Origin of the sequence: Streptomyces sp. V3I7, from assembly GCF_030817495.1 — a bacterium.
In the GTDB taxonomy this organism is placed as follows: Bacteria; Actinomycetota; Actinomycetes; order Streptomycetales; family Streptomycetaceae; genus Streptomyces.
The window spans coordinates 898,539-1,129,224 of sequence record NZ_JAUSZK010000001.1; the positions used below are offsets into that span (position 1 = coordinate 898,539).

Annotated in this window: 197 protein-coding genes, 2 tRNA genes, 3 rRNA genes, 9 pseudogenes and 2 riboswitches (2 of these 213 only partly in view); of the genes and pseudogenes, 67 read left to right on the plus strand and 144 right to left on the minus strand. The window is 71.1% G+C overall.

What is annotated here, in order from left to right; genetic code table 11:
* A protein-coding gene (locus QFZ74_RS04310; protein WP_307619444.1) for a hypothetical protein crosses the window boundary here: on the plus strand, positions 1-288 show its 3' portion. Its footprint begins 204 nt before the window's first position; the window shows 288 of its 492 coding nt (coding positions 205-492); its start codon lies off the left edge, out of view; the stop codon is at positions 286-288.
* Positions 289-309: 21 nt separating this feature from the next.
* Here QFZ74_RS04310 and QFZ74_RS04315 read toward each other — a convergent pair whose 3' ends face one another.
* The 8 genes and pseudogenes from QFZ74_RS04315 to QFZ74_RS04350 all read right to left on the minus strand — a co-directional run bounded on the left by QFZ74_RS04315 (position 310) and on the right by QFZ74_RS04350 (position 6,931).
* Positions 310-870 carry a hypothetical protein gene (locus tag QFZ74_RS04315; protein ID WP_307619445.1) on the minus strand — a complete coding sequence of 187 codons (561 nt, stop codon included), beginning with the start codon at positions 868-870 and terminating at the stop codon, positions 310-312.
* Between the two features lie 115 nt (positions 871-985).
* A pseudogene (ung, locus tag QFZ74_RS04320) lies at positions 986-1,670 on the minus strand (uracil-DNA glycosylase).
* 105 nt (positions 1,671-1,775) lie between these two features.
* Positions 1,776-3,353: an ABC transporter substrate-binding protein gene (locus tag QFZ74_RS04325; protein ID WP_307619446.1), complete on the minus strand. Its 1,578-nt coding sequence runs from the start codon at positions 3,351-3,353 to the stop codon at positions 1,776-1,778.
* A gap of 276 nt (positions 3,354-3,629) precedes the next feature.
* Entirely contained in the window at positions 3,630-4,391 is a 762-nt protein-coding gene (locus QFZ74_RS04330) for an SDR family oxidoreductase (RefSeq protein ID WP_307619447.1), read from the minus strand.
* Positions 4,392-4,411: 20 nt separating this feature from the next.
* Positions 4,412-5,173 carry a 3-oxoacyl-ACP reductase FabG gene (gene fabG / locus QFZ74_RS04335; protein WP_307619448.1) on the minus strand — a complete coding sequence of 254 codons (762 nt, stop codon included), beginning with the start codon at positions 5,171-5,173 and terminating at the stop codon, positions 4,412-4,414.
* 125 nt (positions 5,174-5,298) lie between these two features.
* The gene (locus tag QFZ74_RS04340) at positions 5,299-5,748 is read right to left on the minus strand and encodes a DUF3037 domain-containing protein (RefSeq protein WP_307619449.1); all 450 of its coding nucleotides are present in this window, start codon (positions 5,746-5,748) and stop codon (positions 5,299-5,301) included.
* Entirely contained in the window at positions 5,745-6,509 is a 765-nt protein-coding gene (locus QFZ74_RS04345) for a HipA family kinase (RefSeq protein ID WP_307619450.1), read from the minus strand. The genes QFZ74_RS04340 and QFZ74_RS04345 overlap by 4 nt, the downstream gene beginning before the upstream one ends.
* A gap of 77 nt (positions 6,510-6,586) precedes the next feature.
* The gene (locus QFZ74_RS04350) at positions 6,587-6,931 is read right to left on the minus strand and encodes a tyrosine-type recombinase/integrase (RefSeq protein WP_307619451.1); all 345 of its coding nucleotides are present in this window, start codon (positions 6,929-6,931) and stop codon (positions 6,587-6,589) included.
* Positions 6,932-7,154: 223 nt separating this feature from the next.
* Between QFZ74_RS04350 and QFZ74_RS04355 the strand changes: the two genes are divergently transcribed.
* The 4 genes from QFZ74_RS04355 (at position 7,155) to QFZ74_RS04370 (ending at position 11,572) form a co-directional block, all read left to right on the plus strand.
* Complete coding sequence (locus QFZ74_RS04355; RefSeq protein ID WP_307619452.1) at positions 7,155-7,904, plus strand: hypothetical protein; 750 nt, start codon at positions 7,155-7,157, stop codon at positions 7,902-7,904.
* A gap of 43 nt (positions 7,905-7,947) precedes the next feature.
* Complete coding sequence (locus QFZ74_RS04360) at positions 7,948-8,898, plus strand: NUDIX domain-containing protein (protein WP_307619453.1); 951 nt, start codon at positions 7,948-7,950, stop codon at positions 8,896-8,898.
* Positions 8,898-9,683, plus strand: coding sequence for an NUDIX hydrolase (locus tag QFZ74_RS04365; protein ID WP_307619454.1), 786 nt, complete (start codon positions 8,898-8,900; stop codon positions 9,681-9,683). The genes QFZ74_RS04360 and QFZ74_RS04365 overlap by 1 nt, the downstream gene beginning before the upstream one ends.
* Positions 9,684-10,162: 479 nt before the next feature.
* Entirely contained in the window at positions 10,163-11,572 is a 1,410-nt protein-coding gene (locus tag QFZ74_RS04370; protein WP_307619455.1) for a cytochrome P450, read from the plus strand.
* A 743-nt stretch (positions 11,573-12,315) separates the two neighbouring features.
* Here the strand turns inward: QFZ74_RS04370 and QFZ74_RS04375 are convergent.
* A complete protein-coding gene (locus QFZ74_RS04375) occupies positions 12,316-12,924 on the minus strand; it encodes a hypothetical protein (RefSeq protein ID WP_307619456.1) in 609 nt (202 codons plus the stop codon).
* Between the two features lie 610 nt (positions 12,925-13,534).
* Here QFZ74_RS04375 and QFZ74_RS04380 point away from each other — a divergent pair.
* On the plus strand, positions 13,535-14,737 hold the full coding sequence (locus QFZ74_RS04380; RefSeq protein ID WP_373462344.1) for an IS110 family transposase: 1,203 nt from the start codon (positions 13,535-13,537) through the stop codon (positions 14,735-14,737).
* Here QFZ74_RS04380 and QFZ74_RS04385 read toward each other — a convergent pair.
* Positions 14,729-15,052: a hypothetical protein gene (locus QFZ74_RS04385; protein WP_307619457.1), complete on the minus strand. Its 324-nt coding sequence runs from the start codon at positions 15,050-15,052 to the stop codon at positions 14,729-14,731. The two genes, QFZ74_RS04380 and QFZ74_RS04385, sit on opposite strands and share 9 nt — an antisense overlap.
* A gap of 235 nt (positions 15,053-15,287) precedes the next feature.
* Positions 15,288-15,977 (minus strand): annotated as a pseudogene (locus tag QFZ74_RS04390) (LAETG motif-containing sortase-dependent surface protein); the annotation flags it as partial.
* Between the two features lie 166 nt (positions 15,978-16,143).
* On the opposite strand from QFZ74_RS04390, the pseudogene QFZ74_RS04395 reads away from it, so the two are divergent.
* From QFZ74_RS04395 to QFZ74_RS04405, 3 genes and pseudogenes are all read left to right on the plus strand, one after another.
* Positions 16,144-16,578 (plus strand): annotated as a pseudogene (locus QFZ74_RS04395) (SLC13 family permease); the annotation flags it as partial.
* A 348-nt stretch (positions 16,579-16,926) separates the two neighbouring features.
* Positions 16,927-17,286: a hypothetical protein gene (locus QFZ74_RS04400; RefSeq protein ID WP_307619458.1), complete on the plus strand. Its 360-nt coding sequence runs from the start codon at positions 16,927-16,929 to the stop codon at positions 17,284-17,286.
* Positions 17,287-17,398: 112 nt separating this feature from the next.
* A complete protein-coding gene (locus QFZ74_RS04405; protein WP_307619459.1) occupies positions 17,399-17,848 on the plus strand; it encodes a Rieske (2Fe-2S) protein in 450 nt (149 codons plus the stop codon).
* Between the two features lie 47 nt (positions 17,849-17,895).
* On the opposite strand, the gene QFZ74_RS04410 is transcribed toward QFZ74_RS04405, so the two are convergent.
* On the minus strand, positions 17,896-18,672 hold the full coding sequence (locus QFZ74_RS04410) for a LysR substrate-binding domain-containing protein (RefSeq protein WP_307619460.1): 777 nt from the start codon (positions 18,670-18,672) through the stop codon (positions 17,896-17,898).
* Positions 18,673-18,883: 211 nt separating this feature from the next.
* Complete coding sequence (locus QFZ74_RS04420; protein ID WP_307619461.1) at positions 18,884-20,215, minus strand: aminotransferase class I/II-fold pyridoxal phosphate-dependent enzyme; 1,332 nt, start codon at positions 20,213-20,215, stop codon at positions 18,884-18,886.
* 35 nt (positions 20,216-20,250) lie between these two features.
* On the opposite strand from QFZ74_RS04420, the gene QFZ74_RS04425 reads away from it, so the two are divergent.
* Both QFZ74_RS04425 and QFZ74_RS04430 read left to right on the plus strand, forming a co-directional pair.
* Complete coding sequence (locus QFZ74_RS04425; RefSeq protein ID WP_307619462.1) at positions 20,251-20,952, plus strand: pyridoxamine 5'-phosphate oxidase family protein; 702 nt, start codon at positions 20,251-20,253, stop codon at positions 20,950-20,952.
* The gene (locus QFZ74_RS04430) at positions 20,952-21,584 is read left to right on the plus strand and encodes an FMN-binding negative transcriptional regulator (RefSeq protein ID WP_307619463.1); all 633 of its coding nucleotides are present in this window, start codon (positions 20,952-20,954) and stop codon (positions 21,582-21,584) included. The genes QFZ74_RS04425 and QFZ74_RS04430 overlap by 1 nt, the downstream gene beginning before the upstream one ends.
* Positions 21,585-21,622: 38 nt before the next feature.
* On the opposite strand, the gene QFZ74_RS04435 is transcribed toward QFZ74_RS04430, so the two are convergent.
* The 3 genes from QFZ74_RS04435 to QFZ74_RS04445 form a co-directional block, all read right to left on the minus strand.
* Positions 21,623-22,621: a DMT family transporter gene (locus QFZ74_RS04435; protein WP_307619464.1), complete on the minus strand. Its 999-nt coding sequence runs from the start codon at positions 22,619-22,621 to the stop codon at positions 21,623-21,625.
* Between the two features lie 178 nt (positions 22,622-22,799).
* A complete protein-coding gene (locus QFZ74_RS04440; protein ID WP_373462345.1) occupies positions 22,800-23,792 on the minus strand; it encodes a DMT family transporter in 993 nt (330 codons plus the stop codon).
* A 114-nt stretch (positions 23,793-23,906) separates the two neighbouring features.
* Complete coding sequence (locus QFZ74_RS04445) at positions 23,907-24,452, minus strand: Clp protease N-terminal domain-containing protein (protein WP_307619466.1); 546 nt, start codon at positions 24,450-24,452, stop codon at positions 23,907-23,909.
* A gap of 217 nt (positions 24,453-24,669) precedes the next feature.
* On the opposite strand from QFZ74_RS04445, the gene QFZ74_RS04450 reads away from it, so the two are divergent.
* Positions 24,670-24,837 carry a hypothetical protein gene (locus QFZ74_RS04450; protein WP_307619467.1) on the plus strand — a complete coding sequence of 56 codons (168 nt, stop codon included), beginning with the start codon at positions 24,670-24,672 and terminating at the stop codon, positions 24,835-24,837.
* Between the two features lie 79 nt (positions 24,838-24,916).
* Here QFZ74_RS04450 and QFZ74_RS04455 read toward each other — a convergent pair whose 3' ends face one another.
* Positions 24,917-25,561 (minus strand): PadR family transcriptional regulator, encoded by a 645-nt coding sequence (locus QFZ74_RS04455; protein ID WP_373462468.1) that lies wholly within the window; start codon positions 25,559-25,561, stop codon positions 24,917-24,919.
* Between the two features lie 459 nt (positions 25,562-26,020).
* Here QFZ74_RS04455 and QFZ74_RS04460 point away from each other — a divergent pair, with 459 nt between their 5' ends.
* The gene (locus tag QFZ74_RS04460) at positions 26,021-26,404 is read left to right on the plus strand and encodes a TnsA-like heteromeric transposase endonuclease subunit (RefSeq protein WP_307619468.1); all 384 of its coding nucleotides are present in this window, start codon (positions 26,021-26,023) and stop codon (positions 26,402-26,404) included.
* Between the two features lie 77 nt (positions 26,405-26,481).
* Here the strand turns inward: QFZ74_RS04460 and QFZ74_RS04465 are convergent, their stop codons facing one another.
* Positions 26,482-26,823: a hypothetical protein gene (locus QFZ74_RS04465; RefSeq protein ID WP_307619469.1), complete on the minus strand. Its 342-nt coding sequence runs from the start codon at positions 26,821-26,823 to the stop codon at positions 26,482-26,484.
* On the opposite strand from QFZ74_RS04465, the gene QFZ74_RS04470 reads away from it, so the two are divergent.
* The 5 genes from QFZ74_RS04470 (at position 26,816) to QFZ74_RS04490 (ending at position 33,695) form a co-directional block, all read left to right on the plus strand.
* A complete protein-coding gene (locus QFZ74_RS04470; protein WP_307619470.1) occupies positions 26,816-27,475 on the plus strand; it encodes a rhomboid family intramembrane serine protease in 660 nt (219 codons plus the stop codon). The genes QFZ74_RS04465 and QFZ74_RS04470 overlap by 8 nt on opposite strands.
* 817 nt (positions 27,476-28,292) lie before the next feature.
* Positions 28,293-28,844: a YciI family protein gene (locus tag QFZ74_RS04475; protein ID WP_307619471.1), complete on the plus strand. Its 552-nt coding sequence runs from the start codon at positions 28,293-28,295 to the stop codon at positions 28,842-28,844.
* Between the two features lie 74 nt (positions 28,845-28,918).
* Positions 28,919-30,262 (plus strand): MFS transporter, encoded by a 1,344-nt coding sequence (locus tag QFZ74_RS04480; RefSeq protein WP_307619472.1) that lies wholly within the window; start codon positions 28,919-28,921, stop codon positions 30,260-30,262.
* A 120-nt stretch (positions 30,263-30,382) separates the two neighbouring features.
* Entirely contained in the window at positions 30,383-32,767 is a 2,385-nt protein-coding gene (locus tag QFZ74_RS04485; protein WP_307619473.1) for an excinuclease ABC subunit UvrA, read from the plus strand.
* A 118-nt stretch (positions 32,768-32,885) separates the two neighbouring features.
* On the plus strand, positions 32,886-33,695 hold the full coding sequence (locus tag QFZ74_RS04490) for a PhzF family phenazine biosynthesis protein (protein ID WP_307624042.1): 810 nt from the start codon (positions 32,886-32,888) through the stop codon (positions 33,693-33,695).
* A 22-nt stretch (positions 33,696-33,717) separates the two neighbouring features.
* Here QFZ74_RS04490 and QFZ74_RS04495 read toward each other — a convergent pair whose 3' ends face one another.
* Positions 33,718-34,518, minus strand: a complete 801-nt coding sequence (locus QFZ74_RS04495) for a CPBP family intramembrane glutamic endopeptidase (protein ID WP_307619474.1) — start codon at positions 34,516-34,518, stop codon at positions 33,718-33,720.
* 170 nt (positions 34,519-34,688) lie between these two features.
* Entirely contained in the window at positions 34,689-36,206 is a 1,518-nt protein-coding gene (locus QFZ74_RS04500; protein WP_307619475.1) for a glutamate--cysteine ligase, read from the minus strand.
* 577 nt (positions 36,207-36,783) lie between these two features.
* Between QFZ74_RS04500 and QFZ74_RS04505 the strand changes: the two genes are divergently transcribed.
* The 5 genes from QFZ74_RS04505 (at position 36,784) to QFZ74_RS04525 (ending at position 41,382) form a co-directional block, all read left to right on the plus strand.
* Entirely contained in the window at positions 36,784-37,386 is a 603-nt protein-coding gene (locus QFZ74_RS04505; RefSeq protein ID WP_307619476.1) for a hypothetical protein, read from the plus strand.
* A 296-nt stretch (positions 37,387-37,682) separates the two neighbouring features.
* Positions 37,683-37,889 (plus strand): DUF5999 family protein, encoded by a 207-nt coding sequence (locus QFZ74_RS04510; RefSeq protein ID WP_307619477.1) that lies wholly within the window; start codon positions 37,683-37,685, stop codon positions 37,887-37,889.
* Between the two features lie 259 nt (positions 37,890-38,148).
* Positions 38,149-38,718 carry a universal stress protein gene (locus QFZ74_RS04515; RefSeq protein WP_307619478.1) on the plus strand — a complete coding sequence of 190 codons (570 nt, stop codon included), beginning with the start codon at positions 38,149-38,151 and terminating at the stop codon, positions 38,716-38,718.
* A gap of 186 nt (positions 38,719-38,904) precedes the next feature.
* On the plus strand, positions 38,905-40,860 hold the full coding sequence (locus tag QFZ74_RS04520) for an amino acid transporter (RefSeq protein WP_307619479.1): 1,956 nt from the start codon (positions 38,905-38,907) through the stop codon (positions 40,858-40,860).
* A 126-nt stretch (positions 40,861-40,986) separates the two neighbouring features.
* Positions 40,987-41,382: a molybdopterin-binding protein gene (locus QFZ74_RS04525; RefSeq protein WP_307619480.1), complete on the plus strand. Its 396-nt coding sequence runs from the start codon at positions 40,987-40,989 to the stop codon at positions 41,380-41,382.
* Between the two features lie 70 nt (positions 41,383-41,452).
* On the opposite strand, the gene QFZ74_RS04530 is transcribed toward QFZ74_RS04525, so the two are convergent.
* Positions 41,453-41,944: a hypothetical protein gene (locus tag QFZ74_RS04530; protein WP_307619481.1), complete on the minus strand. Its 492-nt coding sequence runs from the start codon at positions 41,942-41,944 to the stop codon at positions 41,453-41,455.
* 231 nt (positions 41,945-42,175) lie between these two features.
* Here QFZ74_RS04530 and modA point away from each other — a divergent pair, with 231 nt between their 5' ends.
* The 5 genes from modA (at position 42,176) to QFZ74_RS04555 (ending at position 45,635) form a co-directional block, all read left to right on the plus strand.
* On the plus strand, positions 42,176-43,003 hold the full coding sequence (modA, locus tag QFZ74_RS04535; protein WP_307619482.1) for a molybdate ABC transporter substrate-binding protein: 828 nt from the start codon (positions 42,176-42,178) through the stop codon (positions 43,001-43,003).
* Complete coding sequence (gene modB / locus QFZ74_RS04540; protein ID WP_307619483.1) at positions 43,000-43,881, plus strand: molybdate ABC transporter permease subunit; 882 nt, start codon at positions 43,000-43,002, stop codon at positions 43,879-43,881. Before modA ends, modB begins: the two co-directional genes overlap by 4 nt.
* On the plus strand, positions 43,878-44,048 hold the full coding sequence (locus QFZ74_RS04545) for a hypothetical protein (RefSeq protein ID WP_307619484.1): 171 nt from the start codon (positions 43,878-43,880) through the stop codon (positions 44,046-44,048). Before modB ends, QFZ74_RS04545 begins: the two co-directional genes overlap by 4 nt.
* The gene (locus QFZ74_RS04550; RefSeq protein ID WP_307619485.1) at positions 44,045-45,136 is read left to right on the plus strand and encodes an ABC transporter ATP-binding protein; all 1,092 of its coding nucleotides are present in this window, start codon (positions 44,045-44,047) and stop codon (positions 45,134-45,136) included. The genes QFZ74_RS04545 and QFZ74_RS04550 overlap by 4 nt, the downstream gene beginning before the upstream one ends.
* A gap of 76 nt (positions 45,137-45,212) precedes the next feature.
* Positions 45,213-45,635, plus strand: a complete 423-nt coding sequence (locus QFZ74_RS04555; protein WP_307619486.1) for a molybdopterin-binding protein — start codon at positions 45,213-45,215, stop codon at positions 45,633-45,635.
* A gap of 62 nt (positions 45,636-45,697) precedes the next feature.
* Here QFZ74_RS04555 and gcvP read toward each other — a convergent pair whose 3' ends face one another.
* Complete coding sequence (gene gcvP, locus QFZ74_RS04560) at positions 45,698-48,583, minus strand: aminomethyl-transferring glycine dehydrogenase (protein WP_307619487.1); 2,886 nt, start codon at positions 48,581-48,583, stop codon at positions 45,698-45,700.
* Positions 48,584-48,757: 174 nt separating this feature from the next.
* Positions 48,758-48,853: riboswitch (glycine riboswitch) on the minus strand.
* A 117-nt stretch (positions 48,854-48,970) separates the two neighbouring features.
* Here gcvP and QFZ74_RS04565 point away from each other — a divergent pair.
* Entirely contained in the window at positions 48,971-49,342 is a 372-nt protein-coding gene (locus QFZ74_RS04565; RefSeq protein ID WP_307619488.1) for a PRC-barrel domain-containing protein, read from the plus strand.
* Here QFZ74_RS04565 and QFZ74_RS04570 read toward each other — a convergent pair.
* From QFZ74_RS04570 to QFZ74_RS04630, 13 genes and pseudogenes are all read right to left on the minus strand, one after another.
* A pseudogene (locus QFZ74_RS04570) lies at positions 49,264-50,762 on the minus strand (DNA polymerase IV). The gene QFZ74_RS04565 and the pseudogene QFZ74_RS04570 overlap by 79 nt on opposite strands.
* Positions 50,763-50,926: 164 nt before the next feature.
* Positions 50,927-51,610 (minus strand): MerR family transcriptional regulator, encoded by a 684-nt coding sequence (locus QFZ74_RS04575; RefSeq protein WP_307619490.1) that lies wholly within the window; start codon positions 51,608-51,610, stop codon positions 50,927-50,929.
* A gap of 282 nt (positions 51,611-51,892) precedes the next feature.
* Positions 51,893-52,366 (minus strand): bifunctional nuclease family protein, encoded by a 474-nt coding sequence (locus tag QFZ74_RS04580; RefSeq protein ID WP_003988851.1) that lies wholly within the window; start codon positions 52,364-52,366, stop codon positions 51,893-51,895.
* A gap of 86 nt (positions 52,367-52,452) precedes the next feature.
* The gene (locus QFZ74_RS04585) at positions 52,453-53,190 is read right to left on the minus strand and encodes a MerR family transcriptional regulator (RefSeq protein WP_307619491.1); all 738 of its coding nucleotides are present in this window, start codon (positions 53,188-53,190) and stop codon (positions 52,453-52,455) included.
* A gap of 42 nt (positions 53,191-53,232) precedes the next feature.
* On the minus strand, positions 53,233-54,123 hold the full coding sequence (locus QFZ74_RS04590) for an FHA domain-containing protein (protein WP_307619492.1): 891 nt from the start codon (positions 54,121-54,123) through the stop codon (positions 53,233-53,235).
* Positions 54,124-54,252: 129 nt separating this feature from the next.
* The gene (locus QFZ74_RS04595; protein ID WP_373462346.1) at positions 54,253-55,308 is read right to left on the minus strand and encodes a DUF881 domain-containing protein; all 1,056 of its coding nucleotides are present in this window, start codon (positions 55,306-55,308) and stop codon (positions 54,253-54,255) included.
* Positions 55,309-55,313: 5 nt separating this feature from the next.
* The gene (locus tag QFZ74_RS04600) at positions 55,314-55,646 is read right to left on the minus strand and encodes a small basic family protein (RefSeq protein ID WP_003988855.1); all 333 of its coding nucleotides are present in this window, start codon (positions 55,644-55,646) and stop codon (positions 55,314-55,316) included.
* Positions 55,643-56,479: a DUF881 domain-containing protein gene (locus QFZ74_RS04605; protein ID WP_307619493.1), complete on the minus strand. Its 837-nt coding sequence runs from the start codon at positions 56,477-56,479 to the stop codon at positions 55,643-55,645. Before QFZ74_RS04605 ends, QFZ74_RS04600 begins: the two co-directional genes overlap by 4 nt.
* 167 nt (positions 56,480-56,646) lie before the next feature.
* Positions 56,647-59,142 carry a mannose-1-phosphate guanyltransferase gene (locus tag QFZ74_RS04610; protein ID WP_307619494.1) on the minus strand — a complete coding sequence of 832 codons (2,496 nt, stop codon included), beginning with the start codon at positions 59,140-59,142 and terminating at the stop codon, positions 56,647-56,649.
* Between the two features lie 114 nt (positions 59,143-59,256).
* Positions 59,257-59,868: a CDP-alcohol phosphatidyltransferase family protein gene (locus tag QFZ74_RS04615; protein WP_307619495.1), complete on the minus strand. Its 612-nt coding sequence runs from the start codon at positions 59,866-59,868 to the stop codon at positions 59,257-59,259.
* A gap of 110 nt (positions 59,869-59,978) precedes the next feature.
* A 5S ribosomal RNA gene (gene rrf / locus QFZ74_RS04620) occupies positions 59,979-60,095 on the minus strand.
* A gap of 87 nt (positions 60,096-60,182) precedes the next feature.
* Positions 60,183-63,301, minus strand: a 23S ribosomal RNA gene (locus QFZ74_RS04625).
* A gap of 308 nt (positions 63,302-63,609) precedes the next feature.
* Positions 63,610-65,134, minus strand: a 16S ribosomal RNA gene (locus QFZ74_RS04630).
* Together the 16S, 23S and 5S rRNA genes form the textbook arrangement of a ribosomal RNA operon.
* Positions 65,135-65,846: 712 nt before the next feature.
* On the opposite strand from QFZ74_RS04630, the gene QFZ74_RS04635 reads away from it, so the two are divergent.
* Both QFZ74_RS04635 and ptsP read left to right on the plus strand, forming a co-directional pair.
* Positions 65,847-66,296 (plus strand): PTS glucose transporter subunit IIA, encoded by a 450-nt coding sequence (locus QFZ74_RS04635; protein WP_307619496.1) that lies wholly within the window; start codon positions 65,847-65,849, stop codon positions 66,294-66,296.
* Positions 66,297-66,334: 38 nt separating this feature from the next.
* Positions 66,335-68,005, plus strand: a complete 1,671-nt coding sequence (gene ptsP, locus QFZ74_RS04640) for a phosphoenolpyruvate--protein phosphotransferase (protein WP_307619497.1) — start codon at positions 66,335-66,337, stop codon at positions 68,003-68,005.
* Positions 68,006-68,017: 12 nt separating this feature from the next.
* Here the strand turns inward: ptsP and QFZ74_RS04645 are convergent, their stop codons facing one another.
* Entirely contained in the window at positions 68,018-68,911 is an 894-nt protein-coding gene (locus QFZ74_RS04645; RefSeq protein WP_307619498.1) for a hypothetical protein, read from the minus strand.
* A 120-nt stretch (positions 68,912-69,031) separates the two neighbouring features.
* Positions 69,032-70,999: an acetoacetate--CoA ligase gene (locus tag QFZ74_RS04650; RefSeq protein ID WP_307619499.1), complete on the minus strand. Its 1,968-nt coding sequence runs from the start codon at positions 70,997-70,999 to the stop codon at positions 69,032-69,034.
* A 214-nt stretch (positions 71,000-71,213) separates the two neighbouring features.
* On the opposite strand from QFZ74_RS04650, the gene QFZ74_RS04655 reads away from it, so the two are divergent.
* Positions 71,214-73,574 (plus strand): TIM-barrel domain-containing protein, encoded by a 2,361-nt coding sequence (locus QFZ74_RS04655; protein ID WP_307619500.1) that lies wholly within the window; start codon positions 71,214-71,216, stop codon positions 73,572-73,574.
* 9 nt (positions 73,575-73,583) lie between these two features.
* On the opposite strand, the gene QFZ74_RS04660 is transcribed toward QFZ74_RS04655, so the two are convergent.
* Entirely contained in the window at positions 73,584-74,120 is a 537-nt protein-coding gene (locus QFZ74_RS04660) for an NUDIX domain-containing protein (RefSeq protein WP_307619501.1), read from the minus strand.
* A gap of 61 nt (positions 74,121-74,181) precedes the next feature.
* On the minus strand, positions 74,182-74,991 hold the full coding sequence (locus QFZ74_RS04665; RefSeq protein WP_307619502.1) for a M15 family metallopeptidase: 810 nt from the start codon (positions 74,989-74,991) through the stop codon (positions 74,182-74,184).
* A gap of 134 nt (positions 74,992-75,125) precedes the next feature.
* Between QFZ74_RS04665 and QFZ74_RS04670 the strand changes: the two are divergent.
* The 3 genes and pseudogenes from QFZ74_RS04670 to glpK form a co-directional block, all read left to right on the plus strand.
* Positions 75,126-75,452: pseudogene (locus QFZ74_RS04670) on the plus strand (diguanylate cyclase); the annotation flags it as partial.
* A 467-nt stretch (positions 75,453-75,919) separates the two neighbouring features.
* The gene (locus QFZ74_RS04675) at positions 75,920-76,657 is read left to right on the plus strand and encodes an MIP/aquaporin family protein (protein ID WP_307619503.1); all 738 of its coding nucleotides are present in this window, start codon (positions 75,920-75,922) and stop codon (positions 76,655-76,657) included.
* A 21-nt stretch (positions 76,658-76,678) separates the two neighbouring features.
* Complete coding sequence (gene glpK / locus QFZ74_RS04680; protein ID WP_307619504.1) at positions 76,679-78,199, plus strand: glycerol kinase GlpK; 1,521 nt, start codon at positions 76,679-76,681, stop codon at positions 78,197-78,199.
* Between the two features lie 157 nt (positions 78,200-78,356).
* Here glpK and QFZ74_RS04685 read toward each other — a convergent pair whose 3' ends face one another.
* From QFZ74_RS04685 to QFZ74_RS04705, 5 genes are read right to left on the minus strand one after another with little or no spacing between them, the layout of a single operon-like run.
* Positions 78,357-78,962 carry an ATP/GTP-binding protein gene (locus tag QFZ74_RS04685; protein WP_307619505.1) on the minus strand — a complete coding sequence of 202 codons (606 nt, stop codon included), beginning with the start codon at positions 78,960-78,962 and terminating at the stop codon, positions 78,357-78,359.
* Positions 78,943-82,557: a hydantoinase B/oxoprolinase family protein gene (locus QFZ74_RS04690; protein ID WP_307619506.1), complete on the minus strand. Its 3,615-nt coding sequence runs from the start codon at positions 82,555-82,557 to the stop codon at positions 78,943-78,945. Before QFZ74_RS04690 ends, QFZ74_RS04685 begins: the two co-directional genes overlap by 20 nt.
* 24 nt (positions 82,558-82,581) lie before the next feature.
* Entirely contained in the window at positions 82,582-82,971 is a 390-nt protein-coding gene (locus QFZ74_RS04695) for a DUF742 domain-containing protein (protein ID WP_307619507.1), read from the minus strand.
* A gap of 9 nt (positions 82,972-82,980) precedes the next feature.
* Entirely contained in the window at positions 82,981-83,415 is a 435-nt protein-coding gene (locus tag QFZ74_RS04700; RefSeq protein ID WP_307619508.1) for a roadblock/LC7 domain-containing protein, read from the minus strand.
* Positions 83,412-86,285: a nitrate- and nitrite sensing domain-containing protein gene (locus tag QFZ74_RS04705; protein WP_307619509.1), complete on the minus strand. Its 2,874-nt coding sequence runs from the start codon at positions 86,283-86,285 to the stop codon at positions 83,412-83,414. The genes QFZ74_RS04700 and QFZ74_RS04705 overlap by 4 nt, the downstream gene beginning before the upstream one ends.
* 445 nt (positions 86,286-86,730) lie before the next feature.
* Between QFZ74_RS04705 and QFZ74_RS04710 the strand changes: the two genes are divergently transcribed.
* Positions 86,731-87,270 (plus strand): hypothetical protein, encoded by a 540-nt coding sequence (locus QFZ74_RS04710; RefSeq protein WP_307619510.1) that lies wholly within the window; start codon positions 86,731-86,733, stop codon positions 87,268-87,270.
* Between the two features lie 73 nt (positions 87,271-87,343).
* Here QFZ74_RS04710 and QFZ74_RS04715 read toward each other — a convergent pair whose 3' ends face one another.
* The 4 genes from QFZ74_RS04715 to QFZ74_RS04730 form a co-directional block, all read right to left on the minus strand.
* Positions 87,344-91,969, minus strand: a complete 4,626-nt coding sequence (locus QFZ74_RS04715; RefSeq protein ID WP_307619511.1) for a hypothetical protein — start codon at positions 91,967-91,969, stop codon at positions 87,344-87,346.
* 80 nt (positions 91,970-92,049) lie between these two features.
* The gene (locus QFZ74_RS04720; protein WP_307619512.1) at positions 92,050-92,928 is read right to left on the minus strand and encodes a hypothetical protein; all 879 of its coding nucleotides are present in this window, start codon (positions 92,926-92,928) and stop codon (positions 92,050-92,052) included.
* Positions 92,929-92,980: 52 nt separating this feature from the next.
* Positions 92,981-94,507 (minus strand): hypothetical protein, encoded by a 1,527-nt coding sequence (locus QFZ74_RS04725; RefSeq protein ID WP_307619513.1) that lies wholly within the window; start codon positions 94,505-94,507, stop codon positions 92,981-92,983.
* 336 nt (positions 94,508-94,843) lie between these two features.
* Complete coding sequence (locus QFZ74_RS04730) at positions 94,844-95,554, minus strand: GntR family transcriptional regulator (RefSeq protein ID WP_307619514.1); 711 nt, start codon at positions 95,552-95,554, stop codon at positions 94,844-94,846.
* Positions 95,555-95,719: 165 nt separating this feature from the next.
* Between QFZ74_RS04730 and QFZ74_RS04735 the strand changes: the two genes are divergently transcribed.
* From QFZ74_RS04735 to QFZ74_RS04755, 5 genes are read left to right on the plus strand one after another with little or no spacing between them, the layout of a single operon-like run.
* Positions 95,720-97,039: an MFS transporter gene (locus QFZ74_RS04735; RefSeq protein WP_307619515.1), complete on the plus strand. Its 1,320-nt coding sequence runs from the start codon at positions 95,720-95,722 to the stop codon at positions 97,037-97,039.
* 5 nt (positions 97,040-97,044) lie between these two features.
* Positions 97,045-97,893 carry a putative hydro-lyase gene (locus QFZ74_RS04740; RefSeq protein WP_307624044.1) on the plus strand — a complete coding sequence of 283 codons (849 nt, stop codon included), beginning with the start codon at positions 97,045-97,047 and terminating at the stop codon, positions 97,891-97,893.
* 43 nt (positions 97,894-97,936) lie between these two features.
* Positions 97,937-98,695 (plus strand): LamB/YcsF family protein, encoded by a 759-nt coding sequence (locus tag QFZ74_RS04745; protein ID WP_307619516.1) that lies wholly within the window; start codon positions 97,937-97,939, stop codon positions 98,693-98,695.
* The gene (locus tag QFZ74_RS04750; protein ID WP_307619517.1) at positions 98,692-99,309 is read left to right on the plus strand and encodes an allophanate hydrolase subunit 1; all 618 of its coding nucleotides are present in this window, start codon (positions 98,692-98,694) and stop codon (positions 99,307-99,309) included. Before QFZ74_RS04745 ends, QFZ74_RS04750 begins: the two co-directional genes overlap by 4 nt.
* The gene (locus QFZ74_RS04755; RefSeq protein WP_307619518.1) at positions 99,306-100,175 is read left to right on the plus strand and encodes a biotin-dependent carboxyltransferase family protein; all 870 of its coding nucleotides are present in this window, start codon (positions 99,306-99,308) and stop codon (positions 100,173-100,175) included. The genes QFZ74_RS04750 and QFZ74_RS04755 overlap by 4 nt, the downstream gene beginning before the upstream one ends.
* Positions 100,176-100,278: 103 nt before the next feature.
* Here the strand turns inward: QFZ74_RS04755 and QFZ74_RS04760 are convergent, their stop codons facing one another.
* The 3 genes from QFZ74_RS04760 to QFZ74_RS04770 all read right to left on the minus strand — a co-directional run bounded on the left by QFZ74_RS04760 (position 100,279) and on the right by QFZ74_RS04770 (position 103,794).
* Positions 100,279-101,436: a glycosyltransferase family 1 protein gene (locus QFZ74_RS04760; RefSeq protein WP_307619519.1), complete on the minus strand. Its 1,158-nt coding sequence runs from the start codon at positions 101,434-101,436 to the stop codon at positions 100,279-100,281.
* A gap of 210 nt (positions 101,437-101,646) precedes the next feature.
* On the minus strand, positions 101,647-103,065 hold the full coding sequence (locus QFZ74_RS04765; protein ID WP_307619520.1) for a HEAT repeat domain-containing protein: 1,419 nt from the start codon (positions 103,063-103,065) through the stop codon (positions 101,647-101,649).
* Positions 103,066-103,401: 336 nt separating this feature from the next.
* On the minus strand, positions 103,402-103,794 hold the full coding sequence (locus QFZ74_RS04770; RefSeq protein ID WP_307619521.1) for an ankyrin repeat domain-containing protein: 393 nt from the start codon (positions 103,792-103,794) through the stop codon (positions 103,402-103,404).
* A gap of 238 nt (positions 103,795-104,032) precedes the next feature.
* Between QFZ74_RS04770 and QFZ74_RS04775 the strand changes: the two genes are divergently transcribed.
* Both QFZ74_RS04775 and QFZ74_RS04780 read left to right on the plus strand, forming a co-directional pair.
* Entirely contained in the window at positions 104,033-104,227 is a 195-nt protein-coding gene (locus QFZ74_RS04775) for a hypothetical protein (RefSeq protein ID WP_307619522.1), read from the plus strand.
* A 39-nt stretch (positions 104,228-104,266) separates the two neighbouring features.
* Positions 104,267-105,925 (plus strand): hypothetical protein, encoded by a 1,659-nt coding sequence (locus tag QFZ74_RS04780; RefSeq protein WP_307619523.1) that lies wholly within the window; start codon positions 104,267-104,269, stop codon positions 105,923-105,925.
* Positions 105,926-106,057: 132 nt separating this feature from the next.
* Here QFZ74_RS04780 and QFZ74_RS04785 read toward each other — a convergent pair whose 3' ends face one another.
* Positions 106,058-107,566 (minus strand): PLP-dependent aminotransferase family protein, encoded by a 1,509-nt coding sequence (locus QFZ74_RS04785; protein ID WP_307619524.1) that lies wholly within the window; start codon positions 107,564-107,566, stop codon positions 106,058-106,060.
* A gap of 101 nt (positions 107,567-107,667) precedes the next feature.
* Here QFZ74_RS04785 and QFZ74_RS04790 point away from each other — a divergent pair, with 101 nt between their 5' ends.
* From QFZ74_RS04790 to QFZ74_RS04805, 4 genes are all read left to right on the plus strand, one after another.
* Complete coding sequence (locus QFZ74_RS04790; protein ID WP_307619525.1) at positions 107,668-108,345, plus strand: YitT family protein; 678 nt, start codon at positions 107,668-107,670, stop codon at positions 108,343-108,345.
* Complete coding sequence (locus QFZ74_RS04795; protein WP_307619526.1) at positions 108,342-109,112, plus strand: glycerophosphodiester phosphodiesterase; 771 nt, start codon at positions 108,342-108,344, stop codon at positions 109,110-109,112. Before QFZ74_RS04790 ends, QFZ74_RS04795 begins: the two co-directional genes overlap by 4 nt.
* A gap of 83 nt (positions 109,113-109,195) precedes the next feature.
* Complete coding sequence (locus QFZ74_RS04800) at positions 109,196-110,557, plus strand: MFS transporter (protein WP_307624045.1); 1,362 nt, start codon at positions 109,196-109,198, stop codon at positions 110,555-110,557.
* A 266-nt stretch (positions 110,558-110,823) separates the two neighbouring features.
* Positions 110,824-111,198: an RNA polymerase-binding protein RbpA gene (locus QFZ74_RS04805; protein WP_003977404.1), complete on the plus strand. Its 375-nt coding sequence runs from the start codon at positions 110,824-110,826 to the stop codon at positions 111,196-111,198.
* Positions 111,199-111,319: 121 nt separating this feature from the next.
* Here the strand turns inward: QFZ74_RS04805 and fxsA are convergent, their stop codons facing one another.
* From fxsA to QFZ74_RS04825, 4 genes are all read right to left on the minus strand, one after another.
* Positions 111,320-111,868, minus strand: coding sequence for an FxsA family membrane protein (fxsA, locus tag QFZ74_RS04810; protein ID WP_307619527.1), 549 nt, complete (start codon positions 111,866-111,868; stop codon positions 111,320-111,322).
* 61 nt (positions 111,869-111,929) lie between these two features.
* A complete protein-coding gene (locus QFZ74_RS04815) occupies positions 111,930-112,751 on the minus strand; it encodes a polyprenol monophosphomannose synthase (RefSeq protein WP_307619528.1) in 822 nt (273 codons plus the stop codon).
* 524 nt (positions 112,752-113,275) lie between these two features.
* A complete protein-coding gene (locus QFZ74_RS04820; RefSeq protein WP_307619529.1) occupies positions 113,276-114,889 on the minus strand; it encodes an amidohydrolase in 1,614 nt (537 codons plus the stop codon).
* 60 nt (positions 114,890-114,949) lie between these two features.
* Positions 114,950-115,390: an Lrp/AsnC family transcriptional regulator gene (locus QFZ74_RS04825; protein WP_307619530.1), complete on the minus strand. Its 441-nt coding sequence runs from the start codon at positions 115,388-115,390 to the stop codon at positions 114,950-114,952.
* A gap of 277 nt (positions 115,391-115,667) precedes the next feature.
* Here QFZ74_RS04825 and QFZ74_RS04830 point away from each other — a divergent pair, with 277 nt between their 5' ends.
* Both QFZ74_RS04830 and QFZ74_RS04835 read left to right on the plus strand, forming a co-directional pair.
* Entirely contained in the window at positions 115,668-116,105 is a 438-nt protein-coding gene (locus QFZ74_RS04830) for a hypothetical protein (RefSeq protein ID WP_307619531.1), read from the plus strand.
* 114 nt (positions 116,106-116,219) lie between these two features.
* The gene (locus tag QFZ74_RS04835; RefSeq protein WP_307619532.1) at positions 116,220-116,474 is read left to right on the plus strand and encodes a hypothetical protein; all 255 of its coding nucleotides are present in this window, start codon (positions 116,220-116,222) and stop codon (positions 116,472-116,474) included.
* Here the strand turns inward: QFZ74_RS04835 and QFZ74_RS04840 are convergent.
* The 5 genes and pseudogenes from QFZ74_RS04840 to QFZ74_RS04860 form a co-directional block, all read right to left on the minus strand.
* The gene (locus QFZ74_RS04840) at positions 116,437-117,609 is read right to left on the minus strand and encodes an acyl-CoA dehydrogenase family protein (RefSeq protein ID WP_307619533.1); all 1,173 of its coding nucleotides are present in this window, start codon (positions 117,607-117,609) and stop codon (positions 116,437-116,439) included. The two genes, QFZ74_RS04835 and QFZ74_RS04840, sit on opposite strands and share 38 nt — an antisense overlap.
* A gap of 311 nt (positions 117,610-117,920) precedes the next feature.
* Positions 117,921-118,579, minus strand: a pseudogene (locus QFZ74_RS04845) (TetR/AcrR family transcriptional regulator).
* A gap of 106 nt (positions 118,580-118,685) precedes the next feature.
* A complete protein-coding gene (locus QFZ74_RS04850; protein ID WP_307619534.1) occupies positions 118,686-120,047 on the minus strand; it encodes a peptidase C39 family protein in 1,362 nt (453 codons plus the stop codon).
* Positions 120,048-120,980: 933 nt separating this feature from the next.
* Positions 120,981-122,465, minus strand: coding sequence for an amino acid permease (locus tag QFZ74_RS04855; protein WP_307619535.1), 1,485 nt, complete (start codon positions 122,463-122,465; stop codon positions 120,981-120,983).
* Positions 122,466-122,559: 94 nt separating this feature from the next.
* Positions 122,560-123,517, minus strand: a pseudogene (locus QFZ74_RS04860) (hypothetical protein).
* Positions 123,518-123,786: 269 nt separating this feature from the next.
* Between QFZ74_RS04860 and QFZ74_RS04865 the strand changes: the two are divergent.
* Positions 123,787-124,407 (plus strand): uridine kinase, encoded by a 621-nt coding sequence (locus tag QFZ74_RS04865; RefSeq protein ID WP_307624046.1) that lies wholly within the window; start codon positions 123,787-123,789, stop codon positions 124,405-124,407.
* Between the two features lie 431 nt (positions 124,408-124,838).
* A complete protein-coding gene (locus tag QFZ74_RS04870) occupies positions 124,839-126,704 on the plus strand; it encodes an AAA family ATPase (protein ID WP_307619536.1) in 1,866 nt (621 codons plus the stop codon).
* Between the two features lie 24 nt (positions 126,705-126,728).
* Here the strand turns inward: QFZ74_RS04870 and QFZ74_RS04875 are convergent, their stop codons facing one another.
* The 9 genes from QFZ74_RS04875 to QFZ74_RS04915 all read right to left on the minus strand — a co-directional run bounded on the left by QFZ74_RS04875 (position 126,729) and on the right by QFZ74_RS04915 (position 134,195).
* Complete coding sequence (locus tag QFZ74_RS04875) at positions 126,729-127,814, minus strand: hemolysin family protein (protein WP_307619537.1); 1,086 nt, start codon at positions 127,812-127,814, stop codon at positions 126,729-126,731.
* A complete protein-coding gene (locus QFZ74_RS04880) occupies positions 127,811-129,145 on the minus strand; it encodes a hemolysin family protein (RefSeq protein ID WP_307619538.1) in 1,335 nt (444 codons plus the stop codon). Before QFZ74_RS04880 ends, QFZ74_RS04875 begins: the two co-directional genes overlap by 4 nt.
* 250 nt (positions 129,146-129,395) lie before the next feature.
* Positions 129,396-129,860: a PH domain-containing protein gene (locus QFZ74_RS04885; protein ID WP_307619539.1), complete on the minus strand. Its 465-nt coding sequence runs from the start codon at positions 129,858-129,860 to the stop codon at positions 129,396-129,398.
* 20 nt (positions 129,861-129,880) lie between these two features.
* Positions 129,881-130,729 (minus strand): ATP phosphoribosyltransferase, encoded by an 849-nt coding sequence (gene hisG / locus QFZ74_RS04890; protein ID WP_307619540.1) that lies wholly within the window; start codon positions 130,727-130,729, stop codon positions 129,881-129,883.
* Positions 130,730-130,783: 54 nt separating this feature from the next.
* Positions 130,784-131,056, minus strand: coding sequence for a phosphoribosyl-ATP diphosphatase (locus tag QFZ74_RS04895; RefSeq protein WP_015661856.1), 273 nt, complete (start codon positions 131,054-131,056; stop codon positions 130,784-130,786).
* A gap of 34 nt (positions 131,057-131,090) precedes the next feature.
* Positions 131,091-131,576 (minus strand): 6,7-dimethyl-8-ribityllumazine synthase, encoded by a 486-nt coding sequence (gene ribH, locus QFZ74_RS04900; RefSeq protein WP_307619541.1) that lies wholly within the window; start codon positions 131,574-131,576, stop codon positions 131,091-131,093.
* A 50-nt stretch (positions 131,577-131,626) separates the two neighbouring features.
* Positions 131,627-132,955, minus strand: a complete 1,329-nt coding sequence (locus tag QFZ74_RS04905; protein ID WP_307619542.1) for a bifunctional 3,4-dihydroxy-2-butanone-4-phosphate synthase/GTP cyclohydrolase II — start codon at positions 132,953-132,955, stop codon at positions 131,627-131,629.
* Complete coding sequence (locus QFZ74_RS04910) at positions 132,952-133,596, minus strand: nicotinamide mononucleotide transporter family protein (RefSeq protein ID WP_307619543.1); 645 nt, start codon at positions 133,594-133,596, stop codon at positions 132,952-132,954. Before QFZ74_RS04910 ends, QFZ74_RS04905 begins: the two co-directional genes overlap by 4 nt.
* Complete coding sequence (locus QFZ74_RS04915; protein ID WP_307619544.1) at positions 133,593-134,195, minus strand: riboflavin synthase; 603 nt, start codon at positions 134,193-134,195, stop codon at positions 133,593-133,595. Before QFZ74_RS04915 ends, QFZ74_RS04910 begins: the two co-directional genes overlap by 4 nt.
* 154 nt (positions 134,196-134,349) lie before the next feature.
* Positions 134,350-134,480, minus strand: a riboswitch (FMN riboswitch).
* A 314-nt stretch (positions 134,481-134,794) separates the two neighbouring features.
* Between QFZ74_RS04915 and QFZ74_RS04920 the strand changes: the two genes are divergently transcribed.
* The 4 genes from QFZ74_RS04920 (at position 134,795) to QFZ74_RS04935 (ending at position 139,637) form a co-directional block, all read left to right on the plus strand.
* Positions 134,795-136,024 carry an MFS transporter gene (locus QFZ74_RS04920; RefSeq protein ID WP_307619545.1) on the plus strand — a complete coding sequence of 410 codons (1,230 nt, stop codon included), beginning with the start codon at positions 134,795-134,797 and terminating at the stop codon, positions 136,022-136,024.
* Between the two features lie 391 nt (positions 136,025-136,415).
* Positions 136,416-137,828, plus strand: coding sequence for a uracil-xanthine permease family protein (locus tag QFZ74_RS04925; protein WP_307619546.1), 1,413 nt, complete (start codon positions 136,416-136,418; stop codon positions 137,826-137,828).
* A gap of 104 nt (positions 137,829-137,932) precedes the next feature.
* On the plus strand, positions 137,933-138,628 hold the full coding sequence (locus QFZ74_RS04930) for a DUF5995 family protein (RefSeq protein ID WP_307619547.1): 696 nt from the start codon (positions 137,933-137,935) through the stop codon (positions 138,626-138,628).
* 79 nt (positions 138,629-138,707) lie between these two features.
* On the plus strand, positions 138,708-139,637 hold the full coding sequence (locus QFZ74_RS04935; RefSeq protein ID WP_307619548.1) for an LLM class F420-dependent oxidoreductase: 930 nt from the start codon (positions 138,708-138,710) through the stop codon (positions 139,635-139,637).
* A gap of 15 nt (positions 139,638-139,652) precedes the next feature.
* Here the strand turns inward: QFZ74_RS04935 and QFZ74_RS04940 are convergent, their stop codons facing one another.
* From QFZ74_RS04940 to QFZ74_RS04985, 10 genes are all read right to left on the minus strand, one after another.
* The gene (locus QFZ74_RS04940; protein ID WP_307619549.1) at positions 139,653-141,350 is read right to left on the minus strand and encodes an NAD(P)/FAD-dependent oxidoreductase; all 1,698 of its coding nucleotides are present in this window, start codon (positions 141,348-141,350) and stop codon (positions 139,653-139,655) included.
* Positions 141,351-141,401: 51 nt separating this feature from the next.
* The gene (locus QFZ74_RS04945) at positions 141,402-142,190 is read right to left on the minus strand and encodes a carbon-nitrogen hydrolase family protein (protein WP_307619550.1); all 789 of its coding nucleotides are present in this window, start codon (positions 142,188-142,190) and stop codon (positions 141,402-141,404) included.
* 172 nt (positions 142,191-142,362) lie between these two features.
* Positions 142,363-142,743 (minus strand): DUF742 domain-containing protein, encoded by a 381-nt coding sequence (locus QFZ74_RS04950; RefSeq protein WP_307619551.1) that lies wholly within the window; start codon positions 142,741-142,743, stop codon positions 142,363-142,365.
* A 14-nt stretch (positions 142,744-142,757) separates the two neighbouring features.
* The gene (locus QFZ74_RS04955; protein WP_307619552.1) at positions 142,758-143,195 is read right to left on the minus strand and encodes a roadblock/LC7 domain-containing protein; all 438 of its coding nucleotides are present in this window, start codon (positions 143,193-143,195) and stop codon (positions 142,758-142,760) included.
* Entirely contained in the window at positions 143,185-146,184 is a 3,000-nt protein-coding gene (locus QFZ74_RS04960) for a sensor histidine kinase (RefSeq protein ID WP_307619553.1), read from the minus strand. The genes QFZ74_RS04955 and QFZ74_RS04960 overlap by 11 nt, the downstream gene beginning before the upstream one ends.
* A 123-nt stretch (positions 146,185-146,307) precedes the next feature.
* Positions 146,308-147,795, minus strand: coding sequence for an HAD-IA family hydrolase (locus QFZ74_RS04965; protein ID WP_307619554.1), 1,488 nt, complete (start codon positions 147,793-147,795; stop codon positions 146,308-146,310).
* A gap of 7 nt (positions 147,796-147,802) precedes the next feature.
* Positions 147,803-148,894, minus strand: coding sequence for an ABC transporter ATP-binding protein (locus QFZ74_RS04970; protein ID WP_307619555.1), 1,092 nt, complete (start codon positions 148,892-148,894; stop codon positions 147,803-147,805).
* Between the two features lie 6 nt (positions 148,895-148,900).
* Positions 148,901-149,719, minus strand: coding sequence for an ABC transporter permease (locus tag QFZ74_RS04975; RefSeq protein ID WP_307619556.1), 819 nt, complete (start codon positions 149,717-149,719; stop codon positions 148,901-148,903).
* Positions 149,704-150,603, minus strand: a complete 900-nt coding sequence (locus tag QFZ74_RS04980) for an ABC transporter permease subunit (RefSeq protein WP_307619557.1) — start codon at positions 150,601-150,603, stop codon at positions 149,704-149,706. The genes QFZ74_RS04975 and QFZ74_RS04980 overlap by 16 nt, the downstream gene beginning before the upstream one ends.
* A complete protein-coding gene (locus QFZ74_RS04985) occupies positions 150,600-151,757 on the minus strand; it encodes an ABC transporter substrate-binding protein (RefSeq protein ID WP_307619558.1) in 1,158 nt (385 codons plus the stop codon). The genes QFZ74_RS04980 and QFZ74_RS04985 overlap by 4 nt, the downstream gene beginning before the upstream one ends.
* 231 nt (positions 151,758-151,988) lie before the next feature.
* Between QFZ74_RS04985 and QFZ74_RS04990 the strand changes: the two genes are divergently transcribed.
* On the plus strand, positions 151,989-152,729 hold the full coding sequence (locus QFZ74_RS04990) for a GntR family transcriptional regulator (protein ID WP_307619559.1): 741 nt from the start codon (positions 151,989-151,991) through the stop codon (positions 152,727-152,729).
* A gap of 355 nt (positions 152,730-153,084) precedes the next feature.
* On the opposite strand, the gene QFZ74_RS04995 is transcribed toward QFZ74_RS04990, so the two are convergent.
* The 5 genes from QFZ74_RS04995 to QFZ74_RS05015 form a co-directional block, all read right to left on the minus strand.
* Complete coding sequence (locus tag QFZ74_RS04995) at positions 153,085-154,314, minus strand: IS701 family transposase (protein WP_307619560.1); 1,230 nt, start codon at positions 154,312-154,314, stop codon at positions 153,085-153,087.
* Positions 154,315-154,382: 68 nt separating this feature from the next.
* Positions 154,383-154,835, minus strand: coding sequence for an Lrp/AsnC family transcriptional regulator (locus tag QFZ74_RS05000; protein WP_307619561.1), 453 nt, complete (start codon positions 154,833-154,835; stop codon positions 154,383-154,385).
* 117 nt (positions 154,836-154,952) lie between these two features.
* Entirely contained in the window at positions 154,953-156,395 is a 1,443-nt protein-coding gene (locus QFZ74_RS05005) for a GuaB1 family IMP dehydrogenase-related protein (protein WP_307619562.1), read from the minus strand.
* 229 nt (positions 156,396-156,624) lie between these two features.
* Complete coding sequence (locus QFZ74_RS05010) at positions 156,625-156,969, minus strand: barstar family protein (protein WP_307619563.1); 345 nt, start codon at positions 156,967-156,969, stop codon at positions 156,625-156,627.
* A complete protein-coding gene (locus QFZ74_RS05015; protein WP_307619564.1) occupies positions 156,966-157,391 on the minus strand; it encodes a ribonuclease domain-containing protein in 426 nt (141 codons plus the stop codon). The genes QFZ74_RS05010 and QFZ74_RS05015 overlap by 4 nt, the downstream gene beginning before the upstream one ends.
* A gap of 93 nt (positions 157,392-157,484) precedes the next feature.
* On the opposite strand from QFZ74_RS05015, the pseudogene QFZ74_RS05020 reads away from it, so the two are divergent.
* Positions 157,485-157,610, plus strand: a pseudogene (locus QFZ74_RS05020) (alpha/beta hydrolase); the annotation flags it as partial.
* Between the two features lie 422 nt (positions 157,611-158,032).
* On the opposite strand, the gene QFZ74_RS05025 reads toward QFZ74_RS05020, so the two are convergent.
* The 4 genes from QFZ74_RS05025 to fmt all read right to left on the minus strand — a co-directional run bounded on the left by QFZ74_RS05025 (position 158,033) and on the right by fmt (position 162,492).
* Entirely contained in the window at positions 158,033-159,073 is a 1,041-nt protein-coding gene (locus tag QFZ74_RS05025; RefSeq protein WP_307619565.1) for a sugar-binding transcriptional regulator, read from the minus strand.
* Between the two features lie 78 nt (positions 159,074-159,151).
* Positions 159,152-159,838 (minus strand): ribulose-phosphate 3-epimerase, encoded by a 687-nt coding sequence (gene rpe / locus QFZ74_RS05030; RefSeq protein ID WP_307619566.1) that lies wholly within the window; start codon positions 159,836-159,838, stop codon positions 159,152-159,154.
* A gap of 139 nt (positions 159,839-159,977) precedes the next feature.
* A complete protein-coding gene (locus QFZ74_RS05035; protein WP_307619567.1) occupies positions 159,978-161,405 on the minus strand; it encodes an RsmB/NOP family class I SAM-dependent RNA methyltransferase in 1,428 nt (475 codons plus the stop codon).
* Positions 161,406-161,559: 154 nt separating this feature from the next.
* The gene (gene fmt / locus QFZ74_RS05040) at positions 161,560-162,492 is read right to left on the minus strand and encodes a methionyl-tRNA formyltransferase (RefSeq protein WP_307619568.1); all 933 of its coding nucleotides are present in this window, start codon (positions 162,490-162,492) and stop codon (positions 161,560-161,562) included.
* 240 nt (positions 162,493-162,732) lie between these two features.
* On the opposite strand from fmt, the gene QFZ74_RS05045 reads away from it, so the two are divergent.
* The gene (locus QFZ74_RS05045; RefSeq protein ID WP_307619569.1) at positions 162,733-163,281 is read left to right on the plus strand and encodes a hypothetical protein; all 549 of its coding nucleotides are present in this window, start codon (positions 162,733-162,735) and stop codon (positions 163,279-163,281) included.
* 320 nt (positions 163,282-163,601) lie between these two features.
* Here QFZ74_RS05045 and QFZ74_RS05050 read toward each other — a convergent pair whose 3' ends face one another.
* The 14 genes and pseudogenes from QFZ74_RS05050 to pyrR form a co-directional block, all read right to left on the minus strand.
* The gene (locus QFZ74_RS05050) at positions 163,602-165,749 is read right to left on the minus strand and encodes a primosomal protein N' (RefSeq protein WP_307619570.1); all 2,148 of its coding nucleotides are present in this window, start codon (positions 165,747-165,749) and stop codon (positions 163,602-163,604) included.
* 121 nt (positions 165,750-165,870) lie between these two features.
* A pseudogene (gene metK, locus QFZ74_RS05055) lies at positions 165,871-167,081 on the minus strand (methionine adenosyltransferase).
* 241 nt (positions 167,082-167,322) lie between these two features.
* Positions 167,323-168,525 carry a bifunctional phosphopantothenoylcysteine decarboxylase/phosphopantothenate--cysteine ligase CoaBC gene (gene coaBC, locus QFZ74_RS05060; RefSeq protein ID WP_307619571.1) on the minus strand — a complete coding sequence of 401 codons (1,203 nt, stop codon included), beginning with the start codon at positions 168,523-168,525 and terminating at the stop codon, positions 167,323-167,325.
* A 108-nt stretch (positions 168,526-168,633) separates the two neighbouring features.
* Positions 168,634-168,906: a DNA-directed RNA polymerase subunit omega gene (rpoZ, locus tag QFZ74_RS05065; protein ID WP_039649019.1), complete on the minus strand. Its 273-nt coding sequence runs from the start codon at positions 168,904-168,906 to the stop codon at positions 168,634-168,636.
* A 38-nt stretch (positions 168,907-168,944) separates the two neighbouring features.
* Positions 168,945-169,517 carry a guanylate kinase gene (gmk, locus tag QFZ74_RS05070; RefSeq protein ID WP_307619572.1) on the minus strand — a complete coding sequence of 191 codons (573 nt, stop codon included), beginning with the start codon at positions 169,515-169,517 and terminating at the stop codon, positions 168,945-168,947.
* Between the two features lie 36 nt (positions 169,518-169,553).
* A complete protein-coding gene (locus QFZ74_RS05075; protein WP_003977346.1) occupies positions 169,554-169,877 on the minus strand; it encodes an integration host factor in 324 nt (107 codons plus the stop codon).
* 265 nt (positions 169,878-170,142) lie between these two features.
* A complete protein-coding gene (gene pyrF / locus QFZ74_RS05080; protein WP_307619573.1) occupies positions 170,143-170,988 on the minus strand; it encodes an orotidine-5'-phosphate decarboxylase in 846 nt (281 codons plus the stop codon).
* The gene (locus tag QFZ74_RS05085; RefSeq protein ID WP_307619574.1) at positions 170,985-172,091 is read right to left on the minus strand and encodes a quinone-dependent dihydroorotate dehydrogenase; all 1,107 of its coding nucleotides are present in this window, start codon (positions 172,089-172,091) and stop codon (positions 170,985-170,987) included. The genes pyrF and QFZ74_RS05085 overlap by 4 nt, the downstream gene beginning before the upstream one ends.
* Before the next feature lie 66 nt (positions 172,092-172,157).
* Positions 172,158-175,466: a carbamoyl-phosphate synthase large subunit gene (carB, locus tag QFZ74_RS05090; protein WP_307619575.1), complete on the minus strand. Its 3,309-nt coding sequence runs from the start codon at positions 175,464-175,466 to the stop codon at positions 172,158-172,160.
* On the minus strand, positions 175,459-176,616 hold the full coding sequence (gene carA / locus QFZ74_RS05095) for a glutamine-hydrolyzing carbamoyl-phosphate synthase small subunit (protein WP_307619576.1): 1,158 nt from the start codon (positions 176,614-176,616) through the stop codon (positions 175,459-175,461). Before carA ends, carB begins: the two co-directional genes overlap by 8 nt.
* On the minus strand, positions 176,613-177,182 hold the full coding sequence (locus tag QFZ74_RS05100; RefSeq protein WP_307619577.1) for a hypothetical protein: 570 nt from the start codon (positions 177,180-177,182) through the stop codon (positions 176,613-176,615). The genes carA and QFZ74_RS05100 overlap by 4 nt, the downstream gene beginning before the upstream one ends.
* Complete coding sequence (locus QFZ74_RS05105) at positions 177,179-178,465, minus strand: dihydroorotase (protein ID WP_307619578.1); 1,287 nt, start codon at positions 178,463-178,465, stop codon at positions 177,179-177,181. Before QFZ74_RS05105 ends, QFZ74_RS05100 begins: the two co-directional genes overlap by 4 nt.
* 5 nt (positions 178,466-178,470) lie before the next feature.
* Positions 178,471-179,448 carry an aspartate carbamoyltransferase catalytic subunit gene (locus QFZ74_RS05110; RefSeq protein ID WP_307619579.1) on the minus strand — a complete coding sequence of 326 codons (978 nt, stop codon included), beginning with the start codon at positions 179,446-179,448 and terminating at the stop codon, positions 178,471-178,473.
* Between the two features lie 123 nt (positions 179,449-179,571).
* Complete coding sequence (gene pyrR / locus QFZ74_RS05115; RefSeq protein ID WP_307619580.1) at positions 179,572-180,132, minus strand: bifunctional pyr operon transcriptional regulator/uracil phosphoribosyltransferase PyrR; 561 nt, start codon at positions 180,130-180,132, stop codon at positions 179,572-179,574.
* 252 nt (positions 180,133-180,384) lie between these two features.
* Here pyrR and bldD point away from each other — a divergent pair, with 252 nt between their 5' ends.
* Positions 180,385-180,888, plus strand: a complete 504-nt coding sequence (bldD, locus tag QFZ74_RS05120; protein ID WP_129310290.1) for a transcriptional regulator BldD — start codon at positions 180,385-180,387, stop codon at positions 180,886-180,888.
* A 163-nt stretch (positions 180,889-181,051) separates the two neighbouring features.
* Here the strand turns inward: bldD and nusB are convergent, their stop codons facing one another.
* The 18 genes from nusB to QFZ74_RS05210 all read right to left on the minus strand — a co-directional run bounded on the left by nusB (position 181,052) and on the right by QFZ74_RS05210 (position 199,439).
* Positions 181,052-181,486 carry a transcription antitermination factor NusB gene (gene nusB / locus QFZ74_RS05125; RefSeq protein ID WP_307619581.1) on the minus strand — a complete coding sequence of 145 codons (435 nt, stop codon included), beginning with the start codon at positions 181,484-181,486 and terminating at the stop codon, positions 181,052-181,054.
* A 2-nt stretch (positions 181,487-181,488) separates the two neighbouring features.
* Positions 181,489-182,055, minus strand: coding sequence for an elongation factor P (gene efp / locus QFZ74_RS05130; RefSeq protein WP_307619582.1), 567 nt, complete (start codon positions 182,053-182,055; stop codon positions 181,489-181,491).
* A 48-nt stretch (positions 182,056-182,103) separates the two neighbouring features.
* Complete coding sequence (locus QFZ74_RS05135) at positions 182,104-183,210, minus strand: aminopeptidase P family protein (RefSeq protein ID WP_307619583.1); 1,107 nt, start codon at positions 183,208-183,210, stop codon at positions 182,104-182,106.
* Positions 183,211-183,346: 136 nt separating this feature from the next.
* Positions 183,347-184,231, minus strand: coding sequence for a Pro-rich N-terminal domain-containing protein (locus tag QFZ74_RS05140; RefSeq protein WP_307619584.1), 885 nt, complete (start codon positions 184,229-184,231; stop codon positions 183,347-183,349).
* A gap of 194 nt (positions 184,232-184,425) precedes the next feature.
* A complete protein-coding gene (gene aroB, locus QFZ74_RS05145; RefSeq protein WP_307619585.1) occupies positions 184,426-185,517 on the minus strand; it encodes a 3-dehydroquinate synthase in 1,092 nt (363 codons plus the stop codon).
* Positions 185,514-186,032 (minus strand): shikimate kinase, encoded by a 519-nt coding sequence (locus QFZ74_RS05150; protein WP_307619586.1) that lies wholly within the window; start codon positions 186,030-186,032, stop codon positions 185,514-185,516. The genes aroB and QFZ74_RS05150 overlap by 4 nt, the downstream gene beginning before the upstream one ends.
* A complete protein-coding gene (gene aroC, locus QFZ74_RS05155) occupies positions 186,029-187,213 on the minus strand; it encodes a chorismate synthase (RefSeq protein WP_307619587.1) in 1,185 nt (394 codons plus the stop codon). The genes QFZ74_RS05150 and aroC overlap by 4 nt, the downstream gene beginning before the upstream one ends.
* A gap of 164 nt (positions 187,214-187,377) precedes the next feature.
* The gene (locus QFZ74_RS05160; protein ID WP_307619588.1) at positions 187,378-188,217 is read right to left on the minus strand and encodes a shikimate dehydrogenase; all 840 of its coding nucleotides are present in this window, start codon (positions 188,215-188,217) and stop codon (positions 187,378-187,380) included.
* Positions 188,198-189,880: an endolytic transglycosylase MltG gene (gene mltG / locus QFZ74_RS05165; protein WP_307619589.1), complete on the minus strand. Its 1,683-nt coding sequence runs from the start codon at positions 189,878-189,880 to the stop codon at positions 188,198-188,200. The genes QFZ74_RS05160 and mltG overlap by 20 nt, the downstream gene beginning before the upstream one ends.
* Before the next feature lie 121 nt (positions 189,881-190,001).
* On the minus strand, positions 190,002-190,466 hold the full coding sequence (gene ruvX, locus QFZ74_RS05170) for a Holliday junction resolvase RuvX (RefSeq protein ID WP_307619590.1): 465 nt from the start codon (positions 190,464-190,466) through the stop codon (positions 190,002-190,004).
* 15 nt (positions 190,467-190,481) lie between these two features.
* Complete coding sequence (gene alaS / locus QFZ74_RS05175) at positions 190,482-193,154, minus strand: alanine--tRNA ligase (protein WP_307619591.1); 2,673 nt, start codon at positions 193,152-193,154, stop codon at positions 190,482-190,484.
* Positions 193,154-193,498, minus strand: coding sequence for a hypothetical protein (locus QFZ74_RS05180; RefSeq protein ID WP_307619592.1), 345 nt, complete (start codon positions 193,496-193,498; stop codon positions 193,154-193,156). The genes alaS and QFZ74_RS05180 overlap by 1 nt, the downstream gene beginning before the upstream one ends.
* A gap of 9 nt (positions 193,499-193,507) precedes the next feature.
* The gene (locus QFZ74_RS05185; protein ID WP_373462347.1) at positions 193,508-194,002 is read right to left on the minus strand and encodes a DUF948 domain-containing protein; all 495 of its coding nucleotides are present in this window, start codon (positions 194,000-194,002) and stop codon (positions 193,508-193,510) included.
* Between the two features lie 167 nt (positions 194,003-194,169).
* Complete coding sequence (gene rpsD, locus QFZ74_RS05190; RefSeq protein ID WP_307619593.1) at positions 194,170-194,784, minus strand: 30S ribosomal protein S4; 615 nt, start codon at positions 194,782-194,784, stop codon at positions 194,170-194,172.
* Positions 194,785-195,127: 343 nt separating this feature from the next.
* The gene (locus QFZ74_RS05195) at positions 195,128-196,483 is read right to left on the minus strand and encodes a replication-associated recombination protein A (protein WP_307619594.1); all 1,356 of its coding nucleotides are present in this window, start codon (positions 196,481-196,483) and stop codon (positions 195,128-195,130) included.
* Between the two features lie 71 nt (positions 196,484-196,554).
* The gene (locus QFZ74_RS05200) at positions 196,555-197,211 is read right to left on the minus strand and encodes a vitamin K epoxide reductase family protein (RefSeq protein WP_307619595.1); all 657 of its coding nucleotides are present in this window, start codon (positions 197,209-197,211) and stop codon (positions 196,555-196,557) included.
* A 237-nt stretch (positions 197,212-197,448) separates the two neighbouring features.
* Positions 197,449-198,711, minus strand: a complete 1,263-nt coding sequence (gene hisS, locus QFZ74_RS05205) for a histidine--tRNA ligase (protein WP_307619596.1) — start codon at positions 198,709-198,711, stop codon at positions 197,449-197,451.
* A gap of 14 nt (positions 198,712-198,725) precedes the next feature.
* Complete coding sequence (locus QFZ74_RS05210) at positions 198,726-199,439, minus strand: MBL fold metallo-hydrolase (RefSeq protein ID WP_307619597.1); 714 nt, start codon at positions 199,437-199,439, stop codon at positions 198,726-198,728.
* Between the two features lie 188 nt (positions 199,440-199,627).
* Here QFZ74_RS05210 and QFZ74_RS05215 point away from each other — a divergent pair, with 188 nt between their 5' ends.
* Together QFZ74_RS05215 and QFZ74_RS05220 are read left to right on the plus strand one after the other, a co-directional pair.
* The gene (locus tag QFZ74_RS05215; RefSeq protein WP_307619598.1) at positions 199,628-200,449 is read left to right on the plus strand and encodes a peptidylprolyl isomerase; all 822 of its coding nucleotides are present in this window, start codon (positions 199,628-199,630) and stop codon (positions 200,447-200,449) included.
* A 164-nt stretch (positions 200,450-200,613) separates the two neighbouring features.
* Positions 200,614-201,843 carry a DUF349 domain-containing protein gene (locus QFZ74_RS05220; RefSeq protein ID WP_307619599.1) on the plus strand — a complete coding sequence of 410 codons (1,230 nt, stop codon included), beginning with the start codon at positions 200,614-200,616 and terminating at the stop codon, positions 201,841-201,843.
* Positions 201,844-201,998: 155 nt separating this feature from the next.
* Here the strand turns inward: QFZ74_RS05220 and QFZ74_RS05225 are convergent, their stop codons facing one another.
* From QFZ74_RS05225 to pgsA, 15 genes are all read right to left on the minus strand, one after another.
* Complete coding sequence (locus tag QFZ74_RS05225) at positions 201,999-204,506, minus strand: bifunctional (p)ppGpp synthetase/guanosine-3',5'-bis(diphosphate) 3'-pyrophosphohydrolase (RefSeq protein WP_307619600.1); 2,508 nt, start codon at positions 204,504-204,506, stop codon at positions 201,999-202,001.
* A 242-nt stretch (positions 204,507-204,748) separates the two neighbouring features.
* Positions 204,749-205,288: an adenine phosphoribosyltransferase gene (locus QFZ74_RS05230; protein ID WP_307619601.1), complete on the minus strand. Its 540-nt coding sequence runs from the start codon at positions 205,286-205,288 to the stop codon at positions 204,749-204,751.
* Positions 205,285-206,394: a protein translocase subunit SecF gene (gene secF, locus QFZ74_RS05235; protein WP_307619602.1), complete on the minus strand. Its 1,110-nt coding sequence runs from the start codon at positions 206,392-206,394 to the stop codon at positions 205,285-205,287. The genes QFZ74_RS05230 and secF overlap by 4 nt, the downstream gene beginning before the upstream one ends.
* A 3-nt stretch (positions 206,395-206,397) precedes the next feature.
* Entirely contained in the window at positions 206,398-208,176 is a 1,779-nt protein-coding gene (gene secD, locus QFZ74_RS05240; protein WP_307619603.1) for a protein translocase subunit SecD, read from the minus strand.
* A 141-nt stretch (positions 208,177-208,317) separates the two neighbouring features.
* Entirely contained in the window at positions 208,318-208,860 is a 543-nt protein-coding gene (yajC, locus tag QFZ74_RS05245; protein ID WP_307619604.1) for a preprotein translocase subunit YajC, read from the minus strand.
* A 181-nt stretch (positions 208,861-209,041) separates the two neighbouring features.
* The gene (gene ruvB, locus QFZ74_RS05250; protein ID WP_307619605.1) at positions 209,042-210,112 is read right to left on the minus strand and encodes a Holliday junction branch migration DNA helicase RuvB; all 1,071 of its coding nucleotides are present in this window, start codon (positions 210,110-210,112) and stop codon (positions 209,042-209,044) included.
* A 28-nt stretch (positions 210,113-210,140) separates the two neighbouring features.
* On the minus strand, positions 210,141-210,746 hold the full coding sequence (gene ruvA, locus QFZ74_RS05255; protein WP_307619606.1) for a Holliday junction branch migration protein RuvA: 606 nt from the start codon (positions 210,744-210,746) through the stop codon (positions 210,141-210,143).
* Positions 210,743-211,285 carry a crossover junction endodeoxyribonuclease RuvC gene (gene ruvC, locus QFZ74_RS05260; protein ID WP_307624048.1) on the minus strand — a complete coding sequence of 181 codons (543 nt, stop codon included), beginning with the start codon at positions 211,283-211,285 and terminating at the stop codon, positions 210,743-210,745. Before ruvC ends, ruvA begins: the two co-directional genes overlap by 4 nt.
* 206 nt (positions 211,286-211,491) lie before the next feature.
* Positions 211,492-212,244: a YebC/PmpR family DNA-binding transcriptional regulator gene (locus QFZ74_RS05265; RefSeq protein WP_307619607.1), complete on the minus strand. Its 753-nt coding sequence runs from the start codon at positions 212,242-212,244 to the stop codon at positions 211,492-211,494.
* 48 nt (positions 212,245-212,292) lie between these two features.
* On the minus strand, positions 212,293-212,898 hold the full coding sequence (gene pdxT / locus QFZ74_RS05270; protein WP_307619608.1) for a pyridoxal 5'-phosphate synthase glutaminase subunit PdxT: 606 nt from the start codon (positions 212,896-212,898) through the stop codon (positions 212,293-212,295).
* 12 nt (positions 212,899-212,910) lie between these two features.
* Positions 212,911-213,828 carry a pyridoxal 5'-phosphate synthase lyase subunit PdxS gene (gene pdxS / locus QFZ74_RS05275; protein ID WP_307619609.1) on the minus strand — a complete coding sequence of 306 codons (918 nt, stop codon included), beginning with the start codon at positions 213,826-213,828 and terminating at the stop codon, positions 212,911-212,913.
* Positions 213,829-213,974: 146 nt separating this feature from the next.
* Complete coding sequence (locus QFZ74_RS05280; RefSeq protein WP_307619610.1) at positions 213,975-214,526, minus strand: hypothetical protein; 552 nt, start codon at positions 214,524-214,526, stop codon at positions 213,975-213,977.
* 254 nt (positions 214,527-214,780) lie between these two features.
* Positions 214,781-215,944: a glycosyltransferase family 4 protein gene (locus QFZ74_RS05285; RefSeq protein WP_307619611.1), complete on the minus strand. Its 1,164-nt coding sequence runs from the start codon at positions 215,942-215,944 to the stop codon at positions 214,781-214,783.
* A complete protein-coding gene (locus tag QFZ74_RS05290; protein ID WP_307619612.1) occupies positions 215,941-216,873 on the minus strand; it encodes a phosphatidylinositol mannoside acyltransferase in 933 nt (310 codons plus the stop codon). The genes QFZ74_RS05285 and QFZ74_RS05290 overlap by 4 nt, the downstream gene beginning before the upstream one ends.
* Positions 216,870-217,547 (minus strand): phosphatidylinositol phosphate synthase, encoded by a 678-nt coding sequence (pgsA, locus tag QFZ74_RS05295; protein ID WP_373462348.1) that lies wholly within the window; start codon positions 217,545-217,547, stop codon positions 216,870-216,872. Before pgsA ends, QFZ74_RS05290 begins: the two co-directional genes overlap by 4 nt.
* Before the next feature lie 305 nt (positions 217,548-217,852).
* On the opposite strand from pgsA, the gene QFZ74_RS05300 reads away from it, so the two are divergent.
* Both QFZ74_RS05300 and QFZ74_RS05305 read left to right on the plus strand, forming a co-directional pair.
* A complete protein-coding gene (locus QFZ74_RS05300; protein WP_307619613.1) occupies positions 217,853-220,048 on the plus strand; it encodes an elongation factor G-like protein EF-G2 in 2,196 nt (731 codons plus the stop codon).
* Between the two features lie 239 nt (positions 220,049-220,287).
* Positions 220,288-221,943: a hypothetical protein gene (locus QFZ74_RS05305; protein WP_307619614.1), complete on the plus strand. Its 1,656-nt coding sequence runs from the start codon at positions 220,288-220,290 to the stop codon at positions 221,941-221,943.
* A gap of 33 nt (positions 221,944-221,976) precedes the next feature.
* Here the strand turns inward: QFZ74_RS05305 and QFZ74_RS05310 are convergent, their stop codons facing one another.
* Positions 221,977-222,534 carry an HIT domain-containing protein gene (locus QFZ74_RS05310; RefSeq protein ID WP_307619615.1) on the minus strand — a complete coding sequence of 186 codons (558 nt, stop codon included), beginning with the start codon at positions 222,532-222,534 and terminating at the stop codon, positions 221,977-221,979.
* A 67-nt stretch (positions 222,535-222,601) separates the two neighbouring features.
* On the opposite strand from QFZ74_RS05310, the gene QFZ74_RS05315 reads away from it, so the two are divergent.
* Positions 222,602-223,273: a potassium channel family protein gene (locus QFZ74_RS05315; protein ID WP_307619616.1), complete on the plus strand. Its 672-nt coding sequence runs from the start codon at positions 222,602-222,604 to the stop codon at positions 223,271-223,273.
* A gap of 30 nt (positions 223,274-223,303) precedes the next feature.
* Here the strand turns inward: QFZ74_RS05315 and thrS are convergent, their stop codons facing one another.
* From thrS to QFZ74_RS05330, 3 genes are all read right to left on the minus strand, one after another.
* Positions 223,304-225,280 carry a threonine--tRNA ligase gene (thrS, locus tag QFZ74_RS05320; protein WP_307619617.1) on the minus strand — a complete coding sequence of 659 codons (1,977 nt, stop codon included), beginning with the start codon at positions 225,278-225,280 and terminating at the stop codon, positions 223,304-223,306.
* A gap of 112 nt (positions 225,281-225,392) precedes the next feature.
* Positions 225,393-226,586, minus strand: coding sequence for a hypothetical protein (locus QFZ74_RS05325; RefSeq protein WP_307619618.1), 1,194 nt, complete (start codon positions 226,584-226,586; stop codon positions 225,393-225,395).
* Complete coding sequence (locus QFZ74_RS05330; protein WP_307619619.1) at positions 226,583-227,149, minus strand: DUF4365 domain-containing protein; 567 nt, start codon at positions 227,147-227,149, stop codon at positions 226,583-226,585. The genes QFZ74_RS05325 and QFZ74_RS05330 overlap by 4 nt, the downstream gene beginning before the upstream one ends.
* 169 nt (positions 227,150-227,318) lie before the next feature.
* Here QFZ74_RS05330 and QFZ74_RS05335 point away from each other — a divergent pair, with 169 nt between their 5' ends.
* Positions 227,319-228,044: a 3'-5' exonuclease gene (locus tag QFZ74_RS05335; protein WP_307619620.1), complete on the plus strand. Its 726-nt coding sequence runs from the start codon at positions 227,319-227,321 to the stop codon at positions 228,042-228,044.
* Between the two features lie 39 nt (positions 228,045-228,083).
* Here QFZ74_RS05335 and QFZ74_RS05340 read toward each other — a convergent pair.
* From QFZ74_RS05340 to QFZ74_RS05350, 3 genes are all read right to left on the minus strand, one after another.
* Positions 228,084-228,155, minus strand: a tRNA-Val gene (locus QFZ74_RS05340).
* Between the two features lie 451 nt (positions 228,156-228,606).
* Positions 228,607-228,678: transfer RNA gene (locus QFZ74_RS05345), tRNA-Val, on the minus strand.
* A gap of 45 nt (positions 228,679-228,723) precedes the next feature.
* Positions 228,724-229,176, minus strand: coding sequence for a TIGR02611 family protein (locus tag QFZ74_RS05350; RefSeq protein WP_307619621.1), 453 nt, complete (start codon positions 229,174-229,176; stop codon positions 228,724-228,726).
* Between the two features lie 191 nt (positions 229,177-229,367).
* On the opposite strand from QFZ74_RS05350, the gene QFZ74_RS05355 reads away from it, so the two are divergent.
* Both QFZ74_RS05355 and QFZ74_RS05360 read left to right on the plus strand, forming a co-directional pair.
* Positions 229,368-229,781 (plus strand): SsgA family sporulation/cell division regulator, encoded by a 414-nt coding sequence (locus QFZ74_RS05355; protein WP_004002642.1) that lies wholly within the window; start codon positions 229,368-229,370, stop codon positions 229,779-229,781.
* A gap of 238 nt (positions 229,782-230,019) precedes the next feature.
* Positions 230,020-230,583 (plus strand): CGNR zinc finger domain-containing protein, encoded by a 564-nt coding sequence (locus QFZ74_RS05360; RefSeq protein ID WP_307619622.1) that lies wholly within the window; start codon positions 230,020-230,022, stop codon positions 230,581-230,583.
* 66 nt (positions 230,584-230,649) lie between these two features.
* Here QFZ74_RS05360 and QFZ74_RS05365 read toward each other — a convergent pair whose 3' ends face one another.
* Positions 230,650-230,686 carry the end of a hypothetical protein gene (locus QFZ74_RS05365; protein ID WP_307624325.1) on the minus strand. Its footprint extends 167 nt past the window's final position, so the window shows 37 of its 204 coding nt (coding positions 168-204); its start codon lies beyond the right edge, outside the window; it ends in the stop codon at positions 230,650-230,652.

Below are 230,686 nucleotides of genomic sequence, written 5' to 3' on the forward strand. Positions count from 1 at the left end.
CCGTCCGGGCGGCCGGGCCGTGCGAAGCGGTCCGAGCACGCCGCCGGGTCGGCCGCGCCGAGCCGTCCGGCGGCGCCGGTGCAGCATCACGCGCCGTCGGCCCGTACGCCGCACCCCGCGCCGCAGCCGCATCACAAGGCCCTGCGGAACGCGCACGTCGACGTCCCCGAGGCCGCCCGGCGCGTCGCGTCCGGCAACCCGGACGTGTGCGCGCTGGGCCGGAAGTACGGCGGCTGGCGGCAGGGCAGCCAGGAGGCGACGATCTGCCAGAAGGTGTACGGACATTGAGCCGGCCGCCGGAGCGGATGGCTACGTAGGCCGCTGGCGCGGCGGGCCCCAGGGCTCCCCGCCGGACGGCCCCTCCCCCAGCCGCAGCTCCAGGCGACTGATCGCGGCCCGGACTCCGTCGCCGTAGCTGTCGTCGGCCAGTGCGATGGCGGCCCCGCGGGCCCGGCGCAGATGGGAACGGGCCGCCTCCCGGCGGCCCAGCTTGGCGTAGTCGGCGGCGAGGTTGAGATGCAAGGAGGGGTAGAAGCCGCGTACGGCCGCAGGCTCGCCCGCGCTCCCGCCCTCGGGCCGCCCCTCTCTCCCGCCCTCCCCCTCGTCCGCCGATTCCTCCGCCGATTCCTCCGCCGCGGACAACGCCCGTAGGTCCCAGGCCAGTTCGTCGGCCGGGTCGTCCTGGGTGTCGGCGAGGTAGTGCGCCAGGGTGCAGCGGTGCAGCGGGTCACCGTTCTCGCCGAGCTCGGCCCAGAGCGCGAGCAGTCGGCTGCGGGCCTCCTCGCGGTCCCCGCCGTGGTGCAGCATGACGACCTGGCCGATCCGGGTCAGCACGGCGTCCGCCGCTGCCTGCTCCTGTCGCTCCGCCACCGCGTCCTCCGTGCCCTGGGCCTGTCCGGCGTGTCCGTTCCGACGCTAACCGGCGGCCGGGGCGATCCCGGTCAGGCGGCCCCGTACGACACGGGGCCGGCCTGCGGAGCTTTGGTCAGCCCAGGTCCGGGATGGTCCAGTCGATCGGCTCGTGGCCCTGGGCGGCGACGGCCTCGTTGATCTGCGAGAAGGGACGGGAGCCGAAGAACCTCTTGGCGGACAGCGGCGAGGGGTGCGCGCCCTTGACCACCACGTGCCGGGTCTCGTCGATCAGCGGGAGCTTCTTCTGCGCGTAGTTGCCCCACAGGACGAACACCGCGGGGTCGGGCCGCTCGGCCACGGCGCGGATCACCGCGTCGGTGAACTTCTCCCAGCCCTTGCCCTTGTGCGAGTTCGCCTCGCCTGCGCGGACCGTGAGCACCGCGTTCAGCAGCAGGACGCCCTGCTCGGCCCACGGCATCAGATAACCGTTGTCCGGGATCGGCGTGCCCAGCTCGGCCTGCATCTCCTTGTAGATGTTCCGCAGGGAGGGCGGGGTCCGCACCCCGGGGCGGACCGAGAAGCACAGGCCGTGCCCCTGGCCCTCGCCGTGGTACGGGTCCCTGGCCGAGGATGAGGACCTTGACCTTGTCGAACGGCGTCGCGTCCAGCGCCGCGAAGACCTCCTCGCGGGGCGGGTAGACGGGGCCGCCGGCACGCTCCCCCTCGACGAACTCGACCAGCTCCTTGAAGTACGGCTGCTCCAGCTCGTCGCCCAGAACCCCGCGCCAGGACTCGGGCAGCATGGCGATGTCGGTCACGTCAACGTCCTCACGGTGTGCGGTCACTTGCAGGTCTCCGAACCTACAGGCGACCACTGACAACCGGTTCCGCGGGCCGGAGCGGGCCCGGCTCGCGACCCGGTCTCACCAGCTGGTCTTCCGCTTCAGCTCCCACATCATCATGATCGTCGACGGGTCGAGGGCCCGTTCGCCGCCGGAGACGTCCTCGCTGGCCGCGACGTACTGACGCCCCTGCCACAGCGGCAGCAGCCGCGCGTCCTTCGCCAGGATGTCCTGGGCCTGCTTGAACTGCTTCACCACGTCCGCGCGGTCGTTCTGCTGCCGCGACTCGGGCAGCAGCTTGCCGGTGATCTCGGGCACCGGGTACGGCGTGCCGAGCGCGTTCTGGTCGCCCACGAACGGGGCGATGAAGTTGTCGGCGTCGGGGAAGTCGGGGGACCAGCCGCGGCCGAACACCGGGTACTCGCCCTTCTGGTAGCCGACCACGTAGGTCTTCCAGGGACGGCTCTTGAGGGTGACGTCGAAGAGCCCGGAGCTGTCGAGCTGGCGCTTGAGCTCCTGGAACTCCATGCCGGTCTCGGAGCCGTAGCGGTCGGTGGTGTACCAGAGCGTCAGCGGGACCCGCTCCTTGATGCCCGCGCTCTGAAGGATCTTGCGGGCCTTGGGGACGCTGGGGTCGCCGTAGTCGTCGAAGAAGCCGGTGGTGTGGCCGGTCAGGCCCTTCGGGACCATCGAGTACAGGGGGTCGACGGTGTCCTTGTAGACCTTGTGCGCGATCGCGGCACGGTCGACGACCTGCGCGACCGCCCTGCGCACGGCGGGCTTCTCGATCCAGGGGTCCTTGGGGTTGAACACCAGGTAGCTGATGTCCGTGCCGACGCCGTCCACCAGCTGGAGGTAGGTCGAGGCGCTCTTCTGGAGCGAGATGATGTCGTCGGCGGCGAGACCGCGGTAGGTGACGTCGATCTTCCGGTCGCGCAGCGCCTTGACCATGGAGGACGAGTCCTGGAAGTAGCGGATCGTCACCGCGTCGTTCTGGCGGTCGGCGAAGCCGTGGTAGTGGCCGTTGCGCTCCAGGACGGCCGTGCTGCCGTCCTGGTACGACTGGAGGGTGTAGGGGCCGGAGCCGGAGATGTTGTCGCCCTTGTGCAGCGTCTTGGCGGGGTATTCGCCGGGATCGACGACCGACATGGCCGGGGTGGCGAGCACGAACGGGAAGGTCGTGTCGGGCCGGTTGAGGCGGAAGAGCACCTCGCGCTCGCCACGGGTCTCCACGTGGTCGAGGCTGCCGAGCAGTCCCGCCGGGCCGCCGGGGGCGTTGATGGCCCGGATGCGGTCGATGGAGTACTTGACGGCGTGCGCGTCCAGCGTGTGCCCGTCGGCGAACTTCATGTCCGGGCGGAGTTCGCAGCGGTAGGTGCGGTTCGCGTCGTCGACGAAGCCGCACCTCTCGGCGGCGTCGGGCTGCGGAGTGGTCGCGCCGTTGGGGTAGGCGAGGAGCGTCTGGTAGACGTTCCGGAACAGCTCCCACGACCCGTCCCAGGACGCGGCCGGATCCAGTGTGCTGGGGGAACTGGTGGTCCCGACCACGATCGGCGACTCGCTCTCCTCGTCGCCGTCGGTGAAGACACCGCATCCGGCCAGCAGGGATATGGAGGCGACCGCCGCCACCTGCCGAAGGCATCGGTTCCGCTTGAACACGCGCACGCTCCTCGATCTGCCATACCAAGGGTTGGCAGACCATACCGCAGCCGTGCGGAGGCTGAACCTCCCCCCGTGGCAAGCCGATTGAACGCTGTACGAGGGAGACGGCGCAGGCCGGGCGGACGAATCTCGCCTTGCCGCGACCGGTCCCGTTTTATCCGTACGAGGCACGGGACCGTGGGATACGACGGCTCGGGCGCCGCTCCCCCGTGAGGGAACGGCGCCCGAGTCGGCGGTGCGGGAGGCCGCGCGGGCCTTGCCGGAGGATTCCGGTCAGCCCACGCCGGCGTTCAGGAAGATGCCGCCGTCGACGACGAGCGTCTGGCCGGTGATCCAGTCGGACTGCTCCGAGGTGAGGAACGCGGCGGCGCCACCGATGTCGGAGGGCACGCCGAGCCGGGCGAGCGGGTAGGCCGCGGCGGCCTCCGCCTCCCGGCCCTCGTACAGGGCCTCGGCGAACTTGGTCTTGACCACGGCGGGGGCGATCGCGTTGACCCGTACCTTGGGCGCGTACTCGTGCGCCAGCTGCTGGGTCAGGTTGATCATCGCGGCCTTGCTGACGCCGTACGCGCCGATGAACGGCGAGGGCGCGAGGCCGGCGACCGAGGCGATGTTGACGATCGCGCCGCCGTTGTCCTTCTGCCAGGCGTGCCAGGTCTTCTGGGCGAAGCCGAGCGCCGAGATCACGTTGGTCTCGAACACCTTGCGCGCGACGTTCAGGTCGAGGTCGGCGAGCGGGCCGAACACCGGGTTCGTACCGGCGTTGTTGACCAGGAAGTCGACGCGGCCGAAGGCCTCCATCGTGCGCTCGACGGCCTCGGCCTGGTGGTCCAGGTCGTGGGCCTTGCCGGCGACGGCGATGACCCGGTCCGAGCCGAGCTTCTCGACGGCCTCCTTGAGCGCCTCCTCGCCTCGGCCGGTGATGCAGACGCGGTCGCCCCGTGCCACGAGGGCTTCGGCGATGCCGTAGCCGATGCCGCGGCTGCCGCCGGTGACGAGGGCGGTCTTGCCGGAGAGTGCGGGCAGTTCAGTCATGTCCGTGATTCCCGTGTTCCCTAGTCGAGCGGTCCGCCGGCGACGTACAGCACCTGGCCGGAGACGAAGCCGGCGTCCTCACCGGTGAAGAAGGCGATGGCGTTCGCGATGTCCTCGGGCTCGCCGACGCGCTGCACGGGGATGGCCGTGGCGGCGGCGGCCTTGAATTCCTCGAAGCCCATCTTGACGCGCTCGGCGGTGGCCTTGGTCATCTCGGTGGCGATGAAGCCGGGGGCGACGGCGTTGGCCGTGATGCCGAACTTGCCGAGCTCGATGGCGAGGGTCTTGGTGAAGCCCTGCAGACCGGCCTTGGCGGCCGAGTAGTTGGCCTGGCCGCGGTTGCCGAGCGCGGAGGACGAGGAGAGGTTGACGATCCGGCCGAAGCCGGCCTCCACCATGTGCTTCTGGACGGCCTTGGCCATCAGGAACGAGCCGCGCAGGTGCACGTTCATGACGGTGTCCCAGTCGGACGAGGTCATCTTGAACAGCAGGTTGTCGCGCAGCACACCCGCGTTGTTGACCAGGATCACCGGCGCGCCCAGCTCCTCCGCGACCCGCGCGACGGCCGCCTCGACCTGCGCCTCGTCGGAGACGTCGGCGCCGACCGCGATGGCCTTGCCGCCGGCCGCGGTGATCTTCTCCACGGTGTCCTTGCAGGCGGCCTCGTCGAGGTCGACGACCGCGACCGCACGACCCTCGGCCGCCAGTCGTACGGCGGTGGCGGCGCCGATGCCGCGCGCCGCGCCGGTGACGATCGCGACCCGCTGTTCAGTGGTGGACATTGCTGCTTCTCCTCGCCCTTGAGAGAACCCGCGGCGCGGTGAGCGACCGCTTAGTACCTTCAGCACCCGTGACGCTAGAAGCCCTGGCACCCGGTGTCAACGGCACACCGGGTGCGTGTGATCCATTACCTCACCAGCAGGTCCAGCAACCGCTCCGTCTCGGCCGCCGGATCGGCGGTCAGGCCGGTGTGCACGGGTCCTGGCTGGACGATGGTGGAGCGGGGCGCGATCAGCCAGCGGTACCGGCGTCCGGCGTCGTCGCCGGCGGCCTGCCCGGCCTCGTCGCCGCCCGCGCAGTGCCGCTCGATCGCGTCGAGCGCGGCCCGCACTCCGGCCACGTCGGCCTCGGGGTCGAGGGCGAGCAGGCGCGCCTCGTCGAGGTGGGTGCGCGCGCCGACGTAGGCCTGGGCGCGGCAGTAGACGACGACGCCCGCGTTGATGCACTCGCCGCGCTCGACGCGGGGGACGACGCGCAGCAGGGCGTACTCGAAGACGTCCCGGCCGCCGCCCTGGCCCGCCCGGATGATGTGGCGCTCGACCACATGACCGGCCATGTGGATGTGGGTCTCGCTCACTTGCCCTCCTCGATGCCGGTGATCCGCTCGTGGACGACGGCGGCGCGCGCGAGCAGCGGCCGCGCATACGCCCGGCGCAGGTCGTCCGGGGTGTCGAAGCCGGGCTCGTCGGCGAGCCAGGCGTCGGGGATCTCGGCGGTGACCTCGGCGAGGATGTCCTCGGTGACCAGGGGCGCCAACTCGGCGGCGGCCGCGGCGACATCGGGCGCGAAGCGGCTCAGGGCGTGGTCGGAGACGTCGTAGGGGCGGGCCGCGGAGGCCTCGGCGGCGGGCCAGTTGTGGTGCCAGATCATGGTCGCACCGTGGTCGATGAGCCACAGCTCGCCCCGGTGCATCAGCAGGTTGGGGTTGCGCCAGGAGCGGTCGACGTTGTTCACCAGCGCGTCGAACCAGACGATCCGCCCGGCCTCCTCACGGTCCACCGGGAACGCGAGCGGGTCGAAGCCGAGGGCGCCGGAGAGGAAGTCCATGCCGAGGTTGGTGCCGCCGCTGGACCGCAGCAGGTCCTGCACCTGCTGCTCGGGTTCGCCGAGCCCCAGCACGGGGTCCAACTGGACGGTCACCAGGCGGGGCATCCGGAAGCCGAGCCGCCGGGCCAGTTCGCCGCACACGACCTCGGCCACCAGCGTCTTACGGCCCTGTCCGGCGCCGGCGAACTTCATGACGTACGTCCCGAAGTCGTCCCCCTCGACGAGCCCCGGCAGCGAGCCGCCCTCACGCAAGGGAGTGACATAGCGGGTCACGGTGACCTCTTTTAGCATTTTCCCAGGCCACCCATCTCTTCAACCTTGCAATCCATGGCCGCCTTCAGGGGCGGTGGAGCAGTGGGAATCACCCGTCAACGAGCCTGGGGAGAATCTGGGGAGTTTCGGCTGGCATGCCGATCTCCCCGCTCCCCAAGCAATCCATCGATGGCGGTGCGCCCTTTACTTCCCGCCTCCGGCATGAAGTGAGCATAGTAACCGAGGGTGATCGCGGGCGAGGAGTGCCCGAGCCAACGCGCCAGGGTCACAACGGACTCTCCGGCCTCCAGAATGAGCGAGGCGTAGGTGTGCCGCAGCACGTGGAAGCCATCCTTCGGAGCCGCCGCCCACTGCCAGGGTTTCGCTCCCTCAGCGCGCGGCGGGATGATGCCGGCTTCAGCCAAGGCGGGCTTCCAGGTGTAGGTGTTCCATATGTTCACCGCGACGGCGTTGCCGAGTCGTGTGGTGAGGTGCAGGGAGAACTTCTTTCACTGCCCCTCCGGCTTCCCCCCACGGAAGCTCCACCTCCACCGGTGGGAACGCTTCGACGTGGCTCTTCAACTCCTTGGCCACCGAGGAGGGCAAGTCGACGGTACGGGTCTTCTTCCCCTTCGGCAGGGCGAATTACAACCCCCCACGGATCGCCTGGATTTGGCGGCGGACATGCAGCACGCCTCGCGTGTAGTCGATGTCCTCCGGGCTCAGCCCGAACATTTCGCCCTGACGGAGCCCACATCCCAGACCGACCACGACGGCAATCCGGTTTCGTGGGCTGATAACGTCGCGGACTCGCAGCGCCGTCTGCAACGGCCACGCGTCACGTCGCTCACCGCGGTCGGCGGCGGCGCCACCCCGGCCGGCCTGGTCGCCTCGCAGCGCACGCCTGACGGCGCACTCACCTCGTACCGCTATTACGCGAACGGCGACACCGCGCAGGTGACGTCCCCCGCCGGGCTGATCACCAGCTACACATACGACGGTCTTGGCCGAAAGACCTCCGAGACACAGGTGTCAAGCACATTCCCGAACGGCGTGACAACCACCTACAGCTATGACACAGCCTCGCACGTCGTCACCGAGACCGGTGCAGGCGTGAAGGACGAGATCACCAACACGTCCCACACCGCCGAGATCACGCGCTCCTACGACGAGGACGGCAACCAACTGTCCGAGACCACCAAGGACACCACCGGCGGTGACACCGAACGCACCATCACCTACCACTACGACACGCACGGGCTGAACGACAGCGTCACCGACGCTGAGCAGAACACAACCACGTACGACCACGACGCGTTCGGCCGAGTCAATGGCATGACCGACGCAACGAGGAACGCGATCCTCGCGCACGAGCACTTCACACGCCTGTCCGCCGGGCCTGCTCCGGGTCCAGCGCACCAGCTGGTCCGGTGAGCCGAGCCACCTGATCTGCTGGCCGGCTGCCCGGCCACCTGAAATGACCAAGCAACCGCACGACTTGTTCCCCCCAGGAGGTGGAATGCCCCATCCCGACTCAGAGCTCACGGCACAGACGGCGCAAGGTGAAGAGGAAGTACCGACGCCAGACGGTGCTTTCTGGAACACCATCGAGCTTCTCGCCTCCCGCTTCAGTGCGCATGACACCGAGCTCGGCCTGTGTCAGGCAGAGCAGTGGACCCTCCAGGTCCTGAAGATCTCCGAGGAGACGGGCGAGGCGGCCCAGGCCGTCGTCGGCGTACGCGGAACCAACCCGCGCAAGGAAAGAACCGAGTGGGAGCAGGTACACGCTGAAGTCGCCGACGTGACCATCACCAGCATGGTCGCGCTCGCGCGGATGCGCTCTGATGCCGGAAGCTACCTACGGCGGCAACTCGCCTTGAAGGCCGCGAAATTCCTGAACCTTCCCGCATCCGCACATGCCGCCGCCCCGGCGCAGCGCACGCGACATCCTCAGGAACCAGGCGAGCCGAGCGGCGTCGCGGTGATGCTCCTCAACGACGCCGGCGAGTACCTGCTGCACCTGCGTGACACCACTCCCGGCATCGACGATCCGGGCCTGTTCAGCTTCATCCGCGGCGGCCGCCGTGACCAGGAGTCACCCGCCGAAGCCATGGCGCGCGAGCTCGACGAAGAGGTCGACCTGGCCGTCCCCGACCTCCGGCCGTACCGCATCATCCCCAGCCCTGGCCCAGGTGGCACCGTGCGCGGCTGGATCCAGGTCTTCGTCGGCACCTGGAACGGGGACGCCCACACCCTCCCCATCCACGAAGGCATCCTGTGCCGCTGGTTCGCAGGAAGCGACGTCGGCCGACTCCCGATCTGCTCCTGGACGGCCGATGTCATCGCCTCCCACTACGCGCACGCCACCGCCACCGCGGCCAGCGGTGTCAGCCGTCCTCCTTCCACATCCCCTGAGGTGCGCCACTGATGACCTGTGACCAGGGGCGGACCCCGCCCCTTCCTCCCCACGAGTACATCCTCACCCTGCCGCATCTCACGGCGTACGCGTGCTTGTACGTCCGGGACAAGCACAACCATCCCGTGCAGCTGCGGTCCGTCTTCGGTGCCAGGCCCTGGCAGTTGACTGGAGGAACGGTCGAGGCCACAGACGCCTCGCCCGAGGAGACGCTGCGGCGCGAGGCGATCGAAGAGGCTCAGGTGCCGATCGGCGACGACATCGTCCGACTCGGCTGGGTCCATGACGCGACGGGGGAGGTCTACGGCGGCATCGGGCCGTGCGCACGCCTCCGCCTGACGGCCCCCGTCACACAGATCGGGCCGACCGGGGTGGATCCGGCCACCGGCCGCGTCTTCGCCCGGCTGCTCGCCACCCCCGACCAGGCGGCCGCGCTCCTGGGCTGGGCGAGAGCGGCTACCAGCAGGCCCGCCTCGCCGCCCGCTGGGCGCACGAACGATGAGGCCTGCCCTACGCGGCGGAAGTCCCGATCAGCGAACTTCCCGCGGCGGGATCGTAAGTGCCTTGATCGCCTCGTGCCAGGGACCGCCTCGCCCCGTCACAGCGATCGAGCATCGCGCGCGGGCGCAGTCGTGCCCGCGCCCGCCAGAAGCAGACTGCCATCAACCAGGAGAGGACCTGTGAAATCCACCCACGTCACCGCTCATTCCATAGCCGTCCGCCATCTGAGCGGAATCCGCTCGCGCCGCGTACCGACCCTGTCCGGTCACCGCGCCGGGAACGGGAGGACGGCGTGACCTTGTTGCGGATCGTCTCCTACAACACGCTCTTCGGCGGAAGGGAGAACGACGGCCCCGGCACCTGACCCACCCGATCGTGGTCACGGCCGTAGAGGAGCTCCAGCAATCCCGGACGTCGTTGACACCGATCACACTCCGCGTGACTGCCTTGCGAAGGGGGTAGTTCTCCTGCCGGCCATCGACCGGCGAGAGAAACGGACACCATGCTTCCCTACCCCACCGACGCGCAGCCATGATCTACGAAGCCCTCGGCAGGGCCTGGCGGTCCCTGTTCCGCCGCGGCGACGGCATACGGCCGACCGGGCAGCCGCGAGAGACGCGCTGACCTCGCAGGGCCGCTGCCTCAGCCGGTACACCGCAGCGCAGCGGCCCTGCGAGCAGGCGGTCACGATGTGATCATTTTCCGGTCGCATCCTCCTAATCGGTCTTGGGCATGCATCAGGCGATTCACCGGATCGACCAGGAGTGCACCCCACGTGAACACCCCCACGCAGGCCCCCGCCCCCACGCGCACCGCGCCCGGCGCCTTCCCGCTCATTGGCCATGGCCACCTCCTCGCCCGCAAGCCGCTGCCGTTCATCAACTCCCTGCGCGAGCACGGCCGTGTGGTCCGCATACGGATCGGCACCACCCCGGCCTACGTCGTCACCGACCCCGCCCTGACCCGCCGCGTCCTGGTGACCGACGCTGCGCACTACACCAAGGGCGGGAAGATCATCGACGCGCTGCGCGTCTTCTTCGGCGACGGCCTGGCCACCGTCGCCGACGGCGACACCCACCTGCGCAACCGGCGTCTGATGCAGCCGATGTTCAACAAGGCGCACATCGCCCGCCGGGGCGACGCCATGATCGAGCAGGTGCGGTCGACGGTCGCCTCCTGGAAGGCGAACCGTGAGCGCGACGTGTTCGCGGATATGAACGAACTCACCCTCTCCGCCTTCCTCGTGGCCCTGTTCGGTGCGGACCTCCCCGAGCATCTGGAGGGCGAGTTCACCGCTCTCCTGCCCGAGATCATGAAGGGGACGATCCGGCAGACGATCCTCCCGCCCTGGATCACCCGCCTCCCTTTGCCCGCCAACCGCGCCCACGCCGCCCGCGTGGCCCGCCTGCGTGCCCTCATCGACCAGGCCATCGATCACCGCGCCACCCGAACCACGGCCCCCGCTGCGGCCCACGCGGCGAGCGCGTCAGCGGGCGAACCAGCCGGATGCCCGCACGCGACCGCCGCGCGCGAGGAGGAGGGCCTGTTCTCCACCTTGCTGAACGCCAAGGACCCGCTCACCCGCCAGCAGCTTCAGGACGAGGCGATCACCCTGCTCACCGGGGCGATCGAGACCACCGGCACCACGCTGGCCTGGACGCTGTACGAGATCTACCGCAACCCCGAGATCGGACGGCGGCTGCGCAAGGAGCTCGCCGCCGTGTGCGGCGACCGGCCGCTGCGGTACGAGGACCTGGACCAACTTCCGTACGCACGCCGGGTTCTGCAGGAAGCCATCCGCAAGTACGGCCCCGCCTGGATGGTCACCCGCACCGCCGCCCGCGACATGAACCTCGGCGGCCACACCATCCCGAAGGGCGCCGACGTCGTCTGGAGCCCCTACCTGCACCAGCACGACCCCCACTACTTCCCGGCCCCGGAGACCTTCGACCCCGACCGGTGGGAGACGGACCGCACGGCAACCACCCGGGAAGCGTTCTTCGCCTTCGGCGACGGCCGCCGCAAGTGCATCGGCGAGAACTTCGCCTGGTCCGAGCTGCAGATCATCCTGGCCACTATCGTCGAGAACTGGCCGAGAACCCAGCTGACTTCACCGCTCCCCAGCCCCCAGGCTGTCGTCACCGTCAAGCCCGACACCCTCACGATGACCTTCCACCGCTTCTGACGACGCGGCCCTGAAGCAGGGTCCCGGCCCGGTGGGGTGATCCCGCCGGGCCATTGGGGAGTTGGGCGATACGGACCGACTCAGGGGCCGGGGGCGTGGCTGCTCGTCGTGCTCGCGCAGCATCCACACGACGGCTCGGCACGGCGGCGGACCAGCAATCGCCCAGACGGGCACTCTCCAATTGCCGTGCGTTCCGAGGGAGGCCGCACCGGCGAAGGGCTGGGCCGCAGCCCGACGAGGACGACCCGGCCTGGTTCACCTCGGTCGCGGTCCTGGACGAAGGCGGCTACGAGGTTGTCCGCCGCGACACCACTGCGAAGCCCTCGGCCACGAACTGCTGCCGAAGAACGTCGAAGGCACCCGCGCCAAGCTGAAACGCCTCGTCAAACTCGGCATCCTCACCGAGGCCGACACTGGCAACTTCGCCAGGAAGCAATAGCCGAGAACCTCCTCCAGCGGCCGCACTCCCACCTCAGCCGGAAACGAACATCACCTTACAAACCGCCCTCTGAGCATGAAGTGGACGTCACTGGACTACGCCGTAGCCCTGAGGGCTGTCGCTGAATAACCTCAGGGCTTTGGTCTTGGTCAGGCGGGCTGTCTCGCGAGGTCGTCGAGGGGAGCGGCGCTGCGGCGTTCGTGAGTTGTTTTCCGACGGTTACCTGGGCCGTTCAGGGGTCGGCCGGGTGCGGCGCATGCGCTCTCGGCATTCTCTCAGGCCGAGAGCGATGGGTGACGCCGTCTCAGATGGTGGGGGTGTCGTCGACAACCGGCTTGTGAATCTCGACGACCGGCTTCCATCCCTCGGTGAACTCGATGAAATCCGCACGGGTGGGGTAGGTGTCGATCGCGCGACGGTCACGCTTGGGGCTGTCGCTGCCCTTGCGTCCCCGGGGGATCTGCTCCTCGAAGATGTCGACCTTCACGTCGGGGACCTCCTTGAGGCCCTGGCGCCAGATCTGCACGGTGTCGGCGCCGAACGCCTGCCGGGCCGCAGCGTAGAGGGCCGAGAGGGCGCCCTTGTCCCCGCTGGGGACGAAGAGTGCCAGGTCCAGCACGACGCCGGCGGACTGGAGGACCTCGATGGTCACCGAGCCGTTTTCGTCGGCCACGTAGATTCCTGCTTCATTCTCGTCGTCGGGAAGGCAGGAGACCTCTTCCTGGAATATGGTCCTCGCCGTGATCGAGCCGCCCTCGAAATCCTTACCGGACTTGGTCAGAAAAGCAGGAACATAGCAGCCGGGAAGCTTGAGTTCTGCCGTGTCGGCGGAAACGAAGAGCCTGTCCTTCACGTCGAGCTTCGCCACCTCTTCCAGAGAGAGGCGGCGAGCGGCGATCTTCTCCGTGTTCACGATTTCCCTTTCAGGTTGCACTGTCCCTCAGAACCAGGACGCTACCACGAAACCCTTAGGCCAACTGCCCACCAATCGTTGGGTAAATGACCAGCGGTGACCTGCACGGGAGGATGCCGAAGCGAGTCCCACGCGGCCGGGAACACGTATCCGCCGGGTAGTGTCCCTCGTCATGGTGTGGGGGATCAAACGGCGGTTGCCATTTCGGTGCGTTGGGTAGCGCAAAGGAACTAAATAAAGTTTACGGCAGATATCACCCATAGCGCCTTCGGGGAGGCGGCGGCGAGGTTGGGCGTTTCAATCGTTGTGCATCTAGAAGAGTGCAGCGGAAACAGACCGGATGGCCCGACAACGCAACAACGAAGCCCCCCCCCCGTTACCTTTTTGGTGGCTCCGCTATGGGGCCTCCGGCCTTCGGGTCCGGCATGACTTCCCCCTCCTGTTGTTGATGATCCGGGGGGTGGTGTCACCGGGTCCGGAGGCATCGACGGACCGCTGATGAGGGGCTTGAGCACCGGCTTCACCCGAGCCGGAAGAGCTCTCCGTAACGTGGATGTGGCAGCTCGGTGCCGAGGCAGGCCGGACGAAAGCGTGATGGAGGGGCCTGCACGTGATCGACACCGGCGACATCGACGTCTTCCTCGGCCTGGACGTCGGCAAGGGCGAACACCACGCCACCGCCGTCACACCAGCCGGGAAGAAGGCGTTCGACAAGCGACTGCCCAACACCGAACCCAAGCTCCGCGAACTGTTCGCCAAGTTGAAGGCCAAGCACGGAACGGTGCTGGTCGTCGTCGACCAGCCGGCCTCGATCGGCGCCCTGCCGCTGGCAGTCGCACGAGACTTGGGCTGTCTGGTCGCCTATCTGCCCGGGTTGACGATGCGGCGGATCGCCGACCTCTACCCGGGTGAGGCGAAGACGGACGCGAAGGACGCGTTCATCATCGCGGACGCGGCCCGCGCGATGCCTCACACGCTGCGAGCCATCGACGGCGAGGACGAGACGATCGCCGAGCTGGAGATGATCGTGGGCTTCGACGACGATCTGGCCGGAGAGGCCACCAGGGTCGCGAACCGGTTGCACGGCCTGCTGACGCAGATCCATCCGTCACTGGAACGGGTGCTGGGGCCGCGGTTGCAGCACCCTGCGGTGCTGGCCTTGCTGGAGCGGTTCGGTTCACCGGCCCAGATCCGCAAGGCCGGACGGCGGCGGCTGGTCACGCTGTTACGGCCGAAGGCCCCGCGGATGGCCGAGCGACTGGTCGAGGACATCTTCACCGCGTTGGACGAGCAGACCGTCACCGTTCCGGGCACCGAGGCAGCCGCGCTGATCGTCCCGAGCCTGGCCGGATCCCTGACCGCAGTCCTTGACCAGCGCAAACTCCTGGCCGGGCGGATCGAGGAACTCCTGGAGGCCCACCCTCTTTCGAAGGTCCTGACGTCCATGCCGGGAATCGGCGTCAGGACCGGAGCCAGGATCCTGATCGAGGTCGGTGACGGCAGCACCTTCCCGACCGCCGGCCACCTCGCCGCCTACGCAGGTCTCGCCCCGGCAACCCGCAGTTCCGGGTCCTCGATCCGCGGCGAACAGCCCTCCAGGAGAGGAAACAAGCAGCTCAAGAGGGCCTTCTTCCTCTCCGCGTTCGCAGCCCTGGGCGACCCGGCATCACGGGCCTACTACGACAAGAAGATCGCCCAGGGCAAGCACCACACCCAGGCCCTGCTCTGCCTCGCCAGACGACGGGCAGACGTCCTCTTCGCGATGCTCCGCGACGGAACTTTCTACGAACCCCAACCCGCCAGGTCAGGCTGAATCGCCGAGAGCCCGCCGTGCTTCAGTCCACAACCGCTCGAACTCCTCCACGGTGATCTCGGCCGCCTGCGGCTGGTCCTGCCAGCCGTCCATGGGACCTTCGGCGAGAACGCCGTACTGCCGTTCATAGCGGAACATCGCCGCGAGATCGGCATGATCACGCAAGTGCAGCACCTCTTCCAACGAGGCCGCCGTCACCGGACGCGAGTCCTGCCCCCGGACCTCAACCTGCCGCGCGGCCCAGCCCTCGTCATCGGCCTCGAAATACAGCCACAGATCTTCGTCCTCGTAGTAGGTGCGGAACCAGGTCGCCATGCCGCAATCCTGACCCACGACCTTGACCAAAGAGATAGGGGCACCCCCCCCGCCGACATCCGGATGAAGCGCGAACCGGAAGACGCCCATTACCCCACCCTCTTGGTCGGGACTTCGGCGTAGTCGGCTGACGTCTCGTCATGTTGGGCGGCGTTCGGTACACAGTAGGCACGGACGCCGCGGTGCTTCCCGCGCGTGCGGGGATTCCAGGGGCCGGTTCAGCGGGCGGGTGGGTTCAGCTGTCGCGAGAGGCGCTCTCGTGGACATCGTGTGTGCGGCGTCGGGCTGTTGCCAGGGCGCCGCCTCCAGCGGCGATGAGCAGTCCGGCACCGCCGAGGAGCCACGGGGTGGCGTCGGTACCGGTGTGCGCGAGGGAGCCCGTCGGTGCCTTCGGCGTCGTGTCGCTGACCTCAGCCGCCGCTGTGGTGGGCGAGGAGTCGGCATCCGGTGCGCTGGTGGTCCCGCCGGTGCCGCTGCTCGGCTTGTCCGCGAGGGTGGACGGGGTGCCGGTGGGCTTCTGCGTCGGCTTGTCCGAGGGGTCGGGCTTCGGGCTGGCTGCAGTCTTGGCGTTGGTGACGGTCACGGTCACCGGGGTGCCGGGGCCCGCGGTGAACGCCATGGACGGCTTGTAGAGGTCGTAGCCGGCTGGGGCCTTGATCTGCTTGACCCAGAACTCCGTCTTCCGGCTCGACACCGGCAGCTCCCCGGAGGCCGTGCCCTTGGCACCGGTGGTGAGGGTGTGCAGCGTCGTGTCGCCGGTGCCGACGTTCACGGTCGCGCCAGGCAAGAGCTTGCCGGTCTTGTCATCCTTAACCTGCAGGAGGACCTTGGCGGCCTTGAACGGGTCGGTGATCGTCAGCCGCGTGGTCGCACCCGGGGTGACGATGACGTCCTGATCGGCGGCGACTTCGTGGAGCGGGCTGCCTTCCTGGCAAGTCGTTGTGTTCGATCACTTGAAGCTCCTTACTCCTTCGTGCGTCGTTGTTCGCTGAGGTTGCTGTGTCGGGCGCAGGCGAGGCCGAGCAGCCGACGTGAATCCCGGCAGGCGGACGTGCCACCCACTACGTCGCGCTCCGGGAGAAGATCTGGAAGTGAAATTCGTCTCCGGCGAAGGTCCTCTCCGTCGCTTACTCCTGGCGGTGTTGGCGTGCGCCGTCATTCACCCGTTCGGGTGGCCGGAGGCGGTTGTCGCCGTCCCCGCTGCAGGGGTGGTGATCGCCACCGGAGCGATCTCGCTGGGGCACGCCCGCGAGGAGGCGGAGCGGCTCGGACCGGTGATCGGGTTCCTCGCGGCTGTCCTGGTCCTTGCCCAGCTGTACGACGACGAGGGTCTGTTCCACGCGTGCGGGGCGTGGATGGCCCTGAGCGCGGCGGGGCGCCCGCGCCGCCTGCTGGTGCAGGTGTTCGCTCCCGCGTCGGTGATCACGGCGGTGCTCAGTCTGGATGCCACCATCGTGCTGCTCACGCCGGTGGTGTTCGCCACCGCCGCCCGGCTCCGCGCCCGGGCCCGCTCCCGCTGCTGTCACTACACACGACGCGGTCATCCGTTCGCGGGACAGGGAGAGCGAATTCGCCCCGCGCCCAGCCCCCTCCCGCTACAATCCCCATCCTCGAGCCGTTGACCAGGACAAACACCAAAGCCCGGCTGGAGTACTGGCCCCATGAGCTTCGAACGGATTCGGTTCCGCAAGCGTGCGGGCCGCCATGGCGGTGTTAGGAGGCCCCAGGCCCTGGCGGGCGAGCTTCGGTGCGTCTGGCCCGGCCAACCGCGAGGGCGGCCGGGCCATCTATCGGTTGGGGTCGCTCTCGGCGGAGGCGTTGCTGAGCAGGCCGACGGCGCTGTACCAGAGGGGGCCGGGGTTGAGCCGGTCGCCGTGGAGCTTGATCATCTCGTCGAAGAACTCCTGGGGGGGCGGCTTGCCGGCCAGGAGGCGGATGGCGTCGCGCAGGTACTGGCGGGTCTCTTCGAGGATCTTCGGGTCGTCGGGCAGGGCCTTGTTCTTGTGGCCGGCGACGACGTGGCGGGGGTTGAGTGCGGCGATGTGGTCGATGTTGTCGAGCCATGCCTGACAGTCGGCGGCGAACTCGAAGGTCCGGGTGGCGTATTCGTGGTTGTGGGCGTCGAAGGACGGTCCTGGCGCAATGGGACCGTCGCCTCCGCCGCTCTCCGGGTCCGGGTATCGGCAGCGGGGCGACCGTCATCGTTGCCGCCGGGTGAGTTCACGAACGGGTGACGATCCCGGCGCGAGGTGAACGAGCGGGAGGCGCGGGCCGTACCCCTGGGCGGATCAGCTTGACGGATCAACCATCAGTGGCGCACGTACAGTCCGGGGAAGGGAACCTCTCATGACCAGCGCATCGCCCACGCCCGCAGCGGGACCGGCCCGCCGTACCGTCGTGGCGGCGGCCGGCGCGGCGGGGCTCGCCGCCGCGCTGACCGCCTGCGGCTCCGAGGACAAGTCGGCGGAGTCCTCCGGCGCTTCCGGTGGCGGCGGGGCCGCGGCCGGCGGCTCCGCGCTCGCGAAGACCTCCGAGATCCCGGAGGGCGGCGGGAAAATCTTCAAGGACCAGGGTGTGGTGGTCACCCAGCCCACGGCGGGCACGTTCAAGGCGTTCTCGTCGAAGTGCACGCACCAGGGGTGTGCGGTGAGCGCCGTGGCCGACGGCGTCATCAGCTGCCCGTGTCACCACAGCGAGTTCTCGGCGGCGGACGGCAGCGTGAAGAAGGGACCCGCGACCAAGCCGCTGCCGGCGGCGGGCATCAAGGTGTCCGGGGACTCGATCGAACTCGCATGACCGCTCGCTGAGTTCGCGCGCGGGCGGCCGGTGCGGCCGGTCAGGGGTCAGTCCAGGGTCCCGGCCGCCGCCCGCAGCGCCCGCACCGCCGCGCGGATCGACGGGCGGCGGTCGGCGTCGGCCCGCCAGACGACGTACACATGGCGGCGCACCCGCTGCCGCAGCGGGACCGTGACAACGCCCTCCGGCACCGGGTGGCGGCCCAGCACGGGTGCGATGCACACGCCCAAACCGGCGGCGACCAGGGACAGTTGGGTGTGCGTCGTGGCCGCGCGGTGGCCGATGGCCGGCTCGATGCCCCGGGCGCGCAGCGTGTACATCAGCCACTCGTGGCAGAACTCGCCCTCGCCCCAGGTGATCCACTCGTCCTCGCCGAACTCCCCGAGGTCCGCCTCGTCCCGGCCCGCGAGCCGGTGCCCGACGGGTACGGCGATCTCGGCGGGGTCGTCCAGCAGGGGCGCCTTCACCAGCCCCTCCGGGACGGGCATCGGCTTGTTGTACCAGTCGAGGACGACGGCCAGATCGAGATCGCCGCGTACGACACCGGCGATGCCGTCCTCCGGCTCCAGTTCGCTGGAGTGCACGCGCAGGGCCGGGTGTTCGGCGCGCAGGGCCGCGAGCGCGGTGGGGAACAGCCCGCGCGCGGCCGTGGGGAACGCGGAGAGCCGCAATTCCCCGACCACCTGCCCCCGGTGCGCCTCCAGGTCGGACTGGGCGACCTGGACCTGAGAGAGGATCCGCGCCGCGTGCTCCGACAGCAGCCGCCCTGCGTCCGTGAGGCGCACGCCGCGCCCCTGCTTGGCGAGGAGCCGCTGCCCGACCACCTGCCCCCGGTGCGCCTCCAGGTCGGTGTCGCGATCCTGAACGAGTCACTGACCTGGACCACACCGCTGGGCGCCGTGATCGTCCTGGCGGGCGCGGCACTGACACAGGCACGCCCGAAGGCACGTATGCACCGGCCCTGCAACCGAGTTCGGCACCGGATGCGACCCGGAGCCCCCAACTGCCGCTAGAAGCTGACCCAGACGAGAAGCCCTAGACGTAACCCCGTTGCACCCCCGGCAGCAGCGCCGCCGCCACCGCGTCCGCCAGCGGTCCCGTCTCCTGCGGGGTCAGTGTCGAGACGGTGATGCGGATGCCGGGTGGGGCGGTGAGGCGGAAGCGGGCGCCGGGGGCGACGGCCCAGCCCGCGTGCAGCAGGCGGGCGACGGCGCTGGTCTCGTCCGGGACGGGGATCCAGAGGTTCATGCCGCTGCGGCCGTGGGAGGGGATGCCGCGCTCGGCGAGGGCCGTGGCGAGCTGCTCACGGCGGTCGCGGTACGCCCCCGCCACCGAGGGGCCGTCCAGCGCGCCGTCGGCCCACAGCCGGACCACGGCGCGCTGGAGGAGCAGGCTCACCCAGCCCGGCCCCAACTGCTGCCGCCCGCGCACCCGGTCGACGGTGACGGCGTCGCCGGTGAGGACGGCGAGCCGCAGGTCGGGGCCGTAGGCCTTGGCGGCGGAGCGGACGAACGCCCAGTGCCGCGTGACGCCGGCCAGCGGGTGCAGCGGGAGGTCGACGATGCCGTGGCCGTGGTCGTCCTCGATCAGCAGGGTCCCCGGATGCTCGCGCAGGACGTCGCGCAGGGCACGCGCGCGCGGGGCGCTCACCGCGGCTCCGGTGGGGTTCTGCGCGCGGCTGGTGATGATGAAGGCGCGCGCGCCCGACTCCAGGGCGCGGCGCAGGTCCTCGGCGCGCGGCCCCTCGTCGTCGACGCCCACCGGAACCGTGCGCAGGCCCAGCGCCGGGACGAGATCGAAGACCCGCCCCCAGCCAGGGTCTTCGACGGCCACCACGTCGCCCTGCCGCAGGTGTGCCGCGAGCACCCGCTCGACGCCGTCCAGGGCGCCGGACACCACGGCGAGCGGCCCGTCGGGCACTCCGTCGGCGTCGAACGCGGCCCGTGCCATCCGGGCGAGGTCCGGATCGACGGGGTCGTCGCCGTACAGGACCGGCCGCCGGTCGCCCTCCGCCGCCACCGCCGCGAGGACGGGCGCGAGGAGCGGGAGCAGGGCGGCGTCGGGGTTGCCGTTGGACAGGTCCCGCACACCCTCGGGGACGTCGACGGTCGGCTGTTCCCGGGTCGTCGTCGCCGGCTTGGGCCGGACCCGGCTGCCGCGCCGGCCCGCGGTCTCGATCACCCCGCGCTCGCGCAGGGTGCGGTACGCGGCCGCGACCGTGTTGGGGTTCACTCCGAGCCGAGTCGCCAACTCCCGCATGGGCGGCAACAGTTGCCCCGGCTCCAGCTGCCCGGCGCCCACCGCGCGCTCGACGCTCTCCGCGATCTCTGCTGCGCCACGACCTTCGATCCGATACTCTCCTAGCACAAAACATATTATGCACTAGTGCAATGGAGAGCGCCATGCAGGGGCCCCCACCGTCACCGTCGCCGCAGTCACCGTCGCCGCAGCCCGCGTCGTACACACCGACCGGCCGCACCGTCCCCACGCGCTCGGCGGACCGGGCGTCGTACGACAAGGACCTGGTGCACGCGATACTCGACGAGGGCTACGTCTGCCATCTCGGCTTCGTCCGCGACGGCGCCCCGGTGGTGCTGCCGACGCTGTACGGCCGGGTCGGCGACCGGCTCTACGTCCACGGCTCCACCGGCTCGCGCCCGCTGCGGATGACGGGTGAGGCCGATCCGGGCCTGCCGGTGTGCCTCACGGTCACGCATGTCGACGGCCTGGTGCTGGCCCGCTCCGCCTTCCACCACTCGATCAACTACCGCTCCGTGGTGGTGCACGGCACCGCCCACGAGGTCACCGACGCCGAGGAGCGCCGGGTGGCCCTGGACGCGCTGGTCGACCACGTCGTGCCCGGCCGCTCCGCCGACTCCCGCCCCGCCAACAAGAAGGAGCTGGCCGCCACCGCGGTGATCCGCCTCGACCTGGACGAGGTATCCGCCAAGGTGCGCACGGGCGGCGCGAACGACGAACCCGAGGACCTCGGCCTGCCCCACTGGGCGGGCGTCGTCCCGCTGCGCAAGGGGTACGACAGCCCGGTCCCCAACGCCGACCTCGCCCCCGACATCGGACTCCCGGGCTACCTGGAGGCGCGCTGATGCTGATCCACCCCTGGGACGCGCCCGGCGACGACGCCGAGTGGCAGACCTGGCTCTCCACCCACGACTTCGGCCAGCTCGCGGTCAACGGCCTGCCCGGCGAACCGCCCTTCGTGCAGCCCCTGCACTTCGCCTACGACGCGGCCCGCGGCGAGGCCGTCACCCACCTCGCCCGCCCCAACCCGCTGTGGCCGGCCCTGGAGACGAACCCGCAGGTTCTGCTCAGCGTGGTCGACGACTACGTGTACGTGCCCGGCCCCTGGCAGGCCGCACCGGCCTGCCCGCCCGAGAACGGCGTCCCCACCAGCTTCTACGCGGCCGTCCAACTCCGCTGCACGGCCCATGTCGTGGACGACCCGGCCGAGAAGGCCGACCTCCTCAACCGCCAACTGGGCCATTTCCAGCCGGAGGGCGGCTCGTCCACGGCGGCGCCGGGCGAGGCGCCGTACGGCCGGCTGCTGTCCGGCATCCGCGGGCTGCGCCTCGAAGTGACCGACGTTCGGGCGAAGTTCAAGTACGGGGGCAAGAGGCCGACGGAGATCCGGGAGCGGATCGCCGATCGGCTGACGGAGCGCGACGGCCCGCGTGACGGGGCCGCGCGGGACCATCTGGTGCGGCGGCTGGACGTGTGAACGGCTGAGGGGGCGCCGGAGCGCCCCCTCAGGGCGGCTCACGCGACGGCCGGTTCCTCCTCCGGTGACCGCGGGGCGCGCGGCGCGCGGGCCCCGCGTGCCTCCGCCACCGCGAGCCCGCCGACCGAACCGAGCATCAGCAGGGTGCCGGCCACCGTGGACGCGGTCAGGTGCTCACCGAGCAGCGCGACGGCGAGCACGGCCGCGCTCACCGGCTCCAGCAGCATGATCACGGACACGGTGGCGGACCGTACGACGGCGGCACCCGCGAAGTACAGGGCGTACGCGAGGGCCGTCGGCACGGCCGCGATGTAGATCAACAGCCAGAGCACATGGACCGGTTCGGCCGTGTGCGGCACCAGCCCGTCGGCGAGGGCGAACGGCAGCAGGCTCAGGCTGGTGACCGCGAACGCCGACACGGTCGTACCGGAGCTGTCGGCACCGCCGTCCCGTCCCCACCAGCGGGTGAGCAGCGTCATGACGGAGTAGCCGGCCGCCGAGACGAGCGCGAGCAGCACGCCCCAGGGACGTACGGTCGCGCCCGTGCCGCCGAGCGTCAGCACGGCGAGCCCGGCGAGTGCGCCGACGACGGCCGCCGCCCCGCCGCGTCCGAGCCGCTCCCCCAGCGCGAGGCGGGCGCCGAGGGCGATGAGGACGGGGCCCGCGCCGAGGGTGACCACGGTCGCGACGGCGAGCCCGGTGGCCGAGACGGCCGCGAAGTAGGCGGTCTGGAAGACGGCCAGTCCGAGACCGGTGGCGACGGCCTTCAGTGCCTTGCGGGCGAGCGGTTCGGGAACGGCCGGGCGGGATGCGCGAGCGGCGCCCGGACGCAGCAGCCGGCCGATCAGCAGCAGGACGAGACCGGCCGCGCAGCGCCAGAAGGACAGGGTGACCGCGCCCATGTCACTGACCCGGTAGACCAGTGAGGCGGCGGCGCCCGCGGTGCCCCAGGCGGCGCCGGCGACGATCAGATAGAGCAGGCCACGCCCGACGGGCAGGCCGTAAGCGGCATTGGCTGCTTTCGCAGCATTCGACACGAGTTGTCTCCGCAGATGTGCAGAAGTTCGGGAGGCGACCCCGATGCGCGGGGCGCGCGGACTTCATCTGCGGGCAGCACCGTCCAGCCTGGCGTCAGCTATGCCAGGCGTGTGTTCCGGAGGCCCGCCTCAGGCGGCCGGAGGGGGAAGGACGAGTGCGTTCGGCATGATCACCAGTCTAAGCCGCGGTCTCCGGCACGGACAACTCCCGTTGGGGGCCGCCGCGCGCCACCGGTTCCGCGGAGCTCTTGGCGGGCGCTGAGGACTGGGCGATGAACGCGCCCACCAGGACGAGCAGACCGCCGGCGACCTGCGGCATCGACAGGTGCTCGCCGAGCAGCACCCAGGCGAGCACGGTCGCGACGACCGCCTCCAGGCAGGCCACGACGCCCGCGACCTGCGGCGAGAGCCGCCGTACGGACAGCACGCCGGTGACGTACGCGACGACCGTGGCGACGAGGACGGTCCAGGCCAGCAGCGCGGCGGCCGGGACCGGGGTGCCGTTCATGTGCGCGGTGCCGGCGAGCACCGACCAGTCCATGGTCCAGGGGCGGGCGATGACCGTCAGCACGGCGGCGCCGACGAGCAGGCCGTACGCGATGACGCCGAGCGGGTCCGGCACCTCGCCGTCCGACTCGCTGCCCTGGTCGGCCAGGACGAAGTAGCCGACCTGGCAGCAGGCCGCGCCGAAGCCCAGCAGCAGTCCGAGGGCGTCGAAGCGCAGTCCCGACCACACCTCGACCACGCAGGCGAGGCCGCCGGCCGCGAGGACCACGCCGAGGGCGGCCGCACGGCTCACCGGCCGCCGCTGCACGAACCGCACCCAGCCGAGCAGCAGGGCGGGCCCGAGATACTCGATGAGCAGCGCGACGCCGACCGGGATCCGCGAGATCGCCGCGAAGTAGCAGGCCTGGACGCCGGCCACGGCGAGCAGTCCGAACCCGGCGAGCAGCGCGGGCCGCGTGCGCACGAGCGCGCGGTGCCGCACGGCGAGCGGCAGCATCACCAGTGCGGCACCGGCGGCCCGCAGCCACACGACGTGCAGCGGATCGAGTCCCGCCTCGATCAGCGGCTTGGCGGCGACACCTGACCCGCCGAAGGCGAGCGCCGACGCGAGCGCCAGGCCGAGCCCGACGCCCCTTCCGCGGCCGCCATGACTGCTCTCAGACATATGCACGAGCACATGATGACAGGCGATGACATGAGCGTCACCCTCGTTGACACCTGTCTCATCGAGCGGACGGGAACGGTCTTTGGCGGAGGGGTGAGTTGGGGTGCGGGGACGTCAGCAGGGCGCCCGGCCGTCGGCCGCGTACTCCCCCGCACGGTTCTCGATCCGGGCGAGGAGGTCGGCCGCCTCGATCCCGGCGCGCCGCAGCACCTCGACGGCGCGGGAGTCGGGTTCGCCGACGATCGCGGCCAGCAGGTCGGTGCACCCGGCAGGGCCGTCGGCGCACCGAAGGGCGTGGTCCATGGCGGCCGCGGCGAGCGGCGACCAGCTGTCGGCACCGTCCGTGCCGGACCCGCGTCCGGCCGCCGACTCCTCCCCCACGGCCTGCCATCGCAGCCCGTAGCCGATGCTGCGCTGCACGAGATAGCCGAGCAGCCGGGCGACTTGAGGGGTGGGCCCCATGACGGCGCGCACCTCGGAGCCGGACTCCAGGAGCGAGTGCAGCAGGTGGGCGGTGTCGATCTGACGATCCCCGTCCCGGACGGCCCGGCGGCGGGCACCGGCGACCACGGCCGCGAGCTCGGCACCGAGCCCGACCTCTTGATCCGCGCGGCGCACGCCCTGGTCAGAGGCGAACTGGCGGGGAATACGGGGTTGCACCCATTCACCCCATCAGCCGCCGGGGCAGGAGTCATCCCCGAAGGGAAGCATCTTCGCGTCCCACAGAGAGTGGACATGGGTCACCGAAGCCTCCTCCTCAGGGAGGAGGTCAAGCCAGTTTCCCCGCAAGGGCGCGCGCCGCCTTGCAATGCGCCCCTGACGCAACCACCGCACACCCCCGCACGTCTCCACAAACGTGGAGAGCGGGTGCTGGCTGGTGGCCCTGCCGGCGGTCGACGGCAGGCAGTACGTCTACCGGGTGTACGCCCCGGAGGACGCCCTGCTCGCCGACCTGTTCTGGGACGCGTGGCACTGCCACGACGAGAGCACCTTCCCGCGCGCGTGGGACCTGTTCGACGCGGCCCTGATACGCCGAGTGAGCTGACCCCGTGACAGGAGGTCAGCCCACTCCCGACGTCAACTGCAGCCGGTTCAGCCCTCGTTCGACTCGGCCCTCGTTCGACTCAGCCCTCGTCGGCGAGGATCAGGTACAGCTTCTTGCGGGCGTCGTTGATGACGGCCATCGCCTTCTCGCGCTGCTCCTTGGTGCCGGTCTTCCAGACCTGGCCGAAGGCCTCCATCAGCCCGAAGCCCGCCTGGCGGATCTCGCCGAGCACTTCCCAGTCGACCCCGCGGGAGGCCTCCTCCCAGGGAGCGTCGGGCCCCTCGTCGGCGGCCGTGCGGCCGCTCTCGGTGAGCGAGTACAGCTTCTTGCCGCCGTCGCTCTCGCTGACGATCAGCCCCTCGTCCTCCAGGAGTTGGAGGGTCGGGTAGACCGATCCCGGGCTGGGCTTCCACGCCCCGCCGCTGCGCTCGGCGATCTCCTGGATCATCTCGTACCCGTGCATGGGCCGATCCACCAGCAGCGCCAGAATCGAGGCCCGCACGTCACCCCGACGAGCCCTCCCTCGCGGACCGCCACGCCCTCGCGGCCCCCAGGGCCCCGGCCCGAAGCCGAACCCCCCGGGCCCGAACCCGGGGCCCCCAGGCCCCCCAGGCCCCCCGGGCCCGAACGGCCCGAAGGCGGCCCGCCGTCCGTCGAACCCACCCCGGCCATGCCGATGGGGGCCCTCCTCTCGATGTCCACGCTCGAATCCGTGCATGCGCACCGCCATCACTCCAGTCACAGTCATCGTCGATCCGTCGCGATAACTCAACGATATATCGGAACCGAGTCGCCGACAATGTTTTTCCACGAGGTTCGTACTGTCCTGTCTCACCTGTCTCAGCGACGATGCACCGGTCTCACTGAAGATTGACGACCGGCCTGTTCGTCTCATCGAAGTTTCACCAGACGGGACCGGCGATGTCCGGTCTCAGCGAAGCGGGGTTTGTCGCACTAATCTGTGTACTGACCGTGTGGTGTGCGGGGCTGGGACAGGTTTGAGTGAGACGGTGTCCCGCTTTGGGGTGGCTCTTGTCTCGGTTCAGGTGGCTTGTCTCAACCCAGTGGACATCGTCCCGGTGTGGACGATCAGGGGGAGCCGCAGAGCGGCAGGGGCAGGGCGGCCGATTTCGAGGTGGCCTGAGTTCAGGGCGGGGTCGAGGTACGCGGTTCGCTGGCGGACGTGACGGAGTTGGCCTTCGAGGAAGCCGATCCGGTACGGGAGTTCCCGTCGTACCGGGGGCAGAGGAACTCTCCGGGCCTGTACTGGGCGGCCACGATGCTGCGGCATGTGGGGTTCGAGTCCTGGCTGGAGCGGGATCACGCGATCTCGATGGACTTCGACCCTCGGGTCACGTGGTTCGCGTCGCAGCCGTTCTGGCTGCACTGGACGTCGCCGGAGGGGGTGCGGCTGTCCCACGCGCCGGACTACTTCGCCCGGCGGGCCGATGGATCGGCCGTGGTGGTGGACTGCCGGCCGGAAGCCCGTCGGAGCAAGCCGCGGGACCTTGAGAAGTCTGCCACCGCCACTGCCGCTGGCTCCTCGGCGATGAGCAACACGATCTGACGCGACTGCCCGAGGTTCTGCGGGCCAACCTCCAACATCACCGGATCGTCCGCCGGGGCACCCATCCCTCCACCGCGCTAGCCTTCATCGACGCCCGCGACCGCCTGACCAGGTGGTTCACCGGTGAGAGAAGCGGAGAGCCCCTTCGGCAGAGGTGGAACCGCCGGCTCGAAGTGCTCGGTGAGGATCCGTTCGGTGATCCCCACCGCCCCTCCGAGTCCCGGATCGAAGTGGCCACCTACCCCGAAGTCATCGTGCTCACCGGCCTGTTTGCCTCCCCGCACTGGCGGGACCATCCCCAACTGCCTGCGGAGGCAGCACGCCGTTTCGGCATTGCTCAGACGCAGCTCGCGTCGGGACTGGTCCGGAAACTGTGACAGCGGCCGGCGCACCATCTGACAGGCTTTGATCATGAACATGCACAGCGTTTTGCTCTATGGGTGCGCGGCCGTCGTCGTCGTGTTGGGACTTCGACTCTTGGTGACGCTCGCCGCGAAGGGCTGCGACGAGACGCCTCCTCCACTGGCCTTGCTGCGGACGTGGCGGCGGCCGACCCCCAGGGCTGCCACGGGGCTGGTGGCCACCATGGCGATGCTCGGTGTGGCCCAAGTGGTTGTCCCCGCCATGATCAATGAGTTGGAGCGACACCCTCATGGTGCATGGTGGCAAGCCGTGACCGCCTTGATGGTGCAGTCGTCAGGATGGCCCCAGCTCCTGTTCAACCTGGCCGCACTCGCGGTTGTCGCTCCGGTCGCCGAGCGACTATTTGGCCCCTGGTGGATGTTGCTGGTCTTTGCGACAAGCGGTGTGACGGCCCAAGCGGTCAGCATGGCCGGCTGGAGCCTCCAAGGAGGCGGCGACTCGGTAGCGATCTGTGGCCTTGTGGGCGCACTCGCTACCTGGTACGCGGTGCGCGGCAGCGTCATCGCCCTGCGGCGAGTGGCTCCCCTCATCCCCGCCGCAGGTCTTGTTCTGTGCCTTCTCACCAACAACCACGGCATGGGCCTCCTTGTCGGCTGCGCGCTGGGGGCCGGACTGGCAATCCCTGCTCGCCCGCCCCTGGCAGCCTGACTCAGCGTGACGGCTGGCGGCCAGATAGCTCCCCAGGAACTGGCCGCCCGTGGGGAATTACAACTGGCCACTGACAAAACTGCCACCTTCACTGCGAATCCTGGAGCAGAGCGTCTCACCATCCTGACAAAGCCCAGTCCGGGAAGTCCCGGCCTCGCCATGATCGATGAGACGCGAACTCGGCGCCGTACTCAGCCCCTCCCGAAGCCCACGGCCTCCGCGCTCTGAGTCGCAAGCCGATCTGTCACCCCACAGGTCAGCGGCCCTGTCTCGTCAAGATCTAATGAGACGGGACAGGCGAGCCGGGCCTGGATGATGGCGGCAGCGTGCCACCAGCGGCTGTTGGACGACCCGGGGAAACCCCTGTGCGGGTGCTCGCTAGGCTCGCGCCAAGTCTAACGATCCCGGTTTCACATGCTCATGTTGCGGCGACCGGTCCCGCTCGAGCCACGACTCGTAGCCCACGTGACCGACCATCGTCACCGCCCAGTGCCAGCCCGCAAAGCTCTCCCCGCCCTTCGTCCAGCGGAACGGACGTACCGGCTCAACCTCCTCGAAGCGCAGGTCCCAGGCCTTACCCAACGGCAACCTATGACGCTCCGCAGAACTCAGAAAGTCCAGCTCAAACGCCGAAAGCGCCTCGTCACCGAATGCTCGTGCAGGTGTGGCCACCGTCGTCCCGCCCCTCGCAAGCCCAACAGCCGCGAACGTAGGGCAGCGACCCGTCAAACTTCAGTGAGAACGGTCAAACTTCACTGAGACGAGTCAGCGGCAAACCAGTTGAGGAGCGGCCCGCGCCGGGACAGGGTCTGCGGTCATGGAGTTCTTCTGCCACCACCGTGACCGGACCGGCTCCCTGCCCCTGCGCGACGAGCGGCTGGAGGCGCACTGGGCCTACATGGACCAGTACGCCGCCGAGATGATCGCCCGCGGCCCGACACTCACGGCCGACCGGGACACCCTCACCGGCAGCGTCCACATCCTCGACCTCCCGGACCCCGCGGCCGCCCGCGCGTTCGCCCTCGACGAGCCCAACTACCAGGCGGGGGTGTACCGGGACGTGCTCCTGTTCCGGTGGCGCAACCTGCTGGGGCGGACGATGTGGGACTTCGCCGGCGGGCGGACAGGGGGCAACCGGTACCTGGTGCTCGGTCTGGGCACCGACGGGGCGGCCGCGGCCGATCTCGTCGTACCGCCCGTGACCGACGAACTCATCGCGTACGGACCGCTGTTGTCCGACGACGGCACCGCATGGCTCGGCGCGGCGGCGCTGGTACGCGCGCCGGACCCGGACGCGGCGCGCGCCGCCCTGTCATCGGCTCCGTACACCCACGTCGAGGTCCACGACTGGCAGTTCGGTGGGCGGTAGTAACCGTCGGCGGGAGGCCGTGGCGCCGTAATTCCCTTGACATCAGGCGCCCTTGTAACGGGACTCTGACCCACGTGGCTTCTCCCCGGGCACCCCGTCTGCTCCCCCGGCTCCGGCTGCCGGTGGCGTATCAAGTGCTGTTCTCCCAGCCCAGGTTCCGGCGGCTGCTGCCGGCCCTGGCCGCGTCGGATCTCGGTGACGGGATGAGTGTCGTCGCCGTGCCGTGGCTGGCCATTCTGGTCGCGCCTCCCGGTCGGTCGGGGCTGTTCGTGGGGGCCGCCGTGGCCGCGTACGCGCTGCCCGGAGCCGCCGGGGCGCTGCTCTTCGGGCGGTGGCTGCGGCGGCGGCCCGCGCGGCGGCTGCTGGCCGTGGACGGCTGGCTCCGCGCGGTGCTGCTCGGATGCGTGCCGCTGGCCTGGGCCACGGGGGCGCTGCACCCGGCCGTGTACGTCGGCCTGCTCGCCGGATCGTCGCTGCTGCACGCCTGGGGCAGTGCGGGGAAGTACGCGCTGCTCGCCCAGATCCTTCCCCCGGAGCAGCGGCTGGCGGCGAACTCGCTGGTGAGCGCGAGCGCGACGGCCGCGGTCATCGTCGGGCCCGCGGTGGCCGGGTTCCTGACGACGGCGGTCAGCCCCGCGTGGATCATCGGGCTCGACGCCGTGACCTTCGCCGTCCTGGCGGTCCAGGTCGGCCGCCTCGGCGACGCGGCCGACGCGACCGGCGCGGCGCAGGCGGACGTTCCCCTCGGGACCGGCCAACAGGCGGCGGGGATGAGGGTGTTGCGGGGGCAGCCCGAACTCCTCGGGATCCTCGTCGTGACGTGGTTCTTCAACTTCCTCTACGGACCCGTGGAAGTAGCCCTCCCCCTGCACGTCACCAAGGATCTGCACGCCGACGCGAGCCTGCTCGGCGTGTACTGGGCGCTCTTCGGCGTGGGCGCGGTGCTGGGCAGCGTCGCCGTGGGCGCCCTGCGCAGACTGCCGCTGTGGCCGGTCATGCTCGGCATCGTCGCCGGGTGGGGTCTGACGCTCGTGCCGTTCGGCCTGGACGCACCCGCGTCCGTCACCGTCGCCTGTTTCGCCCTGGGCGGGGTGATCTACGGGCCGTTCACCGCGATGTCCTTCACCCTCTTCCAGGAGCGGACGCCGCAGGCCCTGCTGACGACGGTCCTGGCCGTCCGGGGCGCGGCGCTGCTCACCGCGTCGCCCGGGGGCACCGCTCTCGGCGGTCCTCTCACCGCCGCGCTGGGACCGCGTTCGGTGCTCGCCGTCTCCGGGGTCACGACGGTCGCCCTGGCCGTCGTCGCCGCGGCGGGCATGGTGATCGGGGAACGGCGGCGTACGCGGTCGCGGCCCGTGCGGGAGGCCAGGCCGGAACGATCAGAATCGGAGAAGCGCCGGACACCCGGCCCCACCTAGCCTGGCCGTCACCCCTATCGCTCGCACTCTTCGATTATCGCTCGCACTCTTCGATCAGAACGACCCCGACGGAGTCCGACCGCGCAGGCGGTCCGCCCGAAAGATGGAGACCCGATAAGCATGGCCACGAGCACGGACCCCCAGACGCCCGCGCCGCACGCCGCCGACAGCCACGACCTGATCCGGGTGCACGGCGCACGCGAGAACAATCTCAAGGACGTGAGCGTCGAGATCCCCAAGCGCCGGCTGACGGTGTTCACCGGGGTCTCCGGCTCGGGCAAGAGCTCGCTGGTCTTCGACACCATCGCCGCGGAGTCGCAGCGGCTGATCAACGAGACGTACAGCGCCTTCGTACAGGGCTTCATGCCGACGCTGGCACGGCCGGAGGTCGACGTGCTCGACGGGCTCACGACCGCGATCATCGTCGACCAGCAGCGGATGGGCGCCGACCCCCGCTCCACGGTCGGCACCGCGACCGACGCCAACGCGATGCTGCGCATCCTCTTCAGCCGGCTCGGGCAGCCGCACATCGGCTCGCCCAAGGCGTACTCATTCAACGTCGCCTCGATCAGCGGGGCGGGCGCGGTCACGGTGGAGCGCGGCGGCCAGACCGTGAAGGAGCGGCGCAGCTTCAGCATCACGGGCGGCATGTGCGCGCGCTGCGAGGGCCGGGGCGCGGTCACCGACCTCGACGTCACACAGCTCTACGACGACGCCAAGTCGCTCGACGAGGGCGCGCTCACCATCCCCGGCTACAAGCCTGGCGGCTGGAACTACCGGCTCTACACCGAGTCGGGCTTGTACGACCCGGCCAAGCCGATCCGCGAGTTCACCAAGAAGGAGCTGTCCGACTTCCTGCACCGCGAGGCGACCAGGATGAAGATCGCGGGCATCAACATGACGTACGAGGGTCTGATCCCGCGGATCCGGAAGTCCATGCTCTCCAAGGACCGTGAGGCGATGCAGCCGCACATCCGGGAGTTCGTGGACCGCGCGGTCACGTTCACCACCTGCCCCGACTGCGACGGCACCCGGCTGGGCGAGGGCGCCCGGTCCTCGAAGATCGACGGCGTCAGCATCGCCGACGCCTGCGCGATGCAGATCAGCGATCTTGCGGCGTGGGTCCGCGGGCTCGACGAGCCCTCGGTGGCGCCGCTGCTCACGGCGCTCCAGCACACCCTCGACTCGTTCGTGGAGATCGGGCTCGGCTATCTCTCCCTCGACCGGCCCGCGGGCACGCTGTCGGGCGGCGAGGCGCAGCGCGTGAAGATGATCCGCCACCTCGGCTCCTCGCTCACCGACGTCACGTACGTCTTCGACGAGCCCACCACGGGCCTGCACCCGCACGACATCCAGCGGATGAACGACCTGCTGCTGCGGCTGCGCGACAAGGGCAACACGGTGCTCGTCGTGGAGCACAAGCCCGAGGTGATCGCGATCGCCGACCATGTCGTCGACCTGGGACCCGGCGCGGGTACGGAGGGCGGGAGCGTCTGCTTCGAGGGCACCGTCGAGGGGCTGCGGGCCGGGGGCACCCTGACCGGGCGCCATCTGGACGACCGGGCCTCGCTCAAGAAGAGCGTGCGCAAGCCCACCGGCACGCTGGAGATCCGCGGCGCGAGCGCGCACAACCTCCGGGACGTGGACGTCGACATCCCGCTCGGCGTGCTCACGGTCGTCACCGGCGTCGCTGGTTCCGGCAAGAGCTCGCTCGTGCACGGGTCGGTCCCGGGCGGCGCGGGCGTGGTGTCGGTGGACCAGGGCGCGATCCGCGGCTCCCGGCGGAGCAACCCGGCGACGTACACCGGGCTGCTCGACCCGATCCGCAAGGCCTTCGCCAAGGCCAACGGCGTGAAGCCGGCGCTGTTCAGCGCCAACTCCGAGGGCGCGTGCGCCACCTGCAACGGCGCGGGCGTCATCTACACGGACCTGGCGATGATGGCCGGCGTCGCCACGACATGCGAGGACTGCGAGGGGCGGCGTTTCGAGGCCTCGGTGCTCGACTACCACCTCGGCGGCCGGGACATCAGCGAGGTGCTGGCGATGCCGGTGACCGAGGCCGAGGAGTTCTTCGGCTCCGGCGAGGCCCGGACGCCCGCGGCCCACCGCATCCTGCGGCGCCTGGCCGACGTCGGCCTCGGCTACCTCACCCTCGGCCAGCCGCTGACCACCCTGTCGGGCGGTGAACGGCAGCGCCTGAAGCTGGCCACGCACATGGGCGACAAGGGCGGGATCTACGTGCTCGACGAGCCGACGGCGGGCCTCCACCTGGCCGACGTGGAGCAGTTGCTGGGCCTGCTGGACCGCCTCGTCGACTCCGGCAAGTCGGTCATCGTGGTCGAGCACCACCAGGCGGTCATGGCCCACGCCGACTGGATCATCGACCTCGGCCCGGGCGCGGGCCACGACGGCGGCCGCGTCGTCTTCGAGGGCACCCCGGCGGAGCTCACGGCGGCCCGGTCGACGCTCACCGGTGAGCACCTCGCGGCCTACGTGGGGGCCTGACTCAGGAGGGGCGGCGGTGGCTTGTGGGCCGAGGCCCCCAACCGGCCCCGACTGAAGCCACTCCTCCCGAATTGGCCTTGGCCGCCCCCGCTCCCCTCCCCCTACCGTCGGCGACATGCTGCGCTTGCGAATCGTCGACGCCTTTGCCGACCGTCCCTTCTCCGGCAACCCGGCCGGGGTCCTGCTCCTCGACTCCTTCCCCGACGACGGGTGGATGCAGAACGTCGCCATGGAGGTCAACCACGCCGAGACGGCGTTCGCGCACCGGTTGCCGGAAGGCGGGGCGGCGGACTGGGCGCTGCGGTGGTTCACGCCCGTCACGGAGGTCGCGATGTGCGGGCACGCCACGCTCGCCACGGCCCACGTGCTGCACGCCACCGGCGCCCACGAGGGGCCGGTGCGGTTCGCCACCCGTAGTGGCGTGCTCGTCGCGACGCCCGGCGCGGACGGGTCGATCACCCTGGACTTCCCGACCGCCCCGCTGACGCGGGTCGACGTACCGGCCGGGGTCGCCGAGGCGCTCGGGGCGGAGCCGGTCGCGGCGTACGACACCGGGCCGAACGTCGGCGACCTGCTGGTGGAGCTCGCCGACGAGCAGACCGTCCTCGGCCTCGCGCCCGATCACAAGGCGCTCGCCGGGCACTCCCGGCGCGGCATCATCGCCACCGCCCGGGCCACGGACCCGGCCGGCGGCCACGACTTCGTCTCCCGCTGCTTCTTCCCGAACGTCGGCATCGACGAGGACGCGGTCACCGGCAGCGCCCACACCGCCCTCGCCCTGTACTGGTCCGAGCGCCTCGGCCGCCCCGACCTCACCGGCCTCCAGGCCTCCCGCCGCTCGGGCCTCGTCCGCACCGGACTGCGCGGCGACCGCACGCTGCTCACCGGCCGCGCGGTCACCTCGATCGAGGGCGACCTGCTCGTCTGACGAAGGGAGCCCCTCCGGGGGCTCACGCCGTCGGCAGCCACCCCACCTTGCCCGCCAGCAGGGCGTACCCGACGAACGCCCCGATGTCGAGCAGGGAGTGGGCGACGACCAGGGGGCCCACCCGGCCCCAGCGCCGGTACAGCCAGACGAACACCACGCCCATGACCATGTTGCCGATGAACCCGCCCACGCCCTGGTAGAGGTGGTACGAGCCGCGGAGCACGGCGCTGGCCACCAGCGCGGTCCCCGGCGTCCAGCCCAACTGGCCCAGCCTGCGCAGCAGATAGCCGACGACGATCACTTCCTCCAGGACGGCGTTCTGCACCGCCGAGAGGATCAGCACGGGGAACTTCCACCACACGTCCGGCAGCGCCTCCGGCACCACCGTGAGGTTGAAGCCGAGGGCGCGCGCGGCCAGGTAGAAGGCGATCCCGGTGCTGCCGATCACGGCCGCGACCCCGGCGCCGCGGGCGAGGTCGGACCAGGGCCGGCTCCGGTCGAAGCCGATGACGCGCAGGCTCTTGCCCTCGCGCAGCAGGAGGTAGGCGACCAGGGCGACGGGCATCAGCGCCGAGGCGATGTCGAAGAGCTGCCAGGCGAGATCGAGCCACGGACGGCCGGGCGCGGCCGAGGAGTTGAGGGTGGCCGCCTGGTCCTTGAGGCCGCCCGGCTTCGTGACCGCTCCGACGAAGCTGATCAGCGCGGACACTCCGCTCGCGCCGAGCGAGAGCCCGAGAACGATCAGCAGTTCGTTCCGCAGTGTCCGCCGCGTGGGCCGCTGCCATGAATAGGCCCCCGCCACCGGGCCCGCCTCCACCTGCACACCTGCCTCCAGTTACGTCATCCCGCTCCGGCGTCGTCCCGATCCGGGGGTGTCCGGATCCCGGGGGTGTCCCGATCCGTGGGTGTCCCGATCCGTGGGTGTCCGGAATACCAGGAGTACCAGGAGTATCAGGCGTACCAGGAGGGAAGCATGGCAGGCGGTCGCGGTCCTCAGCCCATCGGCACCGGCTCCCGCACGCCCACCGGCCAGGTGTGCACCGGGTCACCGGCGTGCATCAGCTCCGTGTAGCGGCGGGTCGTCGCGGCCAGTGCCTCCGGCCGGCTCAGGCCCTCGTCCAGGGCCCGGTGGAAGGTGGCCGCCTGCCAGGACGCGCCGTTCGTGCGGAGCCGGCAGCGTTCCTCGATGATGCCGAGGTACAGGTCGCGGTCGGCGGGTTCGACCCCCCACGCGTCCAGCCCGGCCGCGGCGAGCGGCAGCAGTTCCTCGCGTACGAGGGAGACGGCGTCGACCTCGGCCGTACCTCCGTGCCGTCCGCGCCGCGGCCAGACGAAGCGGGCGTCGATGCCGTGGCGGCAGGCAGCGTCGAAGTTGGCCTCGGCGGTGGCGAAGGGCAGCCGGGTCCACACGGGCCGCGCCTCTTCGGCGAGGGCGCGGACGAGGCCGTAGTAGAAGGCGGCGTTGGCGACGACGTCGGCGACGGTCGGCCCGGCGGGCAGGACCCGGTTCTCCACGCGCAGGTGCGGGACGCCGTCGGCGATGCCGTAGACGGGGCGGTTCCAGCGGTACACCGTGCCGTTGTGCAGGACGAGTTCGGCGAGCCTCGGCACGCCGCCGGCGTCGAGGACGTCCAGCGGGTCCTCGTCGTCGCACAGCGGCAGCAGAGCCGGGAAGTAGCGCAGGTTCTCCTCGAAGAGGTCGTACGCCGAGGAGATCCAGCGCTCGCCGAACCAGGTGCGCGGGCGTACGCCCTGGGCCTGGAGCTCGGGCGGGCGGGTGTCGGTGGACTGGAGGAACAGCGGGGGCCGCGACTCGCGCCACAACTCGTGGCCGAACAGGAAGGGGGAGTTGGCGCCGACGGCGATCTGCGCCGCGCAGGCCACCTGCGCCGCGTTCCACACGTCGGCGAAGCGGTCCGGGGTGACCTGGAGGTGCAGCTGCACGGAGGTGCAGGCGGCTTCGGGGACGATGGATTTCGAGGTGCAGGTGAGGCGTTCCACCCCCTCGATGTCCAGCGCGAATTCCTCGCCGCGGGCGGCCACGATCTGGTCGTTGAGCAGCGCGTAGCGGTCGACCTCGGAGAGGTTGCCGAAGACCAGGTCGTCGCGGTCGAGCGTGGGCAGGATGCCGATCATCACGATTCCGGCGTCCAGTTCGCCGGCCTTCCGGTCGGCATACGCCATCGAGGTGCGGAGTTCCTCGGCGAGCCGGTCGAATATACGTCCGTCCAATCGGTGCGGGGCAATGTTTACTTCGAGATTGAACATCGCGAGCTCGGTCTGGAAATCGCGGCTGGCGATCCGCTCCAGAACTTGTGTATTCAACATGCGCGGTGATCCGTCGGACCCGGCGAGATTCAATTCGATCTCCACACCCATGAGATTCCTGGGGCGGTCGAACCGCTTGGCCACCAGAAGCCTCTCCAGCCCCGTCAGACACCTCCGGAGCTTTTCCCGGTAGCGCCGGCGATCGGACAGGTCGAACGACTCCGCCACGACCTTCTCCCCCATCGGGCGTTCCTCCTCGGTCTCGGACGAGCGAACCGGAGACCCGGCGGCCGCCGCGCTCCTGGATCAGTTCGGGTTGGGATGATGCCCAGCGGAAGCGATCGATAACGTCCCGCGCGAACACGGTGCCCGCTAGGCTGTCGAATGCACCCCCGTCATGTCGGCGGCACATTCACGGGGCATACGGAAGTACGCTCTTCGACTTCCCCGAAGCGCTCGTGAAAAACTCCGACGAGAACCGGCCGACCGCTACGCGTGAGTAGTCCGAGGTCAGCGCGGTACACCGGCCCGGGAAACGGGATGATTCCCGCGAATCAGCGACCGAATGGCGTCTTGTTCCGCGCACGGGAAACGGCTAGCGGAAACAACGCCAGATGACGTGTCGTATAAACTCCGGCTACAAGGAAGTAGGTTGGCGCTCGCGGTCCTGTTTCCTGCCGTCGAGGTGACGTGCGGCAGGCCTCACCCGCACCTCGTTCAGCGACCAGGGCCCCACCTTCCCGACCCCCATGGAGCTGACAGCGCCGTCCGCCCCCCCTCCCTCGCGCCGCCGCGCCTGTCGAATGAGAGGCGACCCACCATGCCGCTGCACGTCCCCCCTGCGCCCGCGCCCGCCCTGCGTTCCGTCCTCACGGCCCTCGGTTCCCCCACCGCGGTCCTCGAGGCCCGTACCCCTTCCCTGCGTACCGCCCCCGGCCCCCTCACCCCCGAACTCCCGCTGCCCGTCCATGTGCTGGACCGGCTCACGCCCGAGGGCGTGACCGCCACCCGGCTGGCCGGGTGGCGTTTCCTGATCCGCTCCGGCGACCGCGCGGTCGCCGCGGCCGAGACCCAGCTGACCCCGGACGGCTGGGCGTTCGCGCACTTCTTCGAGGGGCCGTACATAGCCTCCACGGAGCTGGCGCTCCGCGAGGGCCAGGCCATGCAACAGCCGTACCAGCCACGCCTGCTGTCGGTGCCCGGGCTCTACATGCTCACGCTCTGGCTGCACGGCGACTGCGCGGCGGACGGCGCCGAGGGCCACCCCCTCGCCACCGACCTGCTCGTCCCGCTGGCGCCGGCCCCGCCCGGCATAGCGGCCCACCGCCCGCACCGGGTCGCGGAGTTGCTGCCCGTGCTGAACCTCAGGGCGACGCCCCCGGTCCCGCCCGCGGCCACTCCGCTCCTCGGCTCGCCCGCCTGATCCGGCCGCCGACGTACCCCGTCTCCCCCTCCGGGAGGCGGGGTACGTCCGCCTGACCGGAAGCTTGCCGAACGCGCCGGGTCCGTTCGGACTAGCCCTATCCGGCTACGCCGAACCACCCGAAACGGCCGCCCAGTTGGGCTGAACCATCCACGAGGATGAAGCGTCATCAACCTGTGAAGAAGCGGTGCTGCGAAATGCCTGCGGATTGACTCCCGGAGGGCAACACTGGGTTCCGACCGACGAATCACCACGGGGGGACGGCCATGACCACGACACAGCGAAAGATCCCACCCATGTGCCAGCACCAGCCAGCGTGCCCGCCCGCCGAATCCGCCGACCGGGAGTCCGCCCGACTCGTGGCGCACCACCCGGAGCAGGGGTGGAGCCTGCTGTGCAACGGCGTACTCCTCTTCGAGGACACCGGTGAGCTCCTGCCCGACGGCCAGATCATCGCCCCGCACCGCCCGCCGGGCACCGACCAGGTGATGACCGCCGCCTAGGCACCACCCGGGCGGCACCACAGCGCCGCCCGGCGACTTGAGGGGCCGGCTCGCACACTCAGGGTGCGCACCGGCCCCGACGTATGTCCGGGTATTGTCACTCTTCGTGGTCGGGCGCGGCCGCGCCGTGTCGGGGGCGCGTCGCGCCCGGGGCCGCGGACTGGTCGGAGCGCCGGGACAGGAGTGTGATGGAAGGAGCCCTGCGAGCAGAGCGGCCCGCGGGAGAGGCCCGCGGGCACACCTGACGATCGGTGATGCCATGTCCGGTTACGACGCCTCCCCGACGCCTCGTGTCGTGGTCGGCGTGAGCGGCTCCCTGGGCAGCGTCACCGCGCTGCGCCGGGCGACCGCGGAGGCCCGGCGCCGGGGCGCCGAGCTGTGGCCCGTACTGGCCTGGGAACCGCCCGGAGGAGAACTCGCGACGCAGCGCTCCCCTGCCTGCTCCCTCGTGGCCGAGGAGTGGCAGCGCCTGGCCCGGGCGCGGCTGATCTCCGCCCTCGACGACGTCTTCGGCGAGACCTGCCCCCATCTGCCGCTGTGCGCCCTCGTCGTCCGCGGCACCCCGGGCCGCTCCCTGGTGGCCATCGCCTCCCGCGACGACGACGTCCTCGTCGTGGGCACGGGGCAGCGCGGCTGGCGCCGTGCCTTCTCGGGGCGGGTGGCCCGCTACTGCGTCGCCCACGCCTCCTGCCCCGTCCTCGCGGTGCCGCCGTCCCCGCTCGAGTCGGACCTGACGGCGGTCCACCGGCGCAACGCCTGGCACCGGCGGCTGGACACCCGGGAGTTGCTGGAAGGGGATGCCAGGTGGCGCCGGCTGCATGAGGGGTAGGCGGCAGCCGGACGAAGCGGCGCGCGCGGCACACCGGCCGGAGCCATTCTTGACGCAAGTCTTAACGCAAGCTTGATGCCGCTCACCCCGTGATGCGCAGGCCCAAGCCTCACCATCTGCTTACGCTGGTGCCGCCGTCCGCGCGATGGCCACGAACAGTCTGCACCGCACGTCAGGAGCACCCCGATGGCCACGACGGAACACCCCCCTCCCAGTCGCTTGCGCGCCTGGATGCTGGAGGGCCTGTCCGACATGGGCAAGGGTACGGGCCAGGGAGCGCCACAGGGCGAACCGGAGGCCGCGCACAAGGGCCAGCGGTGGTGGCGGGTCATGTGCCTGACGGGCGTGGACTACTTCTCGACCCTCGGCTACCAGCCGGGCATCGCCGCCCTCGCGGCCGGCCTGCTGTCCCCGATCGCCACCATCGTGCTCGTCATCGTCACGCTGGCCGGCGCGCTGCCGGTGTACCGCCGGGTCGCCGAGGAGAGCCCGCACGGTCAGGGCTCGATCGCGATGCTGGAACGGCTGCTCACGTTCTGGAAGGGGAAGCTGTTCGTCCTCACCCTGCTGGGCTTCGCGGCCACCGACTTCCTGATCACCATCACGCTGTCGGCCGCCGACGCCTCCACCCACCTGGTGGAGAACCCGCATCTGACCAGCGTCCTGCACGACCAGCAGATGGTGATCACCCTGGTCCTCGTGGCGCTGCTCGGCGCGGTCTTCCTCAAGGGCTTCCTGGAGGCGGTCGGCGTCGCGGTCGCGCTGGTCAGCATCTATCTGAGCCTGAACGTCGTCGTCGTGGTCGTCGGCATGTGGCACGTCTTCACCGCCGACCATGTGATCGCCAACTGGGCCGACGCCCTGACCACCCAGCACGGCAACCCTCTCGTCATGGTGGGCCTGGCCCTGCTCGTCTTCCCGAAGCTGGCGCTCGGCCTGTCCGGCTTCGAGACCGGCGTCGCGGTCATGCCGCACGTCGAGGGCGAGGCCGGCGACACGGAGGAGAACCCGCGGGGCCGGATCCGGGACACCAAGAAGCTGCTCACCACCGCCGCGTTGGTCATGAGCGCCTTCCTGATCAGCACCAGCTTCATCACGACGATCCTGATCCCGGCCACCGACTTCAAGCCCGGCGGCCCGGCCAACGGGCGCGCGCTCGCCTACCTCGCGCACGAGTACCTCGGCAACGCCTTCGGCACGGTCTACGACGTATCGACGATCGCGATCCTGTGGTTCGCCGGTGCCTCCGCGATGGCCGGCCTGCTCAATCTGATGCCGCGCTATCTGCCCCGCTACGGCATGGCCCCGCACTGGGCGCGCGCCGTCCGCCCGATGGTCATCGTCTTCATCCTGATCGCCTTCCTCGTCACCTGGCTCTTCGACGCCAACGTCGACGCGCAGGGCGGCGCCTACGCCACCGGCGTGCTGGTCCTGATCAGCTCCGCCGCGATCGCCGTCACCATCGCCGCCCACAAGGCCCACCAGCGGGGCTGGACCGTCGCCTTCGCGATCATCTCGGCGGTGTTCCTGTACACGACGATCGCGAACGTCGTCGAGCGCCCCGACGGTGTGAAGATCGGTGCCTGCTTCATCGTCGGCATCATCCTGGTCTCGCTGCTGTCGCGGCTGGCCCGCGCCTTCGAGCTCCGCGTGACCAGCGTGGCCCTCGACCCCATGGCGGAGCGCTTCATAAGGGACATGGCCAGCCGCAAGATCCGCTTTATCGCCAACCAGCCCGACCAGCGCGACGTGGCGGAGTACCGCGACAAGATCGAGCAGATCCGCACCGACAACGACCTGCCTCCCCAGGAGGACTTCGTCTTCGTCGAGGTGACGGTCCGCGACCCCTCCGAGTTCGAGTCGGGCCTGAACGTGCACGGCGAGGTCCTGCACAACCGCTACCGCGTCCTGACGCTGGAGTCCTCCTCCATCTCCAACGCCCTCGCCGCCTTCCTCCTCCACGTCCGCGACGAAACCGGCCGCACCCCGCACATCTACTTCGAGTGGACCGAGGGCAACCCCCTGGCCAACTTCCTCCGCTTCTTCCTCTTCGGCCAGGGCGAGGTAGCCCCGGTCACCCGCGAAGTCCTGCGCGAGGCCGAACCGCACCGGTCGAAGAGGCCGCGGGTGCATGTGGGCTGAGAGGCGGGGGCCTCGTACCCACCTCGCAGGTGGGGACGGCCCCGGCGGACTGGAGCTGTATCGCGTTATACCCAACGGCCAACCCCACGTGCACCGTTCCGGCCGAAGGGACCTATCGTGACCTGCATGCAGTCCTACACGATCGGCCAGGCGGCACGGCTCCTCGGCGTGAGCCCCGACACCGCGCGGCGCTGGGCCGACGCGGGCCGGGTGGCGACCCACCGCGACGAAGCCGGGCGACGCCTCATCGACGGCAAGGACCTTGCCGCGTTCTCGGTCGAGCTCGCCCAGACCGGCACGGGTGACGAGGAAGGCTCGTACACCTCGGTCCGCAACGCCTTCCCCGGGATCGTCACCGCGATCAAGCTCGGCGACGTCGCCGCACAGGTCGAGATCCAGGCGGGCCCGCACCGGCTCGTCTCCCTCCTTACCAGGGAGGCCGTCGACGAGCTGGGCCTGAAGGTCGGCATGGAGGCCACCGCCCGCGTCAAGTCGACGAACGTCCACATCGACCGCGTCTGAGGCGCGACCGGGAAACGATCAGACAACTCCGAGCGCGGGGCGCAGGCCGAACGGCCCGGCGCCCCGCTTCTCATGTGACCGCCGTCGGCTCCGGACCTGCGGACACCATCGAGGCCACCCCGTCGAACAGGTACGCCCCGTCCACCCGGATCGCCATGATGCCGCTGATGTGCCGGGCCCCGCACCGGTCCTGCGGCAGTACCAGCTGAGGCCCCGCCCCGTCGAGCGGGGTGTCGTCGATGCTGACGGCGAGCAGCACGGGCGCGTGCGCGAAGTCCGGGTCGATCTCCGGCCACGACAGCAGGGCGTGATGGCCGTCCGCTCCGATGACGGCGATGAGAAAGCGCAGCCGGTCCTTGCGCCGGGCCGGATCGAAGCCGGGTCCCGCGTCGGCCAGGACGTCGTACAGCCGTGGTCCGGCGAACCAGTGCTGCTGCGCCCCGCTGGTGGCGCACTCGAAGACCACCCGCACTCTGTGCTGCGGCCAGCCGAAGAGATCCGGCACGGTCAGGCGACTCGGCCGGGCCAGGTCACCGGTCAGGGCGACTTCCGCGAGTGTCACGTGCGACCACCTCCGCGATGGACCGTACCCGGGAGGCAACGCCTTGCAAACGCATATGCCTAACCTATTCCGCCATCGATCCAGCTAATGCAAAGCACCGAGAGGCTTACTCCTTGCAGATGCAGGGGTACTATCTCTTTGCGGCCGCTTCCCGGTCGCGGAAAAGCGCCCGGGCTTTCCCGGATGACCACGCCCGGGCTTTTCCCGGATGACCAGAGGAGTAGATCCGTGATGACCCGTCCTACGCACCGGACCCGCCGAACGCTGCAGGTGGCCGGTGCGGGAGTCGCCGCACTGATAGCGCTCAGCGCCTGCTCCTCCCACAACGACGCGTCGTCGAAGCCGGACTCCTCGGCGTCCGCGTCCGCGAAGTCCCAGAAGCTCTCGGGCACGGTGACCGTCTTCGCCGCCGCCTCTCTCAAGGAGAGCTTCACCAAGCTCGGCGCCGAGTTCGAGAAGCAGCACCCGGGCACCAAGGTCACTTTCAACTTCGCCGGCAGTGACGCACTCGCCGCGAGCATCACGGGCGGCGCTCCCGCGGACGTCTTCGCCGCGGCCAGCCCGAAGACGATGGCCACCGTGACGGACGCCAAGGACGCGACGGGCGCGCCCGCCACCTTCGTCCGCAACCAGCTGGAGATCGCCACCCTGCCGGGCAACCCCGACAAGGTCTCCTCCCTGAAGGACCTCACCAAGTCCGGCCTGAAGGTCGTCCTGTGCGACAAGACGGTCCCGTGCGGTGCCGCCGCGCAGAAGGCCCTGGACGCCAGTGGCCTCGAGCTCACCCCGGCCTCCTACGAGCAGGACGTCAAGAGCGCCCTGACGAAGGTGGAGCTGAAGGAGGCCGACGCCGCGGTCGTCTACAAGACCGACGTGAAGGCCGCGGCCGGCAAGGTGGCGGGCGTGGAGTTCCCCGAATCGGCCAAGGCCATCAACGACTACCCGATCGCCCAGCTCAAGCACGGACCCAACCCGGAGGCCTCCAAGGCGTTCATCGAGCTGGTCCAGTCTCCCGAGGGCCAGAAGGTCCTGAGCGGGGCCGGGTTCCTCAAGCCGTGACCGAGGCCGGCAAGTCCCTCGGCGCCGACGTCTCCGGCGCCGCGGCCGAGACCCTGACGGGCGACCCGCGGCGCCGCCGCGTCGGCGCCGGCAACGGGCTGCGCTGGGTACCCCTGCCGCTCCTGGTCCCCGGCATCGTGGCCCTGGCCTTCCTGCTGCTGCCCCTGCTCGCCCTGCTCGTACGGGCCCCGTGGGGCAGCCTGCCGGAGCAGCTGACCAGCCCCGCGGTGTGGCAGGCGCTCCGGCTGTCCCTGGTGTGCGCGACCGCGGCGACCGCGGTGGCACTGATCCTGGGCGTGCCACTGGCCTGGCTGCTGGCCCGCACCCGGTTCCCCGGCCGCGGCCTGGTCCGGGCTCTGGTGACCCTGCCGCTCGTCCTGCCGCCCGTGGTCGGCGGTGTGGCCCTGCTGCTCGCGCTCGGCCGCAACGGCATCATCGGACAGTGGCTGGACTCCTGGTTCGGGATCACGCTGCCGTTCACCACGGCGGGGGTCGTGGTGGCCGAGGCGTTCGTCGCGATGCCGTTCCTCGTCATCAGCGTCGAGGGCACGCTGCGCGCCGCCGACCCGCGCTTCGAGGAGGCGGCGGCCACCCTGGGCGCCTCGCGCTTCACCGCGTTCCGCCGGGTCACCCTGCCACTGATTGCCCCGGGCATCGCGGCCGGCGCCGTCCTCGCCTGGGCCCGCGCACTGGGCGAGTTCGGCGCGACGATCACCTTCGCGGGCAACTTCCCGGGCCGTACCCAGACCATGCCCCTGGCGGTCTACCTGGCCCTCCAGAACGACCCCGAGGCGGCCATTTCCCTGAGCCTGGTCCTGCTGGCGGTGTCGATCGCGGTACTGGCGGGCCTGCGGGACCGCTGGATGACGCCCTCATGACCACGCGCCGACGCCCTCGGCCGGTTTCAGGGGGCTCCGCCGACGCCCCCGGCACCCGTACGACCGCCCGTACGACCGCCTCCGTGCCCCACCTCCGCTCGATGCCCGCCGCCCCGCGCACCGGGACGGCCGCCCGCCCCCTCGCCCCCTGGATGTACACCCCATGACGGACATCGACGACACCACGGCCGGGCTCACCACCGCCGACGCACGCGACGGCGGCCTCGACGCCCGGCTGGTCGTCGACCGCGGCCCCTTCCGCCTCGACGTGGCCCTGCGCGCCGCGCCGGGTGACGTCGTCGCACTGCTCGGTCCCAACGGCGCGGGGAAGACGACGGCCCTGCGCGCGCTCGCGGGTCTCGTCCCGCTCTCCGGCGGCCATCTGCGGCTGGACGGCGCCTCGCTGGACCGTACGCCGCCCGAGTCCCGCCCGGTCGGCGTCGTCTTCCAGGACTACCTGCTCTTCCCGCACCTGTCCGCGCTGGACAACGTGGCCTTCGGCCCCCGCTGCCACGGCACGTCCAAGGCGGAGGCGCGCGCCGAGGCCGCCGCCTGGCTGGAGCGCATGGGGCTCGCCGACCACCTGGCGGCCAAGCCGCGCCGGCTGTCCGGCGGCCAGGCGCAGCGCGTGGCCGTGGCCCGCGCCCTGGCCACCAACCCCCGGCTGCTGCTCCTCGACGAGCCGCTCGCCGCGCTGGACGCCCGCACCCGCCTGGAGGTACGCGTGCAACTGCGCCGTCATCTGGCCGAGTTCGAGGCGGTGGCCGTCCTGGTGACGCACGATCCCCTGGACGCGATGGTGCTCGCCGACCGACTGGTCGTCGTCGAGCACGGCCGGGTGGTCCAGGAGGGCGCCCCGGCCGACATCGCCCGCCGCCCGCGCACGGACTACATCGCACAGCTGGTCGGCCTGAACCTCTACCGGGGCGAGGCGAAGGGGCACACGGTACGGCTGGACGCGGGGCCCGCGATCACCACGACGGAGGATCTGTCGGGTGAGGTCTTCGTGGCCTTCCCGCCCGGCGCGGTCACCCTCCACCGGGACCGCCCCGAGGGCTCCAGCGCCCGCAATCTGTGGCGGTGCCAGGTCACCGGCCTGGAGACCCACGGCGACCAGATCCGCGCCGACCTGGCGGGCGAGTTGCCCCTCGCCGCCGACCTGACCACGGTCGCGGCCGCCGAGCTCGGCCTGGTCCCGGGTGCGCCGGTCTGGGCGACGGTGAAGGCGACCCAGACGCACGCCTACCCGGCCTGACGCCACGACTGCGGATACGGTGGGGATCACCAAGGGTGCATACCCGACATTCCCCCACATCCTGTGAGGCGTTCCCATGAGCCTGAGCATCCGCAACCAGCTCCCCGGCACCGTCGCGTCCGTCACCGAGGGCGAGGCGATGGCGACGGTCAAGGTCGATCTCTCCGACGGCCAGCACATCACCGCCGCGATCACCCTGGACGCCGTGAAGGACCTGGGCCTGGACACGGGCTCCGCGGTGCGCGCCCTGGTGAAGTCGACCGAGGTCTCCCTCTCCACCGCGCCGGTCCAGCGGATCTCGATCCGCAACCAGATCCCCGGCACGATCTCGGACATCGCCGCCGGCGGCGCCATGGCCACCGTGAAGATCTCGATCGCCGCCGGCGGCGAGCTGACCTCGGCGATCACCAAGGAGTCCGTCACCGACCTCGGCCTGTCGGTCGGCTCCTCCGTCGTCGCCCTGATCAAGTCGACCGAGGTGTCGCTCGAGACGCCGTAAGGCGATCCGACGCGTGAAAGGGCCCCACCCGGCTGCCGGGTGGGGCCCTTTCAGACACTCACTCAGTCCTCGTACGCGTCCAGCGGCGGGCAGGAGCAGACCAGGTTCCGGTCGCCGAAGGCCTGGTCGATACGGCGCACCGGCGGCCAGTACTTGTCGGCGGCCACGACACCGGCCGGGTAGACGGCCTCCTCACGGCTGTAGGCGTGCTCCCACTCCCCGCCGAGCGCGGCCGCGGTGTGCGGGGCGCCCCGCAGCGGGTTGTCCTCAGCGGGCCACTCCCCGGAGCCGACCTTCTCGATCTCCGTGCGGATGGCGATCATCGCGTCGCAGAACCGGTCCAGCTCGGTCAGGTCCTCCGACTCGGTCGGCTCGATCATGAGCGTGCCGGCCACGGGGAAGGACATCGTCGGCGCGTGGAAGCCGTAGTCGATGAGCCGCTTGGCGACGTCGTCGACGCTCACGCCGGTCGCCTTGGTCAGCGGGCGCAGGTCGATGATGCACTCGTGCGCGACCAGACCGCCGGGACCGGTGTAGAGCACCGGGTAGTGCGGCTCCAGGCGCTTGGCGATGTAGTTGGCGGAGAGCACGGCCACCTGCGTGGCCCGCTTCAGCCCCTCGCCGCCCATGAGACGGACGTACGCCCACGAGATCGGCAGGATGCCCGCGCTGCCGAACGGCGCCGCGGAGATCGGGCCCACGCCCGTCTCCGGGCCGGCCGCCGGCTGGAGCGGGTGGTTCGGCAGGTACGGCGCCAGGTGCGACCGTACGGCCACCGGGCCGACGCCGGGACCGCCGCCGCCGTGCGGGATGCAGAACGTCTTGTGCAGGTTCAGGTGGGAGACGTCGCCGCCGAAGTGGCCCGGCTTGGCGAGGCCGACCAGGGCGTTGAGGTTGGCGCCGTCGACGTAGACCTGGCCGCCGGCCTCGTGGACCTGGGCGCAGATGTCGGCGACGTGCTCCTCGAACACACCGTGCGTGGACGGGTAGGTGATCATCAGCACCGCGAGCTCGTCTCGGTACTGCTCGATCTTGGCGCGCAGGTCCTCGACGTCGATCTCGCCGTCCTCGGCGGTCTTCACGACGACGACCTTCATGCCCGCCATGACGGCGCTGGCGGCGTTGGTGCCGTGCGCGGAGGACGGGATCAGGCAGACGGTGCGCTGCTCATCGCCGCCTGCACGGTGGTACGCGCGTACGGCGAGCAGACCCGCGAACTCGCCCTGGGAACCGGCGTTCGGCTGGAGCGAGACCTTGTCGTACCCGGTGACCTCGGCGAGCCGCTCCTCCAGCTCGCGGATGAGCGTCAGGTAGCCCTCGGCCTGCTCGGCGGGCGCGAAGGGGTGCATCTGCCCGAACTCGGACCAGGTGACCGGCTCCATCTCCGTGGTCGCGTTGAGCTTCATGGTGCAGGAGCCCAGCGGGATCATGCCGCGGTCGAGCGCGTAGTCGCGGTTGGCCAGCCGGCGCAGGTAGCGCAGCATCGCGGTCTCGGAGCGGTACTGGTGGAAAACGGGGTGGGCGAGGTAGTCGTCGGTGCGCTGCAGCGCGTCCGGGAGGGTGTCCTCGGTGACGGCGTCCAGCGCCTCGATGTCGCCCTCGACGCCGAACGCGGCCCAGACGGCCTCCAGCGCGGCCCGGTTGGTGGTCTCGTCGCAGGCGACGGACACGTGGTCGGCGTCGACGAGGCGCAGGTTGACCCCGTTGTCCCGCGCGGCGGCGACGATCTCGGCGGCCCGGCCCTCGGCCTTGACGGTCAGGGTGTCGAAGTAGGCGGCGTGGACCAGTTCGACGCCGCCCTTGGCGAGCCCGGCGGCGAGGATCGTGGCGTAGCGGTGGGTGCGCCGGGCGATGGCCCTGAGGCCCTCGGGACCGTGGTAGACCGCGTACATGCCGGCCATGACAGCCAGCAGGACCTGCGCGGTGCAGATGTTGCTGGTGGCCTTCTCGCGGCGGATGTGCTGCTCACGGGTCTGCAGGGCGAGGCGGTAGGCCTTGTTGCCGTCGGCGTCGACCGAGACGCCGACGAGGCGGCCGGGCAGGCTGCGCGCGAACTTCTCGTGCACCGCCATGTAACCGGCGTGCGGTCCGCCGAAGCCCATCGGCACACCGAAGCGCTGCGTCGTACCGACGGCGATGTCCGCGCCCAGCTCACCGGGCGAGGTCAGCAGGGTCAGCGCGAGCAGGTCGCCGGCGACGGTGACGAGGGCGCCGCGCTCGTGCGCCTGGTCGATCAGCGGCTTGATGTCGCGTACGGCACCGGAGGCGCCCGGGTACTGGATCAGCACGCCGTTGATCTCGCGCTCGGCGAGCTCGGCCGGGATGCCGTCGCTCAGGTCAGCGACGACGACCTCGGCGCCGGTCGGCTCGGCGCGGGTCTCGATCACGGCGACGGTCTGCGGCAGCGCGTCCGCGTCGACCAGGAAGAGGCCCTTCTTGTTCTTGCCCATGCGCCGCGACAGCGCCATGGCCTCGGCGGCCGCGGTGCCCTCGTCGAGCAGGGAGGCACCGGAGGTGGGCAGCCCGGTGAGGTCGGCGACCATCGTCTGGAAGTTGAGCAGGGCCTCCAGCCGGCCCTGGGAGATCTCCGGCTGGTACGGCGTGTAGGCCGTGTACCAGGCGGGGTTCTCCATGACGTTGCGCAGGATGACCGGCGGCGTGAAGGTGCCGTAGTACCCGAGCCCGATCATCGAGCCGAGGACCTGGTTGCGGTCGGCGAGGGAGCGCAGTTCGGCGAGCACCTCGGCCTCGGTGCGCGCGCCCGGCAGGTCCAGGGCGTCGGCGTTCTTGATCACATCCGGCACCGCGGCGGCGGTGAGCTCGTCCAGCGAGCCGTATCCGACCTGGGCCAGCATCTTGGCGCGCGACTCCTGGTCGGGGCCGATGTGGCGCTGCTCGAAGGGGATGCCCGCTTCGAGTGCGGAGAGCGGAATGCGAGGGGCGGTCATTGCGGAGGCCTCCTGGTCTGACGCGACCTGCGAGGGGCACCCCGGCGCGGGTACCCCGACGGCCTCCCCCTCTGTCATCTCGACCTGAGAGCTTCACCGGGCGCCCGGAGGCTCCGGCTTTCACCGTCGGTGAGAGCGGAAGCCGTCGACACCCGCTCTGCTTTCCAGAGTGACCTCGTCCATGCGGTACGTGAGCCTGAGAGATTCCGGGGAGGAGTTGCTCCTTCGGCGCCTCCGGTGATGTCCGGAGGACTCTCCCGCACGGGGTCAGCAGCCGCTAGCCAGCCTACCAGCGAGGGAAACGGCAGGCCTTCGAGTGGCCGCCGGTCCCATTGTGCTCTTTCGTAGTGCTTACGGATGATTCGCTTGCGACCAAGAGGAGGGCCCGTGCAGACCGATATCGATCCGCGCAACCTGATCGGCCGCAAGGCGTTCGACCGCAACGGCACCAAGATCGGCACGATCGACGAGGTGTACCTCGACGACGCCACGGGCGTGCCCGAGTGGGCGGCCATACGAACCGGTCTGTTCTCCCGCGATGCCTTCGTCCCCCTCGAACCGAGCGAACTCATCGAGGGCGCCCTGCGCGTCCCCTTCGACCGCGCCCTCATCAAGGACGCGCCCGACTTCGGCGTGGGCCGCCACCTCTCGCCGGAACAGGAGCTTCAGCTCTACCACCACTACGGCCTCGACGTGGGCGCCCCGCCCGCCGTCCCGGACCACGAGTTCGGCAAGCTGGCCGGCACGGACGAGGTCTGACGCGCTAAGCCCCGGCCGGGCTCTCCTCCTGAGGTCTCTCGGATCTCTCCTCAGGTCTCTCGGATCTCTCTTCGGCTCCTGTCACTGGCTGTTGGACCAGCGGCAGGGGATCCGCCGGTTCCAGGTCCGGGTCGTCGGTCCGGAACGTCCGCACCCGGCCGGGCTCGGAGTCCGGTGTCTCGAAGCGGACGGTGACCCTCCCCAGCCCGCTGCCCTGCACCCAGCCGTGCCCGTACACGCCGTGTCGTACGTCGTGCCCGGCCGGCCAGTGCCGTTCGGCGGCCGCCGTCCGCTCCTCGGCAGCGGGCTCGGCCACGGTCTCCTCGTGCGCCATGTCCGAGTGCTCGCCCGCCGCCTGTGCGAACAGGTCCTCCTGCGTGTAGTCGGCGAGCCCCGAGACGCCCACGCCCAGCAGCCGCACGCCGCCGGTCGTGTCCACGACGTCCAGCAACCGCAGCACCGCCTCCCGCACCACCGCCGGGTCGTCCGTGGGACCACGCAGCGTCTCGGACCGGGTCAGCGTCGAGAAGTCGTACCGCCGCACCTTCAGCACGATGGTCCGCCCGGACAGCCCGGCCTCGCGCAGCCTGCGCACGCACCGGTCGGCGAGCCGCTGCACCTCCAGGCCGACCCGCACCCGGTCATGGATGTCCACGTCGTACGTGTCCTCCACGGACACCGACTTGGCCTCCCGCTCGGCCACGACCGGCCGCTCGTCGTGCGCCAGCGCCATGGCGTACAACGCGTGCCCGTGGGCCTTGCCGAGCAGCCGGACGAGTTCGTCCTCGCCCGCCTCGGCGATCTCGGCGACCGTGGTGATGCCGGCCCGCCTCAGATGATCCCCGGTCGCCGGCCCGACCCCCGGCAGTGTCCGGACCGACATCGGGCCGAGCTTGGCGCGCTCGGTGCCCGGCTCGATCACGACCAGCCCGTTCGGCTTGGCCTCCTCCGAGGCGATCTTCGCGAGCATCTTGGACGCGGCGAGTCCCACCGATCCCGCGAGCCCCGTGACGGCCCGTATGTCCGCGCGCAGCCGCTCCCCGGCCAGCCTTGCCGACGCCTCGTCCCAGGCCGCTCCCCCGGCCTCCAGGTCCACGAACGCCTCGTCCAGGCTCAGCGGCTCCACGAGCGGCGAGAGAGCACGCAGCAGCGCCATCACCTGCTCGCTGATGGACCGGTAGATCCCGAAGCGCGGCACGAGATACGCGGCGTTCGGAGCGAGCCGGCGCGCCTGGGCCATGGGCATCGCCGAGTGCACTCCGAAGACCCTCGCCTCGTACGACGCGGTGGCGACCACTCCCCGCGGTCCGAGGCCGCCCACGACGACGGCCTTCCCGCGCAGGCTCGGCTTGGACGCCTGCTCCACCGAGGCGAAGAAGGCATCCATGTCGAGATGCAGGATCGTGGGCGCGTTTCTCACATCTCCGATGCTGCACCACGCCACTGACAATGCGGCGGGCACGGCACACTCCCGGAGCCCTCGCGCCTCGGAAAGGGGCGTGGCCCGGCCGCCATGCCACGAGGGATCTCCAGCTCACGCGGTTGCCTACCGGACGTCAGTCCGTCGGGCAGACAGCGAGGTCGTCAGACGGCTCGGTTGCGCCGCCGCGCCAGCTCGTCGGCGGGGTTGCGCCCGACCAGCGTCTCCCCGGTGTCGACGCGCTCGCCGTGCAGCTGCGACAGCGCGTTCTCCACGTCCCGCCACACGACCCCGACCGCGATCCCGAAGATGCCCTGGCCGCCCTGGAGCAGGGCGTGGACCTCGTCGGGGGACGTGCACTCGTAGACCGTGGCGCCGTCGCTCATCAGCGTCATGCGCTCCAGGTCGCTGAAGCCGCGCTCACGCAGGTGCTGGACGGCGGTGCGGATGTTCTGGAGCGACACGCCCGTGTCCAGGAACCGCTTGACGATCTTCAGTACGACGACGTCCCGGAAGCTGTAGAGCCGCTGTGTGCCCGAACCGTAGGCGGGCCGCACGCTCGGCTCCACGAGCCCCGTACGGGCCCAGTAGTCGAGCTGCCGGTAGGTGATGCCGGCCGCCGCGCAGGCCGTCGGCCCGCGGTAGCCGATCTCCTCGGATGCCATGGACGCGTCCCCTCCGGTGCCCGGCACGACCGTCGGCCGCTGCGGAGCGTGACCGGCCGGGCTGCCGGGCTGGACGTGCCCCCCGCTCGAGCGGGGCCGGGAGCCTGAGAGAGGGTACGGCCCGCTCTCCCCGAACCCGTGTCCGGGGGCACCCCCAGCCGTACCGTCGCCGCTGTTTCTCACGCCGACCTCCGTCACTTGACCTGCCTTCTCGACGGTAGGCAGTCACCAGGGGTGCGTCAACGATCGCCACACTCGGCACGCCGAGTGATAATCACCCTAGGAGTGGTTTTCCGTGCCCCACCGCGGGGAAAGGCTAGCCGAATGCTCTCCCGGAGGGCCGTAGGACGCTCTCAATGGCCGCTGGCAATTGCCGGGCCCCGACCCGTCACGGACCGTACGGAGTCTCGGCACGGAGCCGGTGGGCGGGCTCACCGGCCGTGAGCCGGCTGCCGTCCGCCCGTCTCACTGGCTGCTGCTGCCGAAGTCCTCCGGCGAGATCTGGTCGAGGAACTCGCGGAACTTCTCCACTTCGTCCTCCTGCTCATCCGGAATCGCGATGCCCGCGTCGTCGAGCACCGTGTCACTGCCGTAGATCGGCGTACCGGTGCGCAGCGCCAGCGCTATGGCGTCGGAGGGGCGGGCACTCACCTCGACCCCACTGGCGAACACCAGCTCCGCGTAGAAGACGCCCTCGCGCAGGTCCGTGATGCGCACTTCGGTGAGCTCCTGGCCGACGGCCTCGAGCACGTCCTTGAAGAGGTCATGGGTCAGCGGCCGCGCCGGCGCCATGCCCTGCTGGGCGAAGGCGATCGCCGTCGCCTCCCCCGGCCCGATCCAGATGGGGAGGTACCGGTCGCCTCCCACTTCACGCAGGAGCACGATCGGTTGGTTCGAGGGCATTTCGACCCGGACACCTACGACATCGAGCTCGTTCACACAGCAACCCTAGGCCGTGCCCGGGACCTTTGGGTAGTCGGACAGGGGCCGGACGCCCGATCCGGGCCCCGGCGCACCCCTCCCGATCAGGGCAGTCGCACGCCGAGCGCGCTCTTCACAAGGGCCGCGTGCAACTCGACCGTGAGAGCGGCCAGCTCCTGTGTACGAGCCTCTGCGTGCGCCCTGGTCTGCGGATTTCGGTGGAGCTTCAGCGGGGCCACCACCTGGTCGACGAGCCCGGCCTCGCGGTCCGCGGCCGCCTTCATCACCCGAAGGTGACGCGGCTCGATCCCGAACCGCCCGAGCGCTGCGACCAGCGAGGCCACGGTGACCGTCTCCGCGTCGTACGCCTCGCCCTCGACCGGAGCGATGAGCCCGTACGACTCCCATTCCGCCAGGACGCTCTCGTCGATCTCGGCGGCCGCGAGCAGCTCCGCCCGCCCGATCCTTGTCGTAGACGGCCCGTGCGACGGCTCCTGCGCGGTCGTGCCGTCCCGCTGACGTCCCACGACCGGCAGCTGGACACTCTCACCGCGTTCCAGGGCGTCGAGATGCTCGCGGATCACCTTCAGCGGCAGATAGTGGTCCCGCTGCATCCTCAGGACGTGCCCGAGGCGCTCGACGTCGCCGGCACTGAACTTGCGATAGCCGGAGGGCGTCCGCCGCGGCTCGATCAGGCCCTCGGACTCCAGGAAGCGGATCTTGGAGATCGTGACGTCGGGGAACTCCGGGCGCAGCGCGTTCAGCACCGCGCCGATGCTCATCAGCCCACTGTCCGTGGCGGCGGTGCCGTTCCCGGCACCGCCGCTCGGTGTTTGAAACATGGACCTTCCCTGGGTTTCCCCCGAGCCATGCCCGGGAGAGGGTCAGCTGCCCTGGCGGCTCGCGTAGAAGACCAGTCGGTACTTGCCGATCTGCACCTCGTCACCGTTCGACAGAGGGACCTGGTCGATCCGCTCGCGGTTGACGTACGTGCCGTTGAGGCTGCCCACGTCGGCCACGGTGAACGAGCCGTCCTCGGCGCGCCGGAACTCCACGTGACTGCGGGAGACGGTGACGTCGTCGAGGAAGATGTCACTCTGCGGATGACGCCCGGCCGTGGTCAGGTCGCCGTCCAGCAGGAAGCGGCTTCCGGAGTTCGGGCCGCGGCGCACCACGAGCAGCGCCGAGCCGCTCGGCAGCGCGTCGACGGCCGCCTGCGCCTCGGGCGACAGCATGGGCGCCGGCGTCTGGCCGGTGACCTCGGAGTCGTACGCCTCGATCCCGGAGATGGAGATCGTGGACGTCGTCTCGGACGGACGCTCCGCGCCCGCACCTGCGCGCAGCGGCGCACCGCAGTGGGAACAGAAGCGCGCGTTCTCCGCGTTGCTGTTACCGCACCTCGAACACACCAGGGCCGACATGGACGGATCCTCCTGCCGCGGCTGCCCCGCCGGGGCATTGGACGCGTACGGGTCGGAGCCAAACCCTCCACCCGTACCTGAGGTTGACGGTTGCCCGAAACCTATGCCGCCGGACTGGGCAGGGTCAACAGACGGCGCGCCCTGGCCTCCCGAAATGTCTCCGCCCGGACCAGCGACCTCGTCGCGGAACAGCGGGCGCTGGCCTCCTGCGTCAGGCTGTGCGCCGTGACGGGCGGTCTCGCTGCCGCCTTCCTCACGCGCGCTCTTGCCGAACAACTTCGCAAACAACTTCACGGGCGATTCCCCTTGACCGAAACAGACCCGCCCGTGGGGCAGGACGAACCCTGATTGCATACACCGGCCGACCCGGACACTCTCACAACGTCCGTATCCACCAAACAGTTTCCACCACGCACCACCTCTTCGATGCGCCGACCCCCCGCAACTCTTGCCCCTGCCGGACGTCCCCCATGCACCGTCGATTCACTGCGATGACGACCGAGCGTAGTCAGGCTGCTCCGCCCGCCGCAAGGCATCTACGACGATCTTGGTCGAACGTTCGACAGTCACCGTGGCCTGCTCCTTCTCCAGAGTCTGCACGACACCTCCGGGGATGTTGAGCGCCGGCTCGAGGTCCTGCGGATTGCCGATGACCTTGAAACGATAGGGGGCCTGGATCTTGTTCCCGTCGACGCTCACCTTGCCGCCGGAGTCCTCCAAATAGGTTCCGGCGACGACGCGTACGCCGTTCACCTCGACCGCCTCGGCTCCGGCCGCACGCAGTTCCTGGATCGCGTCGAGCAGCATGTCCGCGCGGACCGTCCCCTTCGTGTCGTCGACCGTCATCGTGATGCCGGGCCCCTGAGCCGCCACGGTGCCCGCCAGAATGCCGAGTTGCTTCGCCTTCTCGGCCGTCTGCTTGCGTGCCTCGGCGGCCTGGTCGGAGCTGCTCTTCAACTCCTGACGCTGCTTCTCGAGTCCCTGCTTCTCGTCCTCAAGACGCTGAGTACGGTCGTCCAGTTCATCGAGGATGCGGACGAGATCCTCCTGACGGGCGCCGCGTAGCGCGCTGCCGCTGTCGCTGTTCGACGCCACCTGCACGGCCAGGCCGAATCCGAGGCCGAACAGCAGCAGGGCGACGATCAGTTGGGCCCGGGTGACGCGCAGCGGCCACAGCCCGTCGACCAGCCGCTGCCGACCGGTCAGCTCGGGCTCGGGCTTCTCGGCCGGCGCCGGCTCGGACCGCTCCTCGCGCAACTGCCCGGGGCTCGCCTGGGACTCCTGCGCGGGCTCCTCCGCGGCTCGGTCCTCCTGCGCCTTCGCGGGCTGCTCCGCGGGCTTCCCGGAGGGCATGCCCGAAGGCCTCTCCGCCGGCTTCTCGGAAGGCGTCGGCTTCTCGGAGGCCTTCTCAGGGGACTCCTCGGAGGGCTTCTCCTCGGGCGTGCGGGCGGGCCGCTGCCCGGGCACCGGCGACGCGGGCACCTCGTCGGGGAGTTCCTTGCGCAGCCTGTTCTCGGGCCGCTCGTCCTGGTTGCTCATGGATGTCACGCCCGGAACACGTGCCGTCGGATCGCCGCGGCATTGGAGAAGATACGGATACCGAGGACCACGACCACGCCCGTGGACAGCTGCGCGCCGACGCCCAACTTGTCGCCCAGGAACACGATCAGGGCGGCCACGACCACGTTGGACAGGAACGACACCACGAAGACCTTGTCGTCGAAGATCCCGTCGAGCATGGCCCGCAGACCACCGAAGACGGCGTCGAGCGCCGCCACGACGGCGATCGGCAGATACGGCTCGACGACCGCCGGAACCTCGGGCCGGACCAACAGTCCGGCCACGACTCCCACGACGAGGCCCAGTACGGCGATCACGATGTGCCCTTCTCAGTGCTCGGCTGTGCAGTACGTACGATCACACTCGGTGCGGCGGGCAGCCGGAGGTCCTTCTCCGTGGAGATACCGGCACGGATGCCGAAGGACTCCTCCAGGGCGTGCAGATACAGCCCGTCGGCGCTGTTCTGGAACCTGGTGCTCAGCCTGTCCCCGTCCCCCACCGCCAGCACCGTGTACGGCGGCACCAGCGGCTTGTTGTCGACCAGTATCGCGTCACCCGCGGCCCTGATCGCCGACAGGGCGGTCAGCCGCTGTCCGTTGACGGAGACGGCCTCCGCGCCCGACGCCCACAGGCCGTTGACGACGCGCTGCATGTCGCGGTCGCGGATCCGCCCGGTGTCGGAGAACCCGGACGTCGTGCGGGGATTGGTGCCCTCGCCGCCCGCCGTCGCCGACTTCGCGTCGTTGACCACGAGCCGGATACCGGGACCGTGCACCGCCGTCGCGCCCGACAGGATGCCCACCAGGTCCGCCTGGCCGCCGCCGCTCTTCTTCAGCGCCGCCCGCTGACGAGCGCTGACGTCGTCGCGCAGCTTGTCCACGCCCGCCTCGAGACGGTCCGCCGCCGCGGTCTCCCGGTCGATGCGGTCCACCAGCTCCTGGCGCTCCTTGGCCACCGCGGGGGCCGCCACGCGCGCCTGCGCCGCCCCGACGGTCACGACCAGCGCCGCGAGCACCAGACCGCCCGCGAGACCGAGCTTCGCCCGCAGGGTCCTCGGCAGGCCGCCCTGGCCCAGGGACTGCTTCCGGGCTGCGGCCTCGGCGTATCCGTCGTCCAGGCTGTGGTCCATGACGTTGGTGATCAACGACATGGAGGCATCCGGACGAGGGGGCCGCGAGGGTGTGCTCCGAACGGGGGAATGCTGCGGCATGCCGCACATCGTCGCACGTCGCGACCACTACCTCCGAACGGCCCCACCCACGTGCCGGACAGGCCCCCTTGGGGGCACTTGTCCGGCACGCGCGCGTGCTGCGGTTTTTACCGTCCGGCGCTGTCCACGACCTCCGACCACTCGTCGAGCAGCGCCTGCGCGGAGGCGTCGTCCGGGCCCTCCGCCCACAGGTGGGTGACCGCCTCCGCCGGGTCGGGCAGCACCATCACCCAGCGGCCGTCCGCCTCGACGACCCGTACGCCGTCCGTCGTGTCGACGGAGCGGTCCCCGGCGGCCTCGACGACCCGCCGCATCACGAGCCCCTTGACCGCCCAGGGCGTCGCGAGGTCCCGCTTGAGGACGTGCGCGCGCGGGATCCGCGCGTCGATCTGGCTCAGGGTGAGCTGCGTACGCGCCACCAGACCGATGAGCCGTACGAAGGCGGCCGTACCGTCGTAGACGCTGCTGAACTCCGGGACGATGAAACCGCCCCTGCCGTCACCGCCGAAGATGGTCCCTTCCTCGCCCCCCACGCGCGTGAGGTCGTCGGGCGAGGTCGTGGTCCACTCGACCTGGGTGCCGTGATACGCGGCGACCTGCTCGGCGATCCTGGTCGTGGTCACCGGAAGCGCCACACGCCCGCTGCGCCGCTCGGCGGCCACCAGGTCCAGCATCACCAGCAGGGCCCGGTCGTCCTCGATGATGCGGCCCTTCTCGTCCACCAGGGACAGCCGCTCGCCGACCGGGTCGAACCGCACGCCGAAGGCGGCACCCGAGGACGCCACTATCTCGCCCAGACGCACCAGGCCGGCCCGCCGCATCTCGTCCGTCTCCGTCGGCCTGGACTCGTCGAGGCCGGGGTTGACGGTCAGCGAGTCCACACCGAGCTTGCCGAGCAGGCTGGGCAGCACGAGCCCCGCACTGCCGTTGGACGCGTCCACGACGACCTTGAGCCCCGACTCGGCGATCCCGGTCGTGTCGACGTTCCGCAGCAGCGATCCGGTGTACGAGTCGAAGACGCTGGACGGGAAGTGCAGGTCTCCGATCTCGCCGGGGAACGCGCGCCGGTACTCCTGCCGCGCGAACACCCGGTCCAGCTTGCGCTGGCTCGCCTGGGAGAGGTCGGCCCCCTGCCCGTCGAAGAACATGATGTCGACCGAGTCCGGCACCCCGGGCGTGGTCCGGATCATGATCCCGCCGGCACTGCCGCGCGCGGTCTGCTGCCGGGCCACGGGCAGCGGTACGTTCTCCAGGTCCCGTACGTCCATGGCGCTGGCCTGCAGCGCGGATATGACCGCCCGCTTCAGCGCACGGGCACCGCGGGAGTGGTCGCGGGCCGTGGTGACGGTCGACCCCTTCTTGAGGGTGCTGGCGTAGGCGCCGGCCAGCCGCACGGCCAGTTCGGGCGTGATCTCCACGTTCAGGATGCCGGACACCCCACGCGCGCCGAAGAGGTGCGCCTGCCCCCTGGACTCCCAGATGACCGAGGTGTTGACGAAGGCACCGGCCTCGATGGTCTTGAACGGGTACACCCGGACGTTGCCCTGGACGATCGATTCCTCGCCGATCAGGCACTCGTCCCCGATGACCGCGCCGTCCTCGATCCGGGCCGCACGCATGATGTCGGTGTTCTTGCCGACCACACAGCCGCGCAGATTGCTGTGCTGTCCGATGTACACGTTGTCGTGCACGACCGCCCGGTCCAGGAACGCACCGCTCTTGACGACCACGTTCGACCCGACCACCGTGTGCTCACGGAGCTCGGCGCCGGCCTCGACCTTGGCGTAGTCACCGATGTAGAGCGGTCCGCGGAGCACGGCATCGGGATGCACCTCGGCACCCTCCGCGACCCACACGCCCGGCGAGATCTCGAATCCGTCGATGTCGACGTCGACCTTGCCCTCCAGGACATCGGCCTGCGCCTTCACATAGGACTCGTGCGTGCCGACGTCCTCCCAGTAGCCCTCGGCGACATAGCCGTAGATCGGCTTGCCTTCCTTCATCAGCTGCGGGAAGACGTCGCCGGACCAGTCGACGGGCACATCGGGATCGACGTAGTCGAAGACTTCGGGCTCCATGACATAGATGCCCGTGTTCACGGTGTCGGAGAAGACCTGGCCCCAGGTCGGTTTCTCGAGGAAACGCTCGACCTTGCCGTCCTCGTCGACGATGGTGATGCCGAACTCCAGCGGATTGGGCACACGCGTCAGACAGACGGTGACCAGCGCGCCCTTCTCCTTGTGGAAATCGATCAGATCGGTGAGGTCGAAGTCGGTCAGGGCGTCGCCGGAAATGACGAGGAACGCATCGTCCTTCAACGCCTCCTCGGCGTTCTTGACGCTTCCGGCGGTACCGAGTGGCTTCTCCTCATTGGCATAAGTGAGCTCCATTCCGAGCTCCTCGCCGTCACCGAAGTAGTTCTTGACGAGCGACGCCAGGAACTGCACGGTCACGACGGTCTCGTTGAGCCCATGCCTTTTGAGCAGTCGCAGCACATGCTCCATGATCGGGCGGTTCACCACGGGCAGGAGCGGCTTGGGCATGCTCGAGGTCATAGGGCGAAGGCGCGTGCCTTCGCCTCCGGCCATCACGACGGCCTTCATGTCGGAAGCGTCCTCCTCCAAGAGACGACGGTCTAGCCGACTTCACCCGTCAAGATTGTCCCGCACTTTTCCGTCGCGGGCCATCGAGCCGCTGCGCACGGACAATCGCCGAGGTCAGTCGGCCATGGCGACGTCCGCACGAACCAAGCGGCGGACCTGCACCACGTAGAGCACTCCTGCCCACCAGTACAGCGTCGTACCCCAACCGGCGAACGCCCAGCCGAAAACCGCGGCCAGTGACGAGATCCATCCGCTTCCGTCGCTGAGGAGGAGCAGGGGGAAGGCATACATGAGATTGAACGTCGCGGCCTTGCCCAGGAAGTTCACCTGCGGCGGCGGATAGCCGTGCCGGCGGAGGATGCCGACCATCACCAGCAGAAGTAGCTCCCGCGCCAGTAGTACGGCCGTCAACCAGACGGGGAGGATCTCACGCCAGGTGAGTCCGACCAGCGTCGAGAGGATGTACAGCCGGTCGGCAGCGGGGTCGAGAAGCCGGCCGAGGCTGCTGATCTGGTTCCAGCGCCGGGCGAGCTTGCCGTCCAGATAGTCGCTGACCCCGCTCAGCGCGAGCACCAGCAGTGCCCAGCCATCGCTCTTGGGGCCGCCGAACTCGGGCCTGAGGATCAACCACAGGAAGACGGGTACGCCGACCAGACGCGCCATGCTGAGGATGTTCGGGAGCGTGAGGACCCGGTCCGTCTGGACACGGGTCTCCTGGACCTCCACCCGGGGGCCTCCTGTGGGGAAACGGGCCAACTATGCTTATCGACCTTACATCAACACAAAAAAGCTCCGGCTCTCGGGCATAGTGCCCAAGAGCCGGAGCTGTAAAAGGAGTTCGGCGGCGTCCTACTCTCCCACAGGGTCCCCCCTGCAGTACCATCGGCGCTGTGAGGCTTAGCTTCCGGGTTCGGAATGTAACCGGGCGTTTCCCTCACGCTATGACCACCGAAACACTATGAAACTGACAACCAGACCACGCTCTGTGAAACGTGGGGCTGTTCGTGGTTTCAGAACCAACACAGTGGACGCGAGCAACTGAGGACAAGCCCTCGGCCTATTAGTACCAGTCAACTCCACCCGTTACCGGGCTTCCATATCTGGCCTATCAACCCAGTCGTCTACTGGGAGCCTTACCCTCTCAAGGAGGTGGGAATACTCATCTCGAAGCAGGCTTCCCGCTTAGATGCTTTCAGCGGTTATCCCTCCCGAACGTAGCCAACCAGCCATGCCCTTGGCAGGACAACTGGCACACCAGAGGTTCGTCCGTCCCGGTCCTCTCGTACTAGGGACAGCCCTTCTCAATATTCCTACGCGCACAGCGGATAGGGACCGAACTGTCTCACGACGTTCTAAACCCAGCTCGCGTACCGCTTTAATGGGCGAACAGCCCAACCCTTGGGACCGACTCCAGCCCCAGGATGCGACGAGCCGACATCGAGGTGCCAAACCATCCCGTCGATATGGACTCTTGGGGAAGATCAGCCTGTTATCCCCGGGGTACCTTTTATCCGTTGAGCGACGGCGCTTCCACAAGCCACCGCCGGATCACTAGTCCCGACTTTCGTCCCTGCTCGACCCGTCGGTCTCACAGTCAAGCTCCCTTGTGCACTTACACTCAACACCTGATTACCAACCAGGCTGAGGGAACCTTTGGGCGCCTCCGTTACTCTTTAGGAGGCAACCGCCCCAGTTAAACTACCCATCAGACACTGTCCCTGATCCGGATCACGGACCCAGGTTAGACATCCAGCACGACCAGACTGGTATTTCAACGACGACTCCCACGACACTGGCGTGCCGTGCTCAAAGTCTCCCAGCTATCCTACACAAGCCGAACCGAACACCAATATCAAACTGTAGTAAAGGTCCCGGGGTCTTTCCGTCCTGCTGCGCGAAACGAGCATCTTTACTCGTAGTGCAATTTCACCGGGCCTATGGTTGAGACAGTCGAGAAGTCGTTACGCCATTCGTGCAGGTCGGAACTTACCCGACAAGGAATTTCGCTACCTTAGGATGGTTATAGTTACCACCGCCGTTTACTGGCGCTTAAGTTCTCAGCTTCGCACGCCCGAAAGCGCACTAACCGGTCCCCTTAACGTTCCAGCACCGGGCAGGCGTCAGTCCGTATACATCGCCTTACGGCTTCGCACGGACCTGTGTTTTTAGTAAACAGTCGCTTCTCGCTGGTCTCTGCGGCCACCCCCAGCTCGAGCAGCAAGTGCTCTCACCAGTGATGGCCCCCCTTCTCCCGAAGTTACGGGGGCATTTTGCCGAGTTCCTTAACCATAGTTCACCCGAACGCCTCGGTATTCTCTACCTGACCACCTGAGTCGGTTTAGGGTACGGGCCGCCATGAAACTCGCTAGAGGCTTTTCTCGACAGCATAGGATCATCCACTTCACCACAATCGGCTCGGCATCAGGTCTCAGACTCATGGTGTGCGGATTTGCCTACACACCGTCCTACACCCTTACCCCGGGACAACCATCGCCCGGGCTGGACTACCTTCCTGCGTCACCCCATCACTCACCTACTAACCGCTTGGGCCGGCGGCTCCACCACTTTCCTTTCCCCGAAGGGTCCGGAACGGCTTCACGGCCTTAGCATCACGATGCTCGATGTTTGACGCTTCACAGCGGGTACCGGAATATCAACCGGTTATCCATCGACTACGCCTGTCGGCCTCGCCTTAGGTCCCGACTTACCCTGGGCAGATCAGCTTGACCCAGGAACCCTTAGTCAATCGGCGCACACGTTTCTCACGTGTGTATCGCTACTCATGCCTGCATTCTCACTCGTGAACCGTCCACAACTCGCTTCCGCGGCTGCTTCACCCGGCACACGACGCTCCCCTACCCATCCATACACCCGTTGGGGCTTATTGTATGAATGACACGACTTCGGCGGTACGCTTGAGCCCCGCTACATTGTCGGCGCGGAATCACTAGACCAGTGAGCTATTACGCACTCTTTCAAGGGTGGCTGCTTCTAAGCCAACCTCCTGGTTGTCTGTGCGACTCCACATCCTTTCCCACTTAGCGTACGCTTAGGGGCCTTAGTCGATGCTCTGGGCTGTTTCCCTCTCGACCATGGAGCTTATCCCCCACAGTCTCACTGCCGTGCTCTCACTTACCGGCATTCGGAGTTTGGCTAAGGTCAGTAACCCGGTAGGGCCCATCGCCTATCCAGTGCTCTACCTCCGGCAAGAAACACACGACGCTGCACCTAAATGCATTTCGGGGAGAACCAGCTATCACGGAGTTTGATTGGCCTTTCACCCCTAACCACAGGTCATCCCCCAGGTTTTCAACCCTGGTGGGTTCGGTCCTCCACGAAGTCTTACCTCCGCTTCAACCTGCCCATGGCTAGATCACTCCGCTTCGGGTCTTGAGCGTGCTACTGAATCGCCCTGTTCGGACTCGCTTTCGCTACGGCTTCCCCACACGGGTTAACCTCGCAACACACCGCAAACTCGCAGGCTCATTCTTCAAAAGGCACGCAGTCACGAGAAGCACCAAAGTGCTTCCGACGCTCCCACGGCTTGTAGGCACACGGTTTCAGGTACTATTTCACTCCGCTCCCGCGGTACTTTTCACCATTCCCTCACGGTACTATCCGCTATCGGTCACCAGGGAATATTTAGGCTTAGCGGGTGGTCCCGCCAGATTCACACGGGATTTCTCGGGCCCCGTGCTACTTGGGTGTCTCTCAAACGAGCCGCTGACGTTTCGACTACGGGGGTCTTACCCTCTACGCCGGACCTTTCGCATGTCCTTCGTCTACATCAACGGTTTCTGACTCGTCCTGTCGCCGGCAGACGACAGAAGAGAGATCCCACAACCCCCACGACGCAACCCCTGCCGGGTCTCACACGTCGTAGGTTTGGCCTCATCCGGTTTCGCTCGCCACTACTCCCGGAATCACGGTTGTTTTCTCTTCCTGCGGGTACTGAGATGTTTCACTTCCCCGCGTTCCCTCCACACTGCCTATGTGTTCAGCAGCGGGTGACAGCCCATGACGACTGCCGGGTTTCCCCATTCGGAAACCCCCGGATCAAAGCCTGGTTGACGGCTCCCCGGGGACTATCGTGGCCTCCCACGTCCTTCATCGGTTCCTGGTACCAAGGCATCCACCGTGCGCCCTTAAAAACTTGGCCACAGATGCTCGCGTCCACTGTGCAGTTCTCAAACAACGACCAGCCACCCATCACCCCACCAGACAAACCGGTGAGTGCACTGGGGCCGGCGACTGAGGAGAAGATCATTCCCTCAGACACCCAACAGCGTGCCCGGCCAAGCCCCCGTCCGAAGATCATGCGTTCCACACTCTTGCGAGCAGTACTGGCAGCCTCCGACCCGAGACCCTGGCCGAATAGTCAACGTTCCACCCATGAGCAACCAGCATCAGACGTTCGCTGATGATCTGGCCTCTGACCGGGCAAGCCCGGTAAGAAGTGCTCCTTAGAAAGGAGGTGATCCAGCCGCACCTTCCGGTACGGCTACCTTGTTACGACTTCGTCCCAATCGCCAGTCCCACCTTCGACAGCTCCCTCCCACAAGGGGTTGGGCCACCGGCTTCGGGTGTTACCGACTTTCGTGACGTGACGGGCGGTGTGTACAAGGCCCGGGAACGTATTCACCGCAGCAATGCTGATCTGCGATTACTAGCGACTCCGACTTCATGGGGTCGAGTTGCAGACCCCAATCCGAACTGAGACCGGCTTTTTGAGATTCGCTCCACCTCACGGTATCGCAGCTCATTGTACCGGCCATTGTAGCACGTGTGCAGCCCAAGACATAAGGGGCATGATGACTTGACGTCGTCCCCACCTTCCTCCGAGTTGACCCCGGCGGTCTCCCGTGAGTCCCCAGCACCACAAGGGCCTGCTGGCAACACGGGACAAGGGTTGCGCTCGTTGCGGGACTTAACCCAACATCTCACGACACGAGCTGACGACAGCCATGCACCACCTGTACACCGACCACAAGGGGGGCACTATCTCTAATGCTTTCCGGTGTATGTCAAGCCTTGGTAAGGTTCTTCGCGTTGCGTCGAATTAAGCCACATGCTCCGCCGCTTGTGCGGGCCCCCGTCAATTCCTTTGAGTTTTAGCCTTGCGGCCGTACTCCCCAGGCGGGGAACTTAATGCGTTAGCTGCGGCACCGACGACGTGGAATGTCGCCAACACCTAGTTCCCACCGTTTACGGCGTGGACTACCAGGGTATCTAATCCTGTTCGCTCCCCACGCTTTCGCTCCTCAGCGTCAGTAATGGCCCAGAGATCCGCCTTCGCCACCGGTGTTCCTCCTGATATCTGCGCATTTCACCGCTACACCAGGAATTCCGATCTCCCCTACCACACTCTAGCTAGCCCGTATCGACTGCAGACTCGGAGTTAAGCCCCGAGCTTTCACAATCGACGTGACAAGCCGCCTACGAGCTCTTTACGCCCAATAATTCCGGACAACGCTTGCGCCCTACGTATTACCGCGGCTGCTGGCACGTAGTTAGCCGGCGCTTCTTCTGCAGGTACCGTCACTTTCGCTTCTTCCCTGCTGAAAGAGGTTTACAACCCGAAGGCCGTCATCCCTCACGCGGCGTCGCTGCATCAGGCTTTCGCCCATTGTGCAATATTCCCCACTGCTGCCTCCCGTAGGAGTCTGGGCCGTGTCTCAGTCCCAGTGTGGCCGGTCGCCCTCTCAGGCCGGCTACCCGTCGTCGCCTTGGTGAGCCATTACCTCACCAACAAGCTGATAGGCCGCGGGCTCATCCTTCACCGCCGGAGCTTTTAACCGCAGATCATGCGATCCGCAGTGTTATCCGGTATTAGACCCCGTTTCCAGGGCTTGTCCCAGAGTGAAGGGCAGATTGCCCACGTGTTACTCACCCGTTCGCCACTAATCCACCCCGAAGGGCTTCATCGTTCGACTTGCATGTGTTAAGCACGCCGCCAGCGTTCGTCCTGAGCCAGGATCAAACTCTCCGTGAATGTTTTCCCGTAATCGGGATGAACACCACGAGAGCGGTGCGAGAGGAGGAATAGTCCCCTCGCACACAGCGTCCTCGCTGTGTTATTTCAAAGGAACCTCGCCCCAGCTACTGCTGGAGACGGGGTATCAACATATCTGGCGTTGACTTTTGGCACGCTGTTGAGTTCTCAAGGAACGGTCGCTTCCTTCGTACTCACCCTCTCGGGCTTTCCTCCAGGCGCTTCCCTTCGGTCTTGCGTTTCCGACTCTATCAGATCCTTTTCGGTGTCTGACCCCCAGTCAGCGGGGTTTGCCTTCCCGGCCCTGCGGCCGTTCCGACGTCCCAAACATTAGCGGATCTTTCCGGCAGCTCCTAATCGGGCCCCCGGCTCCGAATCGAAATGGAATCGGACGCGCCGAAACTCATCCCGTTCGGGAGATCGTGCTGATGGTTTGGGTGCCGCATCCGCGGCGGGTGCCGCCCACAGAACCGTTCCGGCTCCGGGGCAGACGTAGAACACTACGGATCCGCCAGGGGGGCGTCAACCCCCGCTGTCAAGATTTTTTACAGCCGGTCGCCCGGGCGAGGAGCCAGAGGGGCGTCGACCCACCACTGGCCGCCCGTTTTCACGCGGATCCGGCACTTCATGTGGCATACGCTCTGCACAGCGTGCCGTCCAGGACCGGCCTGGGAAGGACGGCCCCATGCGACTCCACCCCGGGAGGCCTGCCATGACCACCGTGACGTCCCCCGTCGCCGGACGCGCCATCGGACTGGCCTCGGTGCCGGACCCGGTCTTCTCCGGTGCCATGGTGGGCCCCGGCACCGCGGTCGACCCCTTGCGTGAGCCCTCGGAGGCGGTCGCCCCTGTGGACGGCGTCATCGTCTCCCTGCACCCGCACGCCTTCGTCGTCGTCGACGAGCTGGGGCGCGGCGTGCTCATCCACCTCGGTATCGACACCGTCCAGCTGAACGGCGAGGGCTTTCAGCTGCTCGTCAACAAGGGCGACACCGTGACGCGCGGCCAGGGCATCGTGCGCTGGGACCCCGCCGCCGTGGAAGAGGCCGGCAAGTCCCCGATCTGTCCGATCGTGGCGCTGGAGGCTACCGCCGACTCCCTCTTCCAACTGCGTGACGACGGGGAAGTGAAGGTCGGCGACACGCTCTTCATCTGGCAGTGAGCGCCGGCGGGACTCGCCGACCAACGGAGACGGGTGAGATGGAGACAACGCTGCGAGGCCTCGGTGTGAGCCAAGGCGTGGCGATCGGCGAGGTCCGGCACATGGGGACGGTGGTGCTGGAGCCGCCCGCCCAGCAGGTCGTGGCGGAGGAGGCGGGGCCGGAACAGGAGCGCGCCCGCCAGGCCGTGGCAGCAGTGGCGGCCGACCTCATGGCACGCGGCGAGCTGGCGGGGAGCGAGGCCAAGGCCGTGCTCGAGGCGCAGGCCATGATGGCCCAGGATCCCGAGCTCATCGCGGACGTGGAGCGCCGGATCGCCGGCGGCAGCTCGGCGGCGCGTGCCGTCTACGACGCGTTCGCCGCGTACCGGGAGCTGCTGGCGGCTGCTGGTGAGTACCTCGCCGGCCGTGTGGCCGACCTCGACGACGTGCGGGATCGCATCGTCGCTCAGCTGCTCGGCGTAGTCATGCCAAGCATCCCGGACAGCGACGAGCCGTATGTCCTCGTCGCCCGTGATCTGGCCCCGGCCGACACGGCGCTGTTGGATCCCTCGCTGGTGCTGGGGTTCGTCACCGAGGAGGGCGGGCCGACCAGTCACACCGCGATCCTGGCGCGCGCGCTCGGTGTTCCGGCCGTCGTGGCGCTGCCGGATGCCGTCGGGCTCGCCGAGGGGACGGTGGTCGCCGTCGACGGTGGCAACGGCGAGATCTTCGTGAACCCGAGTGACGAGACGAGGGCACGGCTGGAGGCCTCGGCCGCCGAGCGCAAGGCCGCGGCCGCTGCCTCGACCGGGCCGGGTGCCACGGCCGACGGCCACCGGATGCCGCTGCTGGCCAATGTGGGCGGGCCCGCCGATGTGGCCGCCGCGCTTGAGGCGGGTGCCGAGGGTGTCGGGCTCTTCCGTACCGAGTTCCTCTTCCTCGACGACAGCAAGAACGCGCCCTCGGAGGAGAAGCAGGCCGAGGCGTACCGGCAGGTTCTCGAGGCCTTCTCCGAGTGCCGGATCGTGGTGCGCGTGCTGGACGCGGGTGCGGACAAGCCGTTGGACTTCCTGACTCCGGCCCACGAGCCGAACCCCGCGCTGGGTGTGCGGGGTCTGCGCTCGCTGCTGGATCACCCCGAGATCCTGCGCACGCAGCTGACGGCGCTGGCGCGGGCCGCCGAGGGGCTCCCGGTCGGGCTCGACGTCATGGCGCCGATGGTGGCCGACCGTGCGGACGCCAAGGCGTTCGCCGATGCCTGCCGTGAGGTGGGGCTGCCGGCGAAGCTCGGCGCGATGGTGGAGATCCCGTCGGCCGCGCTGCGGGCGCGCTCGATCCTTCAGGAGGTCGAGTTCCTGTCGCTGGGGACCAATGACCTCGCGCAGTACACGTTCGCCGCGGACCGTCAGGTGGGTGCGGTGTCCCGGCTTCAGGATCCGTGGCAGCCCGCGCTGCTCGACCTGGTCGCCATGGCGGCGGAGGCGGCGCGGGCCGAGGGCAGGAGCTGTGGTGTGTGCGGCGAGGCGGCGGCCGATCCGCTGCTGGCCTGTGTGCTGACGGGTCTGGGTGTCACCTCCCTCTCCATGGGTGCGGCGTCGATTCCCTATGTCCGGGCGACGCTGGCCAAGTACTCGCTCGCCCAGTGCGAGGAGGCAGCGGCGGCGGCCCGGGCCGCGGACAGCGCCGCGCGGGCCCGGAGTGCGGCCCGGGCGGTGCTGTCCGCCGAGTAGGAGCGGCGTGGCTCAGTGGCGGTGGCCTGGTTTCGTGTCCGGGTCTCCCAGGTCCGGTGGTGTGCTGTAGTCGACTCCTGATTCGGGTGAGATGAGGTCGCCGGATTCGATGTCGGTGCAGTAGGCGTCGAAGACCTCGCCGGCGGTGAGGGGTTCCAGGTGGTCCTTGCGGAGCCGCCAGCCGTAGATGCGGTCCGGGGCGCCGGGGTCGCTGGTGCGCATGACGAGTCCGCCGGGGCCGCCGGTGGCGATACCCATGGCCAGGACGGTCGTGAATTCGAGGATCTCGGTCTCGTCGAGCGGCGTGGTCCCCTCGATCTCCCGGTCGGCGTGGAGGACGGAGACGAGGGCTTCGGGTGTCGCCGAGACGCTGCAGACGAGGTGCCGGTCGCCGGGCGGCGCCGTGTCGAGGATGCGCAGGACGAGGTCGGAGGCACGGTTGATGGCGGCGCGGCCGATGTCCTCGCCGCAGATGGCGCAGGAACCGAGTGCTGCGAGCAGGCTGCCGGCGCAGGCCCAGGTGGCCTGCCGGACGGCCTCGTCAATGAGTGCGGGGACCAGGTCGGCGATGTCCTGGCCGTCGTAGGGGACGGTGGCTCCCATGGCCGCGAGTTCGGCGGTGAAGCGGGTGCGGCTCGTGGGGACGTCGGGGTCGAGGCCGGTTTCCGCGCAGAACTCGGCGTACTCCTCCGGGTCGAACAGGGCCAGTGTGGTGTGGCTGCCCTGTGCGGCGCGGGTCCGTAGGAGCGCCTCCACTTGTTGGAGATAGGTGGTGTGGTCGTCGAAGGCGAAGCTGCGGTAGCGCCGCATGGCCTGGAAGTCCTGCTCGTCGGTCAGCAGGCCGATGGTGCCGACGATTTCGCGGCGCAGGAAGCGTCGCAGCGTCAGGTGGTCGGTGTGCGCCATGTTTCCCCCTGTGCACGGTCGATCAATGCTCACTCACCGTAATCGACGGCACTGACAACGTGACCGTCCGAAGCCCTCGCGCGACGAGCGGCGAGGGCTTCGGGCTGGTTGCTGGCGAGGTCAGGCGCGTTTGCGGGCCAGGTCCTCGTAGAAGTCCAGCAGGTCCAGGTTGTCGATGGAGCCCGGGTTGACGGCCTTCTCGAGCGGCGTGCCCTGGAGGAGGCGCTTGACCGGGACCTCGATGCGCTTGCCGGTGAGGGTGTGGGGGACGCCGGGGACTTCGATGATCTCGTCGGGGACGTGGCGGGGCGAGAGCTGCTCGCGGATGGCCTGCTTGACCCGGGTCAGGAGGGCCTCGTCGAGGACGGCGCCGGGGGTCAGGTGCACGAACAGCGGCATCCAGTAGCCGCCGTCGGCCTGCTCGATGCCGATGACCAGGGATTCCTTGATCTCGGGGAGGCGTTCGACGACCTCGTAGATGTCGGCCGAACCCATGCGGACGCCCTGGCGGTTGAGCGTGGAGTCGGAGCGGCCGTGGATGATCACGGAGCCCCGCGAGGTGACGGTGATCCAGTCGCCGTGGCGCCAGACGCCGGGATAGGTGTCGAAGTAGCTGTCGTGGTAGCGGCCGCCGTCGGGGTCGTTCCAGAAGTAGATCGGCATCGACGGCATGGGGTTGGTGACCACCAGCTCGCCCACCTCGTCGACGAGGGGTCTGCCGCTCAGGTCCCAGGACTGGAGGTCGGTGCCCAGGCTGGGGGCCTGGAGCTCGCCCGTGTACACCGGGAGCGTGGGGACGGCGCCGGCGAAGCAGGAGCAGACGTCCGTGCCGCCGCTGACGGAGGCGATCCACAGGTCGTCGCGGACCTCGTCGTGCAGCCAGCGGAACCCGTCGGGCGGCAGGGGCGAGCCGGTGGTGGCGACGCACTTCACCGAGGACAGGTCGAAGTCGCGTGAGGGGTGCACGCCCGCCTTCCGGCAGGCCATGACGTACGCCGCGGAGGTGCCGTAGAAGGTGGCTCCGGTGCGTTCGGCGACGCGCCACTGGGCTCCGGTGTCCGGATAGCCGGGGCTGCCGTCGTACAGGACGATCGTCGTGCCGGTGAGGAGGCCGGAGACGAGGAAGTTCCACATCATCCAGCCGGTCGAGGTGTACCAGAAGAAGCGGTCCTCGGGGCCCAGGTCGCTGTGCAGGCCGAGCTGCTTGAGGTGCTCGACCAGGATGCCGCCCTGGGACTGGACGATGGCCTTGGGCAGACCGGTCGTGCCGGAGGAGTAGAGCACCCACAGGGGGTGGTCGAACGGGACCTGCTCGAAGACGGGTTCCGTGTCGGCCGACGTCAGGGCCGACCACTCCAGTGCCCCTTCGGGTGCCTCGGTGCCAAGGAGGGGGATGTGGACGACGGCGCGCAGGGTGGGCAGTTCGCGGCGCAGTTCGGCCACGGTGTCGCGCCGGTCGTGCTCCTTGCCGCCGTAGCGGTAGCCGTCGACGGTGAACAGGACGACGGGTTCGACCTGTTGGAAGCGGTCGAGGACGCTGCGGGCGCCGAAGTCGGGGGCGCAGGAGGTCCAGACGGCGCCGACGGCGGCCGTGGCCAGGAGGGCGACGACGGCCTGCGGGATGTTCGGGAGGTAGCCGCTGACGCGGTCGCCGGGGCGGACGCCGAGGGCGCGTAGTTCGGCGGCGAGGGAGCCCACCTGCCGGCGCAGCTCGGCCCAGGTGACCGGGCGCGGCTCGTGGGTCTCGTCGACGTACAGGAGGGCCGGCTCGCCCGCGCGCGTGGACGCGGCGCGCAGGGCGTGCTCGGCATAGTTCAGGGTCGCCCCGGTGAACCACTGGGCGCCGGGCATGGAGCGATCGCCGAGCACGCGCGCGTAGGGCGTCGAGAACTGGACGTCGAACCACTGGGTGATGGCCGTCCAGAAGTCTTCCAGGTGGTCCACGGACCAGCGGTGCAGCGCCGGATAGCCGCCCTCGGCGGGTGCGCCGTGATGCTCGGCGGCCCAGGCCTGGAACTCGGTGATGCGTGCCTGGGCGATCCGTTCCGGATCTGGCTGCCACAGGGGCAGCGGGTTCGCGGTCGACATGCGGCGGCTCCCGGACTGTGCGCGTTGTGTGCGTCGCTCGCGCACGGGCTGGGGGTGTGCGCGTGACGCGGCTGACACGGACGATGCCATGTGATCGACTTCTGCACCAGGGTGCGCCCCACACAGTCCGCGTCGGGAAGATGTGGTCCTGGCATGGGTGAACGGCAGTTGAACGACACGCGCGCGTGGAGTGGTCGGTGGCAGGGTGAGCGGTATGGAGGGTCGTGACCTGGTGCGTTCGGTGAAGGTGGTTGGTTCGGCGCGGGCGGCCCAGGGGTTGCGTACGCTGCGCGCGGCGTGGCGCAGGCGGCGTTCGGACGCGGTCGGGCTGCCTCCGCGCGGGGCCGAACGCGCGCGCGTGCCCGGGTTGGTCCAGGACGCGGAGCCCGGACCCGGGGGCGGTGTGATCCGGTTCGGCCGTTCGGAGCTGCGGATCACCGTGACGGTGACCGGGGCGGTCTTCTGGGGGTGGGACGGGGCTGGTCCCGAGCCGTCGTACGCGCTCGCGGGGCGTTGTCCCGAGCCGGACCCGCGCGTGGTGCTGGAGCCGGACAAGGACGGCGGCTGGCGGGTCGTGGCGGAGCGGGTGACGATCGTGGTCTCCCGGCACGGTGCGGTCGAGGTGTGCACGCCCGGGGGTGTGACGCTGCGCCGGGATCTGCCGCCCCGGTGGTGGGAGCCGGTGGCCGGCGGCACGGCGCGTTGGATGCAGCGGTCGGAGGTGGCCGCCGACGCGCGGTTCTTCGGGCTGGGCGGCCGCGCGTCGGGGCTCCGGCTGCGCGACGGGTCGTACCGGCTGTGGAACACCGACCCGGGGCATGCCTTCGGTCGGGGTGACGATCCGCTGTATCTGACGATGCCGGTCCAGTTCGTGGTGGCCGACGCCGGGGCGCACCTGATGTTCCATGACACTTCGTGGGACGGGACGGTGACGCTCCGGGAGGGCGAGGAGGGTGCCGGGTCCGGTCATGACCGGGCCGGGCGGTGTGAGCTGCGGATGGACGGCGGTCCGCTGCGCTGCTGGGTCGTGGTGGGGACACCCGCGCGCGTGCTGCACGCCTGGGCGTCGCTGACCGGGGCGCCGGCGCTGCCGCCCGCGTGGGCGCTCGGACATCATCACGCCCGCTGGGGGTTCGGCAGCGAGCAGGAGGTGCGGCGGATCGTCGCCGGTTATCAGGAGCGCGGACTGCCTCTGGACGCCGTCCATCTGGACATCGACCACTACGACGCGCACCAGGTGTTCACCGTCGACCAGGAGCGCTTCCCGAAGCTGCCGGTCCTCGCCGAGGAGCTGCGGCGGGACGGGATCCGGCTGGTGTCGATCGTCGATCCGGCCGTGAAGGCCGCACCCGGCAACGCCGTGTACGACAGCGGGTCGGCCGTGGACGCCTTCGTGCGGGACGCCGCCGGGGAGCCGGTGCGGGGTGTGGTGTGGCCCGGGGAGTCGGTCTATCCGGACTTCACGCACCCGCGCGTGCGCGCGTGGTGGGGCGCGCTCTACGAGGAGCGGCTGGAACAGGGCTTCGCGGGTTTCTGGCACGACATGAACGAGCCGACGTCGTTCCACGCCTTCGGTGAGTCGACGTTGCCGCGTTCGGCCCGGCACTCCCTGGAGGGGCGCGGCGGCGATCACAGGGAGGCGCACAACGTGTACGCCCTCTGCATGGCCAGGGCGGGCTACGAGGGGCTGCGCGAACGCGCGCCCCAGGAGCGCCCGTTCCTGTTCTCCCGCTCCGGCTGGGCGGGCATCCAGCGTTACGGCGGCACGTGGTCGGGCGACGTGGCCACGGGCTGGCCGGGGCTGCGGGCGTCCCTGTCCCTGGTACTGGGGCTCGGGCTGTGCGGGGTGCCGTACTCGGGCCCGGACATCGGCGGCTTCGACGGGAGTCCGTCGCCGGAGCTGTTCCTGCGGTGGTTCCAGCTGGGCGCGTACCTGCCGCTGTTCCGGACGCACGCGAGTCTGCGGGCGGGGCGCAGGGAGCCGTGGGAGTTCGGCCCCGACGTGCTGGAGCACGCGCGCGCGGCGCTCGTCGAACGCCGGCGGCTGCTGCCGTACTTCATGACGCTGGCGCATCTGGCCCGGCGTACCGGCGCGCCCTATGTGCGGCCGCTGTGGTGGGGCGCGCCGGAGGACCGGGCGCTGCGTGACTGCGAGGACGCGTTCTTGCTGGGCGACTGCTTCCTGGTGGCACCGGTGCTCGATCCGGGGGCGGACCGGCGTGCGGTGCAGCTGCCCCGCGGGCGCTGGTACGACACGGTCACGGAGCAGGCGTACGAGGGGCCGGGGCAGGTTCTGGTCGACGCCCCGCGGTCGCGGATACCGGTGCTCGCGCGCGCGGGTGCGGTGGTTCCGGTACGCAGCGACGACGGCGGGCTCGAGTTGGAGGTGTGGGCGCCGGCGCGTGGCCGCACCGGGGGCGGGCTCGTCGTGCCGGATGCGGGGGACGGGTGGGGCGAGCCGGAGATCGAGCGGTACGTCGCCCGCTGGGAGGGCCGGCGGGTGGTCGTCGGCCGGGAGAGCGAGGAGGGCGTGAGCGAGCCGCCCTGTCCGGTGCGAGTACGGGGCCTCGGCTGAGCCCTCGCCTCAGACGTAGCGGCCCTCGAACCACGCGCGCGTGGCCAGCGTGTGCAGTGGGAAGGCCAGTTCCTCGGGCCTGCGCAGCAGGTGCCAGCCCTCGGTCTCGTCGGTGGCGGCCGACGGCGGCAGGCTGTCGGCGGGGCGTTCCGGGAGCAGCCCGAAGAGCAGCAGGTGTCCGTCCGGTGAGCTCATCGCGTCGGCGAGCCGGACGTCCCGGGCGGCCACGTCGATGCCCGTCTCCTCCCTGAGCTCGCGGACGACGGCCTGCCGCCAGTCCTCGCGGTCGTCGACGTAGCCGCCGGGGAGGGCCGTTGCCCCGCGCGCGGGCTCGACGGTCCGAGTGATGACGACCAGGGCGGTGCCCTGGGTGTCGTACACGGGCTGGAGGGCGACCGCGACCGGCAGCGGGTTGCGGTAGGCGACGGCCTCGCAGGCCGGGCAGATGCGGGGCCAGCCGGAGATGTCCGCGCCGTAGGGCGATCCACAGCTCGAACAGTGCGAGTTCGGCACGGAGTTGACGACTTGCCGCTTGGTTTCGGACACGCGCGGACTGTATCCGATCAGAGACCGCCTTCTTCCGACCGCCAACCCGCGCGCGGCCGCGTCACCGGGCTGCGGTCAGTGACTTCCGGGAGACGGGGAAGTCGAAGTACGTGTTCGGGTAGGACTCGGGCTTGTAGGTGTAGTGCCACCACTCCTCGGCAAGGTTCACGAAGCCGAGGTTCTCCAGGGTGCTCTTGAGCAGGAGCCGGTTGGCGCGCTGCTCACCCTGGATGCGCGGGTCCAGGGTGTGGGCGAGCGTGTCGAAGCAGTCGAAGCCGGTGCCCATGTCGACGGAGTTGTCCGGGAAACGCTGGTCCTTGGGCGCGTAGCAGGGCACGAGGGTCTGACCGGGGACGTAGGGGTGGGTGGGGCGCGCCGGGAGCTTGGCGATCGTCAGGTCCATGGTGGAGCCGCGGCTGTGTCCTGACTTCTCCGCGATGTAGCCGTCGGCGAAGAGCCGGGTCTTGTCGACGTTCGGGTAGAACTCGCCCTTCATTGCCTGGTCGTTGAGGTCCTCGGCCCAGCGGACGAAGTGGTCGACGGCGCGCTGCGGCCGGTAGCAGTCGTACACCTTGAGGGTGTAGCCCTGGCGCAGCAGGCTCTTCTGGGCCTGTTGGAGCGCCTCGGCGGCGGGGCGGGTGAGGATGCAGATCGGCTGCTCATAGCCGTCGACCCGCTCGCCGACGAAGTTGTGCGGGGTGAAGTAGCGCATCTCCTGGACGATCGTGGGGTCCACGGTGCTCAGGGCCACGAAGTCCTTCGGCGCCTTCGGTTCGGGTGTCGCCCTGGCGGTGGTGGAGGCGGCGGTCACGGTCAGCAGGGCGGCGACGGCGGTGACGAGACCGCGCGCGGCACGGGAGAGTCGTGTCATGTCCCCTGCATCTATCAGGAGGGGAGCGTGCGGGGGAAGCACTTGTGCGCGCCGGCACCGGGGATCCGCGGAATCACGCGTGAACGTGTCATGAACTGGGCCCGGGCGGGCGCGTGCGGCGTCATCATGCTGCCGTGGCTTCTTGGTCGGACAGTCTCCGCTTCGCCTTTCAGCCGGTGGTCAGTCTGGCCACCGGCGCGGTCACGGCGCTGGAGGTCCTGGCCCGCCCGGAGACCGGCGACGTGCTGGCCGAGGCGTGCCGCGATCCCGAAGTCGACAGCCGGGTGGCCGTGTTGGCGTTCGGCTCGGCCGTCCGCAGGGAACGGATGCTGCCGCTGCACGTGAACGTGTTCGCCGGCACGCTCGCCGATCTCGGCGGCCTCGGTCCGCTGCACGACGCGGTCCGCGCGGCGGGCCGGTCGCCGTGCGAGGTGACGCTCGACATCGTCCCGCCGTACAGTCCCTGAGCGGTGCGAGCTGGGTGCTCGGCCGCGCCGGCCTGCCGGGCCACGAGATCCGGCGGGGCGCGGCGTGCACGCCGGCCCGGGCGCCGTACACCAGGACGGAGCCTCGCGGCTGAGGAGCACGGCGACATAACGGAGTTGCGGGTTCCTGGCAGCCACGCCCGAGTCGCTGTGACCGTTGCCGTCCACGACCTTGACGCTCCCAGGGCGCCGGTGAACACTTCCCGGTGTCGGTCGACATCGCCGCACTCTCTCCGCGCGATCCAGGCACTCCAGCACTGAGCCGCGGGCCTCTTCTGCGCCATGGCCCGTTCTCCCACGGGCGATTCGGCTGCGACGGCACGCTCGTGACGGACGCCGATCAGGGCGCTGCACTCTCCCTGCCCTCGGCCGACGTCGCCAAGGAAACCGTTCCTGCACGGACGACCGGGGCCGGCCCCCGGGGCCATCGCATAGGAGCCGCCATGAGCAACGGAGACATATTCGTCGGCGAGATCATCGGCACCGCGATCCTGATCCTCTTCGGTGCCGGTGTCTGCGCCGCGGTCACCCTCAGATACTCAAAGGCCCGGGCCTCGGGCTGGATCGTGATCGCCTTCGGCTGGGGATTCGGCGTGCTGGCGGGGGCGTACACCGCCGCTCCCCTCTCCGGCGCGCACCTCAATCCCGCCGTCACCATCGGCATCGCCGTCGACACGGGCAAGTGGGACAAGGTCTGGGTGTACCTGCTGGGCCAGATGGTCGGCGCGATGCTCGGCGCCGTGCTCGCCTACCTCGTCTATCTCGCCCAGTTCCAGGCGAACGTGCGCGAAGAGGGCTCCACGGAGGAGCCGACGCCCACCCTCGGGATCTTCTCCACCATCCCGGAGATCCGGAACCCGGTCGCCAACCTCATCACGGAGATCATCGCCACGGCCGCGCTCGTACTGCCCCTCCTCGCCTTCGGGCTGACCAAGGGGCTCGGCGAGTCCGGCACCACCGTGCTGGCCGTGTCGTTGCTCGTCGTCGGCATCGGGCTGTCCCTCGGCGGGCCCACGGGCTACGCGATCAACCCGGCGCGCGACCTCGGCCCGCGCATCGTGCACACCTTCCTGCCGATTCCGAACAAGGGCACGTCCGACTGGAGTTACGCCTGGATCCCGGTCGTGGGTCCGCTGGTCGGCGGGGCGCTCGCGGGCCTCGTCTACAACGCAGCCTTCTGATCCAGCCACCAAGGGGTAGCCATGACGGACACCGCCGAGAAGTACGTCGCCGCCATCGACCAGGGCACCACCTCCAGCCGCTGCATCATCTTCGACCACGGTGGCGCGATCGTCGCCGTCGACCAGCGCGAGCACCGCCAGATCTTCCCCAGGCCCGGCTGGGTGGAGCACGACGCCACCGAGATCTGGTCCAAAGTCCAGGCGGTGGTCGCCGGCGCCCTCGCCAAGGCCGGGCTGCGTGCCGACCAGTTGAGCGCGCTGGGCATCACCAACCAGCGCGAGACGACCGTCCTGTGGGACCGCGCGACGGGCAGACCCGTGCACAACGCGATCGTCTGGCAGGACACCCGCACCGCGGCCCTGTGCACCGAACTCGGCGGCAGCGACGGGCAGGACCGCTTCCGCGACCAGACCGGCCTACCGCTGGCCAGCTACTTCTCCGGGCCCAAGGCGGCCTGGCTGCTCGACAACGTGCCGGGGCTCCGGGAGCGCGCCGAGCGGGGTGAGATCGCGTTCGGAACCATCGACTCCTGGCTGATCTGGAACCTCACGGGCGGCACCGAGGGCGGCCGGCACGTCACCGACGTGACGAACGCCGGGCGCACCATGCTGATGAACCTCAGCACCCTCCAGTGGGACGCGTCGATCCTCTCCGCGATGAACATCCCCGAGGCGGTCCTCCCCGAGATCAGATCGTCCGCCGAGGTCTACGGGACGGCCGTCGGCCAACTCGCAGGTATGCCGGTCGCGTCGGCGCTGGGCGACCAGCAGGCGGCGGTGTTCGGGCAGGCCTGCTACGACGTCGGGACGGCCAAGAACACGTACGGCACGGGCAGTTTCCTGCTCCTCAACACCGGCAACCAGCCCGTCCCGTCCAAGAGCGGGCTGCTGACGACGATGGGCTACAAGATCGGCAGTGAGGCGCCGGTCTACTGCCTGGAGGGCTCGATCGCGATCACGGGTGCCCTGGTGCAGTGGTTCCGCGATCAGCTCGGCATCATCCGTGCGGCGGACGAGATCGAGACCCTGGCGGCGAGCGTCGAGGACAACGGCGGCGCCTACATCGTGCCCGCCTTCTCCGGCCTGTTCGCGCCCTACTGGCGCTCGGACGCGCGCGGGGTCGTCACCGGCCTGACCCGGTACGTCACCAAGGCGCACCTCGCGCGCGCGGTGCTGGAGGCGACGAGCTGGCAGACGCGGGAGGTCGTCGACGCCATGTACCAGGACTCCGGGGTACGGATCACCACCCTGAAGGTGGACGGCGGCATGACGAAGAACAACCTGCTCATGCAGCACCAGGCCGATGTGCTCGGGGTGCCGGTGATCCGGCCCAGGGTCTCCGAGACGACCTGTCTGGGCGCCGCGTACGCGGCCGGTCTCGCGACGGGCGTGTGGAACGGCCTCGACGAGCTGAAGTCGCACTGGCAGAAGGACGCGGAGTGGACGCCCGCGATGGAGGCGTCGGTGCGCGACCGGGAGTACCAGAACTGGCGCAAGGCCGTGGAGAAGAGCTTCGGCTGGATGGGAGAGGGCGAGAGCTAGGCACGCGCGCGTGCGGTGACTTCACACGCGTCTGCGCATGAGGGGCCGCACGCGCGCGTGGGCGCGTGGCGCGCGCTGCGGCCCGTACCCCGGTCGGGAAGGGGGACGGGCCGTACGCGGTTGTCAGCCGTACGGGAAGGTCAGCCGTACGCCGGTGTCAGGTGGCCACTGCCGCGCGGCGCCGCGCGGCGGACGTCATCGCGTGCTGGACGACCCCGATGAGCACCTCCTTGACCGACTCGCGGTCCCGGGCGTCGCACAGCACGAGCGGCACGTCCGGGTCGAGGTCGAGGGCCTGGCGGACGGTCTCGGCCGGGTAGCGGTCGGCTCCCTCGAAGCAGTTGACGCCCATGACGAAGGGGATGGAGCGCCGCTCGAAGTAGTCGACGGCGGCGAAACAGTCCTCCAGCCGGCGCGTGTCCGCGAGGACGACGGCGCCGAGCGCACCCTCGGCCAGCTCGTCCCACATGAACCAGAACCGCTCCTGCCCGGGCGTGCCGAAGAGGTAGAGCACCAGGTCCTCGCGCAGGGTGATACGGCCGAAGTCCATGGCCACGGTGGTGGTGTGCTTGCCCTCCACGCCCCGCACGTCGTCCACCGGGCGTCCCGCCTCGGTGAGCATCTCCTCGGTGCGCAGCGGTCTGATCTCACTCACCGCGCCGACGAGGGTGGTCTTGCCCACGCCGAAGCCGCCGGCCACCAGGATCTTGAAGGTGACGGGTTCGACCGGGGGCTTGCCGCGCTCAGAGCGCCCGAAGGTCATCGGTCTCTTCTCCTGCTTGATCGGGGTCGGGTGCCGGCGGGCCGTAGCCGCCGCCACCGGGGGTCTCGATGACGAGTACGTCGCCGGGGCCGACGTCCGCCGAGTCGCTTCCGGCGAGTTCGGTGACGGAGCCGTCGGCCCGCTCGACCCGGTTGGCGCCGAGCGCGCCGGGGGCGCCGCCCGCCATGCCGTAGGGCGGGACCCGGCGGTGCTGGGACAGGGTGGAGACGGTCATGGGCTCCAGGAACCGCAGGCGGCGCACGGCGCCATCGCCGCCCGGCCACCGTCCGGCGCCGCCGCTCCCCCGCCGGACCGCGAACTCGTCGAGCCGCACGGGGAGTCGCCACTCCAGGACTTCGGGGTCGGTGAGCCGGGAGTTGGTCATGTGGGTCTGAACGACGCTCGCACCGGGGAAGCCGTCGCCCGCGCCGGATCCGGAGGCGACGGTCTCGTAGTACTGGTGGCGTTCGTTTCCGAAGGTGACGTTGTTCATCGTCCCGGAGCCCTCGGCCTGGACGCCCAGCGCCGCGTAGAGGGCGCCGGTGATGGCCTGGGAGGTCTCGACGTTGCCCGCGACGACGGCGGCCGGCGGCTCGGGGGCGAGCATGGAGGCGGGCGGCACGATGATGTCCAGGGGGCGCAGACAGCCGTCGTTGAGCGGGATGTCGTCGGCTACCAGGGTGCGGAAGACGTACAGGCAGGCCGCGTTGACGACCGCGAAGGGGGCGTTGAAGTTGGTGGCGAGCTGCGCGGACGTACCGGTGAAGTCGATGGTCGCGCGGCGGTTGTCGCGGTCCACGCGCACGCGCACGCGGATGGTCGCGCCCGCGTCGGTCTCGTAGGCGTACTCGCCGTCGTCGAGGGAGTCGACGACGCGGCGGACGGCTTCCTCGGCGTTGTCCTGGACGTGCCGCATGTAGGCCTGGACGACGTCGAGCCCGAAGTTCTCGATCATCCGGCCGACTTCCTCGACGCCCTTGTGGTTGGCGGCGATCTGGGCGCGCAGGTCGGCGAGGTTGGTCCGCGGGTTGCGCGAGGGGTACGGCGCCTCGGTGAGCAGGCGCAGGGTCTCCTCCTCGCGGAAGCGGCCGTTCTCGGCGAGCAGCCAGTTGTCGAAGAGGACGCCCTCCTCCTCGATGGTGCTGCTGTCGGCCGGCATGGAGCCCGGGGCGATGCCGCCGATCTCGGCGTGGTGGCCCCGGGAGGCGACGTGGAACAGGACGCGGTCACCGTCCGTGCCGAACACGGGGGTGATCACGGTGACGTCGGGCAGGTGGGTACCGCCGTGGTACGGGTCATTGACGGCGTAGGTGTCCCCCGGCCGCATCGCTTCGCCGCGGCGACGGATGACCTCCTTGACGCTGGTGCCCATGGAACCCAGGTGGACGGGGATGTGCGGGGCGTTGGCCACGAGGTTTCCGTCCGGGTCGAACAGGGCGCAGGAGAAGTCCAGGCGCTCCTTGATGTTGACGGACTGGGCGGTGGACTCCAGCCGGGCGCCCATCTGTTCGGCGATGGACATGAAGAGGTTGTTGAAGACCTCCAGCAGAACGGGGTCGACTCTTGTGTCGAGTTCGGAACTCTCCGTAATCGCCGCGCGTTCCATGACCAGATGCCCGTCGTCGGTCGCCGCGGCCCGCCAGCCGTCGTCGACGACGGTCGTGGCACTGGCCTCGGTGATGATCGCAGGGCCGGTGACTCTCTCGCCGGGAGGCAGGTCCTCGCGGCGGTGGAGGGGTACGTCGTGCCAGGCACCGCCGGTGTGCAGCCGGACGGTCTCGGGCGCGGCGGTGCGGCCCTCGTACGGGGCGAGGGCGGAGAGATCGGGGGGTGCGGTGATGCCGGTGGCTTCGACGGAGAGGGCTTCGACGACGATCGGGCGGTCGAGCGTGAAGGAGTACGTGGCGCGATGACGTTCTTCGAAGTCCCGCCGCATGGTTTCGGGTTCGGTCAGGTCGACGGTGAGGGTGGTGTCGGTGCCGTCGTAGCGGAGCTGGGCGCGGCGGGCGACCTCGACGCGGTCCTCCGGCACGTCCTCGGCGAGGAGTTCGGCGCGGGCCGCGCGTTCCAGGTCGTCGGCCGTCTCCCGGACGCCCGGCATGGCGTCGGCCTCCAAGGGGGCCTCGACGGACTGCTCGCGCATGGCGGTGGTGTCGGCGAGCCCGATGCCGAGCGCGGAGAGGACGCCGGCCATGGGCGGTACCAGGACGGTGCGGATGCCGAGCGCGTCGGCGACCCGGCACGCGTGCTGGCCGCCCGCGCCGCCGAAGGTGGTCAGGGCGTAGCGCGTGACGTCGTGGCCCTTCTGGACCGAGATGTGCTTCACCGCGTTGGCGATGTTGGCGACGGCGATCTGGAGGTAGCCCTCGGCGACCTGCTCCGGGGTGCGGTCGTCGCCGGTGCTCTCGCGGATCTCGCGGGCGAGGTCGGTGAAGCGCTCGCGGACGAGCGTGTCGTCCAGGGGCTGGTCGCCGTCGGGGCCGAACACCTGTGGGAAGTGCGTGGGTTGGATGCGGCCGAGCATCACGTTGGCGTCGGTGACGGCGAGCGGGCCGCCCGCGCGGTAGCAGGCGGGGCCCGGGTCCGCGCCCGCCGAGTCAGGTCCGACGCGGTAGCGGGCGCCGTCGAAGTGGAGCACCGAGCCGCCTCCCGCGGCGACGGTGTGGATGTCGAGCATGGGGGCGCGCAGCCGGACGCCGGCGATCTGCGTGGTGAAGACGCGCTCGTAGGCACCGGCGAAGTGCGAGACGTCGGTGGAGGTGCCGCCCATGTCGAAGCCGATGACGCGGTCGAAGCCGGCGAGCTGCGACATCCGGGCCATGCCGACGATGCCGCCCGCCGGTCCGGACAGGATGGCGTCCTTGCCGCGGAACTGGCCGGCCTCGGTGAGTCCGCCGTTGGACTGCATGAACATGAGCCGCACGCCCTGGAATTCGTCGGCGACGTGCTCGACGTAGCGGCGCAGAACGGGCGACAGGTAGGCGTCGACGACCGTGGTGTCCCCGCGCGGGACGAGTTTCATCAGCGGGCTCACCTCGCTGGACAGCGAGATCTGCGGGAAGCCGACGTCCGCGGCCAGCTCGCCGATGGCCTGTTCGTGAGCCGGGTGGAGATGGCTGTGCATGCAGACGACGGCGACGGCGCGGATGCCGTCCTCGTACGCCTCCTGGAGCGGGCCGCGCAGGGCGTCCAGGTCGGGGGTGCGCAGGACGGTGCCGTCGGCCGCGATCCGCTCGTCGGCCTCGACGACCCGCTCGTAGAGCGGCTCGGGCAGGTCGATGCGGCGGGCGAAGATGTGGGGGCGGTTCTGGTAGGCGATGCGCAGGGCGTCGCGGAAGCCCCGGGTGAGGACCAGGAGGGTGCGCTCGCCCGTGCGCTCCAGGAGGGCGTTGGTGGCGACCGTCGTGCCCATGCGGACGGCGTCGACGGGCTCCGTGGAGCCGTCGAGGAGTTCCGTTACGCCGGCGACGGCCGCGTCGGCGTAACGGGGGTTGTCGGACAGCAGTTTGTGCGTGAGCAGACTGCCGTCCGGGCGTCGCGCGACGATGTCGGTGAAGGTGCCGCCTCGGTCGACCCAGAACTGCCAGCCTGTCACGTCAGTACTCCGATTCCGCGCCGGTCACAGCGCCCGGAGGCCGTTGATCACGTCGCGCAGAATACTCTCGTCCGGCAGCTCCGCCGGTGCCACGGGGCGCGTGATGTGAACGAGTTCCTGGTGCACCAGGTCCCCGACGAGGACGCGTACCACGCCGATGGGGAGATCGAGTTCCACGGCGAGTTCGGCGATCGTCTGCGGGGCAGTGCTGCAGAGGTCGACGATGTCCAGATGTTCCGGGGCCAGGGTGTGGTCGGGGTCGTCGGCGTGGGGTTCAGTGACGACTACCGCGATCAGGTCGAGGCGCTGCGGGGCCGCTGTGGTGGTGCGGCCCCGCGTCATGGCGTACGGACGGACGACCGGTCCGGCGTCATCGTCGAACCATTGGCCTGCCTCCCGGTCGGCTCCGTTCATGTCGTCGAACTACCCGCCCGCGGGCAGATCGGCGCGCGGTGCGGACCGCAGATGCGCGCCGACCCGCTTGACGAGGAGCGTCATCTCGTACGCGATCTGGCCGACGTCCGAGTCCGCGTCCGCGAGGACGGCGAGGCAGCTGCCGTCGCCGGCGGCCGTCACGAACAGGAAGGCGTCGTCGAGCTCGACGACCGTCTGGCGGACGCTGCCCGCCTCGAAGTGACGGCCCACGCCCTTGGCCAGGCTGTGGAAGCCGGAGGCGACGGCCGAGAGGTGCTCGCTGTCCTCCCTGGTCAGATCCTTGGACACCCCCATGGACAGGCCGTCGTTGGAGAGCACGACGGCCTTGCGGATGCTGGCGACGCGTTCCACGAGGTCGTCCAGGAGCCAGTTGAGCTCACCCTGGTTCGTCGTGCTGTGGCCGGTCGCCTTCGGTGCGGTCATCGACCGTCCCCCTCGTTCGTTCCTTGTGCTGTGCCGTTCCGGGCTCCGTCGCCCGCGGCGTTCTCTTCACGGCCGCGCTGCCAGCCGCGCTGGAGCGCGGACATGCGGCTGCGGACCTCGTCGGCATCGCGGTCCTCGGGCAGCCCCTCCGGTTCGGGGCGCTGCTCGGGTGCATGCCGCAGCTGGGGGGCCAGGTTGGCCTGGCGTACGCGCCGGGGCAGCGGGGCCGTTCCGGTGTCGCCGGTTTCGGGTGTGTCGCCGCCCGCGCTGCTGCCGTTGGCCGGGGCGCTGTCGGTGTCGGCCGGGTCGTGGCCACCGGGAGCGCTCGCGCTGTCGCGGATACGCCTCGGGAGCGCGGCGGGCTCGGACGGCTCCCCGGGCACCCGCGGATCGCTCGGCTCGCCCGGAACCGGATCGCTCGCCACGGATGCCGTGTGCGCGTCGAGGCGGGAGGCCGGGCGGCTGCCGGGGCCCGTGGTCGTCGCGTTCCGGCGGCGGATGGGCAGCGGCATCAACGTGCCCGGTTCGGGTCGCGAGCCGACCGGGGAGGCCTCGTCGGTCTCGTCGCGGCGGGGGCGGTTCTCGGTGACGGGCCTGCCATGGGAGCTGACCAGCTTGGGCGGCCGGCGACGGGGCAGCGCGGGCGGGCCCGGTCGCTCGTGGCTGTCCGGCCGTCCGGCGGGGCCCGAGGAACCGGGGGGCGGCTGATGCTCGTCCTCCGCGCGGGCGAGGGAGCGCTGGGGGCGGAAGAGGGTGCCGCGTTCGCTGTCCTCGTCGGAGAGCGCGCCCGGGAAGTCGTCGAGCGCGTCCAGGTCGACGGCCGTGTCCAGTTCGACGGGGCCGTCGAGGAGCGAGGCCGGCAGACCGGGTCGGGGGCCGGCGGACTGGGACAGGGAGTCCCTGCGGCGCTCCCCCGGTCCTGCGGTCCTGGCGGGCCGGTCCCGGTCGAGGCGGAAGCCGACGCCGTTGGTGTCGGGGATGTCGTCCGTCAGCAGCGTGTCGGGGATGAAGACGACGGCCGTGGTGCCGCCGTAGGGGGACGGCTGCAACGACACCCGCACGCGCTGGCGCTGGGCGAGGCGGCTGACCACGAACAGGCCGAGCCGGTCGGTGTCGGAGAGTTCGAACTCCGGTGTCTCGGCGAGCCGCAGGTTGGCGTCCAGCAGTGTCTCGGCGGGCATGCCGAGGCCGCGGTCGTGGATCTCCAGCGTGAAGCCGTTGGCGACGCGCTCACCGAGGATCTGGACCGCGGTGTGCGGCGGCGAGAACATGGTGGCGTTCTCCAGCAGTTCGGCCACGAGGTGGGTGAGGTCGGCGACGGCCGGGCCGGTGACGGCGGTGCGGGGCAGTCGGCGGACCTCGATGCGCTCGTAGTCCTCGACCTCGGCGACGGCGGCCCGGACGACGTCCATGAGCTGGACGGGCTTGCGCCACTGCCGCGAGGGGGCGGCACCGGACAGGATGACCAGGCCCTCGGCGTGCCGGCGCATGCGCGTGGTGAGGTGGTCGAGCCGGAACAGGTCGGCGAGTTCGTCGGTGTTCTCGGTCCGGCGCTCCATGGTGTCGAGCAGGGTGAGCTGCTTGTGCAGCAGCACCTGGCTGCGCCGGGCGAGGTTCACGAAGACCTCGGAGACCCCGGCGCGCAGCTCGGCCTGCTTGACGGCGGCCTCGACGGCGGCGCGCTGCAGGGTGTTGAGGGCCTGGCCGACCTCGCCGATCTCGTTCTTGTCGTACTCCAGGCGCGGGGCCTCGGTCTCCACGTCGATCTGCTCGCCCGTGGCCAGCCGCCGCATCACGCCGGGCAGCCGGACACCGGAGGCCTCGTGTGCCTCGCGGCGCAGCTGCCGCAGGTCGCGTACGAGGCGGCGGCCGATGCGTACGGACAGGATGACGGAGAGCAGGAGGGCGACCAGGCCGAGGACGCCGGCGACGGCCGCCTGGACGATGATGCCGAGGGCGAGGGGGTGGACGCGGTCGCGGTAGCGGTCGCCGGCCTGGTCGTCGAGCGCGCTCAGATCGTCGAGGACGTTGGCCGCGGTGGCATCCCAGTTCTCGGCGCCGAGACCGCGCGGTGCGCCGGGTCCGGAGGCCTCGACTGCGTCCTCGGCCGTGCGGAGCGGGGCGGTGGAGGCGTCGTTCCAGAAGCGCTCGTACCGTTCGCGTTCCGGCGCCGGGAGCAGCGGCAGGCTGATGTCGTACAGCAGGGTGCGCTGGGCGACGAGGTCGGAGACCTGGCGGATCTCGTTGCGGGAGAGGGTCCCGACGACGAGGGCGGAGCCGAGCAACGCGTCCTCGCGGGAGAGGAGTTCACGGGCGCGCGCGACGTTGACCAGGGAGCGGGCCTGCTGGTCCACGTCCACGTCGTCGATGCCGTCCCGGCTCGACAGCAGCGCGAAGCAGGGGTCGACGACGTGGTTGTAGAGGTCGAAGGCCTGGACGCGGGTGACCGTGCCCGCCTCGACGCTGCGGCGCAGGGGCCCGATGCCGCCGAAGGCGTCCAGGACCGCGGTGAGGCGTTCGCTGTCCTTGGCGTCCAGCGCGTCGCGGACGCCGGGATCCTTGGCGTTGTGCCGGATCTCGACGAGGGCGTCGTCGGTGGCGGACCTGGTGCGGCTCAGGGCCATGCGGGCGTCGGAGGCGCGCGGGTCGGCGAGATAGACGAGGGTCTGGCGGCGTTCCCGCTGGAGGGCGCGGACGGCGCCCTCGGTGGGCTGGGCGATCTTCTCCGCGATGTGCGAGGCGTGCACGAGCCGCGTCACATGGCGCGCCGTCAGCACCGTCGTGAAGCCCCACAGGGCGGTCAGGGACACCAGCGGCACGAGAAGCAGCGCCACGATCTTCCGGCGGATCGAGGTCCCGCGAAAGCGCATGGCCTCCCCCAGCTCGGTCCCCCCTCCGACCCGGGGGACACATGTGCGTCAACAAACGCACGCGAGCCTACTACCGTCCCACGGCCAACTCGAAGTGCCGTCCGGAGTGCGAACTGCCTTGTCAGGAAGGGGACATGGCGAGTTGTCCGGGCATTGCGGGAGATTGCCACCCCCCATGGCAGGCGATTGCCACCCCGATGCGAACGCAACCGGGGGGCACGTCCGGCGTGTCTGGACAGAAATGGCTGGCGGGATTTTTTCGCCGCCGGGAATCTTCCGGACGCCTCGTTCGTCCTTCTGTACGGGAAATGGGGGCGGATTCGACCTCAGGAGTCGTATCGCGCATCCGGGCGGCGTAAAACAACGCAAGCCGGGCAGCCACAGGGGAGTCGGTGTCTTCGGACACCGAGTGAGCGGTTTGCCGGCGGTGGGGAGTGACACGGTGATGGGCACGGCGGAGCGGCGCGATGCGCCGGAGCACGACGTGGCGGGGAGCCCGGCGGAGCAGCGGTTCCGGGAAGCGCCGGGTGGCGCAATCCCGTCGCAGGGGCGCGAGGCGCGGTCAGCGGCTTCCGGGGCGCAACGACCGGCGCACTATCGGCCGTTGTGGGTCGAGGAACCGGCGCGACGGCGTCGGCTGCCCGATCCGGTGCGCACGGCGGCGGTGCGGGCGGTGCTGTTCATCGCCGTGGCGCTGATACAGGCGATGGTGGCGTTCCTGTGCGCGATGGCCGAATCCTGGCTGGCGTTCCCGATGGTGATGGGCAGTGTCGCCGGCACGGTGGTGGCCACTTGGGGCGCGCTCGACGTCTGGGTGACCCGCCAGGTGTGGAACCAGCGCTACGGCGTGGTGTCGGCACCGAGCAGTACGGCACGGCAGCGGCGCCGTGAGCGGCGCGCGGCCCGGCGACTGGAACGGGCCGCCGGGCGGGAGCGGGAGCGGATACGCCGGCGGGGCGGCGCCGGGCAGTTGTCGCACTCCTGACCCGGGCCCTGCCGAACGCCGCGCTCCGCGAGTTCCGTGAGGGCGCCGCCGGTGACGGCGCCCTCGGCGGGGGTCAGGACGGCCGCTTGAACATCCGGGTCGCCGTGATCTCGCTGTGCGCCGCTTCGCCGGCCGGGATCTGCTGCGGCAGGCCGGGGCGCAGGTGCTCCTCCACGCTGATGTACTTCAGGCCGGCCCGGAGGTCTGCGTCGTTGCGCAGCCGGATCACCAGCGGGAACTCGGCGAGCGCGGTCGTGTCGAACAAGCCCGTGGTGTACAGGAGCTGGACACCCAGCGCGTCGGAGACGGCCCGCTGGAGTTCCAGCAGGTACGTCGCGTTGGCGCGGCCGATGGGGTTGTCCAGGAACAGGGTGCCCGCGTGCCGGTGCTTGTCGCGTCCCCGGTCGTTGCTCCGCAGGGCGGCCATCGTGCAGTACAGGGCGATGGCGGCGGTGAGCAGCTGGCCGCCGGAGAACACGTCGCCCATCTGACCGACGGGGACGCGCTCCGCGCGCAGCACGGCGTCGGGCTTGAGGATCTCGACGGCGACGCCCTTGGGGTGGAGTGCCGCGGCCACACCGCGCAGCAGCAGGGACATGCCGTCGCGCCGCAGATCGGAGTTCTTCTTCACGGCGGCCCGGGTCGCCTCGTCGATGACCTCGCCGAGCCGCTCCGTGAGCGTGGCCTGGTCGGGCTCCTCGAAGCGGATGCGCAGGAACTCCTGCCCGGACCACTCGCCGAGCCCCTCGGGCAGCCGGGAGAGCCGCTGGGCGGAGCGCAGCGTGGCGAGCGCCGACTCGACGAGTCCGCGCAGCCGGTCCACGATCGAGTCCCTGTTGCGCTCCAGCTGCTCCAGTTCGTCAGTGAGGACCCGCAGCCGCGGCGCGAAGGCCTCGGCCCACTTCGCCGCGTGCTCGGGCAGCGCGGCGGCGGGCAGTTCCCGGATCTGCTGGCGGGCGGGGGTGCGGACGTGCTCGTAGCGCGTGGAGTTGGCGTGCCGGACCAGCACGTCACTGGCCTCCCGCACGGAGGACTCGGCGGCGGACAGGTCGGCGGCGCAGCCGCGCAGCGACCGGCGGGCCTCGGCGGCGGACTGCCGGGCCTCCTCCAGGGTGCCCGGGTAGGGCTCGGGCGCCTCCTGCTCCTCCTCCGTGCCCTGTTCGCGCAGCAGGTCGCGGAGCATGGCGGCGATCTCGTCGAAGCCGCCGGCGGCGTCCTCGGCGGCGCGGTGGGCGTCCAGGAACTCGGCGTGCGACGCGCGGGCCTGAGCCAACGCCTCGGTGCGGGAGGCGAGTTCGGTGGTGGCGGTGCGCAGCAGCGTCTGGGCGTGCTCGGCGTCGCGGGGGACGCGGTCCTCGGCGAGCTCGGTGTGGGCGTCACCTTCCTCAGGTGCGTGCCGCTCGGCCTCGCCGCGCAGTCGGCCGAGCTGCTCGCTCGCGGTCGACATGCGGGTCTCCAGGAGGTGCACCAGCTCCTCGGCGCGCGCGGCGGCGGCCTGCCGGGAGGGGCCGTCCGAGCCGTCGGGCGACTGGAGCAGCAGCTCGGCGCGGCTACGGACCTTGTTGCTGAGCCGGTCGAGTTCGGCGCGGGCCGCGCTCTCGTCGCTCTCCGCGCGGGCCTGTTCGGCGCGCAGGTCGGCGCCGACGCCGACCTTCTCGTACAGCTGGGAGGCGGCCCGGTAGGCCTCGCGGAGGGCGGGCAGCGAGGCCTGGGGGGCCTCGTCGGCGCCGGCCTCGGGGACGTCGTCGGGCGCGCCGGCGATCTCGGAGCGCTCGGCGCGCAGCGCGCGGGCCGTGCGACGGGCGTCGTCGGCGGCGCGCTGGGCGGCGCGGCGGTCCTCGTCGGCGGCGCGGGCGCGCTCCAGGCAGAGCTGGGCGCGGGCCTCCGACTCGGTGGCCTCGTCGGCGAGTTCGCGGAGCTTGGCCTGCCAGCCGGAGCGCTCGCGCAGCCGGAAGGCGAGTCCGGCGAGGGCGTCGGCGGCGCGCCGCGCCTTCTGCGCGGCCTCCTGCCGCTCGTCGCGCACCTGCACGGCTTCGGCGGCCGTCTCCTCGGTCTCGGCCCGGGTGGTGCGTGCCTCGGCCAGTTCCGCCTCGGACTCCTCGGCGAACGCGCGCGCGTCGTGGGCGGTCTGGGCCAGTTCGAGCAGGTGGCCCTGCGGGCAGCCGGTGCGCCACGAGGCGAGACGGGCGGCCAGTTCACGGTCCTTGCCGAGCCGTGCGGCGAGTGTGCGGATCTCCTCGTCGCGCACGGCCGCCCGCGTGCGCAGCGCCTGCCGCTCCTCGTCGGCGGCGTGCTCGTCGTGCATGGCCGGGTTCGGCGGTACGAGGAACACGTCGCCGGTGGACGCGTCGGTGGCCGGGGCGGGGGCGAGCAGGGCGGCGGCGGTACCGACGGCCACGGTGGAGCGCGGCAGCAGCGCCGCGTCGTCGAGTGCCTCGCGGGCCCGCTGGTGGGTGTCCGGGTCGGTGATGATCACACCGTCGACCAGTTCCGGGCGGGCGGCGAGCACGCGGGCGTGGTCGGCGGGGTCCACGGCCTGGGCGAGATAGCGCCAGCCGGGCAGTGCCGGGATGCCGTGCTCGCCGAGGAACTCGACGGTGGCCAGCACGTCGTGACTGGGCGGCAGCAGCCCCCCGTCGCCGAGGGCGCCCAGGATGCGGGCGTCGTCGGCGGCGGCCGTGCGCAGGTCGAAGAGCTGCCGTTCGGCGGAGGAGACGGTGCCGTCGAGGAGTTCGCGTAGCTCGTCGGCGAAGCGGTCGAGGTCCTCGGGCGTGAGACGGCCGTCGCCCGACGGGGCCGGAGCGGCGTCCGTCTCGCCGTCCTGCCGGGGCTGCGGGACGAGCGGGCGCGTCGCGCCGTCGAGGCTCAGCAGCTCCGCGAGCCGTTCCTCGGCGGCGAGGGCCTCGGCGGTGCGCCGCTCGGCCTCGTACGCGCGCTGCGCCGCCGTCGCGGCGTCCGCGGCGCGGGCCGCCGTCAGTTCGGCGCGGGACTCGGCGGAGGCTGCCTCGCGGGCCTGCTCGGTGGCGCGGCGGGCGGCCTCGCGGGCCGCGTCCCAGGCGGCGACCGCGGTCTGCTCGGCGTCGCTGGCCGCGAGGGCGGCACGGGCGGGATCGGCGTCGGGCGCGCTGTCGTCGAGCCAGCCCTTGCGTACCGCCTCGGCGGTCTCCTGCTCGACCTCGGTCAGGCGCTGGCGCAGATGGCCGGCCTCGCTGCGGGCGCGCTGCGCCTCGGTGGCGGCGGTGGTCGACTCGCGGTACGCGGATTCGCCGACCTCCTGGAGCGCTGCGGAGCGTTCCTCCCCCTCGTTGGCGACGGCCTCTGCGTTCTCGGCGGCCGACTGGAGGGCGCGTACGAGATCGACGGCGGCCCTGGCCCGGGCGGCCAGGGCGGGGGCGGCGTCCCGTTCGGCCTCCTGGATGGCGGCGGCCACGCGCGCGACGCGGTCGGAGGCGGCGCGGTGGCGCAGCACGGTCTCGGCGGCCTGCCAGGCGGAGTGCAGGGTGCGTGCGTCGGCCAGCTCGCGCTTCTGCGCGGCGGCGGCCTTCTCGCCCGCGGCGAGAGCCAGCGAGGCGTGCCGGTAGGCGAGTTCGGCGGCGATCAGCGAGCTGCGTTCCCGGGCGGCCTCGGAGTGCGTGACGGCGTACGCCGCGGCGGTGACGCGCTGTGCGAGGTCGGCGGCGCGCACCCGCTCGCGTACCCCGCGCGCGGAGAGCCGGCGCGCGAGGGTGCGGGTGCGGCGCTCGGCTCCGGCGTGGATGTCCCGCGCGTGGGAGCGTGTCTCGGTGGCCTCGACGATCCGTCCGAGCAGGTCGACCGACCCGGCCGTGAAGTCCCGTTCGGCCATCAGCTCGGCGCGCCGCCCCAGCTTGTTGCCGAAGCCGCTGACCAGGTCGGCGAGCCCGTCGGTGTCCCGGGTGTCGGTGACCGCGCGCAGCAGCAGGTCGGTGAAGTCGGAGTCCTTCTTGACCGCGAAGAGGCCCGCCGCCTCGCCCTCGTCGGCGTTCATCTCCCGCTGGTAGCGGAAGAGTTCGGGGTCGAGGCCCAGCTCGCCGAGGTGCTCGGTCCAGCGCTCGTGGGTCTCCTCCCAGTGCACCTCCAGGTGCGGGTAGGTGCGCCCCGCCTCGGTGAGGGCGTCCCGGAAGCCCTTCATGGTGCGGCGGCGGCCCTGGGCGCCGGACTGGCCCTCGACTGCCGGGCGTACGGCGGTGGACTCCGCGACGGGGAGGTTGTCGAGGCTGAGTCCGGGGCCGGGCCGGAAGGAGTACCAGGCCTCGGCGAACTTCCGCGGGTCGTTGGAGACCTGGCGTCCGCGCCACTCGCTGGCCTTGCCGACGACGACGCACTCGCCGGTCAGCACGTGCTGCCATTCCAGCGCCACATGGCCGCAGTCGTCGGCGAGCAGGAACTTGCGCAGCACGCCGGAGCTGGCGCCGCCGAGGGTGTTGCGGTGTCCCGGCAGCATCACGGAGAAGATCAGCTTGAGCAGGACGGACTTGCCGCCGCCGTTCTCCAGGAAGAGCACGCCGGCGGGCGCGGGCCGGTGCGGCGGGCCGGCCGGCTCGTCCTCGAAGAACTCCGCCTGCCTGGGGGCGGGATCGGGGACCGGTGCGCCCACGCCCCGCAGGTCAAGCACGGTGTCGGCGTAGCGTGCACCGGCGGGTCCGATGGAGTAGAGGCGGACCCGGGACAGCTCGTACATGGCGGACTCTCGCGTTAAGTCTTCGGAAATGTGCGGTGGTTCAGGGGGGCGGGCGCCCATGAGGGGCGGGGCCCAAGGCCTCAGGAGTGGAACGGCAGCCCGGCGTCGGCGACCAGTTCCAGGTCGTCGGTGTCCTCGGGGGGCAGCAGGCTGGCGCTGCCGTCGGTGACCGGAACGATGCCGAGCTCCAGCAGTTCGGCCATGGCGGCGCTGCTCGCCAGGTCGCGCACCTGGAGCTGGTAGCGGGCGGTGGTGCGGTAGGTGCCGCCGTGGTCGTCGCCGGTGCGCTGGAGGAAGCCGGAGTCGGTGAGGAAGGCGGTCGCCTTGCCGACGATGCCGGTCGTCGAACCGGCAAGCCGGCGCGCGTCCTTGGTGGCGCCGGTCGCGCTGCGCCGGGCCCAGATCCGCCACGCGGCCTCCAGGGCGGGCGTGTCGGTGGCCGGGTCGGTGTTCTCGCCCTGCTGCTCGGCGCGCTGTTCGAGGCGGCGGCAGGCCTGCCGTACGAAGGCGTCGACGCCGTTGACGGTGAGGCGCCCGATGTAGCCGTCGTCGGCCAGGTCCTCGGGGCGCGGGAACGCCAGGGCGGCGATGGCGAGATGGGCGAGCCCGTGCAGGAACCGGTCGCCCGAGTCGGCGGACGTACGGCGCGCGTAGTCGCTCATGCGGACGGCGAACACCGAGTCCTCGGCGGCGGTCACGGCCATGCCCGCGCGCGGGGACACCTCCAGGACGACGAGTCCCAGGCCGGTGGCCACGGCGTCCGCGAGTCGTGCGAACGCCGGGTCCTCGCGGTAGCGGCGCAGCAGGTCGGTGTAGTCCTGGTCGCGGGCGGGCTGGAGCTTGGGCTGGAGTCCGAAGGCGACGAGCCGGGCGGCGTCGGCGGCGTCGGCGGGCGTGACGGCGGAGGCTGCCGGGGCCGCGGCAGGCTCGGGCTCGCTCCAGTCGACGTGCTCGGTCACGGTCGGGGCTCCTTGTCGCGCTCACATTGCTTGGTCCATCGGGCGGCCGCGTTCATGACGCCTCCGTCCGGTCCGCCGCCATCGCGGCCGCGTCCAGCAGGGCCGTGCCGACGATGAGGTCGGCCCCGCCGAACTCCTCGTCGTCCAGCTCCGTGCTGTCGTCGACGGCGAACAGCAGCTTCTCCTCGCCCTGCCGGTAGGCGGTGCCCACCGCCGGGCTGGCCGCGTGGACGGCCAGCAGGGCGACGAGATAGGGCAGCTCGGGGTCCTGCCTGCGGGCGTCGGCGAGCAGTCCGGAGAGCCTGCGCGGCGCGTCGGCCGGCAGGTCCAGCAGCTCCTTGGCGGCGGCCAGTTGCTCCTCGCTGAACCGGCTGTCGTCCGGCGTGGCGATGAGGTCGGGCTCGGGCATCTCGGCGCCGAGATGCTCCCGCTCCATGGGCGGGGTCAGCAGGAGGTCGACGAGGTCACCGACCCGTACCGACGCGGGCGTCCGCAGACCGGTCCCGCGCGCGAAGAAGGCGTCCGTGACCCGGACCGCCTGCTTCAGGGGCAGCGGGAGGGAGGGCGCGAGGAGGTGGCCGTACAGGTCGGTGCCCGAGGCGGTCAGGGGCGTGGCGAAGGCCTGCCGGTCCTGCTCGGCGCGGAAGAGCGGGCCCGCTTCGAGCAGCCGGGACTGCAGCTGGGTGTGCCGGCGGATGCAGTCCTTGACGATGTCGACCAGCTCGGCGGCCCGGCGCTTGTGCCCGGGGTCCTCGCTCTCGTCGCGCGCCTTGCGGATGTTGGTGAGGATCGCGTTCTCGTGGCGGTACCGGTCGGCGACGTGGTCGAGCGCCTCGGCGATCATGTCGGGCACGGAGTTGAGCCAGTCCACGGCGCGCACGTTGCGCCGGGTCGCCTCCAGGGCGCGGCGCAGGGTCTCCGCGTACTGGACCGTGCGGTAGCGGGCCTGCTCGGCGGCGAGCTGGGCGTCGGCGAGCCGGCCGCGGTTGATCAGCACCTCCAGCTTGACCTCGGCGGCGATCTGGGCGCTGGTGACATCGGTGTCCAGGGCGCCGACGAGGACGTTGACGGCCTCGTCGGTGGTGCGCAGGAAGACCGTGCCGCCGGGGCCCGGGACCTCCTCGATCAGCTTGAAGTCGTAGTCGCGGCGGACGTAGGTGCCGTCGGCCGCGAAGGTGCCGTACACGGCGCGGAAGCCGCGGTCGACACTGCCGACGTTGATGAGGTTCTCCAGAACCCAGCGGGCCACGCGCTCGTGCTCGGTGGCGGGGCGCGCGGGGGCCTGGGCGGCGATGCGCGGGAGGAGCCGTGCGACTATCTGGTCGTGGTCGGCGCCGGTGTCGAAGTCCATGTTCAGGGTGACGAGGTCGATGGCTGCGAGGGCCACCTCCGCCATGCCGTACACCGAGTAGGCGCCCGCGAGGTTCGCCTTGCGGGTGTCCAGGTCGTGCAGCGGCGCGGTGCAGGCGAGCGCGCGCAGCCGCCGCGCCAGTCCCTCGTCGGCGGCCGGGCCCACGGCGGGGCGCGGCCCCGCGCTGAGCTGGGGCGGAACGCTGTCCGTCGATGCAGGCGAAGTCACGGTGCACAGACTAGGTCCTCGCCCTGACAACTACCCAAACGGCGCAGAAACGACGGCCGTCACGGCGACGCGAGACACGCTGGCCGCGGTCGCGCCGCCCTCGGTCGACTCCCGGCCCGTACCCAGTCGGCGACTCCAGCCCGCCCTCGGTCGACGGCTCCCGGCCCGTCCTCGACTCCGGCCCGCCCCCAGTCGGCGACTCCAGCCCGCCCTTGGTCGGCCACTACCGGTCCATGCCCAGTCGGCGACTCCGGCCCGCCCTCAGCCGGCCACTCCCGGCTCACTCTCATTCGGCCGCTGTCGGCCCGCCCTCAGTCGGCCGCCGCTGAGCCACTCTCATTCGGCCGCCGCCGGCCCGCCCTCGCCGACGCGGCGCCGGTACACCTCCACCACTCGTTCGAGCGAGTCGGCGAGGTAGGTGTCCAGCAGCCTTTCGGCCTCGCGGCTGTCCCCGGCCTGGAGCGCCTGGAGGATCTGGCGGTTGCGTGCCAGGTACGGCTCGTGCAGCCGGCGCGGGTCGTCGACGACGTGGAAGGCGAGGCGCAGCTCGGCGAAGACGCTGCGCATCAGTTCGTCGGTGCGCTCGCTGCCGGCCAGGGCGACGAGCTCCCGGTGGAAGTGGATGTTGGCCGTACCCAGTGCTTTCCAGTCATTTTCGACGGTCGCCAGCTGCCCCTCCGTGACCGCGGCGGCCAGTCCCCGCACGGCGTACGGCGGTTCGCCGAGCGCGCGGACGACGGCGCATTCGACCAGGGTGCGGGTGCGGTAGATGTCCTCGACGTCCTCCACCGTCAGGACCCGGACGAAGACGCCCCGGTTGAGCTCGTGGACGAGCAGGCGTTCGTGGGTGAGCAGCCGGAACGCCTCGCGCAGTGTGTTGCGCGACACACCGAGCGCCCCGCCGATGCTGTCCTCGGACAGCCGGGTGCCTGGCGGGAAATAACCCTCGGCGATACGGCTTCTGAGGATGTCGGACACCCGCTCCGCGGTGCTGGTGCGCCCGAGGAGCGCGCGGTCGTCGGACAGTTCCGTCAACTGCTCTGCCATGCCCGGAATTCAACCGCAGACATAAGGACGAGACAACGTAGGTATTGAAGGATCGTTGAACGATCCCCTACGGTGCTCCGCACGGCAAGGCTCCCCCACGGCCCCACGACCCACGGCTCAGCCCCGCACGCCCCGCACCCTCCGTCCCTCATCTGCGAGGTGCCCATGAGCACGACCCCTCCACCGCAGGCCCTCCCCTCCGACACGTCGCCGGGCGCGCGTGAACGCGGCTCCGAAGACGGCCCGTTGGGCTGGCTGCACGCCCTCGGTCCGCGCGGCAGGCGCGCGTTCACCGGAGCTTTCGGTGGATATGCCCTGGATTCCTACGACTACTTCACGCTGCCGCTGACGATGGTCGCGCTGGCCGCGTACTTCGGCCTGGACAGCGCCCAGACCGGTCTGATCACCACGGTCACGCTGGTCGTCTCCGCGGTCGGCGGCGCCCTGGCGGGCGTGCTCGCGGACCGGGTCGGCCGGGTCAAGGCGCTGATGATCACGGTGGTCACGTACGCCGTCTTCACCGTGGCCTGCGGCTTCGCGCCCAACTACGAGACGCTGCTGGTCTTCCGCGCCTTCCAGGGGCTCGGCTTCGGCGGCGAGTGGGCGGTCGGCGCGATCCTGGTCGCCGAGTACGCGAGCGCGAAGCACCGCGGCCGTACGCTCGGCGCCGTCCAGAGCTCGTGGGCCGTCGGCTGGGCGCTGGCCGCGGTGGTCTACACGCTGGTCTTCTCGTTCGCCGGCGAGGACCTGGCCTGGCGTGTGATGTTCTGGACCGGTGCGCTGCCCGCCCTCCTCGTGGTGTGGCTGCGGCGCCGGGTGAAAGACGCGCCGCAGGCCGAGGCGGCCCGTGAGGAGAGCGCGGAGCGCGGCTCGTTCGCGGCCATCTTCCGGCCGGGCAGCGCCGAGGCGCCGGGGCTGCTGCGGACGACGGTCTTCGCGGGCCTGCTGTCCACCGGTGTCCAGGGCGGCTACTACACGCTGGCGACCTGGGTCCCGACGTACCTGAAGAGCGAGCGCGGGCTGTCGGTCGTCGGCACCGGCGGCTATCTCACCTTCCTGATATCGGGCGCCTTCATCGGCTATCTGACCGGCGGTTACCTCACCGACCGACTGGGCCGGCGCCGCAACATCTGGCTCTTCGCGCTGCTGTCGGCCCTGTGCATCCTGGTGTACGCCAACATCCCGAGCGGCGCCAACACCCTGCTCCTGGTGCTCGGTTTCCCGCTGGGCTTCTGCATGTCGGCGATCTTCAGCGGGTTCGGCTCCTACCTGAGCGAGCTGTACCCGACGGCGGTGCGCGGCACCGGGCAGGGCTTCACGTACAACACGGGGCGCGCGGTGGGCGCGGTCTTCCCGACCCTGGTGGGCTTCCTCGCCGACAGCTGGGGTGTGGGCGGCGCGCTGGTCTTCGGCGCGATCGGCTACGGCCTCGCGGCACTGGCGCTCCTCGGTCTTCCGGAGACGCGGGGGAAGGAGCTGGCGTGAGCGGGATTCACCGTACGCAGGAGGGTCCGGCCCTCGTCGCACAGGACCGCCCCGTGACGCTCGTCGACGAGCACGCGCGCGCGTGGAGCCCGAAAACCGCCCGCGACCGCTTCCGCAGGGGCCTCGCGGGCCCCACGGCCGGGGTCGCGGCGGGCCACACGCAGGCCAACCTCATCTCGGTGCCCGCCGACTGGGCCTACGACATGCTGCTGTTCTGCCAGCGCAACCCGAAGCCGTGTCCGGTGCTCGACGTCACGGACGCCGGGTCCTGGAGCACCGTCCTCGCGGACGGCGCCGACCTGCGCACCGACCTGCCGCGCTACCGGGTGTGGCGGGACGGCGAGCTGGTGGAAGAGCCGACGGACGTGCGTGCCTACTGGCGCGAGGACCTGGTGTCGTTCCTGATCGGGTGCAGCTTCACGTTCGAGTGGGCGCTGGCGCAGGCGGGTGTCCCGATCCGGCACGTGGAGCAGGGCCGCAACGTGCCGATGTACGTGACGGGCCGGCAGTGCCGTCCGGCGGGGCGGCTGCGCGGTCCGATGGTGGTGTCGATGCGCCCGGTGCCCGCGCGGCACCTGGCGGCCGCGATCGGCGAGAGCAGCCTGCTGCCCGCGGTGCACGGCGCTCCCGTGCACTGCGGCGATCCCTCGGCTCTCGGCATCGACGACCTCGGGCGGCCCGACTTCGGTGAGCCGGTCGAGGCCGGTCCGGACGACATCCCCGTGTTCTGGGCCTGCGGTGTGACCCCTCAGGCCGCGGTGATGGCGTCCCGGCCGCCGTTCGCCCTCACCCACGCGCCGGGCCAGATGTTCGTCACCGACGCCCGCGACGAGCAGTACCGCGTGGCCGCCTGACGGCCGGCGCGGCGCACGCCCACGGAAGGACACCGAAGGACCCATGACCTCGATCGATCTGAACGCCGACCTCGGCGAGGGCTTCGGCCGCTGGCGGCTGACCGACGACGAGCGGCTGCTGTCCGTCGTCACCAGCGCCAACGTGGCCTGCGGCTTCCACGCCGGGGACGCGGCGACCATGCGGCGGGTGTGCGAGCTGGCGGCCGAGCGGGGCGTGACGATCGGCGCCCAGGTTTCCTACCGGGACCTGGCCGGGTTCGGCAGGCGCGCGATGGACGTGCCGGCCGCCGAGCTGGCGGCCGAAGTCGCCTACCAGATCGGGGCCCTGGACGTCTTCGCGCGCGCGGCGGGGTCACGTGTGGCGTACGTGAAGCCGCACGGCGCGCTGTACAACCGGGTCGTGCGCGACGAGGAGCAGGCCACGGCGGTGGTCGACGGCGTGCTCCTCGCGGGCGCCTCCCTGCCGGTGCTGGGTCTGCCGGGCTCGCGTCTGCTGGAGCTGGCGGGCAAGGCCGGACTGCCCGCCGTCACCGAGGCGTTCGCGGACCGCGCCTACACCGAGGAGGGCACGCTCGTGCCGCGCGGGCAGGAAGGCGCGGTGATCAGCGACCCGCTGGACGTCGTGGAGCGCTCCATGGACCTGGCCCGGGACGGCCGGGTCGCCTCGCACTCGGGCGTGGTCATCCCGGTACGCGCGCGTTCCCTGTGCGTGCACGGCGACTCACCCGGCGCGGTGGAGCTGGCCCGCCGGGTGCGCGGTCGGCTGGAGGCGGCGGGCATCCGGGTGGAGGCGTTCGCATGAGGACACGGCGGGTCGGTGACAGCGCCCTGCTCGTCGAGGTCGGATGCGGCGACGAGGCCCAGGCGCTGCACGCGGAGCTGCTGCGCCGCCGCGCGGAGGGCGAGCTCACCGTCCGCGAGATCGTCCCGGCGGCCCGCACGGTGCTGCTCGACGGGCTGGCCGATCCGGTCCGCTGGGAGACCGAACTGAGCGCCGCCGCGGTGCCGCCGGTGCCCTCCCGCGCGCGTGAGGTCGTCGAACTCCCGGTCCGCTACGACGGCCCGGACCTCGCCGAGGTCGCGGCCCACTGGGGCGTACCGGAACCGGAGGTGGCGTCCATCCACGCGGGCGCCGAATTCACCGTCGCCTTCTGCGGGTTCGCGCCCGGCTTCGGCTACCTCACCGGTCTGCCCGAGCGCTACGACGTGCCGCGCAGGTCCTCCCCGCGGACGACGGTCCCGGCGGGCGCGGTGGCGCTGGCGGGTCCGTACACCGGCGTGTACCCGCGCTCCTCCCCCGGCGGCTGGCAGCTGATCGGGACGACGGACGCGGTGCTGTGGGACCACGCGCGCGTGCCGGCCGCGCTGCTGTCACCGGGCGCCCGTGTCCGCTTCGTACCGGTGGCCGCGGCATGACCGACCGCGCGCTCGTCGTCGAGCGGTCAGGCGCCCTGACCACCGTGCAGGACCGGGGCCGGCCCGGGTACGCCCACCTGGGCGTGCCGCGCTCCGGGGCGCTCGACATGCCCGCCGCGGCGCTCGTCAACCGGCTCGTCGGCAACCCGGCGGACGCCGCCGTCCTGGAGACGACCCTCAACGGCTGTGCCCTACGCCCGCGTTCCACGGTCGCCGTGGCGGTCGGGGGTGCTCCCTGCCCCATCACGGTGGGCGGCCGCCCCGCCGCCTGGGGTGCGCCGGTCGTGGTTCCGGCCGGGAAGCTCCTGAACGTGGGAACGGCTGCCTCCGGCGTACGGTCCTATGTGGCCGTCTCCGGCGGCATCGCCGTCGAACCGGTCCTCGGCAGCCGCTCCACCGACTTGTTGTCGGGCCTCGGCCCGGCGCCGCTCACGGACGGCACGGTGCTGCCGCTCGGCCGCCCCGCCGCACCCCACGCGCGCGTGGACGTCGCCCCGCAGCCGCGCCCGCCGGCCGAACTGGTCCTGCGCGTGACCCTGGGGCCGCGCGACGACTGGTTCACGCCCCAGGCGCTCCGGGACTTCACCACGCGCACCTATCGCGTGTCCGCCGCCGGCAACCGCATCGGCCTGCGCACGGAGGGACCGCCCCTGGAGCGGGCCGTCTCCGGTGAACTCCCCAGCGAGGGCATGGTGTGGGGCGCGGTCCAGGTCCCCCCGGACGGCCGCCCGGTCGTCTTCCTCGCCGACCATCCGACCACCGGCGGCTACCCGGTGATCGCCGTGGTCCGCCCCACCGACCTCCCCGCAGCCGCACAAGCCGCCCCCGGCACCCCACTCCGCTTCACCGCCGTACGCCATCGCTGACCCCTGACACCGGCCGGGCCCGGCGGCGAGTCCGTCCGCCAGGAGCGCGGCCCAGCCTCGCCACCCGTCGCCGAGTCCCCGAGCGCCATGAACCGCACCGGTTTCATCCCACGCCCTTCGGCAGACCGCGCGCGCCCGCGGTGGAACGTCCCGTCCGCACGGGCCGGACCGTCGCGTCATGGGCCGCGAGGAACGCCTCGACCGCCGTACCCCACCCGAAGCACTCCGCCCACGCGCGGGCCGCTTCCCGGCGCTGCCGCTCGGGGCGCTCCAGGAGCAGCTCCACGGCGTCCGCGAAGGCCTCGCCGTCGTCGCCGCCGCCGGCGGCGGGGGCGACGACGGGCAGGCCGCTCGCCATGGCCTCCTGCACGGTCTGGCAGAAGGTCTCGAACGGGCCGGTGTGCGCGAAGACGTCGAACGAGGCGAAGATCCGGGCGAGTTCGGGCCCCGTGCGGCGGCCCAGGAAGACGGCGCCGGGCAGCGTCTCGGCGAGGTGGGCCCGGCTGGGCCCGTCCCCGACGACCACGACGCGTACCCCGGGCAGGCCGCAGGCCTCCGCCAGGAGCTCCACGTGCTTCTCGGGGGCGAGCCGTCCGACGTAGCCGACGATCAGCTCGCCGTCCGGGGCGAGTTCGCGGCGCAGCGACTCGTCCCGGCGCTCGGGCCCGAAGCGCGCGGTGTCGACGCCGCGCGGCCACAGGCTCACGCGCGGCACGCCGTGCGCCTCCAGGTCGCTCAGGGCCGGGCGGGAGGGAGCGAGGGTGCGGTCGGCGGCGGCGTGGACGGAACGGATGCGCCGCCAGGCGGCCGCCTCGCCCGCCCCCATGTAGGTGCGGGCGTACCCGGCGAGGTCGGTCTGGTAGACGGCCACGGCCGGGATGCCGAGCCGGGCGGCGGCCGCCATGCCGCGGACGCCGAGGACGAAGGGGCTGGCCAGGTGGACGACGTCGGCCCGGTGCTCGGCGAGGGCCACGGCGACGCGCCGGCTGGGGAGGGCGACGCGGACCTGCGGATAGCCGGGCAGCGGCAGGGACGGCACCCGGACGACGGGGCACGGCACCTCGGCGGGGTCGCCGCCTCCGGCGTCGGACGCGCCTCCCGGCCCAGGCGGCACGGGGTGGGCCGTGGACTTCGGAACGGCCGGGGCGACGACCAGGGGAGCGTGCCCGCGATCGACGAGGTGCCGGACGGTCTGGAGCGCGCAGTGGGCCACGCCGTTCACATCGGGGGGAAAGGACTCGGTCACGATGACGACACGCATACGGGTGTTCTCGTCGTGCCGGACGTGGCCACGCCAAAGTGGATCTTTCCGAACGGCGAACGTCCCGTGAGCGTTGCGCCAGACCGCGACGCAGGTCAGGCCACGTCCCACCTCGTGACCGCCAGGTCATCCGGGGTTCAGGTTCACCCGGCGGCCGTTCCCGTGCGCCCCTGGGGCGCGACGCCCGCCCGGTCCGGCCGTCCCTGGCCGTCACACGGCGGGCCCGTCCGGACCGATCCGGCTGCGCACCGCCGTCTGGACCTCGGCCTCCTCGGCCGGGTCGGCGGCGAGGCGGCGCAGGCGCTCGACGACGCGGTTGTCACCGGTCTCCGCGTAGCGGGCGGCGAGTTCGCGGGTGGTCTCCTCGCAGTCCCACAGGCATTCGACGCCGAAGCCGGTCGGGAAGGAGGGGTCGGTGGCGGCCAGGGCGCGGGCGGCGCGGCCGCGCAGATGGGAGGACGCCGTCTCCCGGTACACGTGGCGCAGCACGGGCGCCGCGCAGGCGATGCCGAGGCGGCCGGCTCCGTCGACGAGGGTCCACAGTCCGGGCGCGTCGGGCCCCTCGCCCCGTACGGTCTCACGGAGCGCGCCGAGGACGAGGTCGCTGTCCTGCGCCCCGCCCCGGCAGGCGAGCACGCGACCGGCGGCGGCGCCGAGGGCGTCGGGCCGGTGGGCCCAGCCGCGCGCCCGCTCGACGGCGGCCTCGCCGCGCATGCGCTCGAAGGCGTCGACGGCGGCCTCCATGACGGGCCCCGGACCGTCGGCCACCGCGGCCTCGATCAGGGCGGGAGCGTCGGGATCGTCGCTGTCGGCGAGGTAGCGAAGGGCGGTGCAGCGGGCGCCCTCGGTGCCGGCGCGGGCGGCCAGGAGGATCTCCGGACGGTCGTCAGGGGCCGCGACGGCGGCGAGACAGCGGGCGGCCGGGACATGGAGGACGGCGCCGCGTTCGACGCCCTGCTGGGCCCATTTGAAGACCGCTGACACACTCCACCCCGGGCGGGGACCGCTCGGCCGCATCTGCCGTTGCCAGCGGTCGAAGCTGCCCGTTTCCTGGGCGGTGCGCACGCGCGTGGCGATCGACTCGCGCGGGTCCTCGGCCCACAGCCGCCAGGGCCGCGGCTCGAAGGCGTCCCGCACGGCGACGGCCAGTTCGGCCTCACCCTCGGCGTCGGCAGGGAAGCGGGCCAGGACCGGGGCGGCGAGGGCGCGCAGGCCGGCGTCGTCGTCCCGGAGCGCCAGTTCGTCCAGGGCCCAGGCCCAGTTGGCGCCCGAGGCGGCGTACCTGCGCAGCAGCACGAGCGCGTCGCGCCTGCCGTACGACGCGAGGTGCCCGAGAACGGACAGGGCGAGGCCGGTGCGGGCCTCCTCAGGGTCGAGGACGTCCTCGGCGCCGAAGAGGTGCGTCTCGATGGCGTCCAGTTCACCGTGCAGGTCGAGGTAGAGCCGCGCGTAGTACAGGGAGCGGTTCTCGACCTGCCAGTCGTGGCGCGGGTCGCGCAGCACGCAGTGGTTGAGCGCCGCGAGCGCTTCGGGGCGCGGGGCGGTGAGGGCGTGCAGCGTGCCGTCGCCGCGGCCCCGCTGGAGCAGGCCCAGCAGTGTGCCGCTGGGCGCTATGACCGGATCGAACATGGGAAACAGCCTCACATCAAGCGTCGACGTGACCGGGACACACGCATTACCTGGCCGCGTGACACAACGTCGGGGCGCCCGCCGTCTCGTGCTTGCTGTAGACCATTTTTTCCTCTGCCTCTCGTCGGAGCCCTCGCGGACCGCGTCACGGTCCGCGTGTGTGCGGCAACATCTGCCCCGCCATCTCGACCGTGAATCACGACGTCATGATGACCCGCGGTTTCTCCTGCCGCGACCGTATTTCGGGCGGCCTTTTCACCGCCTCCCCCGTTTTTCTTGCCGTGCCCGGTCAGTTCCTGCTCAGGACCTGGTCAGCCCTGGTCAGGGCGGTTCGGATCAGCGTGTACCGAACAATTCCAGGAGTTCCGTCCTGCCGAACATCCGGGCGGTGTCGATGGCCGACGGAGTTCCGGCCGCGGGATCGGCGCCGCCTTCGACAAGCGCCTTGATCACTTCCTGCTCGCCCTTGAAGACGGCACCGGCGAGCGGCGTCTGGCCGCGGTCGTTGACCCGGTCCACGGCGGCCCCGCGCGCGAGCAGCGCGCGCACCGTTTCGGCGTGGCCGTGATAGGCGGCGAGCATCACCAGGGAGTCGCCTCGGTCGTTGGTGAGGTCGGCCGGGACGCCGGCGTCGACGTAGGCCACGAGCTCCTCGGTCCGCCCCTGCCGGGCCAGATCGAAGATCCTGGTCGCCAGCTCCACGACCTCGGGGTCGGGGGCTTCACTCATCGGGCGGACCACCTCTCCTGCGCATTTCTCGAACCGGGGGAGCGTACGTCAGCGCGCGATTCGACTGCCGTACGGGTGAAGCGCCAGCGTACTGGCCTGCAGGGGGCCGTCCGGGCGCCGCCAACCGGGGGAAATGCGCCGAGATTCACCCAGTTGCACCTTTTATCGTATGGATACATGCTGTGATGCTGGAACAACTCATGGTGACTGTCCCCCCATCGACACCAGGAGACCTCAAATGATTCTCTCCATGTCCGGCGTTGTCCTGCTCGGCATCATCGTCTTCCTCTTCTTCAGGAAGGACGGCCTCAAGGCTTCCCACGCAGTGGTCGCATCCCTGTTCGGCTTCTACCTCGCCAGCACGGCCATCGCCCCGAGCATCAAAGCCGGCGGCGAGAGCCTGGCGAGCCTCCTCGGCGGCATCAAGTTCTGACGCACCCCTCCCGCCCTTACGCACCGACAGGAGACAGCAGTGGCCCGGCGCCCTCTCCCCCGCATTCTGAGCAACGGCAGCGCACAGATCGCCAGGAGCCGGGAGCTGGCCCGGACGGCGGCCGACAGCGCCACCGACGTCCTCCACCCGCTGATCACCGTCACGCGCGGACTGCGCCGGCTGGCCTCGGCCGGACGGCGCAAGTGGGCGGACACGCCCAAGGACAAGCGCGGGCCGCTGCTGTTCCTGGTGGCCGCGGTGGTCCTGGTCGTGGCGCTGGTGCCCTACGGCCCGCTGCTCGCCGTCATCTCGCTGATGGCGGCGGCAGCCTGGCACGGCCGGGACCGCACCGCGTCCGAACCCGAGGGGCCCGACGAGTCCCAGGCGCAGCGGCTCCAATCGCTGTACGAGGCCCTGGTGCCGTACTTCTCTGCCCCCGAGGACCCGGCGCCCCTCTACGCCCACGGCGGGGCCTGGGACAAGGCCTTCGCCACCCACGAGTTCGACGACGCGGGCCGCGTCGGCCACCTCGTGATCCGCTACCCGGCCTACTTCCCCGACGGCGAGCCCGAAGCCCGCGCGCGGATCGAGCATCTGCTCACCGCCAAGGCCGGCCGGGGCCGTGAGTACCACTTCGTGTGGGACGAGGAGGCCAACCAGCTCACGGTCACCGTCCTCGCCCCGCTGCCCACCGACATCGCCGCCCAGCGGTTCGTCACCGCGCCCGGCGAGACCGTCCTCGGCTTCACCGACCCCACCGAGGTCCAGCGCACGCTCCCCCTCGGCTACGGCGAGGAGCAGCGCGATGTCCCGCCGGTCGTCTGGCGCACCGGCATCCGCTCCACCGAACCGCACCTGCTGGCCGTCGGCCAGCCCGGCAGCGGCACCTCGACCCTGCTGCGCTCGATCGCCCTCCAGGCGCTCCAGCACGGCGATGTGCTCATCGTCGAAGGCGGCGGCACCAGCGAGTACGCCTGCCTGACCGGCCGGGACGGTGTCGTGGCCGTCGAGTGCGGGCTGACCGGGGCGCTCTCCAGCCTGGAGTGGGCGGCACACGAGACGGAGCGGCGGCTGATCGCCGCCAACCGGGCCCGGCAGGCCGGGCATCCGCCGCCGGACGACACCAGGCGTCCGCTGTGGATCCTGCTGGACCGGCCGAGCACCTTCACCCACCTCGCGGCCGCGGAGGGACGCAGGGATCCGCAGGCACTGCTCCAGGTCCCGCTGCGGCACGGGCGGGCGGCCAATGTGACCGTGGCCGTCGCCGAACAGCTCGACGGCGCGGACGCGTTGAGCGAGGCGGTACGGCAGCACACGCGCGCGCGGGTCGTGCTCGGACCCGCGACGCCGGAGCAACTCGCCTCGGTCTTGGGCGCGCCCGCGCACACGACACCGCTCACCGACGTCCCGCCGGGGCGCGGTTACGCGCGGCTGGGCTCCGGTCCGGTTCACCGGCTCCAGGTGCCGTCCACGCCCGACCCGTACGACGACGCGACGAGCGACGCCGACCGGCAGGCGGTGCTGGCCCTGCTCCCGGCCCGCACCTCCCCCGAGGCCGGCGAGCCGCTGGACGCGGCCGGGCCGGACGCGACCCCCGTGGAGGCCGAGCCGGTGCCCGCCGCGCCGGTGGAGGCACAGCCGAAGGGCCCGTCGACCCAGCCGCTGCACGCCCAGGCCATGGCGGCCGAGAGCACCTGACCGCCACGGGACGACGTACGAATACGGGGCCCTGCTGCGGCGGGGCTCCACCAGCCGGGCCGCGGCAGCCAGGCGTACCGCAGCCTCCTCCGCCACACCGCACGAAGGACGGACACGGGACCCCACCCGTGCCTACGCCACGAACGTGCGCGGCGGCTCCGCTCCGCCCGTCGCACCCGACTCCACCAGCCGGGCCGCGGCAGCCAGGCGTACCGCAGCCTCCTCCGCCACCGCTCCCGCCACGGTGAACGGCAGTCGCACATAGCCCTCGAAGGCGCCGTCGACCCCGAAGCGCGGGCCGGAGGGCACGCGGACGCCGACCCGCTCCCCCGCCTCCGCCAGCCGCGAGCCCGACAGACCGCCCGCGCGCACCCACAGCGTGAGGCCGCCCCGGGGCACCTCGAACTCCCACTCCGGCAGTTCGCGCCGTACCGCCGTCACGAGGGCGTCCCGGTTCTCCCGCGCCTGGACGCGCCGCAGGTCCACCGCCTGCTCCCAACCGCCGGTGCTGAAGAGCCAGTTCACGGCGAGCTGCTCCAGGACGGGGGTGCCCAGGTCGGCGTACGCGCGCGCGGCGACCAGGCTGCGGATGACATCAGGAGCCGCGCGGACCCAGCCGATGCGCATCCCGGCCCAGAAGGCCTTGCTGGCAGAACCGACCGTGATGACCGTCGAGCCGGCCGGGTCGAAGCCGCACACCGGGCGCGGCATGTCCGCGCGAGTCAGGTCCTCGTCCAGGTACAGCTCGCTCATCGTCTCGTCGACGACGAGCACCGTCCCCGCCGAGCGGGCCGCGTCCACCAGCCGGCGCCGCTGGTCCTCGTCGGCCAGCGCGCCGCTGGGGTTGTGGAAGTCGGCGACGACATAGGCGAGCCGGGGCGCGGCCTCGCGCAGCACCTGGCGCCAGCGGTCCAGGTCCCAGCCCGTGAGCCCCTCGCCCATGGCGACCGGGACCAGCCGGGCGCCCGCCTCCCGCATCAGCTGGAGGATGTTGGCGTACGACGGCGACTCGACGGCGATGCGCTCGCCGCGGCCGGCGAAGAGGTGGCAGATCGCGTCCATGGCGCCCATGGCGCCGGTCGTCACCATGATCTGCTCGGGCATGGTGGGGATCCCGCGCTCCGTGTAGCGCTCGGCGATCATCGCGCGCAGCGCGGGCAGACCGGCCGGGTAGTCGCCGTGCGTGTGCGCGTACGGCGGTAGTTCCTCCAGCGCGCCCTGGACGGCCCGGGTCAGCCACGGCTCGGGCGCGGGCAGCGCGGCACAGCCGAGGTCGATGACCGAGCCCAGCGACTCGGGCGGCAGCGGTTCGAGCCCGCGCGCGGGCAGCGGATTTCCGGCCGGTACGGCGGTCCAGCTGCCCGCGCCGCGCCGGGACTCCAGGAAGCCCTCGGTGCGCAGCGCCTCGTAGGCGGCGGCGACCGTGGTGCGGCTGACGGAGAGGGAGAGCGCCAGTTCGCGCTCGGCGGGCAGCCGGGCGGCCACGGGCACGCGCCCTTCGAGCACGAGCAGCCGGATGCCGTCGGCGAGCGCACGGTAGGCGGGCGGGCGGCGGGTTCCGGGGCCGGCGGGGCGGTCCTGCTGGGAGTTGAGGAGCCGGGCGAGCTGAGCGGCTCCCACCGCTGAGGTCCACGACGCCATGAAGATCAGTCCACCTTCCCCGAATTGGCCATGGATGGCTTCTGTTTCCAAGCCACAGAGTGGCATGCACCGGTCCACCATTGCCACACAGGGGGGCACTTTTGTCCGCTGAGCCGTTCACCGACCCGTCCAAGCGGAGCCATCTCGCGCGGCGGCTGATCCAGCTGTACGTCGGCCTCGTCCTGTACGGCGCGAGCACCGCCCTTTTCGTGGAGGCGGGCCTGGGCCTGGAGCCCTGGGGCGTCCTGCACCAGGGGCTCGCGAAGCTGACGGGGCTGAGCATGGGGCTGGTGCTGACCATCGTCGGCGCGCTGGTGCTGCTGCTGTGGGTGCCGCTGCGCCAGCGCCCCGGCCTCGGCACCGTCTCCAACGTCCTGGTGATCGGCTTCGCCATGGACATGTGCCTGACCGTCCTCCCCGACGTCCACACGCTCGCCGTGCGGATTCCGGTGCTTGTCGCGGGCATCGTGCTGAACGGCATGGCGACCGGCCTGTACATCGCGGCGTCCTTCGGCCCGGGCCCCCGCGACGGCCTGATGACCGGGCTGCACCAGCGCACGGGACGCTCGATCCGGCTGATCCGCACCGTCCTGGAGGCGACCGTGGTCGCGACCGGCTTCGCCCTCGGCGGCACCGTGGGCGTCGGCACTGTCCTGTACGCGCTGTGCATCGGCCCGCTGGCCCAGTTCTTCCTGCGGGTGTTCGCCCTGCCCTCGGCATCGGGGCGCAGCACGGTCGTCGCCGGACGGCAACCGGAGCGCGCGATACTTCACCCGTGACCACCGTGCCGATACGCCATCCCTATCTCGACCATCCCGGCCCGATCCCCTTCGCCCACCGGGGCGGGGCGGCGGACGGCCTGGAGAACACCGCGGCCCAGTTCAGGCAGGCGGTGGCGGCGGGCTACCGGTACATCGAGACGGACGTGCACGCCACGGCCGACGGCCGGCTCGTCGCGTTCCACGACGCGACGCTGGACCGGATCACCGACGGGGCGGGCCGGATAGCCGACCTGCCCTGGGCGGACGTACGGCAGGCGCGGGTGGCGGGGCGCGAGCCGGTGCCGCTGTTCGAGGAGCTGCTGGAGGCGTTCCCCGAGGTCCGCTGGAACATCGACGTCAAGGCGGAGCCCGCCCTGCGCCCCCTCCTGGAGCTGATCGAGCGCGCGGACGCCTACGACCGCGTCTGCGTGGGCTCCTTCTCCGAGGCGCGGGTGCTGCGCGCCCAGCGGCTCGCCGGGCCGCGCCTCGCCACGTCGTTCGGCACCCGCGGCGTGCTCGGTCTGCGGCTGCGGTCCTGGGGACTGCCCGCCGCCGTACGTCGCTCGGCGGTCGCCGCGCAGGTCCCCGAGTCCCAGTCGGGCGTGCTGGTGGTCGACCACCGCTTCGTCCGCGCCGCACACGCGCGCGGGCTTCAGGTGCACGTGTGGACGGTCAACGAACCGGAGCGGATGCACCGGCTCCTGGACCTGGGGGTCGATGGCATCATGACCGATCACATCGACATGTTGCGCAAGGTCATGGAGGACCGAGGCGTCTGGGCCTGATCACCCCCGGCGCGCCCCCGCCTTGGCACGGCACCGTCAGCGGGGGAAGCGAGGCACGGGTGGGGACGAAGACCGAGCGGGCGATGGGGGTCCCGCCCGAACGCGACCTGCCGGAACCGGCGGCGGAGGCCGCCGAGCGGCGGCGCGAGCAGCACGGCTGGTACTTCTACGACTGGGCGTGCTCCGTCTACTCGACGAGCGTGCTCACCGTGTTCCTCGGCCCCTATCTGACCGCGGTCGCACGGTCGGCGGCGGACGCGGACGGATACGTGCACCCGCTGGGCGTCCCGGTCCGTGCCGGAGCGTTCTTCGCCTACTCGGTGTCCCTGTCGGTGGTCCTGGCGGTCCTGGTGATGCCCCTGGTGGGCAGCGCTGCCGACCGCACCGGCCGCAAGAAGCCCCTGCTCGCGGCGGCGGCGTACACCGGGGCCGCGGCGACGACGGGCATGTTCTTCCTGGACGGCGACCGGTATCTGCTCGGCGGCGCCCTGCTGATCGTCGCGAACGCGGCCCAGTCCGTGGCGATGATGCTCTACAACTCCTATCTGCCGCAGATCGCCCCGCCCGAGGAACGCGACGCGGTCTCCTCGCGCGGCTGGGCCTTCGGCTACGCCGCGGGCTCCCTGGTGCTGGTCGCCAACCTCGTCCTGTACTCCGCGCACGACAGCTTCGGCCTGTCCGAGACGGTCGCGATCCGTGTGTGCCTGGCCTCGGCCGGGCTGTGGTGGGGCGCCTTCGCGCTCGTACCGCTGCGGCGGCTGCGCGACCGGCGTACGGGCGGGCCGACGGCCGCCCGCGCCACCACTCCCGCGCTACGGCAACTGGTGGCGACCGCCCGCGACATGCGCCGCCACCCGCTGACGCTGGCCTTCCTGCTGGCGTACCTCGTCTACAACGACGGCATCCAGACGGTGATCACCCAGGCGTCGGTCTACGGCTCCGAGGAGCTGGGGCTCGGCCAGTCGACGCTCATCGGGGCGGTGCTGATGGTCCAGGTGCTGGCGGTCGTCGGCGCGCTGGCGATGGGGCGGCTGGCCCGGGCGTACGGCGCCAAGCGCACGATCCTCGGCTCGCTCGTCGCCTGGACGGTCACGCTGGGAGCCGGGTACTTCCTGCCGGCCCGGGCGCCGGTGTGGTTCTACGTGCTGGCCGCGGGGATCGGGCTGGTGCTCGGCGGGAGCCAGGCGCTGTCCCGCTCGCTGTTCTCCCATCTCGTGCCGCCCGGCAAGGAAGCCGAGTACTTCTCCGCTTACGAGATGAGCGACCGGGGCATGAGCTGGCTGGGGCCGCTGCTGTTCGGGATGACATACCAGCTGACCGGCAGCTACCGCTCGGCGATCTTCTCGCTGGCCGCCTTCTTCGTCATCGGGTTCGTCCTGCTGGCGAGGGTGCCGGTACGGCGAGCGGTGACGGAGGCGGGCAATCCGGTCCCGGAACGGATGTAGCGCTGATTTAGCGCTCAACACGAAAGGGCGGTAGTGTACGCGTTTGGCCTGCCAGGCGTACCGTTACTGCGCGTCAAAGATGCCGAAACGCCGGGTGACATCTGTTTGCAGATGTGACAAACCGGGCGCCGGTGGGTACAAAAAGGGGCGGCTACGACGGCGACGCATGACCCTGAACGGGAATCTTTACCGCCGACCGGACGTTGACCGGATGACGACGACAGCGACACCTGTCCTGTGGGCGACAAGCCCGGGAGGCACGATTCATGAGTGAGCGAGCTCTTCGCGGTACGCGCCTCGTGGTGACCAGCTACGAGACCGACCGCGGCATCGACCTGGCTCCGCGCCAGGCCGTGGAGTACGCATGTGAGAAGGGACATCGCTTCGAGATGCCCTTCTCCGTCGAGGCGGAGATTCCGCCGGAGTGGGAGTGCAAGGTCTGCGGTGCGCAGGCACTCCTGGTGGACGGCGACGGCCCTGAGGAGAAGAAGGCCAAGCCGGCGCGTACGCATTGGGACATGCTGATGGAGCGACGCACCCGTGAGGAACTCGAAGAGGTCCTCGAGGAGCGTCTGGCGGTTCTGCGCTCCGGTGCGATGAACATCGCGGTTCATCCCCGGGACAGCCGCAAGTCGGCGTAGTCCCTGCGGGGTCCTTGCGGGGCTCGGCCGGTTCACAGCACGCGTAAACGATCGCGGGCGCCGTACGTGAGATCACGTACGGCGCCCGCGGTTTTGTTTGCGTGCGCCGGGGCCGGCGGGTTCAGCGATTCAGCGGCGGGCGCTGTTCCCTCGGGGTGTCGGACGGTTCGTCCCGGATGACCTCGCCCTGGACGACCTTGCCGTCGGGGCGGTGCATGCGGGCCTGCTGGAAGGCGTCGCCCAGCGTTCCGGCGGTGGCGCCGCGTAGCTTGCGGTCGAAGAGGCGCTGGCCGTGACCGCTCAGGGTCTTCTGGACCGGCGGGACCAGCAGGAGCAGGCCGATGACGTCGGAGAGCAGGCCGGGCAACATCAGCAGCAGGCCGCCGAGCATCGTCAGGCCGTTGCCGCCGGCGCGCTTGGGGGAGGCGCCCCGCTGGAGCGCCTCGTTGAGGCCGCGGAAGGCGCGGCGCCCCGCGCGCTTGACGACGACGGACCCGGCGATGACGCCCGCCAGCAGGAGCAGGAACACCGTGAGACCGCCGGCCGCGTGCGCCACGAGGGTCAGCAGCCAGATCTCCAGCACCAGCCACGCCGCGATGCCCAGCGGCAGGAAGGTCCGCAGCCGGGAGCGCCGGGGCCTGTCGGTCGGGGTCGGAGCGCCAGTCATCATGCTCCCAGTGTGCCTGGGCCCGGCTCAGTGCGGGATAAGGGGACGATCAACGCGGACGAGGTCAGGCGCCTTGCTTGCCCTGCTTGCCCTGCTTGCCGGCGGCCTTGTTCGCGAGCTTGCCGACCCGCTCGCGCACGCCCCACGCCGTGACCCGCCACAGCGCCTCGACCAGGATGTCGCGGCTCATCTTGGAGTCGCCCAGTTCGCGTTCGACGAAGGTGATGGGCACTTCGACGACGTGGAAGCCGGCCTTCACCGCGCGGCGGGCCAGGTCGACCTGGAAGCAATAGCCCTGGGAGGCGACGTCGTCGAGGCCGAGGCCCTCCAGCGTCTCGCGGCGGAAGGCGCGGTAGCCACCGGTGATGTCGCGCAGCGGCAGGTCGAGGGCGAGGCGCGAGTAGAGGCTGCCGCCGCGGGAGATGACCTCACGGCTCCTGGGCCAGTTCACCACCCGGCCGCCGGGCACCCAGCGCGAGCCGAGCACCAGGTCGGCGCCCTTGAGCGCGGTGAGCAGCCGGGGCAGTTCCTCGGGCCGGTGAGAGCCGTCGGCGTCCATCTCGACCAGCACGCCGTAGCCGTTGTCCAGGCCCCAGCGGAAGCCGGCGAGGTAGGCGGCGCCGAGGCCCTCCTTGCCCTTGCGGTGCAGCACGTGGACCTGGTCGTCCAGGGCGGCCAGCTCGTCGGCGAGCTTGCCCGTGCCGTCGGGGCTGTTGTCGTCCGCCACGAGGACATGCGCCTCGGGGACGGACTTGCGCACCCGGCCGACGATGGCCTTGACGTTCTCCGCCTCGTTGTAGGTCGGGATGATCACCAAGGTGGTGCCGAGCGGACCGAACTGCCTGCCCTGGGCCTGTGCCCCGCGGGTCCCGTCGCCGTCGTTCACTGCTGCCCCTTCGTGTCGTACGCAGGGGACCACCATAGTGGCCGCGTCCTGCGATGACGCGGCGGCGCGGGGGCTCGGTGGTGTCGAATCCGCGAGCGCGGGGTACACGTGAGGGTTTCGGGTTCGCCGCGACTTCTGCGGATGGGGGCCCGGCACCCTTCGGGCCGGCCCGGGACCCGCTGGCTGCGGGTCGACCTGAGGCCGTTGTCTACTGAGCGTCCGGGCCCCACCCGGGTCGCACCTTCCCGACCGGCCGGAACGTTCCCTCGTCGGCGCGGACGCTGAGCCTGGCTCCCAGCGACGGTGCCCGGTGCGGCACACCGTCCCTGACCCAGCGGCGCTGCGACGCGTGCGCGGAAGCTCCCCCGTCGGGCGTCCGGTGGTGGACTCCGCCGAACCTACCGGCCACCCGCCGTCGGCTGTCAACAGTCACCTGAGCTGCGTAAACGTGCTCGAATGCCTGGTCAGGGCAGAAGTGACACAGGTCGTGGGACGGATGATCAACGGCGCGACGCCACGGTAGATCACTCGCCCGGCCGTACGAACACCGTCCGCCCGCCGACCACGGTACGCAGGCAGACCGGCAGGTCGTGGCCCGGGGTCAGGTCGGGCAGGCCGGGCGTGCCGGAGCGGGGGTCGGTCGACCAGCGTGCGACCCGGTCGTCGGGGGCCTGGACGACGAGCGCGTCGGTACGCCACACGGCGTAGTCCGCGGGCGCGCCGGGCACCAGGAGACCCGCGTCGTCCCGGCCGATGGCCCGCCAGCCGCCGCGCGTGTGCGCGGTGAACGCGGCGCGCACGGAGACGCGGTGCTCGGGCGTGCGGTGGAAGGCGGCGGCGCGCACGGTGCCCCACGGGTCGAGCGGGGTGACCGGGCTGTCGGAGCCGAAGGCGAGCGGAACGCCGGCCCGCAGCAGGGCCGCGAAGGGGTTCAGCGTGCGGGCCCGCTCCGCACCCAGGCGCTGGACGTACATGCCGTCCTCGCCGCCCCACAGCGCGTCGAAGGCGGGCTGGACGGAGGCGGTCAGACCGAGCTCGGCGAACGCAGCGACGGTCTCGGCGGTGAGCATCTCGGCGTGCTCGACGCGGTGCCGGGCGGCGCGGACCCGGTCGACGCCGACCTTCTCGGCGGCGGCGCGCACGCCCTCGACGACGGCGGTCACCGCGGCGTCGCCGATCGCGTGGAAGCCCGCCTGGATCCCCGCCTCGGTGCAGGCGACGACATGGGCGGCGACGCCGGCCGCGTCCAGGTAGGCGGCACCGGTGTGGCCGGCGTCGGCGTAGGGCTGGTGGAGGCAGGCGGTGTGCGAGCCGAGGGCGCCGTCGACGAACAGGTCGCCCGCGGCGCCCAGCGCGCCGAGCTCCCGGGCCCTGGCCACACCTTCGTCGCCCTGCTCGGCCCAGTAGCCGGTCACCCGGGGTCCGTCCACCTCGGCGGCGAGCCGCAGCAGTCCGGTGAAGTCGTCCTCGGAGGAGATCTTCGGGCCGCCGCACTCGTGGACCGACCCGATGCCGAGCGAGGCCGCCCGAGCGAGGGCGGCGCGCTGGGCCTCGGTGCGCTGGGCGGGCGTGACTGCGGCGAACGCGGCGGCGCGGACGGCGTGGTGGTCGTCGCGGGTGAGCGGGCCGTCCTCGCGCGTGATGCCACCCGGGACCAGGTCCAGCAGGGCCGTGGTCACGACCGCCGAGTGGACGTCGATACGGGAGAGGTACAGCGGGCGTCCGCCGGTGGCCGCGTCGAGCTCCGCGCGCGTGGGCAGACGTCCGCCGGGCCAGCGGGCGGCGTCCCAGCCGTGGCCGAGCAGCACCCGGTCGCCCGGGCGGGCGGCGGCGAAGTCCCGTACGAGGGCGAGGGCGGCCTCCAGGGTGGGCGCGGCGGACAGGTCGAGGCCGGTCAGCGCGAGGCCCGTGGACGTGGTGTGCACATGGGCGTCGGTGAAGGCCGGGGTGACCAGGGCGCCGTCAAGGTCGACGACCTCGTCGACGCCGTCCGCGAAGGCGTCCGCGGCCCCCTCGGAGCCGACCCAGGCGACCCGGCCGCGCTCGACGACCATCGCGGTGGCGAAGGGGTCGGCGGGGCTGTGGACCTCACCCCGGCGCAGGAGGACGGTCTTCGGTTCGGCGGGACGCTCACTCATGCCCGACAGTCTCTCGCGCGCCCGCGCGCGAGGGTCACCCGGGTCAGCGTCGCGGGCGGTTCAGAGCCTCGGCGGGCGCGCCTCGTACGGCGTGGACAGGACCACCGTCGTACGGGTGGAGACCCCGGCCAGCGACCGCAGTCGGGCCAGGAGCTCCTCGAGTTCGTGCGGGGTGGCCACGCGCACCTTGAGGATGTAGTTCTCGTCGCCCGCGACGCTGTGGCACGCCTCGATCTCGGGGACGCCGGCGAGGCGGTCCGCGATGTCGTCGGGGGCGCTGGGGTCGAAGGGTTTCACCGAGATGAACGCGGTCAGCGGCAGCCCCACGGCCTCGGGGTCGACGACCGCGGCGTACCCGCGGATGACACCACGCTGTTCCAGCCGGCGCACCCGCTGGTGCACGGCCGACGTGGACAGGCCCGTGGCCTTGCCCAGATCTGTGTAGCTCATCCGCCCGTCCTTGACGAGCAGCTGCACGATTTGACGGTCCAGCTCCTCCATGGCGCCAAAACCTACAGCGTGCGTGATCCCCGCGGATACCCGAGCGACGCGGGCGACCCAGGTCATGCCCCGGTTCGCGCGATGCGGGGCGCGGAGACACCCCGGCCCGGGGGACAAATCAGCCGCACCCGGCGCCTGCGACCGGCATGTGACGAACGCCACATCGCTCGGGCTCGCTCCGTGATGCTCTCGCGGTTACGGCGGAGACCGGACGGGAAGTGCTTGGTGTGGTCGAGGCCGCAGCGCCTTCACGGCCCAGCCCGAGGGGGAGAATCCCATGAACAGTCTTAAGCGCCCTGGTCGTCCGTCTGCCAAGCGGCAGTACCTGGCCGTCGAGGCCGAGCCGGAGGGCGTCGAATCCGACGCTTTCGAGGCCGAGCCTCTCGACGCCTACGACACCTTCGAGATGTACCGGGTGATCTGCCCGGACTGCGCCCAGCCCATCGCCCTCCTGGCAGACGAGGAGGCCCTGCCCGAGCACGCGCTGTGCGCCTCCCCGTGGAACCCCTTCGGTCTCACCGTGTGCGCCGGTACGGGCCGCGCGGCCACCGAGGCCCGTTCGGCGGACGAGTCGTACGAGCCGCAGGAGCAGGACACCGCGCTCCTGCTGACGCTCCCCCAGGAGCTCGACTGGCGTACGCAGCCCTTCTCCCACGTCGGCGGCCCGGGCTCGCGCCCGATGCGCGTCCCGACGATGCGCCGCCAGGCGGCGTAGCACTTCCGCGAAGCCGGCCCCCGCGCCCCTTCGGGGCGCGCCGAACCCACCGCCGAACGTACGGCCGATTCAGTGGATCGGTGACCTCCGCGGCCGGGTGCGCGTTGCCCAGGCATGAGCCCCACGTACTCGGCCACCGGGCGTCAGCGCCGGCTCTTCGTCCCCTCTCCCACAGGATCGCCCGCAGGATCGGTTCCGCCGCCGCAGCCGCAGGACCCGCCGATCTACCGCGACATGATGCGCACCTGGGCCGACCGTGGCCGTACGCTGCCGGGCCGCCACGACCCCGAGTGGGTCAGGCTGGCGGCCCTTCCGGTCAGCCTCGGCCGGATCAGCGGCCCTCAGGCCCCGCCAGGTGACGGGCGATGACCATCCGCTGGATCTGGTTGGTGCCCTCGACGATCTGCAGGACCTTGGCCTCGCGCATGTAGCGCTCGACGGGGAAGTCGGCGGTGTAGCCGTAGCCGCCGAGGACCTGGACGGCGTCGGTGGTCACCTTCATCGCCGTGTCGGTGCAGTGCAGCTTGGCCATGGCCGCCAGCTTGGCGAACGGCCGGCCGGCGTCGCGCAGCCGGGCGGCCGCGAGGTACAGCGCCCGGCCCGCCTCTATCTGGGTCGCCATGTCGGCGAGCATGAAGCGCAGGCCCTGGAAGTCGGAGATCGGGTGCCCGAACTGCTGCCGGCCGGCGGCGTAGGCGACCGCCTCGTTCAGCGCGGCCTGGGCCACGCCGATCGCGCAGGCGGCGATGCCGAGCCGGCCCGAGTCGAGCGCGGAGAGGGCGATGGCGAAGCCCTGCCCCTCCTCACCGAGGCGCCGCTCGTCGGACACGCGCACGCCGTCGAAGTGGACCTGCGCGGTGGGCGAGCCCTTCATGCCCATCTTCTTCTCGGGGGCGGCGGCGCTCAGGCCCTCGGCGTCACCGGGGACCAGGAACGCGGTGATCCCGCGCGGGCCGTCCTCGCCGGTGCGCGCCATGACGGTGTAGAAGTCGGCGATGCCACCATGCGTGATCCAGGCCTTGGTGCCGGTGATCACCCACTCGTCGCCGTCCCGCACGGCCTTGGTGCGCAACGAGGCGGCGTCCGAGCCGGAGGACGGCTCGGACAGGCAGTACGCGCCGAGCAGGCCGCCGCCGAGCATGGCGGGCAGGTGCTCGACCTGCTGCTGCTTGGTGCCGTAGGTGGCGAGGCCGTAGGAGGCGAGGGTGTGCACGCTGACGCCGAGGCCGACGGTGAGGCGGGCCGCGGCGAGTTCCTCGAGAACCTGGAGGTAGACCTCGTACGGCTGCTCGCCGCCGCCGTACTCGGAGTCGTAGGGGAGGCCGAGCAGTCCGGACTCCGACAGGAGAGTGAAGACCTCGCGCGGGAAGTGCCCGGCGTCCTCCTCGGCGGCCGCCTTCGGGGCGATCTCGTGCTGGGCGATGTCGCGGACGAGCGAGATCAGGTCCCTGGCCTCGTCGGTGGGCAGCTCACGCTCCACCGGCTGCGGGGCGCGGTCGGACATGGCGACGGTCTCCTCCCTGAGTCGGGCACATCGGCGGACGTACACCGGGGTGGGGCGGCGCCGCCTGGTCCTTCTGGAGCCGGCCGAGGAGAGCACTTCCGGGTCGCGGAAGCTGCTGACCAGCGGCTGTGCGCTGTGAGTATGCCCGATCGGGGGCCTCCCGTCACCAGTTAACGACCGCTTACTTCAGGAAATCCACAGGAGGGTTCCAGGCGGGTGAAAGGTGGGGCTTCCGGGCCTCCCACGATGCGCGGGTGTGCCGCGCGGCCAGCGGGGTTCGCGGGGCCTTCAACAAGGGTGCGCGGGGCGGCTCAGCCGTCGCGGCGGGCGGCCTGCGGGGCCCGGTAGGCGGGGTCCAGCTCCTCGATGGCGCGCAGGGCTCCGCCGAGCGTCTTCGCCAGCAGTTCGCGCATCACGTCGCGGTCGAGGCCGGGGCGGGCCAGCCAGTCGAGGGTGGCGCCCTCGACGCCGCAGACCCAGGCGAGCAGTCCCATGCGGGCGAGCGGGGCGATGTCGCTGCGGCCGTACGCCCCGTCGGCGATGGTGGCGACGATCGCCTCGCGCACCCCGTCGCGGATGGCCTGCACCTCGGCGTCGAAGCCGACGCCGCCGCTGACGATGGTGCGGTAGGCGGCCTGGTGGTGCTCGGCGTAGCGGAGATAGCCGTCGATGGTGCGGTGCAGGCGGTCCACAGCCGGGAGGTCCAGGCCCCCGGCGGCGAAGGTGACCAGGTCCTCGACGGCGTCCTGGACGATCGCCAGGTAGTAGCCGCGCTTGGAGTGGAAGTAGTAGTAGATCAGCCCCTTGGCGACGTGTGCCTGCCGGGCGATGTCGTCCATGGACAGGGCGTCGTACGAGGTGTCGGCGACAACTTCCGGCCGACGGCGATGAGTTCGGCACGGCGCGCCTCGGAGCGGTCGGTGCCGCGCCTGCGGGGCCGGACGACGCCGGGCTGGTGAGTGGTGTTCAAGCTGGACCCTGGTCTCGGCAGCGGCGGGATGCCCGCAGTATGGCAGAACGCCACCGCGCGGCCGGGCGGGCGGCCCCCGTGCAGGCGGGGGCCGCCGGGATCCGGGTCAGCGCACGCCCACCGCCGCAAGTGCCTTGCGCTGCAGGGGAGTCGGGCGGGCCGGGAAGTACAGGTAGCAGACGCCGCCGGTACCGCCTCTGACCTTGCCGTTCGCGTCGTACCGCTTGGTGCGGAGCCAGATGTTCTCCCACTCCCGCCGCAGGTAGACGCGCCGCACCGCCGGATCGTCCGGCGAGGCCGGGTCGTTGGCGATCACGTCGCCCTCGGCGGTGAAGCCGATCACCGTCATCAGGTGGCCCGAGGTGCCGTAACCGGCCCCGGTGAGCTCGGTCTTGAGGAAGGACTGGGACGTTATGGCCGGGATGCCGGCGGCGATCAGCGTCTCCAGGTCGGTGAGCGAGCTCAACCGGGTGACGATGCCCTGGAGGCCCGGGAAGGTGGCCGCGTAGGCCGCGTTGAAGGGCCAGTTGCCGCAGCCGGAGTACTGGTAGTCGTACGTGGAGCGGGCTGCGTGGTCCACCTGCGGGTCGGCGTAGCTCGGGTCGACCCAGGACAGCTGCTCGGGGGTGAGCCGGCCGCCCCAGTACTCGATGATCATCTGCGAGGAGGTGGGGCTGCACCAGGCCTCGCCGCCGCCGTCGTACTGCGGGTACTGGCCCTTGTGGATCTCCTGCGAGTAGCGCGGGACGGTCAGCTCGTGGGCGAGGCCCGGGGTGGAGGCCGGCACGGTGAAGCGGTCGGGGATGTCGGAGCCCATGGCGCCGAGCCGCCAGACGGTGGGGGTGAGCCGGGTGCCGGGCCTGCGGTGGAGGGTGAGGCGCAGCCGGTACGACAGCAGGCGCAGGCCGGTGGAGGCGTCGTCGATGGCGAAGGTGTCCGTCCAGACGGTGCTCTTGCCGTCGCTCTGGTCATCCACCGAGGTCCGCTTGATGTCCTCGTCACCGGCGGCCCAGCGGCCCATCACGTACCAGGGGGTGTCCGTGCCGTCGGTGTACGTCCCCTGCAGCTCGACCTGGAGCCAGGTGCCGGCCGGGGTGTCCGCGTTCCAGGACGCGATCACCTCGGTGGCGGGCACGCGGAGGTGATGGACCGGCGAGGTCCATGTGGCGTACTCCCAGGCGGCGGTGGTGCCGGTGTGCGGGTCCGTGTAGTCGGTGGTGCCGGCGGGGGTGGCGAGCACGAGCCCGGGACGGGAGCCGGCGACGGCGAGCGTCCCCTCCTCGGCGCCCGAGCGCCAGTCGGTGTACGTCGTCCAGGCGCGGTAGTCCACGGGGCGGTCCGGCGTGGCGCCGTCGGCATCGGCGGACGCGGCCGGCGCGGCGAGCGCCGGAACCGTCCCCGAGGCCACCGCCACGGCGACCGCGGCGGCCAGAATGGTTCTGCGGGAGGGCTGTTGAGCTCTGCTCATGGGCGGAAGACCCCCAGGTGTCCGAGTCGGTCCAGTGCGGCTGTGCGCCAACTATGGAACAGGCGGCATGCCCCTGCCAGCACTTCGACCCAGGGCACGCCCACGAATATTGGTCTCGTCCTGTGAACGTGGGGGGTGTGTGCTTCGGGGTGGGGCTGGTTCGGGGGTCGGCGGAGGGTGTTCGGCCGCCGAGTTAGGAGGGGGGCGGAGGCTGGGAGCGCGACTCGGCTCAGGCGGCGCGCGTCGAGGCGGACGCCGACGACTGTCTGGGCGGGGCCGTAACGCTGCCTGGACCGGGGCACCCTGACGCGCGCCCCACTCGCGACCGCACGGCGCTCGCCCGATTCCGGGCGCCGGACGCGCGTACGGCACAAGGCCTCGGGCGGCCCGTACGGACCTCGCTCCCGCGGCCACACCCCCGGCCGGACCGGGACACGAGCCCGGCGCCGCGCCGAGCAGGCCCTTGCAACGGCGCCGTGGCACAAGCCGGTGGCTCGACCACGACCGCGGACTTCGGGGGCGACCGAGCACTCAACTCCCGTACGTGACCAAGGCCGGCAGGCCGAGCGCCCCGGCCAGGGGCTCCAGGCGGCCCCTCAGGCAGCCGGAGCCACGCCGAAAGCCCCCCCCCGATCGGACCGGGACACGAGCCCGGCGCCGTGCCGAGGCGGACCCTGCAACGGCGCCGTGGCACAACCAGGGGGGGCACGAGCGCGGGCTGCGCGAAGCGGACCGCGCGCTCAACTCCCGTATGTGTCAAGGGCCTCAAGGCCGACAGCCCCGACCGAGAGCTCCAGGCGCGGCCCCTCGGGCAGTAGGAGCCACTCGAGCACTCCCCCGCGACTGGTCAGGGCCGTGCGACACGCCCGGCCGGGGTCGGGCGCAGCTCGCCCACCCTGACCGAGGGCGTGTCGCACGGCCCCTCCCCCACCCTCAGATCAGGTCCATCGCCGCGACCTCGTCCGGGCGGCCGTAGCTCACCGGGCCCTGGAAGCGGCGGCGGGCCGTGGCGAACCACCAGACGGTGGCGATGAGCAGGACCGCGGCCAGGGCGATCGGGGCGTAGTTGAAGGAGTCGACGGTGATCGGGGAGGCCTGGGGCAGCATGAACAGGACGCTGCTCAGGAGGATCCAGGTCACCGCGAGCCAGCCGATCGGGCGGCCCCAGCGGCCCAGGTGCCAGGGGCCCGGCTGGAAGTCGGCGCCGAGCCGCAGGCGCAGGAAGACCGGGACGGCGTAGGCGAGGAACAGTCCGACGACGTTGACGCTGACGATGGCGGTGAACGCCGTGTGGGACCACCAGCCCGGGACCACGAGGGCGAGGGAGCACGCCACCGCGAGCCAGACCGCCTTGACCGGCGTACGGGTGCGCGAGGAGACCGAGTGCCACCAGCGGGAGCCGGGCATGGCGCCGTCACGGGAGAAGGCGAAGATCTGCCGGGTGTTGCTGGTGAGGTTGGCGAGACCGCAGAACAGCATCGCGCCGATCACGATCAACAGCATCGCCTTCGCCCAGCCCAGGCCGAGTCCGTCGATGAGAATCTGGACGGGCGGAGCGGAAGCGCTCGCCACATGGCCGTAGTCGCCGATGCTGTAGACCAGTGCGAGCATCAGGATCAGACCCGTGATCGCCGAATAACCGATGGCGCGGGTGATCCCCTTCGGCGCGTTGACCGTCGCCTGGACCGTTTCCTCCGACATGTGGAAGCTGCCGTCGAAGCCCGTGAACGTCCAGCTGGTCACCAGGAGACCGAGCATCCCGCCGTAAAGTCCGTTCGTGAAGCCGGTGTTGTTCACGAAATGCGTGGCGAAGGACGCCGACTGGTGGTGCTCCGGCATCACGACCAGTGCCGTCACGATCACCACGAGTCCGATCAGCAGCCACCACACGGAAATCCGGTTGAGGATGGCGACGAGCCGGACGCTGTAGGTGTTGGCGAGCCCCTGGAGCACGATGATCAGGGCCGTGATCAGCACCGTCTGGTGTGCGGTCGGCTCGTAGGAGGGCCACTGGAGGGCGACGAATGCCTGGATGAAGGTGGCCGCGGCGTACCCCGTGGCGGCCGTACCGCCGATCTGGCCGACGAAGTTCAGCCAGCCCGTGTACCAGGACCAGGCGCCCTTGTTCCGCTTGGCGAGTTTGCCGGCGGAGAAATACAGGGCACCGCTCGTCGGATACGCGGACGCGACCTCCGCCATGGCCGCGCCGATGAGCAGCACCATGACGGAAACGCCGATCCAGCCGAATATCAGAATGCGGGGACCGCCCGCGTTCATACCGAAGCCGAAGCTGGAGAAAATACCCGACAGGACGTTGATGATGGTGAACGAGATGGCGAAATTGTCGAACGCCTTGAATCTCCGCGTGAGTTTCCGCGGATAACCCATCGCGTGCAATGTCGCGTCGTCGTCCAGCATGACCGCATCCGCTCCCGCACGGGCCTTGTCCCGTGGAGCCGATATCCGTTCCGACACAGATCGACCTTTCTCTCGATAAGGGATGAGCAGGACGTCAGGCGCCTCCCGGCACGGGCAGCCCGCACGCGCGCCGGGCCCGGGAGAGCTGCTCGGCGGGGTCGCCGAAGACGCTCCAGGGCATGCGCGAGGCGTACCGGCCCATCGCCGCGAAGACGGCCCTGGCCTCGAACTCGCGCTGCGCCATGACGAGCGCGTGCGCGAGGTAGGCCAGGTCGAGCACCGGGGTGAAGCGGTAACCGGCCACCACGGGCAGCCAGTTGTGGTAGATCGCGAGCGCGGCGGAGCGCCACTGCGGCTCCTCCCAGACGCGGTTGGCGAGCAGTTGGGAGGGGTTGTAGCTCTCGACCAGGGCCACCAGCGGCAGCAGCCTGAGGGGCGAGTCGGCGGGCGCCCGCTGGCTGAGGAACGCGGCCACGTCCCAGGCGGCGTTGGCGGAGCCACCGTGCCCGGGTGAAGAAGAAGGACAGGAAGCGGTGGTGGGCCTCGCGGTTCCACGGGTCGAGCGTGAGGATGTGCGCGAACAGCCGCCAGGGCCCGGGCGGAGCGGTGAGCAGCCCGCTGGGGGCGGGGTCGCGCAGCCGGTGCAGCCGCGCCATGGACAGCTTGGCGACCCAGGGAGTGGGGTCCGCGGGTGCCAGGTTGGCGGCCCGGGTGCAGGCGGACAGCGCGATGCGCTCCAGCGCCTCGGCCCGCTCGTCGTGGGCGTCCGCGGCGCGCACCGCCCGCAGCACGGCCACCCGCGCCCACATCAGCGCCGACTCGGGCGTCGGCTCCTCGGCCAGCCAGCGCTCGACGAGGTCGGTGTCGGCGGCCTCGGAGGCGAGGACCAGGGAGCGGTGGGCGCGCAGGCCGAAGTCGGTGCGCGTCTCGACCAGGAGTTCACCCGCGGTCAGATATCGCCCGGCGCGCACGTCGACACACGCCTTTGCCAGGACACGGTCGTCGGCGGCGGGATGCCACACATACTGCCCCTCGAAAAACTCCGCGGCCATCGTCCCCTGTCCGTCCGCACCACTCATCACAGATGTGCAGGAGGCACCTTACTCAGCGCGAGGCACACCGGGAACGCCGATTTCGACATATCGGTCAGCCGATTCGGAATATATGCCGGACGAATCCCCGCGGGGCGCCGGGAAGTTCAACGGGGCACGTTTCATTGGGCCCGCCGCCCGTCCACTATGGGCCACTACTAGAATGTTTCAGGAAAACAGCCCACACCGCACCACAGCCCAGCACACCGCACCACAGCCCAGGAATCGCCATTCACACCCTCGCCTCCCTCCTGCGCGGGCTTCCGCCGTCCTGCGGACCGGTCCGGCTCATCGGCGTCGACGGGCACGCCGGTTCCGGGAAGTCCACGTTCGCCGCCCGGCTGAGCGCCACCCTCGGTGGGGCACCGCTGCTGCACCTGGACGACGTCGCCAGCCACGACGAACTCTTCGGCTGGACGGGGCGCCTGCTGGCCCAGGTGATCGAGCCGCTCGCCCGCGGCGAGAGCGCCTCCTACTTGCCCTACGACTGGCGTGCCCGCCGATTCGGCGAGCCCCGCGCCCTGCCGCCCGCGCCCGTGGTCCTGATCGAAGGGGTCGGCGCCGGGCGCCGGGCGCTGCGTCCACATCTGGCGCGGCTGCTGTGGATGGAACTGCCGCACGAGGAGTCCTGGACGCGCGGGCGCCGGCGGGACGGGGCGGAACAGCGGGACTTCTGGGCCGGATGGGTCGAGGCGGAGCGCCGGCACTTCGCCGAGGACCCCTCGCGGCCGTACGCGGATCTTCTGGTGCTGCAGTCACAGGAGGGGTACGAGGTGCTGCCGGGACCCGGCGCGTCCACCGGACCGGTCCGCGATGTCACGCACCGTGACGAACCGCCCGCAGTGTGGTGAACGTGTGAATGCCCTTGCGCGGGAACTTCTCCGAGTGCCTCAACTCTGCTTGACCGGGGGGCCGTACAGGACTTACGTTCTCAATGTGCGGCCATTCGGAGCCGCCCATCAGCGCGAGGCCCCCGGTTGTTCCCCCGTGACCGGGGGCTTCGTTCTGTCCTGAAGCCGTTCCGTGGACGCCATACGCGCTGATTCGCTCACCCTCGGTCACCGCGCCGGATGCGCCCCGTCTGCTCCCACCTCGTCGAACGGCCTGTGCGACACCCCTTCGGCGCGCGTACACCGCGCAGGTACGATGCCCTCGGTGCGACCTTCGAGCGATTGCCTCGCGCACCTGCAACTCCGTTCCGCGGCACTGCGATTGGACCAAGGCGGTCGCCGGGCGATCACCCGGTGGCGAACCGACGGGGGCACGGTTTGTGGGGGACGTGATGGACTTCGGCACGCAGGGCCCCAAGGCCCCGGCCGACCTCGCCTGGCTGAGAGGCGTGGACGCCTACACCATGGGCGCCTACCCGCAGGCGGAGGAGGAGTTCCGCGCCGCGGTGCGGATGGATCCCGGAATGACGGACGCGTGGCTCGGGCTGCACGCACTGCGCGTGGACACGACGACCGCGCTGCTGAGGATGTTCCGGCACCGCGACCGCTTCGGGGAGCAGCGGGCGCGGCACGGCCGGACGCTCAACTCCTGGTACTGGCTGGGCTGGTGGGTGCAGCCGGTGCTGGAGAGCCCGCGCGATCTGCTGCTCGCGCACGCCTCGCACTGGCTGGACGGCCGGCACGTGCCGGAGCTGGACCGGGCGCTGGCGGGCCTGCCGCCGGTGGACACCGATCCGCAGGTGCGCTTCCTGCACGCCTGCCGGGCCTATCTGGTCAAGGACTGGGAGCAGCTCGTCCGGCACACCGAACCGCTCCTCGACGATCCCCTGCTGGGCATCGAGGCCGGTCTGTTCGGCGGCATGGCCCGGGTGCGGCTGGAGATGTACGGCCACGCGGAGCCGCTGCTGTCGGCGGCGCTGATGCGCTGCCGCAGCGAGCAGCCGCAGCGCAAGGAGCTGCGCTACTGGCTGGCGCGGGCCCATGAGGGGACGGGGCGCAGCGCGGCAGCGCTCCCCCTGTACCGGGCGGTGCACCGGGTCGACCCCGCCTTCATGGACACCGCGGCCCGGCTCGCCGCCATCGGCGAGGCCGACGGCTACGACGAGGTGGCCGACCTCGCCGCGATCACGCTCACCGGCGCCGGCCAGGACACCGTGGACGGCCCCGACACCCTCGACCCGCTCTTCGGCACCGAGGGCCGCGACCTCCGGCTGACCGAGCCGGAGCTGCGGGCGTCCGGTCCGCTGCCGTCGGCGGGCGATCCGGCGGGGCGGGAGAAGAGCGCCGTACCGTCGCCGCCGCTGCCCCCCGGGCCGACCGATCCGGCGCTGCTGGAGGAGGCGCTCGCCGAGCTGGAGCGCATGGTGGGCCTCGAACCGGTGAAGCGGCAGGTCAAGGCGCTGTCCGCACAGTTGAACATGGCGCGGCTGCGGGCCGGTCAGGGGTTGCCCGTCCAGCCGCCGAAACGCCACTTCGTCTTCTCCGGCCCCTCGGGCACCGGCAAGACCACCGTCGCCCGCATCCTCGGCCGGGTCTTCTACGCCCTCGGGCTGCTCGGCGGCGACCATCTGGTGGAGGCCCAGCGGGCGGACCTCGTCGGCGAGTACCTGGGCCAGACGGCCGTGAAGGCCAACGAGCTGATCGACTCCGCGATCGGCGGCGTGCTGTTCGTGGACGAGGCGTACGCGCTGTCCAACGCGGGCTACGGCAAGAGCGACGCCTACGGCGACGAGGCGTTGCAGGTGCTGCTGAAGCGGGCCGAGGACAACCGCGACCACCTGGTGGTGATCCTGGCCGGCTACCCGGAAGGCATGGACCGGCTCCTCGCCGCCAACCCGGGGCTGTCGTCCCGCTTCACGACCCGCGTCGACTTCCCGTCGTACCGCCCCCTGGAGCTGACCGCGATCGGCGAGGTGCTCGCCGCCGAGAACGGTGACGTGTGGGACGAGGAGGCGCGGGAGGAGCTGCTGTCCATCGCCGGGCACGTGGTCGACCAGGGGTGGATCGACGAGCTGGGCAACGGGCGGTTCCTGCGGACGCTGTACGAGAAGAGCTGCGCCTACCGCGATCTGCGGCTGTCCGTCTGTCCGGGCGCGCTGTCCCGGGAGGATCTGGCGACGCTGCGGCTGCCGGATCTGATGCAGGCGTACGGGGAGGTCCTGTCGGGGCGGGGGCCGCAGGATCCGTCGGCACTGTGACGGATCCCGCGGCCCGCGCGCGGATCAGCTGGCCAGGGCCTGCTCCGGCCGGCCGCCGGCCGGCTGCTCCGTGACCTTGACGTCCGGGGCCCGCCGGTGCGCCGGGTCCCGGACCTCGCCCACGAGGACCTCCAGTACGTCCTCCAGGGCGACCAGGCCGAGGACCTTGCCGGAGGCGTCGGCGACCTGCGCCAGGTGGGTCGCCGCGCGGCGCATCACCGTCAGGGCGTCGTCCAGGGGCAGTTCGGCCCGGAGGGTGGCCATGGGGCGCCAGATGTGCTGCGGCACGGCCCGTTCGGAGTCCTCCAGGTCCAGTACGTCCTTCACGTGCACGTAGCCCATGAAGGCCCCGTTCTCGGAGGCGACCGGGAAGCGGGAGTAGCCGGTGCGGGCGGTCAGCTCGACGATCTGGCCGGGCGTGACCGACGGCGGCACCGTCACCAGGGACTCGCGCGCCAGGAGCACGTCGGTGACCGGGCGCGACCCCAGCTCCAGCGCGTCCTCCAGGCGCTCCTGCTCCTCGGGGCCGAGCAGGCCCGCCTGGCCGGAGTCCTCCACCAGCCGGTTGAGCTGCTCGCTGGTGAAGACGGCCTCGACCTCGTCCTTGGGCTCGACGCGGAAGAGCCGCAGGATGCCCTGGGCGCAGGCGCCGAGGGCCACGGTGATGGGCCGGCAGACGCGGGCGAAGGCGACCAGACCGGGGCCGAGCCACACTGCGGCCTTCTCCGGGGCGGCCATCGCCAGGTTCTTCGGGACCATCTCACCGATCACGAGGTGGCAGAAGACCACCGCCGCGAGGGCGATGACGTAGCCGAGGGGATGGATCATCCCTTCCGGCAGACGCATCCACACGAACACCGGCTCCAGCAGGTGCGCGACCGTCGGCTCGGCGACCGCGCCCAGGGTGAGCGAGCAGACGGTGATGCCGAACTGGGCGGCGGCCATCATCTGCGGCAGCCGCTGAAGGCCGTACAGCACCTGGCGGGCGCGCGTGGTGCCGAGCGGTTCGATCTGGCTGCGGCGCACGGACACGAGCGCGAACTCGGCGCCGACGAAGAATCCGTTGGCGAGCACGAGCAGCGCGGCGAAGAGGAGTTGGAGCACGCTCATCGGACCGCCTCCACGACGGGGGCCACGGGGGCGGTACGGACGATGCGGACGCGCTCGGCGCGGTAGTGCCCGACCTGGCGCACCAGGAGCCGCCAGCCGGGCAGTTCGGCCCGGTCGCCCGGGACGGGGATGCGGCCGAGCAGGTCGGCGACGAGTCCGGCGACGGTCTCGTAGGGCCCCTCGGGCACCTCCAGGCCTATGCGCTGGAGGGTGTCGACGCGCACGCTGCCGGCCACGTCCCAGGCGGGCCTGCCGTCCTCGGGGGGAGCGACGGCGAGTTCGGGGACGGCGTGGCCGTCGTGCTCGTCGCGGACCTCGCCGACGAGTTCCTCGACGATGTCCTCCAGCGTCACCACACCCGCGGTGCCGCCGTACTCGTCCACGACGACCGCGATGGGCTGCTCGCTGCGCAGCCGGGTGAGCAGCGGCTGCACCGGCAGGGTCTCGGGGACCAGCAGCGCCGGGCGGGCGATGCGGGTGACCGGGGTGCGCAGCCGGTCGCGGACCGGAACGGCGAGGGCGTCCTTGAGGTGCGCCATGCCGACGACCTCGTCGATCTTCTCCCGGTAGACGGGGAAGCGGGACAGGCCGGTGGCCCGGGTGAGGTTGACGACGTCCTCGGCGGTGGCCGACGACTGCAGCGCGCTGACCTTCACGCGCGGCGTCATCACGGCTTGCGCGGTCAGCTCGCCCAGCGACAGGGTCCGTACGAACAGATCGGCCGTGTCCTGCTCCAGGGCGCCCGCCTGGGCGGAGTGCCGGGCCAGGGAGACGAGCTCGCCGGGGGTGCGGGCGGAGGCCAGTTCCTCGGCGGGCTCGACGCCGAGCGCGCGCACGAGCCGGTTGGCGACCGTGTTCAGCGCGGCGATCACGGGCCGGAACAGGCGCGAGAAGCGGGCCTGCGGGGCCGCGACGAAGCGGGCCACCTGGAGCGGCTTGGAGACCGCCCAGTTCTTGGGGACCAGTTCCCCGATCACCATCTGCACCGCCGAGGCGAGCAGCATGCCGACGACCACGGCGACGCCGGAGACGGCCCCGTCAGGTATCCCGATCGCGGTGATCGGGGCGTGCAGCAGCTCCGCCAGGGCCGGTTCGGCGAGCATGCCGACGACCAGGGAGGTGATGGTGATGCCGAGCTGGGTGCCGGAGAGCTGGAAGGACAGCTCCTTCAGCGACTCCACGACCGTACGGGCGCGTCGGTCGCCGTCGGCCGCGGCGTTCTCGGCGTCGGCGCGCTCGACCGTGACGAGGCCGAACTCGGCCGCCACGAAGAAGCCGTTGGCGAGGATCAGCACGAACGCGGCTGCGAGGAGCAGCAGGGGGGTGGTCATGATGCCGCCGCCTCCGTGAGGACGCCGCGGACGGGGTCCGCGGTATGTCGGGAGGGGGCGGCGCAGGTACTACAGGACGATCCGTCCATCGCCGGAGAGGGTCACTCCTCGGTTAGCAGGAACCCCTGTGCACCGGGCGTGCCACAGGGGTGGAGGCGCATCCGTGCGCGCCTCCATCACCAGATTAATCAAGACAGGGCCGAGTGCGTCAGGGCGAGCGGCCCTGATTCGGCCCTGATCTTGCTCGGGGTCAGCCCTGGTGCGGCTCCGGACCGCCGAGGGCGCGGGCCTCGGTGAGGGCCCGCAGCGTGCGCGCGTCGGCGACGGCGCGCTGCCGGTCGATGCCCGGCTGGATGCCGAGCGCGGGCAGGCTGGTGCCGTCGCTGAGGTCGAGGAACACCCAGGGATCGCCCGGGCGGAGGTTCACCCGGAGGATCTCCGCCCAGTCCAGCCGGCGGCTGCGGGCGATGTTCACCACGGTCACGCCGGACTCGTCCGCGACGACCTTCACCCGGGCGAACCGGGCGAGCGCCCACAGGGCCAGGGCCCCGGCGACGATGAAGGTCACCCGGTCCCCCGGACCGAGCTGCTCCAGCAGCAGGGCCACCGCGGTGAGGACCAGGAAGATCACGACTCCGGCGGTGAGCAGGACGGCGCGCGTGCGGCCCGGCCGCAGGGTGACGGGCAGCGCGGGAAGGGGTGTGGTCTGCGACATCGGGGTGCGGCCTTGTCCGGTCAGAGGCGGCAGGCGTGGATGGCGGTGGTCAGGATGGCCCGCGCGCCGATGGCGTACAGGTCGTCCATGATCCGCTGGGCGTCCTTGGCGGGGACCATGGCGCGCACGGCGACCCAGCCCTCGTTGTGCAGCGGGGAGATGGTCGGGGACTCCAGACCGGGGGTGAGCGCGACGGCCTTCTCCAGCTGCTCGACGCGGCAGTCGTAGTCCATCATCACGTACGTCCGGGCCACCAGGACGCCCTGGAGGCGGCGCAGGAACTGCTGGACCTTGGGTTCGTCGGTGTCGGCGCCGGTGCGGCGGATGACGACCGCCTCGGAGGTCATGATCGGCTCGCCGAAGACCTCCAGGCCGGCGTTGCGCAGCGAGGTGCCGGTCTCGACGACGTCGGCGATGACCTCGGCGACGCCCAGCTCGATGGCCGTCTCGACCGCGCCGTCGAGGTGGACGACGGAGGCGTCGATGCCGTTGTCGGCGAGGTGCTTGGCGACGATGCCCTCGTAGGAGGTGGCGACGGTCTTGCCGCCGAGGTCCGCCACGTCGGTGGCCGTGCCCGGCTTGGAGGCGTAGCGGAAGGTGGAGCGGGCGAAGCCGAGCGGGAGGATCTCCTCCACGCCCGCGCCCGAGTCGATCAGCAGGTCGCGGCCGGTGATGCCGATGTCGAGGCGGCCGGAGGCGACGTAGATCGCGATGTCGCGGGGGCGGAGGTAGAAGAACTCGACCTCGTTCACCGGGTCCACGACGCGCAGTTCCTTGGACTCCCGGCGCTGCCGGTAGCCGGCCTCATGCAGCATCTCCCCCGCAGGGCCGGACAGGGAACCCTTGTTGGGGATGGCGATGCGCAGCATGAGGTCGGCTTCCTTTGCGAGACGGGGGTGGTGCGGTGGGAACTGCGGGGGTGCTCAGAGGTGGGCGTAGACGTCGTCCAGGGAGATGCCGCGGGCGACCATCATCACCTGGACGTGGTACAGCAGCTGCGAGATCTCCTCGGCGGCCGCGTCCTTGCCCTCGTACTCGGCGGCCATCCAGACCTCGGCGGCCTCTTCGACGACCTTCTTGCCGATGGCATGAACACCCTTGCCGACCAGTTCCGCGGTGCGGGAGGTGGCGGGATCGCCGGTGGCTGCCTTGTGCTGGAGCTCGGTGAAGAGCTCCTCGAACGTCTTCTTGGACATGGTGGTCCTAACCCTACGCGGTCCGGGCGGTGTCTCAGTGCCAGGGTTCGGACACCGAGCGCAGCGTGACCGCGGTGGCGACCGCGGCGGTCACGGCCTCGTGGCCCTTGTCCTCGCTCGATCCCTCCAGGCCGGCCCGGTCCAGGGCCTGCTCCTCGGTGTCGCAGGTCAGCACGCCGAAGCCGACGGGGACGCCGGTCTCGATGGAGACCTGGGTGAGGCCCTGGGTGACGCCCTGGCAGACGTAGTCGAAGTGGGGGGTGCCGCCGCGGATGACGACACCGAGGGCGACGACCGCGTCGTAGCCGCGGCCAGCGAGGACCTTGGCGGCGACCGGGAGCTCGAAGCTGCCGGGGACCCTGAGCAGGGTCGGCTCGTCGATACCGAGGTCGTGCAGGGCGCGCAGGGCGCCGTCCACCAGACCGTCCATCACCTTCTCGTGCCACTGGGCCGCGATGACGGCGACCCGCAGGTCGCTCGCGCCTCGTACGGACACTTCCGGTGCACCCTTGCCGCTCACGTCTCTCCTCGTGCTGTTCGTAACTGTCTTGCCGGCTGATCCGGTCTTGCCTACTGGCCCGCGCACGCGGACACGGCGGGCGTCTCCAGCCAGGGCAGGTCGTGGCCCATCCGGTCCCGCTTGGTGCGCAGGTAGCGCAGATTGTGCTCGCCCGCCTGTACGGGCATCGGCTCGCGGTCGGTGACCTTGAGGCCGTGGCGCCGCAGTGCGTCGGTCTTGTCGGGGTTGTTGGTCATCAGGCGCAGGCTGCGCACGCCCAGGTCCGCGAGGATCCGCGCGCCGGCGCCGTAGTCGCGGGCGTCGGCGGGCAGTCCGAGTTCGAGGTTGGCGTCGAGGGTGTCGTGGCCGCGTTCCTGGAGTTCGTACGCGCGCAACTTGGACATCAGGCCGATGCCGCGCCCCTCGTGTCCGCGCAGGTAGACGACGACGCCCCGGCCCTCGGCCTGGATGCGCCGCATCGAGGCCTGGAGCTGGGGGCCGCAGTCGCAGCGCTCGGAGGCGAAGACGTCGCCGGTGAGGCATTCGGAGTGGACGCGCACCAGGACCTCCTCGCCGTCGCCGATGTCGCCGTGGACGAGCGCGACGTGCTCGACGCCGTCGGCGGTGGAGCGGTAGCCGTACGCGGTGAACGCGCCGTGCGCAGTGGGCAGATGGACCTCGGCCTCGCGGCGTACGAGGGGCTCGGCGGCGCCCGTCTGCTGCTCGGGCACCGACGGGCGCTCGGCCGCGCGGAGGTGGGTGACGAGGTCGGCGATGGAGATGATCGTCAGGCCGTGCTTGCGGGCGAACGGGATCAGCTCGGGCAGGCGCAGCATGCGGCCGTCCTCGCCGGCGATCTCGACGATCGCGCCGGCCGGGCGCAGGCCCGCGAGCCGGGCGAGGTCGACGGCGGCCTCGGTGTGGCCGCCTCGGACCAGCACACCGCCGGGCCGGGCGCGCAGCGGGAAGACATGGCCGGGCCGGTCGAACTCGGTGGGCTCGGCGGTGCCGCTCGCGAGCAGCTGGAGGGTGGTGGAGCGGTCGGCGGCGGAGATGCCGGTGGTCACGCCGTGCGCGGCGGAGGCGTCCACGGAGACGGTGAACGCGGTCTTCATCGACTCGGTGTTGTCCTCGACCATCTGCGGCAGCCGCAGCCGGTCCAGTTCGTCGCCCTCCATGGGCGCGCAGATCAGCCCGCGGCACTCGCTCATCATGAAGGCGACGATCTCCGGGGTGGCCATCTCGGCGGCGATGACGAGGTCGCCCTCGTTCTCCCGGTCCTCGTCGTCGACGACCACGACGGGGCGGCCGGCCGCGATGTCGGCGACGGCCTGCTCGACGGGGTCGAGCGTGAACTCCTCGACGTCGTCGGTGCGGTGCAGGGTGGGTGCCGTGGTCATGCCGGCGCTCCTTCCAGGACGGGCCGCGCCGCGTTGCGGGAGCGCAGCCACCAGTCGCGCATGCCCCACAGGACGAGTGCGCCGTAGATGACGTAGACGAAGCCGGAGAAGGCGAAGCCGTTGTGGAACGCGTAGGGCACGCCCACCGCGTCCACCAGCAGCCAGGCGAACCAGAACTCGACCATGCCGCGCGCCTGGGCGTACATGGCGACGATCGTGCCGACGAAGATGTAGGCGTCCGGCCAGGGGTCCCAGGACAGGGACGGGACGGCCTGGAACAGTTCGGCCACCGCGACGGTGCCGAGGACGGCGGCCCCGGCCAGCAGGGCGCGCTCGGGCCAACGGGCGAACCGCACGGCGATGTGACCGTCGTCGGCCTGTCCCTTGCCGCGGTTCCACTGCCACCAGCCGTACCCGGCGACGAGCATGACGACGATCTGCTTGCCCGCGCTGCCGGAGAGGTGGGCGGTGGCGAAGGCCGCGAAGAGGATCAGGCCGGAGAGGAACTGGGTGGGCCAGCTCCAGATGGAGCGCCGCCAGCCGAAGGCCAGGGCGATCAGGCCGACGACGTTGCCGATCATGTCCGACCACTTGATGTGCTGGCCGAACAGGACGAACGCCTCGGAGTTGAGCCAGTTCACCGGCCGGTCTCCTTCGCCGCGAGGAGCCGCTCGACGTACTTGGCGATGACGTCGACCTCGAGGTTGACCGGGGCGCCGGGCTGCTTGTGGCCGAGCGTGGTCAGGGCGAGCGTGGTGGGGATGAGGCTCACGGAGAAGAAGTCCGGGCCCGCCTCGACGACCGTGAGGCTGATGCCGTCGACGGTGATGGAGCCCTTCTCGACGACGTAGCGGGCGAGGTCCACCGGGAGCGAGATCCTCACGATCTCCCAGTGCTCGGACGGCTTGCGCTCCAGCACCTCGCCGGTGCCGTCCACGTGACCCTGCACGATGTGCCCGCCGAGGCGCGCGCCGACGGCGGTGGGGCGTTCGAGGTTGACGCGCGAGCCGACGGTGAGCGCGCCGAGGCTGGAGCGGTCGAGCGTCTCGGCCATGACGTCGGCGGTGAACTCGTCGCCCTCGTGCTCGACGACGGTGAGGCAGACGCCGTTCACGGCGATGGAGTCCCCGTGGCGGGCGCCCTCGGTGACGACGGGGCCGCGCAGTCGGAAGCGGGAGGCGTCGCCGAGGTTCTCGACGGCGGTGACCTCACCCAGTTCTTCGACGATTCCGGTGAACACTTCCCGGGTCCTCCTGCCTCATTCGGGCACGGACTCCGGGGCCTGTCGATGACGACAGATCGAACAGGTGGGCCTCACCGGATACGACGCCGAGGGCCCGTCCGCGTACGGACGAGACCGGAATCGGCGGCGCGCACACAGGCAGGCCCGCCCGCCGCGCACTGCCTCCCATCCGGACTTTAACCGTCGGTCCAGGAATTTCACCTGGTCAACCGGCCGCTGGAGGCGACCGGGTCGCGGACTGTAACCGCCGGTTCGGACTTTCACCGACCCCGGAGTGCGCTGCTTCTGGTACGTAGCCAGTTTGCCACGCCCGCGCGCCGGCCAGACAGGGGGCCGGTGTGGGCTGACTCACAGCTCGGCCGGCGCGGACCGGCCGGTTCGCGCGGTTGACGCCAACTCCCCAACGACCGTTCGGTATTGACTCCGCGTCAAAACCGTTGACGAGCTGGTCTAGTCCTCTTAGGGTGCGGGCGGGCCCGGTGGCGGTGACGACGGCCCTTGCCCGCCGCCGGGCCCGCCCACGTCTCCCCCGACGCCCCGGCCCCTGAAAAGGTGGGAGGAGGGGACGGACCACACCAGGGGAGGGCCGCCGGGAGATGAGCGATGTGGGCCACGCGCAGGATCGGGTGAGGCGGGCGCGGTACGCCGTCGCGGCGGTGTTCGCGGTGCACGGCGCCGTCACCGGCTCGTTCGCGACGCGCGTGCCCTGGATCCAGGACCATGCCTCGCTCGGTGCGGGGCAGCTAGGTTTCGCGCTGGCCTTCACCGCGTTCGGCGCCGCGTGCTCGATGCCGCTGGCGGGCCGGATCAGCCACCGCTTCGGCAGCCGTACGGCGCTGCGCGGTCTGATCGCGCTGTGGACGCTGTGCCTGGTTCCGCCGTCGCTCGCGCCGAACCTCTGGACGCTGTGCCTGGCGATGTTCGCCTGCGGCGCGAGTGCGGGGATGGCCGACGTCGCCATGAACGCGCTCGGCGTCGAGGTCGAGCGGCTGCTCGGGCGGTCGGTGATGTCGGGGCTGCACGGCATGTGGAGCGCGGGCGCCCTGATCGGCTCGGCGGCCGGCACCCTCGCCGCGCACCTCGGCTCGGACGCGCGTCTGCACTTCGCGCTGGCCGCCGCCGTGCTCACCCTGCTGGGCGTACTGGCCTGCACCTGGGTGCTCGACACCCCGCCCGGCGAGGACGAGGAGCCCCCGCCGCACTTCGCGCTGCCGCCCCGGTCGGCGCTGCTGATCGGCGCGGTCGGCTTCTGCGCGGTGTTCGCGGAGGGGGCGAGTCTGGACTGGTCGGCGGTGTTCCTGCGCGACCGGCTGAACAGCTCCGCCGGTCTTGCGGCGGCCTCGACGACCGGGTTCGTGCTGACGATGGCGGTGGCCCGGATCGCCGGGGACGCGGTGGTGGACCGCTTCGGTGCCGTCCGCACCGTGCGGGCGGGGGGCGTGTGCGCGGTGCTCGGCGGACTGCTGGTCGCCGCCTCCGCGCAGTTCGCCACCTGGGGCGAGGCGGTGGCCATGGGCGGGTTCGCGCTGATGGGCCTCGGTATCGCGGTCGTCGTCCCGCTGTGCTTCGCCGCCGCCGGCCACAGCGGCCCGAACCCCAGCCAGGCCATCGCGGGCGTGGCGACGATCACCTACACCTCGGGCCTGATCGCCCCGAGCCTCATCGGAGGCGTGGCCCAGGCCACCAGCCTGGTGGTGTCCTTCTGCCTGGTCACAGCCCTGTCCACCGGCCTCATCCTCTTCGCGAACGTCCTACGCCCCACCCCGCGCCCCACCCACACCGAAGTGGGCCCGCGCGCGGGGGCGGTGCGCGGCCCGCGGGGCTGAGCGTGGGGGGGGACGGGTGCCCGCCGAGGCGCCGCCGACGGCGTCCGGCCAGGCCCGGCTCGGCGGCGGCCGCCGCCCAACCACCACGCCCCTACCGGCAGCACCCACGCGCGGGCCGCGCCCGGCCCCCGGCCTGACCCGCAGGAATGCCAGGCCTGGAACCTTGGGGCGGCCTGCGGCCCGACGCCCGCGCCACCCGCACCGAAACGAGCCCGCACGCGGAGGCGGTGCGCGGCCCGCGGGGCTGAGCCGGGGGCGCGCGCGACCGGTCCGCTCAACGCCCCGCGCAGGGCCCCCGCAGGTCATCGGCATGATCCCGGGAGCGAAGGGGGCGAGGCAGCCGCGACAATGGTGCGGACCGACTGCTCGACAACGAAAGCGAAACCTCACCATGGATCTCGGCGTGCGCTGGAAACTGCACGGTGACGGGCGCACGCCCGCGCCCGGAGCGGTGGTACGCCCCGACGAACGGCTCTCGTGGCCCCGCACCGTGGGGCTCGGCGCCCAGCACGTGGTGGCCATGTTCGGCGCCTCCTTCGTGGCCCCCGTCCTCATGGGCCTGGACCCCAACCTGGCGATCATGATGTCGGGCGTCGCCACCATGATCTTCCTGCTGGCGACCCGCGGCCGCGTGCCGAGCTACCTGGGCTGCTCGCTGTCGTTCGTGGGCGTCGCGGCGATCATCCGTGCGCAGGGCGGCACCAGCGCGACCGTCACCGGCGCGATCCTGGTCGTCGGCATCCTGCTGTTCCTGGTGGGTCTCGCGGTGCAGCGGTTCGGGGCGCACATCATCCACGCGGTGATGCCGCCGATCGTGACCGGTGCGGTCGTCATGCTGATCGGTTTCAACCTCGCCCCGGTGACCGCCACCGTCTACTGGCCGCAGGACCAGTGGACGGCCCTGCTGGTGATGCTGTTCACCGGCCTGGCCGTCGTCTGCCTGCGCGGCTTCTGGTCGCGCATCGCGATCTTCCTGGGCCTGGTCTTCGGCTACGGCATCTCCTGGATCTTCGACCTGGCCTTCGGCAAGATCCACTCCAACGACGGCAGCGGCAAGGTCACCGACCACTGGCGCCTGGACTTCTCCGGCGTCGGCAAGGCGGACTGGATCGGGCTGCCCTCCTTCCACGCCCCGGCCTTCCAGTGGTCGGCGATCCTGGTGGCGCTCCCGGTCGTCATCGCCCTCGTCGCGGAGAACGCCGGTCACGTCAAGGCGGTCGGCGAGATGACCGGCCAGAAGCTGGACGACAAGCTCGGCACGGCGATCTCGGCCGACGGCGTCGCCTCGGTGCTCTCCACCGCGGTCGGCGGTCCGCCCAACACCACGTACTCCGAGAACATCGGCGTGATGGCCGCGACACGCGTCTACTCCACGGCCGCGTACTGGGCCGCCGCCTTCTTCGCGCTGCTCTTCGGCGTCTGCCCCAAGTTCGGCGCCATCGTCGCCGCGATCCCGGGCGGTGTCCTCGGCGGCATCACCGTCATCCTGTACGGCATGATCGGCCTGCTCGGCGCACAGATCTGGATCAACGCCAAGGTCGACCTGCGCAACCCGCTGAACCTGGTCCCGGCCGCCGCGGGCATCATCATCGGCGTCGGCAACGTCTCCATGAGCTTCGGCAGGCACTTCACCCTCAGCGGCATCGCGCTCGGCACCCTGGTCGTCATCACCGGCTACCACGCGCTGCGCGCCTTCGCCCCCGCCCATCTCAAGCGGCAGGAGCCGCTGCTGGACGAGGGCACGTCCTCGTACGACGAGGACGAGGTCGAGGCGAACGAGCAGCAGCAGCGCGCCACCTCCTAGGCGCCCGCCCGCCACGGCACCGACGGGCCCGTGCGTTCCCCCGTTCTGGGGAAGCGCCGGGCCCGTCGGCGTTCCGGCGGGCCCGGGGCTGGGAACCTGCCCCCATGGCGCAATTGGAACAGTTCACGCCCCTCGCAGGCACCGTGGACTCCGTCGTCTCCCGGATGCGCGCCCTGGACGCGGCACTGCCCGCGCGTGACGGGGTCGCGGTGTTCAACCGCGTCTATCTGACCGTCACCGAGGAGGTCCAACGGCAGTTGTCGGGCGGGCGGTTCACCGATCCGCGGGCGGCGACCGCGCTGGACGTACGGTTCGCCGAGCGCTATCTGGCCGCCGTCGACGCGGCCGCGGACGACCGCCGCCCGCCCGCCTGCTGGCGGCCCCTGTTCCAGTTCCGCCGCCATCCCGGCGTACGCCCACTCCAGTGCGCCCTCGCCGGCATCAACGCGCACATCGGCCACGACCTGGCACTCGCCGTGGTGGACGCCTGCCACACGCTTGGCTGCCACCCCGCCGATCTGGAGGACGAGTTCGACCGCGTGGGCGATCTGCTCGCGTCGCTGGAGGAGCGCATCCGCGAGGATCTGATGCCCGGCCCCGACCTTCTCCAGATCGCCGACCCGCTCACTCATCTCCTCGGCTCGTGGAGTCTGGAGCGGGCCCGGGACGCCACCTGGTCGGCAGCGCGGGCACTGTGGGCGCTGCGCGGATGCGCCGACGTGGCCGAGGAGTTCACCGAACGCCTGGACGCCGCCGTGGGGTTCGCGGGCCGCATGCTGCTCACGCCGCTCCCCGACTGAGGCCGTCCAGGCCTTCTCCTCAACTCCGCACCCACCGCTGTATGTTGAGCCCGCAACCGATCGCGAAGGAGCGCACCGCATGGCGACCCGTCTCGGACTCGGACTCCCCCAGACCCGGCAGTACACCCTCGGGCGGGACGTGCCCGACGTGGCACGCACCGCCGAACGGATCGGCTACGAGAGCCTGTGGGTCTTCGAACGCGCCCTCTTCCCGGAGCCGGCCACCCAGGGCCTGTACGGCATCCCGGGACTGCCCTGGCCCGACACCTACCGCGACGTGGCCGAGCCGCTGGTCACGCTCACCCTCGCCGCGGCGGCCACAGAACGGGCCCGGCTCGGTTCGAGCGTGCTCGTCGCCCCGCTGCACCAGCCGTTCCGGCTGGCCAAGTCGCTGGCCACGCTGGACGCGGCGAGCGGCGGCCGGGTGGTCGCGGGCTTCGGTACGGGCTGGTCGGTGGACGAGTACGCGGCGGCGGGCGTCCGGCCGATGGAGGAACGCGGCCAGGTGCTCGACGAGGTCATCGATGTGTGCCGGGCCGTGTGGGGCCCGGATCCGGTGCGCTACAAGGGGCGCATCACCGAGATCGCGTCCGCGGCGGTCGGACCGAAGCCCGCCCGGCCGATCCCGATTCTGCTGGCGGCGCGCACCCGCAAGGCGCTGACCCGGATGGTCGACCGCGCCGACGGCTGGCTGCCGAACGGCATCGGCGCCGAGCGGGTGGCGGCCGAGTGGCGGCGGGTCCAGGACCTGGCCGCCGAGCGCGGCCGCACCGAGCCGGTCCGGACGGTGCTGCGGGTCAACGCAGTGCACTCGGCCCGGCCTTACGAGGGCGAGGGCCGACGTCCCTTCCAGGGCAGCGTCGAGCAGATCGTCGAGGATCTGGTCGCTCACGCGGCGCTCGGCATGGACGAGATCCTGATCGATCTCCAGTACACCCCGCGGGACGCCGAGGAACTCAAGGACGTCGCCGCGGAGGTGTACGAGAAGGCGCGGGCGGCCGGGGTCTGACCCGGTGAACCCCCGTCAGTCCTCGGGGAGTTCGACCGGTGCGATCTCGTCGTAGACGTCGCCGGGCCCGGGGTTGGTGGGGTCGGTCTCGCCGCCGAAGTGGTGCATGACGCCCCAGACCGCGTTCAGCGCGGTCTGGATCGCGCCCTCGGCCCAGCCGGCCGTCCACGAGATGTCGTCGCCCGCCAGGAAGATGCCCCGCTTGTCCTCGGGCAGCCGGTCCTGCATGAAGTGCGTGAACAGGCGCCGCTGGTAGCGGTAGTGGCCCGGCAGGTTGGCCTTGAACGCGCCCATGAAGTACGGCTCGTTCTCCCAGGAGACGGTCACCGGGTTGCCGATGATGTGCTTCCTGATGTCGACCTTCGGGTAGATCTCGCCGAGCGACTTCAGCATGACCTCCAGCCGCTCGTTCGCCGACAGCGGCAGCCACTTCAGGCTGTCGTCGCACCAGGTGTAGGAGAGGCAGATGACGGCGGGCTTGTCGGGGCCGTCGTCCAGCAGGTAAGTGCCGCGCGTCATACGGTCGGTGAGCGTCATCGACATGACGTCCCGGCCGGTCTCCTCGTCCTTGTCGAGCCAGAACGGCCGGTCGACGGGCACGAACAGCTTGGAGCTCTCCATGTAGTGGGTGCGCTCCATCGCCGTCCAGTGGTCGATGGGGAAGAGCGAGTCGTCACAGGCGATCTTGGAGAGCAGCATCCAGGACTGGGCGGTGAAGATCGCCGCCTGGTACGTCCGGATGTCGCCGTTCGCGTCCGTCACCGTGATCTGGTTGCCCGCGGTGCGGTTCAGCCGGGTCACGGCGGGGCGCGGCTCGCCGTTCACGTGCAGGGAGCTGAGCGACGTGCCGTACGGCCAGTGGACGATCTTCTCCGGCTCGCGCTCCCAGAGCCTGAGCGGCAGTTGCTGCGAGCCGCCGACGATGCCGCGGTGGTGGTCGTCGGCCTCGGTGTAGACGACGCGCAGGATCTCCAGGATGGAGTTGGGGAAGTCGGTGTCCCAGCCACCGGTGCCGAAGCCGACCTGGCCGAAGATCTCGCGGTGCCGGAAGGACGTGAAGGCCTCGGATGCGCAGAGGAAGCCGTAGAAGGTCTGGTTGTCGAGCTTCTCGACCAGGTTGGCCCAGATCTCACGGATGCGCGGCACGTCCCGCTCACGTATCGCGCGGTTCATGTCACCGAAGTCGGCGCCCTCTTCGAGGCACTTGTTCCAGGCGGCGGCGACGTCGCGGTAGACCTGCGGCAGGTCGTCGACCGTCTCGGCGTAGTGCGACTCGCCCTTGAGGTCGACGACGGTCGAAGGCGTCGTCTCCGCAAGGGGGTTGGGGAAGGGCCTGGTCTCCAGACCCACCAGGTCGATGTAGTGCTGGAGGGCGGTGGAGGAGGGCGGGAAGCGCATCGCGCCCATCTCGGCGGTCAGCGAGGCGTCGCAGCCCTCGAAGCCCACGGTCCGCAGCCGGCCGCCGAGTTGGTCGGCCTCGTACACGACCGGCTTGAGGCCCATCTTCATCAGCTCGTACGCCGCCACGATGCCGGACAGACCGCCGCCGATGACCGCGACCTCTGTGCCGTGCTCGGTGGCCGGGACCTGGCCGAGGCCCGCCGGGTGCGCGAGGAAGTCGTCGTACGCGTAGGGGAAGTCGGGGCCGAACATGGTGATCGGCGGCTGCTGCTCGTCGGCGTGCTCGACGGCGTTGGGCACCGTGGACGTCATGGGGTACGGGCTCCTTGCGCGGGGTTGAACTCGGGGAGGCTGTGGGGTGGTTCAGATGAGGGAGCCGTACAGACCGGGGCGGCGGTCCTTCAGGTACGGGTTGCCCTCGCGGGACGCGGCGAGGAAGGCGGCGTCGACGTCGGCCAGGACGAGCTGCTCGGTGCGGCCGGCGCGGGTGCGGGCGATGCCGTCGGGACCGGCCAGCGTGGACAGCCCGACGAACTCGAACTCGCCCTCGGCGCCGACCCGGTTGACGTACGCGACGTACATCTGGTTCTCGAAGGCCCGCACCGGGACGACGGACTCGGCGACGAACTGGAAGGGGTGCATCTGCGCCGTCGGCACGAGCAGCAGGTCGGTGCCGGCGAGGGCGTGGGCGCGGACGTTCTCCGGGAACTCGACGTCATAGCAGATCATCAGGCCGACGGTGAGGCCGTTCACCTCGGCCTGGACGACCGGCTGGTCGCCCGGGGTGAAGTGGTCGCGCTCGAAGCAGCCGAAGAGGTGGGTCTTGCGGTAGTTGGCCAGACGGGCGCCGTCGGCGGAGATCAGCTGGGCCGAGTTGTGGACCGCGTCACCGGCGCGCTCGGGGTAGCCGTAGGCGATGGCCAGGCCGTGCCGGCGGGCGATGTCGGCGACGGCGTCCGCGGCGTCACCGTCGGCGGGCTCGGCGAGGCGGGCGATGCCGTCGCCGATCGCGTAGCCGGTGAGGAACATCTCCGGAGCGGCGAGCAGCGCGGCGTCCGCCGCGGCGGCACGGACCGCGGCCGCCTCGAGGACCTTCAGGTTCTCGGCGGTGGAACCGGGGGTGCCGGAACTCTGGAGCAGGGCCGTGCGCATGCGTCGTCCTCACCGGTGACGGAGGGGTCTGGGGGTCGGATAGACGCTACGGTCGGCGGACTCCGCGGGACAAGAAGCAGCCGTTGCGCGCAGGTGGACGAAACGTTGCGTGCGAAACGGGCGGGGTGGCGATTCGTTGCGTGCCCCACTGCAGGGCGGCCGCGCTGTGCCGCTACAGCTCGCGCAACCGCGCGATGATCTCCCGCAGCAGTTCGGGGTCCGCGGCGGGGCCGTCCAGCGGCGGCCGGCGGGGTGCCTCGATGCGCACCAGCCCGGCCTCGACGAGGTCGCCGAGCAGCACGCGGACGACGGTCAGCGGGAGATCGGCGTCGGCGGCCAGCTCGACGACGGGCCGCGGGCCGCGCCGTACCAGGTCGAGCAGCACGGCGTGGCCGTGCTCGACGCGCGGCTGCCCGGCCTGCGCGACGAGGGCGGTGATGTGCGACATGAGGTCGATCACATGCCGGTCCGAGGGTTGGGTGCGGCCCCGGGTGACGGTGTACGGGCGCACCATCGACCCGGTCTCGTCCTCGTACCAGTGGTCCTCGCTCACCACGCACCTGGGGATCAGGGGGCCGACCGGGCGGCGGCGTCCAGGTGGCGGCCGAGGCGGCGCACGAGCAGCGCCATCTCGTGGGCGAGCTGGCCGACGTCCGTCCGCGCCTCACTGAGCACGGCCAGTCGGCTGCCGTGCCCGGCCGGGGTGATGAAGAGGTAGGCGTCGTCGAGCATCACCATCGTCTGCCGGACCTCTCCGGCGGCGAACCGGTCCCCCGCCGACGCGGCCAGGCTGTGGAAGCCGGAGCAGACGGCGGCCAGGTGCTCGATGTCGCGTCTGCGCATGCCCTCGGAGCAGCTCAGCGGAAGGCCGTCCGCGGTGAGGAGGACCGCCTGGCGGACATGGTCGGTCCGCGCCACCAGGTCGTCCAGCAGCCAGCCGAGGTCCGTGCCGGGTGCTCCGGTGGCCGCGGTCGGGCGCTCAGAGCCGTGCTGTTCACCGAGCATCGTCGGTATACGTCCCTTCGTCGGTGTCGGTGCGCCCCTGGGATCCGGTGGCGGTGTCGTCGTCCGCGCCGGGCAGGCCCTTGCGCCCGCGGTCCAGTCCCCGCTGGAAGGCCCCGAAGATCGCCCGCATCTCGTCGGCGTCGACCTCACGCTGCGGGACGGCGTCGGGTGCGGGCGGTTCGTCGCGCAGTTCGGCGGCGAGCGACGCCTGCCGGACGCGGGTGGGAAGGGCGGGCGGTACGGCACCGGCCTCGACCGGACCGAGCGCGCGGGGCCCGGTCTCCGACGCCCGAGCGCCCGAGCCGAGCACGGAGGATCCGGCCTCCGGCACCCGAGCGCCCACGCCGAACCCAGGAGACCCGGACTCCGACACCCGAGCGCCTGGGCCGAACGCAGGGGCCCCGGCCTCCGGCACCCGAGCGCCCACGCCGAACCCAGGAGACCCGGACTCCGACGCCCGAGCACCTGGGCCGAGCGCGGAGGATCCAGGCTGCGGCACCCGAGCACCCGAACCGAACCCAGGAGACCCGGCCTCCGACACCCGAGCACCTGGGCCGAGCGCGGAGGATCCAGGCTGCGGCACCCGAGCACCCGAACCGAACCCAGGAGACCCGGACTCCGACGCCCGAGCACCTGGGCCGAGCGCGGAGGATCCAGGCTGCGGCACCCGAGCACCCGAACCGAACCCAGGAGACCCGGCCTCCGACACCCGAGCACCTGGGCCGAGCGCGGAGGATCCAGGCTGCGGCACCCGAGCACCCGAACCGAACCCAGGAGACCCGGACTCCGACGCCCGAGCACCTGGGCCGAGCGCGGAGGATCCAGGCTGCGGCACCCGAGCACCCGAACCGAACCCAGGAGACCCGGCCTCCGACACCCGAGCACCCGAACCGGCGCTCTCGCGCGAGCCGGCACGTTCCTCGGCAGGGCCCTGCCGAGGAACGCCCGCTGCCGGGCCGGCTGCCGTGGCGCCGCCACCACCCGGGCCGGCACCCCTCTCCCCCGACGATGCCTCCCGCCGCACGGGCAGCGCGCCCGCGTGGGCCGGCTGGGGCTCGGGAGTCGGTGCGGGGGCCGGGTCGGCGTCGGCCAGGACCGACGGCGGCAGCAGCACCACGGCCGTCGTGCCGCCGTACGGGGACTCCCGCAGCGTGACCTGGATGCCGTGCCGGGCGGCGAGGCGTCCCACGACGTACAGGCCGAGGCGGTCATGGCGGGTCGGGTCGAAGTCGTCCGGGCCGGACAGGGCGCGGTGGGCGTCGTCGAGCTGGTCGGTGTCGAGGCCGAGGCCGCGGTCGTCGATCTCCAGGACGAAGCCGCCGGACACCGGACCGGTGCGCAGGGTGACCTGCGTGTGGGGCGGCGAGAACGCCGTGGCGTTCTCCAGGAGTTCGGCGATCAGATGGACGACGTCGGCGACCGCGTCGGCCGCGATGCCGACCTCGGGCATCGGCGGGATCTCGACGCGCGCGTAGTCCTCGATCTCGCTCACCGCCGAGGACACGACGTTCGCGACGGGCACCGGACGCCGCCAACGGCGGCCGGGCGCCGCGCCGGAGAGGATGATGAGGCTCTCCGCGTGGCGCCGCATCCGGGTGGTGAGGTGGTCGATGCGGAACAGGTCCTGGAGGATGTCGGGGTCGTCGGTGCGCCGTTCCAGCGTGTCGACGAGCTTCAACTGGCGGTGGACCAGGGCCTGGCTGCGGCGCGCGATGTTGAGCAGCACCGCGAACAGGCCCCGTCGCAGCGTGGCCTGCTTCACCGCGGCCTCGACCGCGGCGAGCCGCGCGGTGTTGAAGGACATGGCCACCTGGCCGATCTCGTCGGACCGGACCTCGTCGGCGGGCAGCGGCGGCGCCTCGGCCGTCGCGTCCACGCCCTCGCCGAGACTCAACCGCACCATGACGTCGGGGAGTTGGCGGGTGGAGAGGACGTCCGCCGCGTCCCGGAGCGCCTCCAGGCGGCGCGAGATGCGCCGGGCGCCGCGCACCGCGGACCACAGCGACAGGCCGACCGCCGCGAGCCCGGCCACGCCGACGACCGCCGCCTTGGTCAACTCCCGGTAGGCGAAGGCCCGTCCGCGCGCGGCCGAGTTCTCCGCCGACCGGGTGCACATCCGCATGTAGTGGACGACGGCTCGGTCGGTGGTGGTCCGCCAGGTGTCCGCCGCGACCGCCTCGCCGGCGCCGTCCGCGCCCGCCCGCAGCAGCGCGTCCTCGCCGCGCACCAGCGACCGGTGCAGGCTCCCGCGCTGGAACTCCTCGAACAGCGACCGCGAGTCGGCCGGCAGGTCGGGGACGTACGTCCGCTCGAAGACGCGCCGGTCCTCGATGGTCGCCGTCAGGGTGTCGTACTGCCGGTCGGTCAGCGTGCCCGCGGCGCGCGCGCCGGCGACCAGGGCGTCCTCGCGGGAGACGAACTCCCGTACCCGCACCAGCTCGACGACGATCTGCGCCTCCCGGGCCAGTTGCCCGGCCTGGAGCGCGGTCAGCGCGGACTGGACGTCGAAGCCGGGCTCGACGAGCGCGCTGTACTCGCTGACGGCCCGGTCCCAGGAGATGTCGCGGGACAGCACCCGCTCCCGCAGCCGCTCCAGGTGCCCGGTCGCTTCCAGCACGGTGTCGAGCACCTGCCGCTGCCGATCGCTCAGCCGGTCACGGTTCCCGTCCCGGATCGCGTCGCGCATGGCGTTCACGGCACGATCGGTACGGCGTTGCTGTGCCAGCAGCTCACCGGCGGCGTCCGTGTCGAGGTGCCCGCCGAGGTACGCGGCGGACAGCCGGCGCTCGATCTGGATCTGGCCGATGGCCGTGTCGACGGGGGTGCCGAAGTCCTCGTACACCCCCTGGAGCCGGATCAGCGCGCGCAGTTCGCCGGTGACGGACACCATGGCGAAGCTCCACAGCGCCATGAGGGCGACGGCCGGAGCGAGCGCGAGCGCCACGATGCGGGTGCGGACGGTGGTGGGACGGCCGACAGGCCAGCGCATGGGGTACCCGCCCGATTACCAGTCAGTAGTTCCGAGAGTGCCGCACAAACTACGGGATCGTCAGTTCGATCGCAATGGTTACCCTTGGTATCCCTGGGTATCCGCAGCGCTGCGATCCGGCTCTCACAGCGCGAAGTCGGTGACCACGGCCGCGTGGTCCGAGGGCCAGTCGTTGCCCGCGGCCTCGGGCCAGGGGCGCGGGGTGCCCGTGACGAGCGTGCGGGAGCCGAGCGCGGTCAGACCGCGGTGCAGGACGTAGTCGATCCGGTCCTGCGGCTCGGGACGCCCGCTGCCGTCCTCGCACACCGGATGGATCGGCGACCAGGTGTGACCGGGAGAGGCCGCCGGATCCGGGTGGATCTCGCGGTAGGAGTCGCGCAGACCCGCCTCCTCGGCCGCCTTCGTCACCGGCCACTCGACGTCTGGCCAGTCGAGGTGGGAGGGGCAGTTGAAGTCCCCGACGAGCACGACGGGAACGGCCGGCACCGCGGCGCCGCCGGCCTCGTCGATCCGGCGCAGGGTGTCCCGCACCTGCGCGAGACGCACCTCCTCGTGGCCGATCAGCTCGTCCGCCGTGAGCCCGTCGAAGACGGCCTCGTACGGCCCGTACGGCGTGTAGTGCAGGTGGGCCGTCCAGACGTCGATCTCGCGGCCGGGGGCGACCTCGATACGGACCCCGGCGGCGCCGTAGAAGCCGACGTCCGGGTCGCCGAAGCGCGCGGTGATGGGGTGGCGGCTGAGGACGCCGAGGTTCACTCCGGCCCGGTGATGGTGCCAGCCGAGGGCCTCGGCCAGCTCCTGGGCGGAGGTGCCGCCCGTCTCCTGAAGGCCGACGACGTCCGCGCCGCTGTCCAGGATGACCTTGAGCTGCTTCGCACGATGGTCGTCGATCTTGCTCCCGCCGAGCCACAGGTTCCAGGACATGACCCGCAGGCGCGGTCGGGGCTCCACCATGGCGCTCAGCTCGTCCAGCGTGACCCCGACCAGGGCGTCGCGGACCGTCCGTCCGGGTGCCCCCTCGATCGGCGCGAGCGAGGGCACGGCCAGTACGGCGCACCCGGCCGCCTCGGCGGAGGCCACACCCGTCTCGGTGTCCTCGACCGCCACGCACGCGGCCGGTTCGACACCGAGGGCGCGGCAGGCGGCGAGGTAGGGATCGGGCGCCGGCTTGGTGCGGTCGGTGTCGTCCGCGGTGACGGACGCCGCGAACCGGCTCGCGCCGAGGGCGTCGAGCACGAGGTCGGCGACCGGGCGCGGGGACGCGGTGACCAGGGCGGTGGGGACACCGGCGCCGGCCAGCGCGTCCAGCAGGGCGAGGGCGCCGGGCCGGGGCACGATGCCGGTGCGGACGCGGTCCGCGAACTCCCGGTGCAGGGTGGCCGCGACGTCCGCGACCGGTGTGCCGTCGGCCGCGCCGAGCCACGCGGCGGTGTCCTCGACGGCGCGGCCCAGCACCTCGGGCTGGTCGGCCTCGGTCAGCGGACGTCCGGCCACCTGCTCCACCGCCTCCCACCACAGGCGCTCGGTGTCGACGAGCGTGCCGTCCATGTCGAACAGGACGGCCTGGAGCGGCAGTCGGGGGTTCGGGGTCACATCGGTTCCTTTCCTCATGACGCGGTCACTTCCCGGCACGTTCCGCCACCAGCACGGGCCGCTCGGGCAGTGACACGTTCACGGCGGCTCCGGCGCCGAGCCCGGCGGCCTCGTGCGCGGGCAGGTCGGCCTTGGCCTCGGTGCCGTCGGCGAGCTTGACGGTGACCCGTACGACGGCGCCCAGGAAGGCCGTGGCGACGACCCGGGCGGTGCCCTGCTCGTCGGCCCGCACCTGGACGGCCTCGGGCCGCACCAGCACGTCGACCTCACCACCGGCCGGGACTTCCCCGTCGGCCGGCAGCCGCTGCCCGAGCACCTCGACGACGCCCTCACCGAGCCGACCGGGAATCCGGCTCATCGTGCCGACGAACTCGGCGACGAAGGGCGTGGCGGGACGGCCGTACAACTCGGCTGGTTCGGCGCACTGTTCGAGCCGTCCGGCGCGCATCACGGCGACCCGGTCGGCGATCGACAGCGCCTCCTCCTGGTCGTGCGTGACGAACAGGGTGGTGATGCCGAGCTCCTGCTGGAGCCGGCGGATCTCCTCGCGCAGGCTGGTGCGCACCTTGGCGTCCAGCGCCGACAGCGGCTCGTCGAGCAGCAGCACGCGCGGGCGCAGGGCGAGCGCGCGTGCCAGCGCAATGCGCTGCTGCTGGCCGCCGGAGAGCTGGTGCGGGTAGCGCTCCCCCTTGTCGCCCAGGCCGACCAGCTCCAGCAACTCGGCGGCGCGGGCGTGCCGTTCGGCCGTACGCACCTTGCGCATACGGAGCCCGAACGCGACGTTGTCGACGGCGCTCAGGTGCGGGAAGAGGCTGTACGACTGGAAGACCATCCCGGCGTCACGGCGGTGGGCGGGGACCTGGGTGACGTCCTCGCCGTCCACCAACACGGCGCCCTCGTCGGGGTGTTCGAAGCCGGCGAGCATGCGCAGGGCGGTGGTCTTGCCGCAGCCGGACGGGCCGAGCAGTGCCAGGAACTCCCCCGGGCGGACGGTCAGGTCGAGCCCGTCGAGGGCGACGGTGAAGCCGAACTCCCGGCGCAGTCCCCGGAATTCGACGGTGGCGGCGGCCTTCGCGGCCTTTTCCGCGAGAGCCTTCTCAAGCGTGGTGGCGGTCATGGTGGTTCATCCCCGGGACGAATCGATACGGGTACGCCCACCGGCACCGGCGAGCGTGAGGAGCAGGGCCCAGGTGACGAGCAGGCTGAGCACGGACACGGCGACGGACATCTGGGCCTCGGCGCCGCCGACATCGGCGATCCACACGGCGAACGGCTGGAAGCCCAGCAGTTGGGCGACGGTGAACTCGCCGAGCACCAGCGCCAGCGTGAGGAAGGACGCGTTCAGCAGCGCCCCGCGCAGGTTGGGCAGGACGGCCCGCAGCAGGGCCTGCGGCCAGGAGGCGCCGCAGCTGCGGGCGGCCTCGACGAGCGTACGTACGTCGATCGAGCACAGCCCCGAGTCCAGCGCCCGGTACACGAAGGGCAGCGCCATCACGACGTACGCGAGGACGAGCACGATCGGGAAGGCGGGGTTCTGCAGGGCCACGAACGTCTGGAACAGCGGCGTGGCGGACAGATAGTCCGGGCCCCACTTCAGGACGGTGACGATCCCGGCGACGAACGCGATGGGCGGCACGACCAGCGGCAGCGAGCACACCACCTCCACCACCGGCCGCAGCCGGGGCGCGCCGAGCCGCAGCGCGACCACGGCGGGCACCGTCAGCAGCAGCACGCCGCCGATGGTGGCGGCGGCCAGCTCCAGCGAGAGCAGCAGGCTGGGCAGGAAGCCGTCGGCCGAGAGGATCCGGGTGTAGGCGTCGAAGCTGACGCCCGGCCCGGGCGCGTCCAGGGTGAAGACCACGGACGCGGCCAGCGGCACGAGGAAGTACAGCGCGGCCAGGCCGAGTACGGCCCACCGCCAGGGGGTCAGGCGTCCAGCCATCGGGCGCTCCGTCGTTGCAGGGGCAGGTACACGGCCATGACCAGGCCCGCGACCAGGACCATGTCGAGGCTGAGGGCGAGCGCCACGTTCTCCTGGCCGACCAGCACGTTGCCGGACAGGGCGTCGGCGATCTGCAGGGTGACCAGCGGGACCGCGCTGCCCACCATGGCGGCGGCCGTGGCGTAGGCGGCGAAGGCGCTGCCGAACAGCAGGACCAGGCCGCCGAGCAGGGACGGCGCGAGCACGGGCAGGGCCACGTGCCGCCAGTACTGCACACCTGTGGCGCCGTTGTTCCGGGCGGCCTCGCGCCACGGCCCGCGCAGGCCGTCGAGGGCCGGGGTGATGGTGAGGACCATCAGCGGGATCAGGAAGTACAGGTAGACGATCACCAGGCCCCAGAAGCTGTACAGGTCCCAGCCCTTCTCCGCGAGCCCGAAGTGCCGCGTCAGCACACCGGCGTTGCCCAGCGTCGCGACGAAGGCGAAGGCCAGCGGGACACCGCCGAAGTTGGCGAGGACACCGGAGGCGGTGAGCACGGCCTCGCGCAGCGCCCGCGAGCGGGAGCTGACGACGGCCTGCGCGAGCGGCAGCCCGAGCACGGCCGCGAGGGCGGCGGAGATCGCGGACAGCTTGACGCTGCCCATCAGGGCGGTGAGGTACGGCCTCTGCAGCGAGGCGGTCAGATTCTGCGCGGTGTACGAAGTGGCCCCACTGACCTGGTCCTTGACCGTGAAGGCGCCGTCGATCACGGCCAGCGCGGGCACGCCGAAGGCGACCGCGGTGAACACGAGCAGCGGCACGACGGCCGGCCAGCCGGGGGCGCGGCGCCGGCGCTTCGCCGAAGCGGCCGGCGCCACGTCCGCGCGCGGGAGAGCGGCCGTCATCCGGAGACGGCCTTCGCCCAGCCCTGCGTGACGACCGTCTTGGCCTTGTTCTGCTGGGCCTCGGTCGGGAAGGAGGGCGCGCCGGAGACCTTCGGGAGCTTGGCGGCGGCCGTCTTGTCGAGGCTGCCGTCCTTCTCCATGGCGGGCATCAGGACCGGACGGGCGGACCCCTTCAGCCACAGGTTCTGGCCCTCGGCGCTGTAGAGGTACTCCTGCCACAGCCGGGCGGCCGCCGGGTGCGGGGCGCCCTTGGTGATGGCCTGGGAGTAGAAGTTCGCGTACGTGCCGTCGCCCGGCACGCTGACCTTCCAGTCGAGGCCCTTGGACCTGAACTCCTCGGCGTAACCGGCGTTGACGTAGTCCCAGTCGACGGTGATGGGCGTCTCGCCCTTCTCGACGGTGGCCGGGGTCGCCTCGACGGGCGTGTAGTTGCCGCTCTTCTTCAGCTTGGCGAAGAAGTCGAGGCCGGGCTGGACGTCGTCGAACGAGCCGCCGTTGGCGAGCGCGGCCGCGTACACGCCGGCGAAGGCCGCACCGGCCTTGGTCGGGTTGCCGTTGAGCGCGACCTGGCCCTTGTACTGCGGCTTGAGGAGGTCGTGGAAGGTCTTCGGGCACTCCTTGACCTTCTCGGCGTCGCAGCCGAGGGAGATGTAGCCGCCGTAGTCGTTGTACCAGCGGGCCTGCGCGTCCTTCTGCGCGGCCGGGATCTCGTCGTACGAGGCGACCTTGTACGGCGCGAGCAGGCCCTGCTGGGCGGCGCTGAGCGCGAAGGAGCTGCCGAGGTCGAGGACGTCCGGCAGCCGGTCCTGGCCCTTGCGGGAGGTCACGGCGTTGATCTCGTCCTGGCTGGAGCCGTCGGGGCTCTCGACCTGGACCTTGATGCCGTACTTCTTCTGGAAGCCGTCGATGAGAGCGCCGTAGTTGGCCCAGTCGCGGGGCAGCGCGATGGCATGCAGCGTGCCCTCCTTCTTGGCCGCCTTCACGAGGGCGTCCATGCCGCCGAAGTCGGCGGCGGAGGCGGCGGTGGCGGCCTTGCCGCCGGCGGCGGCGGTCGACGTGTTGCCGGGGGCCGCGCCACAGGCGCTCAGGGCGAGCACGGCGACGACGGCGAGGGAGCCGCCGAGGACGGCGGTTCTCGACAGGGACACGGTCACGGTCTCTCCAGGAGTACGCACGAGGGTGGGGTGGCACGAGAAGCGTGCAGAACTTGTCTGAACAAGTTGACCCCAGTACGCACGCCGAGGGTGTCCTCTTCATGAACACCGGTGAAACCCGGACCCCTGTTTTCCTGCACGGTCAGGATGGCCGCCACACGGACACGGGGCGCCCGGAAACGTCGATTAGGCTGCTGATGCTGTGGACAGTGACCTGGTCAGAGGGGAAGCATGACGGCGCGACACGAGGAGATCGCCGACGCGCTGCGACGCGCGATAGACGGCGAGGAGTACACAGTCGGCAGCCGGCTGCCCTCCGAGGCCGAACTCGCCGCGCGGTACGGCGTCTCACGCGGCACCGTGCGCCAGGCCGTCGCGGCCCTCGACGCCGAGGGGCTCATCGGCTCACGCCAGGGGGCCCGCCGCGTGGTCCTGGCCAGCCGCCGCAGCCAGAGCTTCGCGGAGCTGCGCAGCTTCGCCCAGTGGGCCCGGGCGATGGGCCGCGAGGCGACCGGACACGTGGTGGAGCAGGAGCGCCGCCCGGCGACGAAGGAGGATTCCGTACGCCTCCAACTCGACGCCGGGGCACCGGTGTTGCACGTGCTGCGCGTGCGCGGCCTGGACGGCGAACCGGTGCTCCTGGAGCGGACCGTGTACGCCGGCTGGATCGCCTCGGCGGTCGAGGCGATCGAGCCCGAGTGCCCCTCCGTCACGCAGCGGCTCTACGAGGACACCGGCCTGGTCTTCGCCTACGGCGAGCACGTCATCGACGCGGTCGCTGCGGGCGCCCAGGACGCCGGCCTGCTGGGCGTCCGCCGTACGAGCCCCCTGCTGCGGGTCCGCAGAGTGACCACGACACGCGAAGGGCGCCCGGTGGAGTGGTCGGACGACCGCTACCGCTCGGACGCCGTGAGCTTCAGCGTGCACAACTCGATCGGGAACAACGCGCTGGCGCGCAAGACGGCGGAGTAGGACTAGGGTCTGTCGTTTGGATCAGGCCGGCTGTGAGGTGCGGTACTTCTCGACCGACCCCGAGCGGGGTCTGGTGCGTGCAGCTGCAAGGCGGAGGAGGGCGTCAACGCGATGGGGGTCCCCCCGCGCGAGCGGAGCCGAGCGTGGGGGAGTTGGCAACCGACGACAACGCGGCAGATGTGCGTGCCAGGCCCCGCGACGCCGGGATGATCCAAACGACAGGCCCTAGTAGTGCTTCGTTAGGTTCTGCTTCTGTCTCTGCGGCTGTTTCTTGGCAGGGTTCGGCCGCAGGTGGTGCAGGTGCCGGTCCAGCACTTCAGCAGGTCCTGGAGTGTGTCGAGGACCTGGTAGAGGGTCAGGCCGGCGTCTGGGCTTTTGGGTCGAGCCGCCTGAGGGTGAGGAAGGCCTGGGCTGCGGTGACGAGGGTGACGTGGTGGTGCCAGCCGCGCCAGGTGCGGCCCTCGAAGTGGTCCAGGCCCAGGCCATGCTTGAGTTCGCGGTAGTCGTGCTCGATCCGCCAGCGCATCTTCGCCCACCGCACCAGGTCGGCGATCGGGGTGCTGGCGGGCAGGTTGCTCATCCAGTAGCCGGTCGGCTCCGACGCGTCTTCGGGCTGCTCGACAAGCAGGGTCCGCAGCGGCAGCACTCCGTCCCAGCGGCTGCGTCCGCCAGCCTGTTCCTGCGCGGTGCGGGTGGCTTCCTTTCCCGACGGCCGCACTTTCAGCATGGCGAAACGCGAGGTCATCGCGCCTTTGCTGCCCTGCCGCCATGTGACCTCCTCGAAGCGGGTACCGGCGTCGATGAGGTCGGGCAGGGGCCGGGCAGGCCCGCGGTAACGGGGCAGGGTGGGCGGCCCCAGCCCGCCATAGGCAGGCTGAGACGGCTCAGCCGTCGCAGGCCGAGCGATCTCCTTGGGATCCACCGCCATCACGTAGGACCAGCCGCGTTCCTCCAGCGCGAGCCGGAAGGAGACGCTGCGGCCATAGCCTGCGTCCGCCACGATCACCGGCACCACCAGCCCCTGGCCGGCGAGCCGGTCCAGCAGGCCGAGTGCCAGACGTGTCTTGGACGCGTGCTCGACCTCGTCGGGCACCCCGGCCCGTCGGCGCCGCAGCTGGTCCCCCGCCCATTCCTCGGGCAGGAACAACTCCCACTCCAGCGGGCACGAGGCGGTGTCGGTGGCCGCGTGGACACTGACCGCGACCTGGCAGTTGGCCCGCTTGCCCAACGCTCCGCAGTACTGCCGGGCCACCCCGACCGACGCGGTGCCGCACTTGGGAAACGACACGTCGTCGACCACCCACACATCGGGAGCGATCACCTTGCACAGCCGCTCGGCGATCCGCCGCCGCACCGGCGACCACTCCCACGGCGATTGGTTCACGAACTGCTGCAGGGCCTGCATGTTCCCGTCCGGCAGCCGTTCCGCCATCGGCTGGACCGACTTCCGGCGGCCGTCCAGCATCAGACCCCGCAGATAACACTCGCCCCAGCGGCGTTGATCCCGCCGCGGCACCGACCCGAACACATCGGCGACGAACTCCGCTAACTCACCCCGGAGCCGTTCCACTTCCCTCAACCTCATACCGGAAAGGCTGCCCACCACCAGACGAGATCACCCGACGTAACGAAGCACTACTAGGGGGACGTCGGTCAGCCCGGTGCGCCCGAGGAGAACCGGCGCAGCAGTGGCGAGAGCACCAGCACCGACTTGGTCCGCTCGACGAACGGCTCCCCGGCGATCCGCTCCAGCACCCGCTCGAAGTGGCGCATGTCGGAGGCGAAGACCTGGACGACCGCGTCCGCGTCCCCGGTGACGGTCGACGCGGCCACCACCTCCTGGTAGCGCTCCAGGCCCCGCTGGATGGTCTCGGGCGAGGTGTTGCTCCGGCAGTAGATCTCGATGAAGCCCTCGGTCTCCCAGCCGAGGGCCGCCGGGTCCACCCGGACGGTGAACCCGGTGATGGCACCGGTGGCACGCAGCCGGTCCACGCGCCGCTTCACGGCGGGCGCGGACAGCCCGACGACCTGCCCGATGTCCGCGTAGGAGCGACGCGCGTCCTCGGCGAGGGCGTGCACGATGCGTTCGTCGAGATCGTTCAGCACTGCTGGCGGTTCACTTCTTCGGATCGGTCGTGTCTGGGCGGGCACGGAGGGCGGCGAGGGCCGGATACGCAGGAGAAGTAGATCACGGCCCCGACCGCCCTCCGGACTGCGACGACGTCAGCTCCAGCTGGCGTGCAGCGGCTGGCCCTCGGCGTAGCCGGCCGCGCTCTGGATGCCCACGATGGCCTTCTCGGCGAACTCCTCCAGCGAGGCGGCACCGGCGTAGGTGCAGGAGGAACGGACGCCCGCGATGACCGAGTCGATCAGGTCCTCGACGCCCGGGCGAATCTGGTCGAGGAACATGCGGGAGGTCGAGATGCCCTCCTCGAACAGCGCCTTGCGGGCACGGTCGTACGACGACTCCTCCGAGGTGCGGTTGCGCACCGCGCGCGCGGAGGCCATGCCGAAGGACTCCTTGTAGGGGCGTCCGTCGGCGTCGTGCTGGAGGTCGCCCGGCGACTCGTACGTGCCCGCGAACCAGGAGCCGACCATCACGTTGGAGGCACCGGCGGCCAGCGCCATCGCGACGTCGCGCGGGTGGCGCACACCGCCGTCGGCCCACACGTGCTTGCCGTGCTTCCTCGCCTCGGCGGCGCACTCCATGACCGCGGAGAACTGCGGCCGGCCGACACCGGTCATCATCCGGGTCGTGCACATCGCGCCCGGTCCGACACCGACCTTGATGATGTCCGCGCCCGCGTCGACGAGGTCCTTGACGCCCTCGGCGGAGACGATGTTGCCCGCGACGATCGGGATCTGCGGGTCGAGCGCCCGCACCGTCCTGATCGCGCTGATCATCGACTCCTGGTGGCCGTGGGCGGTGTCGATGACGAGTGTGTCGACGCCCGCGTCGAGCAGCTGCTTGGCCTTGCCGGCCACGTCGCCGTTGATGCCGACGGCGGCGGCGATGCGCAGCTTGCCGTTCGCGTCGGTCGCCGGGGTGTACAGCGTGGCGCGCAGGGCGCCCTTGCGGGTGAGGATGCCCGCGAGGCGGCCGTCCTGGTCGACGGCGGGGGCGTAGCGCCGGTTGTGCGCGTCGAGGGTGTTGAAGGCCTCGCGGGGGTCGATGTCGGCGTCCAGCAGGAGCAGGTCGCGGGACATGACCTCGGCGAGCTGCGTGAAGCGGTCGACGCCGGTCAGGTCCCGGTCGGTGACGACGCCGACGGGGCGGCCGTCCTCGTCCACGACGACACCGGCGTTGTGGGCGCGCTTGGGCAGCAGGGACAGCGCGTCGGCGACGGTCTGGTGCGGGGCGAGCACGATCGGGGTGTCGAGCACCAGGTGACGGCTCTTCACCCACGTGACGACATCCGTGACGACGTCGATCGGGATGTCCTGCGGGATCACCACGAGGCCGCCGCGCCGGGCGACCGTCTCGGCCATGCGCCGCCCCGCGATGGCGGTCATGTTCGCGACCACCAGCGGGATCGTGGTGCCCGTGCCGTCCGGGGAACTGAGGTCCACATCCTGACGCGATCCGACCGCGGAGCGGCTCGGGACCATGAAGACGTCGTCGTACGTCAGGTCGTACGGGGGCTGGATGTCATTGAGGAAACGCACGTGCCGCACATCCCAGTCGATCAGAGGTGACCCCCGGGCAGGTCCGCCAGGGGGAAAAGCACGTACTTCATTGTCCCATGGCGGCCGGTGTGCGATGCCGGGACGAATCCTCCAGGCGGGAGGGCGGCGGGCTGGTGGGATCCTCCGAGAGCCTCCTCGCGGGAGCGGCCGTACGCGCTCACGCGGACGGTTCGCTCACGCGGGAGGCTCGGTCACGCGGAAGGCTCGGTCACGCGATGGCGAGGACGACCGCCAGCGTCGAGTCGTACTCCTGCTGGCGCCCTGCCATCGACTCCAGCGCCTGCTGGGCGTTCTCCCACTCCTGGGGTTGCGCCTTGGCGAAGTCGCGCCAGCCGATCACGACCATCAGCCGGCCCGCCGTGGCCGGTCCCCAGCCGATGTCGCCGCAGGCGTCGACGAACGCGTCCCAGTTGCGCCCGAAGTCCTTTGGCAGGTCGAGGGCGGTCGTGGCGCGGTCCATGAAGCTTTCCTTGTCCGTCACGCCGGCGAGGTCGAGCGGGATGACCTTCCAGCCGGCCGAACGGACGGCCTCGGCGAGGGTTGCGTGAGTCATTTCAGCACCGCCTTGAACGAGTTGTAGTGATCGTCGGTGTAGTAGAGCTCCCCGCCCTGCCCGGTGACGAGGCGCCGGGCTCCCCGGTCGGACTCACCGGGGGTTCTGACCGTGTACTCGTGGTAGTAGCCGCGCGGATGCCGCGGCAGGTGCCGCTCGAAGTTCCCGAACACGGCACCGTCGGCGGCGTACGGGAAGGGCCCGCCGCGGTCGATGAGGGCGAGCGTGTGCCGCGCCTCGGCCGGGAGCCGGGCCACGGCGACGGTCTGCATTCCGCCGGCCCAGGAGGGGGCGGACGTGGCAGCCGCCGACTTGGGCGACGTCGTCGCCGTACCCGTAGAGGAGCACCCCGCCAGCAGGACCAGCACCCCACAGCACAGGACCAGACCGGCGAGCACACGGGCCCGCCACCGGAACAACATGCTGCCGATGCTGTCACGCCGCCCCCGGCCCGGCGCGCTGTCGGGCGCCGTACGGGTCGGGGCGGGGACGGGGCTGACGGGCTCGGTGGTCGCCGGCCTTCGACCTTCGTCCCGCCCCCCGGCGCGCGTGCCTACTCCCTGCGCACCGCGCGCGGTGAGTTCGCCGTCGTCGACGCTCCCGCGGCCCCCGGGGTCGAGCCCAGGGGCGTCGCGCTGCTGCGGCATCGAGGAGCGGACTTCGCCGACGACTCGCCCCGGCGCTGAACACCGGTCTCTTCGAGTTCGCCCTCGCGTGGATCGACGGAGCTACGTTCCACCCCGATCCCCGCCGCCGCCCGGTGCCACGGGACTGCTGCCGTCATGGTCGCTCGTCCTCCCGCCGGATCCCCGCGCCCGAGGTCTGGGCCCCACGGCCGGGACTTCGTCACCGTCCGAGCCCCGTCGGCAGTCCCGGCCCGTCAACCAGCTTCAGTGGCTGACCGGGGCCGGCCCGGCGTCGACGCGACGACGCCCCGCCGTCGGTGGCCGGGGCCCCCGGCCGAGACGCCTCGACCGGCCCGCAATCAACCCGAGACCCGAGACTCCCCCAAGGCCGCCCACTCACCGGCCCGCAGCGACAGCCCCGAGCCCTCAGCCCACCTTCAGCTGTCCGGGTCCGACCGGCTCAGCGCCGGGCGGGGCTTCGTGCCTGCTGTGAGGAGGTAGTCCGCGGCCGATGTGTCGGTCACCAGGCTGGTGACCAGGCCGGAGCGCAGGACCGCGTCGATGGCGGCGGCCTTGCGCTGGCCGCCGGCGATGGCGACGACCTCGGGGATACGGCGGAGCTGGTCGGCCTTGACCGTGATGCAGCGCTCGCCCAGGTCCCGCCCGACCCGGCGGCCCTCGCCGTCGAAGAGGTGCGCGGACATCTCCGCGGCGACGCCGAGCGAGGCGTAGTGCGCCCGCTCCTCGTCGCTGAGCATGTCGTGCACCGTCGAGATGCCCGGCTCCCAGGAACCGATGGACACGCAGGCGACCGTGACCTTGTCGAAGTACTCGAAGGCCCGGGCGAGACCGGTCTGGTTGCGCAGGGCGGCCGCGGTGGCCGCGTCCGGCAGCAGCATCGGCGCGTAGATCGGGTGCGCGTCGCCGCCGGACACCTGGGCGGCGCGGCGCACGGCCTCGACGGAGCCGCGTTCGGCGGTCCCGGCGTCGTACACGCCCGTCAGCTGCACGACCGTGCACGGCGGCAGCCGGTCGAGGGCCGCGGCCATGTGGATGGTGGACCGGCCCCAGGCCAGCCCGAGCACATCGCCCTCGCTGACCAGCTCGCCGAGCAGATCGGCGGCCACCTCGCCGAGGTTCTCGGGGTCGGGGGTCTCCTCCGCCTCGGCCGGGGACTCGACCACGACGGCGTGCCTCAGGCCGTAGCGGGCGCGCAGCGCGTCGGAGCGCTCGGCGTCCAGCTCGGCCGGGACGCGGATCTCGATACGTACGAGATCCCGTTCGAGAGCCGTCTCCAGCACCCGGGCCACCTTGAAGCGGCTGACGCCGAACTCCTCCGCGATCTGGATCTTGGACTTGCCCTCGAGGTAGAAGCGGCGGGCCATGGCCGCCGCCTGCACCAGCTCGGCGGGTCCCATCCGCATGGCTGACCGGCCCGCCGACATACCCGACACGGCGATCTCCTCACTGCTGTTCACACTCTGGATTCGCCGTTCATCCTTGCAGATCCGGCGTACTCGATCTGCCGTGATGGGCGCCGTTCACGTACCTGTGGCTCAGTGGCCGCATGCCCAGGAGGACTGAGCCATGGCCGCCTCCGCCTGAGCGCGCAGCGTTCGTACCGCTTCGGACGGATCCTGCGCCCCGTACACCGCCGAACCGGCCACGAAGACATCCGCTCCCGCCTCCGCGCACCGCTCGATGGTGGACGCGGACACGCCTCCGTCGACCTGGAGCCAGAGCTGGAGGCCGTGCTTGTCGATCAGCTCACGGGTGCGGCGGATCTTCGGCAGCATGATGTCGAGGAACGACTGCCCACCGAAGCCCGGCTCAACCGTCATGATCAGCAGCATGTCGAGCTCGGGGAGCAGCTCCTCGTACGGCTCGATGGCCGTGGCCGGCTTCAGCGCCATGGAGGCGCGGGCGCCCTTGGCCCGGATCTCGCGCGCGAGCCGGATCGGGGCGTGCGCCGCCTCGACGTGGAAGGTCACGGAGGAGGCCCCGGCCTCGACGTACTGGGGAGCCCAGCGGTCGGGGTCCTCGATCATCAGGTGGCAGTCCAGCGGGATGTCCGTGGCCCGGGCCAGCGACTCCACGACGGGCGCGCCGAGCGTCAGGTTAGGGACGAAGTGGTTGTCCATGACGTCGACGTGGAGCCAGTCGGCTCCCTCGACCGCCTTCGCGTCGTCCGCGAGACGGGCGAAGTCGGCTGACAGGATGCTGGGGTTGATCTGCGCGGCCATGCCCCAAGCCTGCCATGCCCCTCCGGGGGGAGTCTCGGCAGGGCTGGGGTGGGCTGGGGCTGTGCGTGAGCTGCGGGCCGGGGGGGGCTGGTCGCGCCGTTCCCCGCGCCCCTTACGTGGGTTGCCCCGGCTCTCTGTTTCAGCCCGTTCTGCGGATCAGGGCCAGGTACATGGCGTCCGTCCCGTGCATGTGGGGCCACAGCTGTACGTCGGGGCCGTCGCCCAGGGCGGGTACGCCCGGGAGGAGGGGACGGGCGTCGATCAGTTCGGCGTCCGGGTACTGCTTGAGCACGTCGCTGACGACCGCGCGGGTCTCGGCGAGGTGCGGCGAGCAGGTGGCGTAGCCGACGACGCCGCCGACGCGCACGGAGTCGAGCGCGGTGCGCAGCAGCGAGCGCTGGAGCGGCGCGAAGCTCTCCAGGTCCTGCGGGCGCCGCCGCCAGCGCGCCTCGGGGCGTCGGCGCAGGGCGCCGAGTCCGGTGCACGGCACGTCCATCAGCACGCGGTCGAAGGTGCCGGGACGCCACGGCGGCCGGGTGCCGTCGGCGGCGATGACCTGGTACGGCCCCGGGTTGCCGGCCAGGGCCTTGGCCACCAGGCCGGCCCGGTGCGGCTGCTTCTCGGAGGCGAGCAGCGTGGCCCCGCGCTCGGCGGCGAGGGCGCCGAGCAGCGCCGCCTTGCCGCCCGGCCCGGCGCAGCCGTCGAGCCACTTCTCGTCGGGCCCGTCGATCGGGGCGGCCGCGAGCGCGAGGGCGACCAGCTGGCTGCCCTCGTCCTGCACACCGGCCCGGCCCTCGCGGACGGCCTCGATGAGGCCCGGTTCGCCGCCTTCGGTGAGCCGGACGGCGTACGGCGACCAGCGCCCCTCCACCGCGGCCTCCTCGCGGAGCAGCTCCTCGGTGGTGGCCCGGCCCGGCCGGGCGACGAGGGTGACCTCGGGCCGCTCGTTGTCGGCCTCCAGCAGGTCCTCGATCCCGGCGCGCGGGCCGCCGAGGGAGTCCCACAGCGCGGAGACGACCCAGCGGGGGTGCGAGTGCACGACGGCGAGGTGCTCCTCGGGGTCGTCGGCGTACGGCGGCGCGACCTTCTCCAGCCAGCCGTCGAGGTCGTCCTGGGCGACCTTGCGCAGCACGGCGTTGACGAACTTGGCCCGTCCGTCGCCGAGGACGACGCGCGCGAGCTCGACGGAGGCGGACACGGCGGCGTGCGTCGGGATGCGCGTCCCGAGCAGCTGGTGCACACCGAGGCTCAGCACGTCGAGGACCGGCGGGTCGACCTCGCGGAGCGGGCGGTCGACACAGGCGGCGATGACGGCGTCGTACGTCCCCTGCCGCCGCAGCGTGCCGTACACCAGCTCGGTGGCGAGGGCGGCGTCCCTGGCGTCGAACTTCTCGGGTCCCTCCTTCTCGCGCGCCTTGCGCAGCAGCGGGGGCAGCACGAGGTTGGCGTAGGCGTCCCGCTCGTCGACGGCACGCAGCGCCTCGAAGGCGAGCATGCGGACGGGGTCCTTCTGGGGACGGCGGTAGGGCTTGGCGGGCTTACGGGGCCGCCGGGACTGCTCGCTCACGAAAAGGTGCTCCGGGTGTGGGAAGGGTGCGGTCCCAGCCTACGTCGCCGACGGCGGCACACCACCAGCGCGTACGCCGACAGCCGCACCACCGGCGCGCACGCCGAACCGCGGCAGGGGGACGCGGGTCCCCGAGCGGTGGTCGGCGCCGGGTTCACTCTCCGAGCGTCTCCTCGGCGGCGATGCGGACGCCGCGCGCCCAGTCCGCCGCCCGCATCGGCTTCTTGCCCTGGGCCTGGACCCACAACAGCTCGACGGCGAACGAACCGGTGCCCACGTGCACGCTGTTCTTGCCGACGGCCATCCGGCCGGGGGCGAGGTCCGTCCGCTCCGGCGCGGGCACGATCTGGATGAGCTTGAGCCGCTCGCCGCGGAAGGTGGTCCAGGCGCCGGGGGCCGGGGTGCAGCCGCGGACGACGCGGTCGACCCGGAGGGCGGGGGCGGACCAGTCGACCCGGGCGTCCTCGACGGTGATCTTCGGCGCGAGGGTGATGCCGTCGGTCGGCTGCGGTACGGCCTTCAGCGTGCCGTCCTCGATGCCGTCCATGGTCGCGGCGAGCAGTCCGGCGCCGGCGAACGCGAGCCGGGTGAGCAGGTCGCCGCTGGTGTCGGCGGGCCGGATCTCCTCGGTGACGGTGCCGAAGACGGGCCCGGAGTCCAGCCCCTCCTCGATCAGGAAGGTCGAGGCCCCGGTGATCTCGTCGCCCGCCATGAGCGAGTGCTGCACGGGCGCGGCGCCGCGCCAGGCGGGCAGCAGCGAGAAGTGCAGGTTGACCCAGCCGTGGGCCGGGATGTCCAGGGCCACGCGCGGCAGCAGCGCGCCGTAGGCGACGACCGGGCAGCAGTCGGGCGCGATCTCCTTCAGCCGCTCCAGGAACTCCGGGTCGCGCGGCTTGGCGGGCCTGAGCACCTCGATGCCGGCCTCCGCCGCCCGCTCGGCCACGGGAGACGCGACCAGCCTGCGCCCGCGCCCGGCCGGTGCGTCGGGCCGCGTGACGACGGCGGCCACCTCGTGCCGACCGGAGTCGATGAGAGCGTCCAGGGCGGGAACGGCGACCTCGGGGGTACCGGCGAAGACAAGCTTCATGGGCGAGTTGGAACCTCTCGGACAGGGGGCACGGCAGCACACCAGTCTATGACCACCGCCAGGCACCCACGGATATCTGGAAACAGGTGGTGTGCGGGCGGCGGAACCGGCGTACGCATATGCCCACACGCCCCCACACCGTGACCAGCGGAGCGCAAACGCGTTGGTCAAGAAAGAGTTGACACCACGGGCCGCCCCAGCGGCCCGATTCCTTTCAACGCCGGTTCGAGAGGCTTGTTCATGGCCGACCACGCAACCCACGACGCCCAGGCCCGGGCGAGCCTGCACTTGCTGGTGCGGGACATCGAGCGGGTCCGTCGACAGGTGGACGCATTGCGCACGCTCACCGCCCAGTTGGGCAACGTCTACCGCCCGCGCCGCTCCGGCCCCTCGACGGGCTTCGTCGTCTACGGACGAGCCCCCGCTCCGACGGTCCGCCTCGCCCAGGAGCTCCGGGACAGCGTCGAGACGCTGGTCACCGCCGCCGTTGACTTCGACCGCTCGCTCGGCTTCTCGTGGGACGCGGTGGGCTCCGCGCTCGGCGTCACCAAGCAGGCGGTGCACCGCCGTTACGGCGCACGCCGTGCCGCGGCGGCGACCCAGGCGGCGGCCGAGCCCGAGCACGCGACGGAGGCGGCGGCCACGCGCACCATCAACGTCAACACCGGTCTTCCGGCTATGCCGACGGTCCCCGCCGCCCGCTCCATGCCGACGCAGCCGACCGCGGGCAGCCCCACGCTCCGCGAAGAGGTACGCCCCACGGCCTTCCCCGGCCCGCGCAACGGCTGACCGACCTCCACCCCTCGCCGCCCTCCCGGAAACCCCGCGCCCGGGAGGGCAGCCGCATACACGGACGGTGAGAAGCCGTCAGCGGTACGCCGAAGCCGGCTGCCGGGCAAGTCCCGGTGCCGGGCCCCCGTTCGCCCGATGAGGGGTGCGCCCCACGGCCTTCCCCGCCGGCCCGCGCAACGGCTGACCGACCTCCACCCCTCGCCGCCCTCCCGGAAACCCCGCGCCCGGGAGGGCAGCCGCATACACGGACGGTGCGGAGCCGTCAGCCACGCGCGGAAGCCGGCGCTGCGGACAAGCCCCGGTGCCGGGGCCGTCGTTCACCCGATGTCCGCCGGGTCGATCCGCACCCGTACCGGCTCCGCGCTCCCCCGCGCCATCCGCGCGGCCTGTGCCGCCTTCAGCGCGGAGGTGAGCGCGGCCCCGCTTCCGGGCGGCACGCGGACCAGGGCCCGCTCCCAGTGCTCCCCGGGCGGCGCCGCTCCGGGGCGCCGGGGCTGCCCGGCCATCGTGACCGGCATCGGTACGGGCCCCAACACCTCGGCGTCCGGCGGCAGTTCGACGGCGTGCAGGAACTCCGTCACGGCCTGCGGGGTGCCCGACACCGCCGCCATCCGGGACACCGGCGGAAATCCCAGCTCGGCGCGCTCGGCCAGTTCGCGCACCGCGTGCCCGACGGGGTCCCACCGCACCAGCGCCTGCACGGGCCGCAGGGTCGGCTCGGCGACGACGACCACCGTGCCGCCCTCCGTCTGCGGCCGCACCAGCGCGGACGCGGCTATCCAGCGGCGCAGCGCGTCCTCGCCGGCCCGCAGATCCGGTCGGCCGAGCATCGCCCAGCCGTCCAGCAGCAGGGCCGCCGCATAGCCGCCCTCGGCGACGGGCTCGGCGCCCGGTGTGCTCACGACCAGGGCGGGGGCGTCCGGCACGGTGTCCAGCACATGCTCGCGGCCGGAGGTCCGCACCGGTACGGCCGGGAAGGCGCGCCCCAGTTCCTCGGCCGTCCGCCGGGCGCCCACCACCTGGGCGCGCAGCCGGAACGAGCCGCACTCCGGACAGTGCCAGGAGTTCTCCTCGTGCCCGCACCAGTCGCAGCGCAGGGATCCCGCGTCCCGCGCCTGGAGCGGCCCGGCGCAGTGCCGGCAGCGGGCGGGCGCGCGGCACTGCGCGCAGGCCATGCGCGGCACGTATCCGCGCCGGGGCACCTGCACCAGCACCGGCCCGTGCTTCAGCCCCTCGCGGACCGCCTGCCAGGCGAGGGTCGGCAGCCGGGCGGCCCGCGCCGCCTCGTCCCGCGCGAGGTCGGCGTCGCCGACGGTCCGCACGAGCGGCGCGGCCCGTCGCACCTGCTCGCGCCCGGCGACCAGCGGCCGCGCCCAGCCGCTCTCCACGAGCTGCGCGGCCTCGACGGTGCAGCTCCAACCGCCCAGCAGGAAACCGCACTTGTCCAGCGCGGCGCGCAGCAGCAGCACGTCCCGGGCGTGCGGCTGCGGTGCGTGCTGCTCGCTGTGACTGTCGTCGCCGTCGTCCCAGATGGCGACCAGCCCGAGGTCCCGTACCGGCGCGAACATGGCGGCCCGCGTGCCGACGACGGCCCGTACGGACCCTCGTCGCACGGCGAGCCACTGCGCGTACCGCTTCTCGGGTCCCGCGTCGGCGGTCAGCAGCGCGTGCCGTCCCTCGCCGATCAGAGCGGTCAGCGCGGCGTCGACCCGGGCCGCGGCCCGGCCGTCCGGTACGACGACCAGCGCGCCGCGTCCCGAGGCGAGCGTGGCGGCGACGGCCCGGGCGAGTTCCTCGCTCCACTGCGGTCCGGGCAGCGCGCTCCACACGGCGCGGGGCGTCCCGCCCGAGGCCAGGGACTCGACGAAGCCGGCGCCCTGCTCGTAGCGGGCCCACGATCCCGCGGCGGGCGCCGGGGGCGGCGGCAGTGGTTCGGGCGACGGGCGCTTCTCGGCCCGGGCGCTGCGCGGCGGCACCGCGAGCTGGAGCACGTCGGCGAGACTGCCCGCGTACCGGTCGGCGACGGCCCGCGCGAGCCGGAGCAGTTCCTCGTTCAGGACCGGCTCGGGCGACACGACCTGCGCCAGCGCGGCGAGCGGCCCCGCGTAGTCGGACTCGGCCCGCCGCTCGATGAGGAACCCGTCCACGAGCCCGCCGCCCTCGCGGCGGCCGTCCCGCACCCGGTGCCGCCCGGCCCCGAAGCGCACCCGCACCCTGACCCCGGGCTGCGCCTCGGCGTCCAGCTCCTCGGGCACGGCGTAGTCGAAGTACCGGTCGAGATGGAGCACGCCCTTGTCGACGAGCACGCGCGCGACGGGCAGCTCCTTGGCCAGTTCGGCCCCCCGCCAGGTCCGCGGCTTGGCCCGCGGCACCTTCGCCTCGCGCACGCTCTCGCGGATGAGCGCGAGCTGCTCCGGCGGCGCCCCGTCGGCCCCGCGGTCCCCCTGCCCGTTCTCGCTGCTCACGCTTGCATTCTTACCAAACGTCACTGACAACCGCGTTCGGGCACCGGTCCCGCTCCCCCGCACACGCCGAGGCCCGGCCTCCGCGAAGGGAGACCGGGCCTCGGTGCGAAGCTGCGCGGACCTACAGGCCTGCGGCGGCGCGCAGCGCGTCCACGCGGTCCGTGCGCTCCCACGTGAAGTCGGGGATCTCGCGGCCGAAGTGGCCGTACGCCGCGGTCTGCGCGTAGATCGGGCGGAGCAGGTCGAGGTCGCGGATGATGGCGGCCGGGCGGAGGTCGAAGACCTCGTCGATCGCCTTCTCGATCTTCTCGGTCTCGACCTTGTTGGTGCCGAACGTCTCGACGAACAGGCCGACCGGCTCGGCCTTGCCGATCGCGTAGGCGACCTGGACCTCGCAGCGCGCGGCGAGGCCCGCGGCGACGACGTTCTTGGCGACCCAGCGCATGGCGTACGCGGCCGAGCGGTCCACCTTGGACGGGTCCTTGCCCGAGAAGGCGCCGCCACCGTGGCGGGCCATGCCGCCGTACGTGTCGATGATGATCTTGCGGCCGGTCAGGCCGGCGTCGCCCATCGGGCCGCCGATCTCGAAGCGGCCGGTCGGGTTGACCAGGAGGCGGTAGCCCTCGGTCTCCAGCTTGATGCCCTCGTCCAGGAGCGCCTTCAGCTCGGGCTCGACGACGAACTCGCGGATGTCGGGGGCCAGCAGCGACTCCAGGTCGATGTCGCTGGCGTGCTGCGAGGAGACGACCACGGTGTCGAGGCGGACGGCCTTGTCACCGTCGTACTCGATGGTGACCTGGGTCTTGCCGTCGGGGCGCAGGTAGGGGATCGTCCCGTTCTTGCGGACCTCGGAGAGGCGCTGCGAGAGGCGGTGCGCGAGGAAGATCGGCAGCGGCATCAGCGTCGGCGTCTCGTCCGTCGCGTAGCCGAACATCAGGCCCTGGTCGCCCGCGCCCTGCCGGTCCAGCTCGTCCTCGTCGCCCTCGACCCGGGTCTCGTACGCCGTGTCGACGCCCTGGGCGATGTCGGGGGACTGCGCACCGATGGACACCGAGACGCCGCAGGAGGCGCCGTCGAAGCCCTTCTTCGAGGAGTCGTAGCCGATCTCGAGGATCTTGTCGCGCACGAGCTGCGCGATCGGCGCGTACGCCTTCGTCGTGACCTCGCCGGCCACGTGCACCAGGCCGGTGGTGATCAGCGTCTCCACGGCGACCCGGGAGGTCGCGGGTCTTCGCGCAGGAGCGCGTCGAGGATGGTGTCGCTGATCTGGTCAGCGATCTTGTCGGGGTGACCTTCGGTCACGGACTCCGAGGTGAACAGGCGACGGGACACAACGCTCCCTGGGGTTGCAGCGGCTGCTGGCTGATCATTGAAGGACGATTTCGGGGGCTGCGCCCGTGTCGTCCGAGAAACAGTTTATCGGTCGCGCTCGGCCGTCGGCCCCACCCGGCTCGTCTCCCGGGGGCGCTGTGACCTGCGGCACGCGCATTCTGCCCGGGCGCCGCCCCGCTTGAACAGCCCCGCCACGCGACAAAAATCACGGTCGACGGATCAGCCGAACGGCGCCATCCGGTCAGTCGAGCCGGCCCGTCACGAGGTCCCAGACGACGTCGGCGAGGGCCTCCTTGGGGCCGTGCGGCACGGGCGTCTCGCTGCCGTCGGCGCCCAGCACCACGGCCTCGTTGTCCTCGGAGCCGAAGGTCTTGCGCTCCCCCACCTCGTTCACGACGAGGAAGTCGCAGCCCTTGCGGGCCAGCTTCGCCCGCCCGTTTGCGAGGACGTCGTCCGTCTCCGCGGCGAAGCCGACGATCACCTGTCCGGGCCGCGCCCGGTCGGCCGAGATCTCCGCGAGAACGTCCGGATTCCGCACCAGAGCGACGGGCTCCGGTTCCTGACCGTCCTTCTTCTTGATTTTCCCGGCCGCGTATGCCGCCGGCCGGAAGTCGGCGACGGCGGCGGCCATGACCACCGCGTCGGCGTCCGCGGCCGCCTTCACGACCGCCTCGCGCAGCTGGACCGCCGTGCCGACCGGGACGACGTCCACGCCGGCGGGGTCCGGCAGACCGGTGTTCGCCGCGATCAATGTCACACGGGCGCCACGCGCGGCCGCCGTGCGGGCGAGGGCGTATCCCTGCTTTCCGGAGGAGCGGTTGCCGAGGAAGCGGACCGGGTCGAGGGGCTCGCGGGTGCCGCCGGCGGTGACGACGACGTGCCGCCCCTTCAGGTCGGGCTCGGCGACGCCCCGGGCCAGCACCCGGCGGCACACCTCGAATATCTCGACCGGGTCGGGCAGGCGGCCCTTGCCGGTGTCGACGCCGGTCAGCCGCCCGACCGCCGGTTCGATGACGACGGCGCCGCGGCGGCGCAGCGTCGCCACGTTCTCCTGGGTGGCCGGGTGCTCCCACATCTCGGTGTGCATCGCCGGGGCGAAGACGACCGGACATCGGGCCGTCAGGAGCGTGTTGGTGAGCAGGTCGTCGGCGAGGCCGTGGGCGGCCTTGGCGAGCATGTCGGCGGTCGCCGGTGCCACGACCACCAGGTCGGCGTGCTGGCCGATGCGGACGTGCGGGACCTCGTGGACGGTGTCCCAGACCTCCGTGGAGACGGGGTTGCCGGACAGCGCGGACCAGGTGGCGGCGCCGACGAAGTTCAGCGCGGATGCCGTGGGGACGACCCGTACGTCGTGGCCCGACTCCGTCAGCCTGCGCAGCAGCTCGCAGGCCTTGTACGCGGCGATGCCACCGCTGACCCCCAGAACGACCTTCGGCTTGTCCACCGTCTCTCCCCGGACTCGGTTCCCGTGCGCCTCGGACGGGCGGCACGACTCCATCACACACCACAGGCCCGGCAGCCGTGCTGCCGGGCCTGTGGAAAAGGCTTCTGCTTACTGCGCCGGACCCTCGATGGCCTCGGACGTCAGCAGACCCGCGTTGATCTCGCGCAGGGAGATCGAGAGCGGCTTCTCGTGGACGTGGGTGTCGACGAGCGGACCGACGTACTCCAGGAGACCCTCACCGAGCTGCGAGTAGTACGCGTTGATCTGGCGGGCACGCTTGGCCGCGTAGATCACGAGGCTGTACTTCGAGTCGGTGGCCTCGAGGAGCTCGTCGATCGGCGGGTTGATGATGCCCTCGGGCGCGGTGATGGAAGAGGACACGCTCTACCTTCCGAAAGATGGGAAAAAATCAGACAGGATCACACAACGTCCATCAAGGCTAGCAGCTCACGGGCCACGTCCTTGACGTCGGTGTTGACCAGGGTCTCATCGAACTCGGGCTCGGCCGCGAGTTCGATCCTGGCCGCCTCCAGGCGGCGCTCGATGACCTCGGGCGGCTCGGTGCCCCGGCCGGTGAGCCTGCGCACGAGCTCCTCCCAGGAGGGGGGAGCCAGGAACACGAGCTGGGCCTCGGACGTCGATTCCTCGGACATCGATTCACGGACCTGACGGGCCCCCTGGAGGTCGATCTCCAGGAGGACCGGCACACCGGCCTCCAGGTGCTCCTGCACGGCCGCACGCGGCGTGCCGTACCGGTTCCCGGCGAACTCGGCCCACTCCAGCAGCTCGCCGTTGGCGATCATCTTGTCCATCTCCTCGTCGGTGACGAAGAAGTAGTGGACACCGTGCTGCTCGCCGGGGCGGGGCTTACGGGTGGTGGCCGACACCGAGAGCCAGACCTCGGGGTGTTCCTTGCGCATATGGGCGACGACCGTGCTCTTGCCGACCCCCGAAGGGCCGGAGAGCACGGTCAGCCGCGGACGTTCACTCATGCAGCGATTATCCAGGATTCCCGGAGTGCCCGGGACTCAGGAGCCGGTGCTGCCGAACTCACGCTCCAGGGAAGCGATCTGGTTGGAGCCGAGGCCGCGCACCCGGCGGCTCTCGGAGATGCCGAGCCGCTCCATGATCTGCTTGGCGCGGACCTTGCCCACGCCCGGCAGGGACTCGAGCAGTGCGGAGACCTTCATCTTGCCGATGACGTCGTTCTCCTGGCCCTGCTTGATGACCTCGTGCAGGGAGGCGCCGGAGTGCTTGAGTCGATTCTTGACCTCGGCCCGCTCCCGGCGAGCCGCGGCGGCCTTTTCGAGCGCGGCTGCGCGCTGTTCAGGGGTAAGGGGCGGAAGAGCCACGCCTACGTCACCTCGGATGTCGAACTGTCGGATACGGACCGGTGAGGAACCTAGTCGCCCCACACCTGGGGAGCCACGAGCAACACGCTTGCCCGTTCTCTGCTCGGAGACTAGCGGTCAAGTCCGCCGCAGTCAGCGAGAACAGCGGAAAAGTCCTGGTCAGCCTCCGTGAGGTCGGATATTTCAGACATACTGCCCCGGATTTGAGGATGTATCCAGACTCAAGTCGCCGCCTTGTCCCGCACCGGCCCCTCCGCAGGGGCGCTCAGCCGCTGTTCACGGCCGTGCGGATCTCCTCCGCGAAGCGCTCCGCGGCCGTCCTCAGCGCCTTCACGTCGGGACCGTGACGCAGAACACCCCGGCTGACGTTGGGCACGACGTTGCGGACGGCCGACCCGAAGACGGCGGGCAGATCGGCGGGGGTCGCCCCCTGTGCGCCGATGCCGGGCGCGAGGAGCGGACCGTCGATGTCGAGGTCGTACGACGACAGGTCGCCCAGTGTGGCACCCACGACCGCGCCGAAGGACCCCAGGGGCTCCTCCCCCGCGTTCTCGGCCTTCAGGTGGGCCAGCATGGTCGCGCCGACGCTGCGGCCGTCCGCGCGCACGGCGTGCTGGACCTCGCCGCCCTCCGGATTGGAGGTGAGCGCCAGCACGAAGAGACCGGCGCCGTTCTCCCGCGCCAGTTCGACGGCCGGGCGCAGCGAGCCGTAGCCGAGGTACGGCGAGACGGTCAGGGCGTCCGAGAACAGCGGGGCGTCCTTGCGCAGGAAGGCCTCGGCGTAGGCGGCCATGGTCGAGCCGATGTCGCCGCGCTTGGCGTCCATCACGACCAGGGCACCGGCGGCCCGCGCCTCCTCGACCGACTTCTCCAGGACGGCGAGGCCGCGCGAGCCGAAGCGCTCGAAGAAGGCGCTCTGCGGCTTGAGAACGGCGACGCGGTCGGCCATCGCCTCGACGACCGTGCGGCTGAACCGCTCCAGGCCGGCGACGTCGTCGCCGAGGCCCCAGTCGGCGAGCAGGGACGCGTGCGGGTCGATGCCGACACAGAGCGGGCCACGCTCGTCCATGGCGCGGCGCAGCCGGGCACCGAAGGGCTCGTAGGGCGTCATGCGTTGCTCCTCACGTCGGCGCCGACGGCGTCGGCGAGGGTGGCGTACGGGCTGGTGCGCAGGCGGGCGGCGAGCCCCTTGTGAAGGGCTCGGCTCCAGAAGGGCCCCTCGTAGACGAAGGCGCTGTAGCCCTGGACGAGCGTGGCGCCCGCCAGGATGCGCTGCCAGGCGTCCTCGGCGTTCTCGATGCCGCCGACGCCGATGAGGGTGATCCGGTCGCCCACGCGCGCGTACAGGCGGCGCAGTACCTCCAGGGAGCGCGCCTTGAGCGGGGCGCCGGACAGGCCGCCGGTCTCCTTCACCAGGTCGGCGCGGGAGGTCAGGCCGAGGCCCTCGCGCGCGATGGTGGTGTTGGTGGCGATGATCCCGTCCAGGCCGAGTTCCACGGCGAGGTCGGCGACGGCGTCGACGTCCTCGTCGGCGAGGTCGGGGGCGATCTTCACGAGCAGCGGGACGCGGCGGTTGGCGACCGTGCGGTCGGCGGCCTCGCGTACGGCGCTCAGCAGCGGGCGCAGCGCCTCGGTCGCCTGGAGGTTGCGCAGGCCGGGCGTGTTGGGGGACGAGACGTTGACGACCAGGTAGTCGGCGTACGGCGCGAGGCGCTCGGCGGACTTCACGTAGTCGCCCACCGCCTCCGCCTCGGGGACGACCTTGGTCTTGCCGATGTTGACGCCCACGACGGTCTTGAAGACCGGCTCACGGTGCTTGAGACGGGCGGCGACGGCCAGCGAGCCCTCGTTGTTGAAGCCCATGCGGTTGATCAGCGCCCGGTCCGGCACGAGCCGGAACAGCCGCTTCCTGGGATTGCCGGGCTGCGGCTCGCCGGTCACCGTGCCGATCTCGACGTGGTCGAAGCCCAGCATGGCCATGCCGTCGATGGCGACGGCGTTCTTGTCGAAGCCGGCGGCGAGGCCGAAGGGGCCGTGCATCCGCAGTCCGAACGCCTCGGTGCGCAGCTCCTTGAAGCGGGGCGCGAGCGCGGCCGCGAGGAAGGTGCGCACCACGGGGATGCGGACGGCGAGGCGGATCCAGCGGAAGGCGAGGTGGTGGGCCTGCTCGGGGTCCATCCGCTGGAAGACCAGTCGGAAGAAGAACTTGTACATGTCTCTGAAGTCCTCGGGGTCCTCATGAAGAGGGGGACACCGTTTCCGGTGTCCCCCTCGGGGCTGCTAGTCGCGGGATGCCGTCAGGTGTTCGGCGTGTTCCTGGAGCGAGCGGACGCTCACGTCGCCGCGGCCGAGGGCGTCGATGCCCTGGACGGCGGCGGCGAGTGCCTGCACGGTCGTCAGGCAGGGCACGCCGCGGGCGACCGAGGCGGTGCGGATGTCGTAGCCGTCGAGGCGGCCGCCGGTGCCGTACGGGGTGTTGACGATGAGGTCGACCTGGCCGTCGTGGATGAGCTGGACGATGGTCTTCTCGCCGCCCGGCCCCTCGCCCTCGCTCTGCTTGCGCACGACGGTGGCGTTGATGCCGTTGCGCTTGAGGACCTCGGCGGTGCCGGAGGTGGCCAGCAGCTCGAAGCCGTGGGCGACCAGTTCACGCGCCGGGAAGATCATCGAGCGCTTGTCCCGGTTGGCGACCGAGATGAACGCGCGGCCCTGGGTGGGCAGCGGACCGTAGGCGCCCGCCTGCGACTTGGCGTACGCCGTGCCGAAGACGGAGTCGATGCCCATGACCTCGCCGGTGGAGCGCATCTCCGGGCCGAGGACGGTGTCGACGCCGCGGCCGTGGATGTCGCGGAAGCGCGACCACGGCATCACGGCCTCCTTGACGGAGATCGGCGCGTCCAGCGGCAGCGTGCCGCCGTCGCCCTGGGCCGGCAGCAGCCCCTCGGCGCGCAGCTCGGCGATGGTCGCGCCGAGCGAGATGCGGGCGGCGGCCTTGGCGAGCGGCACGGCGGTGGCCTTCGAGGTGAAGGGGACCGTACGGGACGCGCGCGGGTTGGCCTCCAGGACGTAGAGGATGTCGCCGGCCATCGCGAACTGGATGTTGATCAGACCGCGGACGCCCACCCCGCGCGCGATGGCCTCGGTGGAGGCGCGCAGGCGCTTGATGTCGAAGCCGCCCAAGGTGATCGGCGGCAGGGCGCAGGCCGAGTCGCCGGAGTGGATGCCGGCCTCCTCGATGTGCTCCATGACGCCGCCGAGGTAGAGCTCCTCGCCGTCGTAGAGGGCGTCGACGTCGATCTCGATGGCGTCGTCGAGGAAGCGGTCGACGAGGACCGGCCGGGAGGGGCTGATCTCGGTCGACTCGGCGATGTAGGACTCCAGCCGGGTCTCGTCGTAGACGATCTCCATGCCGCGCCCGCCGAGCACGTACGAAGGCCGGACCAGAACCGGGTAGCCGATCTCGTCGGCGATGGCCTTGGCCTCGGCGAAGGTGGTGGCCGTGCCGTGCTTGGGGGCGGGCAGGCCGGCCTCGGCGAGGACGCGCCCGAAGGCGCCGCGGTCCTCGGCGGCGTGGATGGCCTCGGGCGAGGTGCCGACGACCGGCACGCCGTTGTCCTTGAGGGCCTGCGCCAGTCCCAGCGGGGTCTGGCCGCCGAGCTGGACGATGACACCAGCGACCGGACCGGCCTGCTGCTCGGCGTGGACGATCTCCAGCACGTCCTCGAGCGTGAGCGGCTCGAAGTACAGGCGGTCGGAGGTGTCGTAGTCGGTCGAGACCGTCTCCGGGTTGCAGTTGACCATGACGGTCTCGTACCCGGCCTCGGCCAGCGCGAAGGAGGCGTGGACGCAGGAGTAGTCGAACTCGATGCCCTGGCCGATGCGGTTCGGACCGGAGCCGAGGATGATGACCGCGGGCTTCTCGCGGGGCGCGACCTCGCTCTCCTCGTCGTAGGAGGAGTAGAAGTACGGCGTCCTCGCGGCGAACTCGGCGGCGCAGGTGTCGACCGTCTTGTAGACCGGGCGGATACCGAGCGCGTGCCGGACCTCGCGGACGACGTCCTCGCGCAGGCCACGGATCTCGCCGATCTGGAAGTCGGAGAAGCCGTGCCGCTTGGCCTCGGCGAGCAGGTCGGCCGTCAGCTCGGGGGCCTCGGCCAACTCGTCCGCGATCTCCTTGATGAGGAAGAGCTGGTCCACGAACCACGGGTCGATCTTCGTCGCCTCGAAGACCTCCTCGGGCGTGGCGCCCGCGCGGATGGCCTGCATGACGGCGTTGATCCGCCCGTCGGTGGGCCGTACCGCCTCCTCCAGCAGCTCGGCCTTGTCGCCGGGCTCGCCGACGAAGGTGAACTGGCTGCCCTTCTTCTCCAGCGAGCGCAGCGCCTTCTGGAAGGCCTCGGTGAAGTTGCGGCCGATCGCCATGGCCTCGCCGACCGACTTCATGGTCGTGGTCAGCGTGGAGTCGGCGGACGGGAACTTCTCGAAGGCGAACCGCGGGGCCTTGACGACGACGTAGTCGAGCGTCGGCTCGAAGGAGGCCGGGGTCTGCTCGGTGATGTCGTTCGGGATCTCGTCGAGCGTGTAGCCGACGGCGAGCTTCGCGGCGATCTTGGCGATCGGGAAGCCGGTCGCCTTCGAGGCGAGCGCCGAGGAGCGGGAGACGCGCGGGTTCATCTCGATGACGATCACGCGACCGTCCTCGGGGTTCACCGCGAACTGGATGTTGCAGCCGCCGGTGTCGACGCCGACCTCGCGGATGATCGCGATGCCGACGTCGCGCAGGAGCTGGTACTCGCGGTCGGTGAGCGTCATCGCCGGGGCGACGGTGATCGAGTCACCGGTGTGCACGCCCATGGGGTCGAAGTTCTCGATGGAGCAGACGATCACGACGTTGTCGTTCCTGTCGCGCATCAGCTCCAGCTCGTACTCCTTCCAGCCGAGGATGGACTCCTCCAGGAGCACCTCGGTGGTCGGGGAGAGCGTGAGGCCCTGGCCTGCGATGCGGCGCAGCTCCTCCTCGTCGTGGGCGAAGCCGGAGCCGGCGCCGCCCATGGTGAAGGAGGGGCGCACGACGACCGGGTAGCCGCCGAGCGTCTCGACGCCGTTGAGGACGTCGTCCATGGAGTGGCAGATGACCGAGCGGGCGGACTCGCCGTGGCCGGTCTTCTTGCGGACCTCCTCGACGACCTCCTTGAACAGGTCGCGGTCCTCGCCCTTGTTGATGGCCTCGACGTTGGCGCCGATCAGCTCGACGCCGTACTTGTCGAGGGTGCCGGCCTCGTGCAGCGAGATGGCGGTGTTGAGCGCGGTCTGGCCGCCGAGGGTGGGCAGCAGCGCGTCGGGGCGCTCCTTGGCGATGATCTTCTCGACGAACTCCGGGGTGATCGGCTCGACGTAGGTGGCGTCGGCGATCTCCGGGTCGGTCATGATCGTCGCCGGGTTGGAGTTCACGAGGATGACCCGCAGGCCCTCGGACTTCAGGACCCGGCACGCCTGGGTGCCGGAGTAGTCGAACTCGGCGGCCTGGCCGATGACGATCGGGCCGGAGCCGATGACCAGGACGGACTGGATATCGGTGCGCTTAGGCACGCTGGCCCTCCATCAGGACGGTGTTCATCAAAGACGTGAAGCGGTCGAACAGGTAGGCGGCGTCGTGCGGGCCGGCTGCCGCTTCGGGGTGGTACTGGACGCTGAAGGCGGGCTGGTCGAGCAGCTGGAGGCCCTCCACCACGTTGTCGTTGAGGCAGACGTGGGAGACCTCGGCGCGGCCGTAGGGGGTGTCGGACACCTTGTCGAGCGGGGCGTCGACGGCGAAGCCGTGGTTGTGCGCGGTGACCTCGACCTTGCCGGTCGTACGGTCCTGCACCGGCTGGTTGATGCCGCGGTGGCCGTACTTCAGCTTGTAGGTGCCGAAGCCGAGGGCGCGGCCGAGGATCTGGTTGCCGAAGCAGATGCCGAAGAGGGGGGTCTTGCGCGCGAGGACCTCTCGCATGAGCGCGACCGGACCGTCGGCGGTCGCCGGGTCACCGGGACCGTTGGAGAAGAAGACTCCGTCGGGGTTGACGGCGTACACGTCCTCGGCGGTGGCCGTCGCGGGCAGCACGTGCACCTCGATGCCGCGCTCGGCCATGCGGTGCGGGGTCATGCCCTTGATGCCCAGGTCGATCGCCGCGACGGTGAACTTCTTCTCACCGATCGCGGGGACGACGTACGCCTCCTTGGTGGCGACCTCGGCGGAGAGGTTCGCGCCCTTCATCTCGGGCGCCTGCCGCACCTCGGCGAGCATGGTGCCCTCGTCGGGCAGCGCGTTGCCGGAGAAGATGCCGACGCGCATGGCGCCGCGCTCGCGCAGATGGCGGGTCAGCGCGCGGGTGTCGACCCCGCTGATGCCGACGACGCCCTGGTGGCGCAGTTCCTCGTCCAGCGAGCGCTTCGCCCGCCAGTTGGAGGGCACGCGCGCGGGGTCGCGCACGACATAGCCGGAGACCCAGATCCGCCCGGACTCGGGGTCCTCGTCGTTGACGCCCGTGTTGCCGACGTGGGGGGCGGTCATCACGACGACCTGGCGGTGGTACGACGGGTCGGTCAGGGTCTCCTGGTAGCCGGTCATGCCGGTGGAGAACACGGCCTCGCCGAAGGTCTCCCCCACGGCCCCGTAGGCGCGGCCGCGGAAGATCCGGCCGTCCTCCAGGACGAGTACCGCGGGAACCTTCGAGGTTCCCCGTGTGGAGGTCGTCATCGTGCGCCTTCCGTTTCGGTCTTGCTGTTGGTCATGGTGTTGATGGCGTCGACCCAGGCGGCGTGCTCGGCCGCGCGGTCGGAGCGGAAGCCGGAGTCGATCAGCTTGCCGCCGTGTTCCCAGGTCACGACGAGCAGTCCGCCCTCGGTGAGGACCTTGCCGGCGATGCCCTTGTCGAGCCGGGCCTCGCGCAGCGCGGCGGCCGGGACGAAGAAGTCGTCCGCTCCGGGGCGTACGACCTCCAGTCCGGCGTCCGTCAGCGTGAGTTCGACCCGGCTGCGGGTGCCCAGGCCGTGCGCCACGATGCGGTCGAGCCACTGCCCGGCGGTGGTGGAGCCGTGGTAGCGGCCGCTCAGCTTCAGTTTCGCCGGGCCGGGCTCGTCCGGCGCGGTGAGCAGTTCGGGCAGACCGCCCTGGAGCGTGCCGCGCCACTTCCAGCCCTCGCGCATGAGCCAGTACAGGAGGGCGACGACGAGGAGGAGTCCGACGACCCAGCCGATACGGCCGGCCCAGTCGGTGACCTCGGCCGATTTCTGTTCGGCGGCCAGCAGGATCACAGGTGTCACGTCAGGTTCCCGTCGATGAGCGTCGCCTTGCCCCGCAGCCACGTGTGCGTCACGCGGCCCGGCAGCTCCAGACCCTCGTAGGGGGTGTTGCGGCTGCGCGAGGCGAAGCCCGCGGGGTTCACCTGGCCACGGTAGGCGGTGTCGACGAGCGTGAGGTTGGCGGGCTCGCCGGGCGCGACGGGACGGCCGTGGCCCTGGGCCTGTCCGATCCGCGCGGGGTTGACGGACATGCGGTCGGCGACGCCGGCCCAGTCCAGCAGACCGGTGTCGACCATGGTCTCCTGGACCACCGACAGTGCGGTCTCCAGGCCGACCATGCCCATGGCGGCCGCGCCCCACTCGCAGTCCTTGTCCTCGTGCGGGTGCGGGGCGTGGTCGGTGGCGACGATGTCGATCGTGCCGTCGGCGAGCGCCTCGCGCAGGGCCCGCACGTCGCGCTCGGTGCGCAGCGGCGGGTTGACCTTGTAGGCGGGGTTGTAGGTGCGCACCATCTCCTCCGTGAGGAGGAGGTGGTGGGGGCAGACCTCGGCGGTGACCTGGATGCCGCGGGACTTGGCCCAGCGGATGATCTCGACCGAGCCGGCGGTGGAGACGTGGCAGATGTGCAGGCGGGAGCCGACGTGCTCGGCGAGCAGGACGTCCCGCGCGATGATCGACTCCTCGGCGACGGCCGGCCAGCCGCCGAGGCCCAGCTCGGCGGAGACGACGCCCTCGTTCATCTGGGCGCCCTCGGTCAGCCGCGGCTCCTGCGCGTGCTGGGCGACGACGCCGCCGAAGGCCTTCACGTACTCCAGCGCGCGGCGCATGATCACGGCGTCGTCGACACATTTGCCGTCGTCGGAGAAGACGGTGACGCCGGCGGCGGAGTCGTGCATGGCGCCGAGTTCGGCGAGCTTCTTGCCCTCCAGGCCGACGGTGACGGCGCCGATGGGCTGCACGTCGCAGTAGCCGTACTCGCGGCCGAGCCGGTAGACCTGCTCGACGACGCCGGCGGTGTCGGCCACGGGGAAGGTGTTGGCCATGGCGAACACCGCGGTGAAGCCGCCGGAGGCGGCCGCGCGGGTGCCGGTCAGCACGGTCTCGGAGTCCTCGCGGCCCGGCTCGCGCAGGTGGGTGTGCAGGTCGACCAGGCCCGGCAGCAGTACCTTGCCGTCGGCCTCGACGACCTCGGCACCGTCGGCGGAGAGGCCGGTGCCCACCTCGGCGATCGTCTCGCCGTCGATCAGGACGTCCTGCGGCTCGCCGCCGAGGACCTTCGCACCGCGGATCAGGATCTTGCTCATGGTTCTTACTTCTCCTCGGTACGGGTGTGGGTGACGGCAGGCTCGTTGCCGCCGAGCAGCAGGTAGAGGACGGCCATGCGGATGGAGACGCCGTTGGCGACCTGTTCGACGACCGTGCAGCGGCCGGAGTCGGCGACCTCGGCGGTGATCTCCATGCCGCGGACCATCGGGCCGGGGTGCATGACGATGGCGTGCTCGGGCATCTTGGCCATGCGATCGCCGTCGAGGCCGTAACGCCGCGAGTACTCGCGCTCGGTGGGGAAGAAGGCGGCGTTCATGCGCTCGCGCTGCACGCGCAGCATCATCACCGCGTCGGACTTCGGCAGCGTGCTGTCGAGGTCGTACGACACCTCGCACGGCCAGGTCTCGACGCCGACCGGCAGCAGGGTGGGCGGGGCGACCAGGGTGACCTCGGCGCCGAGCGTGTGCAGCAGGTCGACGTTGGAGCGGGCGACGCGGCTGTGCAGGACGTCGCCGACGAGGGTGACGCGCTTGCCGTCGAGGTCGCGGCCGAGGCCGGCGTCGGGGCCGATGAGGCGGCGGCGCATGGTGAAGGCGTCCAGCAGGGCCTGGGTGGGGTGCTGGTGGGTGCCGTCGCCGGCGTTGATGACGGGGGCGTCGATCCAGCCGGAGTTGGCGAGGCGGTAGGGGGCGCCGGACGCGCTGTGCCGGATGACGACGGCGTCCACGCCCATCGCCTCCAGCGTCTGGGCGGTGTCCTTCAGGGACTCGCCCTTGGAGACGCTCGATCCCTTGGCCGCGAAGTTGATGACGTCGGCGGAGAGGCGCTTCTCGGCGGCCTCGAAGGAGATCCGGGTCCGGGTCGAGTCCTCGAAGAAGAGGTTGCAGATCGTGCGGCCGCGCAGGGTCGGCAGTTTCTTGATCGGCCGGTCGGCGACCCGGGCCATCTCCTCGGCGGTGTCGAGGATCAGGACGGCGTCGTCGCGGGTGAGGTCGGCGGCCGAGATGAGATGACGGTGCATCTGTCAGGCTCCGTATGGCAGTTCAAAAGGGATCCGGGGGTCTGGTGGGATCTCCCCAGAGGGCACAGTGGGGCGAACCGTTCGCGCGCGGGCATGCCGAAGCGGCCGTGCGCTCAGGAGTCGCTACTGGTCGGCCGGCTTCGCGCCGAGCAGCACGGTGTCGCGACCGTCCTCCTCGGCGAGCTGGACCTTCACCGTCTCCCGCAGCGACGTGGGGAGGTTCTTGCCGACGTAGTCGGCGCGGATGGGCAGTTCACGGTGGCCGCGGTCGACGAGGACCGCGAGCTGGACCGCGCGCGGGCGCCCGATGTCGCCCAGGGCGTCGAGGGCGGCGCGGATCGTCCGGCCGGAGAAGAGCACGTCGTCGACGAGGACGACCAGCTTGCCGTCGATGCCGTCACCGGGGATGTCGGTGCGGGCCAGCGCACGCGGGGGATGCATGCGCAGGTCGTCGCGGTACATGGTGATGTCGAGGGAGCCGACCGGGATCGGGCGGTCGGTGATCTGCTCGAGCTTGGCGGCCAGCCGCTGGGCGAGGAAGACGCCCCGGGTCGGAATGCCGAGGAGCACCACGTCGTCGGCACCCTTGGCGCGTTCGACGACTTCGTGGGCGATACGGGTCAATACCCGAGCGATGTCGGGCCCTTCGAGTACGGGCCGGGCATCGAACGCTTGCGTGTCCATACGAAACGGACCTCCTTCTCCGCCTCACGGGACGGACCTTAAAGGACGTCGGATTTGCGCCATCCACGGTAGCAGGTCGCCGGGACACCTCCGATCACCCCCTTGGAGCAATCGGCGGCAACGAGCACGGAAGCGTCGGTGTGGACCATTCGGCTTGACGCATGAGAGTCACGCTGCGTAACCTCACAGTGAGTTACCAGCCGGGCGGTATGGCACCGAGCCAGTCCGTCGACCCAGTGTCCGGGGAGCTATATGTCCAGCGAATACGCCAAACAGCTCGGGGCCAAGCTCCGGGCCATCCGCACCCAGCAGGGCCTTTCCCTCCACGGTGTCGAGGAGAAGTCCCAGGGCCGCTGGAAGGCCGTCGTGGTCGGCTCGTACGAGCGCGGCGACCGTGCCGTGACCGTTCAGCGCCTCGCGGAGCTGGCGGATTTCTACGGCGTTCCGGTACAGGAGCTGCTGCCCGGCACCACCCCCGGTGGCGCCGCCGAGCCGCCGCCGAAGCTCGTCCTGGACCTGGAGCGGCTGGCCACGGTGCCGGCCGAGAAGGCGGGCCCCCTGCAGCGCTACGCCGCGACCATCCAGTCGCAGCGGGGCGACTACAACGGCAAGGTGCTCTCGATCCGCCAGGACGACCTGCGCACACTCGCCGTCATCTACGACCAGTCCCCCTCGGTCCTCACCGAGCAGCTGATCGGCTGGGGTGTCCTGGACGCGGACGCGCGCCGCGCCGTGGCCACCCACGAAGAGGCCTGAGTCGCTCGACGCTTCAGCAGAAACGTGCCGCCGGGGTGGCCGGAACTTCACGGTTCCGGCCACCCCGGCGGCTTTCTGCGGGCCTCACGTAGTCCGCGGGTGCCCGCATGCCGGAGGGCCCGCAGCAGTCGCGCTGCGGGCCCTCCGGCATGCGTTGGTCCTCTTACGCCTCGTCCCGGCGCAGCGAGGGCTTGAGGTCCTTCAGGCGGCCGAGGAGGCCGTTGACGAACGCCGGCGAGTCGTCCGTGGAGAACTCCTTCGCCAGCTGGACCGCCTCGTCGAGGACGACGGCGTCCGGGGTCTCGTCGACCCAGATCAGCTCGTAGGCACCGAGGCGCAGGATGTTGCGGTCGACGACCGGCATCCGATCCAGCGTCCAGTCCACCGCGTACTGGGCGATGAGCTCGTCGATCCGGGCGGCCTTCCCGGCGTAGCCCTCGACCAGCTGCATCGTGTACTCGCTCACCGGCGGCTGCCGGGTGTCGCCGTGGGAGAGCCGGATCCAGTCCGCGAGGACCGTCAGGACGTCGGCGCCGCGCTGGTCGCCCTCGAAGAGGATCTGGAAGGCGCGCTTGCGTGCCGTGTTGCGAGCGGCCACGGTTAGCTGTTCACCCGGCCGAGGTAGTCGCTGGTGCGGGTGTCGACCTTGATCTTCTCACCGGTGGTGATGAAGAGCGGGACCTGGATCTGGTGGCCGGTCTCCAGGGTGGCGGGCTTGGTGCCACCGGTGGAGCGGTCGCCCTGGACACCCGGCTCGGTCTCCTGGACGACGAGCTCGACGGCGGCCGGCAGCTCGACGAAGAGCACGCTGCCCTCGTGCTGCGCGACGACGGCGGTGAAGCCCTCGATCAGGAAGTTGGCGGCGTCACCGACGGTCTTGCGGTCGATGTGCAGCTGGTCGTACGTGTCCATGTCCATGAACACGAAGTACTCGCCGTCCATGTACGAGAACTGCATGTCCCGCTTGTCGACGGTGGCGGTCTCGACCTTGACACCGGCGTTGAAGGTCTTGTCGACGACCTTGCCGGAGAGCACGTTCTTGAGCTTGGTGCGCACGAAGGCCGGGCCCTTGCCGGGCTTGACGTGCTGGAACTCGACGACGGACCAGAGCTGGCCGCCTTCGAGCTTGAGCACCATGCCGTTCTTGAGGTCGTTCGTGGAAGCCACGGTTGCGGAATCTCCTGGACTGACGTGGACGACCCGGGGGCACGCACCTTAAAGCGCGAGCAGCTCCTTGGTCGTGATGGTGAGTAGCTCGGGTCCGCCGTCCGCCTCAGGGCGCACGACGAGCGTGTCATCGATCCGGACGCCGCCCCGTCCCGGGAGGTGGACCCCCGGTTCGACGGTGACCGGCACGCAAGCGTCCAGTTTACCCATGGAAGTGGGGGCCAACTGCGGGTCCTCGACGATTTCGAGTCCGACACCGTGCCCGGTGGTCGGCTGGAGCCCCTCCGCGTGGCCCGCGGAGTCCAGCACCTGGCGTGCGGCACGGTCCACGTCACGGAAGGCGGCACCCGGCGCGAGCGCCTCACGGGCGGCCCGCTGGGCTGCGAAGACCTGGTCGTACAGCTCGATCTGCCAGTCGGCGGGGGACGTCCCGATGACGAACGTACGGCCGATCTCGCAGCGGTAGCCGCGGTACGTCGCCCCGAGGCAGACGGAGAGGAAGTCACCCTCCTCGACCCGCCGGTCGGTGGGACGGTGGCCGCGGCGGCCGGAGTTGGGGCCGGTCGCGACGGACGTGGGGAAGGCCGGGCCGTCGGCGCCGTGGTCGACAAGGCGGCGCTCCAGCTCCAGGGCGAGATGCCGCTCGGTGCGGCCGACCAGGATGGACTCCAGCAGCTCACCGAGGGCCTGGTCGGCGATCTCGGCGCCGATCCGCAGGAGGGAGATCTCCTCCTCGTCCTTGATCACCCTCAGCTGCTCGACCGCCGTCCCCAGATCCGCGAGGCGCACCCCGGGCGCGCTCTCGGCGAGCGCGCGATGCCGCGCGACCGTGAGGTGGTGTTCCTCGACGGCGAGGGCGTCGGCGTCCTGCGCCACGGCCAGTTCGGCGGCCGCGACGGCGGCGTCGCCTCCGGGCGCGGGCAGGACGTGCTGCCGCAGGGATTCGTCGGGGCGCCCCTCGTAGGGGCGGTCCTCCGGCGGGGCGGCGCAGACCAGCAGGTCCTCGTTCCTCCCCAGCAGCAGGGCGGCCCCGTGCGGGGCCGCCCCCGCGAGGTACCGCACGTTGGCGGGGCGGGAGATCAGCGCGGAGGGGCTGCCGCCCGCGCTGCAGCGTTCCCTCAGTCTGGCTCGGCGGGCCGCGTACACCTCTGACATGTGTCGAGCGTAGGCAGGATGGGCGGTTTGTGCCGGTTGAGAGGTGCCGACGGGGGAACGGGCGCCGATTCTGAGGCCGTGAGCCGTCTGCGGGCGGGTGAGGCCCGCGGCCCCTGGGGGTTGCGATCGCCGCCGCTCACCAGCTCGGCGGGCTCGCTATCGCGCGTGCCAGGACGTCGTCCAGGACCCGTGCCGTGCCCGGTACGTCCAGCTGGGAGTTGTCGATGATGGGGAGCCCGGAGCCGTACCAGCCGGCCATGCGGCCGTGGATGCGGGCGACCTCCTCGTCGGTGAGGCGGCGGTTGCCGGTGCGCTTGGCGTTGCGCTCCAGGACGACGTCCAGTCCGGGGAGCAGGACGACCGGGAGCAGACCGGCGCCCACGTGCCGCTTCCAGCCGCCGAGGCCGACGACCGGGCGGTCGGGGAAGACGGCGTCGTCGAGGATGCACGAGATGCCGTTGGCCAGGAAGTTCCGCGCGGCGAAGCCACAGGTGCGGCGGGCCAGGCGGTACTGCGCCTCGGAGTGCTCGTTCCACCCGGTCTGCGGGTCGGCGAAGCCCGAGCGCACCCATTCGCGTACGTCGTCGAGGCTGATGTGGGCGGTGGGCACCCGGCGGCGGTCCGCCCAGTACTTGGCCACGCTCGTCTTTCCGGCGCCCGCCGGACCGATCAGCAGCACGGCCAGGGTCGCGGTGGCCGGGTCGGAACCCGTGGCCGCGGCCGGCGGTGCGCTGGGCGCGCCGACGGCGCCGACGTGCGGCAGCGGGCCGGTGGACTCGTTCGCGCTCGGCGGGGCGGCCGGGACGTGCGGCGGAGCGGGGGGTTGCGACGGCGCCGGCGGGATCGGTCCGGCCGCACCGCTCCCGGCGAAGCCTGGCGGCGCGTGCGGTGGCGGCGGGGGAACCGGTGCGGGACCCTGCGGGACGACTCCCGGGTGATGTGCGGCCGACGACCAGCCGTCGGCCGGTCCCTGCCCCCGCTGGTGGGGCGGCGGCAGCGGAGACCCCACTGCGTGCTGCATCCGGTGCCACTCCGTCTCGTACAGAAAGGGCCTGATGGCGGAGTGCGCACCCCGCTCTGCCCACAGCCTAAAGGGCCTGGGAAGAGCGCCCGTGGGAAAGGTACCGCCCCCGGCCGTCGTTCCGTGGAACGACCGGGGGCGGTCCGAAGTGCCCGGTCCCGCAAGGGAATCGGACGGAAGAGACAAGCCGGGGCTTACTCGGCCACTTCCCCGTACGCGGCGAGCAGCACGGCCGGGTCGGGGCCCTCCAGGACGGTGGGCTTGGCCAGCCCGTCCAGGACGATGAACCGCAGCAGGTCGCCGCGGGACTTCTTGTCGACCTTCATGTTCTCGACCAGCTTGGGCCACTGGTCGTAGCGGTAGTGCAGCGGCAGCCCGACCGACTCCAGGATGGTGCGGTGGCGGTCGGCCGTCGCGTCGTCCAACCGGCCCGCGAGACGCCCGAGTTCGGCAGCGAAGTGCATGCCGACGGCGACGGCCGCGCCGTGCCGCCACTTGTAGCGCTCGTTCTTCTCGATGGCGTGGCCGAGCGTGTGCCCGTAGTTGAGGATCTCCCGCAGCCCGGACTCCCTCAGGTCGGAGGAGACCACCTCCGCCTTGACCCGGATCGACCGCTCGATCAGCTCGGCCGTGTGCGGACCCGCCGGGGTGCGCGCGGCCTCGGGGTCGGCCTCGATGAGTGCGAGGATCACCGGGTCGGCGATGAAGCCGGCCTTGATGATCTCCGCGAGCCCGGAGACGTAGTCGTTGACCGGCAGGGAGTCCAGCGCGGCCAGGTCGCACAGGACTCCGGCCGGCGGGTGGAAGGCGCCGACGAGGTTCTTGCCCTCGGCGGTGTTGATGCCGGTCTTGCCGCCGACCGCCGCGTCCACCATGGCGAGCACGGTCGTGGGGATCGCGATCCAGCGCACCCCGCGCAGCCAGGTCGCGGCCACGAAACCGGCGAGGTCCGTGGTGGAGCCGCCGCCGACACCGACGATGACGTCGCTGCGGGTGAAGCCGGACTGGCCGAGCGCCTTCCAGCAGTAGGCGGCGACCTCGGCGGTCTTGGCCTCCTCCGCGTTCGGCACCTGGATGGCGACGGCCTCGTAGCCCTGCTCGGCCAGGTCACCGCGGAGCGCCTCGCCGGTCTCGGCCAGCGCCTCGGGGTGGACGACGGCGACCCGCTTCGCCTTCTCGCCGATCAATCCGCCGAGTTCGCCCAGGAGTTGGCGGCCGACCAGGACCTCGTACGGCTCGGTGCCCGCCGTACCGCCGACCTGGATCCGCGTCACTGCCTCGCTCATGCTTCCTTCAACTCCACTGCGTCCAGCGCTGCTTGGGTGACCTCTTCGGGCGTACGGCCATCGGTGGTGACGACGGCCGTGGCGACCTCCTCGTACAGGTGCCGCCGCGCCTCCATCAGCTCGCGCCACTGCTTGCGCGGGTTGACCGTGAGCAGCGGGCGGGCCACGTTGAGGCCGGTTCGCCTGACGGCCTCCTCGACGTCCATCGAGAGGTAGACCACGCGGTGTCCGGCGAGCAGCGCGCGGGTGTCGGCGTCGAGGACCGCGCCGCCGCCCAGCGCCAGTACGCCGTCGTGCCCGGCCAGCGCCTCGGCCACGGCCCGCTTCTCCAGGGCACGGAAGGCGGGCTCGCCGTCGTCCACGAAGATCTCGGAGATGGTGCGGCCCTCGGCGGCCACGATGTCGTCGTCGGTGTCCCGGTAGCCGACGTCCAGCCGCTCGGCGAGCAGCCGGCCGACCGTGGACTTGCCGACGCCCATCGGGCCGACGAGGACGACCGCAGGCACGGCGCTCACCGGATCGCGAGGTTGTCGAGGTACGACCGCACGTTGCGGCGGGTCTCGGCGACGCTGTCGCCGCCGAACTTCTCCGCGACGGCGTCGGCGAGGACGAGCGCGACCATCGCCTCGGCGACGATGCCGGCGGCCGGGACGGCGCACACGTCGGAGCGCTGGTGGTGGGCCTGGGCGGCCTCGCCGGTGGCGACGTCGATGGTCTGCAGGGCGCGCGGGACGGTCGCGATCGGCTTCATGGCGGCGCGGACGCGCAGCAGCTCGCCGGTGGTCAGGCCGCCCTCGGTGCCGCCGGAGCGGCCCGTGGCCCGCTTGATGCCCTCGTCGGTGGTGACGATCTCGTCGTGCGCCTTCGAACCCGGCACCCGGGCCAGCTCGAAGCCGTCGCCGACCTCGACGCCCTTGATCGCCTGGATGCCCATGAGGGCGGCGGCGAGACGGGCGTCCAGCCGGCGGTCCCAGTGCACGTGCGAGCCGAGACCGACCGGGACGCCGTACGCCAGCACCTCGACGACGCCGCCGAGCGTGTCGCCGTCCTTGTGGGCCTGGTCGATCTCCGCGACCATCGCCTTTGACGCGTCCGCGTCCAGGCAGCGCACCGGGTCGGCGTCCAGCTTCTCGACGTCGGCCGGGGCCGGGTAGACGCCGTAGGGCGCCTTGGCGGCGGCCAGCTCGACGACGTGGGAGACGATCTCGATGCCGGCCACCTCCTTCAGGTACGACCGCGCCACGGCACCGAGCGCCACCCGGGCCGCCGTCTCACGCGCCGAGGCGCGCTCCAGGATCGGCCGGGCCTCGTCGAAGCCGTACTTCTGCATGCCCGCGAGGTCGGCGTGACCGGGGCGGGGCCGGGTCAGCGGCGCATTGCGGGCGAGCCCCTCCAGCACCTCGGGGGCGACCGGGTCGGCCGCCATGACCTGCTCCCACTTGGGCCACTCGGTGTTGCCCACCATCACCGCGATCGGGGAACCGAGGGTGAGGCCGTGCCGGACGCCGCCCAGGAAGGTGACCTCGTCGCGCTCGAACTTCATCCGCGCACCGCGGCCATAGCCGAGCCGCCGCCGCGCGAGGTGGTCCGCCACCATCTCCGTGGTGATCGGCACGCCGGCGGGAAGACCCTCCAGCGTCGCGACTAGTGCGGGTCCGTGGGACTCCCCCGCGGTCAGCCAACGCAGCCTGCTCAACGGTGCTCCTCAGTTTCGCGCCCTCGTACTGCCCTGCGTACGCGTTTCCTCGCGTACGGCGACGGCCCGACCGGGTGCGCGGCCCCGGCCCGCCACCTCAAATCCTCCCACGTCCGGCGTCCCCGCCCGGCCGCCGGTCCGACAGGCGGACGGGATGCGGGACCTCAGCGGGCGGCGAGCGCCTGCTCGCCGGCCCGGCGCATCGCGTCCAGCGGGGCCGGGGAGCGGCCGGTCATCTGCTCCACCTGGAGCACCGCCTGGTGCACCAGCAGATCGAGACCGCTGACGACGGCCCCGCCGAACATGGACCATCGGGCCGCGAGCGGGGTGGGCCAGGGGTCGTACAGCACGTCGAAGAGCGTGGTCGGGCGCTCGGGTACGGCGGTGGCGAGCGCGTCCGTGGTACCGACGGGGGTGGTGGCGATCACCAGCGGCGCGCGCAGCGCCTCGGCCGCGTCCGCCCAGTCCGCCGTGCGGACCTCGACGTCCAGCCGCTCGCCCCACTGCCGCATCTCGGCGGCGCGGGCCTCGCTGCGCACGTAGGCGACGACGGGGCCGGTGCAGACGCGGGCCAGCGCGGCGAGCGCCGAGGAAGCGGTGGCCCCGGCGCCGAGGATCGCCGCCGAGTCGACCTGCTCGATGCCGTGCTCGCGCAGCGCGGCGACCATGCCGGGGATGTCGGTGTTGTCCCCGACCCGGCGTCCGTCCTCGGTGCAGACGACGGTGTTGACCGCCTCCACCGAGGTCGCCGTCTCGCTCACCTCGTCCAGCAGCGGGATGACCGCCCGCTTCAGCGGCATCGTCAGCGACAACCCCGCCCACTCGGGCCCGAGTTGCTCGAAGAAACCGGGCAGCCCGGCCTCGTCGACCTCGAAGCGGTCGTACGACCAGTCGCCGAGCCCGAGTTCGTCGTACGCCGCCCGGTGCAGCACCGGGGACAGCGAGTGGGCGATCGGCGAACCGAGCACGGCGGCGCGGCGGGCGTCAGTTTCCTGTGCTTGCATTGAACTTTTCCGCGAGCTTCTCGAATTCCGCGTTGGTCTTGGCGAATTCGGTCTTGTTCATGCCGTCGGTCGCCACGAAGTACATCCAGCCGTCGTCCGTCGGGTTCAGCGCGGCGTTCAGCGCCTCGTCGCCGGGGTTTCCGATCGGACCGGGCGGAAGGCCCTTGTTGGTGTACGTGTTGTACGGGTTCTTGTCGCCGTAGATCTCCTTCAGGGTGATGTGGATGTTGCTCGCACCCTTGAGGTAGTTGTACGTCGAGTCGAACTGCAGCTTCTGGTTCGTCTCGGTGTTGTCGGGCTTCAGGCGGTTGTAGACCACCTCCGCCATCTTGCGGAAGTCGTCGTGCGTCTTGCCCTCCGCCTGCACGAGGCTCGCCACGGTGAGGAGCTGCCAGGGTCCTTCGAGGCCCAGGCCCTCGGCCTTCTCCTCCAGACCGATCGCCTTGTACTTCTCGTTGGCCCGCGCCACCATCTCCTTCAGGACGGCCTTGGGCTTCTGCCCCTTGGCGACCGGGTAGCTGGAGGGGTAGAGGAATCCTTCCAGCGGATCCTTCAGGTTGGGGTGGTTCAGCGCCCAGGAGGGCAGACCGAGGCTCTTGTACTCCTTCTTGGCCACGCCCTGTGTGGTGCCCTTCGGCACCTTGAGGCGGGCGTCGATCTTCGCGTAGACGGCAGCGTTGCGCGAACCCTCGGCGATGATCAGGTTGTCGCGGCTCTTCGGGCTGAGCATCAGCTCGACCGCGCTGGCGGCGGACATCTCCTTCTGGAGGGTGTACACGCCGTCCTGGAGCGACTTGCCGTTGGGGTTGGCCCCCTGCGCGGAGACGAACGCGTCGACGCTCTTGATGACGCCGGCTTCCTTCAGCTTGCGGCCGATGTCGTATCCGCCCGCGCCCTTCGGGATCTCGACCGTCACCGTCTCTCCGTTGCCGTTGCCCGCGTAGTCCGGGGCCGGGCCGAAACGATCCTGGTAGAACTTGAAACCGACGTATCCGACGCCGCCGAGGCCGCCGCCGAACACCAGGACGACCACCATGAGGGCGCAGCCGTTGCGCCGCTTCTTGGCGCCCTTGCCGCCCTTTCCGCCGCCCTTGCCGCGGCGGTCGCTGCGGCCGCCGCGCCCCGTCGGCTCGGCATCCTCCTCGTCGTCACCACCGGAGAAGAAGGCGTGTTCGCCCTGGTCGGGGCCTGGATCCCAGTCGGTCTCCGGCTCCGGCTCAGGGCGCCTGCGGGCCGGCGGCTCCGGCGGCGGGTAGGCGTCGGCCGTGCCGTAGAAGTCGGGCTGCTCGGCGCCGTACGCCACCGGGTGCTGGCCGTAGGGGTCACCGGGGTCCGCGGCGTACGGCACGTGCGCGTGGGTACCGGTGGCGTCCCAGCCGCCCTGCGCGTACTGCTGCTGGGGCTGGGGCTGGGGCTGGGCGTGACCGACGTACTGCTGCTGGCCCTGGTCGCCGTAGTACTGCTGCTGCGAGGGGTCGTAGACGGGATGCTGTCCCGTGGCCCAGTCGCCCTGCTGCGCGTGGCCCGGGTGCTGCTGCGGCTGGCCGCCGTAAGGGGACTGCTGGCCCGGGTGCGCCTGCTGTCCTCTCCATCCCCCGTCCCCGTACAACGGGTCCTCAGGATGCCACGGTTCGGAGCCTGGGCCCCGGCCATACTCAGTCATCGATCCCCTAGAGCCGCGAGGCGGCGGTCACGTGGCTTCGGGCCGGCTACCGTCCCGCCTCTTGCCGGTGCGGCGGCTGTTCGAACGCCGCCGCATCGCGCGGAACGTTACCGTATCGCGATCAGATGACCACTTCGACGCCCTCACCGGGCGGATTACCTGACACCCGTTCGGATTCCAGGGCCTGCTGGAGGATGATCACAGCGGCTGCCTGGTCAATGACCGAGCGGCCCTTCTTGGACTTCACACCCGAGGCGCGCAGGCCCTGACTGGCCGTCACTGTAGTCATCCGCTCGTCGACCAGGCGAACCGGGACGGGGGCGATGCCCTTGGCCAGCTCCTGGGCGAACGTGCGGACCTTGGCCGCGGCCGGGCCCTCGCCCCCCTTGAGGGAGCGAGGGAGACCGACGACGACCTCGATCGGCTCGTACTCCTCGACGAGCTGCCGCAGGCGGCGGTGAGCTGCCGGGATGTCACGTCCGGGGACGGTCTCGACCGGGGTGGCGAGGATCCCGTCGGGGTCGCACGAGGCGACCCCGATACGGGCGTCCCCGACGTCGATCGCGAGTCGACGTCCTCTGCGCATCTTCTTCGCCGTTTCTTACTTGGCGGTCTCGGCGACCAGGCGCTCGACGGCTTCGACGGCCTCGCCGACGGCGGCCGGGTTCTGGCCGCCGCCCTGCGCGAGGTCCGGCTTGCCGCCACCGCCGCCGCCGAGGGTCTTGGCGGCCGTACGCACCAGGTCACCGGCCTTGAGACCGCGGTCACGGGCGGCGTCGTTCGTGGCGATGACCGTGAGCGGCTTGCCGTTGTTCACCGTGAACAGGGCCACCACGGCGGCCCGGCCGCCCTGGATACGCCCGCGCACGTCGAGGACCAGCTTGCGCAGGTCGTCCGGGGTCGTGCCGTCCGGGACCTGACCGGTGACAAGTGCGACGCCCCTGATGTCCTTGGCGGACTCGACGAGACCGGCGGCGGCCTGTAGCACCTTCTCGGCGCGGAACCGCTCGATCTCCTTCTCGGCGTCCTTCAGCTTGCCGAGCATCGTGGAGACCTTCTCCGGCAGCTCCTCCGAGCGGCCCTTCAGCAGCTCGGTGAGCTGGTTGACGACCGTGTGCTCGCGGGCCAGGAAGTTGTACGCGTCGACGCCGACGAGGGCCTCGATACGGCGCACACCCGAGCCGATCGACGACTCGCCGAGCAGCTTCACCAGACCCAGCTGGGCGGTGTTGTGGACGTGCGTGCCGCCGCACAGCTCCTTGGAGAAGTCGCCGATGGTCACGACGCGCACGCGCTCGCCGTACTTCTCGCCGAACTCGGCGATGGCGCCCTGCTTCTTGGCCTCGTCGATGCCCATGACCTCGGCGTGCACGTCGAGGTCGTGCGCGAGCACCTCGTTGATGCGCTGCTCGACGTCGGTCATCACGGCCGTCGGAACGGCGGACGGCGAGCCGAAGTCGAAGCGGAAGCGGCCGGGCTGGTTCTCGGAACCGGCCTGGGCGGCCGTCGGGCCGAGCGCGTCGCGCAGCGCCTGGTGGGTCAGGTGCGTGGCCGAGTGGGCACGGGCGATGGCCTTGCGGCGCAGACCGTCGATCGAGGCGTGGGCCTTGGCGCCGACGGTGACCTCGCCGACCTGGACGACGCCCTTGTGGACGTACACGCCCGGGACCGGCTTCTGCGTGTCACGGATCTCGATGACGGCACCGGAGTCGGTCCGGATGCGGCCGGTGTCACCGATCTGACCGCCGCCCTCGGCATAGAACGGGGTGCGGTCGAGGACGATCTCGACGGCGTCGCCCTCGGTGGCGGCCGGCGAGGAGACACCGTCGACGAGGATGCCGACGATCGTCGTCTCGCCCTCGGTGTCCGTGTAGCCGATGAAGTCGGTGGCACCGGCCTTGTCGGCGATCTCGCGGTAGGCGCCCATGTCGGCGTGACCGGTCTTCTTCGCCTGGGCGTCGGCCTTGGCGCGCTCCCGCTGCTCCTTCATCAGGCGTCGGAAGCCGTCCTCGTCCACGGCGAGGCCCTGCTCGGCAGCCATCTCCAGGGTGAGGTCGATCGGGAAGCCCCAGGTGTCGTGGAGCAGGAACGCCTTGTCGCCGGGCAGGACCTTGCCACCGGACTGCTTGGTCTCGGTGACGGCCGTGTCGAGGATGTTGGTGCCGGCCTTCAGCGTCTTGAGGAAGGCGTTCTCCTCGGCGACGGCGACCTTCTCGATGCGCTCGCGGTCGGTGATGAGTTCGGGGTACTGCTGGCCCATCATCGCGATCACGGTGTCGACCAGATCCTTGACGACCGGACCGGTGGCGCCGAGGAGACGCATGTTGCGGATGGCGCGGCGCATGATGCGGCGCAGCACGTAGCCGCGGCCCTCGTTGCCCGGGGTGACGCCGTCGCCGATGAGCATCGTGGCGGTGCGCATGTGGTCGGTGACCACGCGCAGGGACACGTCCGAGGCGTTGGCGTCGCCGTAGCGCACGCCGGTCAGCTCGGTGGCCTTCTCGATGACGGCCATCGAGGTGTCGATCTCGTACATGTTCTGCACGCCCTGCAGAATCATGGCGAGACGCTCCAGGCCGAGGCCCGTGTCGATGTTCTGGCTCGGCAGGTCCCCGAGGATCTCGAAGTTGTCCTTGCCGGTGCCCTCGCCCCGCTCGTACTGCATGAAGACGAGGTTCCAGATCTCCACGTACCGCTCGTCGTTGACGGCGGGGCCGCCCTCGACGCCGAACTCGGGGCCGCGGTCGTAGTTGATCTCGGAGCAGGGGCCGCACGGGCCGGGAACGCCCATGGACCAGTAGTTGTCCTTCATGCCCAGGCGCTGGATGCGTTCCTTGGGCACACCGACGACCTCGTGCCAGATGCGCTCGGCCTCGTCGTCGTCCTTGTAGACGGTGATCCACAGGCGCTCGGGGTCGAGGCCGTAACCGCCCTTGTCCTGGGGGCTGGTGAGCAGCTCCCAGGCGAACTTGATGGCGCCTTCCTTGAAGTAGTCGCCGAAGGAGAAGTTGCCGCACATCTGGAAGAACGTGCCGTGGCGCGTGGTCTTGCCGACCTCTTCGATGTCGGGCGTGCGCACGCACTTCTGCACGCTGGTGGCGCGCTGGAACGGCGGCTTGACCTCACCCAGGAAGTAGGGCTTGAAGGGCACCATGCCGGCCGGGACGAGGAGCAGAGTCGGGTCGTCCGCGATGAGCGACGCCGAAGGGACGACGGTGTGCCCGCGCTCCTCGAAGAAGCTCAGCCAGCGGCGGCGAATCTCGGCCGACTCCATCAGTGGTCCTCATTCCGGTTGTGCGAGTACGTCGTGCTCGGGACGTACTTCGGGTTGGTGCGGTTCTCGATGGCGGCGTACCGCCGGGGAGCCACGAGTTCGGGATCCTCCTGGATGCCCAGGGCGTCCTCGAGTTCGGCCTCCCGTTGGGCCATGTTGTCGCGGACGTCGAGCGCGAAGTCGATCGCACGGTCCTTGAGGCGCTGACCCGTCTCGAGTGCCTTGTTCGCGGCGGTCGCGGCCAGGCTCTCGGGGGTGAGCTGCTTCAGCTTGCGGTTGACCTTGGTGGTGGCCCATACGCCGGCGGCGACGCCGGTGGTGAACCAGAACGTACGGCGGAACATCGCTAGGTCTCAGTCCCTCTTTCCCCGGGGGTTCCGCGCCGCCCGCCGCGAGCCGGGGACCGTACGGCCCACGATCACGGTACGGCGGGACGCCTTGGCGGGCGCCTTGACGGGCGCGTCCTCCCTGCGGCCGACGAGGGCCCGGCGGACGCCGTAGCCGAACGCCGCGACCTTGACCAGGGGGCCGCCGAAGGTGGAGGCGACGGTCGTCGACAGCGCCGAAGCGTTCGACGTGACCTCCTGGACGTCCGTGGCGATCGCGTCGACACGGTCGATCTGGGTCTGCGCGGACCGCACCGCCGTCGAGGCGTCGGCGAGCAGCGGGACCGCCTGCTCGGTCACATCCGCGACAAGCTTGGTCGTCGCCTTCAGCGTCTGGGCCAGCCTTGCCAGTGCGACGGCGAGGAAGGACACCAGAATCGCCCAGAAGACGGCCACCAGGATCCCGGCCACCTCTCCACCGGACACTGTGCGCACCCGCTCCCTGAAACGTGCAGTGAACATCGGAACCATGAAAAGCAGTGCTCCGAGCCTATCGCGCCGGGGGTGCGGCTCCGTACCGGATTCCCGTCGGCGCGCACGGTCCGCGGGAGACAAGCGCAAACCCGCCGCCCCGCCCGTCCGGAGAGGACGGGGAGACGGCGGGCTGAAGTGCTGCGCCGGGGCTGGGATCAGCGGGCGTAGTACTCGACGACGAGCTGCTCGTCGCAGATCACCGGGATCTCCTTGCGGTTCGGCTCACGGTCCAGGCGGAACGCCAGGGCCTTGAGGTTCACCTGGAGGTAGCGCGGGGTCTCGCCGTCGGGGGCGAAGCCACCCTCGCGGGCCACCTGGAACAGCGGCTTCTCGAGGCTGCGCTCACGGACCTGCACGACGTCGTCCGGACGCACGCGGAAGGACGGCTTGTCGACCTTCTGGCCGTTGACCTGGAGGTGGCCGTGGACGACCATCTGACGGGCCTGGTAGATCGTGCGGGCGATGCCCGAACGCAGCACCAGGGCGTCGAGACGACGCTCGAGCTCGACGACCAGGGCCTCACCGGTCTTGCCCTGCGCCTTGGCGGCACGCTCGTAGGCGCGGACCAGCTGACGCTCGGAGACGTCGTACTGCGCACGCAGACGCTGCTTCTCGAGCAGACGGACCTTGTAGTCCGAGTTCTGCTTGCGACCGCGGCCGTGCTCACCCGGCGGGTAGGGGCGGGCCTCGAAGTACTTGACGGCCTTCGGGGTCAGCGCGATGCCGAGGGCACGCGACTTCTTGACCTTGGGGCGGGACTGGTTCGCCATGAACCAAACACCTCGTTCTGTTCTGTGAATACGGCTTCACCAGGGTTAGGGGAGGTCGCATCCGCAGCCGGGGAATACCCGCCGGGTCCGTTCTCCGGACCTGATGGGCAGCCGCTCCCCTGATCTGGGCACATACGTGCAGCACGCGAGTGGCCCACCGACCTCTCCCGGAACTCCGGGTGGTGGTGGGCTGCCCGCGACACCGTTCGCCGGTGCGCGACGCTCCTGGAGGTCCCTGCCCGAGGGCCGGTCTCCGGCTGGATGTCCCGCTCTGGTGGTGCCCGGCTCTCCTTGCGGAGGTCCGTGCACGGGACTCAGCACTCCGGGGAATTCTACAGGGCGCTCAGGACCGCTTGCGACCGAGGTGCTTCCTGGTCCATTCGACCGCGTCCGCATACCGGGCCTCGGCGCCGTTGCGGGTCGGGGTGTAGTACTCGCGGTCCTTGAGGGCGTCCGGGGCGTACTGCTGGGCGGCGATGGCGTTGGGCTGGTTGTGCGGGTAGACGTAGCCCTGCGCGTGGCCGAGCTTCTTCGCGCTCTTGTAGTGCCCGTCGCGCAGGTGGGGCGGCACGGGACCGGCGAAGCCCTTGCGTACGTCCGCCATGGCATCGCGGATGGCCGTGGTCGCGGAGTTGGACTTGGGGGCCAGGGCGAGGGCGATGGTGGTGTGGCTGAGGGTGAGCGCGGCCTCGGGGAAGCCGATCATCGCGACGGCCTGCGCGGCGGCGACGGCTATCGGCAGCGCGTTCGGGTCGGCGACGCCGATGTCCTCGCTGGCGGAGATCATCAGGCGGCGGGCGATGAAACGGGGGTCCTCCCCCGCCTCGATCATCCGGGCCAGGTAGTGCAGCGCGGCGTCCACGTCGGAGCCCCGGATGGACTTGATCAGCGCGCTCGCCACGTCGTAGTGCTGGTCGCCGTCGCGGTCGTACTTCACGGCCGCCCGGTCGACGGTCTCCTCCAGCGTCTGGAGGGCGATCTCGCTCTCGCCCTTCTCCTGCGCCGCGCCCGCGGCGGCCTCCAGGGCGGTCAGGGCCCGTCGGGCGTCCCCGCCGGCCAGCCGGAGCAGGTGCTCCTCGGCCTCCTCGGGGAGGGTGAAGGCCTCACCCAGACCGCGTTCGTCGGCGAGGGTGCGGCGCAGCAGGGAGCGCAGGTCGTCGTCGGTGAGCGGTTCGAGGGTGAGCAGCAGTGAGCGGGAGAGCAGGGGGGAGATCACCGAGAAGTACGGGTTCTCGGTGGTCGCGGCGATCAGCGTCACCCAGCGGTTCTCGACGGCCGGGAGCAGGGAGTCCTGCTGGGCCTTGCTGAAGCGGTGGATCTCGTCGAGGAAGAGGACGGTCTCCTTGCCGAAGCCCCCGGCGGCGCGGCGGGCGCCGTCGATGACCGCGCGGACCTCCTTGACGCCCGCGCTGATCGCGGACAGTTCCACGAAGCGCCGGTTCGTCGCCCTGGACACCACGTGGGCGAGGGTGGTCTTGCCGGTGCCCGGCGGGCCCCACAGCACCACCGAGGAGGGGCCGGCCGGGCCGCCGTCCCCGTCCGCGACCAGACGGCGCAGGGGTGAGCCGGGCTTCAGCAGGTGCTGCTGGCCCACCACCTCGTCGAGGGTGCGCGGGCGCATCCGGACCGCCAGGGGACTGCTCGTCGGGTCCTTCTCCTGGCGTTCTTCTGCTGCGGCGGTGAACAGGTCGGCTTCCACTCTGAAACCCTAAGACACGGCACTGACAACGCGGCCGGGCCGGGCCTCGGGCCGGGGCGGGGCAGGCCTCGTCAGCTGGTCCAGAAGTCCCACCAGCGGGTGAGGACCAGCATGCCGATGATGCCGATGTGCAGGGCCGGCAGCACCCAGGTGAACTCGCCGAAGAAGCCCTTGACCCAGCGCGGTGCGGGCAGGAAGCCGTTGCGGACGTTGAACGACGTCACGTACCAGAACATGATGATCGTGGCGACCCAGGCCAGGGAGCACCACAGGCACAGCGCGTTGATCCGGTACAGGGACTGGAACTGCAGCCAGGTGCAGAAGCCCACGCCGAAGAGAGTGCCGAAGTTGAGGGTCAGCCAGTACCAGCGCGGGAAGCGTGCCCGGGCGAGCAGGCTCATGCCGACGCAGACGACGATGCCGTAGGCGACGAGCCCGAGCATCGGGTTGGGGAAGCCGAAGGCGGCGGCCTGCTTGCTCTCCATGACGCTGCCGCAGGAGACGACTGGGTTGAGGCTGCACCCGGGCGTGAAGGTCTTGCCCGCGAGCTTGGCCTCGAGGATCTTGAACTTGTCGAGCGTGATGACCCAGGCGGCGAGCAGTCCGGCCGCGCCGGTGATGATCAGCATCAGGGCGAAGGCGCGGCTGCCGCCCTCCGTCCGCGCGGCGGAGACGGGCCGGTGGGACTCGGGTCCGGTGGAGACGTCCTTGACTGTCGTCTTGCTCATCACGCCGATTCCGTCTGCTTCAGAGGTGGACCTGCTTCGGGCAGGGGCCATTGTGCCGCACGGCTGCCCCGGTCCACCGTTCAGTGGACATAAGGAGGTACGTACGACGGCGCGGGATCGTTCGCCTCACCTGCCGGATTCGCCCGGGATGACGAATCGACGCCCGCGGCGTTGACGGCGGCGGGCGTCGATGCGTACGAAGGGCGCCCGGGAAACGTCCCCGGGCGCCCTCGGGAACTAGCCGAGCCGGGACGTCAGCTCGGCCACGATCTCGTCGACGCCGACCGCCGACTGCTCGCCGGACTCCATGTCCTTGAGCTGGACGACGCCCTCGGCGAGGTCACGCTCACCGGCGACGATCGTGTAGCGGGCGCCCGAGCGGTTGGCGTTCTTCATGGCGCCCTTCAGGCCCTTGCCGCCGTACGAGAAGTCCGCCGCGACACCGGCCTTGCGCAGCTCCGTGACCTTGGCGAACAGCACGCGGCGGGCCTCCTCGCCGAGCGGGACCGCGAAGACGCTGGTCGAGGACGGGAGGTCCAGCTCCACACCCTCGGCCTCCAGGGCCAGCACCGTGCGGTCGACGCCCAGCGCCCAGCCGACCGAGGGCAGCGCGGGGCCGCCGATCATCTCGGAGAGGCCGTCGTAGCGGCCGCCGCCGCCCACCGCGGACTGCGAGCCCAGGCCGTCATGGACGAACTCGAAGGTGGTGCGGGTGTAGTAGTCCAGGCCGCGGACCAGCTTCGGGTCGTCCTCGAAGGCGACGCCCGCCGCGGTGATCAGCTCGCGGACCTCCTCGTGGTACGCCTTGCAGGCGTCGCACAGGTAGTCGCGCAGCAGCGGGGCGCCGGTCAGCTGGTTCTGGACCGACTCGCGCTTGTCGTCGAGGACCCGGAGCGGATTGATGTCGACGCGGCGGCGCGTGTCCTCGTCCAGGTCCAGGCCGCGCAGGAAGTCCTGGAGCGCGGCCCGGTAGACCGGACGGCACTCCTTGTCGCCCAGGCTGTTGAGCAGGATGCGGAAGTCGCTGAGGCCCAGCGAGCGGTACGCCTGGTCGGCCAGGATGATCAGCTCGGCGTCCAGCGCCGGGTCCTCGGCCCCGATCGCCTCGGCGCCGACCTGGGAGAAGTGGCGGTAACGGCCCTTCTGGGGGCGCTCGTAGCGGTAGTACGAGCCGGAGTACCAGAGCTTGACCGGGAGGTTGCCCGCCTTGTGCAGGTTGGCCTCCAGGGCGGCGCGCAGCACGGAGGCGGTGCCCTCGGGGCGCAGGGCGAGCTGGTCGCCGCCCTTGGTCTCGAAGGCGTACATCTCCTTGGTCACGATGTCGGTCGACTCGCCGACGCCGCGCGCGAAGAGCTCGACGTTCTCGAAGCCGGGGGTCTCGATGTAGCCGTAGCCGGAGTTGCGCAGCGGGGCGGCGATCGCCTCGCGGACGGCCAGATACGTCGCGGACGCCGGCGGGATCAGGTCGTAGGTGCCCTTGGGGGCCTTGAAGGTGCTCAACGGAATGTCTCTCGTCAGATTCCTCGTCGGGGAGCGGTGTCGGGGTTCGCTCCCAGGCCGGCTGCCACCTGCCGCAGATAGGGGTTGGTGGCGCGCTCACGGCCGATGGTCGTGTGCTCGTTGTGACCGGGCAGCACCACGGTCGAGTCGTCGAGCGGCAGGCACACGCGGCCCAGCGAGTCGAGCATCTCGTCCATGTCGCCGCCGGGCAGGTCGGTGCGTCCGATGGAGCCGGCGAACAGCAGGTCACCCGAGAACAGGACCGGCGGGACGTCGCCGGCCTCGGGCATCCGGAAGGTCACCGACCCCTTGGTATGACCCGGCGCGTGCGCGACCGAGAACTCCATTCCGGCGAGCTCCAGCTTCGCGCCGTCGCTCAGCTCCTTGAGGTCGTCGGGCTCCCCGATGGTCAGCTCGCCCATGAGCGGCATCCCGATGGAGCGGCCGAGCGCCTTCTCGGGGTCGCTGAGCATGTACCGGTCCCGGGGGTGGATCCACGCGGGCACGTCGTGCGCGCCGCACACCGGGACGACCGAGGCGACATGGTCGATGTGGCCGTGGGTCAGGACGACGGCGGCGGGCTTGAGCCGATGCTTCTTCAGCGTTTCCTCGACGCCTCGGGTGGCCTGATGGCCCGGGTCGATGATCACGCACTCCTCACCGGCGGCGGGGGCGACGACGTAACAGTTCGTCCCCCAGGCCCCGGCGGGGAACCCGGCAATGAGCACGATCGTCCTTCGTTGTGTCGGTACAGGAGGGCTTGCGGACGGGCAGGCCGTGCTCCAGAGCCTACCGGCGCTGCCGTTTCCTCAGCGAACCCATATACGGTACGGGGGCTGAACGCAGCGACCGGCTCGCAGGACGCACGCGTCAACACCCAACGGTCGGCACTCGACACGCATGAGGAGAGAACCCGGTGGTCAGCCAGGAGCAGCGGCGGCGTCAGCTCGCCCGGGAGAAGTACTTGCGGCAGCAGCAGCGGCGCACGTCCGCCCGGCGCAAGTCACGTATGCGGAACTCCGTGATCGCGTCGGTGCTCGGCGTGGTCGTCATCGGCAGCGTCGCGCTGTACACGACCGGCGTGCTGAAGGGCAACGACGACAAGGCCAACGCCAGCGCCTCGGTCTCGCCCAGCCCCTCGGCCTCGAAGAAGGTGCCGGACCCTTGCGAGAAGCCCGCCAAGGGCGCGGTGAAGAAGCAGAGTTGGAAGAAGGAGCCGGCGGTCACGATCGACAAGTCGGCCGCGTACACGATGAAGCTGGCCACCACGTGCGGTGACATCGGCATCGCGCTGAAGGCGTCGGCGGCGCCGCACACGGTGAACTCGTTCAACTTCCTTGCGGGCAAGGGGTTCTTCGACCACACCAAGTGCCACCGGCTCACCACCAACGGCATCTACGTGCTGCAGTGCGGCGATCCGACGGCCTCGGGCAGCGGCGGTCCCGGCTACACGATCCCGGACGAGAACCTCAAGGACAAGAGCCTCAAGGGCAACGTGTATCCGGCGGGCACGGTCGCGATGGCGAACACCGGGCAGCCGCACAGCGGTGGCAGCCAGTTCTTCCTGGTGTACCAGGACAGCCAGTTGCCGCCCAGCTACGCGCCGTTCGGCACCATCGACGCCGCGGGCATGAAGGTGCTGAAGAAGATCGCCGCCGCGGGCGAGAACACCGGTGCCGGTGACGGCGCCCCGAACGCGACGGTAGTGATCGACAAGGCCACCGTCGCCAAATCCTGACCGGCGGCGCGAGATCCTTGAGTTCAGGACGGCCAGCTGCGGAATTTCGGTCGCGCTGGATGCGGACAGGCCACCTGCCGGTCGCCTATGTTGGCCGTGACGAAACTGTGGACGATGCCCGGGGGCCCCAGAGCACCTCGCAGGCATCATGTGGAGGAGGCGCTGTGAGCAGCGACCCGTGGGGCCGCGTCGACGAGACGGGGACCGTGTACGTGCGTACGGCCGACGGCGAGCAGGTCGTCGGATCCTGGCAGGCCGGCTCCCCAGAGGAGGCGCTGGCCTACTTCGAGCGCAAGTACGAGGGCCTGGTTGTCGAGATCGGCCTCCTCGAGAAGCGAGTACAGACCACCGACCTCTCGGCGAAGGATGCCCAGGCCGCCATCGACCACCTGCGCGAGCAGGTGGACGCGCACCACGCGGTCGGCGACCTGGACGCCCTGCGGGGCCGGCTGGACAAGCTCGTGGAGCGTGTCGAGGCGCGCCGTGAGGAGCGCAAGGCGCAGCGCGCCAAGCAGTCCGACGAGGCCCGGCACGCCAAGGAGGCGCTGGTCGTCGAGGCGGAGGAGCTGGCGCAGTCCGACCAGTGGCGGGTGGCCGGTGAGCGGCTGCGGGCCCTGGTGGACATCTGGAAGGGGCTGCCGCGGCTGGACCGCAAGGCGGACGACGAGCTGTGGCACCGCTTCTCGCACGCCCGCTCGGCGTTCTCCAAGCGCCGCAAGGCGCACTTCGCCCAGCTCGACGCCCAGCGCGAGGAAGCGCGCCGGGCGAAGGAGCGGCTGGTCGCGGAGGCCGAGGCGCTGTCGGGGTCGACGGACTGGGCTCCGACGGCGGCCCGCTACCGCGAGCTGATGGCGGAGTGGAAGGCCGCGGGCCGCGCCCAGCGCGAGCACGAGGACGATCTGTGGAACCGCTTCCGCGGCGCCCAGGACGTCTTCTTCGCCGCCCGCAGCTCGGTCTTCGCCGTCCGGGACGCCGAGCAGGCGGACAACCTGAAGCTGAAGGAGGAGCTGGCCGGCGAGGCCGAGAAGCTCCTGCCCATCACGGACCTCAAGGCCGCCCGGGCCGCCTTCCGCTCGATCAACGAGCGCTGGGAGGCCATCGGTCATGTGCCGCGCGACGCGCGTCCGAAGATCGAGGGCCGGATGCACGCGGTCGACCGTGCGATCCAGGAGGCCGAGGAGTCCGAATGGCGCCGGACCAACCCGGAGGCACGCGCGCGTGCCGCGGGTCTGACCGGTCAGCTCCAGGCCGCCGTGGACAAGCTGAAGGGCCAGATCGAGCAGGCGCGCGCCCAGGGCAACACCTCGCGCGCCGAGAAGCTCGAGCGGGAGCTGGAGGGCCGCCAGGCGCTTCTGGACCAGGCGCTGAAGGGTCTGCACGAGTTCGGCGGCTGACGCCGTCGCATCCTCGCCCCTGGGCCCCGCCACTCGCTCGTCGGAGTGGCGGGGCCCAGGCGTGTGTGCGGGGCCGCGCCCCCGAGGGGCGCGGGGAACTGCGCGACCAGCCACGACCGACCCGCAGCTGAAGAACCGCGCTGCCCAGCGGAACGCTAACGCTGCTGGCGGGCCGAGGTCACCCGGTACACGTCGTACACACCCTCCACGCCCCGGACGGCCTTCAGGACGTGTCCGAGGTGCTTGGGGTCGCCCATCTCGAAGGTGAAGCGCGAGGTGGCGACGCGGTCGCGGGACGTCTGGACGGCCGCGGAGAGGATGTTGACGTGCTGGTCGGACAGCACGCGGGTGACGTCCGACAGCAGCCGGGAGCGGTCGAGGGCCTCGACCTGGATGGCGACCAGGAAGACCGAGGACTGGGTGGGCGCCCACTCGACGTCGAGGATGCGCTCGGGCTCGCGGGACAGCGACTCGATGTTCACGCAGTCGTTGCGGTGCACCGAGACGCCGCTGCCGCGGGTGACGAAGCCGATGATCGGGTCGCCGGGCACGGGCGTGCAGCAGCGGGCCAGTTTGACCCACACGTCGTCGACGCCCTTGACCACGACGCCCGGGTCGGCGCTGGAGCGGCGGCGCTTGCGGCCGCGCCCGCGCGCGGGCGGCACGCTCTCGTCGATCTCCTCGGTGGCCGCCTCCTCGCCGCCGAGCGCCTGGACGAGCTTCTGCACGATGTTCTGCGCCGAGACATGGCCCTCGCCGATCGCCGCGTACAGCGCGGAGATGTCCGAGTACCGCATCTCGTGGGCGAGCGTGACGAGCGAGTCGCCGGTGAGGATGCGCTGGATCGGCAAGTTCTGCTTGCGCATCGCGCGGACGATGGCGTCCTTGCCCTGCTCGATCGCCTCGTCGCGGCGCTCCTTGGAGAACCAGGCGCGGATCTTGTTGCGGGCGCGGGGCGACTTGACGAAGCCGAGCCAGTCGCGGGAGGGGCCGGCGCCGGCCGCCTTGGAGGTGAAGACCTCCACCAGGTCGCCGTTGTCCAGGGTCGATTCGAGCGGTACGAGGCGGCCGTTGACCCGTGCTCCTATGGTGCGGTGGCCGACCTCGGTGTGGACGGCGTAGGCGAAGTCGACGGGGGTGGCCCCGGCCGGGAGCGCTATGACGTCGCCCTTGGGCGTGAAGACGAAGACCTCGTTGCGGGAGAGGTCGAAGCGCAGGGACTCCAGGAACTCGCTGGGGTCCTCGGTCTCCTTCTGCCAGTCCAGGAGCTGCCGCAGCCACGCCATGTCGTTGATGGCGTCCTTGTCCCTGCCGACGCCCTTGGGCACGTCCGTACGGATCTTGGAGGCGCCGGCGACGGCTTCCTGCTTGTACTTCCAGTGCGCGGCGATGCCGTACTCGGCGCGGCGGTGCATGTCGAACGTGCGGATTTGCAGCTCGACGGGCTTGCCGCCCGGTCCGATGACCGTCGTGTGCAGCGACTGGTACATATTGAACTTCGGCATCGCGATGTAGTCCTTGAACCGGCCGGGGACCGGGTTCCATCGCGCGTGGATCGTGCCGAGGGCGGCGTAGCAGTCGCGGACCGTGTCGACGAGGACGCGGATGCCCACCAGGTCGTAGATCTCCGCGAAGTCACGGCCGCGGACGATCATCTTCTGGTAGACGGAGTAGTAGTGCTTCGGGCGGCCGGTGACGGTGGCCTTGATGCGGGCGGCGCGCAGGTCGGCCTGGACCTCGTCGGTCACTATGGCCAGGTACTCGTCGCGCTTGGGCGCCCGCTCGGCGACGAGCCGCACGATCTCGTCGTACATCTTGGGGTAGAGGATCGCGAAGGCGAGGTCCTCCAGCTCCCACTTGATGGTGTTCATGCCCAGGCGGTGGGCGAGCGGCGCGTAGATCTCCAGGGTCTCGCGCGCCTTCTTCTCCTGCTTCTCGCGCTTGAGGTAGCGCATGGTGCGCATGTTGTGCAGGCGGTCGGCGAGCTTGATGACCAGGACACGGGGATCCTTGGCCATGGCGACGACCATCTTGCGCACGGTCTCGGCCTGCGCGGCCTCACCGAACTTGACCTTGTCCAGCTTGGTGACGCCGTCGACGAGCAGGGCGACGACGTCGCCGAAGTCGCGGCGCAGGTCGTCCAGGCCGTAGTCGGTGTCCTCGACGGTGTCGTGCAGCAGGCCGGCCATGAGCGTCGCCGGGTCCATGCCGAGCTCGGCGAGGATGGTGGTGACGGCGAGCGGGTGCGTGATGTACGGGTCGCCGCTCTTGCGCTTCTGCCCCCGGTGCCAGCGCTCGGCGACCTGGTAGGCCTTCTCGATCTGGCGGAGGGTGGAGGTCTCGATCTTCGGATCGTTGCTGCGCACTATGCGCAGCAGCGGTTCGAGCACGGGGTTGTACGGGTGCGCGCGCTGGACGCCGAGGCGGGCCAGGCGGGCGCGGACGCGGTTGGAGGAGCCCGAGCGGCCCTGACCGCCGGTGGCCCGGACGGCGGGCGTGACCGGCTTGGGGCGGGTCGTCTCGGCCGGCTTCTCGACGGGCGCGGACTGGACATGCTGCACCGGCCCGCGGGCGTCGTTCTTCGCATGGGGCGCGGGCTTGGCCGCGGGCGCCGAGGCGGGCTCGGGCTTGGCGGCGGTCAGTGGCTGGGCCTCGTCTGGCAAGAGGACTCCTCGTGCGCGATCCGGGTCCCCCGATCAGGCTCCGGAGACCCCATGGTAACGACCCTCGGCCGCACTATCGCCTCCAGCCTGAAGTGAGGGCTGCCTACAGAGGAAACACGAGGGGCTGCCGGGAGATTCCGCAGAGGTCTCTGCCCCCTCGATTCCGGTCTACCCCCGCCGGCGCATACGCATCGGCCGGGCCCCGCGAAAAGCGCGGGACCCGGCCGAGGGCGACGAGGTCGTCAGACCTGGAGGAGGGCCGCCAGGGGGGCGCCGGCCAGGGCCGGGGTGAGGCGGTCACGGCCGCCCAGGAAGCCGAGCTCCATGAGCACCGCGACACCGGCGACCTCCGCGCCCGCGCGGCGGATCAGCTGGAGGGAGGCCTCCGCGGTGCCGCCGGTGGCGAGCACGTCGTCGATGACGAGGACGCGGTCGCCCGCGCTGAGGTCCTCGGCGTGGACCTCGATCTCCGCCGAGCCGTACTCCAGGTCGTACGCCTGGCGGAGGGTGGCTCCGGGGAGCTTGCCCGCCTTGCGTACGGGGATGAAGCCGAGGCCCGCGCGGACGGCCACCGGGGCGCCGAGGATGAAGCCCCGGGCCTCCAGACCGACGATCTTCGTGGCGCCGGTGTCCGTGGCGATCTCGGCGAGCGCGTCGGTGAGGGCGGTGAACGCGGCCGGGTCGGCCAGGAGCGGGGTGATGTCCTTGAACATCACGCCCTGCTCCGGATAGTCGGCCACGTCCCGGATGCGGCTCAGCAGGAGTTCTCGGATGTCGGTCATCGGCCCTTCCCGGACGGACGGCCGCGTCCACGGGTGCGGGACGCGGGCTGGTTGCGCGGGCCTGCGACCGCGGTGGCGGAGTCGGCGTCGGCGTGACCGGTACCGGACGTCCCGTCGTCCGCGAACTCGCCCTCCGCCGCGGCCTGGGCCCGCTTGGCCAGGACGCGCTTCTTGAGGGCCTTCATCTGCGGCTCGCGCTCCTTGAGGTCGGCGACGAGCGGCGTGGCGATGAAGATGGAGGAGTACGCGCCGGCCGCGAGGCCGACGAACAGCGACAGCGAGATGTCGTTCAGCGTACCGGCGCCGAGGAAGCCGCCGCCGATGAACAGCAGGCCGGCGACCGGCAGCAGCGCGACCACGGTGGTGTTGATCGAGCGGACCAGCGTGCCGTTGATCGACTGGTTGGCGATCTCGCCGTAGGTGAAGCGGGTCTGCTTGGTGATGTCCTTCGTCTGCTCCTTGAGGCTGTCGAAGACGACGACCGTGTCGTAGAGCGAGTAACCGAGGATGGTCAGCAGACCGATGATCGTGCCCGGGGTGACCTCGAAGCCGACGAGGGCGTACACACCGGTGGTGATGGTGATGTCGTGGATCAGGGCGACGAGCGCCGCGAGGGCCATCCGCCACTCGAAGGCGATCGCCAGGTAGATCACGACCAGGACCATGAAGATGCCGAGGCCCAGCCAGGCCTTGTTGGCGACCTGCTCGCCCCAGCTCGGGCCGACCAGATCGGCGTTGATCTTCTCCGGGTCGAGGTTGAAGTCCTTGGCCAGGGAGTCCTTGATGTCGTCGGACTTCTGGGTGTCCAGGCCGGCGATCTGGATGCGCAGGCCGCCCGTGCCGAGCTCCTGCACGACCGCGTCATGGCCGGCGGCGCTCTCCGCGTACCGCTCGGCCTGCGTCACGGAGACGCTCGTCTTCGGGGTGGTGAAGACGGCGCCGCCCTGGAAGTCGATGCCCATGTTCAGGCCTCGCACCGCCAGGCCGACGATCGCCGTGATCGTGATCAGGATCGAGATGCCGTACCAGAGCTTGCGGTGGCCGACGAAGTCGTAGCTGATCTCGCCGCGGTGCAGTCGTGCGCCGATGCTGCCGAGTTTCGACATCGCTCAGGCCTCCTTCGTCTGGGCGGAGCCGGACGCGGGACCGGCGGGACGGCGGGTGCGGCGCAGCGGCGGCTTGGCACCCAGGCTCTTCGGGTCCAGGCCGGACCACTTGTGGCCCTGTCCGAAGAACGGGCGGCGGGCGAGGATCGTCATCAGCGGCTTGGTGAAGAGGAAGACGACGACCACGTCGAGCACGGTGGTCAGACCCAGCGTGAACGCGAAGCCCTGGACCTTGCCGACGGTGACGATGAAGAGCACGGCGGCGGCGAGGAAGGACACGAAGTCGGAGACCAGGATGGTGCGCCGGGCACGCGGCCACGCCCGCTCGACCGAGGGACGCAGGGAGCGGCCCTCACGGATCTCGTCCCGGATGCGTTCGAAGAACACGATGAACGAGTCCGCTGTGATACCGATCGCGACGATCGCACCGCAGACGGCCGGCAGGTTCAGCGCGAAGCCGATCGCCGGGCCGAGCAGCGACATGATCACATAGGTCAGCATCGCGGAGACCAGCAGCGAGGCGATCGCGACGAGCGAGAGACCGCGGTAGTAGAAGACCAGGTAGAGCACGACCAGAGCGAGGCCGATCGCGCCGGCCAGCAGACCGGCGTGCAGCTGCTCGCCACCGAGGGCGGCGGTCACCGTGGTGACGGTGTCCTCCGTGAACGTCAGCGGCAGCGCACCGTACGACAGCATGTTGGCGAGGCTCTGCGCCTCCTCCTGCGTGAAGCGGCCGGAGATCTCCGCCTGGCCGCCGGTGATGGACTGGCTGACGTACGGGCTGGAGACGACCTCGCCGTCGAGGACGATGCCGAACTCGTTCTGCGGCTGCTGCTTCGTGGCGAGCTGGGCGGTGATGTCGGCGAACTTCTTGGCACCGGTGCTGGTGAAGTTCATCTGGACCTGCCAGCCGGAGGCGCCCTGGGTGTCGAAGACCGCCCGGGCCGTCTTCACCTCGGTGCCGTCGACGGCGGCGGGGCCGAGCACGTACTTGTACCAGGCCTTGTCGATCTGGCCGCAGGCCACGGTCGACTCACCGGGCTTGGCGGTCTTGCCGGCGGTGGCGCGGTCGGAGGGCTTGGTGCAGTCCAGGGCGGTGTACTGGGCCTGGAGCTTGGCGGCCGCGGCGTCGAGACCGTTGGTCGCGGGCGCGGAAGGGCTGGGCGTGGTGCCCTTGGCCGGGGCGCTCGGGGACGCGGGCGCGGACGGCTTGGTGTCGGCCTTCAGCCCGTCGGTGACGGCGCGGCCCTGGGAGGCGGCGGTGGCCGTCGGCTGCGTGGCGGAGGGCGTCTTGCCCTTGCCGGACGCGGCCGGGCTCGGCGTGCTGCCGGAGCCGGGGCTGGAGGACGCGCTCGGCGACGGCTTGGTGCCGGCCGGGACGCTGGGCTCGGCCGCCAGGACCGGGCGGAAGTAGAGCTTCGCGGTGGTGCCGACCTGCTCGCGGGCCTCCTTGGAGTTGGTGCCCTTGGGGATGTTGACGATGATGTTGTCGTTCCCCTGGGTCTGCACCTCCGCCTCGGAGACGCCGAGACCGTTGACACGGCGGTTCATGATCTCGACCGCGGTGTCCATGTTGGCCTTGTTGATCGCGGACCCTTGGTCGGCCTTCGCCTTGAGCGTGATGCTCGTGCCGCCGGCAAGGTCGATGCCGAGACGCGGAGTGGTGTGCCCGGAGGCGAACATGCCGCCGGTGAGCGCCACGATGGCGATCAGGATGAGGGCCAGCGAGCGTCCTGGCTTGCTCTGAGCGCTCGCGCTCCGGCCCTTCTTAGGTGCTGCCACCTTCTCGTACTCCCTCTCGGGCCGCCTCGCGCCGGGTCGGCGCGGTCGGCCATGACATGGTGTCGGGATCCCGCACGGGAAAGACGCGGTCCCGGGGTGCCTGGGCGCGATCGGATCGCGCCCGCGCACCCCGGGACGTGACTACTTCGCGTCGGACTCGCCGTCGGTCTTCTTCGGCTCGGCGTCCGTCGTGGCCTCGGCCTTCTTCGGCTCCTCGTCGGCCTTCGCGGCGACCGGCTCGGCCTCGGCCTTCTCGGCCTTCTCAGCCTTCTCGTCCTGCTCGTCCTTCTTGCCGAAGTCGACGGGCTTGTCGGCGGCGGCAGCGTCGGCGGCCTCGTCGGTCTCGGTGAGGGAGGAGGCGTCGTCCGGGACGACGGAGGCGTCGGACTTCAGGTCGTGCTCGATGCCGTGGACGATGCGGTTGTACTCGTCGTCGGTGAGCACGGCGCCGATCGCGTTCTTGGCGAAGAGGAGATCGACGCCCGGGCCGGCGTCCAGGAGGACGGTGTCGTCGCTGACCTCCTTGACCGTGGCGTACATACCCCCGATCGTGCGGACGCCGGAGCCGGGCTGCATCTCGTTCCGCATCGCGGCGGCCTGGTTCTGCTTCTTCTTGGCCGAGCGCGTCATCAGGAACATGGCCGCGATGAGCACAATGAACGGGAGAAGGGTCAAGGTATTCACGGGACGGGGTTTCCTTCGCGCGACCGCGGCGGACAGCGGCCTGGGGGATGGGGTGTGGTGTCTGGCGCCGCCCGCAAGGGCGGCATCGGCGGAGTCTAGGCGAGTCCGCGTGCAGGGAACAACGCTCAGCATGGCACCTGGGTTCCTGGCCCGGCCAATGCCCTCGCCGATCCCGCCGCCGTCACGTTCCGAACAGGTCCTGTTGTCCGTTTCCTACGGGTCCCGAACCGGGCGGGGTCAGGCCGAGGTGGGCCCAGGCGGCGGGGGTGGCCACGCGTCCGCGCGGGGTACGGGCGAGCAGTCCCTCCCGCACCAGGAAGGGCTCGGCGACCTCCTCGACGGTCTCGCGCTCCTCCCCCACCGCGACGGCGAGGGTGGACAGGCCGACGGGGCCGCCGCCGAACAGCTTGAGCAGGGCCTGAAGGACGGCGCGGTCGAGCCGGTCGAGGCCGCGCGGGTCGACCTCGTAGACCTGCAGGGCGGCCGCGGCGATGTCCTGGGTGATGAACCCGTCGGCCTTGACCTGCGCGTAGTCCCGCACCCGGCGCAGCAGGCGGTTGGCGATACGGGGCGTGCCGCGGGAGCGGCCGGCGATCTCGGCGGCGCCGCTCGGCTCGATCTCGACGTCGAGCAGCGTGGCCGAGCGGTGCACGACGCGCTCCAGCTCGGTGGGCTCGTAGAACTCCATGTGCGCGGTGAAGCCGAAGCGGTCGCGCAGCGGGGGCGGCAGCAGGCCCGCGCGCGTGGTGGCGCCGACCAGGGTGAACGGCGGGAGCTCCAGCGGGATGGCGGTGGCGCCGGGGCCCTTGCCGACGATGACGTCGACCCGGAAGTCCTCCATCGCCATGTAGAGCATCTCCTCGGCGGGCCGCGACATGCGGTGGATCTCGTCGAGGAAGAGGACCTCGCCCTCCTGGAGGGAGGAGAGGATCGCGGCGAGGTCGCCGGCGTGCTGGATGGCGGGGCCGGAGGTGATGCGGATGGGGGCGCCCATCTCGGCCGCGATGATCATCGAGAGGGTGGTCTTGCCGAGGCCGGGGGCGCCGGAGAGCAGCACGTGGTCGGCGGTGGCGCCACGCGCGCGTGCGGCGCGCAGGACGAGGTCGAGCTGCTCGCGGACCTTCTCCTGGCCGATGAACTCACCGAGGTCCTTGGGGCGCAGGGCGGCCTCGACGGCCTGGTCCTCCCCGTCGGCGACCGAGTCCACCAGCCGCTCGGGCGAGGCGCTGTCGGTCGTGTCATCCCAGTTCACTGAGGTCTCCTAGCTGGGGCGCAGGTGGTCAGCGGGCGCGGTTCAGGGTCTGCAGGGCCGCCTTCAGCAGCTGGCCCACCTGGGGCGCGCCCCCGGCTGCCTCGGCCTGCGGGGTCACGGCGGTGACGGCCTCGTCGGCCTCGCGCGTGGCGTACCCGAGACCGATCAGTGCCCCGTGCAGCTGATCGCGCCAGCCGGCGGTGACCGGTGCGCTGGCCGCCGGGGCGCCGAGGGGTGCGCCGAGCCGGTCCTTGAGCTCCAGCAGCAGCTTCTGGGCGCCCTTCTTGCCGATGCCCGGTACGGCGGTGAGGGCCTTCTCGTCACCGCTCGCGACGGCCCGGCGCAGGGCGTCCGGCGTGTGCACGGCGAGCATCGCCTGCGCCAGGCGCGGGCCGACGCCGCTGGCGGTCTGCAGCAGCACGAAGACCTGGCGCTCGTCGTCGTCCGCGAAGCCGTACAGGGTCAGCGAGTCCTCCCGTACGACGAGGGAGGTGGCGAGCTTGGCCTGCTGGCCGACGCGGAGCGTGGAGAGCGTGTTCGGGGTGCACTGCACGGCCATGCCGACCCCGCCCACCTCGATGACCGCGGTGTCGGGGGCGAGTGCGGCGACCGTGCCGCTCACGAAGGCGATCATGCCGTACGGCCTTTCGTTGCGTTTGCCGCTGCGTGCAGGGCGGCGGCCTGCTGGAGACGGTTCTGCGCGGGGGCGCGCCAGATGTGGCAGATGGCGAGCGCGAGGGCGTCGGCGGCGTCGGCGGGCTTGGGCGGGGCGGCCAGCCGGAGGAGCCGGGTGACCATGGCGCCGACCTGCGCCTTGTCGGCCCGGCCGCTGCCGGTGACGGCGGCCTTGACCTCGCTGGGAGTGTGCAGGGCGACGGGGATGCCACGCCGGGCGGCGCAGAGCATGGCGACCGCGCTGGCCTGGGCGGTGCCCATGACCGTACGGACGTTGTGCTGGCTGAAGACGCGCTCGACGGCGACGAACTGCGGCCGGTGCTCGTCCAGCCACTGCTCGATGCCCTGCTCGACGGCGAGCAGCCGGAGGCTCAGTTCCGCGTCGGGCGGTGTGCGGACGACTCCGACGCCGACCATGGTCAGCGGCCGTCCCGCGACCCCCTCGACCACGCCGACACCGCACCGGGTCAGTCCCGGGTCCACCCCCAGTACGCGCACCGTACCCATCCCTCCTTTGCGGCTAATCCGCCGCCGCTCTCGCGGACCTGGCTGAACACCGTCGGGGTCCTCAATTGTTGGTTCCGGCCCGTGGACGGTGATCTTTGACTGCCGCCACGCTAGACGGTGCCACTGACAACGGCCGCGGGCCGGTGGGACACAACGTGTCCCACCGGCCCGTCGAAGTCGCGCAGCTCGCGGCAGCGTTACGCGTCGACCTTCTCCATGATCTCGTCGCTGACATCGAAGTTGGCGAAGACGTTCTGCACGTCGTCGCTGTCCTCGAGCGCGTCGATCAGCTTGAAGATCTTCTTGGCGCCCTCCTCGTCCAGCTCGACCTGGACGGAGGGCACGAAGCTCGAGTCGGCGGAGTCGTAGTCGATGCCGGCCTCCTGGAGCGCGGTGCGCACCGCGACCAGGTCGGTGGCCTCGCTGATGACCTCGAAGGTCTCGCCGAGGTCGTTGACCTCCTCGGCTCCGGCGTCCAGGACGGCGCCGAGCACGTCGTCCTCGGTCAGCTCGCCCTTGGGGACGATGATGACGCCCTTGCGGCTGAACATGTACGACACCGAGCCGGGGTCGGCCATGTTGCCGCCGTTGCGGGTCATGGCGACACGGACGTCGGAGGCGGCACGGTTGCGGTTGTCGGTGAGGCACTCGATGAGCACCGCGACACCGTTCGGGCCGTAACCCTCGTACATGATCGTCTCGTAGTCGGCGCCGCCGGCCTCGAGGCCGCCGCCGCGCTTGACCGCGGAGTCGATGTTCTTGTTCGGGACCGACTGCTTCTTCGCCTTCTGGATGGCGTCGTAGAGCGTCGGGTTGCCCTCGATGTCGACGCCGCCCATGCGCGCCGCGACCTCGATGTTCTTGATCAGCTTCGCGAAGAGCTTGCCGCGCTTGGCGTCGATCACGGCCTTCTTGTGCTTCGTCGTGGCCCATTTAGAGTGGCCGGACATCTGCCTGTCTCCTTCGCGTAACCCATCTCTGTACGAACCCCAGAGATCCTACAAGGACTCCCGGGTCCGGTTGGCGCGCACCATGTCGACGAACAGGGAGTGCACTCGGTGGTCGCCGGTCAGCTCCGGGTGGAACGACGTGGCGAGCGCGTTGCCCTGGCGGACCGCGACGATGTGACCGTCGTGCTCGGCGAGCACCTCGGCCCCGGCACCGACGGACTCGACCCAGGGGGCGCGGATGAAGACGCCCTCTACAGGATCGCCCTCGACTCCCTTGACGGCGACGGCCGCTTCGAACGACTCGTTCTGCCGGCCGAAGGCGTTGCGGCGCACGATCATGTCGATGCCGCCGATGGTCTCCTGGCCCGAGCGCGGGTCGAGGATCTTGTCGGCGAGCATGATCATTCCCGCGCAGGTGCCGTAGACGGGCATGCCCTCGCGCACGCGCGCGCGGAGGAGGTCCATCACTCCGAAGAGGACGGCCAGCTTGGAGATCGTGGTGGACTCGCCGCCGGGGAGGACGAGGCCGTCGACCTCGGCGAGCTCTTCGGGGCGCCGCACCGGCCTGGCCACGGCGTCGGCCGCGGCCAGGGCGATGAGGTGCTCCCGTACGTCGCCCTGGAGGGCCAGGACGCCGATGACGGGGGTGTTCATGGTGTCCGTGCCCTACCAGCCGCGGTTGGCGTAGCGCTCGGCCTCGGGGAGGGTGTCGCAGTTGATGCCGACCATGGCCTCGCCGAGGTTGCGGGACGCGTCCGCGATGATCTTCGGGTCGTCGTAGAAGGTGGTGGCCTTCACGATGGCGGCGGCGCGCTTGGCCGGGTCGCCGGACTTGAAGATGCCGGAGCCCACGAAGACGCCCTCGGCGCCGAGCTGGCGCATGAGCGCGGCGTCGGCGGGGGTGGCGACGCCGCCGGCGGAGAAGAGGACGACCGGGAGCTTGCCCAGGTCGGCGACCTCCTTGACCAGCTCGTACGGGGCGCGCAGCTCCTTGGCGGCGGCGAACAGCTCGTTGTGGTCGAGGGCGCGCAGTCGGCCGATCTCGTTCTTGATCTGGCGCAGATGGCGGACGGCCTCGACGACGTTGCCGGTGCCGGCCTCGCCCTTGGAGCGGATCATGGCCGCGCCCTCGGCGATGCGGCGCAGGGCCTCACCGAGGTTGGTGGCGCCGCAGACGAAGGGGGTCGTGAAGGCCCACTTGTCGGAGTGGTTGACCTCGTCGGCCGGGGTGAGGACCTCGGACTCGTCGATGTAGTCGACGCCGAGGGACTGCAGGACCTGGGCCTCGACGAAGTGGCCGATGCGGGACTTGGCCATGACCGGGATCGAGACGGCGTCGATGATGCCCTCGATCATGTCCGGGTCGGACATGCGGGCCACGCCGCCGTCCTTGCGGATGTCGGCGGGCACGCGCTCCAGGGCCATGACGGCGACGGCGCCCGCGTCCTCGGCGATCTTCGCCTGCTCCGGCGTGACGACGTCCATGATCACGCCGCCCTTGAGCTGCTCGGCCATGCCGCGCTTCACGCGCGCGGTGCCGGTCTCGGGGGTCGGCGTGGAGGAGTCGGAAATCGTGTGGGACACGGGTGACCTCACTCGGTGAAGACGATGTTGTGCTGAACCGAGGAAACGTGAAGGAAGAGGGCCACTGCAAGGGCCAATGCGAAGGCCGTGGATCCTTTTTTCCACTGATCCCTGTGTCCCGCCCCGTTTCGGCCGTCGTCGTACCGCTACGTCGCCCGGTCCGCGAGGGCCGCCGGCGGCTCGTCGTCCATCTCGAAAGCCATCGGGAACGGCGCGTGTCCGGCCAGCCGGAACCAGCGCACCTTGCGGTGCTGGCGCAGCCGCCGGGCGGCGCCCACCGCGTCGTTGTGGAAGCGGCGGGCCATCGGCACCCGGCGCACCGCCTCGGTCAGCTCCCGCGCGGCCTCGTCTCCCCCGAGTGCCTCGCGGACGGCGTCCACCTGCTGGGCCTCCGCGAAGACGGCCCGCAGCGCCTGGGTGAGCTCGCTCTCGGCGACCTCCCGGTGGTCCTCCTCGGCCTGCCGCGCGGCGTGTGCGGCCTCGTACAGCAGGATCGAGGCAGCGGGGTCCAGGACGCCCGAGGTCGCCACCTCCTGGGTCACCGAGGCGCGGCGCAGCAACTGGGCGTCGAGCGCGGCGCGGGCGGCGTCGATCCGTGCGTGCAGCCGGTCGAGCCGGCCGGCCGTCCAGCTCAGATACAGACCGATCGCGACGAGGGCGACGAGGATCCAGACAAGGGTTGGAGTCACGGGCCGCAAGGCTACCGGGGCGCTCCGCTGGGGTTGGCCGGGTCACCTCGAGTTGGTCGCACGCCGGGGACTGCCGCCCCCAGACCCCCGCTGTCGGCCTGAACGGCCTCGTCCTCAAACGCCGGACGGGCTGAAACACCCCGGGCGTCGAGAAGGACCCTGGGGACCAAAGCGGGGCCGACCCACCTACTACGGCCCTACCTACCCAGGTGCTGCCCCGACGGGCTGAAATGCCCCGCCCGACGTCGAGAAGAGCCCTCCCGTCAGTCCCTCGCCAGGCCGAAGCGGGAGCGTCTGCCGCCCCAGCGGTCGTCCGTGGCTACCGCTGCCGCGCCGGCCGTGACCGTTTCGTAGACGGAGAGGATGTCGGCGCCGACCGTCGACCAGTCGAAGCGGCGGACGTGGGCGCTGCCCCGGGTGCGGAGTTCGGCTCGGCGGCCGGGGTCTTGCAGGAGGCGTACGGCGGCTTCCGCGAGGGCGTCGGCGTCCTCGTTGGCGAAGAGTTCGCCCGCCGCTCCCTGGTCGAGGACCTGGGCGAAGGCGTCGAGGTCGGAGGCGAGGACGGGGGCGCCGGCGGACATGGCCTCGACGAGGATGATGCCGAAGCTCTCGCCGCCGGTGTTGGGGGCGACGTACAGGTCGACGCTGCGCAGGAAGCTGGCCTTCTCCTCGTCGCTGATCATGCCGAGGAACTCGACGCGGGAGCGGAGTTCGGCCGGGAGCGTCTCGACGGCCTCCTCCTCGTCGCCGCGGCCGGCGACCAGGAGCCGGGTCTGCGGACGGGCGGCGAGGATCTTCGGGAGGGCCTTCATGAGCACCGGCAGGCCCTTGCGGGGCTCGTCGATGCGGCCGACGAAGCCGATCGTGTCGCCCTGCCACTCGGGCTTCGGCTCGGCCTTGGCGAAGAAGTCGACGTCGACGCCGTTGGGGATCACCACCGCGTCCCCGCCGAGGTGCTCGACGAGGGTGCGGCGGGCGTACTCGCTCACGGCGATGCGCGCGCTGATCTTCTCCAGGGCGGCCTGGAGGATCGAGTACGCGGCGATCATCGCGCGGGAGCGCGGGTTGGACGTGTGGAAGGTGGCCACGATGGGGCCCTGCCCGGCCCAGCAGGTCAGCAGGCCGAGCGACGGCGAGGTCGGTTCGTGGATGTGTACCACGTCGAACGCGCCGTCGTGCAGCCAGCGGCGCACCCGCGCGGCACTGAGGAAGCCGAAGTTCAGCCGGGCCACCGAACCGTTGTACGGCACGGGGACCGCGCGGCCGGCCGAGACGACGTACGGCGGGAGCGGGGTGTCGTCGTCGGCCGGGGCCAGGACGGACACCTCGTGCCCGAGGCCGATGAAGTACTCGGCCAGGTCGCGGATGTGGAACTGAACGCCGCCCGGAACGTCCCACGAGTACGGGCAGACGATGCCGATCCTCACATGGTCCCCTTACCCGGATCCGTGGCCGGTGCCTTGGCGGGATCGAGATCCGCCGTCCAGAGCCGCTGGAGCATGTGCCAGTCCTCCGGATGGTCGGCGATTCCCGTGGCGTAGGCGTCGGCCAGCGCCTGTGTCATGACAGACGTCTTCTCGGCCCGCGTACCTGACTCCGGGACCTCGATCGGGGGGTGCACACGGCCCTGCATGACGGGCGAGTCGTCGTACCAGAGCGTGACGGGCAGCAGGAGCGCGCCCGTCTGCTGGGCGAGGAGGGCGGGGCCGGCGGGCATCCGCGCCGTCTCGCCGAAGAAGGCGACCTCGACTCCGGAGGCGGACAGGTCGCGGTCGGCGACCAGGCAGACCAGGCCGCCGTCGCGCAGCCGCCGGGCCAGCGTGCCGAACGCGGAGCCGCCGCTGTGCGGCAGGACCTCCATGCCGAGGCCCTCGCGGTAGGCGACGAAGCGGTCGTACAGGGTCTCCGGCTTGAGGCGCTCGGCGACCGTGGTGAACGGCGTCTGAAGCCTGGTGGTGACCCAGGCGCCCGCGAGGTCCCAGTTGGCCAGGTGCGGCAGCGCGAGTATGACGCCGCGGTCGGAGGCCAGGCCGTCGGTGAGGTGGTGGACGTCCTTGGGGTCGAAGCCGTCCCTGATCCGCTCCGGGCTCCACGCGGGCAGCCGGAACGACTCCATCCAGTAGCGCAGGTACGACCGCATGCCCGCGCGCGAGAGCTCCGCCAGCCGCTCCGGGCTCGCGTCCGGCACCACGCGCGCGTAGTTGCACTCCAGCCGGCGCACACCCGCGCCGCGCTGCTTCCAGGCGAGGTCGGCGACCGAGCGGCCGAGCCGCGCGGCGACCGGCTCGGGCAGCTTCTTGACGGTGCTCCAGCCGAGGCCGTACAGGGCGTCGGTCAACCGTTCCGCGGTGCTCACTTCGCCGCCTCGCTCCCCTGGGACGCGTTGCCCCGGCCGTCCAGGGCCTCCGCCTCCTCGGACTCCCTGCGCACCGTGACGACGCGCTGGATCAGCGTGACCAGGCTGCCCGCGGCGACGATCCACAGGGCGATGGGCAGCAGGTACTGGATGCCGGGGACACCGAACTTGTGCAGGCCCGCGAAACCGGCCGCGACCAGCGAGATCACCAGCCGCTCGGCCCGCTCGACGAGCCCGTTGACGGCGACCGGCAGCCCGATCGACTCACCCCGGGCCTTGGTGTACGACACCACCTGTCCGCTGGCCAGGCAGAAGATCGAGACGGCGCACAGGACGTTGTCGCCGCCGCCTCCCGCGTACCAGAGGGCGAAGCCGCCGAAGATCGCGCCGTCGGCGACCCGGTCGAGGGTGGAGTCCAGGAAGGCGCCCCAGCGGCTGGAACGGCCCAGCTGGCGCGCCATGTTGCCGTCGACCAGGTCGGAGAAGACGAACAGCGTGATCACGATCGTGCCCCAGAAGAACTCGCCCCTGGGATAGAAGACCAGCGCGCCCGCCACCACACCGGCCGTGCCGATGAGCGTGACCGTGTCGGGGCTGACACCCCGGCGGATGAGAAACGCGGCGAACGGCGTGAGGACACGCGTGAAGAATGCACGCGCGTACTTGTTCAGCATGGCCTTCCCGACGGTCGGTGTCGCCGCGGCCCCTGCTGACCTCCGGCTGGCCCATCGTAGCCACGCGTGCGTGTGTGCGACGGCCGGGCGCACAAGCCCACGCGCGTACAGGGCTGCCGGACACCCGCACGCCGCCTCCCGGGCCCCGTCACACACCGGTCACGACGCGATCGCGTCCTCCGTATGGACGCACCGTGAAGGGAGTGGAAAGCTCGAAGGACCGCGGGCGTCATCGGAGCCGCCACCGCACGCGGCCCCGCACGCCCGCGCCCACAGTGACCTCACCGTGCACGGGAGGCAAGGCCATGGGCGACAAGGCGAACACACACCCTGGGGCCGCCGGCAGGGCAACGGCGGCCGACCACCCCGCGTCCGTACGGAATGTGGTGCTGGTCGGCCACTCCGGATCGGGCAAGACGACTCTGGTGGAGGCTCTCGCGCTGACCGCGGGAGCCGTGAACCGCGCGGGCCGCGTGGAGGACGGCACCGCCGTCTCCGACTACGACGACATCGAGCACCGGCAGCAACGCTCCGTACAGCTCTCCCTGGTCCCCGTCGAATGGGACGGGATCAAGATCAACGTTCTCGACACTCCCGGATACGCCGACTTCGTCGGCGAACTCAGGGCCGGTCTGCGTGCGGCGGACGCGGCCCTCTTCGTCGTCTCGGCGTCGGACGGCGTGGACGGATCGACCCGGATGGTGTGGGAGGAGTGCGCGGCCGTCGGCATGCCGAGGGCCATCGTCGTCACCCACCTGGAAGCCGCCCGCGCCGACTTCGAGGAGATGACCCGCGTGTGCGCCGAGGCCTTCGGCGCGGACGACCCCGACGCCGTGCTGCCGCTCTACCTGCCGCTGCACGGCCCCGAGGGTCCCGACGGGCACGCGCCCGTGACCGGGCTCGTCGGACTGCTCTCGCAGAAGCTCTTCGACTACTCCTCCGGCGAACGCAAGGAGTCCGAACCCGGCCCCGAGCAGCTGCCCCTGATCGAGGAGGCACGCAACCGGCTCATCGAGGGGATCATCGCCGAGAGCGAGGACGAGACCCTGATGGACCGCTACCTCGGCGGCGAACAGGTCGACGTCAAGACGCTCATCGAGGACCTGGAGAAGGCCGTCGCGCGCGGCGCCTTCTTCCCCGTCCTGGCCGCCGCCCCCGCCGCCGAGGGCGCCCGCCAGGGCATCGGCACCGTCGAACTCCTGGAGCTGATCACCCGCGGCTTCCCGACCCCGCTGGAACGGCAGGCCCCCTCCGTCACCACCGTCGACGGCCGGCCGCGCGAGCTCACCTCGTGCGACCCCGACGGCCCACTGGTCGCCGAGGTCGTCAAGACCGCCTCCGACCCCTACGTCGGCCGCGTCTCCCTGGTCCGCGTCTTCTCCGGCACCGTGCGCCCCGACCAGACCGTGCACGTCTCCGGGCACGGGCTGACCGACCGCGGCCACGAGGACCACGACGTCGACGAGAAGATCGGGGCCCTGTCCACCCCGTTCGGCAAACAGCAGCGCCCCGTGACGCACGCCGTCGCGGGCGACCTGGTGAGCATCGCGAAGCTGGGCCGGGCCGAGACCGGGGACACGCTCTCCGCCAAGGACGAGCCGCTGCTCATGGAGCCGTGGCAGATGCCCGATCCGCTGCTGCCGCTGGCCATCCAGGCCCACAGCAAACCCGACGAGGACAAGCTCTCCCAGGGCCTGGGCAGGCTGGCCGCCGAGGACCCGACCATGCGCCTGGAACAGAACCAGGACACCCACCAGGTCGTGCTGTGGTGCCTCGGCGAGGCCCACGCCGACGTCGCCCTGGAACGACTGCGCAGCCGCTACGGCGTCCAGGTCGACGTCGTCCCGCACAAGGTCTCCCTGCGCGAGACCTTCGGCGGCAAGGGCACCGGCCGCGGACGGCACGTGAAGCAGTCCGGCGGCCACGGCCAGTACGCGATCTGCGAGATCGAGGTCGAACCGCTGCCGGGCGGCTCGGGCATCGAGTTCGTCGACAAGGTCGTCGGCGGCGCGGTGCCGCGGCAGTTCATCCCGTCGGTGGAGAAGGGCGTGAGGTCCCAGGCCGCCAAGGGAGTTGCCGCCGGCTATCCGCTCGTCGACGTCCGCATCACCCTGCTCGACGGCAAGGCCCACTCCGTCGACTCCTCCGACGCCGCCTTCCAGACGGCGGGCGCGCTCGCGCTGCGGGAGGCAGCGGCGGACGCGAAGATCCATCTGCTGGAGCCGGTCGCCGAGGTGACCGTCCTGATCGGCGACGAGTACGTCGGCGCCGTCATGAGCGACCTGTCCGGACGCCGCGGCCGCGTGCTCGGCACCGAACAGGTCGGGTCGGGGCGGACCCTCATCCGCGCCGAGGTGCCCGAGTTCGAGATCGGCCGGTACGCGGTCGACCTGCGCTCCCTCTCCCACGGCACCGCCCGCTTCAACCGCGCCTACGCACGGCACGAACCGATGCCGCAGCAGGTCGCCGAGAAGATCCGCGAACAGGGCGACGACACCTGACGTCCCGCACCGGGCGCCGGGTCCGGCGGGGCACGTGCCCTGCCAGGCCCGGCGCCCGGCCGTGAAAGAGCGTCAACAGGCCAAAGAGCGTCAACAGGTCATCGAAGGAAAGGTCTTCGGCCGACCACCGACGAATGTCAGTGCCGGCGGATACTCTCATGATGGCCTGATCAACAGGTGTGCGCGGCAAGGAAGTCGGGAAGGCCGCAGGTGCAGACGCGGCGGCGAGGGGGGCGGCAGTGACGGACGGATTCGACTTCAGTCCCGGGGCTCAGGTCCCCCTGTCGGGCTCGGCGGGCCAGACGGCGGCGACGTACGCCCTGGCCTCGGCGGCGTACCGGGAGGACGACGAGGTCGGCAAGATCCTCGAAGCCGACAACGAGTGGCACCAGTCCACGGTCAAAGCCCCCCGCCCCTGGGCCCGCATCTTCCGGCCCAAGCTCGGCGAGGCCTTCACGCGCGCGGTGATCGACCGCACCCTCGGCGCCGGACGCAAACCCCTCATCCAGTCCTTCGGCACCGAACCCCAGGTCGTCGTCGAGCACTGCCTGGCCGCCCACCGCATCCGCCGCGAACGTGACAACTGGCTGAGCGCCGTGACCGTCCTGTGCGGCGTGCTCTTCCTGCCCGGACTCCTCGTCTGGCTGGTCGTGTTCACCCTCCGCACCACCGTCGCCAAGAGGAACAACCGGACCGGCGCCATCGGCACCGCCCTGCTGCTCGGCGTCGGCGCCCTCGCCGTCCTCTTCCTGATCCGCATGCCCTTCACCGGCTTCTGGGCCTGGTACGCGCGCGCGGCCGTCATCCTGCCGGTCATCGGCTGGTTCTGGGCCAAACAGATCTGCGAGCGCACCGCGCACGACCTGCGCGGACGCTGGGAGAGCCTGCTGACCGGCGGCGGCCTCGGCCCGAAGATCCCCGAGGCGGTCCCCGGCAACCCCGGCGACGCCGCCGAGCAGATCCGCAAGGAACTCGCCCGGCTCAGCGCCGAACAGCGCTCCAACTCCGTCTTCTACGCCGGCCCCAAGGGCGTCCTCGGCATGGGCACCCGCTGGGGCAGCTGGAACCTCGCCGAGGACCTCGTCTCCGCCGACCCCGGCAAGGACTTCCACCCCTTCCGCAGCTGGGACGTCATCACCGCCATCCAGGGCGGCCTCGGCATGCTGGAGCGGACCCCCATCAACACCGGCGGCTTCCCGAAACCGTCCATAACGCACTGGATCGTCACGCCGATCGGGGAGAAGGCCAAGGAGGTCTCCCGGCCGAGCGGCACCGACGTGGACGCGTACACGATCAAGACGCACGCCATACAGGACATCTGCAACAAGCAGCAGTTCGGCAGCGGCGACCGGCACTACCTCGGCGTCCAATGGACCCTGTGGGACGGCCAGTTGGTCATCACCATGCTCATCACGGTGACCGTGCTGCACGACACCCTGCGCATCGAGGTCACCGGACATGCCCTCGGTCCCGTCCACTCCCTGTTCACCACGAAGCCCGCGGCCAAGGAGAAGGAGGTCCAGAAGGCGCTCCGGTTCTGGGAGACCCGCAAGGTGAAGCTGCCCCTCGTCGACGCCGACGAGGTCGTACGCCTCGCCGCGCGCGCCCCCCTCACCTGGTACCCGCCGCTGCTCAACTGGCTCGGCGGCTCGCTGGGCCTCCCCGAACCCTTCGGCCTCCGTCACGCCTGGGCCGACCAGCCCTGGCGGCACCGCTTCATGGCCGACGACGCGCTGCGCGCCGCCACCCCGGTGCTGCGGGTCGTGCACGCCGCGGCGATCAAGGTGCTCAAGGAGAACGGCGTGGACACCGAGAAGTTCGGGACACGCTCGGCCGGCCTCAGCGTGGCCGTGCAGGACGTCTCCCCGAAGAAGGCCGACGTCTACGACGCGTGAGCACGTGAGGAGCGGGCGGGGGCCCGCCCGTGCCTACTCGGGCCAGGCCTCCGCCAGCATCTTCCGCGTGTCCGCCAGCAGCTGCGGCAGCACCTTCGTGTGCCCCACCACCGGCATGAAGTTCGTATCACCACCCCAACGCGGCACCACGTGCTGGTGCAGATGAGCGGCGATCCCGGCACCCGCGACAGTGCCCTGGTTCATACCGATGTTGAAACCGTGCGCGCCGGACGCCGTCCGCAGAGCCGTCATCGCCTGCTTGGTCAGCTCGGCCAGCTCCGCCGTCTCCGGCCCGGTCAGATCCGTGTAGTCGGCGACGTGCCGGTACGGCACCGTCATCAGATGACCACCGTTGTACGGGTACAGGTTCAGCACCGCGTACACGTGCTCACCGCGCCGGAGGATCAGCCCGTCCTCGTCGGACTTGGCCGGGATCGAGCAGAACGGGCAGCCGTCGCCGGCCCCCGGACCGGTCGGCTTGTTCTCCCCCTGGATGTAGGCCATCCGATGGGGCGTCCACAGACGCTGGAACGCGTCCTGCGTCCCGACTCCGATCTGCTGTTCCGGCTCACTCGTCATGCAAAGCAGCATATGGCTTCGCCCGATCGCGGCGTGTCGGCGGGGCCAGGCCGACGGCGTTCCGGGCCAAGCTGAGCCGGTGCACGACAACAGCCCCGTGGCCCGCTGGGAGCGGCGCACCGAGATCCCCCTCGCCGTGGCGTCGGTGGTCTACCTGGCGGCGTACGCGACCCGGGTCCTGGCCCACGGCCTGTGGCACCTCTGGCTGGACCTCTGCGGGATCGCGATGCTCGTCTGCTGGGCGATGTTCGCCGTCAACTACGCCGTGCACTGGCGGCTCAGCGGACAGGGGCTGCGCTTCGTCCGCACCCACCTGCTCGACACCGTGGTGCTGATCCTGCCCCTGCTGCGCCCGCTGCGCGTGGTCCGGCTGTACGAGACCGTGCAGCGCCGCCACGGCGAGCCCCGGCTCTCGCTGCACGCCCGGGTGATCGCCTACGCCGGGATGTCCGCCGTCCTGCTCGGGTTCACCGGCGCCCTCACCGTCTACCAGCAGGAGCGGGGCGCTCCCGGCGCGAGCATGCGGACCTTCGGGGACGCGGTGTGGTGGGCGTGCGAGACCCTCACCACGGTCGGCTACGGGGACGTGGTCCCGGTGACCCCGCTCGGCCGGGTGATCGCGGCCGGGATGATGGCCTGCGGGCTGGCACTGCTGGGGGCGGTCACGGGCTCGTTCTCCTCCTGGCTGCTCCAGGTGTTCTCCCGGGAGGACGAGGGTTCCGGGGACGAGGGAAGGCCCCCGGGAGGCTGAACCTCCCGAGGGCCTTCACCGAGCGCCGGATCAGACCTGCGTCCGCTCCTCCACGACCTGCGCGATCTTCGCGATGGCCGCGTCGAACGGGATGCCGTTCTCCTGCGAGCCGTCGCGGTAGCGGAAGGAGACCGAACCGGCCGCCATGTCGTCGTCGCCCGCGATGACCATGAAGGGCACCTTCTGCTTCTGGGCGTTGCGGATCTTCTTCTGCATACGGTCCGAGGAGGAGTCCACCTCGACCCGCAGTCCCTTCTTCTTCGCCTCGGCGGCGAACTTCTGCAGGTACTCGACGTGCGCGTCGCCGATCGGGATGCCGACCGCCTGGACGGGGGCGAGCCACGCGGGGAAGGCGCCCGCGTAGTGCTCCAGGAGCACGGCGAAGAAGCGCTCGATCGAGCCGAACAGAGCACGGTGGATCATCACCGGGCGCTGCTTCGACCCGTCCGGGCCGGTGTACTCCAGGTCGAAGCGCTCGGGCAGGTTGAAGTCGAGCTGGATGGTCGACATCTGCCAGGTGCGGCCGATCGCGTCCTTGGCCTGGACGGAGATCTTCGGCCCGTAGAACGCGGCGCCACCCGGGTCGGGAACCAGCGGCAGACCCTGCTTCTCGGCGACCTCGCGCAGCGTCTCGGTGGCTTCCTCCCAGACGTCGTCGGAGCCGACGAACTTCTCCGGGTCCTTGGTGGACAGCTCCAGGTAGAAGTCGGTGAGACCGTAGTCGCGCAGCAGGCCGAGGACGAAGGTGAGCGTCTTGTCGAGCTCGTCCGCCATCTGCTCGCGGGTGCAGTAGATGTGCGCGTCGTCCTGGGTGAAGCCGCGGGCCCGGGTCAGACCGTGCACGACGCCTGACTTCTCGTACCGGTACACGGTCCCGAACTCGAAGAGGCGCAGCGGCAGTTCACGGTACGAGCGGCCGCGCGCGTCGAAGATCAGGTTGTGCATCGGGCAGTTCATGGGCTTGAGGTAGTAGTCCACGCCCTCGTCGAGCTGCATGGGCGGGTACATGCCCTCGGCGTACCAGTCCAGGTGGCCCGACGTCTCGAAGAGCTTCCCCTTCGTCGCGTGCGGGGTGTAGACGAACTCGTAGCCCTCTTCCTCGTGGCGGCGCCGCGAGTAGTCCTCCATCACGCGGCGGACGATGCCGCCCTTGGGGTGGAAGACGGCGAGGCCGGAGCCGATCTGCTCCGGGATGGAGAACAGGTCGAGCTCGTTGCCCAGCTTGCGGTGGTCGCGCTTCTCGGCCTCGGCGAGGAAGTCGAGGTGCGCCTTCAGCTCGTCCTTGGACGGCCAGGCGGTGCCGTAGATGCGCTGGAGCATCGGGTTCTTCTCGCTGCCGCGCCAGTAGGCGGCCGCGTTCCGCATCAGCTTGAACGCGGGGATGTTCCGGGTGGTGGGCAGGTGGGGACCGCGGCAGAGGTCCTTCCAGCAAAGGTCGCCGGTCTTGGCGTCGAGGTTGTCGTAGATCGTCAGCTCGCCGGCGCCGACCTCGACGTCCGCGCCGTCGTCGCTGGAGGCGGAGCCCTTGAGGCCGATCAGCTCCAGCTTGTAGGGCTCGTCCGCGAGTTCCTCGCGGGCGTCCTCGTCGGTGACGACACGGCGGGAGAACTTCTGCCCCCGCTTCTGGATCTCCTGCATCTTCTTCTCGATGGCCTTGAGATCCTCGGGCGTGAACGGCTTCTCGACGTCGAAGTCGTAGTAGAAGCCGTCCTTGACCGGCGGGCCGATGCCCAGCTTGGCCTCGGGGAAGAGCTCCTGAACGGCCTGCGCCATGACGTGCGCGGTGGAGTGGCGCAGGATGTTCAGGCCGTCCTCGGAGGCGATCTCCACGCCCTCGACGGTCTCGCCGTCCTGCACCGCGTACGAGAGGTCCTTCAGCTCGCCTCCCACGCGCGCGGCGATGATCGAGCGCTCGGCGGCGAAGAGTTCGGCGGCCGTAGTGCCCGTCGTCACCGTGCGCTCTTCCCGCTCGGAATCGCGTTGGATGATCACACGGACGTCTGACACCGGTCTCTCCTGACTGCAGGTGGTTTGCGGCGCCATACCGGGAGCGCGCGCGATAGCGGGATCGTACCGACCCCGACCGGCCGACCGCTAAACGGTTACCGACCGTCGCCGTTCAGTCACCATGCCGTTCCTCCTGGAGTGACTTCATCAGCCGGTCCCGCTCGGCCTCGTCCACCTCCAGGACGGCGACGCCGAAGGCGCCGGTCAGCCGCCGGAAGCCGCCCCGGCTCTCCAGTCGCCCGCTCACCCGGACCGGCAGCCCGGCGAGGTGGGCGCGCCCGGCGGTCTCGTACGCCCCCTCGTCGAGGGTGGCGCGGACGTCCGGCACCTCGGCCCCCGCGATCACCCGCAGCCGTACGGTGCCTGGGCCGCGCGGCCCCGACCGGCGCAGCCGGACCACGGTGCCGGTGATGCGGACGGGGACGGAGGGTTCGGCGTGCAGATAGCGGGACCCGGCCGCGCGCAGGGCGGGTGCGTCGCCGGGCGAGAACTCGACGGGTTCGGCGCGGGCCGCGCAGCCCTGGGGCACGCCGGCCGCCGGAGCCCACTCGACGGTGACGCGGGCGCCCTCGGTGCCGCGGACGAGCGCGATCAGGGCCTCGGTGAGCTCGCGGCTCACCCCCGCCTCGACCGCGCCGTCGAAGGCCTCCATGCCGCCGGTGGCCCGCTGGTAGTCGACGGCTTCGCGGGCTGCGGCCAGGGCGTGGTGCAGGCGTACGGCGAGCGGTCGGGCGTCGGCGGCGGGCACGAAGGCGGTGAGGGTGCGGCCGTCCGCGGCCGGGGCGACGAGGACGTGTTCCAGCAGTGCGGCGGCCGGCTTGCGGTGCCGGGCGCCGTGATAGCCGGCCCGCGCGCGGGTGGCGAGGGCGCCGGCGAGGAGCATCCGGCGGGCGGCGGTGCGCAGGTGTTCCTCGGCGGTCCAGGTGGCGGCGCCGGCAGGGCCGTCGGGCACGTCCCGCCACCAGAAGATCTCGTCGCTGGGGACGGCGAGGGCGATGAGTACGTCGCGGGCGGAGGGGGCGCCGCTGCGGGCGAGGGCGAGGAGTGCCTCGCCGAGCAGGTCGTCGCTGTCGGGGAAGGCGCGGCTCTCGGGGACGAGCAGGCTGGTGCCGTGGCCGGGTCCGGGCGGGGTCCAGCGGCCGTACCGTCCGGGTGCGCCGCCGCGGCGCTGCCAGCCGTGCCGGTGCAGGAGGGCGCCGAGGACAGCGGGGTCGACCCGGGCCGGTTCGGGCGGCTGGTGCCAGGGAGTGTCGGCGGGGTGCGGGCGGAGCGCGCGCAGGGATGCGTCGTACGGGCGGTGGGTCACGGTCTGCCTCCCGTTCCGACCCGGGTCATGATCTCGCAGAGCGCCCGGTCGTCGAAGATGCGTGAGGTGGGGATGCGCACGGTGGTGCGGTGCCGTCCGGTGACGGGGTGGCCGGCGAGGTTGACCCAGTAGCAGCAGTGCCTGAGGTCGAGCCGGTCGTGGCTGGCGCGCAGCCAGTCGTCCTGGGAGCGCGGTACGAGCATGACGACGAGGATCTTGTGCACCGAGACGGGGGTGCGGGCGAGCTTGCGCAGGTGGTCGTTGTCGAGCGTGAAGGAGAAGAAGCGGCCGGGGGGCCTGGGGGCGATCTGGTAGGTGCACTTGAGCTGCACCTTGATGGTGACCTCGTCGTCGACGGTGTGTCCGGGTGCGCTGTGGCTGACGTGCCAGTCGATGCCGTTGTCCGGGAACGGCTGGGACAGGGAGCAGCCCGCGGCGGCGGCGACCGCGTGCAGATAGCCGACCTGCAGTGTCTCCATGCAGGCGGTGGTGGCGAGGGTGCCGCGGTGGGGGCCCGGACGTTCGGGCAGCAGCCCGCCCCGCTCGGGCTGCGCTGTCGCCATGACCAAACAGCCTTCCAAGCCAGGGGATTTCCATGTCGGGCCCGCTGAACTGCAAAGACCCGCACTCCTGTTGTCTCCTTCCGGCGTACGGCGCAAACGGCCCGGGTATCACCAAACAGGCAGAAGACGGAACGTCATCTGCCGTGGGTGAGCGAGGAGTTGGGTAGGCATGACGAGCTGGTACGAGGGGCCACTGGCCGCCTTCGACACGGAGACCACGGGCGTGGACGTGGAGACCGACCGGATCGTGTCGGCTGCCGTCGTCGTCCAGGACGCCCCGGACACGCGCCCGCGCGTGACCCGCTGGCTGGTGAACCCGGGTGTGCCGGTGCCGGAGGCGGCGACGGCCGTGCACGGGCTGACCGAGGAGCATCTTCAGCGTCTGGGCCGCTGGCCGGCGCCGGTGATGTACGAGATAGCCGAGGAGCTGGCCGAGCAGGCGGCGATGCGCCGTCCGCTCGTGGTGATGAACGCGCCGTTCGATCTGACGCTGCTGGACCGGGAGTTGCGCCGGCACCGGGCCTCGCCGCTGGGCCGCTGGCTGGAGGCGTCGCCGCTGCTGGTGCTGGATCCGCGGGTCCTGGACAAGCACCTGGACCGCTACCGCAAGGGGTCCCGCACGCTGACCGCCCTGTGCGCGCACTACGGCGTCACACTGGACAGCGCGCACGACGCGGCCTCCGACGCACAGGCGGCGCTGGATGTCGTACGTGCTCTGGGGCGCCGCTTCGCCACCCGGCTGGAGCGCCTGTCCCCCGCCGAGCTGCACTCACTGCAGACGACGTGGCACGCGGCGCAGGCGCGCGGGCTGGAGGCCTGGTTCGCGCGGAGCGGCTCGGCGGAGGCGGTGGATCCGGCGTGGCCGCTGCGTCCGGGGATGCCCGCGGCGGCATGACAAAGGCCAGCCCGCGAGCTGCGGACCGGCCTTTCCCGGTGGGCGATACTGGGTTCGAACCAGTGACCTCTTCGGTGTGAACGAAGCGCTCTCCCACTGAGCTAATCGCCCGGGAACGCAGTGAACAATACAGGCCCCGGCGGGCTTCCTCCAAACCGCTCCCCCGGACACCCCTCCGGGCGGCCGCGGCGGGCCGGGGACGGTGGGCGGCGGGGATCTGAGTACGCGTACTCATGGCAGGCGACGTGACGCGGGCCACACTCCAAGGGGGTGGGCGCCGCCGCCCGTGCGGCGGCGCTCATTCATGCCGCATTCCCTATGAAGTGACTGCGGCTCAGTTTGCGGGTCGTTACGGGTGACTTGAGAGGGGCGAAAAACGTCCGCTGTCACGCTTGCGAAGAAATCCGGCAGCATTCCGAAATATTCCGGAGGATTTCCACCGGCGGCTCCCACCGGAAAGCCCAGAGATAACGGACCGTCACCTTCCACCCCGGCCGGGGCACCCCGGATGCGACGACGGCCCGTCCGCGATCTGATCGCGGACGGGCCGTCGTGTTCCGGGTGGGCGATACTGGGTTCGAACCAGTGACCTCTTCGGTGTGAACGAAGCGCTCTCCCACTGAGCTAATCGCCCGGGCACAGGAAGAACATTACCCCATGTCAGGGGGTGCCTCCGACATCACTGGTCCTTGATCCGCCAGGGCATCACGACGCCGAACTTCCAGACGTAGATCCCGCCCAGCACCGCGATGATCACCAGACCGATCACGGTCAGGGTGATGTTGCGGCGGCGGACCTTGGGGTCGAGGGCCTTCTGCGCCGCCTCGGTGACCTTGCGCTTGGTCCAGCGCAGGACGAGCTGGGCCCAGACGAACTCGGTCGCCCAGATCGCCATGCCGGCGAAGATCACGACCCAGCCGGGTCCGGGCAGCGGCAGCATGACGATGCCGGCGCCCACGACCGCGAGGCCGACCACGAAGACCCCGACCTGCCAGCTCACGTGCAGGGCACGGCGCGCCTTGATGAACGCGGGCGCCTTGGAGCCGAGCCCCTCGTCGTTCCGCGCCTCGTCAGTCCCTGCGTCGTCCCGCGCCACGATCACCTCGCCCGGTTCGTTACTCCCCGTATTCATACGACCAAACACTACCGGAGCGAATCCGGTCACCGAAATGGTCGTACTCGGCGTATCCGGTCTCGGCCGGAAGGGTTACGTAAAGCCATGCAAAACACGCAGAGGGGTTTACAACGGCACCGTAGGTGGCATGTCGATTTCGCCGACGTGCGAATCCCCGAGCGCACACTGAGCGAAAGGCCCTGGCGCTTATGAACACCACGGTCAGCTGCGAGCTGCACCTGCGCCTCGTTGTGTCGAGCGAGTCCTCCCTGCCTGTCCCCGCAGGCCTGCGGTACGACACGGCCGACCCCTACGCCGTGCACGCCACCTTCCACACCGGAGCCGAGGAGACCGTCGAGTGGGTGTTCGCCCGCGACCTCCTCGCCGAGGGTCTGCACCGGCCCACCGGCACCGGCGACGTCCGCGTCTGGCCGTCCCGCAGCCATGGTCAGGGCGTCGTCTGCATCGCCCTGAGCTCTCCGGAGGGCGAGGCCCTGCTCGAGGCCCCGGCGCGGGCCCTGGAGTCCTTCCTGAAGCGAACCGACGCCGCCGTGCCCCCCGGCACGGAACACCGGCACTTCGACCTGGATCAGGAGCTGTCGCACATCCTGGCGGAAAGCTAGGTCGCCCTCCCAAGCCGCCCGGCGCCGTCCACTCGGGGAGACGGCTCGGGCCCAGACAACCGCATACGGCATACACACCGGCGCCGTCACCGTGAGTTTCCACGGGGACGGCATCGGCGTGCGCGCGATTGCACTGGGGGAACCACGGTCCGCGCAGGGCCGTTCTACCGGCAGCCGGCCACTACCATCGGCCAGCATCGGCGGGCGCCCGCCCGACCCCCAGGCCAGGGAGCGAAACGTGCTGATCACCCACGACACCCGGTGCGCACTGGACACCGTGGTGGATCTGGTGAACACCGTGCCGGAGGACGAGACGGCGGCCGACGGGCTGTCCGACATCGCGGATCTCGAGGAATTCGTGCGGAACCACGAGATCAGCGATGTCGGGATGCTGTCCGAGAGTGATCTGGCGGCGGTGCGCACGATCCGCGGGCGGTTCGCGGGGATCTTCGCGGCCCCGGACGCCCGATCCGCCGCCGGGCTGATCAACGAGCTGGTCGCGGCCGCGGGGACGACGCCCCGGCTCACCGACCACGACGGCTACGACTGGCACGTGCACTACTTCGCGCCCGGCGCCTCCGTGGCCGACCACCTCGCCGCCGACTGCGGCATGGCGCTGGCGTTCTTCGTGGTCGCCGGGGAGGAGGAGCGGCTGCGCCGCTGCGAGGCCCCGGACTGCAGACACGCCTTCGTGGACCTCTCCCGCAACCGCTCCCGCCGCTACTGCGACAGCCGCACCTGCGGAAACCGGCTGCACGTCGCGGCGTACCGGGCCCGGCGCAAGGAGGCGGCGGCGCGCTGAGCGCCCGGCGGGCGTCTGCTTGCCGACGCCAGCCCGGCGGGTGTCGCCGGGACTGACGCGTACGGCTCACAGCAACAGCAGGTCGTGCAGCGCGGCCATGAGG

Bases quoted from the DNA above. Each gene is read 5' to 3' on its own strand.
- QFZ74_RS04555 (WP_307619486.1), top strand. From the start codon at position 45,213: ATGAGCCTGAGCATCCGCAACCAGCTCCCCGGCACCGTCGCGTCCGTC.
- QFZ74_RS04545 (WP_307619484.1), top strand. From the start codon at position 43,878: ATGACCACGCGCCGACGCCCTCGGCCGGTTTCAGGGGGCTCCGCCGAC.
- QFZ74_RS04685 (WP_307619505.1), bottom strand. From the start codon at position 78,962: ATGACCTTCGGGCGCTCTGAGCGCGGCAAGCCCCCGGTCGAACCCGTC.
- ptsP (WP_307619497.1), top strand. From the start codon at position 66,335: ATGGAGACAACGCTGCGAGGCCTCGGTGTGAGCCAAGGCGTGGCGATC.
- QFZ74_RS05230 (WP_307619601.1), bottom strand. From the start codon at position 205,288: ATGACCGACATCCGAGAACTCCTGCTGAGCCGCATCCGGGACGTGGCC.
- QFZ74_RS04965 (WP_307619554.1), bottom strand. From the start codon at position 147,795: ATGAGGAAAGGAACCGATGTGACCCCGAACCCCCGACTGCCGCTCCAG.
- QFZ74_RS04595 (WP_373462346.1), bottom strand. From the start codon at position 55,308: ATGAGCAACCAGGACGAGCGGCCCGAGAACAGGCTGCGCAAGGAACTC.
- QFZ74_RS04585 (WP_307619491.1), bottom strand. From the start codon at position 53,190: ATGTTTCAAACACCGAGCGGCGGTGCCGGGAACGGCACCGCCGCCACG.
- QFZ74_RS04805 (WP_003977404.1), top strand. From the start codon at position 110,824: ATGAGTGAGCGAGCTCTTCGCGGTACGCGCCTCGTGGTGACCAGCTAC.
- aroB (WP_307619585.1), bottom strand. From the start codon at position 185,517: ATGAGCGAGGCAGTGACGCGGATCCAGGTCGGCGGTACGGCGGGCACC.
- QFZ74_RS04705 (WP_307619509.1), bottom strand. From the start codon at position 86,285: ATGCGCTTTCGCGGGACCTCGATCCGCCGGAAGATCGTGGCGCTGCTT.
- QFZ74_RS04825 (WP_307619530.1), bottom strand. From the start codon at position 115,390: ATGGAGGAGCTGGACCGTCAAATCGTGCAGCTGCTCGTCAAGGACGGG.
- QFZ74_RS05180 (WP_307619592.1), bottom strand. From the start codon at position 193,498: ATGTTCCGCCGTACGTTCTGGTTCACCACCGGCGTCGCCGCCGGCGTA.
- QFZ74_RS05200 (WP_307619595.1), bottom strand. From the start codon at position 197,211: ATGAGCAAGACGACAGTCAAGGACGTCTCCACCGGACCCGAGTCCCAC.
- QFZ74_RS04960 (WP_307619553.1), bottom strand. From the start codon at position 146,184: ATGCGCTGGCCTGTCGGCCGTCCCACCACCGTCCGCACCCGCATCGTG.
- carA (WP_307619576.1), bottom strand. From the start codon at position 176,616: ATGACGACCTCCACACGGGGAACCTCGAAGGTTCCCGCGGTACTCGTC.
- QFZ74_RS05010 (WP_307619563.1), bottom strand. From the start codon at position 156,969: ATGACTCACGCAACCCTCGCCGAGGCCGTCCGTTCGGCCGGCTGGAAG.
- secF (WP_307619602.1), bottom strand. From the start codon at position 206,394: ATGTCGAAACTCGGCAGCATCGGCGCACGACTGCACCGCGGCGAGATC.
- QFZ74_RS05335 (WP_307619620.1), top strand. From the start codon at position 227,319: ATGACGAGCTGGTACGAGGGGCCACTGGCCGCCTTCGACACGGAGACC.
- ruvA (WP_307619606.1), bottom strand. From the start codon at position 210,746: ATGATCGCCTTCGTGAGCGGCACGGTCGCCGCACTCGCCCCCGACACC.
- QFZ74_RS04345 (WP_307619450.1), bottom strand. From the start codon at position 6,509: ATGCTAAAAGAGGTCACCGTGACCCGCTATGTCACTCCCTTGCGTGAG.
- QFZ74_RS04475 (WP_307619471.1), top strand. From the start codon at position 28,293: ATGGAGTTCTTCTGCCACCACCGTGACCGGACCGGCTCCCTGCCCCTG.
- QFZ74_RS04710 (WP_307619510.1), top strand. From the start codon at position 86,731: ATGGGCACGGCGGAGCGGCGCGATGCGCCGGAGCACGACGTGGCGGGG.
- QFZ74_RS04975 (WP_307619556.1), bottom strand. From the start codon at position 149,719: ATGGCTGGACGCCTGACCCCCTGGCGGTGGGCCGTACTCGGCCTGGCC.
- QFZ74_RS04385 (WP_307619457.1), bottom strand. From the start codon at position 15,052: ATGGCGACCTGGTTCCGCACCTACTACGAGGACGAAGATCTGTGGCTG.
- QFZ74_RS05160 (WP_307619588.1), bottom strand. From the start codon at position 188,217: ATGCAAGCACAGGAAACTGACGCCCGCCGCGCCGCCGTGCTCGGTTCG.
- QFZ74_RS05135 (WP_307619583.1), bottom strand. From the start codon at position 183,210: ATGTCAGAGGTGTACGCGGCCCGCCGAGCCAGACTGAGGGAACGCTGC.
- QFZ74_RS04920 (WP_307619545.1), top strand. From the start codon at position 134,795: ATGAGCGATGTGGGCCACGCGCAGGATCGGGTGAGGCGGGCGCGGTAC.
- pyrF (WP_307619573.1), bottom strand. From the start codon at position 170,988: ATGACGCCCTACGAGCCCTTCGGTGCCCGGCTGCGCCGCGCCATGGAC.
- QFZ74_RS04830 (WP_307619531.1), top strand. From the start codon at position 115,668: ATGAACAGTCTTAAGCGCCCTGGTCGTCCGTCTGCCAAGCGGCAGTAC.
- bldD (WP_129310290.1), top strand. From the start codon at position 180,385: ATGTCCAGCGAATACGCCAAACAGCTCGGGGCCAAGCTCCGGGCCATC.
- QFZ74_RS04365 (WP_307619454.1), top strand. From the start codon at position 8,898: ATGACCTGTGACCAGGGGCGGACCCCGCCCCTTCCTCCCCACGAGTAC.
- fxsA (WP_307619527.1), bottom strand. From the start codon at position 111,868: ATGATGACTGGCGCTCCGACCCCGACCGACAGGCCCCGGCGCTCCCGG.
- QFZ74_RS04855 (WP_307619535.1), bottom strand. From the start codon at position 122,465: ATGCTGGACGACGACGCGACATTGCACGCGATGGGTTATCCGCGGAAA.
- gmk (WP_307619572.1), bottom strand. From the start codon at position 169,517: ATGAGTGAACGTCCGCGGCTGACCGTGCTCTCCGGCCCTTCGGGGGTC.
- mltG (WP_307619589.1), bottom strand. From the start codon at position 189,880: ATGACTGAGTATGGCCGGGGCCCAGGCTCCGAACCGTGGCATCCTGAG.
- pyrR (WP_307619580.1), bottom strand. From the start codon at position 180,132: ATGGACACGCAAGCGTTCGATGCCCGGCCCGTACTCGAAGGGCCCGAC.
- QFZ74_RS04715 (WP_307619511.1), bottom strand. From the start codon at position 91,969: ATGTACGAGCTGTCCCGGGTCCGCCTCTACTCCATCGGACCCGCCGGT.
- QFZ74_RS04635 (WP_307619496.1), top strand. From the start codon at position 65,847: ATGACCACCGTGACGTCCCCCGTCGCCGGACGCGCCATCGGACTGGCC.
- QFZ74_RS04525 (WP_307619480.1), top strand. From the start codon at position 40,987: ATGCAGTCCTACACGATCGGCCAGGCGGCACGGCTCCTCGGCGTGAGC.
- pdxT (WP_307619608.1), bottom strand. From the start codon at position 212,898: ATGAACACCCCCGTCATCGGCGTCCTGGCCCTCCAGGGCGACGTACGG.
- QFZ74_RS05330 (WP_307619619.1), bottom strand. From the start codon at position 227,149: ATGGCGACAGCGCAGCCCGAGCGGGGCGGGCTGCTGCCCGAACGTCCG.
- rpe (WP_307619566.1), bottom strand. From the start codon at position 159,838: ATGGCCGCGCAGATCAACCCCAGCATCCTGTCAGCCGACTTCGCCCGT.
- QFZ74_RS04550 (WP_307619485.1), top strand. From the start codon at position 44,045: ATGACGGACATCGACGACACCACGGCCGGGCTCACCACCGCCGACGCA.
- QFZ74_RS04465 (WP_307619469.1), bottom strand. From the start codon at position 26,823: ATGTTCATGATCAAAGCCTGTCAGATGGTGCGCCGGCCGCTGTCACAG.
- QFZ74_RS04440 (WP_373462345.1), bottom strand. From the start codon at position 23,792: ATGTCTGAGAGCAGTCATGGCGGCCGCGGAAGGGGCGTCGGGCTCGGC.
- QFZ74_RS04785 (WP_307619524.1), bottom strand. From the start codon at position 107,566: ATGGCGTCGTGGACCTCAGCGGTGGGAGCCGCTCAGCTCGCCCGGCTC.
- QFZ74_RS04500 (WP_307619475.1), bottom strand. From the start codon at position 36,206: ATGGGGGAGAAGGTCGTGGCGGAGTCGTTCGACCTGTCCGATCGCCGG.
- QFZ74_RS04945 (WP_307619550.1), bottom strand. From the start codon at position 142,190: ATGCGCACGGCCCTGCTCCAGAGTTCCGGCACCCCCGGTTCCACCGCC.
- QFZ74_RS04760 (WP_307619519.1), bottom strand. From the start codon at position 101,436: ATGCGTGTCGTCATCGTGACCGAGTCCTTTCCCCCCGATGTGAACGGC.
- QFZ74_RS04880 (WP_307619538.1), bottom strand. From the start codon at position 129,145: ATGACCACCCCCCTGCTGCTCCTCGCAGCCGCGTTCGTGCTGATCCTC.
- QFZ74_RS04875 (WP_307619537.1), bottom strand. From the start codon at position 127,814: ATGAGCGTGCTCCAACTCCTCTTCGCCGCGCTGCTCGTGCTCGCCAAC.
- QFZ74_RS04695 (WP_307619507.1), bottom strand. From the start codon at position 82,971: ATGAACGGAGCCGACCGGGAGGCAGGCCAATGGTTCGACGATGACGCC.
- pgsA (WP_373462348.1), bottom strand. From the start codon at position 217,547: ATGCTGAACAAGTACGCGCGTGCATTCTTCACGCGTGTCCTCACGCCG.
- QFZ74_RS04355 (WP_307619452.1), top strand. From the start codon at position 7,155: ATGCAGCACGCCTCGCGTGTAGTCGATGTCCTCCGGGCTCAGCCCGAA.
- QFZ74_RS04655 (WP_307619500.1), top strand. From the start codon at position 71,214: ATGGAGGGTCGTGACCTGGTGCGTTCGGTGAAGGTGGTTGGTTCGGCG.
- QFZ74_RS05265 (WP_307619607.1), bottom strand. From the start codon at position 212,244: ATGTCCGGCCACTCTAAATGGGCCACGACGAAGCACAAGAAGGCCGTG.
- QFZ74_RS04850 (WP_307619534.1), bottom strand. From the start codon at position 120,047: ATGAGCAGAGCTCAACAGCCCTCCCGCAGAACCATTCTGGCCGCCGCG.
- QFZ74_RS05085 (WP_307619574.1), bottom strand. From the start codon at position 172,091: ATGTACAAGTTCTTCTTCCGACTGGTCTTCCAGCGGATGGACCCCGAG.
- QFZ74_RS05355 (WP_004002642.1), top strand. From the start codon at position 229,368: ATGAACACCACGGTCAGCTGCGAGCTGCACCTGCGCCTCGTTGTGTCG.
- gcvP (WP_307619487.1), bottom strand. From the start codon at position 48,583: ATGACCGCCCCTCGCATTCCGCTCTCCGCACTCGAAGCGGGCATCCCC.
- fabG (WP_307619448.1), bottom strand. From the start codon at position 5,173: ATGTCCACCACTGAACAGCGGGTCGCGATCGTCACCGGCGCGGCGCGC.
- QFZ74_RS04755 (WP_307619518.1), top strand. From the start codon at position 99,306: ATGACCGACCGCGCGCTCGTCGTCGAGCGGTCAGGCGCCCTGACCACC.
- QFZ74_RS05015 (WP_307619564.1), bottom strand. From the start codon at position 157,391: ATGTTGTTCCGGTGGCGGGCCCGTGTGCTCGCCGGTCTGGTCCTGTGC.
- QFZ74_RS04650 (WP_307619499.1), bottom strand. From the start codon at position 70,999: ATGTCGACCGCGAACCCGCTGCCCCTGTGGCAGCCAGATCCGGAACGG.
- QFZ74_RS04675 (WP_307619503.1), top strand. From the start codon at position 75,920: ATGAGCAACGGAGACATATTCGTCGGCGAGATCATCGGCACCGCGATC.
- QFZ74_RS05350 (WP_307619621.1), bottom strand. From the start codon at position 229,176: ATGAATACGGGGAGTAACGAACCGGGCGAGGTGATCGTGGCGCGGGAC.
- fmt (WP_307619568.1), bottom strand. From the start codon at position 162,492: ATGAAGCTTGTCTTCGCCGGTACCCCCGAGGTCGCCGTTCCCGCCCTG.
- QFZ74_RS04360 (WP_307619453.1), top strand. From the start codon at position 7,948: ATGACCAAGCAACCGCACGACTTGTTCCCCCCAGGAGGTGGAATGCCC.
- QFZ74_RS04925 (WP_307619546.1), top strand. From the start codon at position 136,416: ATGGATCTCGGCGTGCGCTGGAAACTGCACGGTGACGGGCGCACGCCC.
- QFZ74_RS04750 (WP_307619517.1), top strand. From the start codon at position 98,692: ATGAGGACACGGCGGGTCGGTGACAGCGCCCTGCTCGTCGAGGTCGGA.
- QFZ74_RS04870 (WP_307619536.1), top strand. From the start codon at position 124,839: ATGGACTTCGGCACGCAGGGCCCCAAGGCCCCGGCCGACCTCGCCTGG.
- glpK (WP_307619504.1), top strand. From the start codon at position 76,679: ATGACGGACACCGCCGAGAAGTACGTCGCCGCCATCGACCAGGGCACC.
- QFZ74_RS04645 (WP_307619498.1), bottom strand. From the start codon at position 68,911: ATGGCGCACACCGACCACCTGACGCTGCGACGCTTCCTGCGCCGCGAA.
- QFZ74_RS04510 (WP_307619477.1), top strand. From the start codon at position 37,683: ATGTGCCAGCACCAGCCAGCGTGCCCGCCCGCCGAATCCGCCGACCGG.
- QFZ74_RS04405 (WP_307619459.1), top strand. From the start codon at position 17,399: ATGACCAGCGCATCGCCCACGCCCGCAGCGGGACCGGCCCGCCGTACC.
- QFZ74_RS05045 (WP_307619569.1), top strand. From the start codon at position 162,733: ATGGCCGACCACGCAACCCACGACGCCCAGGCCCGGGCGAGCCTGCAC.
- QFZ74_RS04905 (WP_307619542.1), bottom strand. From the start codon at position 132,955: ATGACCACGGCACCCACCCTGCACCGCACCGACGACGTCGAGGAGTTC.
- QFZ74_RS04820 (WP_307619529.1), bottom strand. From the start codon at position 114,889: ATGAGTGAGCGTCCCGCCGAACCGAAGACCGTCCTCCTGCGCCGGGGT.
- QFZ74_RS04765 (WP_307619520.1), bottom strand. From the start codon at position 103,065: ATGTTCGATCCGGTCATAGCGCCCAGCGGCACACTGCTGGGCCTGCTC.
- ruvX (WP_307619590.1), bottom strand. From the start codon at position 190,466: ATGCGCAGAGGACGTCGACTCGCGATCGACGTCGGGGACGCCCGTATC.
- QFZ74_RS04330 (WP_307619447.1), bottom strand. From the start codon at position 4,391: ATGACTGAACTGCCCGCACTCTCCGGCAAGACCGCCCTCGTCACCGGC.
- QFZ74_RS04605 (WP_307619493.1), bottom strand. From the start codon at position 56,479: ATGTCGTTGATCACCAACGTCATGGACCACAGCCTGGACGACGGATAC.
- rpsD (WP_307619593.1), bottom strand. From the start codon at position 194,784: ATGGCGAACCAGTCCCGCCCCAAGGTCAAGAAGTCGCGTGCCCTCGGC.
- QFZ74_RS04840 (WP_307619533.1), bottom strand. From the start codon at position 117,609: ATGTCCGACCGCGCCCCGCAGCCGGTGGAGCGTGAGCTGCCCACCGAC.
- QFZ74_RS04980 (WP_307619557.1), bottom strand. From the start codon at position 150,603: ATGACGGCCGCTCTCCCGCGCGCGGACGTGGCGCCGGCCGCTTCGGCG.
- QFZ74_RS04610 (WP_307619494.1), bottom strand. From the start codon at position 59,142: ATGAAGGCCGTCGTGATGGCCGGAGGCGAAGGCACGCGCCTTCGCCCT.
- QFZ74_RS04930 (WP_307619547.1), top strand. From the start codon at position 137,933: ATGGCGCAATTGGAACAGTTCACGCCCCTCGCAGGCACCGTGGACTCC.
- QFZ74_RS04885 (WP_307619539.1), bottom strand. From the start codon at position 129,860: ATGTCGCAGACCACACCCCTTCCCGCGCTGCCCGTCACCCTGCGGCCG.
- QFZ74_RS04505 (WP_307619476.1), top strand. From the start codon at position 36,784: ATGCCGCTGCACGTCCCCCCTGCGCCCGCGCCCGCCCTGCGTTCCGTC.
- QFZ74_RS04895 (WP_015661856.1), bottom strand. From the start codon at position 131,056: ATGTCCAAGAAGACGTTCGAGGAGCTCTTCACCGAGCTCCAGCACAAG.
- QFZ74_RS05300 (WP_307619613.1), top strand. From the start codon at position 217,853: ATGGGCGACAAGGCGAACACACACCCTGGGGCCGCCGGCAGGGCAACG.
- QFZ74_RS05140 (WP_307619584.1), bottom strand. From the start codon at position 184,231: ATGCAGCACGCAGTGGGGTCTCCGCTGCCGCCGCCCCACCAGCGGGGG.
- modA (WP_307619482.1), top strand. From the start codon at position 42,176: ATGACCCGTCCTACGCACCGGACCCGCCGAACGCTGCAGGTGGCCGGT.
- QFZ74_RS05310 (WP_307619615.1), bottom strand. From the start codon at position 222,534: ATGCTGCTTTGCATGACGAGTGAGCCGGAACAGCAGATCGGAGTCGGG.
- QFZ74_RS04745 (WP_307619516.1), top strand. From the start codon at position 97,937: ATGACCTCGATCGATCTGAACGCCGACCTCGGCGAGGGCTTCGGCCGC.
- QFZ74_RS05110 (WP_307619579.1), bottom strand. From the start codon at position 179,448: ATGCACCGTCATCTCATCTCGGCCGCCGACCTCACCCGCGACGACGCC.
- QFZ74_RS04775 (WP_307619522.1), top strand. From the start codon at position 104,033: ATGATTCTCTCCATGTCCGGCGTTGTCCTGCTCGGCATCATCGTCTTC.
- QFZ74_RS04735 (WP_307619515.1), top strand. From the start codon at position 95,720: ATGAGCACGACCCCTCCACCGCAGGCCCTCCCCTCCGACACGTCGCCG.
- alaS (WP_307619591.1), bottom strand. From the start codon at position 193,154: ATGGAGTCGGCCGAGATTCGCCGCCGCTGGCTGAGCTTCTTCGAGGAG.
- QFZ74_RS05185 (WP_373462347.1), bottom strand. From the start codon at position 194,002: ATGTTCACTGCACGTTTCAGGGAGCGGGTGCGCACAGTGTCCGGTGGA.
- QFZ74_RS04520 (WP_307619479.1), top strand. From the start codon at position 38,905: ATGGCCACGACGGAACACCCCCCTCCCAGTCGCTTGCGCGCCTGGATG.
- QFZ74_RS04970 (WP_307619555.1), bottom strand. From the start codon at position 148,894: ATGACCGCCACCACGCTTGAGAAGGCTCTCGCGGAAAAGGCCGCGAAG.
- QFZ74_RS04835 (WP_307619532.1), top strand. From the start codon at position 116,220: ATGAGCCCCACGTACTCGGCCACCGGGCGTCAGCGCCGGCTCTTCGTC.
- QFZ74_RS04700 (WP_307619508.1), bottom strand. From the start codon at position 83,415: ATGACCGCACCGAAGGCGACCGGCCACAGCACGACGAACCAGGGTGAG.
- QFZ74_RS04730 (WP_307619514.1), bottom strand. From the start codon at position 95,554: ATGGCAGAGCAGTTGACGGAACTGTCCGACGACCGCGCGCTCCTCGGG.
- QFZ74_RS04990 (WP_307619559.1), top strand. From the start codon at position 151,989: ATGACGGCGCGACACGAGGAGATCGCCGACGCGCTGCGACGCGCGATA.
- QFZ74_RS04470 (WP_307619470.1), top strand. From the start codon at position 26,816: ATGAACATGCACAGCGTTTTGCTCTATGGGTGCGCGGCCGTCGTCGTC.
- QFZ74_RS04770 (WP_307619521.1), bottom strand. From the start codon at position 103,794: ATGAGTGAAGCCCCCGACCCCGAGGTCGTGGAGCTGGCGACCAGGATC.
- QFZ74_RS04665 (WP_307619502.1), bottom strand. From the start codon at position 74,991: ATGACACGACTCTCCCGTGCCGCGCGCGGTCTCGTCACCGCCGTCGCC.
- QFZ74_RS04430 (WP_307619463.1), top strand. From the start codon at position 20,952: ATGCTGATCCACCCCTGGGACGCGCCCGGCGACGACGCCGAGTGGCAG.
- QFZ74_RS04800 (WP_307624045.1), top strand. From the start codon at position 109,196: ATGGGGGTCCCGCCCGAACGCGACCTGCCGGAACCGGCGGCGGAGGCC.
- QFZ74_RS04515 (WP_307619478.1), top strand. From the start codon at position 38,149: ATGTCCGGTTACGACGCCTCCCCGACGCCTCGTGTCGTGGTCGGCGTG.
- QFZ74_RS04485 (WP_307619473.1), top strand. From the start codon at position 30,383: ATGGCCACGAGCACGGACCCCCAGACGCCCGCGCCGCACGCCGCCGAC.
- QFZ74_RS04590 (WP_307619492.1), bottom strand. From the start codon at position 54,123: ATGCAATCAGGGTTCGTCCTGCCCCACGGGCGGGTCTGTTTCGGTCAA.
- QFZ74_RS04995 (WP_307619560.1), bottom strand. From the start codon at position 154,314: ATGAGGTTGAGGGAAGTGGAACGGCTCCGGGGTGAGTTAGCGGAGTTC.
- QFZ74_RS04955 (WP_307619552.1), bottom strand. From the start codon at position 143,195: ATGCTCGGTGAACAGCACGGCTCTGAGCGCCCGACCGCGGCCACCGGA.
- QFZ74_RS04935 (WP_307619548.1), top strand. From the start codon at position 138,708: ATGGCGACCCGTCTCGGACTCGGACTCCCCCAGACCCGGCAGTACACC.
- QFZ74_RS04940 (WP_307619549.1), bottom strand. From the start codon at position 141,350: ATGACGTCCACGGTGCCCAACGCCGTCGAGCACGCCGACGAGCAGCAG.
- QFZ74_RS05105 (WP_307619578.1), bottom strand. From the start codon at position 178,465: ATGAGCAAGATCCTGATCCGCGGTGCGAAGGTCCTCGGCGGCGAGCCG.
- QFZ74_RS04425 (WP_307619462.1), top strand. From the start codon at position 20,251: ATGCAGGGGCCCCCACCGTCACCGTCGCCGCAGTCACCGTCGCCGCAG.
- hisG (WP_307619540.1), bottom strand. From the start codon at position 130,729: ATGCTGCGCATCGCCATCCCCAACAAGGGTTCCCTGTCCGGCCCTGCG.